This is a genomic window from Snodgrassella sp. W8124, assembly GCF_016100875.1.
Classification (GTDB): domain Bacteria; phylum Pseudomonadota; class Gammaproteobacteria; order Burkholderiales; family Neisseriaceae; genus Snodgrassella; species Snodgrassella alvi.
Map to the genome: position 1 here is coordinate 553,954 of NZ_JACFRP010000001.1, position 230,686 is coordinate 784,639.

At 40.7% G+C, this 230,686-nt stretch carries 194 protein-coding genes, 8 tRNA genes and 1 pseudogene (1 of these 203 cut by a window edge); 98 read left to right on the forward strand and 105 right to left on the reverse strand.

What is annotated here, in order from left to right:
* Positions 1–26: 26 nt before the first annotated feature.
* The 3 genes and pseudogenes from H3U73_RS02410 to msrAB form a co-directional block, all read right to left on the reverse strand.
* A tRNA-Gly gene (locus tag H3U73_RS02410) sits at positions 27–102 on the reverse strand.
* Between the two features lie 107 nt (positions 103–209).
* Positions 210–782, reverse strand: a complete 573-nt coding sequence (pgsA, locus tag H3U73_RS02415) for a CDP-diacylglycerol--glycerol-3-phosphate 3-phosphatidyltransferase (protein ID WP_025331015.1) — start codon at positions 780–782, stop codon at positions 210–212.
* Positions 783–1,020: 238 nt separating this feature from the next.
* Positions 1,021–2,013: pseudogene (gene msrAB / locus H3U73_RS02420) on the reverse strand (bifunctional peptide-methionine (S)-S-oxide reductase MsrA/peptide-methionine (R)-S-oxide reductase MsrB); the annotation flags it as partial.
* 146 nt (positions 2,014–2,159) lie between these two features.
* Between msrAB and H3U73_RS02425 the strand changes: the two are divergent.
* The 5 genes from H3U73_RS02425 to rfbD all read left to right on the forward strand — a co-directional run bounded on the left by H3U73_RS02425 (position 2,160) and on the right by rfbD (position 6,373).
* On the forward strand, positions 2,160–2,648 hold the full coding sequence (locus H3U73_RS02425) for a GNAT family N-acetyltransferase (protein WP_025331014.1): 489 nt from the start codon (positions 2,160–2,162) through the stop codon (positions 2,646–2,648).
* 388 nt (positions 2,649–3,036) lie between these two features.
* A complete protein-coding gene (nrdR, locus tag H3U73_RS02430) occupies positions 3,037–3,492 on the forward strand; it encodes a transcriptional regulator NrdR (RefSeq protein WP_025331013.1) in 456 nt (151 codons plus the stop codon).
* A gap of 105 nt (positions 3,493–3,597) precedes the next feature.
* Positions 3,598–4,191 (forward strand): cytochrome C, encoded by a 594-nt coding sequence (locus H3U73_RS02435; RefSeq protein WP_198189978.1) that lies wholly within the window; start codon positions 3,598–3,600, stop codon positions 4,189–4,191.
* A gap of 3 nt (positions 4,192–4,194) precedes the next feature.
* Entirely contained in the window at positions 4,195–5,337 is a 1,143-nt protein-coding gene (gene ribD / locus H3U73_RS02440; protein WP_174830350.1) for a bifunctional diaminohydroxyphosphoribosylaminopyrimidine deaminase/5-amino-6-(5-phosphoribosylamino)uracil reductase RibD, read from the forward strand.
* Positions 5,338–5,512: 175 nt separating this feature from the next.
* Positions 5,513–6,373 (forward strand): dTDP-4-dehydrorhamnose reductase, encoded by an 861-nt coding sequence (gene rfbD / locus H3U73_RS02445; RefSeq protein WP_198189979.1) that lies wholly within the window; start codon positions 5,513–5,515, stop codon positions 6,371–6,373.
* 55 nt (positions 6,374–6,428) lie between these two features.
* On the opposite strand, the gene H3U73_RS02450 is transcribed toward rfbD, so the two are convergent.
* Both H3U73_RS02450 and H3U73_RS02455 read right to left on the reverse strand, forming a co-directional pair.
* The gene (locus H3U73_RS02450; protein ID WP_078474214.1) at positions 6,429–6,872 is read right to left on the reverse strand and encodes a DNA polymerase III subunit chi; all 444 of its coding nucleotides are present in this window, start codon (positions 6,870–6,872) and stop codon (positions 6,429–6,431) included.
* A gap of 10 nt (positions 6,873–6,882) precedes the next feature.
* Positions 6,883–8,292, reverse strand: coding sequence for a leucyl aminopeptidase (locus H3U73_RS02455; protein WP_198189980.1), 1,410 nt, complete (start codon positions 8,290–8,292; stop codon positions 6,883–6,885).
* A gap of 134 nt (positions 8,293–8,426) precedes the next feature.
* Between H3U73_RS02455 and lptF the strand changes: the two genes are divergently transcribed.
* Together lptF and lptG are read left to right on the forward strand one after the other, a co-directional pair.
* Positions 8,427–9,536 carry an LPS export ABC transporter permease LptF gene (gene lptF, locus H3U73_RS02460; RefSeq protein WP_041879817.1) on the forward strand — a complete coding sequence of 370 codons (1,110 nt, stop codon included), beginning with the start codon at positions 8,427–8,429 and terminating at the stop codon, positions 9,534–9,536.
* The gene (lptG, locus tag H3U73_RS02465; RefSeq protein ID WP_041879814.1) at positions 9,536–10,624 is read left to right on the forward strand and encodes an LPS export ABC transporter permease LptG; all 1,089 of its coding nucleotides are present in this window, start codon (positions 9,536–9,538) and stop codon (positions 10,622–10,624) included. Before lptF ends, lptG begins: the two co-directional genes overlap by 1 nt.
* A gap of 647 nt (positions 10,625–11,271) precedes the next feature.
* Here lptG and H3U73_RS02470 read toward each other — a convergent pair.
* From H3U73_RS02470 to H3U73_RS02480, 3 genes are read right to left on the reverse strand one after another with little or no spacing between them, the layout of a single operon-like run.
* The gene (locus tag H3U73_RS02470) at positions 11,272–12,591 is read right to left on the reverse strand and encodes a TolC family protein (RefSeq protein WP_198189981.1); all 1,320 of its coding nucleotides are present in this window, start codon (positions 12,589–12,591) and stop codon (positions 11,272–11,274) included.
* A complete protein-coding gene (locus H3U73_RS02475) occupies positions 12,591–14,018 on the reverse strand; it encodes an HlyD family type I secretion periplasmic adaptor subunit (protein WP_084553533.1) in 1,428 nt (475 codons plus the stop codon). Before H3U73_RS02475 ends, H3U73_RS02470 begins: the two co-directional genes overlap by 1 nt.
* A gap of 34 nt (positions 14,019–14,052) precedes the next feature.
* Positions 14,053–16,218, reverse strand: a complete 2,166-nt coding sequence (locus H3U73_RS02480) for a type I secretion system permease/ATPase (RefSeq protein WP_198189982.1) — start codon at positions 16,216–16,218, stop codon at positions 14,053–14,055.
* A gap of 532 nt (positions 16,219–16,750) precedes the next feature.
* Here H3U73_RS02480 and H3U73_RS02485 point away from each other — a divergent pair.
* The 5 genes from H3U73_RS02485 to H3U73_RS02505 all read left to right on the forward strand — a co-directional run bounded on the left by H3U73_RS02485 (position 16,751) and on the right by H3U73_RS02505 (position 27,925).
* Positions 16,751–17,065 (forward strand): hypothetical protein, encoded by a 315-nt coding sequence (locus H3U73_RS02485; protein ID WP_198189983.1) that lies wholly within the window; start codon positions 16,751–16,753, stop codon positions 17,063–17,065.
* Positions 17,026–17,265, forward strand: a complete 240-nt coding sequence (locus tag H3U73_RS10805; protein WP_370570148.1) for a hypothetical protein — start codon at positions 17,026–17,028, stop codon at positions 17,263–17,265. The genes H3U73_RS02485 and H3U73_RS10805 overlap by 40 nt, the downstream gene beginning before the upstream one ends.
* A gap of 23 nt (positions 17,266–17,288) precedes the next feature.
* Positions 17,289–17,897, forward strand: coding sequence for a hypothetical protein (locus tag H3U73_RS02495; protein ID WP_198190329.1), 609 nt, complete (start codon positions 17,289–17,291; stop codon positions 17,895–17,897).
* 483 nt (positions 17,898–18,380) lie between these two features.
* Positions 18,381–19,199: a hypothetical protein gene (locus tag H3U73_RS02500; RefSeq protein ID WP_198189984.1), complete on the forward strand. Its 819-nt coding sequence runs from the start codon at positions 18,381–18,383 to the stop codon at positions 19,197–19,199.
* Positions 19,200–19,213: 14 nt separating this feature from the next.
* Positions 19,214–27,925, forward strand: a complete 8,712-nt coding sequence (locus H3U73_RS02505) for a calcium-binding protein (protein ID WP_198189985.1) — start codon at positions 19,214–19,216, stop codon at positions 27,923–27,925.
* A gap of 436 nt (positions 27,926–28,361) precedes the next feature.
* On the opposite strand, the gene H3U73_RS02510 is transcribed toward H3U73_RS02505, so the two are convergent.
* From H3U73_RS02510 to H3U73_RS02525, 4 genes are all read right to left on the reverse strand, one after another.
* Positions 28,362–29,882 (reverse strand): catalase, encoded by a 1,521-nt coding sequence (locus H3U73_RS02510; RefSeq protein WP_198189986.1) that lies wholly within the window; start codon positions 29,880–29,882, stop codon positions 28,362–28,364.
* Between the two features lie 292 nt (positions 29,883–30,174).
* Positions 30,175–30,522, reverse strand: a complete 348-nt coding sequence (erpA, locus tag H3U73_RS02515; RefSeq protein ID WP_025330995.1) for an iron-sulfur cluster insertion protein ErpA — start codon at positions 30,520–30,522, stop codon at positions 30,175–30,177.
* A gap of 54 nt (positions 30,523–30,576) precedes the next feature.
* The gene (argC, locus tag H3U73_RS02520) at positions 30,577–31,623 is read right to left on the reverse strand and encodes an N-acetyl-gamma-glutamyl-phosphate reductase (RefSeq protein WP_198190330.1); all 1,047 of its coding nucleotides are present in this window, start codon (positions 31,621–31,623) and stop codon (positions 30,577–30,579) included.
* Between the two features lie 31 nt (positions 31,624–31,654).
* Positions 31,655–33,526 (reverse strand): potassium transporter Kup, encoded by a 1,872-nt coding sequence (locus H3U73_RS02525; protein ID WP_084585113.1) that lies wholly within the window; start codon positions 33,524–33,526, stop codon positions 31,655–31,657.
* A gap of 441 nt (positions 33,527–33,967) precedes the next feature.
* On the opposite strand from H3U73_RS02525, the gene rimP reads away from it, so the two are divergent.
* The 4 genes from rimP (at position 33,968) to rbfA (ending at position 39,369) form a co-directional block, all read left to right on the forward strand.
* The gene (rimP, locus tag H3U73_RS02530; protein ID WP_084585112.1) at positions 33,968–34,450 is read left to right on the forward strand and encodes a ribosome maturation factor RimP; all 483 of its coding nucleotides are present in this window, start codon (positions 33,968–33,970) and stop codon (positions 34,448–34,450) included.
* Between the two features lie 47 nt (positions 34,451–34,497).
* Positions 34,498–35,985, forward strand: coding sequence for a transcription termination factor NusA (gene nusA / locus H3U73_RS02535; RefSeq protein ID WP_037392462.1), 1,488 nt, complete (start codon positions 34,498–34,500; stop codon positions 35,983–35,985).
* 10 nt (positions 35,986–35,995) lie between these two features.
* Entirely contained in the window at positions 35,996–38,917 is a 2,922-nt protein-coding gene (gene infB / locus H3U73_RS02540) for a translation initiation factor IF-2 (RefSeq protein ID WP_198189987.1), read from the forward strand.
* 80 nt (positions 38,918–38,997) lie between these two features.
* Positions 38,998–39,369 carry a 30S ribosome-binding factor RbfA gene (gene rbfA / locus H3U73_RS02545; RefSeq protein WP_198189988.1) on the forward strand — a complete coding sequence of 124 codons (372 nt, stop codon included), beginning with the start codon at positions 38,998–39,000 and terminating at the stop codon, positions 39,367–39,369.
* A 77-nt stretch (positions 39,370–39,446) separates the two neighbouring features.
* On the opposite strand, the gene H3U73_RS02550 is transcribed toward rbfA, so the two are convergent.
* The gene (locus tag H3U73_RS02550) at positions 39,447–39,932 is read right to left on the reverse strand and encodes a YbhB/YbcL family Raf kinase inhibitor-like protein (protein WP_038648930.1); all 486 of its coding nucleotides are present in this window, start codon (positions 39,930–39,932) and stop codon (positions 39,447–39,449) included.
* Positions 39,933–40,148: 216 nt separating this feature from the next.
* On the opposite strand from H3U73_RS02550, the gene H3U73_RS02555 reads away from it, so the two are divergent.
* The gene (locus tag H3U73_RS02555) at positions 40,149–40,841 is read left to right on the forward strand and encodes an alpha/beta fold hydrolase (RefSeq protein ID WP_198189989.1); all 693 of its coding nucleotides are present in this window, start codon (positions 40,149–40,151) and stop codon (positions 40,839–40,841) included.
* Between the two features lie 78 nt (positions 40,842–40,919).
* Here the strand turns inward: H3U73_RS02555 and H3U73_RS02560 are convergent, their stop codons facing one another.
* The 3 genes from H3U73_RS02560 to eno form a co-directional block, all read right to left on the reverse strand.
* On the reverse strand, positions 40,920–41,297 hold the full coding sequence (locus H3U73_RS02560; RefSeq protein ID WP_198189990.1) for an STAS/SEC14 domain-containing protein: 378 nt from the start codon (positions 41,295–41,297) through the stop codon (positions 40,920–40,922).
* Between the two features lie 293 nt (positions 41,298–41,590).
* A complete protein-coding gene (ftsB, locus tag H3U73_RS02565) occupies positions 41,591–41,911 on the reverse strand; it encodes a cell division protein FtsB (RefSeq protein ID WP_198189991.1) in 321 nt (106 codons plus the stop codon).
* 30 nt (positions 41,912–41,941) lie between these two features.
* Positions 41,942–43,225, reverse strand: a complete 1,284-nt coding sequence (gene eno, locus H3U73_RS02570; protein ID WP_198189992.1) for a phosphopyruvate hydratase — start codon at positions 43,223–43,225, stop codon at positions 41,942–41,944.
* A gap of 459 nt (positions 43,226–43,684) precedes the next feature.
* On the opposite strand from eno, the gene H3U73_RS02575 reads away from it, so the two are divergent.
* Both H3U73_RS02575 and H3U73_RS02580 read left to right on the forward strand, forming a co-directional pair.
* Positions 43,685–43,777: transfer RNA gene (locus tag H3U73_RS02575), tRNA-Ser, on the forward strand.
* Positions 43,778–44,080: 303 nt separating this feature from the next.
* Positions 44,081–46,060, forward strand: coding sequence for a ligand-gated channel protein (locus H3U73_RS02580; RefSeq protein ID WP_198189993.1), 1,980 nt, complete (start codon positions 44,081–44,083; stop codon positions 46,058–46,060).
* Positions 46,061–46,267: 207 nt separating this feature from the next.
* Here H3U73_RS02580 and H3U73_RS02585 read toward each other — a convergent pair whose 3' ends face one another.
* From H3U73_RS02585 to leuC, 12 genes are all read right to left on the reverse strand, one after another.
* On the reverse strand, positions 46,268–47,035 hold the full coding sequence (locus H3U73_RS02585) for a TatD family hydrolase (protein WP_198189994.1): 768 nt from the start codon (positions 47,033–47,035) through the stop codon (positions 46,268–46,270).
* 44 nt (positions 47,036–47,079) lie between these two features.
* Positions 47,080–47,517, reverse strand: a complete 438-nt coding sequence (locus tag H3U73_RS02590) for a ProQ/FINO family protein (RefSeq protein WP_198189995.1) — start codon at positions 47,515–47,517, stop codon at positions 47,080–47,082.
* 101 nt (positions 47,518–47,618) lie between these two features.
* Positions 47,619–48,734, reverse strand: a complete 1,116-nt coding sequence (gene aroC / locus H3U73_RS02595; RefSeq protein WP_198189996.1) for a chorismate synthase — start codon at positions 48,732–48,734, stop codon at positions 47,619–47,621.
* A 253-nt stretch (positions 48,735–48,987) separates the two neighbouring features.
* Complete coding sequence (locus tag H3U73_RS02600; protein ID WP_038648923.1) at positions 48,988–49,242, reverse strand: hypothetical protein; 255 nt, start codon at positions 49,240–49,242, stop codon at positions 48,988–48,990.
* Between the two features lie 401 nt (positions 49,243–49,643).
* Complete coding sequence (locus H3U73_RS02605) at positions 49,644–50,180, reverse strand: membrane integrity-associated transporter subunit PqiC (protein WP_025330978.1); 537 nt, start codon at positions 50,178–50,180, stop codon at positions 49,644–49,646.
* Positions 50,180–51,817: an intermembrane transport protein PqiB gene (gene pqiB / locus H3U73_RS02610; RefSeq protein ID WP_174830318.1), complete on the reverse strand. Its 1,638-nt coding sequence runs from the start codon at positions 51,815–51,817 to the stop codon at positions 50,180–50,182. Before pqiB ends, H3U73_RS02605 begins: the two co-directional genes overlap by 1 nt.
* Complete coding sequence (locus tag H3U73_RS02615; RefSeq protein ID WP_100125981.1) at positions 51,804–53,141, reverse strand: paraquat-inducible protein A; 1,338 nt, start codon at positions 53,139–53,141, stop codon at positions 51,804–51,806. The genes pqiB and H3U73_RS02615 overlap by 14 nt, the downstream gene beginning before the upstream one ends.
* A 108-nt stretch (positions 53,142–53,249) precedes the next feature.
* Entirely contained in the window at positions 53,250–54,320 is a 1,071-nt protein-coding gene (gene leuB / locus H3U73_RS02620) for a 3-isopropylmalate dehydrogenase (protein ID WP_110414329.1), read from the reverse strand.
* Positions 54,321–54,411: 91 nt separating this feature from the next.
* Positions 54,412–55,053: a 3-isopropylmalate dehydratase small subunit gene (gene leuD / locus H3U73_RS02625; protein ID WP_198189997.1), complete on the reverse strand. Its 642-nt coding sequence runs from the start codon at positions 55,051–55,053 to the stop codon at positions 54,412–54,414.
* Between the two features lie 66 nt (positions 55,054–55,119).
* Positions 55,120–55,260 (reverse strand): entericidin A/B family lipoprotein, encoded by a 141-nt coding sequence (locus tag H3U73_RS02630; RefSeq protein ID WP_051506459.1) that lies wholly within the window; start codon positions 55,258–55,260, stop codon positions 55,120–55,122.
* An 18-nt stretch (positions 55,261–55,278) separates the two neighbouring features.
* A complete protein-coding gene (locus tag H3U73_RS02635) occupies positions 55,279–55,404 on the reverse strand; it encodes an entericidin A/B family lipoprotein (RefSeq protein ID WP_078474712.1) in 126 nt (41 codons plus the stop codon).
* A 95-nt stretch (positions 55,405–55,499) separates the two neighbouring features.
* Positions 55,500–56,906 (reverse strand): 3-isopropylmalate dehydratase large subunit, encoded by a 1,407-nt coding sequence (gene leuC / locus H3U73_RS02640; protein WP_025330973.1) that lies wholly within the window; start codon positions 56,904–56,906, stop codon positions 55,500–55,502.
* Between the two features lie 606 nt (positions 56,907–57,512).
* Here leuC and gshA point away from each other — a divergent pair.
* The 10 genes from gshA to H3U73_RS02690 all read left to right on the forward strand — a co-directional run bounded on the left by gshA (position 57,513) and on the right by H3U73_RS02690 (position 66,947).
* Entirely contained in the window at positions 57,513–58,871 is a 1,359-nt protein-coding gene (gene gshA, locus H3U73_RS02645; RefSeq protein WP_198189998.1) for a glutamate--cysteine ligase, read from the forward strand.
* A 95-nt stretch (positions 58,872–58,966) separates the two neighbouring features.
* On the forward strand, positions 58,967–59,977 hold the full coding sequence (gene trpS, locus H3U73_RS02650; RefSeq protein ID WP_025330971.1) for a tryptophan--tRNA ligase: 1,011 nt from the start codon (positions 58,967–58,969) through the stop codon (positions 59,975–59,977).
* A gap of 70 nt (positions 59,978–60,047) precedes the next feature.
* On the forward strand, positions 60,048–61,019 hold the full coding sequence (gene gshB, locus H3U73_RS02655; protein ID WP_037392329.1) for a glutathione synthase: 972 nt from the start codon (positions 60,048–60,050) through the stop codon (positions 61,017–61,019).
* Positions 61,020–61,069: 50 nt separating this feature from the next.
* Positions 61,070–61,477, forward strand: a complete 408-nt coding sequence (locus tag H3U73_RS02660; protein ID WP_078474708.1) for a diacylglycerol kinase — start codon at positions 61,070–61,072, stop codon at positions 61,475–61,477.
* A gap of 147 nt (positions 61,478–61,624) precedes the next feature.
* Entirely contained in the window at positions 61,625–62,551 is a 927-nt protein-coding gene (locus H3U73_RS02665; RefSeq protein WP_096765950.1) for an AEC family transporter, read from the forward strand.
* A 162-nt stretch (positions 62,552–62,713) separates the two neighbouring features.
* Entirely contained in the window at positions 62,714–63,646 is a 933-nt protein-coding gene (locus H3U73_RS02670; RefSeq protein WP_198189999.1) for a DMT family transporter, read from the forward strand.
* A gap of 27 nt (positions 63,647–63,673) precedes the next feature.
* Positions 63,674–64,591, forward strand: a complete 918-nt coding sequence (locus H3U73_RS02675; protein WP_198190000.1) for a LysR family transcriptional regulator — start codon at positions 63,674–63,676, stop codon at positions 64,589–64,591.
* A gap of 294 nt (positions 64,592–64,885) precedes the next feature.
* Positions 64,886–65,743 (forward strand): diaminopimelate epimerase, encoded by an 858-nt coding sequence (gene dapF / locus H3U73_RS02680; RefSeq protein WP_037392337.1) that lies wholly within the window; start codon positions 64,886–64,888, stop codon positions 65,741–65,743.
* Positions 65,740–66,393, forward strand: a complete 654-nt coding sequence (locus H3U73_RS02685) for a DUF484 family protein (RefSeq protein WP_198190001.1) — start codon at positions 65,740–65,742, stop codon at positions 66,391–66,393. The genes dapF and H3U73_RS02685 overlap by 4 nt, the downstream gene beginning before the upstream one ends.
* Positions 66,393–66,947: a hypothetical protein gene (locus H3U73_RS02690; protein ID WP_025330963.1), complete on the forward strand. Its 555-nt coding sequence runs from the start codon at positions 66,393–66,395 to the stop codon at positions 66,945–66,947. The genes H3U73_RS02685 and H3U73_RS02690 overlap by 1 nt, the downstream gene beginning before the upstream one ends.
* Positions 66,948–67,056: 109 nt before the next feature.
* On the opposite strand, the gene H3U73_RS02695 is transcribed toward H3U73_RS02690, so the two are convergent.
* Entirely contained in the window at positions 67,057–67,272 is a 216-nt protein-coding gene (locus H3U73_RS02695; protein ID WP_025330962.1) for a hypothetical protein, read from the reverse strand.
* 1,057 nt (positions 67,273–68,329) lie between these two features.
* On the opposite strand from H3U73_RS02695, the gene H3U73_RS02700 reads away from it, so the two are divergent.
* Entirely contained in the window at positions 68,330–69,985 is a 1,656-nt protein-coding gene (locus H3U73_RS02700) for an electron transfer flavoprotein-ubiquinone oxidoreductase (RefSeq protein ID WP_084550991.1), read from the forward strand.
* Positions 69,986–70,062: 77 nt separating this feature from the next.
* On the opposite strand, the gene H3U73_RS02705 is transcribed toward H3U73_RS02700, so the two are convergent.
* Positions 70,063–70,314, reverse strand: coding sequence for a hypothetical protein (locus tag H3U73_RS02705; RefSeq protein ID WP_078474237.1), 252 nt, complete (start codon positions 70,312–70,314; stop codon positions 70,063–70,065).
* Between the two features lie 142 nt (positions 70,315–70,456).
* Between H3U73_RS02705 and H3U73_RS02710 the strand changes: the two genes are divergently transcribed.
* A complete protein-coding gene (locus H3U73_RS02710) occupies positions 70,457–71,392 on the forward strand; it encodes a hypothetical protein (protein ID WP_144235800.1) in 936 nt (311 codons plus the stop codon).
* A 273-nt stretch (positions 71,393–71,665) separates the two neighbouring features.
* Here the strand turns inward: H3U73_RS02710 and H3U73_RS02715 are convergent, their stop codons facing one another.
* Both H3U73_RS02715 and H3U73_RS02720 read right to left on the reverse strand, forming a co-directional pair.
* On the reverse strand, positions 71,666–71,887 hold the full coding sequence (locus H3U73_RS02715) for a carboxymuconolactone decarboxylase family protein (RefSeq protein WP_198190002.1): 222 nt from the start codon (positions 71,885–71,887) through the stop codon (positions 71,666–71,668).
* Positions 71,888–71,986: 99 nt separating this feature from the next.
* The gene (locus tag H3U73_RS02720) at positions 71,987–72,502 is read right to left on the reverse strand and encodes an RNA polymerase sigma factor (protein ID WP_198190003.1); all 516 of its coding nucleotides are present in this window, start codon (positions 72,500–72,502) and stop codon (positions 71,987–71,989) included.
* 567 nt (positions 72,503–73,069) lie between these two features.
* Between H3U73_RS02720 and H3U73_RS02725 the strand changes: the two genes are divergently transcribed.
* Positions 73,070–73,145: transfer RNA gene (locus H3U73_RS02725), tRNA-Thr, on the forward strand.
* Positions 73,146–73,437: 292 nt separating this feature from the next.
* Here the strand turns inward: H3U73_RS02725 and H3U73_RS02730 are convergent.
* Both H3U73_RS02730 and H3U73_RS02735 read right to left on the reverse strand, forming a co-directional pair.
* Positions 73,438–74,415: a bile acid:sodium symporter family protein gene (locus H3U73_RS02730; RefSeq protein WP_025330957.1), complete on the reverse strand. Its 978-nt coding sequence runs from the start codon at positions 74,413–74,415 to the stop codon at positions 73,438–73,440.
* A 303-nt stretch (positions 74,416–74,718) separates the two neighbouring features.
* Positions 74,719–76,314 (reverse strand): inorganic phosphate transporter, encoded by a 1,596-nt coding sequence (locus H3U73_RS02735; protein ID WP_084550987.1) that lies wholly within the window; start codon positions 76,312–76,314, stop codon positions 74,719–74,721.
* A 117-nt stretch (positions 76,315–76,431) separates the two neighbouring features.
* On the opposite strand from H3U73_RS02735, the gene thiE reads away from it, so the two are divergent.
* Entirely contained in the window at positions 76,432–77,058 is a 627-nt protein-coding gene (gene thiE / locus H3U73_RS02740) for a thiamine phosphate synthase (protein WP_084550985.1), read from the forward strand.
* Positions 77,059–77,272: 214 nt separating this feature from the next.
* Complete coding sequence (gene hemH, locus H3U73_RS02745) at positions 77,273–78,280, forward strand: ferrochelatase (RefSeq protein WP_084550983.1); 1,008 nt, start codon at positions 77,273–77,275, stop codon at positions 78,278–78,280.
* Positions 78,281–78,353: 73 nt separating this feature from the next.
* On the opposite strand, the gene yegQ is transcribed toward hemH, so the two are convergent.
* Positions 78,354–79,721 carry a tRNA 5-hydroxyuridine modification protein YegQ gene (gene yegQ, locus H3U73_RS02750; protein ID WP_198190004.1) on the reverse strand — a complete coding sequence of 456 codons (1,368 nt, stop codon included), beginning with the start codon at positions 79,719–79,721 and terminating at the stop codon, positions 78,354–78,356.
* A 179-nt stretch (positions 79,722–79,900) separates the two neighbouring features.
* Between yegQ and recO the strand changes: the two genes are divergently transcribed.
* From recO to tssH, 9 genes are all read left to right on the forward strand, one after another.
* Positions 79,901–80,632, forward strand: a complete 732-nt coding sequence (gene recO, locus H3U73_RS02755; protein WP_078474242.1) for a DNA repair protein RecO — start codon at positions 79,901–79,903, stop codon at positions 80,630–80,632.
* A gap of 580 nt (positions 80,633–81,212) precedes the next feature.
* A complete protein-coding gene (gene tssB, locus H3U73_RS02760; protein ID WP_025330951.1) occupies positions 81,213–81,716 on the forward strand; it encodes a type VI secretion system contractile sheath small subunit in 504 nt (167 codons plus the stop codon).
* 21 nt (positions 81,717–81,737) lie between these two features.
* Positions 81,738–83,270: a type VI secretion system contractile sheath large subunit gene (gene tssC / locus H3U73_RS02765; RefSeq protein ID WP_037392136.1), complete on the forward strand. Its 1,533-nt coding sequence runs from the start codon at positions 81,738–81,740 to the stop codon at positions 83,268–83,270.
* Between the two features lie 64 nt (positions 83,271–83,334).
* Complete coding sequence (locus H3U73_RS02770; protein ID WP_025330949.1) at positions 83,335–83,598, forward strand: PAAR domain-containing protein; 264 nt, start codon at positions 83,335–83,337, stop codon at positions 83,596–83,598.
* Between the two features lie 27 nt (positions 83,599–83,625).
* Positions 83,626–84,969 carry a type VI secretion system baseplate subunit TssK gene (tssK, locus tag H3U73_RS02775; RefSeq protein WP_078474412.1) on the forward strand — a complete coding sequence of 448 codons (1,344 nt, stop codon included), beginning with the start codon at positions 83,626–83,628 and terminating at the stop codon, positions 84,967–84,969.
* Complete coding sequence (locus H3U73_RS02780) at positions 84,959–85,600, forward strand: DotU family type IV/VI secretion system protein (RefSeq protein WP_171991476.1); 642 nt, start codon at positions 84,959–84,961, stop codon at positions 85,598–85,600. Before tssK ends, H3U73_RS02780 begins: the two co-directional genes overlap by 11 nt.
* An 8-nt stretch (positions 85,601–85,608) precedes the next feature.
* A complete protein-coding gene (locus tag H3U73_RS02785) occupies positions 85,609–87,219 on the forward strand; it encodes an OmpA family protein (protein WP_078474410.1) in 1,611 nt (536 codons plus the stop codon).
* 34 nt (positions 87,220–87,253) lie between these two features.
* The gene (locus H3U73_RS02790; RefSeq protein WP_037392137.1) at positions 87,254–87,739 is read left to right on the forward strand and encodes an Hcp family type VI secretion system effector; all 486 of its coding nucleotides are present in this window, start codon (positions 87,254–87,256) and stop codon (positions 87,737–87,739) included.
* Between the two features lie 61 nt (positions 87,740–87,800).
* Positions 87,801–90,491: a type VI secretion system ATPase TssH gene (gene tssH, locus H3U73_RS02795; protein ID WP_198190005.1), complete on the forward strand. Its 2,691-nt coding sequence runs from the start codon at positions 87,801–87,803 to the stop codon at positions 90,489–90,491.
* 453 nt (positions 90,492–90,944) lie between these two features.
* Here the strand turns inward: tssH and H3U73_RS02800 are convergent, their stop codons facing one another.
* Entirely contained in the window at positions 90,945–92,171 is a 1,227-nt protein-coding gene (locus H3U73_RS02800) for a hypothetical protein (protein WP_198190006.1), read from the reverse strand.
* 315 nt (positions 92,172–92,486) lie between these two features.
* Positions 92,487–93,689 (reverse strand): hypothetical protein, encoded by a 1,203-nt coding sequence (locus tag H3U73_RS02805; RefSeq protein WP_198190007.1) that lies wholly within the window; start codon positions 93,687–93,689, stop codon positions 92,487–92,489.
* A 289-nt stretch (positions 93,690–93,978) separates the two neighbouring features.
* On the opposite strand from H3U73_RS02805, the gene H3U73_RS02810 reads away from it, so the two are divergent.
* Both H3U73_RS02810 and H3U73_RS02815 read left to right on the forward strand, forming a co-directional pair.
* The gene (locus tag H3U73_RS02810; RefSeq protein ID WP_025330941.1) at positions 93,979–94,194 is read left to right on the forward strand and encodes a DUF4177 domain-containing protein; all 216 of its coding nucleotides are present in this window, start codon (positions 93,979–93,981) and stop codon (positions 94,192–94,194) included.
* 52 nt (positions 94,195–94,246) lie between these two features.
* Positions 94,247–94,402 (forward strand): hypothetical protein, encoded by a 156-nt coding sequence (locus H3U73_RS02815; protein WP_172338487.1) that lies wholly within the window; start codon positions 94,247–94,249, stop codon positions 94,400–94,402.
* A gap of 324 nt (positions 94,403–94,726) precedes the next feature.
* Here the strand turns inward: H3U73_RS02815 and xerD are convergent, their stop codons facing one another.
* From xerD to rph, 8 genes are all read right to left on the reverse strand, one after another.
* On the reverse strand, positions 94,727–95,626 hold the full coding sequence (gene xerD, locus H3U73_RS02820) for a site-specific tyrosine recombinase XerD (protein ID WP_084550015.1): 900 nt from the start codon (positions 95,624–95,626) through the stop codon (positions 94,727–94,729).
* Entirely contained in the window at positions 95,620–96,078 is a 459-nt protein-coding gene (locus H3U73_RS02825) for a methylated-DNA--[protein]-cysteine S-methyltransferase (RefSeq protein WP_198190008.1), read from the reverse strand. The genes xerD and H3U73_RS02825 overlap by 7 nt, the downstream gene beginning before the upstream one ends.
* Positions 96,071–96,517 carry a peroxiredoxin gene (locus H3U73_RS02830; RefSeq protein ID WP_084550013.1) on the reverse strand — a complete coding sequence of 149 codons (447 nt, stop codon included), beginning with the start codon at positions 96,515–96,517 and terminating at the stop codon, positions 96,071–96,073. Before H3U73_RS02830 ends, H3U73_RS02825 begins: the two co-directional genes overlap by 8 nt.
* Positions 96,518–96,553: 36 nt before the next feature.
* Positions 96,554–96,937 (reverse strand): hypothetical protein, encoded by a 384-nt coding sequence (locus tag H3U73_RS02835; RefSeq protein ID WP_084547264.1) that lies wholly within the window; start codon positions 96,935–96,937, stop codon positions 96,554–96,556.
* 71 nt (positions 96,938–97,008) lie between these two features.
* Positions 97,009–98,247: an MFS transporter gene (locus H3U73_RS02840; RefSeq protein WP_025330935.1), complete on the reverse strand. Its 1,239-nt coding sequence runs from the start codon at positions 98,245–98,247 to the stop codon at positions 97,009–97,011.
* An 8-nt stretch (positions 98,248–98,255) separates the two neighbouring features.
* Complete coding sequence (ttcA, locus tag H3U73_RS02845; protein ID WP_174830290.1) at positions 98,256–99,188, reverse strand: tRNA 2-thiocytidine(32) synthetase TtcA; 933 nt, start codon at positions 99,186–99,188, stop codon at positions 98,256–98,258.
* A 109-nt stretch (positions 99,189–99,297) separates the two neighbouring features.
* Positions 99,298–100,539 carry an aspartate kinase gene (locus tag H3U73_RS02850; RefSeq protein WP_025330933.1) on the reverse strand — a complete coding sequence of 414 codons (1,242 nt, stop codon included), beginning with the start codon at positions 100,537–100,539 and terminating at the stop codon, positions 99,298–99,300.
* A gap of 203 nt (positions 100,540–100,742) precedes the next feature.
* The gene (rph, locus tag H3U73_RS02855; RefSeq protein WP_198190009.1) at positions 100,743–101,480 is read right to left on the reverse strand and encodes a ribonuclease PH; all 738 of its coding nucleotides are present in this window, start codon (positions 101,478–101,480) and stop codon (positions 100,743–100,745) included.
* Between the two features lie 163 nt (positions 101,481–101,643).
* On the opposite strand from rph, the gene H3U73_RS02860 reads away from it, so the two are divergent.
* Complete coding sequence (locus H3U73_RS02860) at positions 101,644–102,516, forward strand: YicC/YloC family endoribonuclease (RefSeq protein ID WP_037392972.1); 873 nt, start codon at positions 101,644–101,646, stop codon at positions 102,514–102,516.
* A 104-nt stretch (positions 102,517–102,620) separates the two neighbouring features.
* Here the strand turns inward: H3U73_RS02860 and dapC are convergent, their stop codons facing one another.
* Entirely contained in the window at positions 102,621–103,808 is a 1,188-nt protein-coding gene (gene dapC / locus H3U73_RS02865; RefSeq protein ID WP_198190010.1) for a succinyldiaminopimelate transaminase, read from the reverse strand.
* Between the two features lie 153 nt (positions 103,809–103,961).
* Positions 103,962–105,131 carry a nitronate monooxygenase family protein gene (locus H3U73_RS02870; RefSeq protein WP_198190011.1) on the reverse strand — a complete coding sequence of 390 codons (1,170 nt, stop codon included), beginning with the start codon at positions 105,129–105,131 and terminating at the stop codon, positions 103,962–103,964.
* Positions 105,132–105,471: 340 nt separating this feature from the next.
* Between H3U73_RS02870 and H3U73_RS02875 the strand changes: the two genes are divergently transcribed.
* Positions 105,472–105,999 (forward strand): C40 family peptidase, encoded by a 528-nt coding sequence (locus tag H3U73_RS02875; RefSeq protein WP_198190012.1) that lies wholly within the window; start codon positions 105,472–105,474, stop codon positions 105,997–105,999.
* Between the two features lie 55 nt (positions 106,000–106,054).
* Positions 106,055–107,260 (forward strand): acetate kinase, encoded by a 1,206-nt coding sequence (locus H3U73_RS02880; RefSeq protein WP_078474396.1) that lies wholly within the window; start codon positions 106,055–106,057, stop codon positions 107,258–107,260.
* Positions 107,261–107,487: 227 nt separating this feature from the next.
* On the opposite strand, the gene H3U73_RS02885 is transcribed toward H3U73_RS02880, so the two are convergent.
* Both H3U73_RS02885 and hemG read right to left on the reverse strand, forming a co-directional pair.
* Positions 107,488–110,256: a calcium-binding protein gene (locus H3U73_RS02885; RefSeq protein ID WP_198190013.1), complete on the reverse strand. Its 2,769-nt coding sequence runs from the start codon at positions 110,254–110,256 to the stop codon at positions 107,488–107,490.
* Between the two features lie 760 nt (positions 110,257–111,016).
* Complete coding sequence (gene hemG, locus H3U73_RS02890; RefSeq protein ID WP_198190014.1) at positions 111,017–111,541, reverse strand: menaquinone-dependent protoporphyrinogen IX dehydrogenase; 525 nt, start codon at positions 111,539–111,541, stop codon at positions 111,017–111,019.
* Positions 111,542–111,698: 157 nt separating this feature from the next.
* On the opposite strand from hemG, the gene H3U73_RS02895 reads away from it, so the two are divergent.
* Positions 111,699–113,417, forward strand: a complete 1,719-nt coding sequence (locus H3U73_RS02895) for a proline--tRNA ligase (protein WP_198190015.1) — start codon at positions 111,699–111,701, stop codon at positions 113,415–113,417.
* A gap of 149 nt (positions 113,418–113,566) precedes the next feature.
* Here the strand turns inward: H3U73_RS02895 and nadE are convergent, their stop codons facing one another.
* The gene (gene nadE / locus H3U73_RS02900) at positions 113,567–114,358 is read right to left on the reverse strand and encodes an NAD(+) synthase (protein ID WP_025330923.1); all 792 of its coding nucleotides are present in this window, start codon (positions 114,356–114,358) and stop codon (positions 113,567–113,569) included.
* A gap of 153 nt (positions 114,359–114,511) precedes the next feature.
* Here nadE and H3U73_RS02905 point away from each other — a divergent pair, with 153 nt between their 5' ends.
* From H3U73_RS02905 to H3U73_RS02920, 4 genes are all read left to right on the forward strand, one after another.
* On the forward strand, positions 114,512–114,898 hold the full coding sequence (locus tag H3U73_RS02905) for a gamma-butyrobetaine hydroxylase-like domain-containing protein (protein ID WP_370570140.1): 387 nt from the start codon (positions 114,512–114,514) through the stop codon (positions 114,896–114,898).
* A gap of 69 nt (positions 114,899–114,967) precedes the next feature.
* Positions 114,968–115,705 carry a bifunctional demethylmenaquinone methyltransferase/2-methoxy-6-polyprenyl-1,4-benzoquinol methylase UbiE gene (gene ubiE / locus H3U73_RS02910; RefSeq protein ID WP_198190016.1) on the forward strand — a complete coding sequence of 246 codons (738 nt, stop codon included), beginning with the start codon at positions 114,968–114,970 and terminating at the stop codon, positions 115,703–115,705.
* Between the two features lie 72 nt (positions 115,706–115,777).
* Positions 115,778–117,220, forward strand: a complete 1,443-nt coding sequence (locus H3U73_RS02915) for an aminoacyl-histidine dipeptidase (protein ID WP_198190017.1) — start codon at positions 115,778–115,780, stop codon at positions 117,218–117,220.
* Between the two features lie 216 nt (positions 117,221–117,436).
* Entirely contained in the window at positions 117,437–118,624 is a 1,188-nt protein-coding gene (locus H3U73_RS02920; protein ID WP_198190018.1) for an LD-carboxypeptidase, read from the forward strand.
* Positions 118,625–118,665: 41 nt separating this feature from the next.
* On the opposite strand, the gene H3U73_RS02925 is transcribed toward H3U73_RS02920, so the two are convergent.
* Entirely contained in the window at positions 118,666–119,115 is a 450-nt protein-coding gene (locus H3U73_RS02925) for an Rrf2 family transcriptional regulator (RefSeq protein ID WP_084586324.1), read from the reverse strand.
* An 87-nt stretch (positions 119,116–119,202) separates the two neighbouring features.
* Positions 119,203–120,420 (reverse strand): NO-inducible flavohemoprotein, encoded by a 1,218-nt coding sequence (gene hmpA / locus H3U73_RS02930; protein ID WP_198190019.1) that lies wholly within the window; start codon positions 120,418–120,420, stop codon positions 119,203–119,205.
* A gap of 307 nt (positions 120,421–120,727) precedes the next feature.
* Between hmpA and lgt the strand changes: the two genes are divergently transcribed.
* Complete coding sequence (gene lgt / locus H3U73_RS02935; protein WP_198190020.1) at positions 120,728–121,579, forward strand: prolipoprotein diacylglyceryl transferase; 852 nt, start codon at positions 120,728–120,730, stop codon at positions 121,577–121,579.
* Positions 121,580–121,665: 86 nt separating this feature from the next.
* Here the strand turns inward: lgt and H3U73_RS02940 are convergent, their stop codons facing one another.
* From H3U73_RS02940 to H3U73_RS02960, 5 genes are all read right to left on the reverse strand, one after another.
* Entirely contained in the window at positions 121,666–124,026 is a 2,361-nt protein-coding gene (locus tag H3U73_RS02940) for a DNA translocase FtsK (RefSeq protein WP_198190021.1), read from the reverse strand.
* 112 nt (positions 124,027–124,138) lie between these two features.
* The gene (locus H3U73_RS02945; protein ID WP_110414301.1) at positions 124,139–125,254 is read right to left on the reverse strand and encodes an anhydro-N-acetylmuramic acid kinase; all 1,116 of its coding nucleotides are present in this window, start codon (positions 125,252–125,254) and stop codon (positions 124,139–124,141) included.
* Positions 125,254–126,018 (reverse strand): exodeoxyribonuclease III, encoded by a 765-nt coding sequence (gene xth, locus H3U73_RS02950; RefSeq protein ID WP_025330913.1) that lies wholly within the window; start codon positions 126,016–126,018, stop codon positions 125,254–125,256. The genes H3U73_RS02945 and xth overlap by 1 nt, the downstream gene beginning before the upstream one ends.
* Positions 126,019–126,093: 75 nt before the next feature.
* Positions 126,094–127,425, reverse strand: coding sequence for a LysM peptidoglycan-binding domain-containing M23 family metallopeptidase (locus tag H3U73_RS02955; protein WP_084550197.1), 1,332 nt, complete (start codon positions 127,423–127,425; stop codon positions 126,094–126,096).
* Positions 127,426–127,504: 79 nt separating this feature from the next.
* Positions 127,505–128,731, reverse strand: coding sequence for a YihY family inner membrane protein (locus H3U73_RS02960; RefSeq protein ID WP_084550199.1), 1,227 nt, complete (start codon positions 128,729–128,731; stop codon positions 127,505–127,507).
* Positions 128,732–128,857: 126 nt separating this feature from the next.
* Between H3U73_RS02960 and wrbA the strand changes: the two genes are divergently transcribed.
* Positions 128,858–129,457, forward strand: coding sequence for an NAD(P)H:quinone oxidoreductase (gene wrbA, locus H3U73_RS02965; protein WP_084550201.1), 600 nt, complete (start codon positions 128,858–128,860; stop codon positions 129,455–129,457).
* Positions 129,458–129,477: 20 nt separating this feature from the next.
* A complete protein-coding gene (gene nfsA / locus H3U73_RS02970; protein WP_144363178.1) occupies positions 129,478–130,218 on the forward strand; it encodes an oxygen-insensitive NADPH nitroreductase in 741 nt (246 codons plus the stop codon).
* Between the two features lie 76 nt (positions 130,219–130,294).
* On the opposite strand, the gene H3U73_RS02975 is transcribed toward nfsA, so the two are convergent.
* The 3 genes from H3U73_RS02975 to H3U73_RS02985 are packed head-to-tail and all read right to left on the reverse strand — an operon-like array spanning position 130,295 to position 134,151.
* The gene (locus H3U73_RS02975; protein WP_172397382.1) at positions 130,295–131,410 is read right to left on the reverse strand and encodes an SGNH/GDSL hydrolase family protein; all 1,116 of its coding nucleotides are present in this window, start codon (positions 131,408–131,410) and stop codon (positions 130,295–130,297) included.
* Between the two features lie 37 nt (positions 131,411–131,447).
* Positions 131,448–132,659 carry an SGNH family hydrolase gene (locus H3U73_RS02980; protein ID WP_084550214.1) on the reverse strand — a complete coding sequence of 404 codons (1,212 nt, stop codon included), beginning with the start codon at positions 132,657–132,659 and terminating at the stop codon, positions 131,448–131,450.
* Positions 132,646–134,151 carry an MBOAT family protein gene (locus H3U73_RS02985; protein ID WP_084550215.1) on the reverse strand — a complete coding sequence of 502 codons (1,506 nt, stop codon included), beginning with the start codon at positions 134,149–134,151 and terminating at the stop codon, positions 132,646–132,648. The genes H3U73_RS02980 and H3U73_RS02985 overlap by 14 nt, the downstream gene beginning before the upstream one ends.
* 701 nt (positions 134,152–134,852) lie before the next feature.
* On the opposite strand from H3U73_RS02985, the gene H3U73_RS02990 reads away from it, so the two are divergent.
* The 3 genes from H3U73_RS02990 to H3U73_RS03000 are packed head-to-tail and all read left to right on the forward strand — an operon-like array spanning position 134,853 to position 137,264.
* Positions 134,853–135,842 carry a cation diffusion facilitator family transporter gene (locus tag H3U73_RS02990; RefSeq protein WP_084550217.1) on the forward strand — a complete coding sequence of 330 codons (990 nt, stop codon included), beginning with the start codon at positions 134,853–134,855 and terminating at the stop codon, positions 135,840–135,842.
* A gap of 44 nt (positions 135,843–135,886) precedes the next feature.
* Positions 135,887–136,540, forward strand: a complete 654-nt coding sequence (locus H3U73_RS02995) for an HAD family hydrolase (protein ID WP_084550224.1) — start codon at positions 135,887–135,889, stop codon at positions 136,538–136,540.
* Positions 136,541–136,565: 25 nt separating this feature from the next.
* Positions 136,566–137,264, forward strand: coding sequence for an aspartate/glutamate racemase family protein (locus H3U73_RS03000; protein WP_025330903.1), 699 nt, complete (start codon positions 136,566–136,568; stop codon positions 137,262–137,264).
* Positions 137,265–137,334: 70 nt separating this feature from the next.
* On the opposite strand, the gene H3U73_RS03005 is transcribed toward H3U73_RS03000, so the two are convergent.
* The 7 genes from H3U73_RS03005 to H3U73_RS03035 all read right to left on the reverse strand — a co-directional run bounded on the left by H3U73_RS03005 (position 137,335) and on the right by H3U73_RS03035 (position 146,250).
* Complete coding sequence (locus tag H3U73_RS03005) at positions 137,335–138,219, reverse strand: NAD(P)H-hydrate dehydratase (RefSeq protein WP_172397383.1); 885 nt, start codon at positions 138,217–138,219, stop codon at positions 137,335–137,337.
* 23 nt (positions 138,220–138,242) lie between these two features.
* A complete protein-coding gene (glnD, locus tag H3U73_RS03010) occupies positions 138,243–140,807 on the reverse strand; it encodes a [protein-PII] uridylyltransferase (protein ID WP_198190022.1) in 2,565 nt (854 codons plus the stop codon).
* A 2-nt stretch (positions 140,808–140,809) separates the two neighbouring features.
* On the reverse strand, positions 140,810–142,048 hold the full coding sequence (locus H3U73_RS03015) for a multifunctional CCA addition/repair protein (protein ID WP_084550228.1): 1,239 nt from the start codon (positions 142,046–142,048) through the stop codon (positions 140,810–140,812).
* Positions 142,049–142,303: 255 nt separating this feature from the next.
* A complete protein-coding gene (locus H3U73_RS03020) occupies positions 142,304–143,617 on the reverse strand; it encodes an SLC13 family permease (RefSeq protein WP_198190023.1) in 1,314 nt (437 codons plus the stop codon).
* A 339-nt stretch (positions 143,618–143,956) separates the two neighbouring features.
* Positions 143,957–144,475, reverse strand: a complete 519-nt coding sequence (locus H3U73_RS03025; protein ID WP_144363166.1) for a hypothetical protein — start codon at positions 144,473–144,475, stop codon at positions 143,957–143,959.
* Positions 144,476–144,588: 113 nt separating this feature from the next.
* Positions 144,589–145,179 carry an SLC13 family permease gene (locus H3U73_RS03030; protein ID WP_198190024.1) on the reverse strand — a complete coding sequence of 197 codons (591 nt, stop codon included), beginning with the start codon at positions 145,177–145,179 and terminating at the stop codon, positions 144,589–144,591.
* Between the two features lie 888 nt (positions 145,180–146,067).
* A complete protein-coding gene (locus H3U73_RS03035; RefSeq protein ID WP_078475752.1) occupies positions 146,068–146,250 on the reverse strand; it encodes a hypothetical protein in 183 nt (60 codons plus the stop codon).
* 307 nt (positions 146,251–146,557) lie between these two features.
* On the opposite strand from H3U73_RS03035, the gene H3U73_RS03040 reads away from it, so the two are divergent.
* Entirely contained in the window at positions 146,558–147,262 is a 705-nt protein-coding gene (locus H3U73_RS03040; protein WP_084549734.1) for a GAF domain-containing protein, read from the forward strand.
* Positions 147,263–147,267: 5 nt separating this feature from the next.
* The gene (ribA, locus tag H3U73_RS03045; RefSeq protein WP_025330895.1) at positions 147,268–147,891 is read left to right on the forward strand and encodes a GTP cyclohydrolase II; all 624 of its coding nucleotides are present in this window, start codon (positions 147,268–147,270) and stop codon (positions 147,889–147,891) included.
* A gap of 375 nt (positions 147,892–148,266) precedes the next feature.
* Here the strand turns inward: ribA and H3U73_RS03050 are convergent, their stop codons facing one another.
* Complete coding sequence (locus H3U73_RS03050; RefSeq protein WP_084549736.1) at positions 148,267–151,695, reverse strand: PilC/PilY family type IV pilus protein; 3,429 nt, start codon at positions 151,693–151,695, stop codon at positions 148,267–148,269.
* Positions 151,696–152,097: 402 nt separating this feature from the next.
* Positions 152,098–155,457, reverse strand: a complete 3,360-nt coding sequence (locus tag H3U73_RS03055; protein WP_084549716.1) for a PilC/PilY family type IV pilus protein — start codon at positions 155,455–155,457, stop codon at positions 152,098–152,100.
* A gap of 879 nt (positions 155,458–156,336) precedes the next feature.
* On the opposite strand from H3U73_RS03055, the gene H3U73_RS03060 reads away from it, so the two are divergent.
* From H3U73_RS03060 to H3U73_RS03075, 4 genes are all read left to right on the forward strand, one after another.
* Positions 156,337–156,412 (forward strand) — tRNA-Val (locus tag H3U73_RS03060).
* 32 nt (positions 156,413–156,444) lie between these two features.
* A tRNA-Asp gene (locus tag H3U73_RS03065) sits at positions 156,445–156,521 on the forward strand.
* Between the two features lie 28 nt (positions 156,522–156,549).
* Positions 156,550–156,625, forward strand: a tRNA-Val gene (locus H3U73_RS03070).
* Between the two features lie 291 nt (positions 156,626–156,916).
* A tRNA-Leu gene (locus tag H3U73_RS03075) sits at positions 156,917–157,001 on the forward strand.
* A 386-nt stretch (positions 157,002–157,387) separates the two neighbouring features.
* Here H3U73_RS03075 and argS read toward each other — a convergent pair.
* The 4 genes from argS to H3U73_RS03095 all read right to left on the reverse strand — a co-directional run bounded on the left by argS (position 157,388) and on the right by H3U73_RS03095 (position 162,438).
* Complete coding sequence (gene argS / locus H3U73_RS03080) at positions 157,388–159,109, reverse strand: arginine--tRNA ligase (protein ID WP_198190025.1); 1,722 nt, start codon at positions 159,107–159,109, stop codon at positions 157,388–157,390.
* 282 nt (positions 159,110–159,391) lie between these two features.
* Complete coding sequence (gene metW / locus H3U73_RS03085) at positions 159,392–159,988, reverse strand: methionine biosynthesis protein MetW (protein ID WP_025330891.1); 597 nt, start codon at positions 159,986–159,988, stop codon at positions 159,392–159,394.
* A complete protein-coding gene (locus tag H3U73_RS03090) occupies positions 159,985–161,124 on the reverse strand; it encodes a homoserine O-acetyltransferase (protein WP_198190026.1) in 1,140 nt (379 codons plus the stop codon). The genes metW and H3U73_RS03090 overlap by 4 nt, the downstream gene beginning before the upstream one ends.
* A 336-nt stretch (positions 161,125–161,460) precedes the next feature.
* Complete coding sequence (locus tag H3U73_RS03095) at positions 161,461–162,438, reverse strand: malate dehydrogenase (protein ID WP_025330888.1); 978 nt, start codon at positions 162,436–162,438, stop codon at positions 161,461–161,463.
* Positions 162,439–162,658: 220 nt separating this feature from the next.
* On the opposite strand from H3U73_RS03095, the gene H3U73_RS03100 reads away from it, so the two are divergent.
* From H3U73_RS03100 to H3U73_RS03150, 11 genes are all read left to right on the forward strand, one after another.
* The gene (locus H3U73_RS03100; RefSeq protein ID WP_172397395.1) at positions 162,659–163,423 is read left to right on the forward strand and encodes a GntR family transcriptional regulator; all 765 of its coding nucleotides are present in this window, start codon (positions 162,659–162,661) and stop codon (positions 163,421–163,423) included.
* 141 nt (positions 163,424–163,564) lie between these two features.
* Complete coding sequence (sdhC, locus tag H3U73_RS03105; protein WP_025330886.1) at positions 163,565–163,945, forward strand: succinate dehydrogenase, cytochrome b556 subunit; 381 nt, start codon at positions 163,565–163,567, stop codon at positions 163,943–163,945.
* Positions 163,942–164,289, forward strand: a complete 348-nt coding sequence (gene sdhD, locus H3U73_RS03110; protein WP_025330885.1) for a succinate dehydrogenase, hydrophobic membrane anchor protein — start codon at positions 163,942–163,944, stop codon at positions 164,287–164,289. Before sdhC ends, sdhD begins: the two co-directional genes overlap by 4 nt.
* A 2-nt stretch (positions 164,290–164,291) precedes the next feature.
* Complete coding sequence (sdhA, locus tag H3U73_RS03115; protein ID WP_084551291.1) at positions 164,292–166,061, forward strand: succinate dehydrogenase flavoprotein subunit; 1,770 nt, start codon at positions 164,292–164,294, stop codon at positions 166,059–166,061.
* 12 nt (positions 166,062–166,073) lie between these two features.
* On the forward strand, positions 166,074–166,778 hold the full coding sequence (locus H3U73_RS03120) for a succinate dehydrogenase iron-sulfur subunit (RefSeq protein ID WP_198190027.1): 705 nt from the start codon (positions 166,074–166,076) through the stop codon (positions 166,776–166,778).
* Positions 166,778–167,029: a succinate dehydrogenase assembly factor 2 gene (locus H3U73_RS03125; protein ID WP_084551270.1), complete on the forward strand. Its 252-nt coding sequence runs from the start codon at positions 166,778–166,780 to the stop codon at positions 167,027–167,029. Before H3U73_RS03120 ends, H3U73_RS03125 begins: the two co-directional genes overlap by 1 nt.
* A gap of 78 nt (positions 167,030–167,107) precedes the next feature.
* Entirely contained in the window at positions 167,108–168,391 is a 1,284-nt protein-coding gene (gltA, locus tag H3U73_RS03130; RefSeq protein WP_037476469.1) for a citrate synthase, read from the forward strand.
* Between the two features lie 187 nt (positions 168,392–168,578).
* Positions 168,579–171,401: a 2-oxoglutarate dehydrogenase E1 component gene (locus H3U73_RS03135; RefSeq protein ID WP_198190028.1), complete on the forward strand. Its 2,823-nt coding sequence runs from the start codon at positions 168,579–168,581 to the stop codon at positions 171,399–171,401.
* A 66-nt stretch (positions 171,402–171,467) separates the two neighbouring features.
* On the forward strand, positions 171,468–172,685 hold the full coding sequence (gene odhB / locus H3U73_RS03140; RefSeq protein WP_084551266.1) for a 2-oxoglutarate dehydrogenase complex dihydrolipoyllysine-residue succinyltransferase: 1,218 nt from the start codon (positions 171,468–171,470) through the stop codon (positions 172,683–172,685).
* A gap of 151 nt (positions 172,686–172,836) precedes the next feature.
* Complete coding sequence (lpdA, locus tag H3U73_RS03145; RefSeq protein ID WP_084551264.1) at positions 172,837–174,249, forward strand: dihydrolipoyl dehydrogenase; 1,413 nt, start codon at positions 172,837–172,839, stop codon at positions 174,247–174,249.
* Positions 174,250–174,448: 199 nt separating this feature from the next.
* Positions 174,449–175,009: a toll/interleukin-1 receptor domain-containing protein gene (locus H3U73_RS03150; protein WP_037395175.1), complete on the forward strand. Its 561-nt coding sequence runs from the start codon at positions 174,449–174,451 to the stop codon at positions 175,007–175,009.
* Between the two features lie 77 nt (positions 175,010–175,086).
* On the opposite strand, the gene H3U73_RS03155 is transcribed toward H3U73_RS03150, so the two are convergent.
* From H3U73_RS03155 to H3U73_RS03180, 6 genes are all read right to left on the reverse strand, one after another.
* Positions 175,087–175,497: an RNA-binding S4 domain-containing protein gene (locus H3U73_RS03155; protein ID WP_096765525.1), complete on the reverse strand. Its 411-nt coding sequence runs from the start codon at positions 175,495–175,497 to the stop codon at positions 175,087–175,089.
* Positions 175,498–175,605: 108 nt separating this feature from the next.
* Positions 175,606–176,844 carry a nicotinate phosphoribosyltransferase gene (pncB, locus tag H3U73_RS03160; protein WP_025330876.1) on the reverse strand — a complete coding sequence of 413 codons (1,239 nt, stop codon included), beginning with the start codon at positions 176,842–176,844 and terminating at the stop codon, positions 175,606–175,608.
* A gap of 385 nt (positions 176,845–177,229) precedes the next feature.
* Positions 177,230–177,667 (reverse strand): PaaI family thioesterase, encoded by a 438-nt coding sequence (locus H3U73_RS03165; protein WP_084551261.1) that lies wholly within the window; start codon positions 177,665–177,667, stop codon positions 177,230–177,232.
* Positions 177,664–178,143 (reverse strand): PaaI family thioesterase, encoded by a 480-nt coding sequence (locus H3U73_RS03170; protein ID WP_084551259.1) that lies wholly within the window; start codon positions 178,141–178,143, stop codon positions 177,664–177,666. Before H3U73_RS03170 ends, H3U73_RS03165 begins: the two co-directional genes overlap by 4 nt.
* A gap of 58 nt (positions 178,144–178,201) precedes the next feature.
* Positions 178,202–179,035, reverse strand: coding sequence for a ScpA family protein (locus H3U73_RS03175; RefSeq protein ID WP_198190332.1), 834 nt, complete (start codon positions 179,033–179,035; stop codon positions 178,202–178,204).
* 8 nt (positions 179,036–179,043) lie between these two features.
* A complete protein-coding gene (locus H3U73_RS03180; RefSeq protein WP_144363196.1) occupies positions 179,044–179,817 on the reverse strand; it encodes a ThiF family adenylyltransferase in 774 nt (257 codons plus the stop codon).
* Positions 179,818–179,919: 102 nt separating this feature from the next.
* Here H3U73_RS03180 and H3U73_RS03185 point away from each other — a divergent pair, with 102 nt between their 5' ends.
* Positions 179,920–180,390, forward strand: coding sequence for a universal stress protein (locus H3U73_RS03185; RefSeq protein WP_084551253.1), 471 nt, complete (start codon positions 179,920–179,922; stop codon positions 180,388–180,390).
* 136 nt (positions 180,391–180,526) lie between these two features.
* Here the strand turns inward: H3U73_RS03185 and H3U73_RS03190 are convergent, their stop codons facing one another.
* The 4 genes from H3U73_RS03190 to trkA all read right to left on the reverse strand — a co-directional run bounded on the left by H3U73_RS03190 (position 180,527) and on the right by trkA (position 186,011).
* Positions 180,527–181,069 carry an isochorismatase family protein gene (locus tag H3U73_RS03190; protein ID WP_198190029.1) on the reverse strand — a complete coding sequence of 181 codons (543 nt, stop codon included), beginning with the start codon at positions 181,067–181,069 and terminating at the stop codon, positions 180,527–180,529.
* A gap of 107 nt (positions 181,070–181,176) precedes the next feature.
* Positions 181,177–183,045 (reverse strand): lytic transglycosylase domain-containing protein, encoded by a 1,869-nt coding sequence (locus tag H3U73_RS03195; protein ID WP_198190333.1) that lies wholly within the window; start codon positions 183,043–183,045, stop codon positions 181,177–181,179.
* Between the two features lie 50 nt (positions 183,046–183,095).
* Positions 183,096–184,601 (reverse strand): TrkH family potassium uptake protein, encoded by a 1,506-nt coding sequence (locus tag H3U73_RS03200; protein ID WP_198190030.1) that lies wholly within the window; start codon positions 184,599–184,601, stop codon positions 183,096–183,098.
* Between the two features lie 12 nt (positions 184,602–184,613).
* On the reverse strand, positions 184,614–186,011 hold the full coding sequence (gene trkA, locus H3U73_RS03205; RefSeq protein ID WP_078475773.1) for a Trk system potassium transporter TrkA: 1,398 nt from the start codon (positions 186,009–186,011) through the stop codon (positions 184,614–184,616).
* A 364-nt stretch (positions 186,012–186,375) separates the two neighbouring features.
* Between trkA and H3U73_RS03210 the strand changes: the two genes are divergently transcribed.
* The 4 genes from H3U73_RS03210 (at position 186,376) to H3U73_RS03225 (ending at position 192,016) form a co-directional block, all read left to right on the forward strand.
* A complete protein-coding gene (locus tag H3U73_RS03210) occupies positions 186,376–187,275 on the forward strand; it encodes a M48 family metallopeptidase (RefSeq protein WP_198190031.1) in 900 nt (299 codons plus the stop codon).
* A gap of 231 nt (positions 187,276–187,506) precedes the next feature.
* Positions 187,507–190,092, forward strand: a complete 2,586-nt coding sequence (acnB, locus tag H3U73_RS03215) for a bifunctional aconitate hydratase 2/2-methylisocitrate dehydratase (RefSeq protein WP_084551246.1) — start codon at positions 187,507–187,509, stop codon at positions 190,090–190,092.
* Positions 190,093–190,418: 326 nt separating this feature from the next.
* Positions 190,419–191,351 carry a cysteine synthase A gene (gene cysK / locus H3U73_RS03220; RefSeq protein ID WP_037395155.1) on the forward strand — a complete coding sequence of 311 codons (933 nt, stop codon included), beginning with the start codon at positions 190,419–190,421 and terminating at the stop codon, positions 191,349–191,351.
* Between the two features lie 173 nt (positions 191,352–191,524).
* A complete protein-coding gene (locus H3U73_RS03225; RefSeq protein WP_084564387.1) occupies positions 191,525–192,016 on the forward strand; it encodes a prokaryotic membrane lipolipid attachment site family protein in 492 nt (163 codons plus the stop codon).
* A 131-nt stretch (positions 192,017–192,147) separates the two neighbouring features.
* On the opposite strand, the gene H3U73_RS10735 is transcribed toward H3U73_RS03225, so the two are convergent.
* The 5 genes from H3U73_RS10735 to H3U73_RS03245 form a co-directional block, all read right to left on the reverse strand.
* On the reverse strand, positions 192,148–192,276 hold the full coding sequence (locus tag H3U73_RS10735; RefSeq protein ID WP_255516528.1) for a hypothetical protein: 129 nt from the start codon (positions 192,274–192,276) through the stop codon (positions 192,148–192,150).
* A gap of 226 nt (positions 192,277–192,502) precedes the next feature.
* Entirely contained in the window at positions 192,503–192,934 is a 432-nt protein-coding gene (locus H3U73_RS03230; RefSeq protein ID WP_037476433.1) for a carboxymuconolactone decarboxylase family protein, read from the reverse strand.
* Between the two features lie 463 nt (positions 192,935–193,397).
* Positions 193,398–193,889, reverse strand: coding sequence for a peptidylprolyl isomerase (locus H3U73_RS03235; RefSeq protein WP_198190032.1), 492 nt, complete (start codon positions 193,887–193,889; stop codon positions 193,398–193,400).
* Positions 193,890–193,942: 53 nt separating this feature from the next.
* Entirely contained in the window at positions 193,943–194,923 is a 981-nt protein-coding gene (locus H3U73_RS03240) for a class 1 fructose-bisphosphatase (protein ID WP_198190033.1), read from the reverse strand.
* Positions 194,924–195,200: 277 nt separating this feature from the next.
* Positions 195,201–196,049, reverse strand: a complete 849-nt coding sequence (locus H3U73_RS03245; protein WP_198190034.1) for a 23S rRNA (adenine(2030)-N(6))-methyltransferase RlmJ — start codon at positions 196,047–196,049, stop codon at positions 195,201–195,203.
* A 185-nt stretch (positions 196,050–196,234) separates the two neighbouring features.
* On the opposite strand from H3U73_RS03245, the gene H3U73_RS03250 reads away from it, so the two are divergent.
* Positions 196,235–196,921: a glutathione S-transferase family protein gene (locus H3U73_RS03250; RefSeq protein WP_198190035.1), complete on the forward strand. Its 687-nt coding sequence runs from the start codon at positions 196,235–196,237 to the stop codon at positions 196,919–196,921.
* Between the two features lie 59 nt (positions 196,922–196,980).
* Here H3U73_RS03250 and H3U73_RS03255 read toward each other — a convergent pair whose 3' ends face one another.
* From H3U73_RS03255 to H3U73_RS03285, 7 genes are all read right to left on the reverse strand, one after another.
* A complete protein-coding gene (locus H3U73_RS03255; protein WP_198190036.1) occupies positions 196,981–198,042 on the reverse strand; it encodes a hypothetical protein in 1,062 nt (353 codons plus the stop codon).
* Positions 198,043–198,258: 216 nt separating this feature from the next.
* Positions 198,259–198,708: a large conductance mechanosensitive channel protein MscL gene (gene mscL, locus H3U73_RS03260; RefSeq protein ID WP_025330856.1), complete on the reverse strand. Its 450-nt coding sequence runs from the start codon at positions 198,706–198,708 to the stop codon at positions 198,259–198,261.
* Between the two features lie 269 nt (positions 198,709–198,977).
* Positions 198,978–199,322: a hypothetical protein gene (locus H3U73_RS03265; protein WP_078475777.1), complete on the reverse strand. Its 345-nt coding sequence runs from the start codon at positions 199,320–199,322 to the stop codon at positions 198,978–198,980.
* Between the two features lie 267 nt (positions 199,323–199,589).
* Positions 199,590–200,399 carry an enoyl-ACP reductase FabI gene (gene fabI / locus H3U73_RS03270; protein WP_078475778.1) on the reverse strand — a complete coding sequence of 270 codons (810 nt, stop codon included), beginning with the start codon at positions 200,397–200,399 and terminating at the stop codon, positions 199,590–199,592.
* Positions 200,400–200,548: 149 nt separating this feature from the next.
* Complete coding sequence (trxB, locus tag H3U73_RS03275) at positions 200,549–201,505, reverse strand: thioredoxin-disulfide reductase (protein WP_084586802.1); 957 nt, start codon at positions 201,503–201,505, stop codon at positions 200,549–200,551.
* Between the two features lie 133 nt (positions 201,506–201,638).
* On the reverse strand, positions 201,639–201,830 hold the full coding sequence (locus H3U73_RS03280; protein WP_037395126.1) for a zinc-finger domain-containing protein: 192 nt from the start codon (positions 201,828–201,830) through the stop codon (positions 201,639–201,641).
* Between the two features lie 92 nt (positions 201,831–201,922).
* The gene (locus H3U73_RS03285) at positions 201,923–202,846 is read right to left on the reverse strand and encodes a branched-chain amino acid transaminase (protein WP_041879414.1); all 924 of its coding nucleotides are present in this window, start codon (positions 202,844–202,846) and stop codon (positions 201,923–201,925) included.
* Between the two features lie 329 nt (positions 202,847–203,175).
* On the opposite strand from H3U73_RS03285, the gene H3U73_RS03290 reads away from it, so the two are divergent.
* From H3U73_RS03290 to pyrF, 3 genes are all read left to right on the forward strand, one after another.
* Positions 203,176–203,517 carry a lipopolysaccharide assembly LapA domain-containing protein gene (locus tag H3U73_RS03290; protein WP_198190037.1) on the forward strand — a complete coding sequence of 114 codons (342 nt, stop codon included), beginning with the start codon at positions 203,176–203,178 and terminating at the stop codon, positions 203,515–203,517.
* Position 203,518: 1 nt separating this feature from the next.
* Positions 203,519–204,703, forward strand: a complete 1,185-nt coding sequence (gene lapB / locus H3U73_RS03295; protein ID WP_084551214.1) for a lipopolysaccharide assembly protein LapB — start codon at positions 203,519–203,521, stop codon at positions 204,701–204,703.
* Positions 204,704–204,928: 225 nt separating this feature from the next.
* On the forward strand, positions 204,929–205,657 hold the full coding sequence (pyrF, locus tag H3U73_RS03300) for an orotidine-5'-phosphate decarboxylase (RefSeq protein WP_198190038.1): 729 nt from the start codon (positions 204,929–204,931) through the stop codon (positions 205,655–205,657).
* 76 nt (positions 205,658–205,733) lie between these two features.
* Here the strand turns inward: pyrF and ubiM are convergent, their stop codons facing one another.
* Positions 205,734–206,948 carry a 5-demethoxyubiquinol-8 5-hydroxylase UbiM gene (ubiM, locus tag H3U73_RS03305; RefSeq protein WP_174830195.1) on the reverse strand — a complete coding sequence of 405 codons (1,215 nt, stop codon included), beginning with the start codon at positions 206,946–206,948 and terminating at the stop codon, positions 205,734–205,736.
* A gap of 155 nt (positions 206,949–207,103) precedes the next feature.
* Here ubiM and H3U73_RS03310 point away from each other — a divergent pair, with 155 nt between their 5' ends.
* From H3U73_RS03310 to prmB, 4 genes are all read left to right on the forward strand, one after another.
* Positions 207,104–207,739: a Smr/MutS family protein gene (locus H3U73_RS03310; protein ID WP_232336195.1), complete on the forward strand. Its 636-nt coding sequence runs from the start codon at positions 207,104–207,106 to the stop codon at positions 207,737–207,739.
* A gap of 238 nt (positions 207,740–207,977) precedes the next feature.
* Entirely contained in the window at positions 207,978–208,490 is a 513-nt protein-coding gene (locus tag H3U73_RS03315; RefSeq protein ID WP_084584930.1) for a DUF2062 domain-containing protein, read from the forward strand.
* Positions 208,491–208,494: 4 nt separating this feature from the next.
* Positions 208,495–209,001 carry a type IV secretion protein Rhs gene (locus H3U73_RS03320; protein ID WP_198190039.1) on the forward strand — a complete coding sequence of 169 codons (507 nt, stop codon included), beginning with the start codon at positions 208,495–208,497 and terminating at the stop codon, positions 208,999–209,001.
* Between the two features lie 76 nt (positions 209,002–209,077).
* Positions 209,078–209,983, forward strand: a complete 906-nt coding sequence (gene prmB / locus H3U73_RS03325) for a 50S ribosomal protein L3 N(5)-glutamine methyltransferase (RefSeq protein WP_198190040.1) — start codon at positions 209,078–209,080, stop codon at positions 209,981–209,983.
* Positions 209,984–210,027: 44 nt separating this feature from the next.
* Here the strand turns inward: prmB and H3U73_RS03330 are convergent, their stop codons facing one another.
* The 3 genes from H3U73_RS03330 to clpB form a co-directional block, all read right to left on the reverse strand.
* Positions 210,028–210,501, reverse strand: coding sequence for a CYTH domain-containing protein (locus H3U73_RS03330; RefSeq protein ID WP_084586808.1), 474 nt, complete (start codon positions 210,499–210,501; stop codon positions 210,028–210,030).
* A gap of 97 nt (positions 210,502–210,598) precedes the next feature.
* Positions 210,599–211,918: a serine hydrolase gene (locus tag H3U73_RS03335; RefSeq protein WP_198190041.1), complete on the reverse strand. Its 1,320-nt coding sequence runs from the start codon at positions 211,916–211,918 to the stop codon at positions 210,599–210,601.
* 177 nt (positions 211,919–212,095) lie between these two features.
* On the reverse strand, positions 212,096–214,669 hold the full coding sequence (gene clpB, locus H3U73_RS03340; protein ID WP_198190042.1) for an ATP-dependent chaperone ClpB: 2,574 nt from the start codon (positions 214,667–214,669) through the stop codon (positions 212,096–212,098).
* A 798-nt stretch (positions 214,670–215,467) separates the two neighbouring features.
* Between clpB and H3U73_RS03345 the strand changes: the two genes are divergently transcribed.
* Entirely contained in the window at positions 215,468–215,770 is a 303-nt protein-coding gene (locus tag H3U73_RS03345; RefSeq protein ID WP_100125493.1) for a hypothetical protein, read from the forward strand.
* Positions 215,771–217,116: 1,346 nt separating this feature from the next.
* Complete coding sequence (locus tag H3U73_RS03350) at positions 217,117–217,338, forward strand: hypothetical protein (protein WP_198190043.1); 222 nt, start codon at positions 217,117–217,119, stop codon at positions 217,336–217,338.
* A gap of 110 nt (positions 217,339–217,448) precedes the next feature.
* Here H3U73_RS03350 and H3U73_RS03355 read toward each other — a convergent pair whose 3' ends face one another.
* The 3 genes from H3U73_RS03355 to yaaA form a co-directional block, all read right to left on the reverse strand.
* Entirely contained in the window at positions 217,449–217,931 is a 483-nt protein-coding gene (locus H3U73_RS03355; protein WP_198190044.1) for a DUF2321 domain-containing protein, read from the reverse strand.
* A gap of 105 nt (positions 217,932–218,036) precedes the next feature.
* Positions 218,037–218,127, reverse strand: a tRNA-Ser gene (locus H3U73_RS03360).
* A gap of 107 nt (positions 218,128–218,234) precedes the next feature.
* Positions 218,235–219,017, reverse strand: a complete 783-nt coding sequence (gene yaaA / locus H3U73_RS03365) for a peroxide stress protein YaaA (RefSeq protein ID WP_198190045.1) — start codon at positions 219,015–219,017, stop codon at positions 218,235–218,237.
* A gap of 210 nt (positions 219,018–219,227) precedes the next feature.
* On the opposite strand from yaaA, the gene H3U73_RS03370 reads away from it, so the two are divergent.
* From H3U73_RS03370 to H3U73_RS03380, 3 genes are all read left to right on the forward strand, one after another.
* On the forward strand, positions 219,228–220,412 hold the full coding sequence (locus H3U73_RS03370) for an O-succinylhomoserine sulfhydrylase (protein ID WP_084547706.1): 1,185 nt from the start codon (positions 219,228–219,230) through the stop codon (positions 220,410–220,412).
* 157 nt (positions 220,413–220,569) lie between these two features.
* On the forward strand, positions 220,570–220,899 hold the full coding sequence (trxA, locus tag H3U73_RS03375; protein WP_198190046.1) for a thioredoxin TrxA: 330 nt from the start codon (positions 220,570–220,572) through the stop codon (positions 220,897–220,899).
* 743 nt (positions 220,900–221,642) lie between these two features.
* Positions 221,643–222,887, forward strand: a complete 1,245-nt coding sequence (locus H3U73_RS03380; protein WP_198209166.1) for an MFS transporter — start codon at positions 221,643–221,645, stop codon at positions 222,885–222,887.
* Between the two features lie 105 nt (positions 222,888–222,992).
* Here H3U73_RS03380 and H3U73_RS03385 read toward each other — a convergent pair whose 3' ends face one another.
* From H3U73_RS03385 to aroA, 3 genes are all read right to left on the reverse strand, one after another.
* Positions 222,993–224,381, reverse strand: a complete 1,389-nt coding sequence (locus H3U73_RS03385) for a phosphomannomutase/phosphoglucomutase (RefSeq protein WP_198190047.1) — start codon at positions 224,379–224,381, stop codon at positions 222,993–222,995.
* 92 nt (positions 224,382–224,473) lie between these two features.
* Complete coding sequence (ruvB, locus tag H3U73_RS03390; RefSeq protein WP_025330817.1) at positions 224,474–225,514, reverse strand: Holliday junction branch migration DNA helicase RuvB; 1,041 nt, start codon at positions 225,512–225,514, stop codon at positions 224,474–224,476.
* 80 nt (positions 225,515–225,594) lie between these two features.
* Positions 225,595–226,908, reverse strand: a complete 1,314-nt coding sequence (gene aroA, locus H3U73_RS03395) for a 3-phosphoshikimate 1-carboxyvinyltransferase (protein ID WP_198190048.1) — start codon at positions 226,906–226,908, stop codon at positions 225,595–225,597.
* Positions 226,909–227,101: 193 nt separating this feature from the next.
* Here aroA and H3U73_RS03400 point away from each other — a divergent pair, with 193 nt between their 5' ends.
* The 4 genes from H3U73_RS03400 to H3U73_RS03415 all read left to right on the forward strand — a co-directional run.
* Positions 227,102–227,719, forward strand: coding sequence for a hypothetical protein (locus H3U73_RS03400; protein WP_198190049.1), 618 nt, complete (start codon positions 227,102–227,104; stop codon positions 227,717–227,719).
* Between the two features lie 173 nt (positions 227,720–227,892).
* Positions 227,893–228,567: a (d)CMP kinase gene (gene cmk, locus H3U73_RS03405; RefSeq protein ID WP_198190050.1), complete on the forward strand. Its 675-nt coding sequence runs from the start codon at positions 227,893–227,895 to the stop codon at positions 228,565–228,567.
* A 223-nt stretch (positions 228,568–228,790) separates the two neighbouring features.
* Positions 228,791–230,476 (forward strand): 30S ribosomal protein S1, encoded by a 1,686-nt coding sequence (gene rpsA, locus H3U73_RS03410; RefSeq protein ID WP_025330813.1) that lies wholly within the window; start codon positions 228,791–228,793, stop codon positions 230,474–230,476.
* 6 nt (positions 230,477–230,482) lie between these two features.
* Positions 230,483–230,686, forward strand: partial view of an integration host factor subunit beta gene (locus H3U73_RS03415; protein ID WP_037395076.1) — the 5' portion only. The gene runs 114 nt beyond the window's last position; the window shows 204 of its 318 coding nt (coding positions 1–204); the start codon lies at positions 230,483–230,485; its stop codon lies beyond the right edge, outside the window.

Genomic DNA, 230,686 nt, shown 5'->3' on the forward strand with positions numbered 1-230,686 from the left:
ACTTTATACATGTGAGCATGTTTTTTTGGAGCGGGAAACGAGTCTCGAACTCGCGACCTCAACCTTGGCAAGGTTGCGCTCTACCAACTGAGCTATTCCCGCGTTGTTCATTCGTACTGAATGAAGAAGCAACATTATATCGATGAAAAAAAATGTGTCAAGATTATTAATACATCTGATGAAGTATTTTTTGCTTTCACTATGATTTTTTAGGATTTAAATTCTTTCGTTGCCATCTTTAAATAATACAGCATTGACCAGATAGTAAGGATACAGGCTATAAGCATAAGAATATTTCCAAATATCCATAACAAATTGGGTTCTGCTAATGGTGGAGAGGTGAGTAGTAAAAGAAAAATAGCTGCCATTTGTGCCGCGGTTTTAAATTTTCCCAATTTGGCTACGGCAACACTATTTCGTTTGCCAAGCTGAGCCATCCATTCCCGTAAAGCAGAAATGGTAATTTCACGACCGATGATAATCATGGCAAATATGGCATAGGTGCGGCCGGTTGCTACAAGTAATATCAGAGCAACAGCTACCATTAGTTTATCCGCAACCGGGTCAAGAAAAGCACCAAAATTAGATGTTTGTTTCCAACGACGTGCCAGATAACCATCAAACCAGTCAGTTATTGCAGCTACGGCAAAAAAGCCTGCTGCAAGCCAGTTAATGATCTGGCGATCACTAATCCAGTCTGCTGGCAAATAAAATAATAAAGTAAATATTGGAATGATAAGGATACGCAACCAAGTGAGCAATATCGGAAAATTCCATGGCATAACGGGGTGTCCCTGACAAGTTATGATTTGGTTGCTTATATGATACCGCTTTGAGCGCTTTAAGGTGATTTTTTATTATTGATTGATGAATGTATCTCTGGATAAATTGTTGTGATAATTTTATATTTTTATTTAAATATTTAATTATTAATTATGTTTTGATAGTAATTCATACTATTGGAAACTACAGCATCGGACAGCAAAGATAGTTTATATATCCTGTCCGATGCTGAAGAAGTTACTTCACCATGTCTTTATAGGCAGCATAGCCGGCAGCATCCATCTCTTCATAGGGAATGAATCGTAAACTTGCTCCGTTGATGCAATAACGTAATCCACCACGATCTTGCGGACCATCTTTAAATACATGTCCTAAATGTGAGTCTGCATGCTGACTACGCACTTCAGTTCGCTGCATGCCATGACTGTTATCTTCATGTTTACTCACTGCTTCGGATTGTATTGGCTGACTGAATGCCGGCCAGCCGCAACCGGAATTGAATTTATCCCGTGAGCTGAAAAGTGGCTCTCCACTGACAATATCTACATAAATCCCAGGGACAAACAGTTCATCATACGGATGACTATACGGACGCTCAGTGCCTGCATTCTGAGTAATTTGATAAGCTTCTTCACTCAGTTGCTGGTGTAAAGTGGCTGCATCAGGTTTGTGGAAAGCATTTGCATCATATAATGTTGTGGAAGTCTGCGATGGTGGCAATTCAGGCAGAGGCTCTCGGGCTTTTCGTAAATCAATATGACAGTAGCCTTGTGGATTTTTGTCCAGATAATCCTGATGATATTCTTCAGCGGGGAAAAATTGTTGTAAAGGCAAGTCTTCTACTACGATAGGTGCAGTATAACGCCCTTGTTCAGCTTTAATCATTGCCTGAATGACATCATGGTCAGTCGGATCTGTATAGTAAATACCGCTGCGGTACTGGGTGCCTGTATCGTGTGCCTGACGATTTAGGGTAGTAGGGTCTACAATCCGGAAAAAATGCCGCAGGATATCAGTTAAAGAGATGATATCTGCATCATATTTAACCTTTATCGTTTCAGCATGGCCTGTGTCCTGATTGCATACTTCTTCATAGCTTGGATTATCAGTATGACCGTTGGCATATCCGGCCTCGGTTTCAATCACGCCATTTAAACGCTTAAAATAGCCTTCCATACCCCAGAAGCAGCCGCCAGCTAAATAAATAGTTTTTAGATTCATGATGTTATTCCATATATTTGTGTGGTTTATTTGTACATGCTAACACCAGCATGTGTTGAATAAAAGATGTTGTTTTGCTTAATTATGTTTAAGTGATATAAAATCTCTGACTTATTTTGATAAATTGATGCATTGTCATATTGGTTAAAGATCATATGAGTATTATTACTTATTTACGTCCTGCGAGACCGGAAGACTGTGAAGATATTTATAATGCTCATCGCTATGCTGTTCAGTATACCTGTGCACGTAAATATGATGAAACAGTATTGAAAGCATGGTTGTCATTATTAAATATACAAAGCTATTTGCATACGCTGGCAGATGCTAATAAAGCTTTATGGGTGGTTGATTATAAAGGCCATATACAAGGCTTTTTTCAGATGGATTTAGTAGAAGCTCAACTGGATGCTTTATATATCCATCCTTTCGTACATAATCAGGGTTTGGGAACTGCTTTGTTGCAGCGTGCTGAAGATGTTGCCAGTCGTGCAGGGCTGGGTATGCTGAAGCTCTATGCATCGCTTAATTCCGTAAAATTTTATGAAATTAATGGTTATACTTCATTAGGTGAATGTGCATTGCCACTCAATCGTGAAGTTACCGTTAACTGCTTACTGATGCGCAAATATTTAATTGAGTGATGTGCTATAAACAATATTTAATACTTAATACAGAAAATGAAAATTTAAAATTAATGGTTTGAATAATTATTAAATTTATTTTTATAAATTGTTTGTTTAACTAAATTGTTGATAGTAAATTTCTATTTCTCTTTTTTTGAGTGTGTTGGATTATCCAATAATTATAATGTGCCTATTTTTTAATCAATAAAAAATAATCAATATAAATCAATATTATATTGTAGTTATCCCCATATTTTACCTAAAGTTTTGCGCTGAATTTTGTGTACAGGTGGATAAGTTATCTATAATTGATTAAATCATTTGAATTTACAGAACAAAGAAGCTTGCCAGCAGTGGTACTGCCTGCCACAATAGCTATTCAGTTTAATATTTATTTTGTATTTATATGAAATGTCCTTTTTGCCAGCATAACAATACACAGGTAATTGATACACGTCTGAGCGAGGGTAATAATAGTATTCGCCGACGTCGTCGCTGTCTGGCTTGTGATTGTCGGTTTAGTACGTTCGAAGTAGTTGAAATGCGGATGCCATTGATTATCAAACGTACCGGAGAAAAAGTTTTGTTTGATCCGGCTAAGTTGTATACCAGTATCAGCAGGGCATTACATAAACGGCCAATGGATAGGGAAAGTATTGAAAATGCAGTGGCAGAAATAGAAACTAATCTTTATCACATGGGGGTTAAGGAAGTTCCCAGTCAGATGATTGGAGATATGGTCTTGAGTTTACTGGCTAAGCTGGATGAAGTTGCTTATGTGCGCTTTGCTTCTGTCTATAAAAGTTTTCACGATGTTTCGGAATTTACTCAATTAATTGCTACTTTAAAAAATACCAATTAGTTATATCAGCCCTTGAGAAGAGTATTGTTTTGTTCGCTGCATTCGGCGCTAATTCTTGTTATACTTTGTAACTATTATGCCTTGTCATGAAAGCTTAAATATATCATGTTGAAATCTCGTATAGGGTTGTGTGCAATACTTTTTTTATTGGGCTTATCTGCTTGCACGAAACAGGATACTTCTGTAACTATGGATGCAAGTGATACTCAGACTGCCAGCAGTAGCGCAGCATCTGCTGATGAACCTGCTGTTTCTGCTACTCAGACTCTGACCAGTAAAGACAGTAAACTCAGTATAATAGTAGACGGAGATTTTGCTGATGTACTGGATAGTGCAACAGACTGGGTAGATCCGGCACAATTAAATAATCTAACTTTATTACAGCATGATGACGGTAGTAATATCACTTTGGCAGTAAATAACTTAGGTACATTAAAAATTAAACCAGATGAATATTTTAAAAATCTGGCTGACAGTCTCGAACATAATAGTAGTATTAGTAATATCAAAGTAGGTGCCGCTACTGTAAACCGTATGAATTATCGTTTCAGTCATCAGCAAAATGGTACGTTGCTAAATGAAAGCTGTGTTGCACTGATTGTGGATAATAATCTTTATTCAGTATGCGCCAGCAGTGAAAGTGCCGACTATAATGCACTTGCTGGTACTTTAAAAACCATAAATGTACAGAATAATTAAAAAATGAGCTTTTCTGAGCTTGATGCGAAATTTATGCAAACCGCCCTTGAGCTAGCCTGGCAAGGGCGGTTTTCTACCAGTCCTAACCCGCGAGTAGGCTGTGTTATTACTCATGGCGAACAAATTGTGGGTCAGGGATTTCATGTCTGTGCAGGACAGCCTCATGCAGAAATTCACGCATTACATCAGGCCGGATATCTGGCAAAGGCTGCTACTGCCTATGTAACCTTGGAACCGTGCAGTCATACAGGTCGGACAGGACCATGTGCTCAGGCATTGATTGATGCTCATATTAAGCGTGTTGTTGTTGCTATGAGCGATCCAAATCCATTGGTAAAAGGTAATGGGTTACACATGCTGCAAAAGGCAGGAATTCAAGTTGACAGTGGTTTGTTTGCACAACAGGCGCGTGAACTGAATTCTGGTTTTTTATCCAGACAGGAAAGAAATAAACCTTATATCAGATTGAAGATAGCAGCTAGTCTGGATAGTAAGACAGCTCTAAGTAATGGTTTAAGCCAGTGGATTACTGGAGAGGCAGCGCGTGATGATGTGCAGACATTACGTGCTGAAAGTTGTGCCATATTAACTGGTGTTAATACTATACTGGCAGATGATCCTCTGTTAAATGTACGTCGTTTTTCGACATTAAGACAACCATTGCGCATTATTCTGGATAGCCGCTTACGTCTTACACCTGAGTATCAGATAATTCAGGACACTAAAAGTCCTACACTGATCATTACTACTGTCACAGACAGCGCTAAAAAAGCCATTTTTGTATCTTATCCGCATGTTTCTATTCTTACTGTACCTGCAAATTTGCGAGGACAGATTGATTTACAAAAACTTTGGGTGATTCTGGCTAAACGTGATATTGGTTCGATATTGGTGGAAGCAGGTTCTATATTGAATTCAGCATTGCTGACAGCTGATGCAGTTGATGAAATCATTTACTATCAGGCTCCCAAAATACTCGGAGCTAATGCGCGCAATGCTATTGAAATATCAGAAAATCCAAATGCTTTAACAGAGCGGAAATGGCAGACTGTTGATGTAAAAGTTTTAGGTCAGGATTGTCGCTGGTTATTGCGTCATCGTGAAAGTGCCAAATGGTTAGCGGGTAAAACTGCTTCAGAAGCATAGTTAGCTGCATATCAAATCAATTCTTCTGAGTAAAAATTTTTTGGTGCTGAAAATAAACTTTCAATATGTAACAATAAGCTTATTTTATGTAAGCATAATTTTTAAGCGTGATTTAGCGTTATTGTTGTAAATATATTCATTTTTCTATTGGCAATTTAAAATAAAAGGTTTCGCCATGCGTATTTTATTAACAGGTTCAAAAGGTCAGGTAGGTAGTTGTTTAAGAGACAGATTGCCGGAAAGCTGGGAGCTGATTGCCAGTGATTCTCAGACACTGAATATTACTGATGCACATAATGTGCTTAATATGGTGAAAACTTTTGAACCGGATGTGATTATTAATGCGGCAGGGTATACCAAAGTTGATGCTGCGGAAGCAGATATAGACAGAGCTTTTGCTGTAAATGCAACAGGAACACTGAATCTGGCTCAGGCTGCGCATTCCATTGGTGCACGTCTGATTCATATATCGACTGAGCAGGTATTTGATGGTCATCGTCATGTCATTCTCACGGAAAATATGGCACCTAACCCTTTGAATGTATATGGGCATAGTAAACTGGCGGGTGAACTGTTGGCTTTAAATGCTCATGTAGATGCTGTGGTTATTCGTACTTCATGGGTTTATAGTGAATACGGACATAATTTTGTGAAAATTATGTTACAAAAAGGATTAGAAACACCCAATATGCGGGTTGTTGATGATCAGATTGGTTGTCCTACTTATGCCGGTGACTTGGCTGAAGCCATTATACGTCTTGCAGCATTACCTCATTCCCCGCGCGGTTTATTACATTTTGCAGGAAGTCAGCAGATGAGTTGGGCAGAATTTGCTCAGCGTATATTTACTGAAGCGGCAAAAATTGACGAGAGGTATAATCAGGTTAAGGTAGAACGTATTGCAACGGCTGATTACCAGTCAGCTGCCAGAAGACCTGAGTTTGGTATTCTGGATAGTCGTACCTTGCAAAATATGCTTCCGCAACCGGTTACTGATACACCTTTAGCACATATTGTTGAAAAATTGATGAGATAAAAGTCATAAAGAAAGCGGGTTAACTGATAACCCGCTTTTTTGATAACTGCTACTTTTAGTTTTGCGTCCTCATATCGAAATGCTCAACTTTAAATCCGGCACTCCGATAAGTGCGAAAACGTTGCCGTGCAGCTGCAATTTCATCCAGATCATTACTTACCAGTTCTAATACACGTTCTGGTTTCCGGGGGGCATTACACCAGTATGCATCTGCAAGATTAATAACAACATAATCTTTTTCTATTACTGGTAAATCTTCACCATAAGCCAGTAATACTGCCTGTAAACCAATTGGTTGAACATGTTGTGGTGACCAGATTTCATGTGGAATAAAACTTGCAGGTTGAAATGACCATAAAGCATGATCCAGTTGATTAACACGGCTTACATCATCACACCAAATCAAAATATTTGAACCACTTTTAAATACTTTTTGTGTCAGCCGGCATGTAAATGAAACGGGGTCAGTAATGTGAGTATAAAAAGTAGTTGTGGCCATATCTTTTTTCTCAGGATTGCTGAATCAGATACTCAAGCAGAAGTGGAACAGGACGACCTGTCGCACCTTTATTATTGCCGGAATTCCATGCCGTACCGGCAATATCAAGATGTGCCCACGAGTAAGATTCAGTAAAGTATGAGAGAAAGGCAGCAGCCGTAATCGTTCCCGCAGGACGACCGCCAATATTTTGTAAATCAGCAAAGTTGGATTTTAATTGTTCTTTGTATTCCTCAAATAATGGTAGTTGCCATGTTTTATCATTAATACTGTCTGCTGCCTGTAATAACTGATCGATTAATTGCTGATTGTTGCCTAATACACCTTGTGCAACATGTCCTAAAGCGATGATACAGGCACCAGTAAGGGTGGCAACATCGATTACTGCTTTAGGCTGGAAGCGTTCGGCATAGGTAAGTGCATCACATAATATCAGTCTGCCTTCTGCATCAGTGTTTAAAACCTCAATATTTAAACCATTCATAGCCTGAACAATATCGCCTGGTTTAACAGCATTGCCTGAAGGCATATTTTCACAAGTTGGGATTATTGCAACGAGGTTTAATGGTAGTTTGAGTTTTACTGCAGCTGCAAAAGTACCAATAACCGAAGCTGCACCACACATATCAAATTTCATTTCATCCATGGCAGCACCCGGTTTAAGAGAAATACCACCAGAATCAAAAGTAATACCTTTGCCAACCAAAACTACCGGCTTATCTTCGTTATTCGAAGCTCCATGATATTGCAATTCAATAAGATAAGCTCCGGCCGTGCTTCCCTGTGCAACAGACAGTAAAGCATTCATACCCATTTCCTGTATTTCGGTTTCGTTTATGATTCTTGTACTGGCACCTAAATCATTGGCAATCTTGGCAGCAGAAGAAGCCAAATAGGCCGGAGTACAGATATTTCCCGGTGCATTGCCTAAATCTTTACAGATATTCATACCATAGATGATAGCTTCGGCCTTGCTAAGGTGGTTATTGACAGGGTGAACAGTCTGATAATTGATTTTTTCAAGTAATACTGGCTTAGAATCTTTTTTGAATTTATCAAAGCAATAGACCGCTTCGCCAACAGCAATTGTAAAAGCCTGTACCCATTTCTGGGCAAGTATTTCCGGTAATTTGCTTAAATCTATATTGAGTGATGATTGCTCTTTGGACCAGCTGGCAGCTTTTGCGGCCAGTTTCTGGATACTGGCATAATCATCTTTATCGATATTTACTACAGCTAAAGCCTGTAAAAATTCATCTTTTACGGTGTGTGTCGCAATAAAATCCTTTTGCTGCTGTTGTAATTGAGTTAACAAAGTATTAGCCAGATGTTGTTCTGGTTTGCTTTCTTTGCAATACACAAATAGTAAAGAACTGTTGTTTTGCGGCTGCAATTGTTCCGCATTTATGCTAAATTCCATATTTTCCTATCCTATTTTATAAGGGCATTATATATATTCTGTACGAATCATGCGTTTAAGCAGAACCGGATGCACTTATTGTAACGCAGGCTGCCGCTAAAGTAAGGACAGTCGCAAATGTGTTTAATTATCTTATGATTTATCAACGCCAATTTATTAAAGAATTATCATGGACTGCCGTAGGCATATTCGTGATCTTATTGGTAGTACTGGTAGCTACACAGGCAATCAATCTGCTGGGTCGTGCCGCCAGTGGCCGTGTAGCCATTGATGCAGTGTCTGCGTTAATTGGATTCTGGACAATTGGCCTGACACCTGTACTGCTTATTCTGACAGCTTACATCAGTATCATCACGGTACTTACACGTTATTGGCGTGATAGCGAAATGGTGATCTGGCTATCCAGTGGCTTATCATTAAGAAACTGGATTATTCCTTTAATGAAATTCGCTATTCCGTTTGCAGTTTTGGTGGCAATAGTTTCCATGCTCATTCAGCCTTGGGCAGAGTGGCGCAGCCGTGAGTTTGCGGAGATACTGAAACAAAAACAGGAAATGTCATTACTGGAACCCGGGGTATTCAAAGAAATTGGCAAAAGCCATCCGCGAGTTTATTTCATTGAAACATTTGACCCTGATAGCGGTCGTGCCAGTAATCTTTTTGTTCGTGAAAAAGAAAAAAATGGCAAGGAAAGTTCGATTTTTGCGAAAAAAGGCGAATTTAAACAGGATGGAGAGAAACGTATTCTTACTCTTGAAGACGGTTTTCGCTACTATGGAAAGCCTGGACAGGCTGATTATCAAAGAGCTTCTTTTGATAAAATGACACTGATTATCAGTGTTAATACAACCGTTATTGATCCAAAACAGAACCGGCATACTATTCCTACTTCTGCATTATTTGCCAGTAACAAACCCATTTACAAAGCAGAACTAATGTGGCGCTTATCATTACCGATTAGTGTTATTTTACTTGCTTTAATGGCTTTACCATTATCTTATTTTAATCCCCGTACCGGACATACATACAATATTCTTATTGCAATTGCAGTATTTTTAATTTATCAAAATGGCCTGACCTTTTTGCGAGATCTGGTAGAAAATGGTCGTATACCTTTCTGGTTAGGCATATTTCCAATGCATCTAATGATGTTTATGCTGTTTCTATTCTTATTACGCTGGCGTGACTTCCCATCAGCTTCTTTTAAAACAGCGTTTACATCATTACTGGGAGGACGGTCCTGATGCGTTTGCTTAATCGTTTTGTCATCAGCCAAATGACTGTTTATACTTTATATGCATTATTGGCACTGGTAAGCTTATACAGTTTTTTCGATATTATGGGTGAAATCAGCCATGTTGGTGACGGACGTTATACTGCCGATAAAATGCTGTATTATGTTCTTATGCTGATTCCGACACATGCTTATGAGCTTATGCCTCTGGCTGTACTGGTTGGTGGTCTTGTTTGCCTTAGTCAAATGGCCAGCAATAGTGAATTTACTGTAATCAGAACATCCGGAATCAGTTTGTCTAACATTATTAGTATGATGCTGCAATTTGGACTATTCTTTGCAGTCATTGCTGCGCTGCTTGGTGAATATGTCGTACCTAGAATAGGTCCTTATGCAGAACAGTATCAATTACATGCACGTCAGAACAGCATCAGTGCCGGGGACAGTGGTATATGGTTAAAACAAGGAAAAGACATTGTAAACGTAGCTGAAATGCTTCCGGATGGCAGCTTAAGAGATATCAATATTTATCGACATGATGAAAATTTTCAACTGACTGAAACTTTACATGCTTTCAGTGCTAAAGTGGATGTTCATTCTACTGAAGGTAAAAAATCTAAATGGCATTTGAATCAGGTAGATCAGTCACTATTGGGAAAAAATCAGATATCTGTAAATCATATTGAAAATCTGGATTGGAAAATGTCTGTTAATCACCAGCTTCTCAATATATTGCTGGTAGCACCAGAACAAATGTCAGCTATAGCACTTTCAACTTATATCAAGCATCTGAAGCATAATCATCAACAGACAACACGCTACGAACTTGCCTGGTGGAGAAAGATTGCCTATCCATTGGCGTGTATGGTTATGGCTTTGGTAGCGCTGGCATTTACGCCTCAACAAAACCGGCATGGGAATATGGGTTTGAAACTATTCTATGGAATATGTTTAGGACTATTATTTCATTTTTCTGGAAGACTGTTTGGATTTACCAGTCAGTTATATGGAGTGCCGACTATAATTGCTGCATTTTTGCCTACACTTCTTTTTCTGTGTCTGGCTGTTTATCTGATTCGAAGACAGGAAAAACGTTAATATCCATTTTTGTATTTAAACTTTATACGCCTGAACCGTAAAATGTTAAGTGATAGTTACTAATTTCAATAAGAAAATTAAATGGATATTGTTTTTATGGTAAGTCTCATTAAACAATTTATTAATTGCTAAGAAAAATATTGATGAATTAGTTTCTAAATATTATTCAATAGAATTTCAGCAAATAATTGACGGTAAAAAATTTGGTTATAGTGAGTTTATTTCACATATAAAAATTCTAAGCAAATGAGGAAATTATATTTATATTTACCATTTTGTAAAAAGTTACCATACCTGAAAATAGCTTTAGTGAATTTGAGATTTTTGCTTTATTTATAATCGAAAATAAAAGATTATCGCCTGTAAAGAATTGACTCAACAATTAATAGATAATTTAAATGATTGCGATTTTAATTCAATATATTAAATTTTAGGAAACTCTAAAAATTAAATAATATTTTTTATTTAAATAAAAATTGATTTAACATAAAAATGAAAATTCAAATAAAGTAACAAATTTTTCTTAAGTAGCTATCAATAAAATATCAGAGAAATTGATAGCTACTTAATCTAAGGTACTTAATAAGATTAATTGATGTTAAATCAATATTTAAAATAATTATAATTATTTAAATGAATAGAATTACCTAATACAGCAATTTATGTAATTTTTTTTGTTCTGCGGGTTGAGTCAAAATCCCTGCGCTTTGCAGAAGCTGAATATACGTTGTTATATAACCATACTGTGCTTCGGCTAATTTTTGCTCAGCATCAGCCTTAGCCTGTAAAGCCTGTAATTCATCCAGATTACTGCGTATACCTACTTTACGACCTAATTGGGTAGCTTCTAGTTTTACAGAATTCGCTTTTAATAATTGTTGCTGTGCCTGAATCTGATAAAGATTGCCTAATGTAGTCTGATAAGCCTGATTAACATTAAGTTCAATTTTACGTTCAGTAGCAATTAATAAAAATTTATTTTGTTGCTCTTTTGCAGCTGCTTCTTTAATTTTACTGTGGATTAATCCACCAGTAAATAAAGGCATTGAAAGCTGGACTGTAACAATCCCGCCTTTACTGCGAGTACCATGATCCAAACCATAAAATTGTTGAATCTGATGATTGTCCTGATAACCGCCATTAATCGTTAACTTCGGCCAGTTTTCTGCTTTAGCTGCGATATAAGCTTGTTTAGCATTTTCTAAAGCCAGCTTTTGCTGCTGCCATTCTGGATTATTTGTTTGTGCTGTATTTATCCAATCTGCTTTGCTTGTTTTGCCCAGTAAGTCGCCAAAATCTGTATGTCTTAAACGTTTAATTTTCTTCGGATCAAGGCCGGTGATATTAGCCAGATTATTTTGAGCTACCAGCAGATCGGTCATTGCACTAACTTTTTTTGCACGCGCTGCTTCATACCCAGCCTGAGCTTCGTTTGTATCCAAAATGGTGGCTGCACCTTTTTCGAATAGAGCTTTGGACTGTCTGATTTGCATTGCATAGGCTTCTTTTTCTTTTTCAATTGAAACCAGTTTATCTTCAACGAGTAAGACCTGAAAATAAGCCTTAGCAACATTAAATAGCAAATCTTCTTTTACATTCTCCAATTGCCAGTCAGCCATATTGGCAGTAATTTTACCTTGCTGGTATTGTGCCCATTTAGTTTTATCAAACAGAGCCTGACTTGCCTGAACATTCCAGCCATGAGTCTGGGTTGTACTAGATAGAGAGGGGGGCTGCTTCTGATAGATATAATTGCCATTTACCTGCGGGAGCAGAGCAGCACGTGTTTGTGCCAGTTGTTCTTTTTGAGCATCGCGTTCACTTTGGGCTGCTGAAAAATCTGCAGAATAGTTTATTGCAGCCTGCCAGGCATCAAATAAATCGAATGCCTGTACAGGAGCAGAAATAACACTGTATCCAATACAAATACAGAAAGCTTTCCAAATAGTAAAAGTATATTTTTGCATCAGCGTTCTCGCATACTTTCATCAACTTTAGTTTGCAGCGGGCTTAACAAATAGGTGATAACGCGACGCTTCCCGGTTTTAATTTCTGCGGTTACATTCATACCGGCTGTTAAATTCACTTTTTTACCATCTATCATCAGATAATTTCTGTCCAGAACAATAGTAGCAGCAAAAACCAGGCCCAACTTTTCATCTTCAATTGCATCAAAGCTTACATTTTTTACTTTACCGGTCAGGTATCCGTAGCGAGTATAGGGAAATGACTCAATTTTAATAATGGCACTTTGTCCTGCTTTAACAAAACCGATATCTTTATTTGGAACAAGTGCTTCGATTTCCATCTGATCCTGATCCGGCACGATAACCATAATTTGCTGAGCAGCTGTAACGACACCGCCTATAGTATGTGTGGCCAGTTGCTGCACCGTACCGTCGACAGGTGATTTCAATGTCATTAATTGTTTGCGCTGTAACGCTTTATCAGTTGCTTCTGTTAGTTGTTGAATTTGTTCATTGGCCTGACGCAATTGATCGAGTGTATCGCGTCTAAGGGTATTAGTCTGTAACAGTCTGTTTTGCTCAGCTTCGCGTATGCTTTCCTGAATTTGACGAAGCTGACTACGCTGGCTGGCTAAGTCATTTTTATTTTGAATAAACTTGCTTTCCTGCTCGTAATAAGCATGTTTGGATACAAAATTTTGTGCCAGTAAGTCCTTATAATCAGCTGTACGACGTTGCTCAATGGCTGTAGTTTGTTCAAGTTTACTTACCTGTGACTGGGTTCCCTGTAACTGTGCCTGATGTTCTCGCAATACAGTCTGCAATTGGGCATCCTGAGTAAACCATGTTTGGAACTGATTTATAGCTAATGATTGTGCTTCCATAATCTGATCAGGAGTCAACTGCCATTTTGTTGCTAGTTCATGATCCAATACAGGAGGTTGATGTGTATCAACAGCACGAATAACCGCTTCCAGACGTAATTTATTTAAACGTGCGGCCTGCAAGGATTTTTCTGACTGAGCATAATCACTGTCAGAACCAATACCACTTAGCTGAACTAATACTTGTCCGCTTTTTACATGATCACCATTTTTGACTGCAACTTTATCGACAACAGATGTTTCAAGCGGCTGGATAACTTTACTGCGTCCGCCTGGGGTAGTTTTCCCCATTGCTACAGCAACAATATCCAGTTTGCCAATTAATGCCCATAATAGTGCCAGCACGGCAAACAGAATAATCAGTCTTGCTGTCCATTTAGGTGCGGCAGAAATAGGTGTTTCAGTTAATTCAAGATGCGCCGGTAAAAAAGCACGTTCGTCTTCATCTCGTTTAGGCGGATCCAATTGAAAGCGTACCGCCCAGACATTTTTCCAGACCGTGCTATATCGTTGTAAAAAATCTTTAAAAGCTTGAAAGCGAATGCCCATATCTTATTTTCTTATTTTAAATTTAATGTCAGCTGTTTTGCAGTTGATATAAATAGCGATAGTAACCATTTGGTTTTTCCAGTAACTCCTGATGAGTACCTTCTTCTACTATGCAGCCTTTATCCATGGCTATAATACGATTGGCCATACGGACTGTAGACAGACGATGTGCAATAATCAATACAGTACGTCCTTTGCAGATAGCCTGCATATTTTTCATAATAGCTCGTTCGGATTCATAATCCAGAGCACTGGTTGCTTCATCAAGAATCAAAATACGCGGATTGCCTACCAGAGCCCGGGCAATTGCTACTCGTTGTCTTTGACCTCCTGAAAGGCCAGCGCCCTGTTCTCCAACTATAGTGTCATATCCTTCCGGCAACTCCATGATAAATTCATGTGCGCCGGCCATTTTAGCAGCATACATTACTCTTTCCAGCGGCATGCCCGGATCAGCAAGCGCAATATTGGCACGGATACTCTGATTGAGTAGAACGTTTTCCTGAAGCACCACACCTACCTGACGCCGTAACCATGCCGGGTCAGCCAATGCCAGATCATTACCATCAACTAAAACCCGCCCCCGCTCCGGTGTATATAAACGCTGTACCAGCTTGGTTAGAGTGGATTTACCTGAACCAGAACGCCCGACAATTCCCAGAATTTCTCCGGGCCGGATATTTAAACTCAGATCCCGTAATATTTCTGCACCATCAGGCCGGTAGCGAAAAGAAATTTTTTCAAATTCAATTTGTCCTTTAATATTGGGGAGAGCCATGCGCGAAGTTGGATTTTCCGTCGGAGTATTCAGAATATCTCCTAACCGTGATACCGATATCCCCACTTGCTGGAAATCCTGCCATAGCTGTGCCAGCCGGATAACAGGAGCCGCTACTTGTCCTGCAAGCATATTAAATGCAATTAACTGACCTACAGTCAGATCGCCCTTAATTACCAGATGCGCACCGAGCCATAATGTAACAACTGTAACCAGTTTTTGAATAAACTGCACACCTTGTTGTCCAATAGTAGCCAGCCGGGCAACACGGAAACCGGAATTGACATAAGCGGCCAGTTGCTGATCCCAACGTCTGGTCATCTGTGGTTCAACGGCCATTGCTTTAATGGTACCGATAGCAGTGACTGATTCCACCAGAAAAGACTGATTATCGGCATTGCGGGCAAATTTTTCATTTAGGCGAGCGCGTAAAATCGGGCTGATAGTTGCAGACCAGATAGCATAGCAGGGCAGGGAGATAACAACTACCAATGTTAGCCAGCCACTATAAAACCACATAACCAGCAAGAAGATAAAAGAAAAACATAAGTCCAGAACAGAAGTTAATGCCTGTCCTGTTAGGAAATTCCGGATTTGTTCCAGTTCACGCACCCGTGCAACAGTATCTCCCACTCTGCGATGCTCAAAATAAGCCAGAGGCAGACTTAACAGATGTCTGAATAATCGTGCACCTAATTCAACATCAATACGTGATGTGGTATGAGCAAATATATATGTACGTAATCCGCTTAGCACGACATCAAAAATAATGATCACCAGCAATGCAATAGTAATAACATCAAGTGTTGAAAAGCTGCGGTGAACCAGAACTTTATCCATTACCACCTGAAAAAACATAGGTGTAACAAGTGCAAAAAGCTGAATAAAAACGGATACAACCAGTACTTCCAGAAAGATACGCCGGTATTTGATAACTGCCGGAATAAACCATGTGAAATCAAACTTAGCCAGTTGACCAAGTATTGATGCACGGGAAGTAACCAATATAAGCTGTCCAGAATAGCGTTGGGTAAATTCTTCTTTCGTAAGGATAACCGGTTTACCCTGTTCAAGATCCTGAATTAAATAGCGATCACCATCTATTCTAGCCAGAACAAAATGCTGTCCGTCATCCCGCCAAACAACTGCAGGCAAAGCCACAAGATGCAGACGTTCAACATTATGCTTTACCAGCCTGGCTTTTAATCCCAGTTCTTTGGCTGCCAGTAGCCATTGCTCACTGTTTAAATCCCCTTTTTCAGCATATTTATGGGTAATATCGGCAGGGTTAACTGCCAGACCATGAAAATGAGCAATAAGTACCAGTGCAGTAACCGCAATATTGGGTTTTCGAAAATTATCTGATTTTTTTAAAGAATCAGGTTTTGATGGCAGAGACTCAGGTGATAATGGCATAAGTATTGAAAATATTTTAATTTAAGATGACAAATTAACATAAATAATAACAAATATATACTTAAAAAAACAATATAATTTAATTGTTTAATACTTAATTATATTGCATCAAATTTAATATATATCTTCATAAAATTTATATTTATTTGACCTTATACTACATAGTGTAAAATTTTGTTGATATTGATCTTGAATTTTAGTAGTCTGTTTTAAATCAGGTTTTGTTTATCTTAATATAATAAAAATAACTAAGTTCAGATAAATTTTTTAAAATACGAACTAGTATTTTAGTCCTTATTAATATAAAAAAATGATATTCAGATTATTTTATTTAAGAAATTAAATGTAGAGTTGTATTTATTGTTTTGTTTATAAAGTAAAGGGGGGGGTTTATATAAATAGAAATTAATTATTAAAATGCAAATATTAAATTTAACTTTTGTATTAATTTTTTTAATTAAGGATTAGCTATATGAATGCGTTAATAAAAGAATACCAATATCAGAATACCAGCTAAATATTTTCAGATAATGTGAACTTAATTGAAGGAAGTGATAAAGATGATATTTTATCAGGAACAAGTCAGGATGATACTCTGATAGGAGGTTCAGGGAATGATAAGCTATACGGAGGTGCAGGTAACGACACTTATGTTTTTGCTAAAGGACATGGTAAAGATCTGATAAGTGACGAGGGAGGTGAAGCGGATACAATTCAGTTTTTAGATGTCAATTTTGAAGAAGTGAAATTCTGGAAAAAGACAATACACTGTTTATTTATGGTTATAACGAAGAAGATTCAGTTGAAATACGAGATTTCTTTAATTCTAGTGGTAAGTATGCGATAGAAAATTTTGTATTCAAAGATAAGACAATTACGCTGGAGCAGTTTCAGAAAAAAGGAATGGTGATACACGGTACTGCTGGCAAAGATGAAATTTCGCTTAATACAGGCAGAGCAATATTATTCGGAGAAGATGGAGATGATATTCTCAGTGGAGGAAAATTTAATGATGTTTTAGTTGGTGGTAACGGAAATGACGTTTAACAAGCATTTGAAGGAGATAATACATTAATAGGAGTACAGGTAATGATGATTTAAGAGCAGGTGATGGGAAAAATATATTTGTGGGCGGATCTGGTGATGATTATCTTTCCGGCAGAGGTGGTGATGACATATATATTTTTTCAAAAGGACATGGAAATGATTTTATCTGGGATGGAAATGTATTATTACAACATAATAATAGTAAAGAAGATACTATAATATTTACAGATGTGAATATGAATGAAGTCATATTTAGAAAAAAAGGAAATTCATTATTTCTTTTAGGTTATAATCAAGGTGATTCCATTGAAATAAGAGATTGTCTTTCTAAAGGTGCTGGAAATTTGGCCGGGGTTGAGAAGTTTGTTTTTAAAAATCAATTAATTACACTGTATGAACTTTTTGCTGTTTTTGAACGAAATGAAAATAAAGATGGTGATTGCTATTTTTATACTGGAAATAATGTAAATCATAACGACATAACTGGTCATCTTGTTGTCACGCAACAAGTTCAACAGCTTGTTAATGCAATGGCAGGATTAAATACAAATGCAATAGATGATGTGCAAATGTGTGAATTATTAGAACAAAACAGATTACTGGGTAATATTGCAACCAGTTTTGATAAATAATTGAAATTTAATTAATAAAACTAATTAAGATAATCTTTGATTATTGTAAATCAAAGATTATCTTAAAGACATTATTGAAATAGGTGTTGTTATTTTAAATATTTATGTATCAGAGTGTTTTGGGGTAAAAATTAATTTTTATTATTATATTATTAATAAATATAATAATTAAGATAGCTGTGAATTTGAAAAAATGCCTGTCTGAAATTTAAATAAACAGATAATTTTTATTTACTATAAATTGGTTAATCAAAAATAAAATCTTAATTTTTGCAATTTTATGCTTTATAAATATTCAAATTATATTAAATGTTATATTCGGATTAAATAGGAAAAATTATTTCAATTTAAAGTTTTAAATGCGTAATATTTTATTGAATAAAATTTTTGCTATTTATCTGATTAAATGTTATTTTAAGGTAAATTTTATTAAAATAAGGAAATTTAAAATAAATATTTAAATCAGACAGTACAAGGAAAGAGATGAAATATTGGCTTTGTATACTGCTTTTATGCTTAACCGGCTGTTTTAATGCGAGCAGTGAACAGGAAACAATTAAAAAATTGGAGGACCAACAGATAATGACAGACACTACAGAGATTACTGTCCGTATTCCGTCAAAAGTATCAGGTAAAAAACTGGAGATTACCCTGCCGCGCTGCATGTTTGGCTTTAGTATAAAGAATAAAATTATTGATGGTACTGTCGAGCAAATTGGAGCATCAATAATATTTGCCTTACCCACTTTATCAGGTTTTCCCAATGATGAAGAAGCAATTCATCGATGTCCTGATTTTTCTAAACCTGTTGTAGGACTTAGTTTCGCGCCGTTATTTCCCAAAGTAGGAACAGAAAAACTCGAATATGGAAATTATTGGTTAAAACGGGAAGGCTATCAATATAGATTAAAAGAAAAGAAAAATAATCAGGAACTGTATTATATTGGTATTGGAGGAAAACAAACTATGTTTGTTAATAAATCTGATAGTAATCAACAAGATTTTAGAATTGATTTCTGGCCGTTTGATGTTAAGGATGAATACAATGCTTATCCGCATCAAATTGACATTTATTCAGTTTTAGATGAAGAATTTAGTGTTGCTTACACTGTATATTCCTCAAGATATCTCCATGGGAAACATAAACCACCAGTAAGCCAGAACTATTTTGCTGATGGATTAATTCAAATATATAAGCAAAATGAAAGCTTACTTGATCACCCGGAAATTATTCAAGGTTTTACCAATAATAATAATAATATTTTAGATTATATTCATCAACATAGCAAAGTAATTGATTAAATAGGGAGAGATTTATGAATTGTTTTATTAACAAAGGTGAAGGTTTTAATGGATACTTACCATTGCACGATTATATATTGGAAAAAAATTCTTATGATTTAACCGATGATCAAAAAAATGAATTAATATCTATTTTAAATGATGTCCAAGGGAAATTAGTTAATGGTGAGGATGCAGATTATTCCAAAGCCTATGAATATTTAAAATCAACCATACCATCAAGTAATCCGGACGCTGCAGGCTTAAATTTATGGTTAGACGTGGCGGTAGCCACTAATAGCCGCGGAAAAGCTGGTGGAGATGCAGGTAATACTATTGATGGATTTTTGCGTTTTGTTACAGATGTAATTTTGCACGCCAAGAGGCATAATAACTATAAACAATTTTCTAATAATATGTATAACCAATTTTCTAATGAAATGGCCCAAGTTTTACTAAGCCATATAGCAGTATCGGGGCAAGTTTCATTAGACGGAATTCTAAAATCTGACGCACAGGGTTTTACCCGATTTGACCCAGAGTTTTTAAAACCTTCAGATTGGCCTGGTTCTGCACTGGACTGGCATAATTTAGATGCTTGTCTACCATTCGATCGAGAAGGTTTATCAATTCTTCTAAATCATATGATCCATGGAGTTATAAAGTTAATAAGCGATGGTGATTACTGGAGCATCTGGATATGTGAACGTATTAATGATTGGTTAAATTTGAATCGTGACGGTAAATACTATATCTATGATCCTCTGGTGCTGGATCTTGACGGAGATGGCATTGAAACAGTTGGTTCCAGAAAATTAAGCGGGGCTGTCTTCGATCATGACGGAGATGGTATCCGCACGGCTACCGGCTGGGTAAAGGCTGATGACGGTTTGCTGGTTGTTGACCGTAATGGTGACGGTATTATTAATGACGGTTCTGAACTGTTTGGTGACAGTACTTTGCTGGCTGACGGCACTAAAGCAAAAGACGGTTACGCTGCATTACATGAATTTGACAGTAATGGTGATGGTAGAATAGATGCGCAGGATAAACATTTCAATCAGTTACGTGTATGGCGGGATCTGAATCAGGACGGTATCAGCCAGACTAATGAATTGTTTACGCTGGAACAAGTTGGTGTTAAAGCATTGAATCTGGAGAATAAAAATACAAACACTAATCTGGGTGGCGGTAATACTTTAGCGCAAAGCGGAAGTTATGAGACTACAGACGGGCGTACCCATGCAATGGGTGATGTCAATTTTGAGCATAAGCCAGTTTTCAGTGAGTATACCGAAGAAGTTAAACTGACAGAACAGCAAAAACAGGCCCCGAATTTAAAAGGTACAGGCCGGGTGCGTGACTTACGCGATGCAGCAGCGCTTTCAGATAAACTTACCGAACTTTTAAATACTTATTCGAATACAGAAACGCGGGCCGGGCAATTGTCGTTACTGGATCAATTATTGCTGGAATGGGCAAAATCCGATCCTCAGTTTGATGAGAATACTAAATATTCTCTGGGCACAGACTGGAAAAAAGCTGGTTCAGGCAGTAGTGGTACAGGTTTCATACCTTCACAAGAAAATGGCTTAAATGATAGAGATCCGGAATGGCTCAAAAAATTTGATACTTACAGCAATAAGCTGAATATTCTGAATGCTTTTACAGGTGAATCATCTAAAGTGTTTTATGCTGGCACCGCAAAGCAGCGTCAGGAACTTCTGGATACTATTGATGATACTTATCACAGTATCCGTGAAAGCCTGTATACAGGTTTGTTGTTCAAGACACGTCTGAAACCATATCTGGAGAAGTTAGCTTTCAAATATGAAAATGATCAGATATCTATAGATTTTTCAGGTACTACTACAGCTTTTAATCAGGTTTTCCAGCATAATCCTGAAAAAGCATTTATTGACCTAGGGGAATTTCTTGCTTATCAGTACGATGGCTTCTGGCCGGAAGGAGTTAAGCTTTTTAATCAGTATATTGATTATGCTAAGACTCATGGTGTATATGAACAATGGTGTGATCATCTGGGGCAGACAGCGCAGGATAAACTGAGTGTACAGTCAGGCAGCGATGGTAATGATATTCTGATAGGTACCAATCTTCTGGGTGATGGCAGAGACATTATTAAAGGTGGTGCCGGAGATGATATTCTTATCGGCGGAATAGGCAACGATGAGCTGGATGGAGGTGCCGGTTCAGATATTTATGAATTTGCACGCGGATTCGGTCAGGATGTTATTCACAATCATGATACCGGTACGGATAAAACAGATAAGATACGTTTTACTGACGGTATTTTAAGAAGTGAAGTGATATTTGTTCGCGAAGGTAATGATTTATGCCTGAAAATCAGAAATACTACCGATCAAATTAAAATAGAAAATTTCTTCACTAAAGATGGTCACGGCGGATATGAAATTGATCTGATTGAATTTTCTGATGGAAAACAGCTTAATGTAGAGGAAATCAAAGCACTATTGTTACAGCCGACAGATAGTAACGATATTATTCATGGTTATGAAACAAATGATTCACTGAAGGGTCTTGCTGGCAATGATACTTTGAAAGGTCATGGTGGTGATGACCTGCTTGATGGCGGTGATGGTGATGATAACCTTGATGGCGGTACTGGTAATGATGTATTAATCGGTGGTGCCGGTAATGATATTCTTTATGGCGGTGATGACGATGATATTATTACAGGTGGTACCGGTAATGATTATCTGGAAGGTGGTGAAGGCTCAGATCTGTTCATCTTCGACAAAGATTTTGGCAACGACAAGTTACTCGAATTCAATCCCTCAGGTAAGGATATTAATACTGTATACTTTAATAATTGGATAAAAGATGATTTTATCTATTATCGCAAGGGTTTGGATTTTTATATTGTGGCTAAAAATTCAGCTGATTCATTACAAATTATCAACTTCTTCCGTGCTTCCGGTGAAAATCAGCTAGACTATATTAAATTCTCAGATGGCAGCCAGCTGGATATCTCAGATATTCGTACCCTTACTCAAACCGGAACTGATGGTGATGATGAGTTGTATGCATATGGTACAAAAGATACATATCTGAAAGGCGGGAAAGGCAATGACAAGCTTTATGGCGCAAAGGGTAATGATATATTAATTGGGGGTGATGGTAACGACCGTATTTATGGCGGTGCCGGTAATGATGTTCTGACCGGCGGCACGGGAAACGACTATCTGGAAGGTGGTGCCGGTTCCGATATTTATATATTCGGCAGCAATTTCGGCCACGATACAATTCATAATTATGATGCATCCGATAATCGTGAAGATATTATCCGCTTTACCGATAATATCAGTCAGAGTGATTTAATTTTCCGTCGTACCGGTACTGATCTGGTTATCAGAACCCGTGTGGGCGATAACAGCATTACTGTTCAGAATTATTTTCTGACTGTAACAAATGGAAATTATCAGGTTGATTTCATTGAATTTGCTGATGGTACCCGGTTAAATGTGCAGGATGTTAAAAAATTAACTCAAACCGGAACTGATGGTAATGACGAGCTTCATGCTTACGGTGATGAATACACCGTACTTAATGGCGGGAAAGGCAATGACAAGCTTTATGGTGCAGACGGTAATGATTCATTAATTGGCGGTGACGGTAACGACAGTATTTATGGCGGTGCCGGTAATGATGTTCTGACCGGCGGCACGGGAAACGACTATCTGGAAGGGGGCGCCGGTTCCGATATTTATATATTCGGCAGCAATTTCGGACATGATGTTATTAATAACTATAATTCAACCGGTAATTGCGAAGATATTATCCGCTTTACCGATAATATCAGTCAGAGTGATTTAATTTTCCGTCGTACCGGTACTGATCTGGTTATCAGAACCCGTGTGGGCGATAACAGCATTACTGTTCAGAATTATTTTCTGACTGTAGCAAAAGGAAATTATCGGGTTGATTTCATTGAATTTGCTGATGGCACCCGGTTAAATGTGCAGGATATTAAAAAATTAGTCCAAACCGGAACTGATGGTAATGACGAGCTTCATGCTTACGGTGATGAAGACACCGTACTTAATGGTGGTCTTGGTAATGATTTACTATATGGTGCAAGCGGTAATGATACATTGATTGGCGGTGACGGTAACGACCGTATTTATGGCCGTGCAGGTAATGATACATTGATTGGTGGTGATGGTAACGACAGTATTAATGGCGATGACGGTAATGATACATTGATTGGTGGTGATGGTAACGACAGTATTAATGGCGGTGCCGGTAATGATGTTCTGACCGGCGGCACGGGAAACGACTATCTGGATGGTGGCGCCGGTTCCGATATTTATATATTCGGCAGCAATTTCGGCCACGATACAATTCATAATTATGATGCATCCGATAATCGTGAAGATATTATCCGCTTTACCGATAATATCAGTCAGAGTGATTTAATTTTCCGTCGTACCGGTAATGATCTGGTTATCAGAACCCGTCAGGGTGATAACAGCATTACGGTCCGGAACTATTTCCGGGGTGAAGCAAAAGAAAATTATCAGGTTGATTTCATTGAATTTGCTGATGGTATCCGGTTAAATGTGCAGGATATTAAAAAATTAACCCAAACCGGTACTGATGCTGATGACGAACTTTATGCATACAGTGATGTAAACACCGTGCTTAATGGTGATCTTGGTAATGATTTACTTTATGGTGCAGACGGTAATGATATATTAATTGGCGGTGACGGTAACGACAGTATTTATGGTGGTTCCGGTAATGATGTTCTGACCGGCGGCACGGGAAACGACTATCTGGAAGGGGGCGCCGGTTCCGATATTTATATATTCGGCAGCAATTTCGGACATGATGTTATTAATAACTATAATTCAACCGGTAATTGCGAAGATATTATCCGCTTTACCGATAATATCAGTCAGAGTGATTTAATTTTCCGTCGTACCGGCAGTAATCTGGTTATCAGAACCCGTGTGGGCGATAACAGCATTACTGTTCAGAATTATTTTCTGACTGTAGCAAAAGGAAATTATCGGGTTGATTTCATTGAATTAGCTGATGGCACCCGGTTAAATGTGCAGGATATTAAAAAATTAGTCCAAACCGGAACTGATGGTAAGGACGAGCTTCATGCTTACAGTGATGAAGACACCGTACTTAATGGCGGGAAAGGCAATGACAAGCTTTATGGTGCAGACGGTAATGATACATTGATTGGCGGTGATGGTAACGACCGTATTTATGGCGGTGCCGGTAATGATGTTCTGACCGGTGGCACAGGAAACGACTATCTGGATGGAGGTACCGGTTCCGATATTTATATATTCGGCAGCAATTTCGGACACGATGAAATTAATAACAATGATGTATCCGGCAATCGTGAAGATATTATCCGCTTTACCGATAATATCAGTCAGGATGATTTAATTTTCCAGCGTAACGACTGTAATCTGATTATCAGAACCCGTCAGGGTGATAACAGCATTAAGGTCCGGAGCTATTTCCTGAATGAAGCAAAAGAAAATTATCAGGTTGATTTCATTGAATTTGCTGATGGTACCCGGTTAAATGTGCAGGATGTTAAAAAATTAACTCAAACCGGAACTGATGGTAATGACGAGCTTCATGCTTACGGTGATGAATACACCGTACTTAATGGCGGGAAAGGCAATGACAAGCTTTATGGTGCAGACGGTAATGATTCATTAATTGGCGGTGACGGTAACGACAGTATTTATGGCGGTGCCGGTAATGATGTTCTGACCGGTGGCACAGGAAACGACTATCTGGAAGGTGGTGCCGGTTCCGATATTTATATATTCGGCAGCAATTTCGGACATGATGAAATTAATAACAATGATGCATCCGGCAATCGTGAAGATATTATCCGCTTTACCGATAATATCTGTCAGAGTGATTTAATTTTCCGTCGTACCGACAATGATCTGGTTATCAGAACCCGTCAGGGTGATAACAGCATTACAGTCCGGAACTATTTCCGGATTAAAGTAAAAGAAAATTATCAGGTTGATTTCATTGAATTTGCTGATGGTACCCGGTTAAATGTGCAGGATATTAAAAAATTAGTCCAAATCAGTACTGATGGTAATGACGAGCTTCATGCTTACGGTGATGAAGACACCGTATTTAATGGCGGGAAAGGCGATGACAAGCTTTATGGTGCAGACGGTAATGATATATTAATTGGTGGTGACGGTAACGACAGTATTTATGGCGGTGCCGGTAATGATATTCTTATCGGCGGTACAGGAGACGATAAGCTATACGGAGGAGATGAGGAAAAAGATCGTTATGAATTTGAAGCCGGGCATGGAACAGATATAGTTTATGATAAAGGCAAGCAAGATATTAATTTTAAAAATCAACGTAATGATCTGATATTTAAAGGCGCTAAACTGGCAGGAACGAAGTTCCTTTGTGTTAATGGAAAAGACCTGATTATTCAGGCATATGGTACTAAAGATTCGGTGACTCTGCCTGACTATTTTGTTGCTAATAGCTTTGGAAGCAGAGAATTTAACTTTGTATTTGATGATCGGAGTATTACATATGAAGATCTTTATGAATATCCTTTGTTGGGAAGTAATAAAGATGATGTTCTGAATGGCGGAAAAGGTAATGATATCCTGAATGGAGAAGAAGGCAACGACATCCTTTATGGTAACGATGGGAATGATGTTTTAGCTGGCGGAGACGGAAACGACATACTAAACGGGGGAACTGGTAACGATAGCCTGAACGGAGGCCGAGGTAAAGATTGTTATGAATTTGAAGTTGGGCATGGTCATGATGTAATTAATGATGAAGGTTATATTGAAGAAATATCCAAACGTAATAATGTAGTGTTTAAAGGAGCTAATTTTTCTGATGCCCAATTTTTCCGCTCTGGAGAAAATCTGGTTATACAAGCATATGGATCAGAAGATTCTGTGACGATCTTAAACTATTTCGGTTTCGGAGGCAGCTACTACCGCTCATTTAATTATATATTTGAAGATATAACTATAACGTATGAGTATATTACTGATAATTATATTTTTACTTGTATCGGAAGTGATGAGGACGATAGTCTGTACGGATCAGATGGAAATGATATTCTTAACGGGGGAAAAGGTAATGATTCCATATACGGCGAACTGGGATACGATATTTTGATTGGAGGTGCAGGAAATGATCGTTTATTCGGGGGAGGTGGTCATAAAGACCGTTATGAGTTTGAAGCGGGGCACGGGAATGATTTTATTTATGATTGGGGAAGTTACAGCAACATAAACTTTGAAGAAGATAATAATGATTTAGTATTTAAAGGAGCAAAGCTGACAGATGCGGAATTTACCCGTTCCGGAAGTGATTTGGTTATCCGGGCATATGGAGGTGAAGACTCGGTTACTTTATCGGACTATTTTATGGGTGATTCTAGTGTATATAATAAATACAGATCATTTAATTTTATCTTTGAAGATGAAACTATTTTAAGTAAAGATATTAAAAAAAGATATTCTTTCAATCAAAGTGGAGATGAAAAAGACAATACTATTTCTGGATGGGATGGAAGAGATATTTTGAACGGAGGAGCGGGTAATGATACTTTATGGGGAGGCATGGGTGACGATATATTGTATGGGGGTGATGGTAACGATATTCTGAATGGAGGTGATGGTAACGATATTCTGAATGGAGGAGCCGGTAATGATATATTAAGTGGAGGAAATGGCCATAGAGATCGCTATGAATTTGAGGCTGGTCACGGACATGATATAGTTAATGATTTAGGTGGGAGCAGCCATATTTTGAGATTTAACTTTAATGATTTAGTATTCAAAGGTGCGCAATCAGCAGAAGTTGTATTTATTCGATCTGAAAATAATTTGATTATTCAGGCTTACGGTTCAGAAGATTCAGTAACTTTACCTGATTATTTTGATTTCAATAACCAATATAGTAGAGAATTTAACTTTATATTTGATGATAAAACTATTTATGATTACAATCTTTCTTCTTATCCTATCATTCAATATACAGATGATAAGAATAATACTATTTACGGATGGGATGGAAAAGATATACTAAAAGGAGGAGCTGGTAATGATATTCTGAATGGAGGTTCAGGAAACGATGTTCTGATTGGAGGAGCTGGTAATGACATTTTAAATGGTGGTAACTGGGAGAATGATTGTTATGAATTTGAAGCCGGACATGGTCAGGATGTGGTGAATGATTTAGGAAATATGGGTAAAAAATATCAGTATCAGCGTAATGATCTGGTATTTAAGGGGGCTAATCTGACAGATGCTGAATTTATCCGTTCTGGTAAAGATTTGGTCATTTATGCCTATGGATCAGCAGATTCAGTGACCTTACCTGATTATTTTGATACTAAAAATAAAAATAGCCGGGCTTTTAATTTTGTGTTTGAAGATAAAAGCGTTACCTATGAAGATATGAAGAAAAATCCTTCTTTTGGCGTAATTAAAGCTAAAAATGGAAATAATATTGCTAATCTACGGAAAATTGCTTCCAGAGATTTGGCAGATAACACACCACTTAAAGGTAAATTTATTTCTACTCATAGTAATGATCCTTCAGCACAGATTCAGAATTTACTTTCAGCCATGGCAGGATTTACTCCCGCTATTGATGACAGATTAAATTCGGTGGAGCCGATACAGCAATCTATGCATTTAACAAGTGCCCCTGCTTATTGAATAAATTGGTTTATTTATTAATTAAGCCTAGGTAATAAAATACCCGTAATTGCTGATTACGGGTATTTTTATTGTGCATGAAATTATCTGTGGAAAATTTAGAATAAAGATAAATGTTAATTTAATGCAGAATTTGAAGGTTTAAAATAAGTCGATGATCGATGAATAGTCATTAAAGAAATTCAGGTAATTAATATTATGAATTTTAAATATTAAAATATTTTGATACATTTTTATGTTGTAGTTTAAGTTATAGTTTTTCATTCCCTTTATATAGAACATTTTTCTGATTAAATTATTTTAATGTTTTAGTTGTTTATGAATTCGGATTAATAAAGATTTTAGTTTTAATAAATTATCTAACGGAAATATATTTCTATATAAAAAAATCCTTAAACGTTATTGTTTAAGGATTTTTATCAATTAATGATTAAGTTTAAATCAGAACAGCGCACCCTTGTGCCGGGTCACTGCTGCGTGCTGCTATGGCTGCTTCTACTGTCATGCCCAGTGCTTTGGCTACGCCTGCACCATAGTCCGGGTGGCAGGCATTGCAGTTACGAATATGTCTGTATTTGATAAAGTCAGGTGCATCACCCATAGCTCGTGCTGTGTTTTCAAACAGTACCTGCTTCTGGTTATCATTCATTAAATTAAACAAGGCGCGGGGCTGGCTGAAATAGTCATTATCGTCTTCGTGGAAATTCCAGAAATCAGCATCACCATGTATTTTGAGCGGAGGTTCGCGAAATTCAGGCTGTTCCTGCCATTGATGGAAGCTGTTAGGCTCGTAATGGGGCAGACTTCCATAATTGTCATCTACCCGGGTTGTACCATCACGATGGTTACTGAAAACGGGACAGCGTGCTTTATTAACGGGTATCTGATGATGATTGACCCCTACACGGTACCGGGCAGCGTCTGCGTAATTATACAGGCGTGCCTGTAATACTTTGTCAGGAGAAACGCTGATTCCCGGCACCAGATTACTAGGAGCGAAAGCAGCTTGTTCAACGTCAAGATAATAGTTATCCGGGTTGCGGTTTAGTTCGAATTCGCCCACCTCGATAAGCGGATAATCGCCATGCGGCCATACTTTAGATAAATCAAACGGATGATAGGGTACTTTTTCTGCATCGGTTTCCGGCATGATTTGGATATACATTGTCCATTTAGGAAAATTACCGGATTCGATAGCATTGTAAAGATCGCGCTGATGGCTGTCGCGATCTTGTCCCATGATAGTGGCGGCCTCTTCATCGGTAAGGTTTTTAATTCCCTGTTGAGTGCGGAAGTGAAATTTAACCCAGAAGCGTTCTTTATTAGCGTTAATGAAACTAAATGTATGTGAACCGAAACCATGCATATGCCGGTAACTGGCTGGTATGCCTCTGTCGGACATGGTAATGGTTACCTGATGAAATGATTCCGGCAGTAAAGTCCAGTAGTCCCAGTTATAAGTAGGGCTGCGCAGATTGGTACGTGGGTCGCGTTTGACGGCTTTATTAAGGTCTGGAAATTTACGCGGATCACGCAGAAAAAATACAGGTGTATTATTGCCTACCAGATCCCAATTACCCTGCTCGGTATAAAAGCGCATGGCAAAGCCACGGATATCGCGCTCAGCATCGCCACCACCGCGTTCAGCTGCTACTTCAGAAAAGCGTACAAACATTTCGGTTTTTTTGCCAATCTGGCTGAATAGTTTGGCACATGTATATTGGGTTATATCGTGGGTAACTGTGAAAGTACCAAATGCACCTGAGCCTTTTGCATGCATCCGGCGTTCAGGGATAACTTCGCGGACAAAATTGGCCAGTCTTTCGTTCAGCCATAAATCCTGAGCCAGTAAAGGACCGCGTGGTCCGGCTGTGAGACTATTCTGATTATCAGATACAGGCGCCCCCTGATCTGTTGTGAGATGGGTTACCGGGCATTTTTTTATATCATGGTTCATGGCAAAGCTCCTTGTTAATTTATTATTAAAAAAGGCCTTTACTGCTTTTGGCTACCCAGATGATTATAGGCTTAAGTATAAAATCGAATGTTAACTGTTTGTTATTTTTACATTTTATTGTAAATGACAATTATTTTTAAATTGTGTGAAATTTTTAATGTATTGAGTTTTAAAGTGAACAATTTTTGGTTATCGCTGGTTGTTGCCCATAAATAAACCAGCCTGCTTTGGCTGGTTTAGAAAATTAATTCAGTTGTTTGAGTAAAGAAATCTTGCTATATAGTCGATTCACTTAAACAGAGAAAGACGAGCCACAGCCACAGGTGGTAGTTGCATTAGGGTTACGGATAACAAATTGTGAACCGTGCAGACTTTCAGAATAATCGATTTCAGCACCAACCAGATACTGATAACTCATTGGATCGATCAGAAATGTTAAGCCATCTTTCTGGATTTCAAAATCATCATCATTAACGATTTCATCAAAAGTAAAACCGTACTGGAAACCTGAGCATCCTCCCCCTGTTACAAATACGCGCAGTTTCAGGTCCGGATTGTTTTCTTCTGCAATTAAATCTTTTACTTTGGTACAACAGCTTTCAGTAAAGATAATCGGTGTTTCAATATCGGTTTCTGACATGGTGTAGTCCTTTTAATAATATGTGCATACTTGATTGTCTATCCTGCTGACCGGTTATGGCAAGAGGGGAATAAGATTTAATCCGCTTTTTTCATCAAGCCCGAACATGATATTCATATTCTGTACAGCTTGTCCGGCTGCACCTTTTACCAGATTATCAATTACAGAAAGAATAATCCAGGTATTATTCTGCGGCGCAGGTTGTATACTGATGCGGCAGAGATTTGCTCCGCGGACTGAGCGGGTTTCAGGTGTGCTGCCAGCAGGCATGACATCAACAAACGGGCTGGATTGATAATAATCGGCAATCAACTGATATGGGTTGCAACCTTCTTTTACCTGAATATATATGGTGGCATGCATGCCGCGAATCAAGGGCGTCAGATGAGGTACAAACACCAGACTGTTACCTGAATTAGGTTGTAAAAGATTCAGTGTTTGCCTGATTTCCGGTAAATGTCTGTGTCCGCTGATACCATAAGCTTTGAAATTATCGCTGCATTCTGCGAACAGGTTACCGGTATTTGCTTTGCGACCTGCACCAGATACTCCTGATTTACAATCGGCAATAAGCGGCATGTCATGAATCAGACATTGTTGCTGCAATAACGGTAATAAAGGCAGGCTGACACAAGTCGGATAGCAGCCCGGATTGGCTACCAGCTGCGCCTGAGTAATGGCAGTACGGTTCAGTTCCGCCAAACCATAAACAGCTTTTGCGATCCATTCGGGGCCGGCATGAGTAAACGGATACCATTTTTGCCAGACTGCTACATCTTTGATACGGTAATCTGCAGACAGGTCGATTACTTTAACTCCCTGTGTCAGTAATATTGGAGCCTCATGCATGGCTACACCGTTAGGTGTTGCAAAAAATACTAAGTCACATTTACTTAAGTCGGCCTGATCGGGATGTTGGAAAATCAAATGATCATAGATGCCGCGCAAACTGGGAAAATAATCGCTTAGCGTTGTTCCGGTAGTGCTGCGGCTGGTAACGGTGATGATTTCAGCTTCCGGATGCTGTGCCAGTAAACGTAATAGTTCTACACCAGTATAACCTGTGGCTCCGACTATGCCGATTTTAATGCTCATATGGATCTCTCATGAATTTTTTGCAATTGCTGTGTAGTTAAATCACGACCTGAGCGCCGAGTTCGACGACGCGGTTAGCCGGTATATGATAGTAATTACCGGCTGAAGCACTGTTTTTATATAACCATTTGAAAAGGCGTGCACGTAACCGCCCCATATTGCCATGTTTGGTTTTGGCGGCAACAACAATGCTGTCGTGTGACAGAAAAAAAGAGGTATCCATGGTATCAAGTTTAATTCCTTGTTCAGCCATCAATTTCAGAATATGGGTGATATTGGCTGTTTCCTGAAAACCATAATTGGCGATGACTCTGGTAAAGCGGGGACCAATCTGTTTCATGGCAATACGGTCATTATCGGCTACATAGGGTATTTCTTTGGTTTTGACGCTGAGCAATACATTATAGCTATGCAGTACTTTATTGTGTTTCAGATTATGCAGGAGTGCTCGTGGAATGCTGAACGGGTCGGAAACCATGAATACTGCATTGCCGGAAACAATCTGAGGCGGGTAGTCGTGCAGGTTTTCAACAAAATTATCCAATGAAAATTCCTGATTTTGCTGTGCCTGTAGCAATTGTGCCTGTCCGCGACGCCATGTTGAGAATAATGTAACCACAATCAGGGCTACCATTACCGGGAACCAGCCGCCATGAATTAGTTTTAGCAGGTTACTGCTGAAGAAAACCAGATCAAAACACAGAAAAACCGAAGTAAGCAGTAAGGCAAGCGGGATTGGCCAGCGCCAGTTTTTAATCATTACTACGCAGAACAGACATGAGGTAATAACCATGGTACCCGTAACTGCAATACCGTAAGCTGAAGCCAGATGTTCTGAATCGTGAAAAGCCAGTACTACTAATGTGACTGCTACCAGTAACAGCCAGTTAACCAGCGGCAGGTAAATCTGACCAACTTCTTCATTATTGGTATGGATAATATTCATGCGTGGGGCAAAGCCAAGCTGTATTGCCTGACGGGTAAGCGAGTAGGCTCCGGCAATAACGGCCTGACTGGCAATAATAGTTGCAAAAGTAGCCAGAATAATTAATGGAATCAATAGCCAGTGCGGTGCGCTGAGAAAAAACGGGTTATTAATTGCATTCGGATTATGCAGAATCAGGGCACCCTGACCCAGATAATTGATAATCAGACTAGGTAAAACAATTTTTATCCATGCTGTCTGGATTGGTTTACGACCAAAATGTCCCATATCGGCATAGAGGGCTTCTGCACCGGTTACAGCCAGTACAACGCAGCCCAGCCCGATAAAACCGTCCCAGCCATGATTAATGGCAAAATTAATTGCATAGAAAGGGCTGAAAGCAAGAATAATTTTCGGAGCCTGAACTATCTGATACAGACCTATCAGTGCAATAGCACTAAACCATATCAGCATAACCGGACCAAACAGTGTACCGATTTTGTGTGTACCTTTTTTTTGAATGAAAAAAAGTCCGAACAGGATAATCAATGCTATAGGCATAACATAAGGGCGGAAGTTTTCACTGATTACCGTTAACCCTTCTGCAGCGGATAAAACCGATACGGCCGGCGTAATCATGGCATCACCGTAAAAAAGGGCGGTGCCGGTAAGCCCCATCATCATCACAATCCATACAGGTTTACCCTTAAGATGCTGCATTGCCTGCTGCATCAGTACAACAACGCCGCCTTCACCATTATTATCGGCTCGCAGAATAAACAGAACATATTTCAGAGTAACGATCAGGAGTAATGACCATACAATCAAAGAAACAAAGCCCAGTACATTAGTTTCTGTGGGAGCGATTGTAGAAGCGCGGAAGCTTTCTTTTAAGGCATACAGAGGACTGGTTCCAATGTCACCGTAAACAATACCCAATGCAGCCAGTGTCATTGCGGTATTGGCAGAAAACTGTTTACGCATTTATTTACCTCTAGTGATTATAGGGGAGTGCAGTTTAGTCTTAACGTCAACTTTAGCCAATCCCTTAAGTGTGAGTTTCTTTAGCTTTTTATTCAATAGTCATAGTAACTTATAATTAATTCATATTAATTTTGTGCTTTTGGATATGATGCAGATGCATCATTTATCAGTATATCTGAACGAAACGGTAAATTGTTGACATTATTTCATAATTTGTTATGAAAAATTTACATAATGTTAATTATTATGACTGATTTCAGACAGTGATTATACAGTGCCGATGACGCAATTAATTGATATGTTTGTGCTAATCGGTATTAATTTTAAATTTGAATAATGGCAAGTGGTTTCTTTTTTTTCAACAATGAGTTAAAATAAAGAAATTTTTCGAATTATTGAGAAATGGCCCTAAGGCCATTTTTTTGTTTTTATGGAGCACAGATGGATATTCAGGGCATTTTAGAAAAAACTTTGCCGGGTCTGGGCTATGAGCTGGTTAATTATGAGCTGACTGCTCAGGGGGATTTACGCGTCTTTATTGATAAGGCAGAAGGCGGTATTTCCCTGGATGATTGTGTTGCGGTCAGTAATCATTTAAGCCGGGTATTGGCTGTAGAGGATGTGGATTATCAGCGTCTGGAAATTTCCAGCCCGGGCTTAGACCGTCCTTTAACCAAACCGGCAGATTTTACGCGTTTTACCGGGCAACTGGCCAAGATTAAGACACGTTTGCCTATAGACGGGCAGAAGAATTTTATTGGCCGGATTAATGGTATTGATGAAAACGATTTAATCAGTATTACGCTGGAAGAAATTAATGAAGCGCGTCGGGCCAAACGTGCTGCTGTGGCAGCCGGTAAGACAGTTTTAATAGAATGGCAGAATATTGATAAAGCACGTTTAAAACCAGAATTTGATTTTTAAATTGAAATTTCATATTTTTGTAAGCAAAGGCTTACAAGGAGAATTAAATGAGTCGTGAAATTTTACTACTGGCCGAAGCTTTGGCGAGTGAAAAAAATGTAGATACAGAAGTAGTATTCAGCGCGCTGGAATTTGCTCTGGCCAGTGCGGCAAAGAAAAAAACTGAGCGTGAAAATATGGATGTGCGGGTGGTGATTAACCGCAATACCGGCGATTACAGCAGTTTTCGCCGCTGGCTGATTGTGGCTGATGAGGATTATACCTATCCCGATATTCAAAAAACCATTGAAGAGATTCAGGAAGAAATTCCGGGAACTACGCTGCAGATTGGTGAGTATTACGAAGAACCAATCGAAAATGTGGAATTTGGCCGGATTGGCGCACAGACAGCCAAACAGGTTATTTTGCAGCGCATTCGCGATGCAGAGCGTGAACAGATTTTAAATGAATTTTTACAGCGTAAAGATAGCCTGGTTCTGGGTACGATTAAACGTGTGGAACGACACGGTGCAATCGTGGAAATTGGCCGTCTGGAAGCACTGTTGCCGCGAGATCAGATGATTCCGCGTGAAAACTTCCGTAATGGTGACAGAGTACGGGCTTTGTTTTTACGGGTAGACCAGATTGGTAACCGCAGTCAGGTTATTCTGACACGTACTTCGCGAGAATTCCTGTTAAAACTGTTTGAAATGGAAGTGCCGGAAATTGAAGATGGTCTGCTGGAAATCAAGGAAGTAACACGTGATCCGGGTTTACGTGCCAAAATTGCGGTGAAATCCAATGATGCACGTATTGATCCGCAGGGTACTTGTATTGGTGTACGCGGCTCGCGTGTCAATGCAGTAACGGAAGAGTTAGCAGGTGAGCGTATTGATGTAGTGCTGTGGTCGCCTGAAACTGCACAGTTTGTGATTAATGCGCTGAGCCCAGCAGAAGTAACTCGTATTCTGATAGATGAAGATCATCATTCTGTTGATGTGATTGTGGCAGAAGATCAGCTGGCCCTGGCAATCGGACGTGGTGGACAGAATGTACGTCTGGCAGCTGAACTAACAGGCTGGCAGCTGAACATCATGACTGTGGATGAGGCTCAGGAACGCCATGAAGCTGAAGATAAAGCTGTACGTGAGCTGTTTATCAATAACTTGGGTGTTGATGAAAACGTAGCTGAGGTACTGGTTCAGGAAGGCTTTACCAGTCTGGAAGAAGTGGCTTATGTTCCTGTTCAGGAAATGCTGGAAATTGAGGGTTTTGATGAAAGTACGGTAGAAGAATTGCGTAATCGTGCCCGTGATGCCATTTTAACCCTGGCCATTGCCTCTGAAGAGCAGTTAGAGCACATGGACGAAGATTTGAAAAATCTGGAAGGTGTTGATCAGGAAATGCTGCATGATCTGGCCAATGAAGGAATTAAAACCCGTGATGATCTGGCTGAATTGTCAGTAGATGAACTGATTGAAATTACAGGCATTGATGAGGAAACCGCCAAGAAAGTGGTGATGGCAGCACGCGCCCACTGGTTTGACGAAGTATGAGGGTACGCGAATGAGTAATCAAATAACTGTAGAACAATTTGCCTCGGAACTGCACTTATCAACCTCAAGGTTGCTGGAACAGTTAGCAGAAGCAGGAGTACACAAACAGGCGTCGTCGGATAAACTGACAGCTGCAGATAAAAAACAGTTGCTGGTTTATTTAAAGCAGTCTAATGGTAGTCAGTCTGCCGGTACTATCACACTGAATCGTAAAAAACCAGCTGAAAAAAGTACTGTTGGCGGTGTTGAAGTTGAAACCCGCCGGCGGCGGCGTATTGCTGTACCGCCGGAAGAACAGGAAGCCAGACAGGCAGAAGAAAAACAGAATCTTCCGCAGCCTGAATCCGAACCGGTGAAAACAGTAGATACTGAGGCTGAAGAACTGGCAAGAAAAGCTGCTGAAGAGCAGGCTGAAGCGCGACGCAGAGAAGAATCTGCTGCGGCAGCAGCTGCAGAAGCAGCGCGTCTGAAAGCAGCAGCGGCGGCCAGTAAAACCGAACAGAAACCTAAAGTGGAATCTGTGCAGACAGAAGTGGTAAAACAGGAAGTGAAACAGCAACAGAACGCAGCAGCTCAACCTGCAGAAGTACCTGCTGATAAAAAGCCAGCAGCAGACAAAACTGAGCAGCCTAAATCCAAGCGCAACAACCGTAACCGGAATGCGAAAAAAATTGATTTGGCTGCCCTTAAGGCTGAAGCAGCCAAGCCGATTATCAGTCCTGAAGAGCAGGCTCAGCGTGATGAAGAAGCTAGACGTGCTGAAGCCATGCGAGCCCATCGTGAAATGTTACTAAAACAGAAACAGGAACGTCAGGCACGGCGCGAAGCAGCTAAACAGCAGGCTAAGGAAGAAAGTAAAGCAGTTAGTGAGCAGAAAACTGCTGAAGTACGTTCGGCTAAGCCAACTGAGAAAAAGCCAGTGAGCAGTAATGTACCTAAAGCGGCAGAAAATGTGTCTGAATCAGCAGGCCGGCGTAAAAAGGATGAACAGCGTCATCAGCGTGAAGACGATATGCCAAAAGGTAAATCAGCACGCGGTGGTAAAAACCGGCGTTCGGTAGATGCGGCTAACTCTGAAGAGGGACGCAGCAGCAGACGAGGCAGCAAAAAAGGTGGTAAGAAACAGCTTAAACTGGAACCAAATCAGCATGCCTTCCAGGCACCTACTGAACCTGTAGTACATGAAGTGCTGGTGCCGGAAACCATCACGGCTGCTGAGCTTGCACATAAAATGGCTGTAAAGGCTGCAGAAGTGATTAAAACCCTGATGAAGATGGGTATGATGGTGACCATCAACCAGTCACTGGATCAGGAAACCGCCCTGATTGTTGTAGAAGAAATGGGGCATATCGGTAAGGCTGCTGCAGCTGATGATCCTGAAGCCTTTCTGGATGAAGATACTACCGTTACTGAGGCTGAAGAATTACCTCGTCCGCCGGTGGTTACTGTGATGGGTCATGTAGACCATGGTAAAACATCCTTACTCGACTATATTCGCCGTGCCCGTGTTGTGCAGGGTGAAGCAGGTGGTATTACACAGCATATTGGTGCCTATCATGTGGAAACACCGCGCGGTGTAATTACCTTCCTGGATACTCCGGGACATGAAGCATTTACTGCTATGCGTGCCCGCGGTGCACAGGCTACCGATATTGTGATTCTGGTGGTTGCCGCTGATGATGGAGTAATGCCTCAGACTATTGAAGCCATTGCACATGCTAAAGCTGCAAAAGTACCTTTAGTGGTGGCTGTAAATAAGATTGATAAAGAAGGCGCCAATCCTGAACGTATTCGTCAGGAACTGACAGCACATGAAGTCATCCCTGATTCATGGGGTGGTGATGTACAGTTTATTGATGTTTCAGCTAAACAGGGCACCAATATTGATGCATTGCTGGAAGCAGTATTGCTGGAAGCAGACGTTCTGGAGCTGAAAGCACCTGTAGATTCTGCTGCTAAAGGTATTGTAGTCGAGTCACGTCTGGATAAAGGGCGTGGTGCGGTAGCAACCTTGCTGGTACAAAGCGGTACGTTGCGTAAAGGTGATGTTGTGCTTGCCGGTACGACTTTTGGTCGTGTACGTGCCATGGTAGATGAGAATGGTAAAACCATTACTGATGCCGGCCCGTCTATCCCGGTAGAAATTTTGGGCTTGTCAGACGTACCTAATGCCGGTGAAGATTTTATTGTACTGGCCGATGAGAAAAAAGCACGTGAAATTGCTCTGTTCCGTCAGGGTAAATATCGCGATGTACGACTGGCTAAACAGCAGGCCGCCAAACTGGAAAACATGTTTAACAACATGGGTGAAAATCAGGCGCAAAGCTTGCCGATTATTATTAAAGCAGATGTTCAGGGTTCTTATGAGGCCTTAGCAGGAAGTTTGCGTAAACTGTCTACTAATGAAGTACGGGTTGATGTATTGCATAGTGGTGTAGGTGGTGTGACAGAATCTGATGTGAATCTGGCTATCGCCTCTGGCGCAGTTATCATCGGCTTTAATGTACGTGCTGATGCCACTGCACGTAAACTGGCTGAACATGAAGGTATTGAGATCCGGTATTACAATATCATTTATGATGCTATTGATGATGTGAAGGCAGCTTTAAGCGGTATGCTGGCACCAGAACAAAAAGAAAATGTGATTGGTACAGTAGAAATTCGTCAGGTTATTAACGTATCAAAAGTGGGTAATATCGCTGGCTGTATGGTAACCGATGGTTTAATCAAGCGTGATTCTCATGTTCGGTTAATTCGTAATAATGTGGTTGTGCATACAGGTGAACTGGCTTCATTAAAACGCTTTAAAGATGATGTTAAGGAAGTACGTCAAGGCTTCGAATGTGGTCTGATGCTGAAAAACTTCAATGAAATTATGGAAGGTGATCAGCTGGAAGTCTTTGAGGTAGTTGAAGTTGCCCGTAAGCTTTAAAATGATTTAGGGTATAACAGGCAGCCAGAGAAGTTTCCGGCTGCCTGAATTTACTGGCCTGATCACAGAAAGGAATGATTATGCGTAAACCTCAGCGTGGTTATGCTCGTCAGGATCGTGTCAAAGAGCAGATTATGCGTGAACTGGCCGAACTTGTGCGTGTTGGTCTCAAAGATCCGCGTGCCGGTTTTATTACAATTAATGAAGTAGAAGTAACCCGCGATTATAGTCATGCTACTATTTATTACACTGTGCTGGATAACAGTACCCGTGATGTAACCGAAGAAGCACTGGAACATGCTAAGGGTTATTTGCGTAGCGAACTGGCTCGTCGAATAATTTTATTCCGTACACCTGAGCTGACGTTCATTTATGATGACTCGCTTGAACGAGGTATGAGTATTTCGCATTTGATTGATAAAGTTTCTAAAGAAAAACCGGTTGAAGATTAAATGAAGCTTAAAAAAAGAGGTTGTCCAAGATTGGACAACCTCTTTTTATATTATTTAACCTGATTTATATTATGAATTTAGCGTCCATAGTGAACCATTACTGAGGCTTTGGCAATGGCATGACTATTCACTACAAAACCCGTATAACTAGTAGTTGCATCCTCGGGTAAATCAATTTTATCAGTATTCAGAGCATAAACAGTAAAAATATAACGATGGGGCGGATGACCTTCTGGCGGATAAAAACCCGAATAACCTAAAGTTCCGCTATCGTTACGTAGCTGACGTGTTCCGGCAGGTAAATTCTGCCCACCTTTTGCACCAGCATTTCTTTTCAGTTCAGTTAAGTCTTTTGGCAGATTAATCGCCATCCAGTGCCACCAGCCTGCACCTCCTGTAGGGGCATCGGGATCATGGCATTGAATTGCAAAACTTTTGGTTTCAGCTGGTGCATTTTCCCAAATTAAAGCAGGAGACTGGTTATCACGATCACTTTGATAAGAGGAATCAACAGTATCGCCGTTTTTGAATTCAGGACTGGTTAAGGTAAATGTATTTGGCATTATATTTCTCAATGTCATTAGAAGATAAGATAGTGGTGATTTAATTTTGCTGGATAAGGTTGATTAAGTCAACGCAATGTAAGAATAATAAATAATAATGAAATTAGTTAAAAGGGTTTTAGATTGGTAGCAAAATAATTGCAAACATTAATTTGGCTGATTGATAAACTGTTATAGAATATCTGTCCAGTGGTTTGCTCTATTGAGACTATCAAGATGAAAGAAATATTACCTTGGGTATGCATTCCTGGTTTTATGCTGGATGAAACATTATGGGATGATATGAAAGCTAATTTGGCTGAATCCCAGCCGGTATTATGTGCATCACTGGCAAGCGGAGACAGTATTGCTGCTATGGCAGAAAATATTGCTGTTTCTGCTCCTGAACGTTTTGTGCTCATTGGTTTTTCGCTTGGCGGCTATGTTGCAAGAACACTGGCCGCCCAGTATCCGCAGCGGGTTGCTGCCCTTGTCTTAATTGCTACTTCATTGCGTGAGGATACACCACAGCAATACGCAGCAAAGCAAAATACTTTAAAAATTCAGCAGCATCTAAATTTTCGTGGTTTGGGACATAAAGCTATAATTCAGACGTTGCGACCTGATAATCAAAATAATCAAGAGATGATTAGCAGAATCCGGCAGATGAGTGAACGTTTGGGTTTTGATGTGTTAAGCAGACAATCTTTGCTAAACCGTAAAACTCCGACAGGTCAGAAAATTTCCTGCCCGACTTTGATTATTGCTGCTGCGCAGGATCAGATGCGCTCTATCGATGAAGCTAAGGAGTTGCAGGAATTTATACCACAGGCTAGTTTGAAAATAATCGAAAATAGCGGGCATATGTTGCCACTGGAGCAACCGGAAATATTGGCTGAAACGATATCCGGCTGGCTCAATCAGCTTTGATGTAATTAAATTTAATTAAAAATATTTTTGGTTTTATCAGTTAAATATATTAAGTGTGCTTACTGATGAATAAAGCAGTTAATTATTGCGGATGGCATTTGAATTTTGTGTATTCTGTTCCAGCCATTTTTGCGCTGTAGCTGTATCACTAAAGTATCTGGGTCGTTGCAAAGTTAGTAAATTAGCAAGACGTATACCTATACGAATCCAAATATCGTCAACGACAATAGCAGTGCGACCAAAATCATGGGCATGCTGACGCAGAAATCTGAGATGTTCTAAAGCCATATCTATAGTGAAATCTTTCATCTGGCTCAGATCAAGTAACAGATTAGGTAAATGAATGTGTTCAATGGCTTTTAACAAAGCATTTTCCAGCTGATAAAAGTCTTCTAGTGTAAATTCATTGTATAGTACAACGTCTAAACCGTAACTTTTCTGATGGATAGAAATCATATATTTGCCTTTAATGCCCAGAACAATTTATCTTACCTGATTCAGCAGATTTTAAAATATCATACTAATTGATTAATATATTGGCTATGATTCTTTTAAGTCTATTCTGATATTGATTAGAAAATTTTAAAAGCTGTGGTATTGATACAACCAAACTATAGGTTGATGGATTTTATTAGTCAAATTAAATCATCTGGTGGAAACAGAATATATTGCAATTTATTGCTATAAAATAAAACCAGCGGTTTTTGGTACTAAAAACTGCTGGTTTGGTAATGTCAAAGTGTTTTTCTTTATCTTTGAGGAATATTATTTTGATTATTTGTAGTAGTTACAAGTGTGCCTGAAGGTACAAAACGATAGAAAACTTCGCCATCCTGTATATAACCCAGTTTATCCCGGGCCATTTCGTTTATCGCATCTTTTCCATCGGCGAGATCTTTAATTTCGGCGGTAAGAGCACGATTACGCTGTATCAGGGTTTCATTACTGGCATTCTGATTTATGACGTTGTTCTCCAGATTCCACATGTCGTGCCAGCCGCCATGCCCCATCCACAAGTCGTATTGTAAACCGGCCAATGCAAATAACAGTACCCAGGTTACCCACTTCATTTTATTTGCCTATAATATTCCATATCAGAATTAGCTAAGCTGATAAAAAGCTTTTTTACCGGGATAGTAGGCTGCAGAACCAAGTTCTTCTTCAATTCGCAGCAACTGATTATATTTCGCAATACGATCAGAGCGTGAAAGTGAACCAGTTTTAATTTGCATGCAGTTTGTACCTACAGCCAGATCAGCTATGGTGCTGTCTTCGGTTTCGCCGGAGCGATGGCTCATTACACTGGTATAGCCAAAGCGTTTGGCTAAATCTACCGCTTTAAGTGTCTCGGACAATGTACCAATCTGATTGACCTTAACCAGAAGTGAGTTAGCCAGACCCTTGGCTATACCTTCGCTTAAAATAGCCGGATTGGTAACAAACAGATCATCACCAACCAGCTGTACTTTTTTACCCAGACGTTCTGTCAGAAGTTTCCAGCCTTCCCAGTCGTGCTCGCTCATACCGTCTTCAATAGACACAATAGGGTATTTGTTAACAAGGTCAGTCAGGTAGTCAGCAAACTCGGCACTGGTCAGGCTCAGATTTTCTGCAGTTAATTCATAATGCCCGTTTTTGTAAAACTCACTGGAAGCGCAATCCAGAGCCAGTACGATATCTTTACCGGGAATATAGCCTGCTGCCTCTACAGCAGACAGAATCAGCTGAATGGCTTCTTCATGACTGGCTAAATCTGGCGCAAAACCGCCTTCATCACCAACACTGGTAGACATACCTTTATCATTACATAATTTTTTCAGATGGTGAAATACTTCAGCACCACAGCGCAATGCCTGACGAAATGATTCTGCGCCCACCGGCATAATCATGAATTCCTGAATATCAAGGCTATTATTGGCATGTGCACCGCCATTGATAACATTCATCATCGGAACAGGCATGGACATTGGCCCGGCACCGCCTATATAACGATATAGTGGCAAACCGGCATCTTCTGCTGCAGCACGGGCAACTGCCAGTGAAACTGCCAGCGTAGCATTGGCTCCAAGGCGACCTTTATTATCAGTACCGTCCAGATCAATCATAATCTGGTCGATATAGCTTTGTTCACTGGCATCAATGCCGATAAGTGCCTGTGCAATTTCATTATTAACATTCTCTACAGCCTGTAATACACCTTTGCCCAAATACCGCTGTTTATCGCCGTCACGCAGTTCCAGTGCTTCTTTTTCACCGGTAGACGCGCCGGAAGGCACGGCAGCTCTGCCCATTACCCCAGATTCAAGCAGAACATCACATTCAACTGTCGGGTTACCGCGTGAATCCAGTATTTCACGCGCAAAGATGTCAATAATTGCACTCATGCAAGTCTCCAGAATTTTAAATTTTATATTGTTATGCGATAAAGACTACAAACAATAATTTTGCCAGTCATCGGGTTGACCAGATGGTTAAACTTTGTATTATACCGGAGGCTGAGTATGAGAAAAGGGTAATTTACACTTGATTTTTTGAGCAGTAAATTAAATAGAACAATCAGGTAGCATATGTTTATTATATAAAGTAAACAAATTGATTTCTGTTAAAGGTGCTTTGGAGAATCAGCTAAAACTCTCAGGAACTTATGGTGGCTATATATCAACTTTATCTGAGACCTGAATTTTAGTATAGCTCAGATTTGTATCCATCGGTGGTTTATAGGCGTAAAGAAAATGTTGTTTACTGCTATAGTGTTAGCAAAAAGGGCATCATTTCGGAGTTTTTTTTGTATATTTTTGTTTGACAGTTAAGAGTTGATTAGGTATAGTTCGCAACTTCTCTACGGAGAGTTGGCCGAGTGGTCGAAGGCGCTCCCCTGCTAAGGGAGTATACGGGCAAAACCTGTATCAAGGGTTCGAATCCCTTACTCTCCGCCATTTTACAAAAAATCCCTGAATTAAATTTCAGGGATTTTTTATTTACTGGTTTTAAAATGAGAGTATGTATCGCTATTAGTAAATCTTATTTTCAAATCATTTAGTTATGTCATTACTTGCCATGACATAATACCTACGCCAACTCAAATGGTATTCTTTTTTATATTTTGTCAATAAATCTGATGCTTTTTAGGTATATTTATGTTAAATTATATAATGATTACTATTATCATTTAAATGAATTTAACTAAATAATTTATTTAAATTTTATTAAAATAAATTCGTCAGAGGTCCGTCTTCATTATGCGTAAACTGATTCACCATTCGTTTTCACTGGCATTACTCCCAACTTTAATATCTCCGTTATATGCTGCAGAAGCAGTACTGGATGATGTAGTGGTAACAGCTTCGGGATTTAAACAACAGGCAAAAAATGCAGCAGCATCAATTACTGTGATTAATGCCAAAGAACTCGAAACTAAGGAATATCACGATGTCACTGATGCTTTGCTGGATGTACCAGGAGTGGTAGTAACCGGTGGCGGCAGTACGAAAGATATCAGTATCCGTGGGATGTCGGGTGCTTATACTATGTTGCTGATAGATGGCAAACGGGTCAATTCGCGCGGGGTTCGTCCTAATTCCGATGGTCCGGGAATTGAGCAGGGCTGGATGCCACCAATTTCAGCGATTCAGAGGATTGAGGTGATTCGTGGTCCTGCTTCAGCTTTATATGGATCCGATGCAATGGGTGGGGTGATTAATATCATTACCAAAAAAACAGCTGCTGACTGGACTGGTTCAATTAAGGCAGATGCTACTATACAACAGCATAGTAATAGCGGTAATACTCTGCAAAGCAGCGTTTATCTTTCCGGTCCGTTAATTCAGGATAAATTAGGTATCCGTGTTAATGCAGGATATTCTCACCGCGATGAAGATAAATTTATCGGCGGCTATAAAGAACAGCGTATGCGCAACGGTGATCTGGTTCTGTCCTGGACACCGGATGATAAAAATACAATTGATTTTGAATTAAACCGAAGTTTACAGAATCGCAATGGTAAAGTAGGTAAAACAATTGATACAGCACCGCGCAGGGGTGTAAAACCTACAGATGATTACACGCTGTATGATCGCAATCAGTATAGTATTACTCATCGTGGCTACTACGATAAAATTGATACTCAGACATATGTTCAGCGTGAGGAAAATGATAATCCATCACGTGATATGCATGAAAAAAATACTATTTTTAATACCCAGACTCAGTTTCGCCTGAATAAACATACTTTGAGCATCGGCGGCAGATGGCAACGGGAAGAACTGAATGATACGGGTAACCAGCTTGTTATTAACGGGCGGCGGTTAACTCATCTGGAGCGTGATTCTTGGGCAGTTTTCGGACAGGATGAATGGCGTATCGTACCAACATTTGCACTGACTGGTGCAGCACGACTGGATCATGATGAAAATTATGGTTCTGAGATCACTCCAAAGTTTTATGGTGTATGGACGCCTAATAAAGAATGGACAATAAAGGGTGGTTATTCCCGTGGTTATAAAGCACCTGCACTGCGTGCAGCATCAGATGGCTGGGGGCAGGTAACCGGTGGTGGATATTCTAATGGTATTATTATAGGTAACTCAAATCTGAAACCGGAAAAATCAGATAATTTCGAAATCAGTTTCAACTGGGATAATAACCGTAATCTTTCTGCTGGTTTAACTACTTATTATACAAAGTTTAAAAACAAAATAACGGAAGTACGTACCTGTCAGGGTAAGGCCGGTTCAAATGCCTGTTCTTGGCGTAATGAGTATTTTGACTTTATCAGTCAGCGCGAAAATGTGGATAAAGCAGTTTTACGCGGTATAGAAGCAACATTTGGCTGGAAAATTACACCAAAAGTAGACTGGTCTGCGAATTATACCTATACACATAGTGAGCAGAAGAGTGGTCAGTTTAGTGGTAAGCCATTAAATGAAATGCCGAAAAATATGTTTAATACCACGCTTAACTGGAATGCGACGGAAAAATTATCTACATGGGCCAGATGGAATTTCCGCAGCAGAACTTCAGATTATCTGTCACGGACCTCAATGGCAATTGGTAAGCCATCATATGGTTTTGTAGATACAGGATTGGTATTTAAACCGAAAAAAGATCTGATTTTAAGTGGCGGTATTTATAATATATTTGATAAAAGAGTTGATCAGAAAGATTATGGTCGTACTCTGGATGGGCGCCGTTATAGTATCAGTGCACAAGTTAATTTCTAATCCGAAGTTATTGCTGTTTCAAAATAATTTCTTATTATTAATTTTTGAAAAAGTATAAATCTGCCAGCTTTCAATTATTGAAAGCTGGCAGATTCCTAATGATGAATAGTTATTTAAATTTCTGTATATGAGTACTAAGCAAAAAACATTCTAGTATTATTCATGCCTTTCACCAATGATTCTTTCAGTTAATAAATAATACTGAGACTAAGTTTTTTGTGAAATAACTTGAAACGTATTTTTGCTAGTAATGGAAGCTATATCCTGCCAGTGACTATTGCGCAAGCCGGCTATGATTTCAGCAATCTGGCGTAAATTATCAGGAGTGTTATTCTGATGCGGCAGAGGAGACATATAAGGTGCATCAGTTTCGATTACTATATGTTGTAAAGGTAGCTTTTCGGCAATGTGCCGAATTTTTTTTGCCTGTGTTCGTAATAATAAAGAACCAACACCAATAAAAAAACCATGCTTAATCCAAGCCTGTGCTTCTTCCATACTGCCGGAAAAGGCATGAGCAATCCCGCCAAAAGTAAATTGGCAATGTTTAATACTGTGTATGCAAGCATCGGTAGCATGGACGTTATGAATAATGACAGGACGCTGCAGAGATTTGGCCATTCTTAGTTGGGCTTCAAAACAGTTAATCTGCAAATTTTTGTCTGCTGTGTTATTTATTCGTGCAAAATCCAGACCAATTTCTCCCATCATAATATCTGGATGTGTATGTAGTAATGATTCGAGTTGATTGAGTGCAGAATCATTGTGACTGTTGATATACCAGGGATGAATGCCTATTGCCGCATATATGCAAGAATAAGCTTCTTGAAGTTCGATGGTTGTCAGCCAGTCAGCAGGACTGGTAGCGGGTACGAGAAAATGACCAATATGTTTATCAGCAGCCTGTTGCAGTACTTGGGTTAAATTTTCTGTCAGGGGGCTGTGATTGAGATGGCAGTGGCTGTCAAATAGCATGAGAATAAAAAACACGAGCTTGAGGGCTCGTGTATCTGCTGGTATCAGTTCTGTGATGATTCTTCGCTGCTACTGCTATGATCAGTTTCAGCTTTTGCAGAGGGGATTTCTGCGACTTCAGTTGCTGAAGCCGGTTTTGCTGTCTGCATAGAGGGATGTTGTTTAGCAATAGCCTGCTCTTCTGGTGAAACTTCACCTTTAAAGCGGTTATTCAAATCAAAACGCTTTCCTCCGCGTGCCAGAGATTTGATATATCGCGGCCGGCGGCAGTGATTGGCCAGAACGCGTGCTATAAGAGCAGGATCATATTGTGGTAATGCAGTAATTAAATCCTGATCAATGCCGATTGCCAATGGTTTAAAATGCTTAAATACATCATATTTGCGATAGATATGTTCGGCAATCATATCAGTTTGCTTTTTTTTGCTCATGGTCTGTACAGCTGATTTCAGGGCTGCACCCAAAGCGGTTTCTTGACTCATAAAGTTACTTCCTTGTGGGTTTATGGCCATTTCAATGAAATAATAATGAATTAAATCATTGATACAGATGATAACTTTGCAGTTATGGCTATAAAAAATATTCAGATATTAGCTTCATCAGATAAATAATGAGCAATATCAGGTGTATCTACGTGAATATCAGCATTTTGTGCACGCTGGCGTAAAGCATGATCCATGAGAACCAAAGCAAGCATTGCTTCGGCAATTGGCGCTGCGCGCAGTCCGACACAAGGATCGTGACGACCTTGGGTCGATAGTAGAACCGGCTTGCCATGAATATCTATTGAATGACGAGGTGTGGCAATGCTGCTGGTAGGTTTAATGGCCAGATTAATGTGTATGTCCTGACCACTGCTGATGCCTCCTAATATACCGCCGGCATTATTAGATCTAAATCCTTCAGGTGTCAGCTCATCTCCATGTTCACTGCCTTTTTGGCGTATACATTCAAAACCTGCACCTATTTCTACGCCTTTAACTGCGTTAATGCCCATCATGGCATGAGCTATATCGGCATCAAGACGATCGAAAACCGGTTCACCCAGTCCGACTGGAACATGACGAGCAGTAACATGCAGTTTGGCTCCGATGGAATCACATGCTTTACGTATGCTATCCATATATTGTTCCAGTTCTTGAATCTGGCTTTTATTAGCGACAAAAAAAGGATTATTGTTTATATAGGCATAATCTTCAAAAGAGATATTTTTTTCACCAATCTGGGTGATATAGGCAATTATTTCAGTATTAAAATGCTGACGTAACCATTTTCTGGCTACTGCGCCTGCTGCTACCCGGGCAGCTGTTTCACGAGCTGAGCTACGTCCGCCGCCGCGATAATCTCTGATACCGTATTTATGCCAATATGTGTAGTCCGCATGTCCGGGGCGGAAACTCTGAGCAATATCACTATAATCTTTACTGCGCTGATCAGTATTTCTGATTAATAAAGCTATCGGTGTGCCGGTGGTTTTTCCTTCAAATACGCCGGAAAGAATTTCGACAATATCTGCTTCACGACGCTGAGTAACATGGCGGCTGGTACCGGGTTTACGTCTGTTCAGATCATGCTGAATATCGGCTTCATTTAAAGCCAGTCCCGGCGGACACCCGTCTATGATACAACCAATTGCAGCACCGTGGCTTTCACCAAAGGTGGTAACAGTAAGGATTTGTCCGAAAGTATTGCCGGCCATAAGTTTTACTCTTACATTTTCAGTATCAGAAATAATTTTGCTGTTGAGTTTAGCATGGTTTATACGGTTTAGGCATAATTTGTCTGGCAGTTCGTTTGTTTTTGGCGCAGATGCTTTGATATGGTTATAAATTTACCTTTTTTACCAGAAATTTTTGTCTCTTATCAACAGAAATAAGGATGTGATAGGCCTGATAAGTAAAAAATATGTTAAATGGATAGTAAAATTTAATAATGAATCAAATGTAATATTTTTATTTATTGATAGGCTGTTTTTTCTGATCGGTTGTTTTTGCTGCCGGTTTTTCAGGCTGGCCGGATGGTTCTGTACCGGCTATAACGGGTGGTTCTGATGGTACGGGCTTGGTTCTAATCGGAAAGTTAATTGTCGTACCAAGACCAAAATTGTGATTGCCACCACCAATACCGACTGCCACATTAGAAGGCATGCCAATACTGCATGCTCCAACTAGAAGTAAAGCAATAAGGGAAACGAGTTTTAATCTCATAATTCTCTTCGGATAGAAATATTGTTTTATTATAAATCTTTCTGGTTATCTGGCGAATTAATTTATGGTGTCATTAGTGTAATTTTGTTATCTGGAGAGTATAGAATAAAAAATCATTTAGCTGAAAGTATCATTATTAATATAGAGAATATCAATATTTTTACTGATTTATATTATTGTTTTATCTATATTTATTAAATATGGCATTAAAAGAATAATTTTTTATTATTATAAATGATGGGGTATTGATAAATTCCCCATCATAGCTCATCTCATCTGCATTTTCATTTACTGAATTGCCATCTTATGCACTTGAATTAGTAACGGTATGTCCCGTTTAGAAAAAAATTGTCAAATGTGCTTATTAGGCCAAACTGCGATCCTGGTTAGTATTGCAATAATTAATTATATGGAGCAATGCTTTTGGCTACATTACTGAGTCCTTGAGCCAGAGCATTAACCATATTATTGTAGCCATTGCCTTGCTGAGGTAGCCGGACATTAAAGTTCTGACCTTGTTCATTATTAATACCCTGCCAGCTGCTGTAACCACTGATGTAGATATAACCATCATAGCTACCTTGAAAAGACTGTATATATACAGTTAGTGTGGTTTTAGTTTTATTTTCAGGAGTAAACAGATAGCGAATACTTTGTTTATTAAGTTCATTGGCCAGTGTCTGACTAATTTCATCGCCAAGATCATCAGCCCATAGATGCTGCTGGGCAAAGTGCAGAGTTGTCGGACTGTCCTGATAAACTAAATTCCCCTGATTAAGGCGCTCAGCCAGTACCACTTTAAGTTGTACCGGAATTCTCTGGCTGCCGGCCGGTAATTGATAGTTACTGCCGGGTAGCTGATAGTAGGTAATCGGATTACCGGCACATGCACCAAGCGTCAGACTGACAGCACAGACAAGTGGTAACAAAATTTTCATTATCTGGCTCCTTTTGGTTCCGGATCATGCCCGCGACGATTAAAAATCAGGGCATTGGGTTGTTGTTTCAGGGTTTTCAGTGTTGGCTGTGCATCTTTCAGGGTGCTGTCAATACTTTTCAGGGTTTGCTGAATATCACCATATAGAGGTGAGGTGCTGGATACACCTTGTAATGTAGTCCGTAATTCTTTCAGAGTAGCCGCCAGCTCAGCAGGTAGTTGCTGAGTTTTATTTTGTGACAACAAGCGGTCTGCACTAGCCAGAGTCGTTTTTAATTGTGCCAATGTCATATCCAGCTGTTTCATGGTGTTTTCTATAGGCAGCTTATTCATTTTGGCTAATAGTGCAGTCAATTGATTCTGGATCATATCAAGTCCGGTATGGGTGCTGCTGATAACGGTATATCCCTGATATTGTGCTACGGGTTTAAACAGTGATTCTCCCGCTTGCGCCTGAGATAAACTAATATACTGATTACCAGTAATCAAATTGTCTTTTTCCAGAGATGCAGATAACCCCAGATTAAGTGCCTGCTGGATTTGCTGCTGCCAGATTTTATCATCTTGTTTGCCAGCATTTATTTCCATACGTCCCGGCTCAATACGTAAACGTACTGGTATCCAGCCATGCTGGAAGAGTTTATGGCTGTCATTCAGGGCAAAGTAAGGTACATCTGCAACAGAACCGATATTAATACCCTGATATTCTACCGGAGCACCAACGCTGAGTCCGCGTACAGACTGCTGGAAGAATACAACATAGTATTGAGCACGGTTTGTCGGCAGGTTATCCAGCTCCCGTTCGCTATTGTAGAGAGTAAATTCAGTGTTGTTGGCAACAGGATTGCCTTTACCTTCAAACATGGTTTTGAATACGATTGCACCCGAGAGCAGTGCGGGTATGGGCGCAGAATCAATATGTACACCGCCGCCAGAAGCAGTAATCTGCAGGCCGGTCTGCAACCAGAATTTAACTTTGTCGCCTATCAGACTGTCATACGGACTATTGATGTAGACCTGATAATGTACACTGTTGTCTTTAGGGTCAAAATAGGCTTTTTCAATTTGTCCGGCACTGATATCTCCGTAAAGCACCGGGCTACCCGGATTAAGCAGCTTGTCACTGTGACCTTTCAGACGCAAACGTATACCACTTTGCGATATGGCAGTAACCGGAGGTAAATCAGCAACTGTAAATGTTTCTGCTCTTTCTTTGCTGTGCCCCGGAGTAAAAGCGATATATGAACCGGAAACTAAGGTATTCAGGCCGGTAATACCACTCTGATCTATGCGTGGTTTAACAATCCAGAACTGAGTGTCTTTACGTAGCATATTTTTGACGTCAGCTGTCATCTGCGCTTTGATTTGTACGCCTTTTTCATCCGGGCTGATTCTGATTGCAGTAACTTTACCGACGGTGACGTTCATGACTTTAATGGTAGTCGTGTTAATTTCAATCCCGTCCGCGTCTTTTATATACAAAGTAATTTCCGGCCCTGTATGGCGCAGATGCTGAAAAAGCAGCCATGCCCCGGTTAATAATGCCAGCACCGGAATAATCCACACCAGTACGTTAAAGGGTGGATTACGTTTTACTGTGGCAGTTGCCTGCGGCGTCTGATTATCAGATTGGCTCATGATGAGAATGCCTTTTACTGCTGTTTTTATAATGAGGTTTATGGTGTTTTCTTTGTTGTACTGCTTCATCCCAGAGTAAACGCGGGTCGAAACTCAGTGCAGAAACCATGGTCAGGATGACAACTGCACAAAAGTAAATGGTGGCAGCACCCGGGGTTACATTAGCCAGTGGTGTGGAAAATGCCGACATGAGAATGATAACGACAAATATATCAATCATTGACCAGCGCCCGATTGATTCGGTAATACGGTAGAGTATGGTTAATTTGTGTGCAGACATTAATGGCCGGTAAGCAGCAGAATACAGTAGAACCAGCATAGAAATAATTTTCAATATGGGAATGGCCATACTGGCACTGAATATAACAACTGCAATTAAAACGTCACCATCATTCCACATGTATTCTATACCATCAAGAATGGTACTAGAAAGATTGGTGCCCGGCGAGCGGGTAATCATCATCGGCAATAAATTAGCCGGTATATAGAAAATAATGGCTGCCAGCAGAAAGGCCATACTAATGCTCAGACTTAAAGGTTTACGGCGGCTCAGATACGAACCGCAGACGCTGCATACATTCAGGCTGGCTGGTTGCTCAAAAAGACAATAATTACAGTTGATGGTATCAGCACTATTGTTCTGTAAAACAGGATCATTGCCGGTAAGGCGCTGTATCTGATAAAAAATCCAGTGTTCAGGTACACCCTGAGAAGTGCGGATAAGTAAAATGGCCAGTACCATCATCAGCCAGAAAGCAAGTCCGAAATGAATTTGTGCCATACCACTGATTTTAATATAAGCTACCAGTGTGGCAATATAAAATACATCGACCATAATCCAGTGGCGCAGACGAACCAGTGTACGGGTAGCGTATAGCATACCGGGTAATATCTGCCGGTAGCGCAAACCTGTGTATACGTACAGACACAATAACAGAAACAGTACCGGCGAACCAAAAGTTAACAGGAACATGACTTCCGCCAGCAAAGAATAATCCTGCTGGGCCAGTGTCTCAACCATATACGGAATAGTTAGCTCTACATGTATGCCAAGTAAATCTATGCTCATGTATAACTGTGTATACACAATTAACATGATAATTAATGAAGCAATAGCATAAGCTGTTGGCGTATCCAGTGGATGATGTTCAATTCTGACCAGATGCTGCCTGCAACGGGGGCAATGAGCATATTCGCCGGGAGTCAGCGAAGGAATAGACAGAGAAAGACCACAGCAGGGGCAGCCAACATGATGTGCCGGCAGGCTGCCATCTGGCAAGTCAGTTAATGAAGTTTGCGCCTGTTGTGTGGAACGGTAGCTCAAGATATCAAATTTCAATTATAAAAATAGCTATATAAAAAATAACTTAACAGAGATATAAATTCTCTGTTAAGTTCAATATACGTAATTTAATGATAATGTGCAATTATCTTATAACGCAGCAAGTACGACATCACCCATCTGGCTGCATGAAATACGCGTACAACCTTCTTCAAATATATCACTTGTCCGCAAACCTTGTGCCAGCACTTTGCCTACAGCTGCTTCGATTCGCTGAGCTGCATCTTCGTTATTCAGGCTGTAACGTAAAAGCATCGCTAAAGAAAGTATAGTAGCCAGTGGATTAGCCAGATTCTGACCGGCAATATCAGGAGCAGAACCATGGGAGGGTTCATACATGCCCTTACCGGTTTCATTAAGAGAAGCGGAGGGCAGCATACCAATAGAGCCGGAAAGCATTGAAGCCTGATCAGAAAGAATATCACCGAAGATATTGCCTGTTACAATAACGTCAAATTGCTTAGGTGCTTTAACCAGTTGCATGGCGGCGTTGTCTACGTACATATGGCTGACGCTGACATCAGGATAATCTTTACTCATTTCTGTAATGATTTCACGCCATAACTCTGTTGTTTCCAGTACATTGGCTTTATCGACGGAACAAAGTTTTTTGTTGCGTTTTTGTGCTGCTTCAAACGCAATTTTACCGATACGGCGAATTTCACTCTCACTGTAACGCATGGTGTTGATACCTTCGCGTTCACCGTTAGCTAATGTATGAATTCCGCGCGGTTCGCCAAAATAAATATCGCCGGTTAATTCACGCACAATAAGAATATTCAGTCCAGAAACTACTTCCGGTTTTAATGTAGAAGCATTGGCCAGTTCTGGATAGAGGATTGCCGGACGCAGATTGCCAAAAAGATTGAGGTCTTTGCGTATGGCCAGCAGACCGCGTTCGGGGCGTAAAGAACGTTCCAGTTTATCGTATTGAGGACCGCCGACTGCGCCAAGCAATACTGCATCTGCCTGACGACAGATATTCTGAGTAAATTCAGGGTAGGGATGTCCGTATTCATCATAGGCTGCTCCGCCCAATGGTGCATACTGATAATCTGCATCCAGCCCCTCTGCAATCAGTTTATCCAGAACGCGTACGGTTTGTCCGATGATTTCCGGTCCGATACCGTCACCGGGAAGAATAGCAATATGTTTGCTCATTTTATTCTTTCTGCTTATCGATTAATGACTGATAATTTTGAGTTGTCAGTTAGTTTTTCAGATTATAAATGATTGAAAATTTATGATTCAGTCAGGACTGATACAGCCATGATTGTTGTTGCTTATGTTTATTTTCATATGCTTTGATAGCATCAGCGTGTTGTAATGTCAGTCCGATTTCATCCAGACCGTTGAGCAGACAGTGTTTGCGGTGTTCAGTAATCTCAAAATGATAATGTTTTCCGTCCGGCGTGTTAACAGTTTGTTCCGGCAGATTAATATTTAGCTGATAACCTTCGTTAGCTGTCACATCGTGAAATAAGAGATCAACGATTTCTTCAGGCAGAACGATAGGTAATAAGCCATTTTTGTAGCAGTTATTGAAAAAGATATCAGCAAAAGAAGGTGCAATAATGGCACGGAAGCCATAATCATCCAGAGCCCAGGGAGCGTGCTCACGGCTGGAGCCGCAACCGAAGTTTTTCCGTGTGAGCAGAATATGCGCGCCCTGATAACGTGGCTGATTAAGCACAAAGTCTGGATTTAGCGGACGTTTACTGTTATCCATACCTGGCTCACCATGATCCAGATAACGCCATTCATCAAATGCATTCGGCCCGAAGCCGCTGCGTTTAATGGATTTAAGAAATTGTTTGGGAATGATTGCATCAGTATCTACATTAGCGCGGTCAAGAGGCGCTACGAGTGCAGTAAGAGTAGTAAAAGATTTCATGCGGTATTTTAGTATTTTGTAGTTTATGATTGAATTTTATGCAAGCCCTTTCGGGCTTGCATGCAGTTACATTTCTGAACGTACGTTGTCAGAAGCATTACTTACAGCCTGACCGCCGGCAGAAATATCGCGGCCTACACCGGAAACAGTATGACAACCGGCCAGAAAACCAACAATAGCGAGACTCAAAAGCATTAATTTTTTCATGATTTTATCCTTGTATTGTTATCTGTTGGCAGCATTGGATAAATGTTGACCACCAGCTTTGACATCCTGTCCCACACCGTGAATTGTGTGACAACCAGTAACTACGGCCATAACCATTGCAGCAATTAACAACATTTTTTTCATACCGTACTCCTTCAACAAAGATAAATATTAACAAATTCAATCAGAACTACATGCTTATCATGCACGTGCTGGCTTAAAACTGCAAGTTATTCACTTTATATCTGTCGCACATCGGTAAAATGTCCGGTAATGGCAGCAGCCGCTGCCATCGCCGGACTAACCAGATGAGTACGTCCGCCGTTGCCCTGTCTGCCTTCAAAATTCCGGTTAGACGTTGAGGCACAGCGCTCCTGCGGCTGTAAGCGGTCTGCATTCATGGCCAGACACATTGAGCAACCCGGTTCACGCCACTCAAATCCGGCTGCTGTAAAGATTTTATCCAGTCCTTCTGCTTCTGCCTGCTGCTTAACCAGACCGGAACCGGGTACAATCAATACCCTTTTTACATTATCTGCTTTGTGATGTCCTTCTGCGACACTGGCAGCAATACGTAGGTCTTCAATTCGTCCGTTTGTACAGGAACCAATAAAAACAACATCTACCGGAATCTCGTTAACTGGGGTACCGGCTGTTAATCCCATGTATTGCAGTGCGCGCTGCATACCTTCCCGTTTAACCGGATCAGTTTCTGCAGCCGGGTCTGGTACCTGCTGATTGACTGCAATCACCATTTCGGGTGATGTTCCCCATGTTACCTGTGGTTCTATATCAGCAGCATTAAAGTGGTAGGTTTTATCAAAATGTGCGCCTTCATCGGATACTAAAGTGTGCCAGTAGCTGACAGCCTGATCCCACAGCTCACCCTGAGGTGCAAAATGACGGTCTTTAATATAATCAATAGTTGTCTGGTCGACGGCAACCAAACCAGAGCGGGCACCGGCCTCTATGGCCATGTTGCATAAGGTCATGCGACCTTCCATAGAAAGATTACGTATAGTCTCGCCGCCAAATTCGATTGCATAGCCTGTACCGCCGGCTGTACCAATTTGCCCGATAATATATAAAGCAATATCTTTGGCTGTGATACCTGTTTTTAGGGCGCCATCGATTTTAATCAGCATGGTTTTTGATTTTTTCGCAGTAATACACTGTGTTGCCATCACGTGCTCTACTTCTGATGTGCCAATACCATGAGCAAGCGCCCCGAATGCACCATGTGTAGAGGTGTGTGAATCACCGCATACTACAGTCATCCCGGGTAAAGTTGCTCCCTGTTCAGGTCCGACAACATGCACAATACCCTGATTGATATTTTTAAACGGATAATATTTCTCTACACCGAATTCGCGAATATTTTTATCCAGTGTATTGACCTGAAGTTTGGATATCGGGTCAGTAATTCCTTCGTCCCAGTGATCGGTCGGTGTGTTATGGTCAGCAGTGGCCACAATGCTTTGTTCACGCCAGAGCGGACGGTGAGCAAGTTTCAGTCCCTCAAAAGCCTGCGGACTGGTTACTTCATGTACAAGATGGCGGTCAATATAAAGTAAAACTGTACCATCAGCCTGTTCTTGGACAATATGGCTATTCCACAGTTTTTCATACAAGGTTTGTGCATTCATTGTAGTAGCTTTGTTTTGTTATGTTTTATGTGTGATGCATCTTAATACTGTTAAGGTAGTTTTACAAGTATTTTGTCTAAAAAATAAATTTTTGGACTAAAATAAATAAAATTATCGAATATTTTAGACTAAATGTCTAATTGTATGTTTAAATTCTCTATAAATCATTTGATTTGAGCTAATTAATCTGAATCATGTGTGGTAAAGACTGTAGATAATAGTTTCTGCTCTATAAAGATTAGAAGTTATTGGTTTCAAGCTGGCTGGCACTTTTTCAAATAATAGTAAGCGATGCTTTTATCTGGATATCTGTGTTAACTTAATAAAATGTGTTTATATATTCGGTAGTAATCAGAAAAAAGTATGTACAAAGGATAGTTTATCTGTTGATATCTAAATTTTTATATTAAAAAATTAATATTTTCATTGTGTTATATTCTTATGACTGGTTTGGTTTATATTTATGGCTGCCTGCTTGAATCTGTCTGAAAATAAAACCTTTAGTTCAGCCAAACTTAAAAAGAATACCCTCTGAACCGGCAAAATTATATAGAATACCGCATGTGCAGCAAAAATGCTGGGTATGAATGTAGAAAGGAATGAAATATGAGTTTACCTGATGTAGCCTCAGCGCATCGTGAAGAATTGCAGGATTTTGAACGTGCAATTTTAGCCAGTCAAACACAGATTGAATCATGGTTTCGTGCTCAATGGCGACATCACCACGCTCCTTTTTACGGTTCTGTGGATATTCGTAACAGCGGATATAAATTAGCCAGCATAGATATGAATCTGTTTCCGGGCGGATTTAATAATCTGAATCCCGTTTTTCTTCCACTGGCATCAGTAGCAGCACAGGATGCCGTAGAACGTGCCTGTGCAGATGCACAATCAGTTTTACTGATCCCCGAAAATCATACGCGCAACACTTTTTATTTACAAAATGTCTATGCGCTGTATTCTATCTTGCGCCATGTCGGATTAGATGTTCGTATCGGAACCCTGAATCCTGAGATTACAGAGGTTACCACGCTGGAAACAGCACTGGGTGATCACATTACGCTGGAACCGGTACAGCGACAGGGCAATCTTTTACAGCTGGCCGACGGTTTCACCCCTTGCATGATTCTCCTGAATAATGATTTATCTGGCGGTGTGCCGGAAATATTGCAGGGTTTGGAGCAAACATTATTGCCTCCGTTAAAAGCAGGGTGGACTACAAGGCGTAAAAGTACACATTTTCAGGCCTATAATCAGGTAGCTTCTGAGTTTGCACAATTAGTAGGTATAGATGAGTGGACAATTAATCCCTACTTCGAAGTATGCAGTGGTCTGGATTTTACCAGTCATGAAGGAGAAAACCGGCTGGCTGAAACTGTAGAAAGATTATTGCAGCGTATTCAGCACAAATACGATGAATTAGGTATTCAGGATAAACCATTTGTTATTGTTAAAGCCGATGCCGGTACTTATGGTATGGGTGTCATGAGTGTGCATTCTGCTGAAGAAGTACGCGGTTTAAATCGTAAAAAACGCAATAAAATGGCTAAAATCAAAGAGGGCCTGGAAGTAAGCGAAGTAATCGTACAGGAAGGAATTTATACTTATGAAACGCTGAATGGCGCAACAGCCGAGCCAGTGGTATATATGATGGACCGGTTTGTTATTGGTGGTTTTTACCGGGTACATCAGGATCGCGGACCGGATGAAAATCTGAATGCTGTTGGTATGCATTTTGTACCATTACAATGCAATATTGCTTCTCTGGATACTCAGAGCGCGGAAGAAGCAGCCAGTAAACGGGAATTTAAACCATGGGAACAGCTGGGCATACCGCAAACAGAAAATGTCACTCAGGCCAGAGATTGCGAAAGTATCCGTTTATATGTTTACGGAGTGCTGGCCAGACTGTCACTTCTGGCCGCTGCCATTGAGTTGGAAAATATGTCTGAACCGGTGGTTTAATTTATCCGGATTGATTATATGATTTGCTGAATGTTAAAAGTATGAAAACCGGCTTCAGTATTAATAAAAATTTATTTTTAAAGTAAGTGTTTATAATGAAAAAAATTCGTGTTTTAACTGGTGTAACACCAAGCGGAGTTCCGCATCTGGGTAATTATGTAGGGGCAATTCGTCCGGCAATACAAGCAAGTATGAACTCAGAAGTAGAATCTTTTCTGTTTTTATCTGATTATCATGCGCTGATTAAATGTCATGAACCTGAAAAAGTACATGAATCTACCAAAGCAGTAGCAGCAACCTGGCTTGCCTGCGGTCTTGATCCGGAACGGACAACTTTTTACCGTCAGACGGATATTCCTGAAGTAATGGAATTGAACTGGATACTTACCTGTAATACAGCCAAAGGTTTGATGAACCGGGCACATGCCTATAAAGCTGCGGTACAGGAAAATGCAGAAAAAGGGCAGGAAGATCCGGATCACGGAGTTGAAATGGGGCTGTTCTGTTATCCGATGCTAATGAGCGCGGATATCCTGATGTTTAATGCGGATAAAGTACCAGTAGGACGTGATCAGATTCAGCATCTTGAAATGGCGCGCGATATTGCCGGTCGGTTTAATCATCGTTATAAACCGTTATTTACGTTACCGGAAGCTCAAATTGATGACAACGTTGAAACTCTGGTAGGGTTGGACGGCCGGAAGATGAGCAAAAGTTATGGCAATACCATTCCATTGTTTGAGTCTGAGAAAAAGTTGCAGAAAGCTGTTAATAAAATTGTTACCAATCTGAAAGAACCCGGTGAAGCCAAACAACCGGATGAAAGTCCGCTGTTTGATATTTATAAAGCATTTTCGACTCCGGCAGAGACTTTACAGTTTACTCAGATGCTGGCTGACGGGCTGGCCTGGGGTGAGGCTAAAAAAATTCTGGCTGCAAAAATTAATGAAGAACTGGCTGAAAAACGTGAACGTTTCGAGCAGCTTAACGCACAACCATCCTTAATTGAGGATATTTTGCAGGCTGGAGCAGTAAAAGCACGTCAGACAGCAAAACCTTTGCTGGAAGCGGTACGTGAAGCTGTGGGTATCCGCTCACTTAAATAAATAATGTGGTAATTATCCGGACGGGAATAATTTTATCCTGACCGGATAAAAATTCTAACAGGTAAATTCAATGAAAATCTTATTTATTGCAGACCCGATGGCGAGTTTCAAGACTTATAAAGATACGACTTATGCCATGATGCGCGAAATGTCTCAGCGGGGCTGGAAACTGTTTCACACCTTAGCCGGTGATTTGAGTGTGCAAAATGAGTATGTGACAGCAAAGGCAGATGAATTTGATTTTATTGGAGCAAAAGATAAATATGACCATGCATGGTTTAATGTTTTATCTCAGCAGCAATATACCTTAAATAGTTTTGATGCAGTAATCATGCGTACTGATCCGCCTTTTGATATGCAGTATCTGTACGCAACTCATTTGCTGACACTGGCTGCTACTCAGGGTGCGCACGTATATAACAGTGGTCAGGCTATGCGTGATTTTAATGAAAAACTGGCTATTCTGAATTTTCCTGAGCTTACCGCACCAACACTGGTTACTACCCGCGCTGCAGACATACGTGAATTTTTAACCCGGCATCATGACATTATTATTAAACCTCTGGATGGTATGGGAGGAATGGGTATCTTTCGTCTGACGCTAAGTGATCCCAATATCGGCAGTATTCTGGAAATGCTGATGCATCTGGATAGTCGAACTATCATGGCACAACGTTATATTCCGGAAATTGTGCATGGTGATAAACGTATATTGGTTATTGGCGGAAAAGTCGTTCCGTATGCGCTGGCTCGTATTCCGCAGCAGGGTGAAACGCGCGGAAATCTGGCTGCTGGTGGAAAGGGTGTGGCTCAGCCATTGAGTCAACGAGATCAGCAGATTGCAGAAACACTTGCTCCGGAACTGGTACGCAGAGGGATTTTACTTGCCGGTCTGGATGTTATTGGTGATTACCTCACTGAAATTAATGTAACCAGCCCGACAGGTTTTCAGGAAATTACCAGTCAGACTGATTGTAATGTACCGGCACTTTTTGCTGATGCAGTGGAAGAAGCCGCCCGCTTATATGGCTCTCCGGTTTGAAACCTAAAAACTCAGTTAAAATTTCGATATAACAAGGATAAGATCTGATCATGCCTGAAAATAATCAATCGTTTGCAACATCGATTAAAGGTAAAAAGGGCTTACGCCGTATATTCAATGCCTATGGTTATTCTCTGGCGGGTTTGAAGGCAGCTTGCAGTGAATCGGCTTTTCGCCAGCTGCTGGCATTAAATAGTGTATTGATTGTACTTGTATTTGTACTGGATTTTGGTAGCCTGACACGAATGGTATTAATCATGGCATCGTTTTTAAGCTGGATTGTGGAATTATTTAATACTGCTATTGAAGCTGCGGTAGATCACACTTCGCTGGAAAAGCATCCTCTGGCAAAGCGAGCCAAAGATACAGCTTCAGCCGCTCAATTGTTAACCATGTTATTGCTGGCTGTATTATGGTTAATGGCATTGTGGCGCGACTATTTTGTAAACTGGTTTTAAGTCACAATTAAATTTAGGATCAGGGCAGAATAATTACATAATAATGACAGCCTGATTCTGAAAAATATTGCCAAACTATTTACATTTTCTTCATATAGCAGAATATATATATATCTGGCAGATATACTGAGAAGGAAAGGGCAGACAATGCATTTTTTGCTGATTTTATTACCGGTGTTTGGTATTTTCGTCACTGGTTTTATCGCTCAGAAGACATTGAAATTTGATATTGCCGGTTTATCAAAAATGTCTTTGTATATTCTGTCCCCCTTTCTGGCTTTTAAAACTTTCTATAACCACCCGCTAACCAGTGCTTATGTTTATTATGCTTTCTATGTTCTGGCATTGTGTGTCGGGCTGATTATACTGGTTTATCTCTGGTCGGCATTTTGTCATTATAAAAATCAGGATAATTGTGCTCTGATTCTGGCTTCATGCTTTATGAATAACGGTAATTATGGCACTCCGGTAATTCTGGTATTTTTTGGTAGTGCCGGTTTTGATATTGCTGTTATTCTGATGGTATTACAGCAATTTATTATGAGCACCATCGGCACTTATTATGCTGCTAAGGGCAGTAGCGATGTTGATGGTATTAGCCAGAATACCGTACTGAAAAAAGTCTTACGAATGCCGATTATTTATGGCGCATTGTTCGGATTAATATTTCAATTACTGCATATTCCTTTAAGTAAGGAAATTATGCTGGCAGTGGGCATGATCGGGGATTCATCTATTCCGGTAATTATGCTGATTCTGGGCATGCAGCTGGCTACATTGCATATCAGGCAGATTGAAGCAGCCAAAATCAGTTTTGCGCTGGTTATCCGATTACTGATTTCACCTCTGTGGGCAATGCTGCTTGTATATTTTATGCCAATAGATCTGATGGCTAAAAAAGTGCTTATAGTGCTGGCGGCAATGCCTACCGCGGCTAACACAACATTACTGGCTGTCCAGTTCAATACCAGACCACAGCTTGTATCTACAGCTACCTTTATCAGCACGGTTTTAAGTTTAATTACTTTGCCTGTTGTTCTGATGCTGGTTCAGCCTCCGGTTATGCATTTATAAATAATATAAATAAAATTCTTACAAATGCTTCTGGTTGAGATATCTGTATTTAATAACAGTTATTACCTGATGTAATAACTGTTATTACGGCTGCTGTAATGCACTTTTACCTGAGAACTGCTATAAAAATAAAAAATTTAATACTGAATCAGGTTTAATGATATGAAAGTCAGTCAGCTGCAAAATTATAAAAGTATCTTGTATTTATTAATCACGGTTGCAGGCTGGGGAATTATGTATCCTGCCTCAAAACATGCTGTTTCTTCTGGTATTGATGGTTATTATCTTACCTGTATTCGCTATGTGCCTGGTGCCCTGCTGGTTAGTCTGGTATTGATTATTCAGGAAGGAAAACAGAGTTTTCGAACAGAAAATAAAACTTTGCAGCTTTGGTTTTTCGGTAGTATCGGTTTTGCCGGATTGAATTTTTTTACATTTATCGGTATAGGATTCTCATCAGCTGAACATGCAACGATTATTCTGGCTTTAATGCCTTTATTATCCCTGATTTTATTTTCAATAATTTATCGCATTTTGCCGGATTTTCGCACAATCATCTGCATGCTAATGGCTTTTACTGGTATTGTTCTGGTGATTACCGATGGAAATTTTAACCATTTACTTGCCTCATCAAGTTTTATCGGCGACATATTATTACTCACAGCAACTGTTTGCTGGGTAATATATACTTATTTTGCCAATACGATGATTTCAAAATATGATTGGAGTGCATTGCGTATAACCGCTCTGAGCTCTTCATTAGGAATGTTAACCATCATAGCAATAACTATGATTGCGACTTTGCTGGGATATGCCGGCAGACCGGAAATGAAAGCCATATTAGCAAGCAGACTGGATATTTTTATACTGATTATCACTGCGCTGGTTATCATTAGCTGGAATGCCGGTATTAAAGGTTTGGGTGCAGTTAATGGTATTTTGTTTGTTAATCTGGTACCGGTTATTTCGTCTGTTATCGGAATTTTTCAGGGGCATAAAATTTCTGTAGTGGAAATGTGCGGTATGGCTATAACTTTGGTCGCGTTGGTGCTGAACAATATTTTTATGCGAAATAATCAACAGACTAATGATTAGATTCAAATGATTTAAAGCATTATCAGAATGAAAAAACGTTTAAAAAGCATGCATATAGCTAGTCTTGAGTTATTTTTGACGGCTGCTGAAAATGAAAATTTTTCTACAGCTGCACAATATCTGAATATTACACCGGCAGCAGTCAGTCGTTCAATTAAGCGTCTTGAGGAAAGAATAGGGGTTGAATTATTTAGTCGCAATACCCGTAAAACTAAATTAACGCCAGAAGGACGAATTTATTATACAAAATGTACCGAAGTTCTAGAGTCATTAATCAGTACCGAAAAGGCATTGAAAGTAAACAAAGAGGCAATTTCCGGTAGATTGAAAATAAGTATTCCGGAAACTTTTTTTAATTATAAAATAATACCCTATGTAAAATGCTTTTGTGCTCAGTATCCTCAGCTTAAGCTTGACTTTCATGTAACAAACCGCAATATTGACTTTGTAACTGAAACTTATGATGTTGCTGTAAGACTGATTCAGCCGGATACCAGACTGGAACCATTTTTAGTTAAAAGGAAATTATATTGTGCCACATCCGGTTTGTTTGCCAGTCCTGAATATTTGTCTGAGAATAATATAATATATGAACCGGCTGATATTCAAAATCATAAGTGTATCAATTTCAGTATCAGCCAGAATAATAAAAAATTTTCATGGAAATATATAGATAAAAGCACAACATACAATAATGGAACTGAACAGATACACGTATTTGATAGTATGCTGGCAACAAAATTTCTGGCCATTAATGGCAATGGTATTGTTCAGCTTTTTCGATTTGCTGTTCAGGAAGAGTTACAATCCGGCAAGCTGGTCGAAATATTACCGGAATGTTCTCAGGATAATCAATGGGAGTTTTGTTTTCTTTATCCGCAAAGCAATAAAAATTCGGCAAAACTACGGGTTTTTATTGATTATTTCAGTAAACAAATAAAATAATCAGTTTTTCAGCATAATTTATATAAACAGATTTATTTATCTGAATAGGTTCTGTTTGATAAATTACCAAAATCTTTTGCTGCTGTTTTCTCTTGCCGGCAAAATAATCGGGCTATTCAGGTTAATTGTAAATAAAATAGCTGGTTTAGTGATCAGTAACGCCTGTTTTCAAGATAATTGTATTTTTTCCGGATAAAGATATTTGCTAATTAGTTCAGTGCAGAACTTATCGTTACGGTGATAAATCGGTATCATAGCTGCTTAAACCAGTTGTGATGACAGACTGAATGGCATATGACTAAACTAAAATTTACTAAAATGCATGGTTTGGGTAATGATTTCATGGTGATAGACGGAATTAGCCAGAAATTTTATCCGGATACAGCTCCAATCGCTGCATGGGCTCAACGCCATACAGGAGTGGGATTTGATCAGCTTCTGCTGATTGAGGCACCGCAGACACCGAATGCTGATTTTCGTTATCGTATTTTTAATGCAGATGGCTCCGAAGTAGAGCAATGTGGTAATGGTGCACGCTGCTTCGCCCGTTTTGTTTATGATAAAGGATTAACCAGTAAAAAACAGATTGTGGTAGAAACTGCCGGTGGAATAATTGTGCCGCGATTGAATGAAGATGAGCTGGTAACAGTGGATATGGGTATACCGCTGTTTGCACCGGAACAGATTCCGTTTGCGGCAATTGATGAAAATGATGCCAAGAGTATCAGCCATGAACTGGTTGTCGGAGCTGATACCGTTAGTGTGACCTGTATCAATATGGGTAATCCGCATGCAGTGGTGGTTGTAGAAGATATTAATCATGCGCCCGTGCACCGGCTTGGTGCAGCCATTGAAAGTCACAGACAGTTTCCTCAGCGGGTTAATGTCGGATTTATGCAGATAAAAGCCCCACGAGAGATTTATTTGCGTGTGTTTGAACGAGGTGTCGGAGAAACACAGGCATGCGGTACCGGTGCCTGTGCTGCGGTTGTAGCCGGAATCAGTCTGGGCTTACTGGGTGATGATAAACCGGTACAAGTGAATTTACCCGGCGGGCAGTTATCAATAAGCTGGCAGCAGAAACCTGATGCGCATGTCTGGATGACCGGGCCGGCAGAGACTGTATTTGAAGGAGAGATAAATTACTTATGAGTATTAAGGATGCTGAAGTACTGAAATTTTTACATGCACAGCCACAGTGGTTATACGAACATGCTGCTGAATTTAATCTGCGCCCGATTGAAAGCAAAATATTGTCATTTCATCAGGGCAAAATGCAGGTAATGCAGCAGAAGACTGAAAAAATGGCCTCACAGCTTATTCAAATGCTGGGTGATGCTGATGCTAACCATACATTAATGGCCAAATTCATGGCGTTTACTCAGCGTCTGCTTATCGTCAATACTCTGGCACAATGGCAGCGAGCCATCAGTGATGGATTAAACAATGAATTTACTTTACCTTATCATGCACTAATCATCACTGCAGATATTCCTAAAAATGTTCGTGTACCTGTAAATTTACATGTGAATGAGAAATTTAAGGTTATTGGTAAAAAATTAACTGCTCCTGCATGTGGCGCTTTACCGGTTGCTGCTTTACTGGAATTATTGCCTGAACAACCGCGACTGGAAAGCTTTTTGCAATTACCTTTACGCTGGAAAGAACAGACGCTGGCTATTCTGGTAATTGGGCATGAAGATGAAGCACATTTTTCCCCTGATATGTCTACTGAATGGGTTGCTGCTATAGCTGATAATATGGCGGCTGTGCTTGCACGTTTGCTGAAACTGGTGCGTTAATGGGTACGCTAATCAGTTATGCAGTTGTATTGGTATATACAGGAGTATTTGTCTGGCAATGCTATAAATACCGTATTTATGGCTGGCTGGTTGTTTCACTGGTACTCTGGATAATTCTGGCCGCAATGAGTAGCCTGATATTACCGGGTATTGCTGATTTATTTAAGCCACTAAATCTGTATTTGATGCCAGTGTATATCTTACTCGGTTCATGTTTTGCTCTGCATCGGCGCGATCAGTTGAAACAAAGTGCATATTTAACTGCGTTGCTGTATGGTGGCTGGTTGCAGTTTAGTGCCTTGGTTGTTTGTTTGGTTTTGGTATTATGCTTAGTGAAAAATGTTATCTTGCAAATTCCATTACTGGTCACTTTATTCCAGATGTTTGTCTGGCAACCGGTTTTCTGGATAGGAAGTCAGTGGATAATAATGCTTCTGCTATTTTTACGCAGTACAGAAACTGAAAAACCTCTCTGGAGTGTACGAACTGTATTATTTTTCTGTTTATTTGAACAGTTGTTATATTTGATGATGAGTTTCAGAGGCAAACTGTAAAAAAATCTTAATCAATACTGGTTGCTTGTATAACTTTATTATATTACTCGATACGATTAAGCAACAAAAAAGCCAGACTTTCCAGTCTGGCTTTTTTGATTTCTTGTGCTTAGTTAGAAGCAGCAGAAGCTTCAGAAGCTACAGCAGGAGCAGAAACTTCAGATGCCGGAGCTGGAGCAGGTTCAGAAGCCGGAGCTGCTTCAGAAGCTGTAGCAGGAGCAGAAACTTCAGATGCAGCAGACGCAGCCGGAGTTTCATTTTTATCATTGCAGGCAGCCAAGAACAAAGACATCAGAGCTGCAGCAACTAATAAAGATTTTTTCATGATTATGTACCTTAACTTGTATCAAAAAGTATTACTTTAGTGATGGAAATCCAGTTTTTGCACACTATATCATTCGTCAATAAACAGCTATAGTGCGCATAACTTGTGCAAAGCGAATTATGCCCCGCCTTGCAAACTAATGCAATCAGCCAAGTGTGTATTTTCGTTAAATAAGTAGTTTCTTTGATACATGTATATAGTTGAAAACATGGATTGATAGTGTATTTACTTCTACCCGCGCCCATGGAAAGGTGTTGTAATTTAAAATATAAAGTATTGATAAATTTTAATAAAAATAAATATTAAGCAACAATATTGTTATTAAAAAGTAATTATGTGATTAAATTATTAGTAATCGAAAAAGTTGCTTTTTTACAACAAATTTACATGTTTGTTGTTTTATATACTCAATATCTGATTAGCATTTACTAACAGTGGTGATATTTGATGAAAAGTAATAGAAAAAATCAGCTATATTTTACTGATGGGTTTAATTTATACATAACTATATAATATATATATTTTTTATTTAAATATAAATTATTAATATCGTTGTGACTGTAATTCTACGATGGATAATTTACATAGATTGTTGAAGAGCATATCTGATAACAGATATATTTTGTTTCTTTCTTGAAGGCTTGAAGGGCTGATTAATTTCTTGCTGTTATATTTATAGTTTTTACGGTTTTTATTGTGAAGTATTAATAGTTAGCAATGATGCAAGTCGTTTAAACTTTTTTAAGTAGAGTGAAAAACGGCTCCAAATCAACAAAATTTACATTAAATACTTTTATAAGATAGTGGTAATTACGGGTAAGTTTAATTTACCTGCTTTCATCAATATTTATTATTTGATCAAAAGTGTTCGAAATTAATTCTATATATAATATTTTATCTGTTTGATTACTAAATTAATATATAAATTCGTTAATCAGTGTAGTCGATATATCCAGTCATTGTTCGATATAATGCCAGTTTTTATTATACGGTATATATATATTGTTTATGTCTGCCGTAGATTTAATTATCATTGTTTCAATGCAGGAAATCGACCATGACAGAATCCATAGAACGTGAAAGCATGCATTATGATGTAGTGATTGTTGGTGCCGGACCGTCTGGATTAGCTGCTTCCATACGATTAAAGCAACTTGCAGCTAAAGAGCAACGTGACATTAGTGTATGCATTGTCGATAAAGGTTCTGAAGTGGGGGCGCATATTCTTTCGGGAGCCGTCATTGACCCGCGTTCATTATCTGAACTGATTGAAAACTGGCAAGAAAAAGGCGCACCTTTAAGCTGTGCAGTTAAAGAAGACCGGCTGCTGTTTCTGACTGAAAAAAAAGCTTATCGTTTACTTACTCCGTCCAGCTTTAATAATCATGGTAATTATATTATTAGTCTGGGGTTGTTTTGTCGCTGGCTGGCACAGCAGGCTGAGGAAATGGGGGTAGAGATTTATCCCGGTTTTGCAGCTGCAGAAGTTCTTTATCATCCTGATGGTTCCGTACGCGGCATTGCTACCGGTGATATGGGACTGAATAAAGACGGACAACCGGGAAGTAATTATCAGCAGGGTATGGCGTTACTGGCAAAACAGACCATATTTGCTGAAGGATGCCGGGGCTCGCTTACCAAAACTTTAATTCGGCAGTTTCAGCTGGATAAAGATTGTCAGAATCAGACTTATGGAATTGGTATCAAAGAATTGTGGTCTGTTGCCCCGGAAAAATCCAAACCGGGCACCGTCATTCATTCAATTGGCTGGCCGCTAGACCGGAAAACTTATGGTGGTTCATTTCTTTATCACTTAAATGATAATAAAGTTGCTGTTGGGTTTGTGGTCGGACTGGATTATCAGAATCCGTATATGTCACCATTTTCTGAAATGCAGCGCTATAAAACCCATCCGGCTATCCGGGAGGTGCTTGAGGGTGGTACCCGTATTGCTTATGGGGCACGTGCATTAAGCGAAGGTGGATTGCAAAGTTTGCCTAAACTGACTTTTCCGGGTGGTTTGCTTGTCGGTGATACTGCCGGTTTTCTGAATGTTCCCCGAATCAAAGGCATTCATGCTGCAATGAAGTCAGGTATGCTGGCAGCAGAAGCTATTGCTGAGGTGTTAAAAGAGGAACATGTCAGTGATAATAGTAATACTGAAGCAGTGAAATATAGTGAATTGTTTCGAGACAGTTGGCTGTATCATGAGTTACATAAAGTACGAAACATCCGGCCGTCATTTAAATGGGGGCTGTTTGGCGGTCTGGCCTATAGCGGACTTGAAGAATATATTTTCAGAGGTAAGGCACCGTGGACGCTACGTCATCAAAGTCCGGATTATGCATCTTTACGAAAAGCACAAGAATGCCGGCCTATTGATTATCCCAAAGCCGATGGTAAATTAACCTTTGACCGTACGAGTAGTGTTTATCTTGCCAGTATCAGCCATGATGAGAATCAACCCGTACATTTAAAATTGAATAATCCTGAGCTGGCGATATCTGTCAATTATCGTGAATATGGCAGTCCGGAAACACGCTATTGTCCGGCTGGTGTTTATGAAATTGTAGATCAGGCCGGTGAACCGCATTTACAGATTAATGCGCAAAACTGCGTGCATTGCAAAACCTGTGATATTAAAGACCCTGAGCAGAATATTAACTGGGTTTGTCCTGAGGGTGGAAGCGGACCCAATTATGCAGAGATGTAAGAAAATAATAATTTATTTTATCTGAATCTATCTAATTAAACAGGCTGGCAATTATACTATTGCCAGCCTGTTTAGGTTTAATGTTCACGTTCGTGAAAAAATGCATAAGTGGCATCGTGAAATAATTCTACTTGCGGATTTTCCTCATACTGTAATTCCGCAATTTCATTATCAAAAGCCGCGCGTATGGACTCAGTAGCCAACTCAGCTATGTCTGCAGGCAGCGCACGCAGCAGACCTTTAATTGCGGTGGCCAGCACCCGGTTTTGCATAATCAGAGCCTCGTTGCTTTCTTCCAGAAACTCTATTCGCTGTTCAATGGTACTCATGTGTTATTCCTAATTTAATTGAACACTATGTAGTTTATTTTAGCATTTTAACCTATAAAAGTTGCTATAATTACTCAGATATGGCTTACATAAAAATATGCATAGCCAGTTAAAATATACCGGACTGATCAGAAGTGGGGGCATGGTGAAAAATCAGTATGAACAACAAAACCAATTTGTTTTTACTTTGAGTGATGATCTGCCTGAACAGCAATCTGTCGCTAATTCAACTGTCAGCTCTGCAAAAATGACTACAGAGACTATGCCCGAATGGGAGCGCAGTCTTGAGCAGTTGCGCCAGCACAAAAAAAAGCAAGATAGCCGGTCAAACCGTCAGGAAGAAGTTATATCAGATGCACCGCCGTTATCTATACCTAAAACCAGAAGACGTTCGCATGATTTCAATGTGCCTCCGATAGTTACCAATACGATAAAAAATCGTAATAGACAAACTGAGCCAGAGCCGAAAACGGTATCCACATCCCAGCCTGCTGAAGTTTTACTTGATCCAGTACAGCGTGAGCGAGTTTATCGGGCTTATCTGAAACAATGGCAGCAGCAAAGTACACTAGAAGCGCAAAAGCAGGAATCTGCATTAAATGATACAGCCTTGCTTATTCAGGAAGACTGGCTGGCTGCACAAAACTGTTTACAAAGCGCTCCTGTTGATGAAAATCTGCCTTCAAACTGTACTATCCAGCTAAAAGGCAAACAGTCTACTGTTATACCAACAGAAGTAAGCCGGCAGAAAACAGAAGATGAGCTTTCTGCTACCAGCGATAATGGACAGCCAATCATTCATGTACATATGCATGTCATAGAACCGCGTGGTACAGCTAACAGGGCAGTAACCTGTATTTCCGAGCAGGCTTTACTGCAACAGTTAACTGAAAAATTACGTCCGCATCTTACTGATGTATTAGCAGGTATGGTTCGTGTTGCAGTACAAAAGCATACAGCCGGTTTGGTAACCACATTACAGCGTGAATTAATGGCCGAAGTACCCGGAGCAGTAGAGGATGTACTGCAGCATAATCTGACACAGGTTATGAATAATTTTAAGAAAAAACAGCGCTAAATCAGGCCTTGCTTAGATGTAATATAGATAATGTTATTGAGTACACTAGCCATTCGAGTGTACTCAGTTTTATATGCCAGTTAGAAATCCAGAAAATTTAAATAGTTGCACCTATAAAGTATATACATAAGTATTTATTACTGTTTTACTAAATCAACTATTTTATTGCTCAAATAAACGCATTGCCAGCAAACCATGTGCCATGATTGTGCCTGCTTTTGCAGAAGCTGAAATTGAAATTAATTCTGCTAATTCTTCTTCACTTACTCCTGCTTATTTTACTCCTTTAATATGAACATAAATACAATATGCGCATTGCGTAGTAAGTGCTACGGCTAAAGCAATTAACTCTCTTGTTTTTATTGGAATATTTCCTTCTCTGCGTTTGATGATTTTATGGTCAAAATCTATAAATGCCTGTGTTTCTTCGGGTGCATATTTTAATAATGCAGCAGTGTATTTAAAATCATTGCTTGATTGATATTGATTAGTCATTTTATCTCCCAGTTTAAATTTAAAACTAACATTCCTGATAAATTCTCTGCGAAAAGAACAAAGCTATTATGTTGTCTATAAATTATTGAATTTAAATTTTTATAAATTAATTTTTTCTTTTACCATTAATCTGGCACGGTGTAAGCGACTTTTAACTGCCTCAACTGTGATGCCAAGCTTTTCAGCAACTTCCGGCGTGGAGTACTCCTGAATATCCCGCAAAATCAACACCTGCCGGTAAATCAAAGGTAAAGAAATAATTGCATTAGTTAGATCTATTTTAAGGTCGATATCTGCAGAAGATGCAGACAGCTCATCAATATCTACCCGGCCTTCAATGTTTTTGGATTGTCTGACTTTAAATAAACGATAACATTCTCGTTCTATAATTCGAAATAACCAACTTGTAAAAGAAGAGATAGTTTTCAGCATACCGATTTTTCTATGTAACTGCCATAATGTGAATTGCACAGCATCTTCAACATCTTCTGTTGTAGCACATGTTCGTCTGGCAAATCTTCTGATGTCTGGCTGATATACTAACAATAACTGATTAAGTGCATGTGTATCACCCAGACAGGCATATTTAATAAGTTGTTCTTTGTTTTGTTTCATTTTTTATCCACTGCTTCCGGCTTAAAATTAATGCTGAATAAACCTGAATAAATATCTATTTTTATCAATATATCTGTATAGAGTGCTAAATAAACAGAATGGATTCAAAAATTTTGATTAAATTTTTAGAACGAAGTTTATTAATCAAGCTGAATTAGAAAAATCTAATATTGAATGAACATTGATTATTAAAATTCTTTTATAAATATCTGATTAAAAATAAATCTAAGAGAAGATAATTGATTATGTGATTTGACCGAAATGCGGTTAATATCAATTTTTGAATCTTCTATTAATTTTGAGATAAAAAAATTAATCTCGAAGAAGAAAATAAAATATAAATTATTTTAGATAAAATCTGAATATTTTTAATATTCAATTCAATTATTAAAAGCCCGATTAAAAATTTCAGGTATAAAGCATAGAAATAACTCGAGGCTCAATTGAACAGATATTATATTTATGAGCAAAACTATTATATTAACAAATAAATAAAATTGGATAGCAATGGTGAGTATAGAGCGATTATGCTATACTGCGCGCCATTCAGAGTATTCTGAATTGGAAGCCAGTATAGCTCAGTTGGTAGAGCAGCGCACTCGTAACGCGAAGGTCGTAGGTTCGATTCCTATTACTGGCACCATAAGATAAAATTAAATCAATTAGTTACAAATATTTTGTTCCTAATCCGTGACTATCAGTCTATTCACAGCAGCTACTTTTAAACCTAATTGTTTCAGCTTATGGTATACCTATATTTTTGATTTATGCCATTGTATCAAAATCAAGTAAATACCATATTTGCAGCATTATTGAGTGATTTGATGTAAATAGATTAAGTACCAGCAAATCTTATTGCTGGCACTATGATATAAAGATTATAAAAAACCAAATAGCAAGCTTTATTAGAAATAAAACCTACACTCGAAGGTAATCTATTCCGTTTTATTCAAACGTGCATAGCGTTGTGCCAGTACTGCACAGATCATTAGTTGTAACTGATGAAAAATCATCAGTGGTAATAGCATAATGCCTACTATGCTGGCAGGAAAGAGTACATTGGCCATGGGTACGCCATTTGCCAGACTTTTCTTAGAGCCGCAAAAGACAATAGTAATTTCATCAGCACGGTTAAAGCCCAATGAACGGGCAACCAGTGTATTAATGCTGATAACCAGAAACAGAATCAACAGACTCAGAATCACAATCATACCAATTGAGCCTAGATTAACTTTGTGCCATAGTCCTTCAACAACAGCATCACTGAATGCTACATAAACGACTAAAAGAATCGAGCCCCGGTCAGTACGGTTTATCCATACTTTATGTTTATGAATCCAATTTGCAATTAATGGTCTGGCCAGATGGCCTAAAACAAACGGCAGCATTAGCTGTAATAAAATCGATTCGATAGCAGCTGTTGTGTCCACGCTGTTGCCACTGGTGGGCATCATTAGACCAACCAGTACAGGTGACAGGAAAACGCCCAGAATACTGGAAGCAGATGCACTGCATACTGCTGCTGCAACATTTCCGCCGGCAACAGAAGTAAAAGCAATTGCGGACTGTACTGTAGCCGGTAATGCGCACAAATACAGAAAGCCCAGATACAGTTCGGGAGAGAGCCAATGGGGAACCAGTATACGCAAACCTAAACCGATTAGCGGAAATAAAATAAATGTGCTGCAAAATACAACTAAATGTAATCGCCAGTGTCTGATACCTTCTGTAATCGCCTGCCGTGACAGCTTTGCACCATGCATAAAAAATAGTAAGGCAATGGCAACTGTGGTCAGATAACTAAAAAATGTTTTTGTGCTGCCCTGACAAGGTAAAACAGTAGCTGTACCTACAACCGTTAACATTGCCAGCAAAAAGGGATCTATATAAAATTTTTTAAGCAGGTTATTCATTGGCAACAACCAGTTTGTGCTGAGTTTGTGACAAAAGTCATCATTTTAGCTTAAATGGTTGAATAAAAAACAGCCAGCGACTAAGTTAAAAAGATTTAATCTGATTTTAAAATTACTTTGTAAATTTAAGAAATACGGAAAAATAGTATTAAACTAAATTTAATACCGACTATTTGTAGTGTCATTCAAACCAGGGTTAAATTTATTCTATAAAATCTTTGAAAATTTACATTAGACAATCGCTTTAATTATAATGAAACCGGATAAGCATATTTATCCGGTTTCATTATGATAATTGTTAATCTAAAAAAATGAGTTGAGTCCCAAAAATATCAATACAGATAAAACTGCAGCAGAGGGCAGGGTAATCACCCAGGCCAGTGCAATTGGTTTCATCAATTTCCAGTTGGCATTACGATTAACCAGTCCGATACCCAGAACAGCCCCAACCAGAATATGTGTACTGGATACCGGCAGCCCCATCAGTGTAGCCAGCATCACAATAGCTGCAGAGGAAAGCTCTGCTGTGAAGCCAGAAGCAGGGTGCATTTTGGCCAGATTGGTACCAACAGTTTGGATGACTTCTTTGCCGATAAACCATAAACCAACAATCAGTGCCACACCAAATGTTATCATCACTGGTGCCGGAATCATGGCATTGGCATCTATACCAATATCACCGGTACGGATAATATCCATAATGGCGGCAAACGGGCCAACTGCATTGGAAATATCATTAGCGCCGTGACTAAAAGCAAAGCCGGCAGCAGTAAATACCTGCATCCAGCTGAACATCAGAAAGGTTGATTTGCTTAAATCTTTGCGCCTTAAGGTTTTGGCGTAAATGAATGTGGCCATCCAGATTAATGCGCCAATCATGATGATTAACAGGAAATTGGTAATCACAGATAAACCAAGATGCAGATTAGTCAGCCCTTTAAATAACATCATAGCGGTAATCATCATGCCGCCACAGGCTGAAATTAAGGGTACCCAGCTATGCAGTGCCTTAAATGCGTCGATGTTATTTTTACGGCTTTCGATATCTGCCAAACCTTTATAGTAATCTGATTCGAGCTCTTCGACGCTATAATCAGGATCACTGTAATTTTCGGCATCACGGGCTATAGCAGAGGAAATGCGAATTTTCTCGGTTTCACTTAGCTTTTCAAACCAGATTTTGTATTTTTCTTTATATGCTTTTTTTTCCTGCTTAATTTCTTTTAAAGCTATAACCATCCGGTCATTGTAGTCCAGTACATGCTTTTTTATCTGGCTGAACAGGATATAAGAAAATGCACCTCCTAAAACAGGTGAGATAACCCAGGACAGACCAATTTCTCCCATTTTGTTCCATTGAATTAAATCCAAAGCGCTGCCATTACCCGTTATCAAATAGCCTAGACACAATCCGCCACCCACCAGTCCACCTATCAGCGAGTGTGTTGTTGAAACCGGTAAACCTTTTTTGGAAGCAATTAACAACCAGATTGCCGCCGCCAGTAATGCTGCCAGCATGACATTAATGCATTGTGAAGGTGTTAAATGCATGGCACCAAGGTCTATAATGCCGTGACGAATTGTTTTTGTTACTTCGCCGCCGGCAATAACCGCACCAGAAACCTCAAAAACAGCCGCTATACCCAATGCCTGCGGTATTGTAAGGGTTCCGGCGCCTACACTGGTACCAAAGGAGTTGGCAACGTCATTGCCACCGATGTTAAATGCCATGAAGGCGCCAAACAGAGTGGCAATAACAAATAATAATGGAGAATGATGGTTGGTATATCCAAGCCCCCAATAAATAAAGTATGCAATTGTGCCGAATAATAATGCAGCAAAAGTATAATTAACCCGGGTGATCAGGGGAGAGCGAACAGAGGATGCGTCTGAGGCCATAATATATTTGTAAAAGTGGAAAATTCAGTACAGACATCTGCAAACATTATTGTGTGTATGCAGTGCTGCGTGAAAAAACTATCATTATAAAGATTTTTATTTCAAAAGGAATATTTTATGTATGCAAATTCGTTTTTACCTATAGTTGCTCCGCTGAAATTCTATGCTGTTGTTCCTACTGCGGATTGGGTAGCGCGGATGGTCGATGCAGGGGCCAATACTGTGCAGCTGCGTAATAAAACTCTGATTGGTTCAGCATTGTACCGTGAAATTCAACGCAGTGTCGCTTATGCAAAAGATACACCTACACAACTATTTATCAATGATTTCTGGTGGGAAGCTGTAGATTGCGGTGCGTATGGGGTGCATCTCGGACAGGAAGATCTGGACAGTGCTGATTTAGTAATGATTCAGAGTTCAGAGTTAAGGCTGGGGGTAAGTACACATTCGCCAGCAGAACTGAGTAAAGCATTAGCAGTTAAACCAAGCTATGTAGCCTGCGGGGCAATTTTTCCTACTACAACCAAAACTATGCCTACTGAACCTCAGGGATTGGACAAATTAAAGCAATACGTGATTCAAGCCGGAAATACACCTACAGTTGCTATTGGTGGAATTGATTTAAATAATGCACGCGATGTACTGGCTACCGGCGTAAGCTCTCTGGCTGTAGTTCGTGCTGTTACTGAATCAGCTGATCCTGAAAAAGTAGTAAAAGCCTTTCAGGCGCTTTGGGATAAATAAAGATTTACCAGTCTTTTGTAAACTAAAGTAGTTTTATTAGGGTGAGCAGGGGATTAGGTTAAGCACAGATAATCGCTGCATCAGGTCTGTTGCAGAGGTAATGCCTGATGTCAGTAAAGTATATAACTGGTGAAATTGCTAACAAGCAGAAGATATAGGCTATACTCGCAGCACTTTTATCTGATTGACTGATAATCGATTGCTGCCAAAAATTATGTCAAAAATTTTTCTTTCTGAACCAAAAACTTCTAAACCGGCAATTGGTGTTTTATTGCTGAATCTCGGTACACCTGCTGCACCTGCACCTCAGGCTGTACGACCGTATTTACGCGAATTTTTATCCGACCAGCGTGTAGTCGAATTACCGCGTTTTTTATGGCAGTTAATACTACGCGGGATTATTTTGCCTGTTCGCGGGCGTAAAAGTGCCCACGCATACAGCACCATCTGGCAGGAAGACGGCTCCCCTTTATTGACCGGAACACAACTGCTTAGCACTTCTTTAACCAGTGCTATGCCAGACGGTGTTATTACCCGTTTTGCTATGACCTACGGACAGCCCAGCGTAGTTAATGTTATGCAGGAAATGAAACAGCTTGGCGTGCAGAATTTGCTGGTGTTGCCGTTGTATCCGCAATATGCGGGTTCCAGTAGTGGTGCTGCACTGGATCAGGTATGGCGGGTAATGCTTAAGCAACGTGTACAAATGGCAGTACGAAGTATCACCAGCTTTTATGCAGATGACAATTATATAAAAACACTGGCCAGACATATTCAGACATACTGGCAAAAGCATGACAGAGGACAGTGTTTATTAATAAGCTTTCATGGTATACCAGAGGCTCAGCATCAGGCTGGCGATAGTTATGTTGAGCATTGTAAAACCACGACCCGTTTACTCACAGAAGAACTTGGGCTGCAAGAAGATGAATACCGGCTGGCATTTCAGAGCCGCTTTGGCTATGCACCCTGGGTCGGACCAAGTACTCAGGATTTACTTATCCAGCTTCCTCAGACCGGAATCAGCAGACTTGATGTCGTATGTCCGGGTTTTGTTACTGATTGTCTGGAAACACTTGAAGAAATCAATATTCGTGGTAAAGCAGACTTTCTGGCGCATGGCGGAAAACAGTTTCAGTACATTCCCTGTATGAATAGTGAGCATGAATGGGTTGAAATACTGGCTCCGCTTGTGAAGCAGCATTTACAAGGCTGGCTGTAAAGTACACAAATATCAGAAACGGATAATAAAAAAGCCATAGTGTAATATCACTATGGCTTTTTCAGCAGCTTATTTAATTGGCTTCCGCCTGGGGAATAATGCGTGCAATCAGTGCATTATCTTTGCCGAGCATCTGCGGAATTTTTACTTCAATTCCGTTTCCGGAAGCCACTTCTACCGGATAGCCCTTACGTGTCATTGCTTCAAGGCGGATAATCTGATTGCCGCCCGGATGAATAATTTCCAGCTGGTCACCAAGGCTGAATTTATTTTTTACCTCAATGGTTGCCCATCCTTCAGAATCAACAGCCGTAACTTTGCCTACATACTGACTTTGTTTTGATAAAGAATGTCCGGAAAGGTAATTCTGATACTCTTGTGTCTGATGCCGTTCCAGAAAACCAGTGGTATAACCCCGGTTGGCCAATCCTTCGAGTTCTGCCAGTAGGCTATAATCAAAAGGTTTACCTGCAACTGCATCATCAATAGCACGTCGGTATACCTGTGCTACCCGCGCTACATAATAGACTGATTTAGTCCGTCCTTCTACTTTTAAAGAATCTACACCGATTTCTGCCAGTTTGGCGACTTGTTCTACCGCGCGTAAGTCTTTGGAATTCATGATATAGGTGCCATGCTCATCTTCCATTATAGGCATCATATCACCAGGCCGGTTTGCTTCTTCAATCAGATAGACTTTATTTGCCAGCGGGTGACGTTGCTGGTCATTTAAGCCATATAATGCATTATCAGCCAGACTTTTCGCCTGATTAAAGTTAAAATCGGGTAATAATTGAGCATCGCCGCTGTCGCTATCAGCCGTATTGTGTACTTTATAATCCCAGCGGCAAGCATTAGTACAAGTACCCTGATTAGGATCACGATGATTAAAATAACCGGAAAGGAGGCAGCGACCTGAATAGGCAATACACAAAGCTCCGTGAACGAATACTTCTAGCTCAATATCCGGGCATTGCTGCCTGATTTCGGCAATTTCATTAATACTGAGTTCGCGTGACAGAATAATACGTTCTATGCCGATACTCTGCCAGAACTGTACCCCCCATGCATTGGTGGTATTAGCCTGGACGGATAAATGAATCGGTATTTCCGGCCATTTTTCACGCACTTTCATAATAAGACCCGGATCTGCCATAATCAGCGCGTCTGGCTGCATAGCAATAATCGGTTCCATATCGGCCAGATAAGTTTTCAATTTTGCGTTATGTGGCAAAATATTACTGGCCAGAAAAAATTTTTTTCCGCGTGCATGTGCTTCAGTAATACCCTGTTCCAGTACTGGCAGATGTGCAAATTCATTATTACGTGCGCGCAGAGAATAACGCGGTGTGCCGGCATAAACAGCATCTGCGCCATAATCAAAGGCTGTGCGCATCCGCTCCAGTCCACCAGCGGGCAATAATAATTCTGGTGCTTTCATGGGTATTTAAACTTTCCTGATTATTTCGAATACATTCAGGCAGCCGGCTTTGAAATAGCCGGCTGCCTGAAAAATATAGTCTATATTGTTAACAGAATTATCCGCTTTTTCCTGTATATGGTCAATTGCATGCCATAACCGGCTATAATTGAAAAATCTACATCTGACATAAAACGGCTATGTCTAATAATCGCATCAATCATCAACCTGCTTTCTTGCTTACCTCCCGTCCATGGAGTGAAAGCAGTCTGCAAATTGAAGTATTTTCCCGGGATTATGGCAGAGTAGTGATGCTGGCGCGCAGTGCGAGGCGCCGGCAAAGTGAATTGCGAGGTGTACTCGTTCCTTTTGTGCCGCTACAGCTATCCTGGTATGGGAATAATGAATTGAAAACTCTGCACCGGGCAGAATGGATAGGCGGCTGGCCTCAGCCTCAGAATCAGGCGTTATTCAGTGCCATGTATGTAAATGAGCTGGTACTAAAACTAACAGCCCGGGAGGATCCGTTACCTGATGTTCACGCGGCACTACATACCGTACTACAACATATTTCAAACGGTGAACACTTATCTGCACTGCGTTATTTTGAGTGGTCATTACTGCGTGCTTTAGGTATTGCTCCTGATATTAGTCAGGATAGTCAGGGGAAGGAGATCATTAATCATGAACGCTACTGGCTGCGCGCCGAACATGCCCCTGTTTTATTGATGCAGGCACAGATGTCAGCGCAGGAAAATGGTATTGTTGTTCACGGACACACTCTGAATGCATTAAATAACCGCTCACTAGCTGAACAGCCTGAATGGCATACCGAGGCCATAAGGCTGACACGTATGCTTCTGGATTTTCGTCTGCCTGAAGGTATCCTTAGCCGGCGTGTATTAAAACAATTGCAGCAATATACCGTATAGGAATAAAGAAACCTGGTTTGAAAAATAAAAAAAATGAATTCACAATTAGATTATAGTTTTTTTCTATAAAATTTTATTTTATGATCAATAAAATAATTATATTTTTTTGGTTAAATTGAATAAAAAATGTTCAGAACATTATCAGCTGAAAATTATATTTCATTTAAAAAATAATTATTTACATATATTCAATAAAAGAAATCTTTACAATAATTTTAAAAATTTAATATTTATTATGGCTAATATTTAACCAATTTTTTTCATAGATAAAATTTATGAAAAAAATTGGTTAATAAACGACAGATAAAATGATTTTTGTAATCAATATAGCATTAAATTTTATAAAATTATTTACTTGGTAACCAAAATAAGTCAAAATAAGTTAAAACATGTATATATGGGCAGAATAAAATTTAATTTAACTTCCAATTAATTTAAAGCTGTTGTAACTTAATTATTATTAAATTTTTAAAACAAAATTTATTGAAAATTTTCATTTTGCTATATATTCCGTATCAAAACGCAGTAATGTAATGACTCTGATCTGTTATCAGTATTCAAATTTCAACAAGGAGTAATCATGTCAGAAAGTTTTCAGAACGAAGTACCACCAGCACGTGTCAATATTAAACTGGATTTACATACAGGAGGTGCTAAAAAACAAGTTGAATTACCTTTGCGTTTATTAGTGGCTGGCGATTTCAGCTTCAAAGAAAGCGATACTCCGCTGGCAGAACGTGAAAAAGTTTCAATTAATAAAAACAACTTTGATGCAGTGCTTGCTGAAATGAATCCAGCCGTAAAACTGTCTGTTCCAAATGCTCTGGCTGATGATAATTCCGAAATTCCTGTGAATCTTGAATTCAAATCAATGAAAGATTTTCATCCTGAACAGATTGTTCAGCAAGTACCTGAACTGAAATCGTTGCTAGCTATGCGAAATCTGCTGAGAGATTTGAAGTCCAATATTCTGGACAATGCAGTTTTACGCAAAGAACTGGAAAAAATTCTGCAGGACAAAAACCTTTCTGATGAGTTGCGCAAAGAACTTGAAGCAATCTCACCGATCATTTCTAAAGAATAAATACCGCAGAGGAAAATAAGTATGCAAAAAAATGTGCAGAATGCTGGTTCCGTTAAAAAGGGAAATGCTGTTCAACAGTCTGTTTATGAATCATTATTTGATAAAATAAATCTGAATACCGTCTCTACAGCTCCGACTTTTGACCATTACACCAATAATACAGCATTATCTGAATCTGCTACCAATGAACGTATCTCAGTAGCGATAAACGTATTCCTGAAAATGATTCAGGACAGTGCCCAAACTGTAGACAGATTGGATAAATCCTTACTGGATTTCCATATTGCCAAGCTGGACAAATTAATCAGCAATCAGTTAGACAATATTCTTCACCATCCTGAATTTCAGGCAATTGAAGGTACATGGCGTGGTCTGAAATTCTTAGTTGACCGTACCGATTTCCGTCAAAATGTCAAAATTGATGTACTTGATGTTTCAAAAGATGCTCTGATTCGCGATTTTGAAGACTCACCGGAAGTCATCCAAAGCGGTCTGTATAGCCATACTTACATTAACGAATATGACACCCCGGGCGGACAGCCTTTTGCCTCAATCATTTCGGCTTATGAATTTGACCGCTCCCCTCAGGACATTGAGCTGCTCAGAAATATTTCAAAAGTTTCCGCTGCTGCACATATGCCATTTATTGGTTCTGTAGGCCCTCAATTCTTTGGTAAAGAAACAATGGAAGAGGTTGCCTCAATCAAAGATATCGGCAACTACTTTGACCGTGCTGAATACATCAAATGGAACAGCTTCCGCAATACTGATGATGCCCGCTATATCGGTCTTACTCTACCGCGCTTTCTGGCACGTTTGCCTTATGGCAGTGAAACAGTACCGGTACGGAGTTTCAATTACAGTGAAGAAGTTAAAGGCCCTGATCACAATCGTTATTTGTGGGCTAATGCCACCTTTGCATTTGCAGCCAACATGGTAAGAAGCTTTATTAAAAATGGCTGGTGTGTTCAGATTCGTGGCCCGCAGGCCGGCGGACTGATTGAAAATCTGCCGATTCATTTATATGATCTGGGTTCCGGCGCACAAATGAAAATTCCGACGGAAGTATTAATTCCTGAAACACGGGAATTTGAATTTGCCAATCTGGGTTTTGTGCCATTATCGTTCTACAAAAATCATGATTTTGCATGTTTCTTCTCTGCAAATTCAACACAAAAACCAGCCCTGTACGATACTAAAGAGGCGACAGCCAATAGCCGTATCAATTCACGTCTTCCTTATATTTTCCTGCTGTCACGTCTGGCTCATTATCTGAAACTGATTCAGCGCGAAAATATCGGTATGACAAAAGACCGGCGTGTTCTGGAAGTGGAAATGAATAACTGGATACAGAATCTGGTTACAGAAATGACTGATCCAAGTGATGAGCTGCAGGCTTCACATCCGTTACGTCAGGCAAAAGTGGTAGTAGAAGATATTGAAGATAATCCGGGTTTCTTCAAAATTAAACTATTTGTCATTCCGCACTTCCAGATTGAAGGTATGGATATTAATCTTTCATTAGTATCTCAAATGCCAAAAGCTAAAAAATAATCCGGTATAAGCGAAAAATCTACCGATAGTTCCCTATCGGTAGATAACCATAAAGGATTGCTAAATGTCACGCGCTATTATTTGTAAGGGAGATACCACTACACATGGTGGGGTAGTACTTGAAGGTGATCCTATCGCAAAAATTGAAGGAAGACCGGTAGCACGTAAAGGCGATAAAGTTAGTTGTCCGAAATGTAGTGGTACTCATTACATTGTAGAAGGTGATCCCAAGCTAACAGTAAAGGGGCGTCTTATGGTTCTCGAAAACATGAAAACCAGCTGTGGTGCTCGATTGTTATCCAAACAATCATTAGCTAAATGTGAATAATCTATCTAATTTAGAACAGGTTGTAAGTTGAAAATCATCAATCCGATTTGGTACGAAGGTACCTTACTGCTGCCACAAATTTTCCAGCAACAGGAATTACTGCAACAGGCAAATGCCTTTAGCATAATGCAGTGTACGCGAATTATGCCATGGGGCGTAATGCGTATGGAAATAGACACTAATAGTCTCACTCTGAAAAAGCTTAAATTATCGGATTGTGCAGTATCATTTCAGGATGGTACTTGGTTTGATTCACAGCAGATGCAGTTTCTGCCGCCTGCCCGTGACTTGTCACAACTACCGGATGACATACTCGAAACAACAGTATATTTAACATTACCAGAACTAAATACCGTAGGCAGTAATCTGCTTGAAAACAGCAGTAATGCACCATTACGATTTTCTAAACAGTTTGTTTCGGTTACTGATCTTTACGGTAGCCAGCAAACAGAAATTGCAGAAAAAAGATTGAATTTCAGCCTGAAATTCTCTCATGAGAACCGTCAGAATTTTTTGGCAATACCCATTCTTCGTCTGATTAAAAATCAAAATAATATCTGGCAGCTTGATGCACAATATATACCGCCAATATTCTTTATTGGCAGCAATATTTTTCTAATGGAGATGCTGTCAAGACAGATACAAATTCTGCTTAATAAAAGTCAGCGTCTTGGTTCATTACGAAAAGAACGTAATCAGCAATCAGCAGACTTTCTTGTATCCGATATTTCATTATTCTGGCTGCTGAACATACTCAATCAGTCTATACCGGAAATGGTGCTGTTACAAACACATAAAAATATTGCACCAGAAAACTACTACATCTTACTGGCACGTTTGGTTGGAAGTCTGCTGTCGTTTTCAATTGAATCCAGTATCAAAGACATACCGCAATATGATCCGTTTAATTTAGGTACAACATTCATCCGGTTAAATGAAATGCTTATAGAGCTGCTGGATACAGTTATACCTACAGTACTGGTACTGGTGGATCTTGAAAAAGTTGGTAATACCCGCTGGATTGGTCATCTGTTAGATGCACGTTTGGATGAAAACACAGATTACTATATTTCTGTTCGTGCCAGTGTTCCGTTATATGAACTTCAGGAACGCTTTCCGAAACTATGTAAGATTGGTTCTCCTGATGATGTTGAGCGAATTCTGCCGTCAGCATCCAATGGTATTCCATTAAGAATGATGCAGCGTTTACCCAGCGCATTACCCATGCGTTCAGAAGCTACCTATTTTGCATTAGATAAGTCGCACCCGGGCTTTAAAGCCATGATAGCAGCCAGATCATGCTGTATTTATTCACCTAATTCATTTGATGGATTAAATATCGAATTATATGCGGTGCCAAATGAAGAATAACGAAATTCCAGATTACGTACGGGAAAATTTACGTAATTATATTTTATTTGTAACGCGGTTAAGTTTAGGGCATGCCATTCAGGATATGGATGAAGTGCAGTTGCTTGCTATTCATTTTGTTTCAGAGTTTGATCAGAAACTGAGTGAAAATCACCTGCCTGAGCATGAGCGAAAACAGATAAAGTATGCATTGTTTGCACTTGTTGATGAGCTTGCCTTACGCTTTTTAGATAGCAAAAGTAAATCAATTTGGGAAAACAGCCCGTTACAGGTATCCCAATTTGGTGAGTATGATGCTGGTATACAATTATTTGAAGATATTCAAACTGAATTGCATAAACCGGATCCGTCATTCTGGCTTTTAAGTGTTTGGCAGCTGGTATTTGCTCTTGGATTTAATGGTAAATATTTATTTGAAGAAACACATGCTCGTAATGAACTCATTACCAAAATTGATTCGCATTTGCCTGAAATAATCATTCCTTCACTTCAGACTAATCGAAGATTGCGCCCGATTACTATACGTTCTTTTTCGACAGTGAGCTGGTGTTTAGCTTTTCTGGTGTTCACTGTGGTTATATATCTGGTGCTGAATAAATATCTCAGTAATCTGGTTGCCAGTATTGGATAAGGTACCAAATGAGTAAACGCATTTATTACACATTACTGCTTGTCTGGATTGTTTGCCTGTCGCTATATTTTATCTGGCAAATTTGGGATATATACTGGGTAATCAAAATATGCTTGAGTATACTCATAGTACTGGCATGTGGATTTCTGTGGTATCAGAATCAATTTTGGTTTCGTAAGCAAAGTGCAGCAAGTCTGTACAATATACCTAAATCCCAGCGCATCATTCTCGTAGCAGGCGATGATATATCTGATTGGATAGAATCTTCTGAACGTTGGAGACTGTTGCGTGATTCAATGTGGATCAGGGTAGAAGACTGTGCGCAGTTAATCAGCATTTATCAGAATCTGGATGAACAGAATAAAATAGCTAACGGTATATTTCTGATACTTAATCCAGATAAATATCCTCATGTGGCAGCATTAGAGCAGCGTATTTCACAATGGCGGCAAGAAATCGAAACTATTCAGGCTTCATACAAACGCTGCCTACCGCTGACATTGGGTATCCATACCGATCTGCTTAATGAAAATCTTGATTACTGGCCTGAAAACAATAGTAACCATTTGTGCAGGGAGCGTACAGATGTGCAAGAGTACTTTTCCTGTTTACAAAAACAATTGGATAGCAGAGCAGCATTGAATGCCCGACAGCCGGAACATCTGGACTATACAACTACATCCACACTTTATCTGAATCAGCAATGGCTTAGTAAATATGTGATTAAAAATTTGTTACCGGAAAAATCATATCGTTATTCTCTGTATATGATGTCATGTGTCTGGTTAAACAGTTTCAATACTAATCAGCAAGCAGGCTGGCGTAAATTTGAAATTGAAAAAACAGGATTTGTTAGTCCGACTCATGTTTTTACAGTTAACGGTCTGAAAAATTTTCCGGTTATTGAGAATAGCTTTGTTCGCCAGCATTATTTAAGTAAAGGTGCAAAATATCTGTGCTACGCAATTGACTGTTTCCTGATGTTCATTCTTATTGGTACCGAGTATTCGTTTGTTCAAAATAAAAAATGGCTGCAGGAAGTTATTGCTGCTCATCAGCAATATATAGCAATACCTCAGCACCTTGAAAATGAACGTATAGATAGTATTAAAAATTTAAAAATCATTCAGCAGACCTTACAGGATTATAAGACATTCGGTGAGCCCAGAAGAATGGGATTTGGTTTATATCATGCTACTGAATTATTACCAGTTATCAATAAAGACATAAATTCTTTCCAGATAGAGAAGCAGAAAAAACAAATTATCCGTTTAGATACCACAGCATTGTTTGACGTGGGTCAGAGTCAGCTTAAAGCGGATGCGAAACTGGTTTTACAAGGGGTTTTAACCTGGGTACAGGCAAACCCGAATAAAAGAGTACTAATAGATGGTCATACCGATAACACCGGAAATGCCGCCAGCAATAAAACTCTGTCATTTCACAGAGCTGAAGCTGTACGTGACTGGCTAGTGAGTGCATCCACCTTTCCGGAAGACCATTTTACTGTACAGGGATATGGGGATAGTAAACCCATAGCAACCAACGACGACCCGCAAGGGCGTAGTAAAAATCGTCGTGTCGAAATTACCTTGGTTGATATGAATCATACCGACTAATGTAATATTTATTAACTAATTAAAGGATATTCATATGGCAATTCCTGCTTACTTATGGATCAAGGATGACGGTGGTTCAGAGGTTAAAGGCTCTGTAACTGTACAGAATCGTGAAGGCACAGTAGAAGTATTGGCATTCGATCACGAAGTTTATATTCCTACTGACGGCAATACCGGTAAACTGACAGGTACTCGTGTACACAAACCTATTTCTTTTGTAAAAGAATATGATGCTTCTTCACCATATCTTTACAAAGCAGTAACCAATGGTCAGAACCTTAAATCTCTAGAATTTAAATGGTATCGCATTGACGATGCAGGTCAGGAGAAAGAATATTTCAACACCCTGCTTGAAAATGTGAAAGTAGTGGCTGTGCGTCCTAAAATGCACAACATTAAAGAAACCAGTAAAGAACGCTATAACCATCTTGAAGAAGTGGAATTGCGTTACGAAAAAATCACCTGGGCTTACAAGGATGGCAATATTGTTCATTCCGACAGCTGGGTTGAGAACCGTTAATTTTAATTAACTCAAGGCGCACGCATCTGTGCGCCTTTTTAAGTATTTAGTCGGAGCCGTAATGAAAGATTCAATGCAATTATTAAGAAAACTCAATGAAAATTGTGCACGGGCACTGAATGAGGCTGCTAACTTCTGTTTAAGCCGTGGTCATCATGAAATATTGCCTGAACATTTTCTCGTCAAATTACTTGAAACAGATAATAATGACCTGAATCTCTTATTACGCCAGAACGAAATCAACATCAACCGGTTGTGGGATGATTTGCTGGCCGGACTGGATAAATTGCCCTGGCAGCGAGTACCCCAGAAACCTGAGCTTTCACGCGCATTACTTAAATGGATAGAGCAGGCATGGATGCTGGCATCTATTGAACACGGACAGGAAGAAGTCCGCTCATTGCATTTGCTTGAAGCTATCCAGAAAATTCCTAGCATCTTCACACTTACAGATTTATGGCAGTTACTGATATTTAGAGCAGGACAACTGGCTGAAGCAGGACGATGGCTTGATAAATACTCAGTTGAAGCAAACACAGACAATGATGCGATCTTCACCAAGAGAATAGATACCGATAGTAAAGCAGCAGAACCTGCTGAAACACCAGTCACACAGAATATACTTAATACCAGTAACTTACAGGATAAACAATCGCCGGCAGAACAGGAAGCCTTGTCACGTTTTACCATCGATCTTACTCAAAGAGCCAGAGACGGATATATTGATGCAATTTTCGGACGAGATGAAGAAATCAGCCAAATAGAAGATATTTTGAGCAGACGACGTAAAAATAATCCAATATTGGTAGGTGAACCGGGAGTAGGTAAAACAGCACTTGTTGAAGGGCTGGCATTGAAAATCGCCAATGACGAAGTGGGCAGCCATCTGAAAAATACCCATATTCTTGCTCTTGATATGGGGCTTTTACAGGCAGGTTCCGGCTTGAAAGGTGAATTTGAGCAGCGCCTGAAAACGGTAATCGAAGCCATTCAGCATGCTTCCGAACCAACCATTCTGTTTATAGATGAAGCTCATACCATTATTGGTGCCGGTAATCAGGCCGGAGGGTCTGATGCAGCCAACTTACTCAAACCTGCACTTGCCCGTGGTCAGTTGCGTACAATCGCAGCAACAACCTGGTCTGAATACAAACAATATTTTGAAACCGATGCTGCTCTTGAGCGCCGTTTTCAGCCGGTAAAAGTAGATGAACCGGATGATGAAAAAGCCTGTCAGATGCTGCGCGGTATTGCTAAACTCTATGCAGAACATCATCAGGTACATATCAAAGATGATGCGATTAAAGCCGCTGTTACATTGTCACGTCGGTATTTACCGGATCGTCAGCTTCCTGATAAAGCTATCGATTTACTGGATACCGCTGCAGCTAAAGTTAGACTTGGTATGCAAACATTACCACTGAATCTTATTAAAAAAATCTCCCTGCACAGCGCGCTTCAAGAAGAAATCGACCGTCTGCAACAGGATATTCTTCTCGGACACCAGATAGATAACGAAAGAATGGAGCAGTGCCGGCAGCAGTTACAGCAATTAGAGCAAGAAATAGAAGAAGAAAAACAAAAATTTGTTCAGGAGCAGGAAGCTGCTCAGGCAGTACTGGATGCGCGTACAAAAGATGAGCATGAAAGCAATCTGCATACACATAATCAGTCTTTTCAGCAATTGCAGCAAAATATTAGCCTAGATGTAGATCAGCAAGTCATTGCCAGTGTAATTAGTGAATGGACAGGCATTCCTGCCGGTCGCATGCTGGATGATGAAATTGAACGTCTGATGACTTTATCTGAGCAACTTAACAGTGAGGTAATTGGTCAGGAAGACAGCGTTAGTAGTATTGTTAATCATATTCGTACCCAGAAAGCCGGACTTGGCGAACCCAATAAACCACTTGGTGTATTCCTGCTAACAGGTACATCTGGCGTTGGCAAAACCAGAACAGCCAAAGCACTGGCCAAATCACTTTTTGGTAGTGAAGACACAATGATCACCATCAATATGTCTGAATATCAGGAATCACATACAGTAGCTCAGCTTAAAGGTGCGCCTCCGGGATATGTGGGCTATGGCAAAGGCGGAGTCCTGACTGAAGCAGTACGTAAGCGTCCTTATTCAGTAGTACTGCTGGATGAAATAGAAAAAGCCCATCCGGATGTGCTTAATATTTTCTATCAGGTATTTGACCAGGGTGTTATGCGAGACGGAGAAGGGCGCATCATCAACTTCAAAAACACCATTCTGCTGATGACATCCAATCTAGGCAGCGAAGCTTTACAAAATGCTCCTGATGCCGATTTACCAACCCGACTGGAACTGGTCGATCAGCCCATCCGGGAAGTTCTTGCTCCTGCTTTGCTCGGGCGTATGAATGTACTGGCTTTTCGTCCGTTATCAGCTGACGATATGCAGATTATTATCCGTCAGCAACTAGACCGCATTGCAGCCAAAATTGCAGCTCAATTTGCTGTTATCTGTGAGTATAGTAATACACTGGTAGAGGCGCTGGCGCAAACAACAGCCGGTCATGATTTGGGCGTACGCTATTTTGAACAGATGTTGCAGCAGCAAATTGTCCCCGAACTGGCCAGACAATTATTGCTGGAAAAGCAGCAAGGCCAGAATAGTGCCTATATCCAGCTTAATTTGGGTGAGCAGGGCGTAGTCATTACATTGAGTGATGAACCAATGAAAGAGGTGGCAGCTGAAACAAATAGCGAAAATCAGCCAATATAACTGTTAATCACTGAACATAGTAAAAAGGGCAGACTTAAATAAGTATATGTCCTTTTTGCTATTTATATATCAGCATATTAGTTTTAATTTGGCCATACTTTAAAACTAATCAGCCACAGATTGAATTATTATCGAATAAAAATTGTGTTTGAATTAAAATTACCCAGATTCTTTGCTTATACTTTGTTTGTAAATATATGAATTTATATTTGCCAAAATGTGTACTAGAGCCATCTGGGCATCAGTATTTGCAGACGGTTTTTATATATTAAACGTGTAGAGTAGTTTATTATGAATAACAATAGAAAATAGTTAAAGTATACCCTGCGTGATTAATTCAGTCTTTATCCATTTTTTGACATAATATTCAGTAAAAAAATTATCAATATAAAATAGCCAGTATGCTTTAGTATACTGGCTAAAAATACTTGAAACTGATAAATTGAATTTTAATTAATTGAGTTCAGGTCGAGACACTATATCAATTGAATTCTGCGGCGTAGGTGGCTGCATAGTAAATTTAGGGTTTGTTGTGTATTTTAAGTGGATTTTGGTATCTGTTTTTACTGTTCCAGCTATACTTTCTACCTCCTTAGGAAATGCTAGCTGTTCACGCATACCTATAATTCTTCCTTTTAAATCAAAGTAATAATTATATTGTATAGGAATTTGATTATTTTTGAATTGCTTTATAAGTCCAAAATAGGGATTTTTAAAAACACCGCTGTCATCATCAGAATCATGTTCATCAAAAAAATAAGAATTAAAAGTAGAAGTGAATTCGTCAATTAGATTTTGTAATGCAGCATAATCCTCAGGTTTATATTTACTATTCTGATCAGCTTTGTCTGCAGCCTCTTTTAAAGCCTTTGAAAGGCTTTCAAGCATTGTATTATCAATTTTCTGCATTAGAGCGTAGTCTACATTCAGGTTAACCTGATACTTTGCTTTCAGGGTTTTTCCATACTCATCAACGGTTACTTTTTTGAATGCATCCGGCTCAATTGCTGCATAACCATCATCAATTGATTTTGGTAAGCTTTTTAACAGATCGGATAAAGGCATATTTTTTATTTGAGATTTTGGTACAGCTAATTGTAAATATTTGTCACCAATTACCATTCTAGTATGAGGTATTTTATCTAGCAAATGTGTAATAGCTGAAACATCTGCGTATAGAGATAGATTTTTGAAGTCTATATAGGTAGGAAATTTAAAAGAAATCAGCACATTTTTGTTTTCATAACGAACTTCTGGAATTATTTCCATTTGCCCTTTTCGGATATCTATTGCGCCAGTAAAGGGTACTGAAAATGATTGACTGAATTGCTCAAAAAAAGGTGCCAGAGAATTTTTTGGTTTTGATTCATCATCATCATCATCTGCTTCTGTTTGAGGTAGTGATTTTGATGCAGTATTTAGAAGCTTGTTATGTGTTTCATTAGTTTTGTTTATTTCAGATGTATCGGAAGAAATTTCATCTTTATTGTTTGTATTAGGATTAATATGATATTCTCCTTGAAAAGAACCACTGAAGTTCAAGCGGTTATCTTTTAAAATCATTTGCTGGACACCAGTCCGCACCATTTTATCCGGCGAATTGTCATTTATGTGGCTGCATGCTGAAACTATTCCTGCTAGAGTCAATGTTAATATTATTTTTGTAAAATTTAACCCCATAAAATTCCCTTTAAATTAACCGATTTTTTGTTAGATGTTATTTTATTTGTAAATATATTAACTTATGTTTACCTAATATATACCGTTGAGCTTATGGTATCTGTATTTGCAGACAGTTTGGTATATATCAAATGAGTAGGTAGTTTGTTATGACAGGACTATAAAATTCACTCAAGGTATACTTGTCGTGATTCATTCTGTCTGGATTTATGTTTTTGAATTAACATATAATAAATAACTTATCAATGAAAAAAGCCAGTATGTAAAACATACTGGCTAAAAAATTTAAATCAGATCAGATAAGAAAATTAATCATTACCAACCAAGACGAGCCCCTATATTGATTGAGTTTTGTGGTGTAGGCTGCATAGTGAATTTAGGGCTTCCGGTGTAATCCATCCGAAATTTATAATCTATTCTGATTGTTCCTTTTGGCTCTTCCCTACCTGTTATTGCCATTGGAATATCAGTCTTAATGCGAATACCTATAATGCGACCTTTTGAATCAAAGTAGAAATTACCTACTATTAGATTAGATTGATTTTTGAGCTGCTTCATATAAGCACCCATAGGAGTGTCTGCAAGAGCATTATCACTATCGGAATAAATTGAAGCTAAAGCGTCAATTATATTCCCCAGTAAAGCGTAATCTTCTGGTTTATATTTATTATTCTTATCAGCCTTGGCTGCTGTCTCTTTTAGAGTCTTAGAAAGACTTTGTAGAAGTACAGTATTATATTTAAGGCTTGAAGCATAGTCTGTATTCAGATTAACCTGATATTTTGCTTCCAGTGTTTTTCCAAATTCGTCGACATTTACTTTTTTGAATGCGCTCGGATCAATTGATGCATAACTGTCATCTACAGATTTAGGTAAGCTTTTTAATAAATCTGCTACAGGTATGTGTTGTGCTTTATCCTGCGGTACAGCAAATTGCATATATTTGTCACCAATTACCATTTTATTGTAAGGCATAGTATCTGACAGATGTGTAATTGCAGAACCATCGAGATATAAGGACAAATTATTAAAATCTAAATAGGTAGGAAATTTAAAAGAAATCAGTACGTTTTTATCTTCATAACGGACTTCAGGAATCACTTCCATCACCCCTTTTTTCATATCTACAGCACCAGTGAAAGGTACGGAAAAAGATTTACCGAATTGTCCTAAAAATTGCCCTATAGATTTGTTATACAAATCCATTTGTTTGCGGTGATACTCTGTTAATTCTGAAGTATCATCATCATATTCTTCTGATGCAGATACTTCTGATGCAGATACTTCTGATGCAATTATTGGCTCGGTTATTTCTGAAGAATTTTTATCTTCATTATTCTGAATAATAAATTCTGTCTGATAAGAACCACTAAAATTAAACTGATTGTCTTCTGTCATAATGCGCTGAATACCAGTGCGCACCATTTTGTCAGGGGATTTTTCAGTTTTATTACCACATGCCGAAATCATACCGGCAACAGCCAGCATTAATATTATTTTTGTAAATTTCAATCTCATAAGAGTCCCTTAGTTTAATAAGCAAAATATATTGTTAATAATTGTATTTTAATTGTAATAAAATGACCAGAAAAAATTAATAAATTACAATTCTAATCAGATATTATAACGAGAACATTATCTATTTCAAGGTTTTAAGCCGAGCATCTGTTAAAACCATTTTAAAAAAGTTATTGCAAAAATAAATTAAATTAATGATAGTAAATATAAATTATAAATTGTTTTGTTGAGAAAAATAATTTATAATTCATAAAATTTTTATAAATTTGGTTTAAATTTTGGAGTTTTTATGAAAGAATATAAAGTTGTTATTTATCAGGAAGGTGCTCTGGCTTCTATGTTTCTGGGCGCGGCAAATGCAGATCCTGTAAAATTTTCCAACTTTCTAAATCGAAATGCTAAAGAAGGATGGCGTGTAGTAACAATGGAAAAAGATATGCGTCGTCTATTTTTACTGTGGAGAAGAGAAGCTTATTTATTAGTAATGGAGAGAGATATTGGTTAAAAAAGCCGGATTAGGATGCCTTTATATTTTCATATTCTGGTGTGTCTTATTGATGCTGGAATTATGGTGGGACATTTTTCCTGCTGAAATTTTTCTAAAAATATCTATATCTTTAGGAATTTTATTCTTTGCTTTGTTGGCGATAGCCGTGGTTCTTGATCAGTTGAACTCAGATAAAAAGCTAAAAGATAAAAATTATTTAGAATAATATTTATTTTGTACTTGAAAATCCAAGTTTAATATTAAATAAACTAGTTAAAAATTTAAATGATTTCGAATTTTTTAAATTAAGTATAAATATTAGGTAATTTATTATTTCACTTGGTTTATCTTTTTTCTAAATGGTTGATATTTTTGTTTTATGATTGAATAACTTTGTCATTTAATTTGATAAAGTTTATAAGGTATTATTCATTTGTGCAGCATATATCAAGTTATGAACAGGTTTTTATTACATCTTCAAAAAATAATAACAAAATTTCAAGATTTATAATCTTTTACTCTAAACATAGCAGAATAAACAAATAATTTTTTATCCGCGCGGATGATGCTGAAGCACAATTTGTTTCAGGCGTTCATTGGCAACATGTGTGTAAATTTGTGTTGTGCCGATATCAGCGTGTCCCAGAAGCAATTGCACTACACGTAAATCTGCACCATGATTCACAAGATGCGTAGCAAAAGCATGACGCAAACCATGCGGGCTAAGATGATGAATGCCGGCTACAGTAGCATATTTGGTCACAATCATCCAGGCCAGCTGCCGAGTGATGGCTGTTTTTTTCTGACTGACAAATACGGCATCACAAGCTCGTCCTTTAAGTAAAGCAGGGCGGGCATCCGTAAAGTAACTTTCCAGCCAGTCGGTTGCTTCTTCCCCTAATGGAACCATACGCTGTTTATTTCCTTTTCCGATGGTACTTAACAGGCCGTTTTGTAAATCGATTTCATTGATTCGTAAGTTAACAGCTTCGCTAACTCTCAATCCAGTAGCGTACATAAGTTCCAGTAAGGCTTTATCACGCAGACCCAGAAAGGTTTTGGTATCCGGGGCTGCTAATAGAGCATCTATCTGTGTTTCGGAAATAATATCCGGCAAGTATTGGCCTTTTTTAGGCATTTGCAGCTGCTCGGTAGGTATATCCTGACGGCGGTTATATTCATGCATCCAACTGAACAGACGTTTACAGGCTGATAATGCCCGTGCCTGTGAAGATGGTTTTTCACTGGGGATAAATACAGCAGATGCAAGTGACAAGGGATCTACATTCAGCCAGTTCAGATGTTCGGCTTGTATGCGACGAGCAATTTTATTCAAATCCCGCCGGTAACTTTCCAGTGTATTGAATGCCAGCTGCTCGCTAAGCCAAAGATGTTCGAGCAATGACTCGATTGGTTCGAGTAGTTCTGCCGGTAAAGTATCATTTACCATGTTGCTCCTTCGTGTTTAAGCAGCCAACGCTTTATATTTAGTTCAAAAGCATTGGTACTGAGGCTGAACCCTCCCAGACCACTGGCTGATACAACCCGATGACAAGGAATAATAATTGGTAACGGGTTTTTACCACAGGCCTGACCTACGGCTCTGGGTGAACTGTTTAGCACACGCGCGATATCTCCGTAAGTGGCAATCTGACCATAGGGGATATCGGCAATAACCTGCCAAACTTTTTGCTGAAATGCAGTGCCGTCAGTGGAAGGAGGATAGTTAAATTTTTGCAGGCTGCCATTAAAATAGGAGTCAAGCTGCTTTGCCCAGAATCCAGTCAGGTCAGGTAAGGCTTCGGAAAAGGGTGTTTGCCAATGGATAGCCTTTAATTTTTGCTCAGGACTGAATTCCAGTTTTAATGAGCAGCAGGGCGCTTGATATGAGTAACTAGGCATGCTGTTGCAGTGTATTTAATACGATCTGGGCGTGACCGGCCGCTTTAACTTTACGCCATTCCTGTGTAATTTGCCCGTCCTGATTCAGGATAAAGGTACTTCTTTCAATACCGAATACTTTTTTACCATACATGTTTTTCTCTTTAAGTACATCAAATTGTCTGCATACTGTTTCTTCACTGTCTGAAAGTAGGGTAACGTTGAGTTCATATTTGCAGATAAAATTATGATGGCTTTTCATACTATCACGGGAAATACCAATCACGTTATAGCCCAGTTGTTTGAATTGGGGCAGTAAAGCACTGAATTCCTGTGCTTCGGTTGTACAGCCCGGTGTGCTGTCTTTCGGATAGAAATAAACCACAGCTGGTAAATGTTCTGCAATATTAAAGTTATTTCCTTCGGTATCCGGAAGTGTAAACAGCATAGATTGAGACATTATTTATTTTCCTTTGTATATATTGATTACCTTGGATTAATCGCGAATAAAAGCAGTAATCAGAGGTACATCGCCAATTAGACGGCTGCAGTGTCCATGAATATTTGAGTCGAAGGTAATGCCTTCAGGTAAAGTATCGGCAGAATAAAAATGTTCTCCGGCACTAAAGCGGCGGGTACTACCATCGCGCAGTCCGATTTCCATCACTCCTTGCAATACTATCAGCCATTGTGGTTTACCAGTGCAGTGAAAATCACTTTTAAAACCCACCGGACTGTAACGTAATTGTAACCCTTCTGCATTAAACCAAGGTGATAACTGGCTTTTTTCATTACCTTCGTTTAATTCAATTTTTTCTTCTTTGAATCGGGCAAAACCATCACTTCCGGTATATAAAATTACTTTAGTAAATGTTGTCATAATTTCTACTCATAGCCTAATGGTAAAAAAATCAGTGCAGAGATGTGTATCTGCACTGAAAGAATAATAAATCAGCCTATAACGCCAAGATTGTCATCATTGGACGGGGTATTATTGTGTTTGGGAAGCAGCCATAAAGTGGCAATGATGTCCAGAAGGTAAATAGATGCCAGCAAGCATAAGGCAACATAAAATGACCATTCTTTGACCAGAAAACCGATAACCAGCGGCCCTAATCCGCCAATGCCACGACCCAGATTAAATAATACATTCTGGGCAGTTGCACGCACATGCGGGGGGAAGTTATCAGAAATCAGTGCTCCATAGCCGCCAATCATGCCATTGACAAATAAGCCCATAATGGCACCGCATATCAGTAATGCAGTGGGGTCCTGCAACTGTGCATATTGTGCCACCATGATAAAAGAACCAATCTGGTAAATCAGAAAGATTTTCCAGCGGGCAAAATGGTCGGCCAGAAAACCGAACAGCCAGATACCGATAATCATGCCAATAACGGTGACCGCAGTCCAGTTGCCGGAATCTGTAAGGCTGAATCCCAGTTTTTTGGCAAGATAACTGGGCATCCAGATCATTAAACCGTAATAACCGAAATTTTGTACGGCGCAAAGGATAAATATGCCCAGACTGGTTTTAGCTGTCTGACGGTCTTTAACCAGTAATTTAAGACGCGCAGAAAATGACAACTCACCATTTGCTTTATGTTCGCGGGTAAATTGTTCCGGTTCATTGGTATCATGACGAATAAAGTAGGATACGATAGCCGGAAATAATCCTACAACAAACATGCCGCGCCAGCCGATATGCTGAAGCAGAAATGGTGTAATAAAGGTAGCCGCCAGTACGCCCAGCTGCCAGCCGATACCGACGAAGGCTGATGCGCGATTACGTTTTGATGCAGGCCATACTTCTGCAATCATAGCCATACCGATACCGAACTCTCCGCCCAGCCCCATACCTGCCAGAGCCCGGTAAATAAGCAGGTCGTAATAACCTTGTGCAACCGCACACAGACCAGTAAAAACGGCAAACATGAGAATGGTTAGCGATAACATGCGTATCCGGCCGAAGCGATCACTTAAATGTCCGAAAACGATACCTCCGACAACAGAACCGATTAATGTCCATGTTACCAGTGAACCTGCCTGAGAAGGATTCAGTCCGAGATCAGCACTGATGGCGCTGAGCATAAAACCGAGTATCAGCAGGTCAAAACCATCCATGGCATAGCCACTGATAGCGGCAACCATAGCTTTTGCAGGAGTTAATTTTTTTCTTGGTTGTTTCATAAGGGGACTTACAATCGAGAATCTAAAATGTTAATAACAGTTTTGCCTGCACCGGCAGGCTGATTAATATCACCGGTCTGTGCTGGTGTTGTAATTGGAGAAAAATGTTCACGGTCAAAGGCAATATCGCCGCCATGTGGCAGTTGTTGTCCACGTTGCAAGCCGGCAAAATTGAATAAATGATAATCAGCCAGATGCGAGGGTACGATGTTTTGCATGGCCGAAAACATGGATTCAATGCGCCCGGGAAACTGTTTGTCCCATTGCCGGAGCATGTCTTTGATAACCTGCCGTTGCAGATTGGGCTGTGAGCCACACAGGTTGCATGGAATAATTGGAAATTCCAGCATTTGCGCATACCGGATCAGATCTTTTTCTTTAACATAGGCTAAGGGTCTGATGATGATATGTTCACCGTTATCTGACAGCAGTTTGGGCGGCATGGCTTTAAGTTTGCCTCCGTAAAACATGTTCAGAAACAGGGTTTCCAGAATATCATCGCGATGGTGACCTAAAGCAATTTTGGTACAGTTATTTTCTTTGGCTACCCGGTATAAAATACCGCGTCGCAAACGGCTGCACAGGCCACAGGTAGTTTTGCCTTCATCTATTACCCGTTTGACTACGCTATAAGTGTCTTCTTCAATAATTTGAAACGGAACGCCAAGACTTTGCAGATAATCCGGCAGTATATGTGCAGGAAAACCAGGTTGTTTCTGGTCGAGATTAACTGCAAGAATTTCAAATTGTACTGGTGCAGATTTTTGTAATCTGAGCAGGATGTCCAATAATGCATAGCTGTCTTTACCACCGGAAAGGCAAACCATGATTTTGTCGCCGTCTTCAATCATCTGAAAATCATTAATAGCAGCGCCAACCTGATGACGAAGTCTTTTAATCAGTTTATTGTTTTCGTATTCGCGTTTTGGTGTATGAGACATGGATACAGCACTAATTTATGCAAATACCTGCAATTGTACAATAATTAAAGGCCGGCAGATGTGACTTAGCCGGCCTGTGTTAATTTTTACATGAATTAAAAAGGAGTTTTCAGCCTTTTTTTACTGGTTCTTTATCAAGCTCAAACACTTGGTGTAGTACACGGGTGGCTAGCTCCAGATATTTTTCATCAATTAACACGGACACTTTGATTTCAGAAGTAGAAATCATCTGGATATTGATATTTTCTTTAGCCAGAGTACGGAACATGGTAGAAGCAATGCCAACATGTGAACGCATGCCCATACCGACTATTGATACTTTACATACGGTATCATCGCCGCAGACTTCACGCGCTCCTATTGTTTTCTGCACTTCATGAAGAATATCCAGCGTATTCTGATAATCACTGCGTGGTACGGTAAAGGAAAAGTCTGTGGTTCCTGCTGAGCCGACATTCTGAATAATCATATCCACTTCAATATTGGCATCGGCGACAGCTCCCAGTATCAGTGAAGCCATTCCCGGCGTATCCGGTACCCCGCGCACATTAATTCGTGCCTGATTTTTATCAAAAGCAATACCGGATACTGCCGCATGTTCCATCATATTCTGATCCTCTTCAAATGTGATTAATGTGCCATTACCGCTGTTTTCCAGACTGCTTAATACGCGCAGCCGCACTTTATATTTACCGGCAAACTCTACTGAGCGGATTTGTAATACTTTACTGCCCAGACTGGCCAGTTCCAGCATTTCTTCAAATGAAATGGTATTGAGACGGCGCGCTTCCGGTACGACACGCGGGTCGGTGGTGTATACGCCATCCACATCAGTATAGATCTGGCATTCGTCTGCTTTCAGTGCTGCTGCCAGTGCTACTGCTGAGGTATCCGAACCGCCGCGACCCAGAGTGGTAATATCATTGTTGGCATTAACACCCTGAAAACCGGCTATGATAACAACTTTGCCGGCATTGAGATCTGTGCGGATGCGTATCTCATCGATCGCATCAATGCGTGCTTTGGTATGAGCACAATCGGTTTTAACGGCTACCTGCCAGCCAGTATAGCTCTTTGCGTCTACGCCAATACTGTGCAAAGCCATGGCAAGCAGACCGATAGTGACCTGTTCACCTGTTGATAAAACAACGTCCAGTTCACGCGGATTGGGCTTTTCCTGAATTTCATGTGCCAGTGCAACCAAACGGTTGGTTTCTCCGCTCATAGCGGATACAACCACTACTACATCATCACCATTGGCTCTGGCTTGTGCTACACGACGAGCTACATTTTTTATACGTTCAACTGTTCCAACTGATGTACCGCCGTATTTCTGTACGATTAACGCCATAATACTGCTTGCTTTCCGGGTTGTTATAATGTCAAAAAAGGACAGGTTGTGTTAACCCTGCCTGCTTAAATATCCTGTCGGATATTCTTTTTAGCATTTTTATCATGCAAAAACAAGCTGCTGAGTTAGTATTTTGTCAGGTTCAGGCAGCTTGTTTTAAATAGTGTTTAAATTCGGAAAATAGGTGATTGTATTTTTGTGAATTAATTTTCAGCCAGTGCTTGTTGCTGAGCAGCAAGAATTTGTTTAATTCCTTTTTGTGCCAGGGTGATTAAATCATTTAACTGACCGATACTGAAAGTAGCTCCTTCGGCTGTACCCTGAATTTCAACCAGCTGCTGTGAGGCGGTCATCACTACATTAATATCCGCATCACAGGATGAATCTTCCGGATAATCCAAATCGAGCAGGAGATTACCGTCAATCATACCGACAGAGATAGCAGCTACAGCTTCACGAATCGGATTTTCTCTGATCAGGCCTGTTTCCAGTAATTTTCTGACTGCCAGAGCAAGAGCAACATAAGCGCCGCTGATGCTGGCGGTGCGTGTGCCTCCGTCGGCCTGTATAACATCACAGTCAATCAGTATCTGGCGGCTGCCCAGTTTTTCTAAATCTACGACTGCCCGTAAGGAACGTCCAATCAGGCGCTGAATTTCCTGAGTTCTCCCCGATTGCTTTCCTGCTACTGCTTCGCGGCGCATACGGCCATTGGCAGAGGCGGGCAGCATGCCATATTCTGCTGTTACCCAGCCACGGCCCTGATCTTTTAAAAAGCTGGGTACATTTTCATCAATAGTTGCTGTGCAAATTACTTTAGTATTACCGCAGCAAATCAGTACAGAACCGTCTGCCTGTGCGAGGAAATCAGGCACGATACTAAGATGACGTGGCTCATCGTCAGCACGTCCGGAACGATTGGATATAGGTGTGTTTTTCATACTTAGAGACTTTGTCGGGAGATGAATGCAGAATTATATAACCAGTGTGTTGCGATTCATATCAATTAAACCTTTTAAGGATTAAGCCGTTTTCGTTATACTTGATTTAATTGCCAGTTTGAATATAACCCGGCAGGAATAAACGGTTTAAGGAAAAATATATATGTTATACAGTATGACTGGCTATGCAAATGCTTCAGAACAATGTGGAAATCGCCAAATCAATGTTGAGCTCAGAGCAGTTAATCATCGTTATCTGGATATCCAGTTTAAAATTGCAGAAGAATTACGTCCGTTTGAAGGCAAGATGCGTGAATTAATCAGTTCTCAGGTGGCACGGGGTAAACTGGAATGCCGTATTCAGATTCAGACTCTGCCCAGCGAAAGTACTGATGATTTACCGGTTAATCACAAACTGGTAGAACAACTGGCATCATTTAATCAGCAGTTGCGTCGCAAGTATAAAGATCTAGGTAAATTAACTGTTGCAGATATTTTGCATTTCCACGGTGTCATTGTGGCGCCAACGGAGGACGAGGAAATATTACATAACGGTGTACTGACTTTACTGGGACAAGTACTCACCGAATTTAAAGCAGCGCGTGCTCGTGAAGGTGAAAAACTGCAGCAGCATTTGCTGGATCGTCTGAATGATATGACAGATATTGTGGCAGCTATGCAGCAGTTGTTCCCGCAATTATTGCAGGACTATATGAATAAGGCTGAAGCCCGTTTGCGCGAGGCAGTGGCTCAGGTAGATGCAGAGCGCCTGAAACAGGAATTCGCATTGTTTATGCAAAAAGCCGATGTAGATGAAGAACTGAATCGTTTAAATACGCACATTGCCGAAGCACGACGTCTGATAGAAGAACATCGGGGCAGCGTGGGTAAACGTCTGGATTTTCTGATGCAGGAACTAAATCGCGAAGCCAATACACTTGGCAGTAAAGCAATCGCCATTGAATGTACGCAGGCATCAGTAGGGCTTAAAGTACTGATTGAACAAATGCGCGAGCAGGTACAGAACGTAGAATAAACAATAGCTGTTTATGCCATACTATTAAAAACCAGAATTGCTTTTAAAATTGAAACTGGCAATTCTGGTTTTATTTTAATTCCAGTATCTGTTTGAAACCAATTCTAAAAAGCCAGTTTGACCATACGATTGGCAGCTTCAACACATTCTTCGACACTGGATACCAGTGCGATCCGCACAAAGCCTGCTCCGGAGTTACCGTATGGTGTATTACGGGCAAGATAACGTCCCGGTAATACACGAATCGCTGCTTTTTGCCATAATTTCTGTGTAAAGGCCAAATCATCACAATCGGGAACATTCAGCCACAGATAGAATGAAGCATCAGGTTTATGCAGGGCAAATTTTTGCTGTAATATCGGAATCACTTTATCAAATTTTTCCCGATACAGATTACGATTGGCAATGACGTGTTCTTCATCATTCCATGCTGCAATACTGGCGTATTGTGTGGGCAGACTCATGGCACTGCCATGATAGGTGCGGTAGAGCAGAAAATCAGCCAGAAGTTTACTGTCACCTGCTACAAAACCGGAACGCAGACCGGGTGCATTAGAACGTTTTGACAGGCTGGTAAACATAATCAGACGGTCGAATGTCCGGCCTAACTGACTAGCCGCCTGTATTGCACCCAGAGGCTTGTTATCATCATCAAAGTAAATTTCTGAATAGCATTCATCTGACGCAATCACAAATCCGTATTTGTCCTGTAAGGCAAATAGTTTTTTCCATTCATCCAGATTCATTACCGCGCCACTGGGGTTGCCCGGAGAACAAACGAAAACCAATTGTACCTTTGGCCATGTATTCTGATCGATTTCCTGCCATTGCGGCATAAAATGCGGAGCGCGGCAATTGACATATTCTACCCGCGCGCCAGCCAGCAAGGCTGAACCTTCATATATCTGATAAAAGGGGTTCGGGCTGACAACTACAGGCTGATATTCAGTACTGCTGTCAATGATGGTTTGAGTAAATGCAAATAATGCTTCCCGGCTGCCCAACACGGGTAATACTTCAGTATCAGGATTAATTTTTACCCCTGAGTAGCGGCGCATAAGCCATTGAGCACAAGCCTGACGAAGCTCAGGAATGCCGGCAGTAGCCGGATAGGCTGCAAGTCCATCCAGATGCTGAATCAGTGCATCAGTTAAAACCGACGGGGTAGGGTGTTTGGGTTCACCAATATGTAATGATATAGGCTGGAGATCAGCCGGTGGTTCCAGACCATCCATTAATTTACGTAATCTGGCAAAAGGATAGGGCTGTAACAATTCCAGTTTCGGATTCATAATCGTAAATACAAATTATTGTAAATGCTTTGATACTACCACCATTCAAATTACTGCGGCAGTAAGTATTCATTTTTAGCTCCAGAAAATACCGGTTACAGACAAATAAAAAACCACATGCATGCATGTGGCTTATGAAATTATTCAGCATTTTCAGGCAGATTTCTGGACAGCCTGAATTTCGCCGGTCAGTAAATATTCAATGGTTTCTTTAACAGTGCGCATCGCTGAACCGAATGGCAGCGGATCTTTACCACGGAAAAATAAACCTTTGTCAGTTTCTCCGCGCCAGGCTGCAGCAAGTTTCAGATCAATACAGAATTGTCCGACTTTTTCCAGACCATCACGTAAGCCGCAAACGGACAAACAGTTAATCCCCTGCGTACAGCGCCGCGGGTCTGCTTTGGCATTAGCCTGTAATACGCTTTCACGTTTCAGATAGCTATCCAGAAATTTAGTTTTAACGCCACGTGCCGGCAAGCCGGCTACCGACATGAATTCTACAATTTGTTCGCCTTCGGCACCGGCGAGAGTTTTTTTGAAATTGATATGTGCATCACCTTCCTGAGTCACAGCAAATGCTGTACCGATTTGTACAGCAGCTGCACCCCATTCTTGTAAGGCTACAGTGATTTTCTGAAAATTAGCCATTCCGCCAGCAATGATCAAAGGAATTTTTTCCCGTTCCAGATCAAGTTTTTTAAATAATTCGAATGTTTCAGTCAGTACCCGTTTAAATTCAAAACGTTCATCATTAACACTGGCAACAGTAGCTGCACCAAGATGCCCGGCAGCATGGGCGGGATGTTCGATTACAATTGCATCAGGCAGACGGTTCTTTTTCATCCAGCGTTTAAGCACAATGCCAATACCGCGTGATTCAGATAAAATAGGCAATAAAGCTACATCAGGAAAATTTTCAGTCATATCCGGTAAGTCCAGCGGCAGACCGGCTCCCATTACAATTGCGTGTGCACCGGATTCACAAGCCTGCTGTACCATCGCATGATGGTCTTTAACCGCTTTCATCACATTAACGGCGATCATTCCGCGCCCCTCAGACTGGGCAAGTGCGGATTTAATTTCACGATCAAGTGCAATCCTGTTTAAGGTATCGTATTTTTCTTGTGTAGGATTTTCTTTGGACTGCTCAAGTAAATCGGGATGCAAATGACGTAAATCCACGCTTGCAATCGTTCCTACCCCATTTTCCCGCGCTACTGCACTGGCCAGACTTGAGGCGGAAACACCTACGCCCATACCGCCCTGAACAATCGGAATGAGATGATGATTGCGAATAACTAGTGGTGCAAATTCCTGCATATTGCTTCCTGTATTTTGTTTAGTAAGCGATGCTTTAAAGTATTGCTTCGAATAAAAGCCTGTAATTACAGTAAAAAACGTTGGAAAGCATTTTAATTCAGCTGGCTTTTATCAATTAGTGCTTCTACTCTATTCTTGCGCAAGGACACTGTCAAGAGATTAAAACTTCTCAGAGCGATATGGCTTTCTCAAAATGGTAAAATTTGTATGATTTGTACGACAAGGTTAGTTAATGTAATGATTGTCATTTAAGCCTTAATGCTTAGAGCAATTATTACCAACTCATGTTATATTCACTGAGTAAGCATGATTCAGGTAATCACAACAGGGCAAATAACTAATGGTTACATGTAATGCACAGCGGCGTGCTGTTTTAGGTGCGCTTGTTTTATTTCTTTCTGCTTGCAGAAGCACTAGTCGAAAAATAGTTCAGTCTGGTACTCAACCCCGTCTGGCTCCTATTCGAATTACTAAAGTCAGTCATCAGGCAGGGAGTCAGGAATTGCTGTTGCATAGCATGAGTCTGATAGGTACACCCTACCGTTATGGCGGCAGTAGCCGGGGTAGCGGATTTGATTGCAGTGGTATGGTGCAATATGTTTACCAGCAGGCATTGCAGGTAAATCTGCCTCGTACCGCACGTGATATAGCAGCTGTTTCCGCCCCGATCCGCACAAAAGATTTACAGGTTGGGGATTTGGTGTTTTTCAACACTTCGGGACAGGCTTATTCACATATGGGGCTGTATATTGGCAACGGTGAATTTATTCATGCGCCTTCCAGTAGCGGTGTTATTCGCACTGCCAGACTGGACCAGCCCTATTTTAGCCAGCGTTTTACAGGTGCACGCACGCTGTTTGCCCGCTGAATAAAATTAATTATTCATTTTGAATTTAATAATCACGATATAACAGGACAACAACATGAGTGAGCAGGATTTAGTATTGGTACTTAACTGTGGCAGTTCTTCAGTAAAAGCCGCAGTAATGGATTTAGCCGAAAAAGAAGTTTTAATGAGCTGTCTGGCTGAAAAAGTAGGTAATACTGATGCTTTCATCACCTTTAAAATCAATGGTGAAAAACATAAACACGCCTTAACCGGCAATCATGATCACGTTGCAGCTGTAATGGCTTTGCTGGAACAGTTAAAAGATCTGGGCTTATATGACCGTGTTAAAGCTATCGGCCATCGTGTCGTACATGGCGGCGAACGATTTACCCAGTCTACAGTGATTACCCCTGAAGTAATGCGTGATATTGAAGCCTGTATTGTACTGGCTCCGTTGCATAATCCTGCTCATATTCTGGGCATTCAGGCAGCACAGCAGGCGTTTCCTGAGCTGCCGCAGGTAGCAGTATTTGATACAGCATTCCATCAGACTATGCCACCGCATGCTTATCATTATGCTATTCCGTCAACACTGTATACCCGTTACGGTGTACGCCGTTATGGTGCGCATGGTACCAGCTACCGTTATGTTGCTCAGGAAACCGCAGCATTTTTGCGCCGTGATATTAATGAAATGAGCATGGTGATTGCTCATCTGGGTAATGGTGCCTCTATTACCGCTGTTAAAAACGGTCGTTCACAGGATACCAGCATGGGGCTGACTCCGCTGGAAGGTCTGGTAATGGGTACCCGTTGCGGCGATATCGATCCGAGTATTTTCTCTTTCCTGGCCGCGAATGCCAAAATGAGCATTGATGAAATTACCGAAATGCTGAACAAAGAAAGCGGTATGCTGGGTTTATCCAATCTTTCCAACGATTGCCGTATGCTGGAAGAAGCTGCTGCCAACGGACACAAAGGTGCCGAGCTGGCTCTGGATGTATTTGCCTACCGTCTGGCTAAATATGTGGGCGGTATGATGGTTGCCTGCGGCAATCTGGATGCATTGGTATTTACCGGTGGTATTGGTGAAAACTCAACTACAATGCGCGAAAAAGTAGTTAATTATCTGAATGTATTTGGCATGATTCTGGATCATGATGCCAATATGGAAGCCTGCTTCGGTACACCGGGAGTAATTAGCACAAAAGACAGTAAAGCAGCAGTTTTGGTTATTCCGACTAATGAAGAGCTGATGATTGCTCAGGATACTGCCCGTTTAACAGGGATGCATGTGTAAAGAAATGAATTCGAAACAGTGAAATAACTGTGAGATATTCTTAAGACTTTTAAAACAGGCTTTGTATGATTACAAAGCCTGTTTTTGTATAACATTTTATTTATTTAAATAAATACTTCAATATTTCATAAAAAATATAAAATCAGATATCAACTAATAATGAAAAAGGAATCCGTAAGATGGATTCCTTGAGAAGCAGATATTATAAATAAATAACTATTTATAAATTAATTTCCCCAATATGAAGAAATAATTGCCTGCTGATTAAATTGCATTTTTTGATTATCTGTCGTGGCAATATCATGAGTACTCGCAGTAAAACTCGACATGGCATTTACTAACTGTTCAACTTGTGAAGCATAAATTTCCTTACCATCAGCAGTGGTTATACTATACTGACGGTTATATTCAGAAACAAACCAGCTTTTTACAGTAACCTGATCAGAAGTACCGATATGACTGATAATTAAATCATTTCCGTTTTGACTAAACCATAATTCTCTGCTGCTATAGTCTTTGAAGGCAAGAATATCGCCTTGTTGTCGGTTTATTGCTATATCTTCAACAACATCTCTGCCATGATTAGCGTTGAAAACATATAAATCTTTTTCAAAGTTACCGCCGAAAAGATAATCATCGCCGGCACCGCCATTCAGTATATCGTAACCTTCTTCTCCAAAAAGTGAATCATTACCTTCTTCACCATAAAGGGTATCGTTACCCTGTCCTCCATAAATGTAATCGTTGCCCTTACCGCCATAAAAAATATCATTTCCTTTTTTACCATTGATAATATCATTACTGTCCCAGCCGGTAAGTACATCATCATTATCAGTACCCTCTAGTACAAATGTCATTTTTGCAATATCAATTGTAGTTATTGTTTTATCTTCAAAGATAAAATTAAATGCACGTGTATTTGCATAACCGGAGATGAAGAAATCAGTAAGAGTAACTGAATCATTATTGCCATAAGCCTGTATGACTAAATTGTTTCCTGAACGGCTGAATCTGGCATCAGCAGCAAAAGCTTTTTCAAATTTAACATCATTATAGTTATTGCAATCGGAAGATAAGCTTTTATCATTGATAATGTCATTACCGTGACCTGTCTGAAAGATATAGAGGTCTTTTCCTTCACCGCCAGCCATAACATCATTACCAGTACCACCAATCATAACATCGTAGCCGTCTCCTCCCAGCAGGATATCGTTACCATTGCCGCCAATAAAAATATTATCTCCCTGGGTGTCTTCCAGGTAATCGTCACCGTCGCCGCCATTAAGAATATCGTTACCATTGCCGCCGTATAGCTTGTCATTGCCGGCTTCGCCGTTGAGTATATCGTCGCCGTTACCGCCATACAGAATATCATCACCCAGCCCGCCATTAATAATATCGTTACTATCCCAGCCATGTAGTACATCATTACCATCAGTACCATTCAGAACCAATGTCATCTGGGCAATTGCTTCCGCCGGAAGAGTGATATCCGCAAAGATAAAGTTAAAAGCGCGTGTGTCTGTACTATCTGGTTTAAAGAAGTCTGTAAGAGTAACCGAATCCTGATTACCATAAGCTCTGATAATTAAATTATTTCCTGAACGGCTGAAAATGGCATCTTTGATGAACGCATTTTCAAATACAACATCGTTGTACTTTTCATGATTTCTGTCTTCATAACCTTTATCATTAATAATGTCCTGACCGTGTCCTGACTGAAAAATATAACGATCTTTTTCCCAATCACCGCCATTTAGAATATCATTACCTGTACCACCGTCAAGAATGTCATATCCGGTATTGCCAATCAGCGTATCGTTACCATTACCGCCGATAAGAATGTCATTTCCATCTCCGCCATCGATATAATCGTCACCGTTTCCGCCATCTAAATAGTCATTACCATTATCACCGCTAAGAAAGTCATTTCCATCGCCGCCGTTAAGAATATCATTTCCATATCCGCCGTACAGCCTGTCATTACCCAGTCCGCCATTAATGATATCGTTGCTGTCCCATCCCTGCAGTTCATCATCACCGTTAGTACCATTTATGATAAATGTCATTTTTGCAATATCGACTGCAGTTAATGTTTTATCTTCAAAGATAAAATTAAATGAACGTGTATATGAGTTATGAGTGATAAAGAAATCGCTAAGAGTAACTGAATCATTATTGCCATAAGCCTGTATGACTAAATCGTTTCCAGAACGGCTGAATCTGGCATCTGCAGCAAAGGCTTTTTCAAACTTAACATCATTATAACTATTACTATCAGAGGACGAGCTTTTATCGTAGATAATGTCATTACCGTGGCCTGTCTGAAAGATATAAAGGTCTTTACCTTCACCACCAGCCAGAACATCATTACCAGTCCCGCCAATCAGGACATCATAGCCATCATCACTACCAAGCAAAATATCGTTACCGTTGCCGCCTATAAGTACATTATCACCATGTTCGCCAACGATATAGTCGTCGCCATCGCCGCCATTAAGAATATCGTTACCATTGCCGCCATATAGTTTGTCGTTACCGGTACCTCCGTTAAGAGTATCGTCGCCGTTTCCGCCATACAGAATATCATTACCAGCTCCGCCATTAATAATATCGTTACTATCCCACCCATGCAGGACATCATCGCCATTAGTGCCATCCAGTGTGAATGTCATCGCTGCGATATCATTGCGATATAAAACTTTATCGGCAAAGATAAAATTGAAAGCACGGCTATCAGCATTATCAGTGTTAAAATAATCCGGCAGGATAACAGCATCTGTTGCACCATATGCTTTGATTACCAGATCATTACCGGAACGAGTGAAAATAGCATTAGCTGCTTTAGCCTGCTGAAAAATAAGATCATTGTACTGAGATACATCATATTCATTACCTTTATCTTGTATGATGCTCTGTCCATGACCCGGCTGGAAAACATAGCGATCTTTTGTCCAGTCGCTCCCGGTTTGTATTTTTTTAACAGTTTTAATCATTTCTAGCTCCATATAGGTTTTCAAAAATAAATATTAAAATTATTTGTATGTAAATATTTTATAATTTAAATAATATGTTTTTTTTAAATATAAATATTAATAATTTACTAATTTGTTGCGGTAGATAATAAACTATAATATTTATATATTAAAGTTTATTAATTTATAATTATATATTTTGATTTATATTTTGTCTGTATCTGTTTAAAACTGTTGTATTTTTATTTACTTTGATATTGTTTCAGGTTCATATTTAATTGTGTATTGATAACCATAAAAAGATAGGTTGATTTATATATTTATGAATTTTGTTTTTAAATTTTCTACTGTTACTATATCTAAATATAAGGAAATTTACTTTAAAACATTTAGGTAAAATATTTTTAATACATTAAAAATATTTAAATATAAAATCAATATAATGTCAGAACGTATAAATATAATTCAATTGTCTAAATAATACCGATTAAATATTAAGTTCTAAAAAATATTTATTTGAGATTTTTTACATGAAAATAATTTAAAATTAAATTTTATATATAAAAAATGATATTATTAAAAATAGTGAATTAGTAATCAGTATTAAATTTAAATTTCATAATACTGAGATTTTTATAATCCATTATTTATAGTCTTTTAATTAAAAGATTAGATTTAGATAAAGCAAATATAAGTATTTATATAAATACTTATAAGAATATGAGTGTTAAGCTGATCGAAACGGATATCAATTTTTTGTGGATAATGCTATTGTAATGTTTTATAACTTGAGTACTTCTTCACCGAAATTCCGTACCTTTTGCCAGTCGGTATATTCAATATGGGCATCCAGATGGGTTTCACCTTTATTCAGTTTCATAACCAGACGCATCATGTAGCGGTCGAGCAGGTTGTATTTGGCATAGTGCAGCTCTCCGGCAAAAATTCCAATTAACTGAGGGCGCCATGGGCTTTTGGTAAAAAATTTACGTGTGTAGGTATGTGTTTGCGGTGTACTGCGATGAGGTTTGTTTGCCAGTATGCTGACGCTGAAAAAGGCACTTAGGGTGTTGTTGAGGATTTGCTGATGGCGTTCTATCCAGGGTGCCAGCTGAGAAGCGTAGTGTCCGTACCGGATAGAGGCACCAATAATAATTTTATCGTATTCTCCCTTCTGAATAAACGGCTCATCTGCCAGATTAACCATATCAACCGTGATACCGGCAGCAGTCCATTGCGCTTCAAGTGTCTGGGCAATTTTAAGGGTATAGCCAAAACGGCTGCTGTATACAAGCAGATATTTCATGGTGCACGGATTCAGATAAATAAGACTTATCATATCACGTCTGCCGGTTTTTACTCAGGGTAATTATTTAAAGCTGATTTTGTTTATTCAGGTACAAGATATTGGCTTTTTTACTGCGCGGAGGCTGGTACAATGGCGGCTGTTTTTGGAGATATATATGAAAGCCAGTCAGTTTTATATTTCAACATTAAAAGAGGCTCCGGCCGAAGCGGAGTTGGCCAGCCATAAGCTTATGCTGCGTACCGGGATGATCCGGCGTCTGGCCAGCGGATTGTATACATGGATGCCGATGGGGTTACGGGTACTGCGCAAGGTTGAACATATTGTGCGGGAAGAGATGAATCGTGCCGGTTCGATTGAATTGCTGATGCCGGTAGTTCAGCCGGCTGAATTGTGGCAGGAAAGCGGTCGCTGGGCATTTTATGGTAAGGAATTATTGCGTATTACTGATCGTCACGAACGTGAGTTCTGTATGGGGCCGACTTGTGAGGAAGTAATTACGGATATTGTGCGCAGTGAAATTCGCAGCTACAAGCAGCTGCCACTGAATTTTTATCATATTCAGACTAAATTCAGGGATGAGGTACGGCCACGGTTCGGGGTAATGCGTGCCCGTGAGTTTGTTATGAAAGATGCTTATTCATTCCATACTTCATTTGAATCATTGCAACAGACTTATCGGGATATGTTTGATGCCTATTGCCGCGTTTTTGACCGGCTGGGACTGGATTATCGTCCTGTGGCAGCAGATACAGGCAGTATTGGCGGAACGGGTTCGCATGAGTTTCAGGTTCTGGCGGATAGTGGTGAGGATGTTATTGCCTATAGTGATACATCTGACTATGCAGCTAATGTTGAGCTGGCTGCTACTTTACCATTATCAGGAGAACGCCGGAGTGCAGGGCAGGCTTTAAGCAAAGTTCATACGCCGAATGTACGCAGTATTGAAGATTTAGTGGCATTTTTAAACATTCCGGTTGAGCAAACTCTGAAATCGCTGGTTGTTGAGGGTGAAGAAGAGGGAACGGTAGTATTGCTGCTGGTTCGCGGAGATCATCATCTGAATGAAATCAAGGCTGAGAAGCTGGCAGGGGTAAAAGCACCGTTAACTATGGCTTCTGTGGCAGCTATTGAAGCAGCTTTCAATGGCGCACATGGTGGCTCGCTTGGTCCTGTGGGCTTTAAGGGTAAGGTATACGCCGATTTTGCTACTGCAAAATCGGCAGACTGGGTAATTGGTGCTAATGAAGACGATCATCATTACACAGGCTTTAATTTTGGCCGTGATGCAGCAGAACCGGAATTTGCTGATTTACGCGAAGTAATCGCCGGTGATCCTAGTCCGTGCGGAACCGGAAGTCTGAAGCTGGCACGCGGAATTGAGGTTGGCCATGTGTTCCAGTTACGGACTAAGTATTCTGAAGCTATGCAGGCTACTGTTCTGGATCAGAACGGTAAAAATGTTGTGCTGGAAATGGGGTGTTATGGTATCGGGATTACGCGTGTGATTGCTGCGGCAATTGAACAGAATAATGATGAACGCGGTATTATCTGGACAGAAGCTATGGCACCGTTTACGGTGGTGATTGTGCCGATGAATTATAAAAAATCAGCTGATGTAAAAGCTGCTGCAGATAATTTGTATGCGCAATTGCAGCAGGCCGGAATAGATGTGCTGCTGGACGATCGTGATGAACGTTCCGGTGTATTACTGCATGATTCTGAGTTGATTGGTATTCCGCACCGGATTGTGATTGGTGACCGTGGTCTGAAAGCAGGTAAAGTAGAGTATCAGGCACGCAGGGATACTGAAGCTACTGAGCTGGCCGTTGATGCAGTAGTGCCGCATATTTGTGCTTTATTCAGCCATAATTAATATTTTAATGTGTATAAACCGGACATTGTGCGTCTGGTTTTGGCTAATTATTATTAGAAAATAATAATCTGATTTGATAATGTAATTATGGTTGCAGTTTGAAGATTAACGAATAAAAAACCAGATTTTGCAATCTGGTTTTTTTTCTATTATTTAAGTAATTCGTCCGGAATCTTGCATACTGGAATCGGGTTGATTTTATGCTGCATGGCACGATGATAACGTTCATAAATAGCAAATACTTCGCGCTCGCGGCCAGTAAAATCGTCTATTTTATGGGTATCGTAGACACTCATAGCCCATTCGAGCTCAGGATAGGTTGCACCAATCTGTTCTTCATCGGTTTTATCGGCATCCCATAATCCATCCGTAGGCGGGGCATCAATAATATTCTGATCTATGTTCAGTTCTTCAGCCAGTGTATATACCTGACTTTTAAGCAGATCAGCAATCGGGCTGAGATCTACGCCGCCATCGCCGTATTTGGTAAAGAACCCGACGCCGAAATCTTCTACTTTATTACCGGTTCCGACCACAAGCAGGCCGCGTTCCTGAGCGTAGTAATATAGTGCAATCATGCGCAGGCGGCTGCGTGCATTGGCCAGTGCCAGCTGGGTTTGTTCATCTTTATTGTCACCAATGTCTACCGCCATGGTAAATGAGTCAAAGGTGCGGGTAAGGTCTACCCAGTGTTCTTCAATGTTGTTATAACGGCTTTTCAGCTGACGAATATGCTCCTGTGCCCGTGCTATCTGATTAACTTTCTGATGAATAGGCAGTTCCAGTACCAACGTGGGCAAGCCTGTTCTGGCGGCAAGAGTAGAGACTACGGCAGAATCGATACCGCCGGAAACGCCTACAACAAAACCTTTGCATTTTGCCTGAGTGGCATAATCACGTAACCAGTTAACAATATATTCAATGATGGCTGCTGTTTGCATGGTGTATTCTTTCGCTGATTATTGAGCAGGATTAATATACTTCTTTAAGCTTTGCCTTGCAAAGGGTCTGTTGCGACTGTTGCTGCCGGCTTATGTATTTAATCTGATTGGGCAGTAAGTGGTATATTAGGTTAGAATAGGTATAGTTTGTTAATGTCTTGTGACGGAAAAAATAGTTATATGCAGGATATGGTGCCAGCTGAAATCCGCTTAAGTCAGAACCGGCAGAGATTACGGCTGGTTTACGGAGCAAAAACATATGAGCTTGAGGCTGAGTTTCTGCGAGTATTTTCACCCAGTGCTGAAGTGCGCGGTCACGCGGCGGGGCAGGAAGTATTACAGACAGGTAAGTGTGATGTAACGATTACTGCTTTGTCTCAGGTTGGTAATTATGCTTTGCGTATTGCATTTTCAGACGGACATGATACAGGGTTGTACGACTGGGATTATTTGTATGATCTGGCTGTTCGTCAGGCAGAACTCTGGGCTGGTTATGAAAAGCAGTTACTTCTTGCCGGCGCCAGCCGTGACCCCGACTGATTTGCGGTTATTCGGATGCAGGCAGCCGGATAAGTTTATTTGGGCAATATTTAATTCTGAAAGTGTGGTATGAGCGATCACAAAACTCATTTTGGTTATCAAACTGTTGATGAAGATGAAAAAGCGGGTCGTGTTGCCGGTGTATTCCATTCGGTGGCCAAAAACTATGATGTGATGAATGATGTGATGTCCGGCGGTTTACACCGGATCTGGAAGCACTTTACCATTACCACAGCTCCGGTACGTAAAGGCGATAAGGTACTGGATATTGCCGGTGGTTCAGGTGATTTGTCGCGCGGCTGGGCCAGACGGGTAGGACGCAGCGGTGAAGTCTGGCTTACTGATATTAATTCTTCTATGTTGACAGTGGGCCGGGATCGTTTACTTAATGAAGGGCTGATATTGCCGGTGGCGCTGTGTGATGCAGAAAAACTCCCTTTCCCGGATAATTATTTTAATCTGGTGTCGGTATCGTTTGGTTTGCGTAATATGACGCATAAAGAAGTGGCACTGGCTGAAATGTATCGCGTTTTACAACCCGGCGGTACTTTGCTGGTGCTGGAATTTTCGCATGTATTCAAGCCGCTCAAGCCGGTTTATGATTTATATTCATTTAAGATGCTGCCGCTGATGGGTAAGCTGATTGCTAAAGATGCAGACAGCTATCAGTATCTGGCAGAATCAATCCGTATGCATCCTGATCAGGAAACGTTAAGAAAAATGATGCTGGATGTAGGATTTGATAGTGTGAATTATCATAATTTAACCGCTGGCGTGGTGGCTTTGCATAAAGGGGTTAAGTTTTAGTTTGTCAGTTGACACTGTGTTCAGGCTGCCATATGGTGGCCTGATTTGTTTTATATGTGACTGGGTAATGTTATGAGTGAAATTGAACAATTACAGCCGCAGCCGGTATGGCAGTGGTTTGCGCGTTTGTGTGCGGTACCGCGTCCGACATTTCATGAACAGGCTGTGCGGGAAATGCTGGTTAAGGCAGCACAAGAATATAGTCTGAAAACAGATATTGATGCTAAGGGAAATTTGCGTATTTGCAAACCAGCCACTGCGGGTATGGAAAATTGTGTGCCGGTAGCCATTCAGGCGCATATGGATATGGTGGCACAAAAAGGTGCTGATTCGCAGCATGATTTTCAGCGTGATCCGGTGCAGACCCAGATTAAAGAAGGCTGGGTTTGGGCTAATGACACGACCCTCGGTGCTGATAATGGTATCGGTCTGGCTATGGGGCTGGCAGTAATATTCAGTGAAGATATTGCGCATCCTGAATTAACGCTGATTGTTACGGTTGAAGAAGAAATCGGTATGGGCGGAGCAGAAGCGCTAAGTGCGGATTGGTTGCAGATGCCCTATCTGATTAATCTGGATACCGAAGAAGCGGGTGAGATTTTTATTGGTTGTGCAGGTGGTCGTGATGCCAGTATGACCTTACCTCTGAACTGGCAAGCCGGTAAGCTGTCTGCATGTACTGTTCGGGTGTCCGGTTTGCGCGGTGGTCATTCAGGCGTGGATATTGATAAAAATCATGCCAATGCTAATGTATTGCTGGCACGGGTGCTGTCCGGTTTGTATGCACAGAAACCTTTTGCTCTGGGTTCATGGCAGGGTGGCGAGCTGCGCAATGTAATCACGCGTGAGGCTCAGGCTGTGATTGGCCTGGACGCTGATACAGCACGTACAGCTGTTGCACCAATTGCTGCTGTTATTGCTGAAGAATGGGCAGAAGAAACACAGTTGGATATTGAAGTTTTACCGGCAGAGGATCTGACTCAGGCCGCTACTTTGGAAAGCACTCAGAAAGCGCTTGATTTGCTGCTGGCTGTGCCCAATGGTGTAATGCGCATGAGTGAGCAGTTTAAGGGGATTGTGGAAACTTCTTCTAATATGGGGGAAGTGAAAACCGGAACCGATGGTTTACTGATACATTGTCTGATGCGTTCGCTTCTGGAAACACCTAAAGATGAATTCAGTTTGCGTCTGGCTGCATTAGCGCGAATGGCCGGGGCAAATCTGGAGTTAACAGCAGATTATCCGGGCTGGGCACCGAATGCAGACTCTTCTTTACTGAAACTAACCAGCACTATTTTTGCCCGTCACTATGGTAAACAGCCACCGTTGCAGATTATTCATGCCGGACTGGAATGCGGGATTCTCAGTGGTAAAGCACCTCATCTGGATATGGTGTCATTCGGACCGACAATACGTGCAGCACATTCTCCTAAAGAACGGGTAGAAATTAAAGCTGTGGCTGAATGCTGGTCTGTTTTGCTGGATTTACTCAAATCTATACCGCCACGGCAGTAATCTGGTTGCCGGTTGGTACTGAAAAGGCATGGCTGTGACATGCCTTTTTGCTATTTTTTTGCTGCTATTCTTCGTAAACAGGGATATAGTAATCCTTAGCCGGTTTGTACCGGCATAAATAATTTCGGTTTTGATATTGTTAATCAGAATGAATTACTTTTACAATGGCCCATATATTTTTGTCCGGACAATCTGCCGGATCAGGAAGTGAGTTTTATGGATACTCAACAAAATAGCCGTCGTAATTTTCTGCGTGCCGGCGCTGCTTTTGCTGGTGCCGGTCTGTTGCAGGCTTGTCGCAGCAATCCGAAGCCTGACGTCAAAACAGCATCAACACCTAAAGTACCTGTGCAAACCAATAATAATCTTAATACTATGCGTATTTTTGCCTGTTCTGGATTTGGTGAAAGCGTCAGCCGAAGTGAGCTGGCAGCCCAGCGTCTGGCTATAGCCGGTTTTGCCGTGAGTAATCAGCAGGCGTTTATGCGTCGCTATCAGCGTTTTTCTGGCAGTGATGCTGAGCGTGCTGCAGATTTGCAGGATGTTGCTATCGGCCGGGTACCTGTACCGAAGGTGCTGATGGGGCTGCGTGGCGGATACGGGGCGATGCGTATTCTGCCTCTGGTTAACTGGTCTTCTCTGGGTGCAAGAATGCGTGAGCAGGGTACATTACTGTATGGCTACAGTGATGTTACTGCTGTGCAACTGGCATTGCTGGCTCAGGGGAAAATGTGCAGTTTTGCCGGGCCAATGCTGTATAGTGAGTTTGGTAAACCACAGATGAGTTTATTTACCACCCGTTCTTTTATTGAGAACAGCTGTAATCCGAAAATGTCAGTTACAGTTGCCGATATACAGAATTATCAGATACGGGCTGAGGGTATTTTGTGGGGAGGCAATCTGAGTGTGTTGTCTGCGCTCGCCGGCTCTCAATTTATGCCACAGGTGAATGGCGGTATTTTGTTTATTGAAGATGTGGGTGAACAGCCATACCGGATAGAACGCATGCTTCAGACATTGTATCTGAGCGGAGTACTTGCACGACAGCAGGCAATTATTCTGGGTAATTTCCGTATGGGTTCGATTCGTGATGTCTATGACAGTAGTTATACTTTGAATTCTGTGATTCAGACGATGGCAAGGCTGACAAAGGTTCCGGTACTAACTGGATTTCCTTTCGGGCATATTACCGATAAGGTTACCTTTCCTCTGGGCGCTAAAGCAAGTTTGTATTCTACCAGTAATGGTGGTTATCAGATTGATTTCAGTGATTATCCGGTTTTGAATCCTTCTGTACTGGCTTTAAATACGCTGCTTCCGCAACCGCCTGCCGTTGAGGGACTACTTAACGGATCTGCTGCGCCTGCTAATGATTCTTCATCTGAAACCGAAGATACGATGTAATTATTCTGGCAGTAATTTGTCAGCTTGAGTTTTCAGCTGATTTATTCTGGCTGCTCCAGCCATTTGATAATTGCCTGATTGTCAGCCGGAGCCCTGAGCTGACTGAGGGTATAGCGGTTCAGGGAATGATAAAAGGCTTGCTGCGCTTCGCTGAATAGTCGGGGAAGATAGCAAAACTCTGCCATTGAGCATGGGGGTTGCCGGCAGTTGATTAAATGAGGGGTCTCTGATGAGGCCAGCTCCAGTGCCTGAACAATATCACCCAGTTTAAGCTGATAGCTGGAGGCAGCCAGTTTTATACCGCCTTTTCTACCCTTAAAGGAATCAATCCAGCCGCTCTGTGCCATGAAATATACAATTTTTACCAGATGATTTTTAGATACGCTGAGCTGTCTGGCCAGACTTTCTACGGTAGAAAGTCTGTTCTCAGGCAGGTATTGTAAAGCTAATAATACGCGTAGGCCTAAATCGGTAAAACGGTTTAATTGCATGGCAGACTGTCAGACTAATGGAAGGTCAATTTTGCCTGTTTTCAGCTGCCATGAAAAGATTTCGTTTAAATAATTTCAAAATGGTTATTATGCTGCCAGCTGGCTGAATCCGCCTGTACCGAACAATTCCATGAAAATCTGACTTTGTGGTATTTGTAAATCACGCAGAGCCTGATATTGTGCATGCATAAATTCTATCGGGCCGCAAATATAATAGTCTGCATCAGCAGGCAGTAGTGAGCTGTCCAGTTCGGATAAATTCAGACGACCAGTTTTATCTGCTGCTAATTCTTTACCCGGATTTTCACAGGCCAGATAGCTGTGCAGATTAGGCATGCTTTGCTGCAATTCGGTGATATGCTGGTACATCGCCAGTACATTACTGTTGCGGCAGGCATGAATAAAACTGATTTGCTGATGCGGATTTTTTTCTGCGGCAAGGGTATTCAGAATAGCAATCATGGGTGTGATACCAACACCTGCGCTAATCAGAACAGTATTTTTATGCGGATGGTGGAGTATAAAAGTACCTGTCGGGTTGGTTACTTCCAGTTCATCACCGATCTGGTAATGCTCATGCAGAGTTGTAGACACATAACCTTCAGCATGTTGTTTGTCACCAATTTCTTTTTTGACGCTGATGCGGAAATAGTTCGGGTGATTGCTGTCGGAAAGTGAGTACTGACGCGGTTGCCGGATGCCTAGCTGAGGTACCATAACCCGAACGGAAATATACTGACCGGGCTTATACTCCGGCAGCGGACTGTTGTCTGCCGGTTGCAGATAAAAAGAGGTAATCTCGCTGCTTTCAATCTGCTTATCAACTATTTTAAATTTTTTCCAGCCATTCCAGCCGCCTTCAGTTTTATCTTGTTTCTTATATAGATTTGCTTCTGTGGTAATAAGAATGTCGGCCAGTTGCTGATAAGCAGCAGTCCATGCTTCTATCAGTTCGCTTTCCATGGGGACGTTCAATACCTCACTGATGGAGTGCAGCAGATTGGTACCAACAATTGGATACTGATCCGGCTGAATATCCAGACTGACATGCCGGTGAGCGATCTGACTAACTGCATCGCCGAGGTTCTGTAATTTGGTAATGTTTTGAGCATAAGCCAGTACTGCACTGGCCAGTGCATGTGGTTGCGCATCATTGCGCTGGTTGCCAAGGTTAAATATTTCTTTCAGGTCGGGGTTATTAGTGAGCATCCTGTTGTAAAAGTAGCGGGTTAGTTCAACACCGTGTTCCTTTAGAGTTGGAATAGTAGACTGAACCAGTTCGATTTGTCTGGTAGTAAGTTGCATGATTGTTCTCCCGAAAATTTTGTATAATTTAATATGTATATAAAATACATATTTTATATTAGGCTGCTTAATAACAGCTGTCAATAAATACTGAATCAATTAAATGAATAATTTTTCTATTTCAATCTGTTCGGTATTGCTATCAAGGGATGAAATGCGGAAAGTGGCGCATAGATTGGCTAATATGAGTTAAACTGTCTGTTATTTTGGTTGTGGTATTTCTGGTCATTCTGGTTGTTATCCAGAATAGGGTGACAGGCTGTTGTGACTGATGAAATAAGCAGGATATCTGAGGAATGCTAAATTTATGATGATCCATCCGAATTTTGATCCAGTACTGATACATCTGGGTCCTTTGGCCATTCGCTGGTACGCATTAAGTTATATTGTTGGTTTTTGTTTGTTTATCTGGCTGGGACGCAGACGGATTAAAAGCGGGCAGACCATATTTACCAATGAATTGCTGGAAGATTTATTTACCTGGGGTGTATTCGGCGTGATACTGGGCGGGCGTCTGGGATATGTGTTGTTTTATCAGTCTTCGTACTATTTCAGTCATCCGCTGGATATTCTGAAAATCTGGCAGGGTGGTATGTCGTTTCATGGCGGCTTTATCGGAGTGCTGGTCGCTATGTGGCTGTTTGCCTGCAAACACAAGGTTAAATTCTGGGCAGTAGCCGATTTTGTAGCGCCGCTGATACCGCTCGGACTGGCATGCGGTCGTATCGGTAATTTTATTAACGGCGAGCTGTGGGGGCGTGTTACCAGTGCTGATGCTTTCTGGGCGATGGGTTTTCCGCACGCGCATGATGATGATGTGGCGCTGGTGAAGCAGGATCCGCAACAATGGCTGCCGGTATGGGAAAAATTTCAGATGCTGCCGCGCCATCCTTCACAGTTGTATGAATTTATGCTTGAAGGAATTGTGCTGTTTGTGATTATGTGGCTGTTTACTAAAAAACCTCGTCCGCTGGGGCAGGCATCTATGCTGTTTTTACTTGGCTACGGTGTATTCAGGTTTATTGTTGAGTTTGCACGTGAACCTGATGACTATCTGGGTTTGCTGGCGATGCATATGTCTATGGGGCAATGGCTCAGTCTGCCGATGATTGTGATTGGCGCAGTCGGATTCGCTTATACTTGTAAAAAAGCAGCTTAAACTGAATTTATAAAGCTGTTAAAGCCGCAATAAAATATATTTATTGCGGCTTTAATTACTGGCAGACCGAGAAAGGTAATTAATCTTTACAGGCTGTCTTTGTGTGCCAGAATCCGCCGGCTACCACCCAGCTCAGCAGGTGAAACGATACCTGCGGCTTCGAGTGCTTCCATCAGATTTGCTGCACGGTTGTAACCAATGCGCAGATGGCGTTGTAAAGATGAAATAGATGTTTTACGGGTTTCCAGTACAAAGGCTACCGCCTGGTCGAATAATTCGTCACTGTTGGCGTTCGGATTAACCTGATTAACATTGGTCTGAGCAGCCTCTCCTGATAATAAGCCTTCTACGTATTGGGCAGGAGCCTGCTGTTTAATGAAGTTAACGATGGCATGAACTTCATCATCGGAGACAAATGCACCATGCAGACGGGTAGGTTCTGCCTGACCGGGCGGTAAAAACAACATATCACCTTTACCCAGGAGGTTTTCAGCACCCATCTGATCCAGAATGGTACGGCTGTCAATTTTACTGGATACCTGAAATGAAAGCCGGGTGGGAATATTGGCTTTAATCAGTCCGGTAATCACATCAACACTCGGGCGCTGTGTTGCCAGTATCAGGTGGATACCGGCAGCACGGGCTTTTTGTGCCAGCCGGGCAATCTGCTGTTCTACTTTTTTGCCTTCTACCATCATCAGGTCAGCCAGCTCATCAATAACAACAACGATATAAGGCAGTTTATCCAATGGTTCCGGATCGTCCGGATTGGTACTGAATGGGTTAACCAGTGGCGTTGATGCTGCTTTGGCAGCTGCTACTTTGTCATTAAAGCCGGTAATGTTGCGTACTCCGACATGCGCTAACAGCCGGTAACGTTTTTCCATTTCGGTAACACACCAGTTGAGTGCCTGAGCTGCTTCTTTCATATCGGTAACCACCGGAGCAAGCAGATGCGGAATGCCGTCGTATACACTTAATTCCAGCATTTTCGGGTCTACCATGATAAAGCGCACTTCGTCCGGCTGTGCTTTGTATAAAATCGACAGAATCATGCAGTTAACACCGACAGATTTACCAGAGCCGGTAGTACCGGCAACCAGTAAATGCGGCATTTTCGCAAGACTGGCAATCACGGGTGCACCGGCAATATCTTTCCCCATAGCCATGGTTAATTTATCAGTGGCTTCATGAAAGATTTTTGCGCCCAGTATTTCTGACAGCAGAACGTTTTGGCGTTCTTCATTAGGCAGCTCAATGCCCATTGTGGTTTTACCGGCGATGGTTTCTACAACACGTACGCTTTGTACTGAAAGGGAGCGGGCCAGATCTTTATTAAGATTGACTATCTGGCTGCCTTTTACTCCCTGTGCCGGTTCGATTTCATAGCGGGTAATAACTGGGCCGGTAGTGGCACTGGTCACTTCTACTTCAACACCGAATTCTTTCAATCGGGATTCGATGTGTGCAGCCGTTTGCTGCAAAAGCTCGCTGTTAACCACAGCAGGCTGACCGGAGGGTTTGCTGAGTAATTCTGTATCCGGTAAATGAATCAGACCATTATCACTTTTTGCTATAGGTTCAGATACCGGTGCCGGTTCTGTTAAATCCTGTGCGACGGGTACTTCTGTACGTACAGCCACGGTTTTACGGTTGCTGGTGGTAAGCTCGGGCGGTTCGATATTTTTTGCTGTAATATTTTTAGCCTGTCTGACTACACGCCGGACGGTTTTGTTGTTAGGAAATTCGGTAATTAACCGCTGCGGCCGGCGCAGTAATTTGCACCAGAACCATTCAAACTGTGCACCAAGTTTTTCGATTACGGTTAACCACGATACCTGCAATAACATTGACAGCCCGATCAGCATCATAAATATACTGATAATCAGACCGCCGGTCATACCGAAGAACTGATGTAATAGTTTTCCGAAACTCTGCCCGGTTAAGCCTCCTGCACCAATAGGCAGAGCATTCTCAAGCATACTGGTAAATACCAGATTTTCCAGGGCAGGGCTGAAAACCAGAAGTACAGCTAAACCACTCAGAGCCAGCCAGCTGCTGTAGGGTTTACTGTCAACGCTGGTGTTAAGAGAGCGTGCATTGAGCGGACGAATGCTTTTATACAGGGCGATAATGGCAGCAATAATTAACCACCAGACAGATAAACCGAAAATGTAGTAGCCGATATCAGACAGCCATGCTCCGGTAAGACCAGCCAGATTATGAGTTTTATTAATTTGTGCAATACCGCGCGACCATGCCGGATCAGCCATATCAAAGCTGGCTAATGACAGTATGACAAACAGGGTAATCATCAGTGCCAGCAACCAGAAAATATCATTAATGAGGTTCATTAACCATGGCTGTCTGGGTTTGCTGATTTCCTGTGGTTTGAGTTCTTTCGGTAACTGCTTGCTCGGAGCAGTTTTTTTTCGTGTTGTGGCCATAAATGTTGCAGCTTAATTTGGTATTTTTATCAGAAATTAACTGGTTATTATACGTTCTGTCAGGCTCTGTATCTGATATTAGTAACAGGATTTAACGGTTTTTTGCGGAGTATCAAACCCAGTAACCGCAGCCGGGTATACGTGCACCATGAGCACCCGTAGCATGATGAGTGGCTACAGGCTGACGCTGATACCAGCATGCAGCCAGCCAGGCAAAGGCAGAAGCCTCAACCAGTTGTGCCGGAAGTTGTAAAGTATCGGTGCTGTATAGAGATATCCGGTGTAATTCAAGTTGCTGTGCCAGTGTTTGCATCAGAAGCAGATTTTGCGCCCCGCCGCCACATGCATATACGCAGCCGGCATCAGGTGCGGCATTTATAATGGCATTTACTGCACTGTGTGCGGTTAGTTCAAGCAGAGTGCGTAATACATCTGCGGGATTTTCCTGTCCGTTAAGATACTGGCTGAGCCAATCGAAACTGAATAAATCACGGCCGGTGCTTTTGGGATAAGGCTGGCTGAAATAGGCATGGCTGAGCATGGCTTGCAGCAATGGCTCAATTGTCCGGCCTTGTGCGGCCAGTGTGCCGTTAAAATCAAATTCTTGCTGCCAGTTTTGCTGTACCCATGCATCCATCAGCATATTGGCCGGACCGGTATCGAAGCCGAATGCCGGCTGGTGTGGTTGCAGAACACTGATATTGGCAATGCCGCCTAGATTCAGAACCACACGGCATTGCTTTTCATCAGCAAAAACTGCCTGATGGAAGGCCGGTACCAATGGCGCACCCTGACCACCGGCAGCCAGATCGCGACTGCGAAAATCACCTACTGTTGTGATGCCGGTAAGTTCGGCCAGTAGTGCCCAGTCCATTAGCTGAATACTGTAATGCTGTTCCGGTACATGACGTATGGTCTGACCGTGACAGCCCAGTGCTGTCACGGCTCGTGCTTCGGTTTGTGCTGTACTGAGCACTGTACTGACAGCCTGAGCATTCAGGCGTGCCAGCTGCTGTGCCAGTACCGCTGCCTGTGCCAGTTCGTTCTGCTGTGGTATTTGTAATGATAATAGCTGCTGCCTGAGTGTTTCCGGGTAGGCGACGAATGCATGTGCACAGACACCCAGCCATTGAGTACCGGAAAGTTTGGCCAGTACGGCATCAATACCATCCATGCTGGTGCCTGACATCAGGCCGATATAGTATTGAAAAGAAGGTGTGCTGTTCATCAGGCGAAAGTAGCCATTACCGGTGCATGATCACTAGGGCGTTCCCAGCCGCGGGCTTCGCTGTCTATCTGTACTTCACGCAAAGCCGGCAATAACGCATTGCTGATCAGTATATGATCTATGCGTAAACCAAGTTTGCGTTTAAACATATTCATACGGTAATCCCACCATGTATAGTTTGTGCTGTCCGGATAAAGATAATACAGACTGTCTGTTAATCCCAGATTCAGCAACTGCTGAAACCAGCTGCGCTCCTGTGCTGAACACAATACTTTGTCCTGCCATTTTACCGGGTCATAAACATCTGTATCGTGTGGTGCGATATTAAAATCGCCCAGCAATATGGTTTTAGGATGTTGTGCCAGCTCAGTGTTGATATAATTATTCAGTGCCGCAAACCAACACTCTTTATAGGCAAATTTTTCGCTGCCTACAGCCTCACCATTGACGCAATAAGCACAGATAATTCTGACATCATTAACCGTTGCCGCAATAATACGTTTTTGCGGTTCATTCAATTCGGGGATATCAACTGTTACGTCCTCAAGAGGCTGTCTGCTGAGTATGGCAACGCCATTATAGGTTTTTTGCCCGTTCCATGCTGCATGATAGCCAATTTGGGTAAATTCAGTTTCCGGGAATTTATCCTGCTCAAGTTTCAGTTCCTGCAAAGCCAGTATATCCGGCTGGTTTTCTTCGAGCCAGCGCAGCGTATGCGGCAGACGCACATTGAGGGAGTTGACATTCCAGGTGGCAATTTTCATGATGGATTCTGTTTCAGCAAAACGGGTATTGTATGCGTAAAGTTTGGTGAGTTCCAGAGCAGATACCGCTATCAGTTAATCCAGCTGGGCAATGGTCACATTCAGATTACGAAAGCCGGATAACTGCTTATCCCAGTGATGCTGTTTCTTTTTGAAGTCAGCCAGTTCACGTGCATTCAGTGTGCGGGTCGGCAGGGCAACGCTGGTCGGATTTACCGGCTGTCCGTTAATCCGGACTTCGTAATGCAGATGCGGGCCGGTAGAAACGCCGGTACTGCCTACGTATCCGATAATATCACCAGCCTGTACATGCTGACCAACACTTAGATTAGCAAAAGCACTCATGTGTCCGTACAGAGTTTGCATGCTGTCGTTGTGTCGCAGCACAACTGCATTGCCATAGCCCCCTTTGACACCAAAGCTTTCAACAGTACCATCCGATGGGGCATGTATGGGTGTTCCGCTGGCAACAGCATAATCGATACCGCTGTGCATGCGCAGAGTTTGCAGTATCGGATGAAAACGTGTACCAAAGGGGGAAGAAATCCGTGCACCATCGACTGGTACACTGGAAAATCCTTTGCGCAAAGGTTTACCGTTTACATCATAGTACTGGCCGTTACCATCATTACCGGTATCGTAATAATAGGCATGATAAATATTGCCATTGTGGCTGAATTCTGCTGCGCGTATATCACCTGTTGCCAGTTCCTGACCGCGATAATACAGGCTGTCGTAAATCAGGCGGATAGTATCGCCACTTTGCAGCGAGTTAATATCAATTTTGTCTTTGAAAATTTCACGCAGTGATTCTCTGATTTCTACCGGAATACCTGCTTGTGCCAGTGCTCCTCGTGCAGAGGTTTTAACGACAACGGCTTTAAATGTCGGCAGAGTTTCAGTATCCACTGCGCTGATATCGGCATTCCAGTTATTACCGGTTTTTTTCAGTGCCACCAGATTTTTTTCGCCATTATCATCATCATTAAAAAACTGGATATCGGTAAGGAGGCCATTGTTATCGGTGCGGATACTGAAAACCTGATTGACCTGTAAATGCTGTACCTTATTTTTGATGATGTTAAGACTGGTAATGCGCTGAATTTCATCTGCACTGATACCAAAGCGGCTTAGTACCATGTTAATCGTATCGCCGGGCTGGACGATTTCGTCCCGCCAGAAATTCTGTACAGGTGCCTGGGTTTTAATGTTAACCGGTGCCAGTTTAAGTGTTATATGCTTTGGCTGATAACGATCTGAATTGTATTTACGGCCGGATATGAGTACAACCAGTATAACCAGAAGCAATACGATTGCCACGGCAATACCACACCAGAGTTTTGGTTTGGCGGTTATTTTCTGTTTGAACTGCTTTAACAAGGCTGATGATTGAGTTAACAGGGACATGGTTGTGTATCGGGCAATCCATCCTAAAACAGGTAAATGTAAAACTATTTATCTGAAATTACCAGTGTCAGAATAATTTTTATGATTGATTTTGTGTTTGCTGTTGTAGTTGTCTTGCCCATCGGGACAGACTGATATTCAGTTGCTGTAAACATGGCTGTAGCAGGGTGTTTACGGAAGTAGCTACGGCTGAATTGTGATTAGGCTGATAAATAAATAGTTGATACAAATCTGACAACATGATTTTATCCGGATCTTTTTGCAGTATCCAGCCGTCACTACAGTAAGCAATATAATGCTGCTTTTCGAGTTTAGAAAGTATCTGGTCTAAATGTTTATCACTGATTCCGAGCTTTTGCTGCAACAGATAAGATTTGACAGCCTGTCCTTGTTGCTGAGCTGTTACCAGCTGATACAACAGATCAAGTGCATTTTCAAATGGCTGATACTGACGCAGATGGCGGAATCTGTCCTGATGCCAGTAGGGCAGAGAAGAGGTAAGTACAGCACCGGCAAGTAACAGTAACCATAATAAATTCAGCCAGATTAAAAATACCGGTATTGCTGCAAATGCACCATATACTTTCTGATAATTGCCGAAATAGGTAACAAAAATAGCAAAGCCGCGCCGCAATAAATCCAGCCCCACTGCTGTGATGAAAGCACCCAGCAGAGCATGCTGCCATCGAACAAAACAAAATGGTACCAGTTTATATAATAAAAACAATAAAATGGTGAATAGCGCCAGATTAGTGATAATTTTAAAAAGTGTGCTGTAAAACGGTATCTGATTGGCCATATTGGCCGGATTAGATAATAAATTAATAAAAGACAGACTCATTCCCAGCACGACCGGTCCCAGGGTTAGCAGTGCCCAGTAAATCAGAATACGAATCCATAGTGGTCGCTGATCGCGTGCTTGCCAGATTTGATTAAATGCATGCTCGATTGTCTGTATCAGCATCAGTGAAGTAATAATCATAAAACTGATACCGACAGCGGTTAATCCGCTGGCTTTATCCCGGAAGTCATACAGATAGTCACTGACAGAATCGGCACCGGCAGCCGGTACAATAATATGAGTCAGAAACTGATTAAAGCGTGTGGCCATATCTGCAAACATGGGAAACGCATTAATGACAATAACAGTAATAGTAAAAAACGGTACCAGTGCCAGCAGCGTAGTAAATGTCAGGCTGGCGGCAATAAGCGGCAGCTTGCAGCGCTGATAGTTCTGCGCAACAAACAATAAAAACTGTGGCAGGCGCTGCTGTAAATATTTGCTTTTAAATAATTGTATATTCATGGCGACTCCTCACATGGCTGATTGTAACCAAAAAGAGCAGACGGCGCAGACTTTCCGTGCAGGCTGGTCAATTTATGACACTTACGGCACAATAATAGCCTTCAGACAATCTTCAAGGAGCAGTATATGGCCGATTTACCTATTCTGGTGGTGTATTACAGCCTGTCAGGCAGTACCCGTAATCTGGCACTGGCACTGGCTCGAGGTGCAGATAGTGTAGAAGGGTGTGAAGCTTTGTTACGCACTGTACCGAAAGTATCGGCTGTATGTGAAGCAACAGCAGCAGAGATTCCGGATGAAGGAGCGCCTTATGTTACTCTGGATGAAGTTCAGAACTGTGCCGCGCTTGCTCTGGGCAGTCCGACGAGGTTTGGAAATTGTGCTGCACCAGTTAAATATTTTCTCGACAGTACCAGCAGCCTGTGGCTGGCGGGTAGTCTGATTGGCAAACCAGCCTGTGTATTTACCAGTACCACCAGTTTGCATGGTGGTCAGGAAAGTACGCTTTTAAGTATGATGACTCCGCTTTTGCATCACGGGATGCTGTTGTGCGGTATTCCGTTCAGTGAACCACAGCTTAATGGTACCCATAGTGGCGGAACACCTTACGGTGCCAGCCATGTGGCCGGTCATAATAATAATATCCAATTGAGTGCCGAAGAAGAGGCACTGACGTTTGCGCAGGGTAAGCGGCTGGCTGAACTGGCGCTGCGTCTGAAACGCTAAAATTAATATCAGGAATAATCATGAGTTACCACACCAATCTAAAGAGTGAAGCTACTTTACCGACTATTTACCGTCATCGCTCCATCCGTAAATTTACTGAAGAAGCTTTAACGGATGAGCAGCGTGAAGCGATCTGGGAGGCCGGTCGTGCTGCTTCTTCATCCAGTTTTATGCAGAGTACCCATATTATTCGCGTTACAGATGCGGAAAAACGTGCGGCTTTATGTGAAGTTGCAGCTAATCAGAAATACGTACGTACTGCTGCAGAATTCTGGGTATTTTGTATTGATTACACAAAACACAAGCAGGCTTTTCCTGAAGCCCAGCTGGACTGGACTGAAGGATTAATTCTCGGTGCTGTGGATGCCGGTATCATGGCACAAAACTGTCTTCTGGCAGCGGAATCAATGGGCTTGGGCGGTGTGTATATTGGTTCTCTGCGTAATGATGTCGCCCGTGCGGCAGAAATACTGGCGTTGCCGCCATTAACTTTTCCGCTGTTTGGCATGTGTATCGGGCATCCGGCTCAGGATCCGATGTATCGTCCCCGTCTGCCTTTGGAAACACTAGTGAGTGAAAACCGTTATAAGGCACTTGATGCAGCCAAACTGGCTGCTTATGATGAACAGCTCACTGCTTATTATAAAGAGCGCAGTGGTCTGGATCTGAACTGGAGTAAGGCTGTGGCTAATAATTTTTCTCAGCCTTTACGTCCGCAGATTCTGCCATTTTTGCATCAGCAGGGGCTGGCGAAACGCTAAACAGACTGAATAAAAAATAACCGGTTTTGCAGGATATAATTACCCGCAGAACCGGTTTTTTTATTTAAATACAGAATTACCGCTGCTGACGCATGGATAAAATACTTTCACCCAGTGCCTGACCAAGCCGCTGGTAACCTTTTGAGGTAAAGTGAACACCATCATTCCGGGCCAGTCCCTGATTAATCCATGGTTTCATACTGCATTCACCACCCATTACTGCCTGCCAGTCCCAGAAAAATACCTGCTGGCTTTGTGCCACTTCTTTTTGCATTTCCTGTAATTCAGTGAGTTTTTCCGGTCGTACACCGCATGAGCCGGCTGTACTTTTCAGGCTTTCCGGTGCACCAAGAATCATAATGGCGCTGTTGGGTGAGGCCGCACGAATGCGGTTAATAGTTTCAATCAGATTTTGTCTAACGGTTTCAATCTCAACTCCGTTATAGGCTTCGTTGGTACCGTAGGCAAGAATAATCAGGTCGGGAGCAGTAACATTCAACTCCTGCTGCCATGCCTGAGTATTCCAGCGTTGCCACTGAGTAAGCTGGGCTCCATTAATTCCCAGAGCAGAAAATACCACACCCTGACGGTTTTGATTACGTACCCACCAGCCGCCTATGGCTGTCTGAAAATTCATACCGGCGGTAACGGTAATCGGAAAACGTGCATTAAACTGACTGAAATGCCATTGATTGTCTTTGGGTTGTGCGCCAAGTTCAATCTGTTTACCATTACTGTCGGTAATCGTTAAATCTTCATCATTCGGTCCCTGACGGATAGTGACGGTAACCGTTTGTTCGGCTTCGGGCTCTCCACGTGTTTTGATGGTCATCACAGCCCCCACAGAAGGAACAGCTACCAAACCGCCAAGTGCATAATTTTGGCTGGTATCGGTACGGCTGGAGATAGCCTGCCAGCCCTGATTCTGATAGGTAAAACGCGCCAGACGTAAACCCGGAAACTGAGTCGGCATAGCCCAGCCGGGACCGCCATTGCCTAATTGCTGCTGTAAGTACACACGGGCAGCATCAGTAAGGTAATCAGCTGCTGTATGTGAATCACCAATTTGTACTATATTGATGCTTTTTTTCTGTAATGCTTGGGCAATCTGTGCAGCATGATTATTCTGCGAAGATGCTGATACCTGTTTGCGGCCAGATTTTGCCGGAACCGGATCTGCTGAACAGGCCATGATCGATAGGCAGCAACTTAAAATGACAAAATGTTTTTTACTGTACATTTGTTGAATCGTTATCCATAGTTTGTGCTGGCAGGTTAAAGCGGTTAAAAATATTTTGGGCAATAATTTTTTGCCCGGTCACAGTAAAATGAATCCCGTCTGAACTGCGGGTTTTAATTTTTTTTCCATCGGTTTGCGTTACCGTATCATAAAATTGATCACCATTACTACCCAGCATTGCGCGGGTATCTACGACATATCCATGATTTTTGCTTACTTCATCGGCTGTAATCTGACGCAGATAAATCATTTGCTCATTCAATTTCTGTTTTCTCATACTTGGCGGAGTCAGCCACAAAACGGTGACCTGATGCTGTCGGGCACTATCCATAATCGTTTTGATGTGGTTGCGGTAAATACTTTCCCATTGAGGAGATGCGAAGCTGACAAATCTGCTGCCGTTATGCGGATCAGGAATATCCCATGGATCATTAGGACCAAGAAACATAACCAGTATTTTGATATGCGGATTATTATCCAGCGTATTTGCAATAGTTTGCGGCCAGTTAAAAAAGCTCGGATAGGTTAATCCGGTACTCTGTTTGCTGAGATTAATGGTTTTAATACCATAAACATCACTGAGCCATTTTTGCACATGCGGTGCCACTCCCTGCATTAATGAATCACCGGCAAAAAACACTTCATCAGCAGCTGTAAGCGTAAAGGCTGCTTTCATATCATTTTCTTTTGCTGCTTTTTTCTGGGCTAACCGATGCTGTTCCTGTGCAAGTTTTAGTTGTTGCTGCAATTTGGCTTTATAGCTGTCCGTATAGGCATAATTATCATTAAAAGCAGTGATGATGCTGAGGTTAGCAGACTTGATATACTGATTAAGCTGGCTGAAACCGTTATTAAGTGCTTCACCTGCACGGCTGCCTGTTTGCCACCATGTCTGCTGTTTCAGGTTCGTTAAAATACTATTGCTGTGGTAAGTTTGCTGATAATAGGCGATGACAGAATTTTGCATCAGCCAAAGTGAAATAGTTGCAGTGATGAGAAAGAATAGTAAAACAAAACGAAATTGTTGTTTATTACTTTTCTTTGGGCGCTCTCTGGTTTCTGTTTCTTCACTTGCAACGACAATAGGTACGGTCGTGATGGTTTTTACACTAACATCTGTTATTTCCCTGAACTGGGAAAACTTTTTTTTACTTCCCTTTTTGCGGTAAGAAGGCACGCGGCGATATTTAGAAATTGGCATAGATAAATCCCGGAATACCAGCCGGCGCACAGATTAATACCAGAACCACTAACAGTAATAAAGGAAGAATCAGACGGTATCGTGGCAAAGAATCCGCGCGCTTGTATAACATATTGGTAAATTTTGCCAGAAATGGATACAGTGTCCATGCCAGCAATAACAAACTAAAAAAATAAAACGGATTGGTACTCAGAGGTACATTAATATTGTTGTAAAGCAATGCGTGTAACAAAAGCATAGCATCGTTAAGTGTAGGTGCGCGGAAAAAAATAAAACAAAAACATACAAAATGTATAGTCACAACTATGCTGACAATTTTAGCTGGCCGGCTACTTTTACTCAAAGCGTCGCGAGCTTTATTCAATTCACAATGACGCAGACGACTGTACAGCCAGTCGCCCAGATTAAGCAAGATCATCCCGGCTGCATGCAATAAGCCCCAGATTAAAAAATGCCAGCCTGTCCCGTGCCAGATTCCGGATAATGCCATCGCTATCAGCAGGTTAAGCTGAGTGCGAGCCATTCCATGTCGGCCGCCGCCCAACGGGATATAAATATAATCCCGTATCCAGGTTGATAAGCTGATGTGCCAGCGCAGCCAGAATTCGCGGATATTGTGTGCCAGTAATGGTGTGCGGAAATTTACCGGAAGGCGAAATCCCAGTAGCAGCCCCATCGCAATCATCAGGTCACTGTAACCGGAAAAATTAAAAAACAGCTGAACAGTATAGCCATATATGGCAGCCAGTATTTCCAGACTATGATATTGCATGGGATTGGCAAATACCGGATCTACCCAGTTGTCGGCAATCCAGCCGGACAGCCACCAGTTTTTCATTAAAGCCATTACAATCAGACACAATGCCAGAGTAGGTGCCAGAATTCTACGGCGTTGCGGAGTATAGATTTGTGTTGCCATGCCGCAGGGCTGTTTATATATATCCGTTAACCCGCGTGCATCGTAGGCGCGTGCAATCGGGCCTGCAGTAATAGTAGGGAAAAAAGCCAGATACAGGGCTAGACCCGGTAATGTAAAAACTTTACCGGCAGGCTGATTGTGGCATCGCTCCTGATAAAGCGAAACCAGATAGCTGATGGCCTGAAATGAGTAGTAGGATAGTCCCAGCGGTAATATGATACCCGATAGCCAGTCGGAACTCAGTTTCAAACTATCCAGGCCATAGCTGACAGAGGTGCGGAAAAAATCAAAATACTTCCATAATGCCAGATTCAGAATAGTGCATATGATTGCAGTTATCAGCCATATTCTGGGTTTAGCGGCATGAACTATTCGTACAGATGTGGCATAAATAAATACCGTAAATAGCAGTAATGCAATTAGTGCCTGTATTTTTCCGCACAAATAAACAATCAGATAACTGGTGCACAGTAAAAGCAGATTTTGCAGTTTCGGTTTGCTGCCCAACAGCCAGTAAAGACAGAAAAAGACAATAAATGAAAGGCCGAATTCAATAGATATAAAACTAAACATGAAACAGATAAACAGTCAGAAAGTAGTGATTGTTAAACCATGCCAAACATAAATAATAAGAAAAGCAACAGTTGAGAATCAGTTAATTCATGTTTATGCTTAAATCCGGATTATTTCCGGCAGCTAATATATGCATACAATATTTGTTTTGTAAAAGCATATAATCAATCAATGATCCGGTATTATGAATAAGCTTACAAAAAATCTCACATTACCAGAATAAACAAGTATTCTCAGTGTGAATGAAAAATACATATTCATAAAATATAAACACTGCAAACCGGAATATGTATTCTTTTCGCTTAATCTGAATTGGCTGTCAATTCTCAAGTCTATTAATGATTCAGTAGCTCACTGAACATGACTTGTACATACAAGTATTTTACCTTGATATGTGAAACAATGTAAGGAAATTAATAAATAAAAATTTATTATTTAAATAATAAACATATTAAAAATATTTACTGCTTTTGCTGATATCAATATTTCTTCGCACGAAGCCAGAGTAAACACCGGCAAAATTTCTGTGTTTTCTGCTATTATCAACTTATGTAAAAAATTTATTGCCGGTATGTATATAAATATTAACTATGGATTCCAGAATGATCTGAGCTGAAATCTGCTGATATTCACATTTGACTTTTACCATATGTCAGGGTTTAACGTATTAAATGGTATCAGACAATATTTAAAGGAATACTATGCACGACCACGACCATAACCATACACATGAGCATAAACATGATGAAACTCATCATCACCATCATCACCTTGGTGCACATAGTGCAGATAAAAAAGTTTTAAGTATTTCACTGCTGATTATCGGTGCATATATGGTGGTAGAGATTATTGGCGGCTGGTTAACCAATAGTCTGGCACTGCTGTCGGATGCTGGTCATATGTTTTCGGATGCACTGGCGCTGGCGCTGTCTTTAATCGCATTTCACCTGAGTGAGCGGCCGGTAAACGGTCGGCAGACCTTTGGCTATAAACGCTTTGAAATTATTGCGGCGGCAGTAAATGGCCTGGCACTAATGGTAATTGCAGTTATGATTGTTTATGAAGCCATAGGCCGTTTTGTTAATCCGCCAGATATTGCTACCCGGGGCATGCTGGTTATCAGTACGATTGGTTTACTGGTAAATATTATTATTGCCTGGTATATGCACAGCAGTAGTGAAACAGAACATAATGTAAACATGCGCGGGGCGTTTTTACACGTACTGGGTGATTTACTAGGTTCGGTGGGTGCTATTGCCGCGGCTGTACTGATGATGCTGTTTGGCTGGCGCTGGGCTGACCCGGTAGCAAGTATAGTGGTAGCCTGCCTGATTGCTTACAGTGGAATCGGAATCCTGAAAACCACTTTGCGTATTCTGATGGAAGGCACACCGGATGCAATTGAGCTGGAGCAGCTGGGTAAAGTGATTGAGAATATGCCGGGAATTAAAGCTGTACATGATTTACATGCCTGGACCATTACCAGCAATATGAATGCTTTGTCCTGTCATATTGTTGTTGATGGTACATTAACGATAACGGAAGCAGAGAAACTGGTTAATGAGCTTGCAGAAGTATTGCTCAAACATGATATACATCATGTTACAGTACAGACAGAAAGCGCAGCTCATAAACACAGCAATAATCTTTTATGCTGTATCCCTTCTGTTGCCGGTCAGCATGTTCATTAATACAATATAATCAGATTATCAGACCATATTTCAGGTAGAAAATCATGATTAAAGCTGTGTTATTTGATCTGGACGGTACCCTGGCCGATACGGCGCCGGACTTAGGGATAGCCCTTAATAATGTGCTGCAAAAGCAGAATTTACCGCCTAAAACTATGGCAGAGATTCGTCCGGTTGCCAGCCATGGTGCAGCAGGACTGATTAAACTCGGTACAGGTATGCAGCCTGATAATCCTGCGTTTGCAGCTTTGAGGCAGGATTTTATGGCTGAGTATGAACTGCATTTTACTGATCAGACTGTTTTATTTGGCGGCATAAATGAGTTATTAGAAAAACTGGCTGAACAGAATATAGTCTGGGGGATTATTACCAATAAGCCGCATGTTTTTACTGACCGTCTGGTACCAAAGCTCGGATGCAGTATTGAACCGGCTGTAATCGTAAGCGGAGATACCACCAGTGCGCCGAAACCCAGTACCGAACCCATGTTTTATGCCTGCCGTCACATTGGCGTAGCTCCCGAAAATTGCCTGTATATCGGTGATGCAGAGCGTGATATGCAGGCAGGACGTAATGCCGGCATGATTACAGTGCTGGCGAACTGGGGATATATCGGTGCAGAAGATAACATATCGCAATGGCCAGCCGATTATATTGTTGAGCAGCCAAAAGAAATTCTTCAACTATTAAATAAATAATTTTTTAAACTAATAAGGGGAAAACATGAAAACCATTGGGTTGCTCGGTGGCATGAGCTGGGAAAGTTCTGCTGAATATTACCGCATGATTAATGAACAAGTACGTGAGCGTCTTGGTGGTACGCATTCAGCCCGCAGCATCATGTTATCTGTAGATTTTGCCGAAATCGAAGCTTTGCAGCATCAGGGACGATGGGATGAACTGGCTGAAAATATGTGTACAGCTGCACGTCAGCTGGAGCAGGGCGGAGCACAGTGTATTGTAATTTGTACCAATACCATGCATCGTATGGCTGAACAGGTACAGAATAGTATAACAATACCTTTGCTGCATATCGCTGATGCAACGGCTAAGCAAATTTGCAGCCAGAAACTGCAAAAAGTTGGCTTACTTGGTACCGAATTCACTATGAAGCAGGATTTTTATAAAGGCCGGCTTACAGAAAAATTCGGTTTAGAGGTATTGATTCCTGACGATAAAGATTGTCAGACAGTACATAAAATTATTTATGAAGAGCTGGTATCAGGTATCATACGTGAAGAATCACGCCAGCAGTACCGGCAGATTATCCGGCGTCTGGCTGATAAGGGCGCTCAAGCCATCATTCTTGGCTGTACCGAAATTATGTTACTGGTTTCGCAGGATGACAGTCCGGTACCGGTATTTGATACTACGGCAATTCATGCTACTGCAGCAGTAGACTGGGCTTTAACAGATAAATAATGCAGTTTCCGAAATATAAAAGCGGATAAACTGATAAAACAGATGGCTATCTAACCATCTGTTTTGTTTTTCAGACAGATTCACTTAAACGGTTGCGCAGCCAGCGTGCAGCTGTAGCTATTTCACCGGCGCATAAACCTATAGGGCCGGTATCATTGGCAGCAAGAATATCTGCTGCAGCACCATGTAACCATACTCCGGCTGATACTGCCTGCTCCGGTGGGATTTGCTGAGCCAGCAAACTGCCGATTATGCCGGCTAAGACATCACCGCTACCTGCTGTTGCCAGTCCCGGATTGCCGGTTTCATTTTGCTGTATCTGGCCATGAGGTGAAACAATCAGACTCTGGTGACCTTTTAAAACTATCCAGGCTGAATATTTTTGCGCCAGCTGGCTTGCGGCCTGATAACGGTTATTCTGAATTTCACTAATACTGCATTGCAGTAAGCGTGCAGCTTCTCCCGGATGTGGCGTTAAAACAACATTTTGATTCTTTTGCCTGCCAGTCAGCAAAGCAGGCTGCTGAGCAAGTAAATTCAGTGCATCGGCATCGACTACCATCATATGCTTCTGTTGCAGGCATTCAGTCAGTGTTGCCAGTGCCGTAGTTGAGGTGCTCAGACCACAGCCAATCACCCATGCGGTAATATCGGAACGGTGTAAAAGCCGCCCAGCGGTATTTAACATAATTTCTGGCTGCTGGCTTAGTATCGGCATTGGTAATGCCGGTTGCTGAAAACCAAGCCATACTTTACCGCAGCCACAATGCAGTGCAGCTATTCCGGCCAGAATAATCGAACCGGCCATGCCTTCTGAACCGCCCAGAATACCCAGCGTGCCAAACGTACCTTTATGGCTCTGAGACGGACGCTGCTGACACAATGCAGGAAACTGTCTGTTCGCCTGCCGTTGCCACTGGCTGAGAATATTTTTATCAATCTGAAAACTGTTCATTATCTGTTTCCCGTTATCACTGCTTAGCGCAGTAATTGATCCAGAAGGGCATTTTTAAGCTGCAATTGCTGTTGAGTATCGGCCAGTTGAGGCGCATATACCAGAAAACTGTCTTCTACCCGCTCATCCAGAGTAGTGATTTTGGCAAAGCGAATACTGATATTTAAATCGGATAAAACAGCAGCAATGTTGGCAAGTAAAAAACGCCGGTTTGCTGTAATAATGTGCAGGCTGTACCAGCCGGGATTATCTTCTTCATCAATACTGATTCTCGGTGCAATCGGAATATGACGGCTACGCCGGCTCAGACTGGCCGGATTGCTCGCAGACATCGGCAATTTACCATTTACAAACTGATTAAGCGCCAGCTCGGTTTTATTCTGAATGGTGAGATAATCATTCGGGTTGAGATTCGGCGGAAATTGCAGAATAAAAGTATCCAGAATAAAGTTGTGTTCGGTGATATAGGCGCGGGCTGTCAGAATATTCATTCCGGCTTCACTGAAAACCGAAGCCAGCTCAGTGAAGAGTTTCGGGCGGTTAGGCATATAAACCATCACCTTCAGGGTATCATTATCCGGCAGCATCTGGCTGTGTGCCTGAGCCTGCTGTTCGTAATTAATAATTTTTGATAAATGCCATAAAATATCCTGCCACTCATGGCGGGCAAAATAAGCCTGACCGAGAATATGCCACAATTGGCGCTGCTGTGATTCGCTGATGTGATATTGATTTAACTCATGCATTGCCTGTTGCCGGCGGTCAAGAATAGTCGTGTGCCGGTTACTTTGTTTACCATTGAGCTGATGCAGCGTGGCTTTATATAAATTTTCCAGCAAACTGGCTTTCCATGAATTCCAGATTTTCGGATTGGTGCCCCGGATATCTGCTACGGTCAGCAGGTATAAAGCAGTGAGCCGTTCAACAGTTTTAACCTGTTTGCTGAATCGGGTAATCACTTCAGGGTCCTGAATATCTTCTTTCTGTGCTGTCATTGACATCAGCAGATGCTGTTCTACCAGCCACGCCAGTAAATCGCTTTCTTCACTATCCAGAAAATGATCTTCGGCAAAGGAGCGGGCATCGGCTACGCCTTTTTGTGCATGGTCACCACCACGGCCTTTGGCAATATCATGAAACAGTGCAGCCATATACAAAATATGTTTGCGTGCAAAAGTATGCATTAATGTTGCGGCAAAAGGCAGTTCATGGCTGTGCTGTTCCATAGCCAGACGCCGCATATTGCGTACCACCATTAAAATATGATCATCTACCGGATAAATATGAAATAAATCATGTTGCAGCAGACCGACTATTTTTCCCCATGCCGGCAAATACCGGCCGAGCACACCATACAGATTAATGAAGCGCAATAAATGAGTCAGGCCCTCCCCGTGTTTGAAGCATCCGGCAAAGCATTCGCGATTTGCCGGATTCTGATAAAACTCTTCATTCACCAGCTGGTGTGCAGCCGCCCACCATACACGCAGGGTTTTTGGTGCCAGACCAATTATGTCATTGTGTTCCTGAGCAACACGTAAAATGGTAAATATATGCTCAGGCTGTTGCGAGAAAAGTTCAAGATTATGCACTGCCAGCATATTACCTACCTGATAATAATGCTGATCCAGATTAACCACTACACGCGGCAGAGAAGCATAGACGCGGTCGCGCAGCATAGGTACCAGAATACCACTGAGTTGTTTCACGCCTTTTAGTGCACGATAAAAATCATGCATTAGTTTTTCACTGGCCCGGGAATTTGCATCATCGCGATAGCCAAGATTCTGTGCTACCTGAGTTTGTAAATCAAAAATCAATCTGTCTTCAGCCCGTCTGGCAGTCAGATGCAGCTCAATACGGATTCTGGCCAGCTGTTTCTGGCAGCTCAGTAACAGCCTGGCTTCAGTTCGGTTCAGAATAGCATTTTTCATCAGCTGATGAATCTGAGGGGGTAATCCCTGAACTTTTGCCAGCCACAATAAAGTATGAATATCGCGTAAACCGCCCTGAGTAGTTTTTACATTGGCTTCCAGCAGACTGGCTTCACCGGCTGCTTTAGTATATCGTTGCCGCTGTTCCAGTATTTTACCTTCGATAAAAGCAGCCACATCCCGCTGTAAATCAAGCTGATGAATCAATTCAGCAGCCAGATCCTGCCGGCCGCATAAATACCGGCTTTCCAGTAAGGCTGAATCACCCGTTAAATCAACCCGGGCACTTTCACATAACTCATTAATTGTTCCCACCTTAGGGGCGGGCTGTAAATGGATATCCCATAATATTTGAATAAAAGCACCAATTTTTTGCTGAATATCGTCATCAATCGGATTTCTGCTGACAATAGCAATATCCATATCCGAATACGGATACATTTCGCCGCGTCCGAATCCACCTATTGCCAGCAGACACATTTCTTCGCCGGCAAACAATTCCTGCCACAGTGTGGACAGCACATCAGCAATTATTCCGGTATGCTGGCGAAAATACACAAACGGATGCCTGCGCTGCCGGTATATTTCTGCCGCTTGTTGTTTGTGCTTGTGTAGCTTATCCGACAACTGAGTAATAAGTGCTGAAGATGACATAATTAATAGCCGTGTGGTTGAGATTGACAATATGCATTTTGTATCGGGCGAATCTGATTCAGCCTTGCCTGATCGATTGCCTGAGCTATCTGCTGCGGTTCAGCCACTGTCCGGGCAATTGATGCTGCATCAATTGCCATTGCCGCAGACTGTAAATTTAGCCAGTGCTGTTGCTGAGGATATGGCTGATGTTCAAATCTGAGGCGTCCGCGTATATCAGCGAGGCATACACGCAAAATTTGCCTGAATCGATCCGGACGGCGCAATGCATCGGTTTTTTTCAGAATATCCAGTGTCGTTTTGGGCTTAAGCTGGCTGACACTATGTAACCTGATATGATATTCACATACCAGTAATGCCAGTTGCGCACAGACTTTGGGTACCTGCCAGCGCCGGTTTACCGCTTCTACGGGTTTTATTCCGGCATAATCATGTCCGGGGTGGCGTGGTAATTTATCTGCCGGCGTCAGCGCTTTGCCCAAATCATGAGTGAGAGCAGCATAACGTTCTTCCAGTGAATAATCATTTTCAGCAGCATACTGCAGACACAGTAATGTATGCTCACCGGCATCTATTTCAGGGTGAAAATCAGCGCGTTGCGGTACGCCGAATAACGCATCAACCTCCGGCAAAATTATTTTCAGCGCACCACAGGCACGTAAAACATCTATCATCAGCCGCGGATTTTTTTCCATCAGCCCTTTAGCCAGTTCCTGCCATACCCGTTCGGCAACCAAAGCATCTACTTCACCATTATTTACCATCCGGCACATCAGTGCCATAGTTTCATCGGCTACTTTAAATCCATAACGCGCTGCAAAACGGGCAATACGCAAGATACGTACCGGGTCTTCTGCAAAAGCAGGGCTGACATGACGTAATATACCGCAGCGTAAATCAGCCAGCCCGTTATACGGATCAATCAGATTACCCGATGCATCTTCGGCCATAGCATTAATGGTTAAATCGCGTCGTTGTAAATCCTGCTCCAGCGTCACATCTGCCGCTGCATGAAAAGTAAAGCCATTGTAACCGGCAGATACTTTACGTTCGGTACGCGCAAGCGCATATTCTTCATGAGTTTGCGGATGCAGAAATACCGGAAAATCCTTGCCTACGGGCTGATACCCGGCTTCCAGCATTTTTTTTGCATCTGCGCCAACCACTACCCAGTCGCGGTCGACCACCGGCCGCTGCAGATACTTATCTCTTACTGCACCACCAACCAAATAAATTTGCATATAAAATATAAAAAAGTATTAACAGAAAACAGATGATTATTGTGCCGTAGTCTAATCAGCTTGTTAACTGGTTTTTTTGCAAACGGACAGCTGGCTCTTCTGACAGCCAGCGTTAATAAGCAAAACAGCTTATTGGAAAAGAGCAGACTGAATCCAAATCATCTTAAAGAATATTCAACAGGCAGATAAATATCTGCTGTGCAGAAATATAAAACGCTCTGCTTTAAAGCGGAGCGTTTTTAAATAATATTGATATTACATCATCAGCGCCGGAACAATCATAGCCAGCCCGGGAAAAAACGGTACTGTAGCAAAGGCAATAATCAGTAAACGTTTAAACATCATTTCCTGCTGTTTTTCTTCGGTCACACTTACCACAAGAGTACCGGCAATATGAATCGGGTTAACGACACTGAGCATAGCTGGTGCCGCACAGGCAGTCAGAATCAAAGAGATTTGCGGAGAATCGCCAAAAATCGTAAATACCATCGGAATCATCAAGCTGATAACCCCCAAAGTAGAGGATTCAACATTACTCAGGAACGTGGTCAGGTAAGCGAGCATAAACAATAAAGCAATTTTACTGCTGGTCATACTGAGCAGTCCTTGTTCTACCGCTTTCATTGTATCTACCTGCATCATGGTACCGATAAAAACCAGCAGACCACTAATAACCACTACAGCATTCCATGGGATTTTTTTCACAAAATCTTTACTTTGCTGCGTAAAAAACAGCATCATAATTACCGCCAGCGTCAGAGCAGTCAGACCGACATTGGCTTTAGCAAATATCACTAATATCAGAAAAATCAATACCGCAATAGTAGAACAGATTGCATAAAATGGCTGTAACTGATGGTTATCACCATTTTCCTGTTTAATTGGTTTCAGCAGTACAAAGCCTTTTTCAGGCGCTTTAGCATCACTTGTTTCGACTACTCTTTTATCCTGAAATACAATTTGCAGGGCAATAACCAGCACAAAACTGATTAACATTCCCAGAAACCAGACCAGCCACGGACTATACTCAACATGTGCTTTTTTTGCTGCATCCAGAATAACCTGACCAGTAGGATTAATAGGTGAAAGTGCACCAGTATTGGCACCAATAATTGCTGCCATTTCACAGATGAAAAATAATCTGGGATGTTTTCTGCCTAAAGCAGCAATAAACGGAACCAGCAACGTTATCGATGCCGTAGAAAAGGCACCGGCTGTCGAAATCGCAAATCCGATAAAATAGCCAATCCAAGGAACAATATTAGTGCGATGCCCCATTTTTGCGTAAATCTGATCTGTAAACCAGCTTAAGCCACCGCTTTTTTCCAGATGAGCAAAAAGTAAGGACACACCGATTAACAGCGTTACAATGGCTCCGGGAAAATGACTGAGTACATCCTTGCTGCTTAAGACTGTATTTGTATCAGAACCATCAGCAATTGCAGTTGTTGCCATAACCATTATCGCCGCAGCACTAAAACCTAAAAGACCAATATTGACATGTCGCCAGACTGCCAGAACCAAAATCACAACCAGTAATATAAGCGATAAAATTTGTGGTAAGTTCATAAAGTGTCCTGAATGGTTATTGTTTCAGAATGAATATGCTGAAAATCGCACAATAAATAACATTTGTATTTATTTCGGATTCAGAGAACTCTTCAGCCTACAGCTAATATACGGATATCATTAAATTGTCATATAATTAGATTTAAAAAATATATATTCTTTATAAAATAATATAAAAAATCACTTTTTATGTAAAGTAAAGTATAAGATATCTTTTTTAATGTTAAATCAAGGAGAATAAATCTGTATAGTCTGAATTCAGATATCTATATACAGTACTGCCATGAGAATCCTGTAACCCGCCTGAACAGGAGCCAAACGGCAGCATTTAACTTAAAGCTAAAGCATCACTGCCGGCAAAATCATTGTTAACCCCGGAATAATCGGAACAATGAAAAAAGCAATGGTTAGCAGGCGCCTGAACATTGCATCCTGCTGCTTTTCATCGGTATAACTTACCACCAGCGTACCGGCAATATGAATCGGATTAATCACACTGAGTAAAGCCGGTGCTACACAGGCAGCCAGAATCAGCGACATATGCGCTGAACCGCCGAATATCGTAAAAATCATAGGTGTCATCAGACTGATCACACCAATAGTAGAAGATTCAACATTACTCAGACTGGTAGTTAAATACGTAATAATGAACAATAAAATTATCTGATTAGTAGTCATACCGAGTAAACGGTTTTCTAAAGCATCCATGGTATGTACCGACATCATCGTACCAATAAACACCAGTAAACCACTGATTACCACCACAGCATTCCAGGAGATATTTCTGGCTAAATTTTTACTATATTCCGGAAACAGTAACAACAATAATACAGCCAGAGAAATTGCTGTTGAACCCACGTCAGTACCTGCAAATACCACCAGAGTGATAAAGAACAATACAGATAATGTTGAGCAAATTGCATAGGCAGGATTCAGTTGTCCTTTATCATTATTATCAACAGCAACTGGTTTCAGTAAAGCCAGACCACGAGCCGGTTTTTTTTTCCATTCGTACTGTCCTGTATGCGACTAGGACTAAAAATTATTTGCAATACCAATACAGTACTGACACTAACTATTGTGCCCAGTAACCATAACTGCCATCCATTAAAACTGACCTGGGCATGATTTGCAGAGTCACGAATAACCGTACCTACCGGATTAATCGGAGATAGAGCACCGGTATTGGCACCCACAATTGCAGCTACTTCACTGATGAAGAAAATTCTTGGCATACGTCTGCCTAAAGCCGCAATAACCGGTACCAGTAATGTAATTGTTGCAGTAGAAAAAGCGCCGGCAGTAGAAATAAACAAACCAATCATGTAGCCAACCCACGGAATCAGTAAAGTATGTTCACCAATTGCCTTATATACTTTATCCGTTAGCCAGCTCAGACTTCCGCTGCGTTCGAAATGCCCAAAAAGCAGCGATACACCAATGAGTAAAGTAACAATTGAACCCGGAAAATGCCCGAATACTGATTTAAAAGTCAGTAGCAGTGCCGGGTCTGGTGCTGTCGCTGAACCAGTTACCGCATAGAATTGTGTTGCTGTAACCATTATGCGGCTGCACAAAAAACCAGTAAGCCAATATTTATATGTCGCCAGATTGATAATACCAATATCAGTACCAGCAATACTAAAGATAGTATTTGTGGAAACTCATAACAAAATCCGTAACTTATAATTTTATTAAATAAATTAAATCTTTAAAATGTTTAAGTTTTAATGGATCAGATTAATCATGTACTGTGTTTCTTCATGGATTAATACCTTCGATGTATGTGAACAATATATTATTTTTTCTTTAACTTTATAACTATTATCCATAACAAATATTGTTCTCTATTAATTAGCTTTATCCAGCCAAAATAATAATGATAAAAACAATATTGATGCTTATAGTTAATATAGGTATTAAATATCTGTACAGCCGTAAAGTAAAGTAATTTATCAGACAAACTTAAAAATTAAATTTTGATTCAGATAGTATTTGAAACTGAATATTAATATTTATTAATAAAAAACATAAACTAAGCATAAAAATAAAATAAAGTACATCAGTTTCGGTGTTGTATATTTATGCAGAACGTTTATCCGGATTCAGAGCAAAACCAGTTTAGTTTGTCTGTTTTAAGCGGAAATATTGAATCAGAGAATAAAAATAGCTTGATATTCAAAGAAGATTTGATGATTCAGACGGAACTTTGATAAAACAAAATAAACAGATTAATATCAAAGTATTCCATCAATTCGTACTGTTGTAAGATTTTTTTCTGAAAAAAGCGGCAAATAATATCAATTGATATAAGACTGATTTTTCTAATCAAGTAACATGATCAGAATTAAATCAAAGAAAGCTGCCTGATTACATTGATACAAGCTGTAAATATAGTTTATCCGAAAAAATACATATATGTAATCAGACAGCTTAATAGCAGAAAATATTTAATGTTTACCGTCAGGAGTCCTGTTTTTTAATTTCCAGGTATTACCCGGATGCTGGGTTGGAGGTACTTTTTCATGGTCTTTAATCGTGGCAAAATTATCCAGCTCATGGCCATGCTGATCAACTTCCTGATAAATCCCGCCATTGGTTCCAGAGTTATCGCCGGGTTTCAGATTGCTCATATACAACTCCTTTTCAATAATTACCGTGAATCTACGGTAGCTTTATTATTCTTTTAAATTTTAAATAATACAAGTACTTAACTATAATTTAATTAGCCAGAATTAAATTAACACAGTAAATTCCATTAAGGTAATGAAAAGTAAATTGCTTAGTGCCAATACTGCCATAATAATGTCGGTTCTGCTTATACCGGATAAAATGAATAAAAAATATAAATTGCTTTAAAATGCTTGAGCTTTTGCTATCCGGTATCTGCATCGTTTTCGGTTACAATACCTGTTTGCAAAGAAAAAAGTAAGGAAGTGTATGACATGCGCTCAGGTGCGTGATTACCTGCAAACGCAAGGATTGAAATTACCAGAGCAGGAAGTCCGGATGGCAATGCTGGTTGCGCAATCTGTACTGGAGCTTGCTCAGGCAGAAATCGACATGTCTGTGCTATGGTATGAAGAAAACGGATTTAGTCTGGCTCGTAAATTCAATTTAAGTCCAGATTCACTATACCAGATTTATCCGGCAGACTTATTTACAGCCAATGAGAACAGTGCATATACCTTGCGCCAGCTATATCTGGCTTTCGATTCAATAGCAAGCCGGCATCATAATGATGTATTTGCTTTATATTTATATGAAGGAAATAATGAAATAGGGGAGTTATGCCGGCTACTGGCACGCGGGTATCATTTTCCCGCTGTAATAAACTGCGATCAGCAGCAGGTAAATCAGTATTTGTTTGCACGTACAGCTTCTACTGGCTGGCTGAACCAGATAAATAATGTACAAATGTGGATTAATGACAGCAGTCTGACAGGAGAACAAAGCGGGGCTTCACAGCTGGCTGTTCCTGTTACTGGTGAAGAAGGGCAAGTACTGGGTGTATTGTTTGCCGCTCATCAGCAGCAAGATGCCATTTCCGATACGGAACTTATCGACTGGATTGCCCTGGCAATGGTAATTACACCACTGATGCATAATTTGCATAACGCTGCCACAACACATACCAAGGGATAAATATTATGTCAAAAATATATCAAAACCAAATACAAGATAATAGTCCTGTACGTTTTATTGCTTCCTGCCGTTTACCAACGCAATGGGGTGAATTTACCATGCACGGATTTGAAGATGTACGCAACAGGCAGGAACACATTGCTCTTACTGTAGGTGATATTTCTACAGGAGAAGATATACTCGGACGAATTCATTCTGAATGTCTTACCGGTGATGCTTTATTTTCCAAACGCTGTGATTGCGGCCCCCAGCTTGAAGCTGCGATGAAAGCAGTACAGGAGGCAGGAAAAGGTGTAATTATTTATTTACGTCAGGAAGGCCGGGGTATAGGCTTACTGAATAAAATCCGGGCTTACAAACTTCAGGATGAAGGGCTGGATACCGTAGAAGCAAATCTTGCTTTGAATTTACCCATCGATGCCCGTGATTTTTCTTTGGCCAAACACATTCTTGATCATCTTGGCATACAGTCTGTACAGTTAATGACCAATAATCCGCAGAAAGTCGATACACTAAAAGCACTGGGTATTCATGTAACTAATCGTGTTCCCTTACATGTCGGACAAAATCCTGAAAACCGGCATTATCTGCATACCAAAATGGAAAAACTCGGACATTTTGCGGATTAATCTGATTAAATGACATCAAGGATGTTCTCCATAATATTTTTGCAATTAGTTAAGTATTATGGATTAAATTTAAAATCTTAGAAAACAGTTACTGTGAAAACTGCAATTGTATGCCGGAAAATGAAATAAAGCCAAAAATTGCAGCCGAACGTTTTCAACAGCTTCAAATATCATGTGAATCACAATCTGAATTATTTTTGAATGTAGCATATCATTCTGTTATTACTCTTTGATTCACATCTGGTGATATCACCAAATACAATCAACTCGTCGGTATCAACCCATAAATAAGAAATTATCCCCTGAAATTTTGTACAGATAAAATTTCAGGGGATGAGTGTAATGTTTATGTTCAGATGAAGTTTATGAATATTCCTAGCTTAAATAACCAGTTTTAATTTCTCTCCATGATAAACGATTGATACTGACGGGACACATAACAACCCCCTGAATCTCAAATATTTCACCTTTATCATTCATCCCAAAAGGTTTTTTTCGAAAACAATTATTTGGTTGTCTTCGCTTTTTAGGATCTTCCTCTTTACCCGAACCTCCGGCATCCAAAGCATCAACAAATCCATCATTTGTATTTGAAACCATCATTCCAATAGCTTCATCCATTTTAGAACTGTTAGCAAGTGAAAAGTCTGAGTTTACTACAATGTGTGCGTCGTTTTCGGTTAATGCTCCGCCTGTAAGTGCATTAAACTGAGTAAGACGACTAACAAGATTTGTTTTTTCAACCATTGTTGAATCTTCACAAGGATCATTCAATTTACCATTTTGGCTAACGGAGTATGATCTTGTCATTACAATACCTGTTGTTATTAATTTTTGTACTGACTCTGTTACGCGTTCTCCGTCTTTATTCAGGTTAAAATACCAACCCTTATCTTTTTCTGATGAAAAAGGTTTGTTGGTCAGATAACTATAATCATCCTTATATGTCATAACCTGTTGCACTAACGAACTTTTGTTAATTAACATATTTGTTTGTTCGTTGTAATTATCGTAAATTCCATACATGGTTTGTTGCTGCAAACTATCACGATCAGACGGATAAATATCACTTCCTGTTCCAAATACAATGACCAGTTTGTTTTTTGCTAAGGGATCTTTCAGGTTTTCGGCAGCTCGATAGACAGCCGGAGCAACCGTTATAGGTGCATTAGCTGAAAAAATCTTTTTTACAGTCCATTTGTTTGGATTCGGATTTCTGAAATCAAATCTATAAAGATTCCCTTTATAATCACCAGCATATGCAAGGTCGGTAATCCCGTCACTATTGATGTCCACAGCTGTAGGGCTGGACAATCCGCCACCATCTTTTGATGCAATCATTTTACTGATTAGTGTACCTTTAGGATCACCTGTTATTTGATAACTCTCTACGCCTACATCAACACCTAATGCATCATAGATATACAATGCGGATTCATCATTAGAATCTTTAGAGTTATAACCACTACTGATTAAAGCTGTTTGACGAAGATGGTCTGTTATTGTTGTATCTGATGCATTTGTATCTCTGTTAACCCTTATTCTCGCAATCGCCGGCTTACCAATAGTATAGCCGAACTGATTATTTGCACCGCTTGGTGTCTGAAACAGCGATACATTGTTATACCAGCTCGCACTGCCAATATTATCTGCAGCAATATTGTTACCAGTAACGATATCCTGTCCGCCAATATTAATAGCAAATGCTCCGCGCCCTGCCTGTCCCATTGTTGATACCATAAATATTTGGTTTACGCCTGGTTTGTCTTCTCTGTCGGAGGTTTCTCTTACTACGATCCCCCCGTTTAATAGATATCTGTGAGGATGTTTAGAATCTTTACCATAATCATTATCTAGCATATCCTTATAATAGTGACCAACTATATCACTTCCATCACTACTGTCCCGTTCAATAGACATTGGCATATAATTAAATTTAAGATCATACGGATGATTCGAATTATCTGCTGCACGGAAAACATATACCATTCCATCATTAGCCGAAGTGACGAGATATTTCTGTTTATTAAACTCAATTCCGCCTGCTGTTACAATAGTATTATCAATAATATCACCCATATTACGGGCATTATCCGGTCGCTGACGATAATTTAAAGTGAAGCCATCCTGATAAATGTCTTTATCTTCTTTGGCACGGCTCAACCAAGTGAGCAGACCATCAAGCCATTCTTTTTTATTTTTATCAGCATTCGTACTAATTTCAAATGAGTTATTATCCAGGCCTTGATCTGGTGTCAGATTTGAATATAAATAAGTAGTCTTGCCATTATTAATTAATAGCTTTCTATTAGTAAAAGATGGTTGCACTTTACAATCATTTTTATCGACTGTTTGTCCTTTGTCTTTTGAATTTTTATTAGTTAAATCATGTATGCAAATCTGGCTACTCCAGTTACCGGTTTCAATTTTAGCTGTAATGCCCAGATCATTTGTTGATGAGCTTGAAATACCCATACTTGGAGCATTTGTCGTTACATTAATTGCATTAGTTTTTACTTCCCCATTAATTTTGTCAAAAATAGTTTTAAACGCCTCTATGATTTCATCTCTAGAATTTGCGTTAAAGAAATTACCTTTAGGATGAAGTCCTTTTGGTGTTGCACCATTTTCGAGATAGAAATAAGCACGATCATCTCTATCATCATCTTTTATATTATCATCCGGATCGATGTTAGCAAGTGCAAATCCGATAGTATATGTTTCAGCAATTTGATAGAAGGGTTTCTTTGTAATATTATCTATTGAATTCCACGGTTTGCCTGCATCATCAGTTGTGCGCAAATACTTTGAAATCCCCGGCGTTATAGTACCACCACTTCCTGAATAATAATCTTCGCTATATATATACGGACCAAAACCAACTGGAATTCCATCTGGCTTTCCAGTGTCTGTATGAGCTTTTGGGTCTGCTAATTTATCTGTATAAAAACCCAGTCTGTCTATCATCTGAGGCGCATCTCTTTTTCTAAAAAAAGTATCTCTCTCATCACTTGTAGCGAAGTTTTTGTCAAAAAATTCATCTAAATCTTTGTTTGGTTTGTTAGTAAAGTTTTTATCTGAAGCTGAATATTCAGCAGTAGCCAGACCATCACTTAAGAGGATAATATAAGATTTCTGACAACGGTATTTCAATTGATTCATAACCAGATTTCTTGCAACTACAGGGAACTGTCGAGTAGTTGGGGTACCGCATGGCGCTTTTAACTTATTTATTTCCTCAATCATTTTTTTAAATTCTGATGGATTAGAAGTATCATGAAAACTATTATTCCATTTGTTTGTTTCGCTACATAAAGGACGTAATGCGAAATACATTTTATCCCGATTGTCGGTAACTATAGTATTAAGAATTTCTTTAGCCGCATCTATTCTTTTGTATCTCTTACAATCCCATCCTTCTTTTTTAGCAAGAAGTGCTTCTTTTTGATCGAAAGTTAAATTCAATTTCCAGCCAGGTCTGCCGTCCCATAAAGATTTCGCTGTTCCTTGAATACATTTATAAAAATAGCGTTTTTTAGCTGGTTTTATAGACGGATTATTTACTAATCCTTTCGTCATACTAGAAGAATCATCAATAAATAAAGCAATATTAGGCTTTACGTTGTAAGCTTCCTGAGTAATAGATTTTTGCTGAAGTCGTAATGGCGTATCCGCGAAAGAATTTGCTGTAGCATAAGTATATGGTGCCATAAAAATACCTAAGGCTCCAGTAACAGCTGAAACTAAAACTTTTTTACCTTTAGGAAATCTGGTTTTCCTGTTATTTTTAATCGCAGTATTCATGCTTTACCTTGCTAAGCTGAAAATAGATTTTGGATAGATTCTGGCGAAAATTAAATTTCGCTGAAATCAGCGTACAAATTTTAATGTTAAATTGTTTGATAATATAAGTAAAAATAATCTTTAAGTCAATAAAATTGAAATGTATTTCATTGTGTAATGAAATCTGTGGTTTATATGTATAATGTTTTTCTTAACTGGTTTTATATAATTATTTATATATTAAAAAGTAAAATTTATATAAAAAATATAAATTTATTTGGCTTCATAAAATCAAAATTTTCTGTTTAAATTGAATTTACTGGTATTTATGTTTATTTGTCATAAAAATACCGGTTAAACTATATAGTTTAACCGGCAAAATAAATTAAAATTAATTAAAAATTGTAATTAATATAAGTTTGGTTAAAGATAACCTTCTTTTATTTCACGCCATGAAATCCGGTGAATTATGATCGGACAACGCGGGACATTAATAGTTAATTTATTTCCGTCTGTTGTCGCTGCTATCACGGCGGCACGCGAGCAGTTTTCCACCGGAGGAGATTTTTCAGTTAATGGCTTCTGGGTATATGAGCCGCCGATATCGATATTATTATTGCCTGAAACGGTAAAACTAAAAGGTCCTTCCGTACTCACGCTACTGCCTGCTGGCGCTGCTTCATCAAATACAAAATTCGGATCTGTGCTTTGTAATGCGCCCCCGGTTTTTACATTAAACTGAATTTTACCGGTAGTAACGGAGTTACGCTGGACGACAGAAGTAATCTTGCATGGATCAGGCAGTTTATTTTCTTTTTCTACATTATAAGTGCGCGATAGCACTGCGCCAGCATAAGAAACAATTATCGGTTTGGATACAATGCGCTCACCGGTGTTTTCTTTGAGATGAAAATACCAGCCTCGATGAACAGCTGGGTTTAGCGGATAGTTACTCAGTAAACGGTAATTGCCGGCTTGGATAAATTCTTGTTTTACTAGACTGCTTTTGCTGATTTCGTGCACTTCCGGCTGGCTCAGATCATCATAAATGCCGTATACACTTTGCTGAGCTTTATTTGTCAGGTCTGACTGATAAATATCGCTGCCTGTGCCAAAAGTAACAATTGCTGTTGGTATTTCACTGTTTGTATGCTGTGCTCCTTTTGCTTTAAGAAGAAATACTCCGGGTGCTGAAGTGATGGGACCATCAGCAGTAAAGATTTTATACACTTTCCAGTTTGACGGATTAGGGGCACGTAAGTCAAACCGATACAAATTACCATGATAATCACCCGCATAGACAATATCAGCTACGCCGTCTCCGTCTATATCGATAACTGTCGGGCTGGAAAGGCCGCCGCTGCCATTAGGAGCAACCAGTTTGGCGATTAAATCTCCTTTTTTGCTGCCGGTATGAATATAGGCCTGAGTGCCTACATCTATTCCCAGTATGTCGTAAATATATAAAGCTGATTCAGGTGAGAGTTTGGCTGCGATATCCTGAGCCAGAGAGGGGGAGTAGTTATAGCCATTGCTGATAAATGCAGCTTGACGTATATGGTCTGTAATAGATGAATCTGAGGCATTAATATTTGAATTGACCCGCACTCTTGCAATGGCAGGTGTACCGACAGTATAACCAAACTGATTGTCTTTTCCGCCAGGTGTCTGAAACAGGAAAACATCCTCATACCAGCGGGACGACTGCATGTTGTCTCCGGCTAATGGCCTGCCGGTAATAATGTCGTTTCCGCCGATATTGATGGCAAATGCGCCTCGTCCCGCTTGTCCGAGGGTAGAAACCATAAATATCTGCTGTGGCCGCCCGTTGCTGCCGTCGGTCTGCTGTACCACCATGCCTCCGTTAAGCAGGAAACGATGGGGAAAATTATCATTAGTGCCATATTTTTTGCTGGTTAAATCCTTGTAATAGTGAGCAACCAGATCAGAACCGTCATTACTCTGCCTTTCAATACCCATTGGCATGTAATTAAATTTTAAATCATAAGGAAAATTGGAGTTAGTGCTTGAACGGAAAACATAAACCATTCCGTCATTAGCTGATGTAATCAGATACCGCTGGCGGTTATTTTCTATATTGCCGGCTGTAAGAATCGGATTATCTATAATATCTCCTAAATCCCGCGTATTTCCGAAGTCTGGCAGAGAGCGGCGGGTACGATAATCCAATACAAATTCATTTTTTTTCTGAGTATCAGCAGTAAGCGAACGATTTAGCCATGCTAGTAAGCCATCGTGCCATTCATTACGATTTTTATTATTGTTACTGATTTTAAATGTGCTGTTATTAAAGCTGTTCAGGCTTTCGTTAAAGAGATGTGTATATTTACCATCATTAAGCAATAATTGCCGGTTGCTGTATGTAGGTCGCATCGGGCATGAGCTGCTGTCATTTTTGGTATTGATATCGTAAATACAAATCCTGCTGCTCCATGAACCAGTTTCAACCTTGGCGGTAATCGACAGATTACCCTGGTTGGTATTGGAAATGGCTACAGTCGGAGCTGTTGTAGTAGTCTGAATGGTTGATGCGGTCATTTCTCCTTTGATGGTTTTAAATATTTTTTCAAAAGCGCTGATAATTTCATCACGGGAATTTGCGTTAAAGAAACGTCCGTTAGGGTTGGTTGTTTCATTGTATTCGCCACTTGGCGTTGCGGCATTTTCCAGATAAGGAATGGCGATTTTGGCTTCGTTTGTATTGCGCTGCCCGAGTCCTACTCCGATGGTGAATGTTTGTGCAGTTTGGCGAAAACGTTTTTTTGTTTTTGGATCAACTTCATTCCATGGCTGACCCGCATCATCAGTTTTTTTTCGCACTGGTGAGGCATTAATGGATTTACCGGTTGAGCTATAGTAATCACTGGTGTAGATGTAGTCACCAAAGTTATAGTTATTGAGCCTGTCTGTATAGTATTTCAGACGCAGTGGTTTATTGGTATTGTGATTACGGGCAAGAAAATTTAAGCGATCGTTATTAGTTTCAAAATCCCGATCAAAGTAGCTATCGTAGCGTGAATCTGTATTTTTGTTGAAATTTTTATCTGAAATAGAATATGTATTATCAGCTTCACCATCACTTAGCAAAATAATATAAGATTTTTGGCAGCGATATTTCAGTTTGTTTATTACCAGATTGCGCGCAATAACAGGAAACTGGCGTGTAGTGGGGGTGTCGCATGGTGTTTCCAGTTTTTTGATGTTATTTAGCATGCTTTCATAATTGGCCGGATCAGAAGTGTCATAAAATTTATTGAATTTTTTCTGGTCACCGGTGCCGCACATCGGGCGAAATGCAAAGTACATATCATCATGATATTTTTTGATGATATCTGTCAGTACTTCTTTAACGGAATCAATACGCCGGTAGGTATCACAGCTATATCTGACTTCTGAGGTATTTTTGGGTTTTTTTGTAAATCCGTATTCATAACTACCAAATGGCGGCCATTTGCCCCCTTTACCATCCGGATTGGGAATCCATTTACTCACCCGACATTTATAGGTAATCGGTACGATGTTCATAGACATACTGCCTGAATCATCAATGTAAAAGGTAACATTGGGTTTAACGCTATATGACGAAGTAGTAATGGATTTACTTTGCAGATGCAGCGGAATATCAGCAAAGATATTTGCCGCAGCCAAAGCTGACGGAATAGCAAAAAGATTAAAAAAGCCCAGGACTGTACAGCACAAAGTTCGACCGGATGTGATGTGTTTTGTTCCGGTAATTTGGAATTTATATTTTTGTTTTTTCATGGAATTCCTTGTTCAGTAGCTTCTGTTGCTTACTTTTAGTAAATTCTTAGGCAATTAAGCTTTTTATGTGACAGACAGAAAATAAAATATGAATGTGCAGCTGATTGTCAGATAAAATATAAAGATTCAAATAGAGGGTTATATTTAACTTTCCGGTGATAGTTACTCAGGAAAAATCTCTGTCATGTTTCTGATTCAATACCGACGGCATTAATATGCTAAATAACTTATTTAGCAATTTTATGCTATTAAAGTTTAAATCTGAAAAATTAAAATCTATAGTTTATTTTAGAAGAAGATTGATTAACTTTGATTAGTTTATGCTGATAAGTTAGCGTAAAATTCTTAATTATTGCTCTTTATCTATTTTTATTATTATAAATTGCTATTTAATTTTATATAAATAATTTTTTATTTTTATTTAATAAATATTTAAAATCATTATTTCAATGTGAATAATTTATTTTAAAATTAATTTTATAGATTTTTAGCAATTTTATTGCTTGGAAGATGATAATAAGTGTTTATTGCTGTAAATATTGTATTTGGTTTTAGATATTTTTTTAATTTTAAGTGAGTATGGGAATATTGTTTAATATAACAAAAGTTCTATATGCCTGAATTTGTTTTGCTGGCATATAAAACATCATTTTCCTCTTTCAATATAGAGATAATAGGGAAAGAAGCAGAATTTTATATATTGAATGTCTGAATCAAACAGGGTATCCAACCCCTGCTATTGGTTAATCAATAACAAGTTTCAAGTACCCTAAAATTTAAATTTAAAAAACAGTAAACTAAAAAAAATGTGCAACATTGCGATAAAAAGGGCTTGCTGTGTTTCTTACTCTGTGATTAAATACGCGCCTCGACAGCACAGGGTGATTAGCTCAGTTGGTAGAGCGTCTGCCTTACAAGCAGAATGTCGGCGGTTCGACTCCGTCATCACCCACCAGTTTTCTGTTTTATGCGTTGCATAAAACTTGCGCGGTGGTAGCTCAGTTGGTTAGAGTACCGGCCTGTCACGCCGGGGGTCGCGGGTTCGAGCCCCGTCCGCCGCGCCAATTTCATATTTGCTGTTTTCTCTCTTAGGGGTGATTAGCTCAGTTGGTAGAGCGTCTGCCTTACAAGCAGAATGTCGGCGGTTCGACTCCGTCATCACCCACCAATCTATTTTTCTCCTGATTTCTGATTTAATTAAACTCTTGGTTGTTAGTGGACTATTTGTTTGCTGTTTTTTTGTATGCAATCAAACTATCTGTGCTGGTGGCATTCATAGCCGATCATCAGTTTGTGATATTCAGACTATTATTACTTGGTATTGGGCAATAAGAAACTCCACGGTATTTATGCTTATTCACAGCTCATTTGCATCTGTCTGTATATGCTTAAGATATTTCACTTGGCACAATTTGCAAACTAACCTATAATTCATCGCTCAATCTTTTGCTGATTGATTGCGGATATGGCGAAATTGGTAGACGCACCAGATTTAGGTTCTGGCGCTGAAAGGCGTAAGAGTTCGAGTCTCTTTATCCGCACCATCGAATTTTAAAGATATCTTGTAAGCTAAGATATCTTTTTTTATTTCTACTCAGTGTGTCTGAACACTAACTAAAAACTATTTAGAAATTTGTTTTATCTGCTTTCAATTTTGTATTTTAAGTATAATTATCTTTAGTATGATATTCGAATTTACCTGAATTCGTAGTTAAATTAATTCTATATATTCTGTTGTAAGCTTTTATTGACAGGTATTTATGCAGATATATAGTTTATGCGTAAGGTATGATTTACGGATAAATGATATTTATCAATAGGTAAAAAACAGGTTATCTGACTGATTTTGAGCTTATTTGTCAGTGGAAATAAAAAATGCACCATTATATAAATTTAAATGGTGCATTTTTTGCTGATATGTTTGTATTAGTTACATGGTTTCAAGAGTATCTATACCTAATAATGCCAGACCTTGTTGTAAGGTTTTGCCGGTAAGGCTGGTGAGTTGCAACCGGCTATTGCGAGTGGCTTCGTCTGCTTTCAGTATCGGGCAGGCTTCATAAAAGCGGCTGAACAGGGTAGCAATCTGATACAGATAAGCGGCGAGATAGTGCGGATAAGAGGTATTGGCAACACTATTCAGAACATCTTCAAATTTAAGTAATTCTACAGCCAGTTGCTGTTCCATGGCTTCGTTCAGAGTGATCGCAGCATTGTTATCCCAGGTACCTGCTTTGCGAAAAACACTTTGTACACGAGTATAGGCATATTGTAAGTAAGGAGCAGTATTACCTTCGAAAGAGAGCATGCTGTCCCAGTCGAATATGTAATCACTGGTACGATTTTTGCTTAAATCTGCATATTTTACGGCTCCTATGCCTACGACTTCACCTATATGCGCGATTTCATCGGCGCTCAGTTCAGGATTTTTGCTGGCAACCAGAGCAGATGCACGTGTTACAGCTTCGTTTAGTAAATCCATTAATTTTACTGTGTCACCGCTACGGGTTTTAAATGGTTTGCCGTCTTTACCCATCATGGTACCGAAAGGTACATGTTCCGCATGCACGGTATCAGGCAGCCAGCCGGCTTTACGGGCAACTGTAAATAATTCATCAAAGTGCAGGCTTTGGCGCGCATCCACAACATATAACAATCTGTTGCCGTGCAAGGTGTTGATCCGGTAACGCAGGCAGGCTAAATCGGTGCTGGCATACAGGAATCCGCCATCTTTTTTCTGAATAATAAATGCTGCCGGTTCATTATCCTGATTTTTAAATTCATCCAGAAAAACAACTTTAGTGCCATCACTGTTAACGGCAATACCTTTGGCAAGAAGTTCATTCACTGTTGATTGTAATTGGTCATTGTAAAATGACTCGCCGGTTACATCGGCTGGTAAGAGTTTTAGGCCAAGTTTTTTATAGACCGCCTGAGCATGTTGCAAAGAGGTCTGTACAAACTGTTGCCACAATGCCAGTACGCTGGCATCTCCGCTTTGAAGTTTAACTACGTAATCACGTGCTGTGTCGGCAAAGTTTTTATCTTCATCAAAGCGTACTTTGGCATTACGATAGAATTGTTCTAAATCCGCCAGTTCGAGATCTGCACGCCCGTTTTGCTGTTGTTCTATCAGGTAGGCGACCAGCATACCAAATTGTGTGCCCCAGTCACCTACATGATTTTGGGCAATAACTTTATGTCCGAGAAAAGTAAGTACCCGGTTGAGGCTGTCTCCTATGATGCTGGAGCGTAAATGACCTACGTGCATTTCTTTAGCCAGATTGGGTGAGGAGTAATCTATAACTATTGTTTGTGGCTTGTTATTTCTGGCAATGCCCAGATGCTCATCCTGTAATGAGTCCTTAATATATTGTGCCAGTTTTTCAGGGCGAAGTTTTAAGTTAATAAAACCAGGGCCGGCAACTTCTGCCATGGCAATCAGTGAGTTCTGCTGTAATGCATTGGCAACTTTTTGTGCCAGTTCGCGAGGGTTTTGTCTGGTTTTTTTGGCGGCACCCATGACGCCGTTAATCTGATAATCGCCAAAGTCACGATTTTTGGCTGGTTGCAGAATAATTGGCTGGTCTGTGAGCCCGTTTGCACTGAATGCTTGTTCAACTTCAGCTGCAACTAGTTGATGTAATTTCATGTTGATCTGATAAATAGGAAAATGGCTAATTTTCGCATAAATAAGCGTAAATCGCATTAGCGCAGCACAATGAATAAACAGACTTGACGGGAATATTGCCTAAATTAGTTAAGAAAATTTTTTTGTGGCTATATAAGAATACTATATAGATAAATGGATTGGTAATTATCAATCAGATTAGCTGATTTATGCTGAATATGATTTGTGCGTTTTTAGTGTGTAAATGGATAATGTTGTTAAAGTATACCGGATACCAGCCGGTATACTTTAACTGTGTGATGATCAGCCTACGCGATAAAAGGCCAGACTACCAAGCAAGTTTGGCCAAAGAGAAATGCGTTTATTTCCACTCATCACCGCACGTTGCAAAATTTTTAAATGATTTTTGGCACATAATTTATCAAAATCCTGAAGGGTGCACCAATGAATGTTCGGGGTGTTATACCATTGATAGGGCATCCGTTCGGATACCGGCATATGTCCGCCCAGTGCGATTTGCAGGCGGTTGCGCCAGTAGCCGAAATTGGGAAAGGTGACAATAGCTTCTGCGGCGACTCGTTTCATTTCCTGCAGGATGTTTTCCGTATTTTGCATAGACTGAATGGTTTGACTCAAAACGATGATGTCAAAGCTGTTATCATTAAAATGTTGCAAACCGGCTTCCAGATCAGCCTGTATTACGTTGATGCCACGTTGCATAGCAGCTAATACGCTATTGGTATTAATTTCTAATCCATATCCCTGACAATTTTTGTGTTTGACTAGTGCGGCCAGCAGTTCTCCGTCTCCGCAGCCTAAATCCAGTACACGACTATTGGGTGTAATCCAGTCGAAAATCATCTGCAGGTCATCACGCAGTGGTACTGATGATATGTTCATTGTGTTAGTTCAGTGGCAATATTGTTGAAATAAATGCGGATAGCCGCCTGATAATCAGCATCTTCCATTAAAAAGGCATCATGTCCGTGAGCTGATTTAAGGGCAATATATTGCACGGGTTTGTTGGCTGCTACCAAAGCATCCAGTAATTCCTGTGAGCGTCTGGGTGAAAAACGCCAGTCGCTGCTGAAGCTGGCTATCAGTATTCTGGCCTGAATTGCCGATACTGCGGCTACCAGATTACCATCATAATCACGCGCCGGATCAAAATAATCAAGTGCTTTTGTCATCAGTAAATAGCTATTGGCATCGAACACTTCAGCGAATTTATCGCCCTGATAGCGAAGATAGGATTCAACTTCAAATTCAACGTTGTAATCATACTGGTAGTTTGGTTGTCGCATCTGGCGCCCGAATTTTTTACCCAATCCGTCTTCTGCCAGATAGGTAATGTGTCCCATCATACGAGCGATACGCAAACCTCGTCGCGGAATTTTCTGCTGTTGCGCGTATTGTCCCTGACAAAAATCCGGATCGGTAAGAATGGCTTGTCTGGCTACATCATTAAAGGCAATATTTTGGGTAGATAATCGTGGAGCTGAGGCAATAATCAATGCATGTCTCAGGCGTTGCGGTTTGTCGATTGCCCATTGTAATGCCTGCATTCCGCCCAGACTTCCGCCCATAACCGCAGCCCATTTATCAATGCCGAAGCGGTCGGCCAGCATAGACTGACTTTCTACCCAGTCTTTTACAGTTACCATCGGAAAATCAGCACCGTAAGCTTTTCCTGTGTCCGGATTGATACTCAACGGACCGGTGCTGCCGTGACAGCCGCCCAGATTATTTAAGCCGACAACAAAAAAACGATTGGTATCAACAGGTTTTCCCGGACCAATCATATTATCCCACCAGCCGGGGTGTTTATCATTTTTACTATGGTAACCCGCTACATGGTGATTTCCTGACAATGCATGACATATTAATACCGCATTACTTTTGTCTGCATTAAGTGTGCCGTAGGTTTCAATCATTAATTCAAACCGGGGCAGAATACAACCGTTTTGCAGGGTGAGCGGGCTGTCAAAAGACCACTTTTGCGGGGTTACAATGCCAATGCTGTCTATTTCTTTCATAGGATTAGTTAAAAGAATAGAAAACTGGCATTATAACGACTTTGTCTGGTTTGCACAGATATAACGTGTTTTGGAAAATAAATGATAGGCCGTTTGCTGCGTCTGTTTCTTTTTGTAATGTTATTGGGTGTTTTGCTTAAGTATTTACTCGGAAGGCAGCAAAAACAGACGCTCGGATACTGGGTAAACTGTCTGGCACTGGTGTTGATAGTAATTAGTTCGCTAATATTGCTGATATTTGTATTTAAATCTATCTTGTATTAATCAGCATTAATACAAACAGGTGATAAAAAAGCCGGTCTGATGTTTCAGGCCGGCCAGAGATATTTTCAGTATTTAAAGTAAGCTGCTCACTTCTGCTTTTTCTTCTTCAAGTTCAGCCAGTGTCTGATTAATACGCTGCTGACTGAATTCATCAATAGGTAAATCCTGGACAATAGTGTACTCGCCATTTTCACAAGTCATGGGAAAGCCGAATACTATTTCTTCCGGGATGCCATAAGAACCGTCTGAGGGTACGCCCATAGTAACCCATTCTCCATTACTGCCGATTACCCAGTCATGAATCTGATCGATAATTGCATTGGCGGCACTGGCAGCAGAAGACAGACCACGGGCTTCAATGATGGCTGATCCGCGTTTGCCTACTTTAGGCAAATACTCTTTTACATACCAGTCCTGATCATTAATCATTTCTGCTACGTTTTCATTATCTATCCGGGCAAAGCGGTAATCAGTGTACATGGTAGGACTGTGATTTCCCCATACACACAGCTGTTTTATTTTGCTTACTGGTTTATTAATTTTTTCTGCCAGCTGACTAAGTGCGCGGTTCTGATCCAGACGCATCAGTGCGGTAAAATTTTTTGCCGGTAAATCAGGGGCAGACTTCATGGCGATATAAGCATTGGTATTGGCAGGATTACCTACAACAAGGACTTTCACATCGCGGCTGGCCACTTTATTCAGTGCTGCACCCTGTGTTTTGAAGATTTCGGCATTGGCCTGTAATAAGTCGCTGCGTTCCATACCTTTACTGCGCGGACGTGCACCGACGAGGATAGCTATATCTGCATCTTTGAATGCCACTTCAGGATCATGAGTCGCAAACATATCGGTGAGCAGGGGAAATGCGCAATCCTGTAATTCCATCATTACCCCCTGGGCAGCAGTTTGCGACTGAGGCAAATCAAGCAATTGCAGGATAACCGGAGTATCAGCTCCCAGCATATCACCGCTGGCAATCCGGAACAGTAAAGCATAACCAATCTGACCGGTAGCACCCGTCACGGCAATGCGTACAGGTTTTTTCATAACATATCCTCTTAAAATAAAAACACGACTATAAATATTTTTTCTTGTCTTAAAGGTATTTAATATGTCTGTACTACAAGAATTTGGGCTGTATGATAGCAAAATTATTTTCAAAATTAAATTAATTGAAGTAATAGATTGATGCTTTTTTGAGAATATTAAGTGAGTTTTTCTGTGTTATCTTATGTCTTATATAAGACTTTATTTACATGAGTTTGAAATGTCGTACAATAGATTTAAAATCAGTTCGCTTAAAAGACACATTCCTTTATACCAGTCTGTAATGCAGCGGGTTTTTCATTTGCTTGCTGATGGTGATTTCAAGCCTGGTCAGCCTTTGCCTAGTGAATGGGATCTGGCCAGGCAGTGGAATGTAAGTCAGGGAACCGTGCGTAAAGGTCTGAGTGAACTGGCCGCGCGGGGTATTCTGCAGCGTTATCAGGGGGTAGGAACCTTTGTTACCCAGCAAAACTGGGACTGGGGATATTATCCTTTTACTGAAATTCCGGTATTGCAACAAGCTAAAACTGAGCAGGTTTGGCCGGTAGCTGAAGTTCTGAGTGTGACTGTTGCTGTTGCGGATGAAGAAACTGCTATGCAGTTAGGTATAAAAATCGCAGAACCGGTATGGAAAATTATGCTGCTATGGCGTACCGGTTATATTGAAGTGGCGGTGGATGAATTATTTTTACCTGTTGCGTTATTGCAGGATTTAAATGTACGTTTTATGCGCCGCCGCCGTAGTTTTTATGCTTTTTTGTTGCTTGAGTATGATGTTTTGATGGATACTTCGCGACAATGGCTTTGGCAGACAGTTCTGCGTCCTGAGATTGCCAGACTGTTGAAGGCAGATATGGCTTCGCATGCCCTTTGTATCGGGCGTTTGAGCCAAAGTGTCGACGGTGTTCCTTATGAATGGCGCCGGCGTTATTTACAACTTGGAAATCAGTCTTTGCAATTAAGTGGCAGCTCTGCTGAGTACTGATACCGGTATTGTAAATAATTGGTGTGTAGTAATGTTGCCTGTTTGTTAAAAACTGGGTCAATTGCAGTAAATTTCGGTTGGGTGCGGCTTTGTCCGCTGGTTTTGAGTTTATATCTTCTAATAATACAAGAGGAGTCACCGATGCAAAAAGAAAGGCCAGTGTATCTGGATATACAAAAGATACGATTACCCATTCCGGGTCTTGTGTCTATTTTTCATCGTTTTAGTGGTATCGCGCTATTTATCTGTATTCCGCTGTTTTTATGGCTGTTTTCAGGTACGCTTTCCCATGAATCTGCGTTCAATACTTATCAGGAGCTTGTGCATCATCCTTTGGTGAAGTGCATTCTTTTTGTTCTTTTGCTGGCATATGTTTACCACAGTCTGGCCGGTGTACGTTTTTTGTTTATGGATATTCATAAAGGTACAGAACTAAAAACGGCACGCGCTTCGGCTAAAGCGGTGGTTATTTGTGCAATTGTATTGTCCGTTATTATTTATGGAGCGTGCTTGTTATCATGATTGATCGTAAATTAGCCGGCGCGCACTATGGTCTGCGCGATTGGATTATGCAGCGTATCACGGCAGTAATCATGCTGGTGTACTCAGTCTTGTTTTTAATTATGATTATCTGTCTACCGCATAGTTATCAGGAATGGCAGTGTTTCTTTGCTCAGACGTGGGTTCGTCTGATAACACAGATTTTTGTGCTGGCACTGGTATTGCATGCATGGGTTGGTATACGTGATTTGTGGATGGACTATATCAAACCAGCAGGTTTGCGCCTGTTTTTGCATGTTGCCACTATCCTGTGGCTGGTTGGCTGTCTGATTTATTCTGTTAAAGTGATTTGGGGGGTAGCATGAATATGCCCAAGAGTTTGCCGGTACGTCGTTTTGATGCCGTAATCGTAGGCGGCGGTGGTGCAGGGCTTCGTGCCGCTCTGCAATTATCTAAAGCAGGTTTAAATACAGTAGTGCTGTCTAAGGTTTTTCCAACCCGTTCTCATACGGTAGCTGCCCAGGGCGGGATTTCTGCTTCGCTGGGTAATGTACAGGAAGACCATTGGAACTGGCATATGTACGATACCGTTAAAGGTTCCGACTGGCTGGGTGATCAGGATGCAATCGAATTCATGACACGCCGCGCTCCTGATGCTGTAGTTGAACTTGAACATATGGGTATGCCGTTTGACCGGGTTGAATCCGGCAAAATTTATCAGCGCCCGTTTGGCGGACATACTGCTGAGTTTGGTAAACGTGCTGTAGAACGTGCCTGTGCAGTGGCAGACCGTACCGGTCATGCAATGCTGCATACCTTATATCAGCAAAATGTGCTTGCAGAAACTCAGTTTTTTGTGGAATGGGCTGCTTTGGATCTGATTCGGGATTCAGAAGGTGTGGTAATTGGGGTTATTGCAATGGAAATGGAAACGGGTGAAGTTTTCATTTTGCATGCAAAGGCTGTACTTTTTGCTACTGGCGGTGCCGGACGTATCTATGCTTCTTCTACCAATGCCTATATGAATACTGGTGATGGTCTGGGTATGGCTGCCCGTGCAGGCATTCCTCTGGAAGACATGGAGTTCTGGCAATTCCATCCTACTGGTGTGGCGGGTGCCGGGGTGCTGATTACTGAAGGTGTGCGTGGTGAAGGCGGTATTCTGCTCAACAGTGAAGGCGAGCGTTTTATGGAACGTTATGCGCCAACTGTAAAAGATCTGGCCTGTCGTGATGTGGTGTCCCGTGCAATGGCTATTGAAATTCATGAAGGCCGTGGTGTAGGTAAAAATAAAGACCATGTACTGCTGAAAGTGGACCATCTTGGCGCAGAAAAAATTATGGAAAAACTGCCAGGTATCCGCGAGATTTCCATTCAATTTGCCGGTGTGGATCCAATTAAAGATCCGATTCCGGTGGTTCCGACCTGCCACTATATGATGGGCGGTATTCCTACTAATTATCATGGTCAGGTGGTAATGGCCAAAGGTGATGATCTGGAAGCTCCGGTTCCCGGTTTCTATGCAGCAGGTGAATGTGCATGTGCTTCAGTGCATGGTGCAAACCGTCTGGGTACCAATTCTTTACTTGACCTTGTGGTGTTCGGGAAAGCAGCCGGCGATCATATGATTGACTACATCAAAAAGCAGGTAGCACATCGTGAGTTGCCGGCAGATGTTGGTGAAAAAACACTTGCACGTCTGAGCCGTCTGGAAAATCAGACTAATGGTGAAGAGGTATCTGAAGTACGTAATGATTTGCAGCGGTGTGTACAGTCACATGCCGGGGTATTCCGTACAGATGCTCTGCTGAAAGAAGGAATTGAAAAAATCAATGAAATTGCCGAACGTGTAGCCAAAACCCAGATTCACGATAAGAGTAAGGTTTGGAATACTGCACGGCTGGAAGCGCTGGAGCTGGATAATCTGATTGAAGTGGCTCAGGCGACCCTGGTTTCTGCTGAGGCACGTAAAGAATCACGCGGAGCACATGCTTCCGATGATCATCCGAACCGTGATGATGAAAACTGGATGAAACACACATTGTACTACGCTGAAGATCAGCATCTGGAATATAAACCAGTACACACTAAACCTCTGAGTGTGGAATACATAAAACCAGCTGAACGCGTTTACTAAGGAACTATCAAGATGGAAAAAATCCGCTTCCAGGTGTACCGCTATAATCCCGATGTGGATGATAAGCCGTACATGAAAGATTATGAAATCGAAATTGAACCGACTGATGTAAAGCTGTTGGATGCGCTGATTAAACTTAAAGCGCAGGATGACAGTTTGTCATTCCGCCGTTCCTGCCGCGAAGGTATTTGCGGTTCTGATGGTATGAATATTAATGGTAAAAATGGTCTGGCATGTCTGACTGATATTCGCAGTCTGAAACAGCCGATAGTGTTAAAACCGTTACCTGCTTTGCCGGTTATCCGTGATCTGATTGTTGATTTTACTCAGTTCTTCAATCAATACCATTCAATTAAACCCTATGTGATCAATGATACAGCTGCTCCGACACGTGAACGTCTGCAGTCACAGGCTGAGCGTAAAGAGCTGGATGGTTTATATGAATGTATTCTGTGCGCCTGCTGTTCTACTTCATGTCCTTCTTTCTGGTGGAATCCTGACAAATTTGTTGGTCCTTCAGGTTTGCTGAATGCTTACCGCTTTATTGCTGATACTCGTGATACGCGCACCAATGAACGTCTGGACAATCTGAATGATCCTTACCGTCTGTTCCGTTGTCATACGATCATGAACTGTGTGGATGTTTGCCCTAAACATCTGAATCCGACTCGTGCTATCGGTAAGATTAAAGATTTAATGTTGAGAAGAGCTATCTGATGCAGGATTTTGATGATAATGCCAAACGCCGCATACGCTGGCTAACCCGACGCGGTTTACTCGAGCTGGATATTATTCTGGGCCGGTTTATGATTCATGCTTTTGATCAGTTATCTAACAAAGAGTTAGCTGTGTTTGTGGCATTAATGGATTTGCCTGATCCGGAAATTCTGGCGTTAATCAATCAGTCTGAGGGTTGCACTGACTCTGAATTTGAGTCTGTTCTGGCTAAAATCAGGCAGGCTCAGTAGCTGTAAATACATTGCTTTTGTTAATGTATTTAAGTTTAGTTTATTTAAATAGAAAAATTGAAAATTAAGGAGTTATGGATGACTAAGAAAGCTATACTGAGCATTGAGGGGCAAGAGCCTTTTGAGATGCCGGTTTTGTCTGGCAGTTTGGGTCCGGATGTAGTGGACATTCGTAAACTGTATGGTGAAACCGGGACATTTATGTTTGATCCCGGGTTTACTTCAACCGCATCCTGCGAATCCAAAATCACTTTCATTGATGGTGAAAAGGGGCAGTTATATTATCGGGGATATCCTATTGAGCAGCTGGCTGAACACAGTGATTATCTGGAAACATGCTATCTGCTGGTATATGGTGAATTACCTGATGCAGTCGAAAAGCAGAAATTTGAACTGGGTGTTTTGCGCCATAATATGGTGCATGAACAATTAACCTGGTTTTTCAGGGGTTTTCGTCGTGATGCTCATCCGATGTCAATGATGGTCGGGGTAGTAGGTGCACTGGCTGCATTCTATCAGGACAGTCTGGATATCAATAATCCTGAACACCGCCGAATTGCGGAATACCGCATGATTGCCAAGATTCCGACTCTCGCAGCTATGTGTTACCGCTACTCAAAAGGATTGCCATTTAATTATCCGCGGAACAATCTGACTTATACCGGTAATTTCCTGCATATGATGTTTGCTAAACCAACTGAGGATTATGTTGTTAATCCTGTGCTGGAACGTGCTTTAGACCGGATTTTCATTTTGCATGCGGATCATGAGCAGAATGCATCTACTTCTACAGTACGCATTGCCGGCTCTTCCGGGGCCAATCCGTTTGCATGTATTGCTGCCGGGATTGCCTGCCTGTGGGGACCTGCTCATGGTGGTGCCAATGAAGCTGTATTGAAAATGCTGGATGAAATTGGTGATGTGTCCCGCGTTGAAGAATTTATGCAGGGAGTTAAAGAAAAGCGTTATCGTCTGATGGGTTTTGGACATCGCGTGTACAAAAATATGGATCCGCGTGCCAAAATCATGAAGCAGACATGTGATGAAGTGTTAAAAGAACTGGGATTGCATGATAGCCCTAAATTCAAGCTGGCAATGGCTCTGGAAAAAATTGCGCTTGAAGATCCTTATTTTGTTGAACGCAAGCTTTATCCGAACGTGGATTTTTACTCCGGTATTGTGCTGAGTGCTTTAGGTATTCCGGTAACTATGTTTACCGTGCTGTTTGCACTGGCACGTACAGTAGGCTGGGTATCACACTGGCACGAAATGATAGCTGATCCGAATCAGAAAATCGGTCGCCCGCGTCAGCTGTATACAGGCTCCGGTCGGCGCGATTATCTCCCGGTGGATAAACGCTAGTTATTTATGTATTCAGGCAGCTTTATTGCTGCCTGAAGCATACTGATGCTTCATCACCATGCTTATGCGTGGTGATCTGGAATCGGTATGTTGATATGCGGTAATCTGGAATCGGCAATCGATTCTTTATTGGTAGGGGATAGTGATATTCCTGTTTTATTAGTTTGAGGTAAAAAGGATTTTTACCATGATGGAAGAACAAACCAATCTTTCTTATTTATATGGTGCCAATGCTCCTTACATTGAGGAGCTTTACGAGAGCTACCTAAAGGATCGTGATTCAGTTGACGAATACTGGAAAGATTATTTTGACAAAGTAGCTGCATTACCGGGCTATGTTGCCAAGGATATACCGCAATTACCGATTCAGGAATCTTTTGTTAATCTGTCCAGACAGCATGCTGCTACTCAGGGTAGTGTTGATTTAAATGTATTGCAAAAGCAGGTATCAGTATTAAATCTGATGAATGCTTATCGTATTCTCGGTGCGCGTAATGCAAACCTGGATCCGTTAAAACGCCGTCCTAAAGAATATCTGGCTGAACTTGATCCGGCGCAATACGGGCTGACTGCAGCAGATATGTCTACTAAATTTTATATCGGCAGCGATTTTGGAAGCAGTCCTAAACTGCCTTTATCTGAAATTATTAACCGCCTGGATCAGACTTATTGTGGCACCGTGGGTGTGGAGTATATGCACATTACCCGGCCGGATGAACGTAACTGGGTGCAGGAGCGGGTGGAAAAAGATTTATCAGTTTCCAGTTATACGCCTGAACACAAACGTCGCATTCTGAAACAGCTGACTGCGGCTGAAACGCTTGAACGCTATTTGCACACCCGTTATGTCGGTCAGAAACGCTTTTCGCTTGAAGGTGGTGAAAGTACAATTGTCGCCCTTGATTATCTGATTCAGCACTGTGGTAGTCAGGGTGTTGAAGAGGTTATGATTGGCATGGCACATCGCGGCCGCCTGAATGTGCTGGTAAATATTCTGGGTAAAGAACCCCGTGATTTATTCAGCGAATTTGAAGGTAAATATACAACTACTCTGCCAAGTGGTGATGTGAAATACCATATGGGTTTCACTTCTGATCTGGCTACAGGTAACGGGCCTTTACACGTTTCACTGGCTTTCAATCCTTCTCATCTGGAAATTGTTAACCCAGTTGTCGAAGGGGCAGTACGTGCGCGGCAGAAACGCCGCGGTGAATCCGGTCGTAATGCGGTATTGCCGGTATTGATTCATGGTGATTCTGCATTTATTGGTCTGGGTGTCAATCAGGCTAATTTCAATCTGTCACAAACCCGCGGCTATACTACCGGCGGTACTATCCATATTGTTATCAATAATCAGATTGGTTTTACGACTTCTGATTTACGTGACACTCGTTCTACAGTTTACTGCACAGATCTGGCTAAAATGGTTGATGCGCCGATTTTCCATGTGAACGGTGATGATCCTGAAGCTGTTAGCTATGTAATGGGTCTGGCAATGGATTACCGTAAGTCTTTCGGTAAAGACGTGATGGTGGATATTGTCTGCTTCCGTAAACTGGGTCACAACGAGGGTGATGATCCGATGCTGACTCAGCCAATGATGTATAACAAAATTCATCAGCATCCGGGCACTCGTTCTCTGTATTCTGATCGTCTGGTAAGTGAAAATGTCATTACCAAAGAACAGGCTGAGGGACTGATTCAGGCTTACCGTGATGCACTGGATAAAGGTGAGCATGTTGAGCAGACTACTCTGACTGATTATAACCATAAGTATGCAGTAGACTGGACACCTTATATGGGTACCCACTGGAATCATCCGGTTGAAACCGGTATTCCTGCTGCTGATATTAAACGTCTTGCTGAAAAATTTACTGCATTGCCGGAAGGGTTTACTCCGCATAATACGGTGAAAAAAATGCTGGCCGGTCGTATGGCGATGGCAGAAGGTACGCAGCCGGTAGACTGGGGTATGGCAGAAACTCTGGCTTATGCCAGTCTGGTAACTAATGGTAATGGTGTACGCATTTCCGGCGAGGACTCCGGTCGTGGTACTTTCTCACACCGTCATGCAGTACTGCACGATCAGAAACGTGAAAAAAGTGATGCCGGGGCTTATGTACCATTGCGTAATCTGAGCGAAAATCAGGCTTCTTTCTTAGTAATTGATTCTATTCTGAATGAAGAAGCTGTATTGGCTTATGAATACGGATTTGCCTGCAGTGCGCCTGACCAGCTGGTTATCTGGGAAGGGCAGTTTGGCGACTTTGCCAATGGTGCTCAGGTTGCCATTGACCAGTTTGTCACTTCCGGTGAAACCAAATGGGGGCGTTTATGCGGTCTGACGGTTATTCTGCCGCATGGTTATGATGGTCAGGGTCCGGAACACTCTTCTGGTCGTCTGGAACGCTGGCTGCAATTATGTTCTGAAGAGAATATTCAGATTGTCATGCCGTCTGAGGCTTCTCAGATGTTCCACCTGCTGCGCCGTCAGGTATTACGTCCATACCGTAAACCACTGGTTATTTTCATGTCTAAACGTCTGCTGCGCTTTAATGAATCCATGAGCCAGCTCAGTGACTTTACTGAAGGCCACACTTTCCGCCCGGTTATCGGCGATCAGGTTGAAGGTAATGAAAATAGTGTTAAGCGTGTGATTTTGTGTGCCGGACAGGTTTACTACGATATCAATAAAGCACGTCTTGAACGTGATCTGGGTAAAGACATTGCGATTATCCGCGTAGAACAGTTATATCCGTTCCCGTACGAACAGCTGGCTGCTGAACTGAGCCGTTATCCTAATGCAACTGAAATTCTTTGGGCTCAGGAAGAACCGAGAAATCAGGGTGCCTGGTTCCAGATTCGCCATCGCATTGAAAAGATTGCTGGTAGCAAGCAAAAGGTTATTTTTGCAGGCCGTCCGGCTAGTGCCTCACCAGCAGTGGGTTACATGAGTAAACACGTTGCCCAGCTTAAACAGCTGGTTGATGATGCGTTGGACTTGAAGTAATCCGAATCTGTTATGAATAACTGGCCACTGTAGTGGTGGCCGATACCCTTTTTTTAGGAGTAATCCATGATTATTGATGTAACCGTTCCTATGCTTCCGGAAAGTGTGACCGAAGCTACCCTGATGACCTGGAATAAAAAAGTGGGTGATTTCGTACAGCGTGACGAAAACCTGATTGATCTGGAAACAGATAAAGTTGTACTGGAATTACCGGCTCAGCAGGCAGGTAAACTGGTTGAAATCATTGAAGCAGATGGTGCTACCGTAACTGCCGGTCAGTTACTGGCAAAAATCGATACTTCAGCTACTGCTGAAGCCGCTGCTCCAGAAGCAGCCGCTGCTGAAACTGCTCCGGCAGCTGCTGCAACTCAGACTGCCGCTCCGGCTAATCAGTCTCAGGCTGGTGTTGCAATGCCTGCTGCTGCCAAACTGGCTGCAGAAAAAGGTGTGAATACTGCTAATATTCAGGGTTCAGGCCGTGACGGACGTGTACTTAAAGAGGATGTTGCCGCTGCTGCTTCAGCTCTGGCTACTGCTCCGGTTATGGCAACCGGTAAAGCCTCTGCACCTTCTACAGCCGGTGAACGGGTGGAACAGCGTGTACCTATGTCACGTCTGCGTTCTCGTGTTGCTGAGCGTTTATTACAGTCACAGCACGAAAATGCTATTCTGACAACATTTAATGAAGTGAACATGAAGCCGGTTATGGATTTACGTAACCGTTATAAAGAACAGTTCCAGAAAGAGTATGGTGTTAAACTGGGCTTTATGTCTTTCTTTGTTAAAGCTGCTGTTGCCGCATTGAAAAAATATCCGGTTGTTAATGCTTCTATTGATGGTACTGATGTTGTATATCATGGTTATTTTGATATTGGTATCGCGATTGGCAGCCCGCGCGGTCTGGTAGTACCGATTCTGCGTGATGCAGATCAGATGAGCATTGCCGATATCGAACAGGCTATTCATGATTATGCAGTTAAAGCGAAAGACGGTAAGCTGGCTCTGGAAGATCTGACTGGTGGTACCTTCAGTATTACCAATGGCGGGACTTTCGGCTCTATGATGTCTACACCGATTATTAATCCTCCTCAGTCTGCTATTTTAGGCATGCATGCGACTAAGGAACGTGCTGTAGTAGAAAATGGTCAGGTTGTTGTACGTCCGATGATGTATCTGGCTCTTTCTTACGACCACCGTTTGATAGATGGACGTGAAGCCGTACTGACTCTGGTAGCTATTAAGGATGCTCTGGAAGATCCTGCCCGTCTGTTGCTTGAACTGTAAGCAAATAAACTGGCTGCTATAGTTAGTATTTTTATCTGGCAGGCAATAATAACAACCGTAATGATGGCCGCCACACATTATCAAATGGCGTTTGTGCCGCATTACGGTTTATTTTATCAGTCAGAAATATTCATGATTGAAAGGAATTTTAATGTCTCAATTTGACGTTGTGGTAATTGGTGCAGGTCCTGGTGGTTATGTCGCTGCTATTCGTGCAGCTGAACTGGGTTTTAAAACTGCTTGTATTGATGCCGGCTTGAATAAACAGGGTGATGCACCGGCATTGGGCGGTACCTGTCTGAATGTTGGCTGTATTCCTTCTAAAGCTTTATTACAGACCAGTGAAAATTACCATGCAGCGCAAACTGAATTTGCCGAACATGGTATTGATGTTCAGGTTAAAGGCTTTGATGCCAGAAAAATGATTGAACGTAAAGATGCCATTGTAAGTAAACTGACTAATGGTATCGGTTTTCTGTTTAAAAAAGATAAAGTAGAAAGTATTTTTGGCCGGGGTTCTCTGCAAGGGCAGGCTGATGGTTTATGGCAGATTGAAGTTGATACTAATGGTAACAAGCAACAGATAACTGCCAAACATGTAATTGTGGCGACAGGATCTTTACCTCGCCCGCTGCCTTTAACTGAAATCGACAATGTTAATGTACTGGATAATGAAGGTGCGCTGAATCTGGAAGCGGTACCGGCTAAACTGGGCATGATTGGTTCCGGTGTCATCGGGCTTGAAATGGGTTCTGTTTGGAATCGTCTCGGTTCAGAGGTGACTATTCTGGAAGCAATGCCGACATTCCTTGCTGCAGCAGATCAGCAGGTAGCGAAGGAAGCCTTCAAAATCTTCACTAAAGAACAAGGTCTTAATATTCACCTTGGTGTAACAGTTAATGAAATTGTTAAAGGTGAAAACAATGTCACTGTTAAATATACAATTGCTGGCGAAGAAAAAACTGAAACTTTTGATAAACTGGTTATTGCTATCGGACGTGTTCCCAATACTAACGGTCTGAATGCTGAAGCTGTTGGTCTGCAGAAAGATGAACGTGGCTTTATTATCGTTGATGATGAATGCCGCACCAGTTTGCCAAATATCTGGGCAATTGGTGACGTGGTTCGTGGTCCGATGCTGGCGCATAAAGCTTCCGCTGAAGGCGTTGCTGTGGCTGAACGAATTGCCGGTCAGAAACCTTTTGTAGATATGAACACTATTCCTGCAGCCATGTATACTCATCCGGAAATTGCATGGGTTGGTCAGACCGAAGAACAGCTAAAAGCTGCCGGTGTAAAATACAAAAAGGGTCAGTCCAGCTTTGCTGCCAACGGCCGCGCCCTGGGTATGGGTCAGGCTAAGGGATTTGTGAAAATTCTGGCTGATGCAGATACTGATCGTGTACTGGGTGTGCATATTATTGGACCTGTTGCATCAGAACTGATTGCCGAAGCCGTTATGGCAATGGATTTCAAAGCTTCCAGCGAAGATATTACCCGAATTGTTCACGCTCATCCTACTTTATCTGAAGTGACCCATGAAGCAGCATCTTCAGTTAAATAAGTTTTAAATAATGTCCAAAACAGCCCGTATCCATGAGGATACGGGTTTTTTAGTGGATTATTTTGCATTGCTTGATTTATCTATTTGTACTATCTATTTGTATTATATAATTATTTTTGTGGGTTTTTGTTTTGTTTTATTGTAATATCTGTAATATTGCTATTTTATTCATTAGAAAAAACTAAATCAGGGAAGAAATATGGCGCATAATTACAGTATTTTTCATGTTGAAGAACCGTTCAATGAGCTATCTGCGGGTGCTTTAGCTCAGAAGGACTATTATTATTATAATCAGTTAAGAACATGGAAATTTAAGGATGAACTTTTTCCTTTTAATGATATTCATCATAAAAAATATGATGTCCGTGACGGTAGCGACTGGGACAGTGTGTTAAAACCACGTATTAAAGAGCGTCTGGACAAAGCTGATAATATAATTTTGTTTTTGAGTGAAAATACTTTTCAGTCCAGAGGGGTAAAAGAAGAATTGGAGTATGGTATAGGATATCTGAAATTACCGGTTATTGTGCTGTATGCAGACATACAGGATAAAAAACTTATGATGGTAGAGGGGAAAAAAGACATGAGTTTTAAGGTACATTATTTTATAAATAAATTACCCTTATTCAAACAATTGAAATCGCAAGTTCCTGTGTTGCATGTACCGCTAAATAAAGAAATGGTATCTAAAGCCTTAAAGAAAAATAATTTTGTTAAAAATAGTCATCTCAGTCCGAATAATTATATGCTAAATGATTAAAATATAATTATATTTAATCGTTATAAATTTTAATGTATTTTAGAATCTGAATATTATTACCTATTAAGGTTAAGGATTTATTCCTGCCAGTGTTTTTTTATTTTATCAAGTGCTCTGCGATCACGTTTGGTGGGTCTGCCGTCCGGATATGCAGCAGTTATCTGACTTGCCTGATTTAAAGCCTTAATCTCTTCACGCTTAGCGATGCTGTTGTTGTCTTCGCTATAAAGTAAACGGGCTTCAGGAGCAGGGCGGCGCATATGATTTAATCGTTTTACCTGAATTTTGTAAGGAAGAGAATTTAGAGTTAAATCAATGGTATCACCAATCTGAATATTCTTACTGTTTTTGACTTTGGCGCCGTTGACCTGTACCCGTCCCAGTTCAATGTGTTTTTGTGCCAGTGCGCGGGTTTTAAAGAATCTTGCAGCCCAAAGCCATTTATCCAGACGCATTGCTACTGTGCTGATATTGTTGCTGTTATTCATATAATTTATATATTCCTGCTTGTAATCTTTATTTATTTTAGTTGCTGATAATTGTTGGATTAAATAATTTAGCTTATTTAAAGCAGATTTTGCGCGAAATGTATAAGTTTAATCCGGTTTAACAGAAATTTTGTCGGTTATATTGAAAACCTGACGTAAATAAGCCAGAAAAGTGCTGTTGTCTGTCATGGTTTTACCTGGCGAATCCGATATTTTGGCCACAGACTGGCCATTACATTCAACAAGTTTTAATACGATATTCAACGGGGTTAAGCCCATATCATTGGTAAAATTAGTGCCGATACCAAAGCTGGTTTTGAAACGGCTGTTAAAATGAATATATAAATCCCACGCGCGTTGTAAATCCAGACTGTCGCTGAAAGTCAGCATTTTGGTACGGGTATCTATTTTGAGTTTCTGATAATGGGCATAGGCTTTTTCACCCCAGATATACGGATCACCGCTATCGTGGCGCAGTCCATCAAATAATTTGGCAAAATACAGATCGAAATCACACAAAAATGCATCCATACCGACTACATCTGTTAAGGCAATACCCAAATCACCACGATACTCATGTACCCAAGCTTCCAGTGCCGCTTTTTGAAAATCACGTAATCGGACATCTAAAGCCTGAAAAGCCTGCAAAAATTCATGAGCCATAGTGCCAATCGGTATCAGATTAAGTTCTTTGGCGATATGTACATTGCTGGTTCCTCTGAAAACGCCGGGAGCCGCCTCATGAAGGGTTTTAATCACATGCTTTTGCCATGAATAACGATAACGTCTCCGGGTACCAAAATCGGAAACAACAAAAGGAGAGTTGTAATGGTGCTGTTCATTAGCATAGTGATGAATCAGTTCGGCCTTTGCTTGCAGACGACGCTCTCCCTCTGCCAGTATTTCCGGAGATTCTAGCCGATGAAAGTACAATTCGTTAACAATAGACAGCACAAATATTTCGAAAAACATTGCCTGAATAATCGGTCCTTCAATGCGGATATTCAGGTATTGATTATCATCCACAGATGTTTTGATAAAACGTCGTTTTAGCTGAAACAGCTCCATATAGTCGACGAAATCACTTTTAATAAAGCGCAGGCTGCGCAAATATTGCAATTCATCTTCAGTGAATTTCATCTGGCATAGTCGGTCAAGCTCCCAGTCAAGTTCTTCTAAAATTTCACCAAGCGGGTAGGCTGTTTCATGATTGTTACGGCAACGAAACTCATAGACACCGGTTGCCTGAGGGAATTGATGCAATACTACCTGAAGCATGGTGAATTTATATAAATCTGTATCCAGTAAAGACTGGATAATGGGCGGACGGTTGGTATCTATGGTCATATTGCTGGAGCAATTCATAAAAGTAATTAATATGTACTATGCGGAAATATATGTACTGAATTCTGTTTCAGAATTGTTACAGAGTTTTTATCCGCATTTCAAAATTTGAGCTCATTCATTTAACAATCCTCATTTATTCGGGGCTAAACTTTCCGCTCCTGTTTCATTTGAGAAATGGGTTTTATCAGCATAGTTGTAATCTTTACCCGGCTGCTGTGCAGTTCGTTTGAATAACTGTAACATGATTTATTATTACAGTTGCGTTGCTTGAATATAATTTACTATCAGTATTGTTTCTGATCTGCTTTGGATTTGCTTAATGGGATTGAACTTAATTTCATGTTCAGCCGAGATTTAATACTGTTTACTTTTGAAAAGCTTTTTATCAGTTAGCCACTGCCGGCATTTGCAGATGTGCCCGTGCAAAAGCAATGGGTTTATCTGACTGATCCTGCCACATAGTTGCAGTAACATGTGAAATGCGCTTTCCGGCATGCATAATTTCACATTGTGCATAACTGTCTACAGGTTTACCGCTTAATAAATAATCCGTTGAGTAGTCAATAATCCGGGCAGATTCTTGCAGGTTTTGCTGCTCCATCAGATATAAGCCGATACAACTCTGTAAAAAGCCGCCAATCAGCCCTCCATGCAGTGCAGGCAGGAAAATGTTACCAATATTTTGTCTGGCAAAAGGCAAGCTGTACAGACGTTTATTAAGACTATCCGTACCAATTTGCAGATTAATTGCTGCACAGTACGGTATGCGCTGATGAGCTTGAATAGTCAGCTGTTCATCCGGTTGAAAAATTGTTGAGTTCATTTTGCCTGCTCCTGTTGCAGATACGCCTGTAATGCTTGCTGTTCTGCTTGGGTTAACGGGTTATGAATAAAAGTAGACATTCCCAGTGCAAATGGCCGGGTTTCATCATTTTGAAAGCAGTGGCTGCGGATAAAGGCAATTGAACCTTCCTGCCGGTAACAGTGTGCACGTACATGTATAGGCTGATCAGGCACTGGCTGCATCAGATAATCTATGCGCATATCCAGTGTAGCAGTCGTTTCAAACTGTTGAAACAATGCTGCTAATGTACAGGCGGAAGCCATATCTACCAGAGTAGTAATAATGCCGCCATGAATATTGCCGGTTTTCGGACTTTCCAGCAATTCGTCGCGCCAGTCTACCGAAATAACAGGTTCATCAGAACTACTGTCACCGTAGATTTTTAACCAGCGGCAATGCGGAATATTTAAGTAATGATTAAACAGAGTTTGAAATAATACAGGGTTAGCAGGCATAAGATTATCCTGATTGGAATATTAACTGTTATATTAGGGTTTTTTACAGTTATTGTCACTAGAATGCTGGTTTTTTAATCAATTCTTGATTGTTGCCGGATTCGATACCGGCAGTCTGGATAGAGATCGGATCTCCGGTACTATGCTGGGTAATAAATACAAGCCCTTCTTTGGCCAGTTCCAGTAATGCTATGAAGGTGGTGACAACCAATGCCATACTGTCGTTATGCTTAAAGAGTTCTGTGAAATAACAGTGCTGCCGAGTTTGCAGGAAGCGCAGGACAACGGTCATCTGGGCGCGTACTGATAATGTTTCTTTGACCACATTATGGCTACGATTGTGCTGAGAGCGGGCAAGAATCGCCAGCCATGCCCGGGATAAATCAGCTACTTGTACATGCGGTGGTTGCGTTACGGCTACCAGTTCAACTGGTAACCATGCCCAGCCGAAATCACGTCCGGCACGCGGTAAAGCATCCAGTCCGGCTGCAGCCAGCTTCATTTGCTCATAGGCAAGCAGACGGCGTACCAATTCAGCACGCGGATCGGCTACTTCTTCTTCGCTGGCGGGCGGAGCAGGGAGAAGTAAACGGGTTTTAATTTCAATCAGCACCGCAGCCATTAGCAAATATTCAGCGGTTAAATCCAGCTCATGCTGTTGCATCTGATGAATATAGGATAGATACTGCTCAGTAACAGTAAGCATAGGAATATCCAGTACATCAATATTTTGCTTACGAATCAGATACAGTAATAAATCCAGCGGACCTTCAAAGCTTTGTAATACCACTTGAAGTGCATCCGGGGGAATAAACAGATCCTGTGGAATTTCGGTAACAGGCTGCCCGAAAAGCATAGCAACGGTTTTATCCGCTATACTTTCTTTACTCATGTTATGGTTCAGTGTTTGCACAGATATTCCAGACAAGCCTGAGCACAGCGCAAACCGAAGCTGGCTGTTACTACCATAGAGGCACCATAACCGGCGCAGGAAAGACCTTGCGGAGCAGTTTGTTCTGTTAGGCAGATACCGGACTGAGGCAGAGTTATAGTCTCGCTGGAATAAATACAGGGGATGTGCATTTTATCTGCCGGCTGACGGCTAAAACCATAGTGTTTACGTAATGTATAACGCATATTTGCCAGCATGCGGTCATGGGTTACTCTGCTTAAATCAGCGCATTGAATCAAACCGGCATTTTTTTGTCCGCCTGCTCCACCGGAAACAATAAAAGGCTGGTTTCGGGAGGTAAAAAATGCAGCCATGGCCGCTTTTACGCGTACCTGATCAATAGCATCTATTACGAAATCAAACGGCCGGCTGAATATATGTTCGATATTATCTGCTTCCACAAAATCTTCAATGCAGTTAACCTGACAATCTGGATTAATATCAGCAATACGTTCGGCCAGAGCTTCGACTTTGGGCTTGCCAATCAGGCTGATTAAGGCCGGAAGCTGGCGATTGATATTTGATTCGGCTACATTATCCAGATCAATCAGGGTTAGATAACCAATACCACTTCGTGCCAGAGCTTCTACTGCCCATGAGCCGACGCCGCCCACTCCGACTATACAAACATGAGCCGAGGCAAAACGCTGAAGACAATCTTCACCGTACAATCTGGCAATGCCGCCGAAGCGACGTTGATAATTTGCAGAAAAAGTGAGTATTTGCGACACGTGAATTAAATCCGTAAAGCTGTTTTAGGCAGGTAGTGGTATTATACTGTATCTGCCAAGTGATTCGAATTGCTAAAAAGATAGGAGGGTTTCATGTATAGACATTTACTGGTAGCGGTAGATGGCAGCCATACTTCAGAAAATGCTTTAGATCATGCTATTGGTCTGGCTAAGGGGGAGGATGCAGAATTAACTGTCGTGAATGTTGCCAATCCGACTGAATATATGGCTTTGGCTCCTGAATTTCTGCAACATGAAAGTTATGAAGCTGCTGCGTTGTCAGAAGGCAATACTGTACTGGATGCAGCAATCGAAAAAGCAAAAGCAGCTTTACCGGAAAATAAAGTTCACCGGCATTTGCTGATTGCCAATAAAGGGGCAAGAGAAATGGCTCAGATGCTGGTTGATTACGCTGACGGACATGGCAGTGATCTGATTATTCTCGGTACTCACGGACGCAGTGGCCTGATGCATTTATTAATGGGTAGTTTTGCCGAAACTGTCATGCGTGAAACTAATCTGCCGTTACTGATTATTCGCAGTGAATCCAAAAGTGAAAGTTAAATAGTTTGATTTTATGAATTAAGTATAAAGTCACAGATGAAAAATAAAGCTGAATCCGTATCAAATCGGGTTCAGCTTTTTAGCTATTTATCTGAATTGCATTAACCGCACAATAACTTAAAAGTATTCTGGCAATTTAGCGAATATATTTTTTATGAATGTCTCTGAATAGCGGGTTGTTGGCACTACACAGCCATTCAAATGCAATCATCTCACGGCTGACAATTTCACAACCAGCCGCCTGCATTCGTGCCAGACCTAATTTAACGTCTTCCGGTTTGCGAGAGCTGACAGTATCAGCAACCACAAAAACCTCATAGCCATGTGCGCGCAGATCCAGGGCTGTCTGCAGCACACAGATATGAGCTTCAATGCCGGATATGATGATTTGGTTAGCCTGTTGCAGGCTGTCTTCATTCAGCACACCGGCAGCATATACAGAAAAACTTTGTTTCTGAACGATTCTTGCTTGTGGTGCAGCAGTGATGATTTCTTCACGAGTTGCACCGATTTTATCAACACAATGCTCACTGATTAGGGTAGGAATCGCCATATCATGCGCCAGACCGGCCAGCCAGATATTATTGGCCAGCAATTCTTCAGTGTTGTTTAAAGCAGGCAACAGGCGTGTTTGTAAATCAATCATTAATACTGCGGAACGTTTACTGTCTAACAACATAATGTGCTTTCAGAAAGGTTAAATAATCTGCATGTAAATTATGCAGTATTTATATGTAGCTTAAGGTAAACACAGGTTAATCAGAGCAATGATGCTCACTGGCTGTACTAGCGGGCGGGGACGGTACCCATGCGTTCTGTAAGGGTGGTTCTGGGTTCACCAAACAGATTGGCGTAATAAGTGGTATTGGCCATTACATTTTTAACATAGGTTCGCGTTTCATCAAAAGGTATCGTTTCCGCATAAATTGCTCCTTCAAGAGGCGTATTAGCCTGCCAGCGACGAGCACGTCCGGGGCCGGCATTGTAGCCGGCTGTGGCCAATACTTCATCGGCAAATTGTTTACGTACGCTACTCATATACCATGTACCCATACGAATATTTCCGCTCATGGTATACAGCTCGCTACTGTCCATGCCCAGACGTTTGGCTATATCGCGAGCTGTAGCCGGCATGACCTGCATCAGTCCGGTCGCGCCAACACTGGATCGTGCACCAATCATGAAACGGCTTTCCTGCCGGATTAAGCCATACACCCAGGCAGGATCGATGCCGACTTGCTGAGCAAACGGAACAGTCAGTTCTTTAAATGGTGCCGGATAGCGCAATTCATAATTAAGCTGGTTATCAGCCCGGTCTGCACTATAGATACTCATTTCATAAAAACCATTGTTTTCGGCTAATGTTGCAGCAGCAATTAAGGTGTCATCATTGAAATTACGTGTCGCATAGCGCCATTCCTGCTGAGCCTGACGCCGCATTGTCCAGTTGTTTTCAGCCTGTGCAGTTTTAAATAAAGTCAGAGAGCGGTCAATATTGCCATCAGTTGCTATTTTGCTTTGAATTTGCTGGCTGCTTTTAGCAACAGTGTTTTGAACACTTGCTTTGCTCCCGAGTGCTTCTTTTGCAAGCAGAGAATAAAAGTTGTGTCCGCGTTTGGCAGTTTGTTCGAATATTTCCCGTGCCTGATTATTTTGCCCTAAAGCACGGTAGCTGCGTGCCAGCCAGTACTGCCATGTAACCTGTTGCTGCAAAGCTTCCGGCATGCTACGAATAATATTATTCAGTTTCTGCCAGCGTTGTAACCGCAGCGCAGAACGGGCATACCATTCCCACATTTCATTATTCATCTGTGCCGGATCGGCACGGTCGAAATATGTCAGTGCATTTACTGAATTCAAACTATAAGCCTGAGCTAATCCCAATTGCCCCCAGCCAAAACCGATTTGTTCTTTAGTCAGATTGGCTGATATTTGCATTAATGTGTTTGCAGCACTGTCTTTACTGCGGTTTTCTTTACTGGTTACCTGATATAACAAAGCTTCCTGAGCGCCCTGGCTGTTTCCTGCGCTAGCATTCAATGGATCTGGTAAAGGACTGCCCAAAGCCTGAGCCAGATTACGTGCATTTGTAATTTGATTCAGTGCAAGTAGATAGCGTACACGCCGCCAGCCATTTTGTGCATTAATTTGCTGGCTGGCAGCAGCTTGTACAAGCAGGCGATTGCATCCTGTCGGCAGATTACCCGTTTCCTGGCTCAGACTAGCGATCAGGCTGGAATCACTTTCTATACCACCTTGTACCGCATAGCAGCGGGTTTCCATATCACGGGCATTTTTATCCAGTAAAGCATATTGCTGACGAAAAACAGCCCAGTTTCCCCGTTTCCCCAATTGCTGTAACCAGTTATTACGAATACTGTTACTCATTGCACTATCCGGCTGACGGGCCAGAAATTGTGCAGGTAATATATCATCTCCGTCTTTAACTGCCTTAAGGGCATTCTGATATTGCTGGTAGCTGCTAATAATTTTATCCGGTGTTTCGCTAGCCTGATTTCCGGGCAGAACCGCATTACCTGTATTAGTATTGATTGGCTGGACAGCTACTTCATGCTGATTGCTGCATGCTGTTATTAAAAGCACAGTACCAGAAATCAGACGATGCCGTTGAACTAATAATTTTGATTTCAGCATCATTAAATGTTTTATCAATTTTTTTCCTTCACTTTTTCTCATAATATAATTTATTTTTTCCAGTAAGCTGGCGTAAAGAGTATAAAAATAGTAAAAATTTCCAGACGGCCAAGTAGCATAATCATAATACATAACCACTTTTGAATGTCTGAAAGAAACGCAAAATTATTGGCCGGTCCTACAGCACCCAGTCCGGGGCCGGCATTAGTAATACAGCTTACGGAAGCGGTAAATGCAGACAGAAAATCCAGTCCGCTGATCATCAGTGCAAAGCTGAATAAAATAATAGTCAGCACATATACAAATACAAAGGCCATTACTGTCAGTGCACGCCGGTCAGGAATATTGCTGCCGTTTATTTTAACCATACTGACAGCATTAGGATGCAGCATCAGCAGCATTTCTCTCAGACTGAATTTAAATAATACAATAGCTCGTACAGTTTTGATACCGCCACCGGCTGAACCGCCGTTAGACAATATATTGGACAGAAAAAACATCCATAATGAAGCAATTAAAGGCCATTTAGCAAAATCTGTATTTGAGTAACCATTTGCCAGCCCGATTGAAATCAGATTAAAACTGGTGTAGCGAAATGCTTCTGAAAAAGAATAAAAGCTATGCCACCACAGATACAGGCTGATACTGACAATGCTGAATAAGAGAACACATAATAAAACTCTTACCTCTTCATCACGCCAGTAATAACGTAATGAGCCTTTCTGTAATGCATTAAAATGATTACTGAAATTGATTGCGCCTAATAAAGTGGCAATACTAAGAATAATTTCAATCGGAACGGAATGAAAATAGGAAATACTGTTATCGTGGGTAGAAAATCCGCCCAGTGAAAAAGCAGACATGGCATGACAGACCGCATCGAACCAGCTCATTCCGGCCATACGCAGTGCCAGTAAAGTGACTATAGTAAATAAAACATAGACACCCCATAAGCGCTTAGCCGTTTCAGAAATGCGTGGCGCCATCTTACTGTCTTTATTTACACCGGGTATTTCTGCTTTGAATAGCTGTGTTCCTCCTACGCCGAGCATTGGCATCACCGCAACAGCCAGTACAATAATACCCATGCCTCCCAGCCAGTTAAGCATGTGTCGCCAGAAATTTAATGATGGCGCAAGTGAATCCAGACTGGTAATAATAGTAGCACCGGTAGTAGTCAGCCCTGAAATAGCTTCAAAATAGGCGTTAGTAAAGCCTAGTCCGGGTAAATAAATATAAAAGGGCAGACAGGCAATCAGCGCAAAGCCAATCCACAGCATAAATACCAGTGTATAACCATCACGCGGTCGCAATTCACGGTTATAGCGCATGGTTAATAACCATGCCACTACACATACACTCATGCAAATACCAGCAGTGAAAGCAAATGCCGGAAATACATGATCCATATAGATTAAAGAAACAATCGCCGGAGCAAGCAGTAACAAGGAAAACAGAAAACCGGTTTTAGCCACAATATGAGCCGTAGGCGCAATTTTATTTAGAAAACCTGATTCCTTGTGATGCAAAACAAAGCGATTGGTAAAATGGCTCATAGTCTGGCAGCCTTAAGCAAAAAAGCCCAGTTTGACCTGAATCATTTTTTCCAGATCCTGAACAGCCTTACGCCGAGCGATAAAAAATATAACATGGTCTCCATCTGCAAGAACTGTATCCTGATGATACATAATTATTTTTTCATTGCGAATGACTGCGCCAAAATAACAGCCGGCTGGCAGGCGCAGTTGAGTCATGGTACGACCGATTAACTTAGATGTATGGCGATCACCGTGCAGCACTACTTCAATCGCTTCTGCAGAACCACGGCGTAGCGGATAAACTGCCATAATATCGCCCAGATGTACATGAGTCAGGATAGAACCAATCGTAATTAAATGCGGAGATATCACAATATCAATGGCACTTCCCTGCAATAAATCAACGTAGCTGGAGCGATTAATAATCGCCATTACTCTTTTTGCACCGAGATTTTTAGCCAGCATTGCCGACATGATATTATTTTCATCATCATTAGTAAGCGCACAGAACACATCTATTTCATCGATATATTCGTTTTCCAGCAGACTTTCATCAGATGCATTACCTACCAGCACAAGAGTATTGTTCAGATTTTCAGCCAGCCATTCAGCACGATTTTGTTTCCGTTCAATAATCTTGATATCCAGCTGAGTTTCCAGTTGTTTGGCAACGCGATAGCCAATATTTCCGCCACCGGCAATCATTATCCTGCGTGTGCGTTTGTTAATCGGGCGCAGCTCACGCATAATATTTTCTAGATAGGCTGTGGGAGTAAGAACAAAAACCTCATCATCTTCCTGTATGACTGTACTTCCGGTGGGAACGAGCAGATGATTATTGCGGTAGATAGCACAAATCTGACAATCTACACCTTCTTCCAGATGCTGTTTCAGGTTACTGATGGGCTGATTGACCAGCATACCGCCATTCTGAGCACGAATTACCAGTAAACGAATTTTATCGTGAGCAAATCGTAGAATTTGCAGTGCACTGGAATGTAGTAATAAATTGACGATTTGCTCTGTTACCAGTTGCTCAGGACTAATGGCTTCAGTGATATTGAATAGATCCAGACTGGTTTTATAATTATTATTACCGGTTTCGAATTCAACAAAATCGCTGTAGCGAACCCGGGCTATACGGTTAGGTGTATTGAATAGAGCATAGGCAATCCGGCAGGCTGCCATATTGGTTTCATCATTCTGAGTTAATGCTAATATCATGTCTGCATCTTGTGCACCGGCTGCGGACAATACAGAAGGCCAGGCACCATTGCCTACAATAGTTTGTACGTCAAGGCGTTGGTTAATTTGCTGCAAGGCACTCTCATTGATATCAATAATAGTGACATCATTATTGGTCATTCTGGCCAGATTACTGGCAATAGTTGAACCAACCTGCCCGCAACCGAGTATCAGGATTTTCACGTTATTTACATCACCTCAGTGGTACCTTCATTATTGTAGCCGTTGTGCTGAATGGTGAAAATATTGGTGTAAAACTACGACACTTATGATAATTGAATATTAAAGATAGCAGAAAATCCAAATAGATTTAAAACTAATAAGAAAAATATTTAAATAATTGAATCTATGTATTAATAATAATTTAGACGAACACGGATGGCGGTTGAAAATTGCAGTATGGAATTCTTAAATGTATTATTAAGTTAAATTAATCATATGTAAATTAATGTAATACAATACAATAAAACCCATTATTACATTTTTAGCTAAATGTAAGACATTTAAAAGTGTTAATTTTCAATTTACTTTTATACTTGGATAAATTATGAATTTAATCAGGCTTAAACCGAAATTAATTACTCTGGCATCTGTTTTAATGGCTTTGAGTGGTTGCGCTCAGGTTGCAGAAGTAATGGGTTATGATACTCAGACATTAAATGCCGCTGCTGCCAAAAGTTATACTCAGATGATAGGGGAGGCTAAAGCCAACGGTGAAGTTGAAACCAATACTCCTGTTGCGAAGCGTGTAAATACAATATTTCAGCGATTAGTACCTTATGCTAATGAAGCTAATCAGACAGGAGTTCCATTTGACTGGCAGCTTAATGTAATTAATAGTGAAATACCAAATGCCTTTGCAATGCCGGGTGGAAAAATGGTGGTTTATACCGGTATTGTTAATCGTCTGAATCTGAGTGATGATGAAATTGCGGCAATTATTGGTCACGAAATGACACATGCTCTTCAGGAGCATAGTAAAAAAGCTGCCGGTCAGCAAATTTTGACTAGTGTTGCTCTTGAAATAGGTAGTTCTGCCTTACAGTCAAAAACAGGTGCCAGTGCCAACAATGTAGGCATTTATAAAGATGTTTTAAATCAGTTTGGGCTGACTCTGCCTTTCTCACGTCATCAGGAAAGTCTGGCAGATGCCGGCGGGCTGAAACTTATGGCACAGGCCGGATATGATCCGCATGCAGCCATTACGGTATGGGAAAAAATGAATAAAGTTATGGGTAACAACCGTGGCACAAGCTTACTCTCTACTCATCCGAGCAATGATGCCCGTATTAATGCACTGAAGAAAATGCTGCCAGAGGTATTACCTGTTTATGAGCAGGCCAGACAAAATAATTTAGCAATAAAGACACAGTCTGTTACTGCACAGAATATTCAGGGAGCCAATAATTTCCGCAAAGGAACAGTTAAAAAGAAAAAGCGTTCCTGAAACTAACTGATCAGGATGTAATTTTTTATCCTAATTCTTGTTTTTGTTTTTAGCGCAGCCTATCTAAGGCTGCTTTTATTTTAATCTTTACATTTTCTTATCTTGACTACATTCGACTACAAATTGTTTCAATCGTCCCTGTTTTCGGTTATCATTCAGGTTATTGCATTGGGAATGCATAATAAATTTACAAGAAAAATTTAAAAAACCATTACATTAAGGACATTCAAGATGTTAGAAGCCTACCGCGCAGCCGCTGCTGAACGCGAAGCTCTGGGTATTCCGCCATTGCCGCTTACAGCTAAGCAAACAGAAGAGTTGGTTGAATTGCTGAAAAATCCTCCCAAAGGAGAAGAAAAATTTCTGGTTGAGCTGCTGTCGCATCGTGTACCGCCGGGTGTAGATGATGCATCTAAAGTAAAAGCATCCTTTCTGGGCGCAGTTGCAGAGAAAACAGTTACCAGTCCGTTAATTACACCGACTTTCGCCGTAGAATTGCTGGGTACCATGCTGGGTGGATATAACGTCCAGCCTTTAATAGAATTTCTTGATAATGAAGAATTGGCTTCTACTGCAGCCAATGCCTTAAAACATACCTTACTGATGTTTGATGCATTCCACGATGTAGAAGAAAAAATGCGTGCTGGTAATCAGTATGCAAAGGAAGTGATTGAATCATGGGCTAATGCAGAATGGTTTACTGCGCGTGAAAAAGTTCCGGAAAAAATCACGGTCACAGTATTTAAAGTAGTAGGTGAAACCAATACCGATGATTTATCACCTGCACCTGATGCGTGGAGCCGTCCGGATATTCCTTTGCATGCACTGGCTATGCTTAAAAATCCGCGTGAAGGTATTCAACCCGATAAACCGGGTGAGGTGGGACCAATCAGACAACTGGCTGAGCTGAAAGCCAAAGGTAATCTGGTTGCCTATGTAGGTGATGTAGTTGGTACAGGTTCGTCACGTAAATCAGCAACAAATTCCGTAATCTGGCATACCGGTAAAAATATCCCTTATGTACCGAATAAACGCTTCGGCGGCGTATGTCTTGGTGGCAAAATTGCTCCGATTTTCTTCAACACACAGGAAGACTCAGGTGCATTGCCTATAGAAGTTGATGTATCCAAATTGGAAATGGGCGATGTAGTTGATATTTTGCCTTATGAAGGCAAAATTATTAAAAACGGCGAAACAGTTGCTGAATTTGAATTGAAATCACAGGTAATTCTGGATGAAGTTCAGGCGGGTGGCCGTATTAATCTGATTATTGGTCGTAGTCTGACTGCTAAAGCCAGAGATGCATTAAATCTGGGGCATTCAGAAGTTTTCCGCTTGCCACAGTCTCCGGCGCCAAGCACTGCCGGCTTTACTCTGGCACAAAAAATGGTTGGCCGCGCTTGTGGTTTGCCGGAAGGTCAGGGTATTCGCCCGGGTACTTATTGTGAACCACGTATGACCACAGTCGGTTCACAGGATACTACAGGTCCTATGACCCGTGATGAGCTGAAAGATCTGGCCTGTCTGGGATTTAGTGCGGATTTGGTGATGCAATCTTTCTGCCATACCGCCGCTTATCCGAAACCGGTTGATGTTAAAACCCATAAAGAATTGCCGGTATTCATGTCTTCACGCGGTGGTGTGGCACTACGTCCGGGCGACGGCATTATTCATTCTTGGCTAAACCGCATGCTGCTACCCGATATGGTAGGTACTGGTGGTGATTCACATACACGCTTTCCGTTGGGTATTTCATTCCCCGCTGGTTCCGGTCTGGTAGCTTTTGCTGCTGCAACCGGTGTTATGCCGCTGGATATGCCGGAGTCAGTACTGGTACGCTTCTCCGGTAAAATGCAGCCGGGTATTACTTTGCGTGATTTGGTTAATGCTATTCCCTTGCAGGCTATTAAAGAGGGGTTACTTACCGTTGCCAAGGCAGGTAAAAAGAATATTTTCTCTGGCCGAATTTTGGAAATCGAAGGTTTACCGGATTTGAAAGTTGAGCAGGCCTTTGAGCTCACAGATGCTTCTGCTGAGCGTTCAGCTGCCGGCTGTACGGTAAAACTGCACAAAGAACCTATTGAGGAGTATCTCAAATCCAATATCGTATTGCTGAAAAACATGATTGCCAATGGTTATCAGGATGCACGCACACTGAAACGCCGTATTGAAAAAATGGAGCAGTGGCTGGCAGAACCGAAATTACTTGAAGCTGATGCTGATGCAGAATATGCTGCCATTATTGATATCAATATGGATGAGATTAAAGAGCCTATTCTGGCTTGCCCGAATGATCCGGATGATGTGAAAACCTTGTCTGACGTGGCCGGTACCCATATCGATGAAGTATTTATCGGCTCATGCATGACAAATATTGGTCATTATCGTGCCGCCTCTGCATTACTGGATGGTAAATCTGATCTGCCAGTCCGGCTGTGGGTAGCTCCTCCTACCAAGATGGATGCTAAAGAACTGTCTGATGAAGGGTATTACGGTATTCTTGGCCGGGTAGGTGCGCGTATGGAAATGCCGGGCTGTTCTTTATGTATGGGTAATCAGGCACAGGCAAGAGAGGGATCAACTGTCGTTTCAACCTCTACCCGTAATTTTCCGAACCGACTGGGTAAAAATACCAAGGTATATCTAAGCTCAGCCGAACTGGCAGCCATCTGTTCAAAACTGGGACATATTCCGAATATCGATGAATATCGCGAAAATATCGCCATTATCAATGATAAAGGTATTGAAATTTATCGTTATATGAACTTCAATGAAATTCAGGAATATGTAGATGTAGCGGCTAAAGTGGATGCCTAAGATGTAACATATATACTGATTGCTGTACAAAAGGCTGCTGGTGACGGCAGCTTTTTTATTGGCTGAAATTTTTATGACAATATCAAACCTGCATAAGCTTTCTAATTGAGTAGTTTTCAAAATGTTAAGATTAAATAATTTTTCAGATTACTGTTATAATAATTGCTAGCATTTTAGCAATAATATTAATATTTTAAGCCTATATTATATATATTTAGTACGCCTATATAAATATTAATTGTATCTATCCGCATATAAATTATTTAGGCTGGTCATAATTTTCATCTAAGATAACAAAGATAGTTTCTCATGACGAAGGATAATAAATGAATATCGCCTCTAGCATCACCGATTTAATTGGTAATACACCACTGGTACAGTTGAATCGTCTAAGTGCGGGTTTACCGGGTAAAGTTGTAGTCAAACTGGAATTTTTTAATCCGGGCAATAGTGTTAAGGATAGAATAGCAGCCAGTATGATTGATGCTGCAGAAAAGGCCGGTAAAATTCATTCTGATACAGTGATTGTAGAACCGACAAGCGGTAATACCGGTATTGGGCTGGCCATGGTTTGCGCTGCACGCGGATATAAACTGATTATTACCATGCCGGAAACAATGAGTAAAGAACGGCGCATGTTATTGCGTGCTTTTGGCGCTGAGCTGGTATTAACGCCCGGAGCAGAAGGCATGTCTGGTGCCATTGCCCGTGCACAGGCTTTCGTTGATTCAGACCCGAAAAAATATTTTATGCCGCAACAGTTTGAAAATCCAGCTAATCCGGAGATTCACCGTGAAACTACTGCACAGGAAATATGGCATGATACCGATGGCAAAATCGATATTTTCGTAGCCGGTGTCGGTACAGGAGGTACCATAACTGGGGTAGGTGAAGTATTGAAAGAGAAGAAACCTGAAGTAGAAATTTATGCAGTTGAACCTGAAGCTTCTCCGGTATTGTCCGGTGGTTGCAAGGGGCCGCACCCGATTCAGGGTATTGGCGCAGGTTTCATTCCCAAAACTCTGAATACCAAAATATATGATGGTATTATTGAAGTGCCGAACGATGTTTGTTTTGATACTGCACGTGCCATGGCATCTAAAGAAGGTATTCTGGTCGGTATATCTTCCGGTGCTGCTGTATGGGCAGGCCTGCAGCTTGCAGCTAAACCGGAAAACAAAAATAAACTGATTGTAGTTTTAATTCCTTCTTATGGTGAGCGTTATCTTTCTACACCACTATTTGCAGATCTAGCCTGATAATTTATTTGCCTGAATAATGCCGAACCAGAAAACAACTGGTTCGGTTTTTTATTACAGTCATGGCTGTGTTACAATTGTAAACGATATATGTACAGCCACACGCTTAAGCTAGCTGGCTTTTAATTTTGTTTTAAGCAATATTTTCAAGCAATATACTGAGTAAACAAATGATGAAAAAAACATTAGCATTATGTGTCGTTGCAGCCTTTTTGGGTGGTTGTTCATCTGTTAAAAACCCTTTAACGGCTAAGAATAATAAAGAAGTTAAACCAGTACAGGTGGTAGATGGTACTGGAAGTAACGAATTTCATTTAGCCAGCAGTCATTGGTCTGATGTGGCACGAATCCGTGATGAAGCTACCCGCCTGAGCTTTCAGGTTTCACAGGGAAGCATGACCAAAGTTCAGGCTGCACAATTACTGGATCAGTTTCGCATTGCTCAGGTAGGGCATAACATGGTAGATGATGACATGTATGCCATTTATTTACGCAGTGTGGTTGAAAGTCAGCAAGGTTCAATCGATACAGCACAATCAAAAGCTTATATTCAGAATGCTTTATCAGGCTGGCAGCAGCGCTGGCCGGTAATGCGCTCCAAACCGGCTAATCCGGCATTCACCAACTTCCTGATGGAAGTGATGAATATGAAGCCACTTCAATAAATCATTTAATGTTATAGCTAAATACCCTGCCAAAATAGTTTAGCAGGGTATTGTTTTATTCATAGATACAGTTTCTTTGATAGCATAAAAAAGCAGCCTTTAACAAGACTGCCTGCTGTGAAAATATGGACTTAATTACTTAATAAGTTAGGCGGGATTTTAGCAGCTTGAAATAAAGTAAATTCTAAATCAACAAGATCATAAACACAGAATGGATCTGACTTCATAATGTTTTTCGCTTCTTCAAGTGAATCACTCATTACTATGCCGCAACGCTTTTAATGGCTTTATATAAAAATTTAATGAAAAGCTTTTGTAGTCCTTCCCTTAGGTATAATAAATTCTTTTTCAAGATAGTTATAGTCTGCACACTATTTGGATAAGTACTTAAGGCCTTAAAAAAGAAATTACCAGCACCTAAACTCTGATTCCTAAATAACCTACACCTTACTTAAGTCAACTATTCAACATTGCCCATAATGCACCTCATTGCCGCATAGAAATGGCAAGTCTGTTCATTCCATTCATCAGCGATATTGCAAATGTAAGGTCAGATATCTCTGTATCATTGAAGAAATTTTTTAATAACTCAAACGACTCATCATCGGCGTGGCTTGTCGATATTAGCGTTAACTGTTCTGCCCAGTTCAATGCCGCTTGTTCTTTTTTAGAAAATTGATCACTAACACGCCATCCGGCCACTTCAGATATGCGGCGCTGCGTTTCACCAGCTTTTAGCAAGGAATTTGTATGTAGATTCAGGCAATATGCACATCCATTAATTTGAGAAACTCTGAGATAGACCAACTCAATAAGATTCTGTTCAACAACGCTTTTCTCAAGGGCGACTTTCACGGCTCTAAAACCACTCATGAGTTCTGGCGATAAGTCAAAATATTTCATTCTAAGATTTTTCATGTTCTCATCTCCTTATTATCATTATTGTCTGCTAAATATATTAATAATGCAGCGGCATAACTAACTATAACATTAAAATTAATCATCATTCTTACCACAAATAATATTAATATATTTGCAATATTAATGATTTTGTTCTTTACGTTAATAATAGCACCAGTTTTATTGTCTAAAGGACCTGATGCTATTAACTTATTTTAGCAAAATATTAATCTAAAAATTTATTATGTTCTTCAAATTTAGCCAGTAATTCTTCCAACCGTTTTTTAAGTTTGAAAGTTACTATATTCATTAAGTCTTCCTTGTATTTTAATTATTGAAGTAAATCTTTAGCAAAATTTTTCATTGCCGAAAAATTTTGCTTATGAAGACTTCATTAATTATACAAAAAAGAGTTAAAAAAGCAGTTAATTGCTGTTTTAAAATGCATCAGGATTATCTAATGCATTTATTTTAATGTTATTTAAACAATTTCAGCTTTTTCAATAATTACATTTTCAACTGGTACATCCTGATGCGGGCCATGATTACCGGTTTTGACGCCTTTAATCTTATCAACTACATCCTGTCCTTCAACTACCTTACCAAATACAGCATATCCCCAGCCGTGTAAATCCGTTTTAGTATGGTTCAGAAAATCATTATCTTTTACATTGATGAAAAATTGTGCGCTGGCTGAATGAGGCTGCATGGTACGAGCCATTGCAATAGTATAGCGATCATTTTTCAAACCATTATTGGCTTCATTTTCAATCGGTTCATGAGTGGGTTTTTGTTGCATATCTTTATCAAAGCCGCCACCCTGAATCATAAAATTATCGATAACCCGGTGAAAAATGGTGCCATCATAAAAGCCTTCACGAACATAGCGTTCGAAATTTTCAGCGGTTTTGGGTGCTTTCTTATGGTCAAGCTCAATACCGATAACACCAAAATTCGTAGTTAATTTAATCATTAAAATCTCCTGAGGGGAGTAAAATAAAAAAATTGCAGAATGATCTGCAACGGTTAGTCTGCATTATGCATAGCAGTAACGTAGTCTACTTCTTCCTTGCTGCCAAGTACAACGGCTACACGCTGATGCAGGCCTTCTGGCTGAATATCAAGAATGTTTTGACGAGTGTTTGTAGCAGCCCCTTGAGCTTGCTCAACCAGCAAACTCATAGGATTTGCTTCATACATTAAGCGTAGCTTACCAGGTTTATCGGGATTGCGATTATCCTGCGGATAAGTAAAGATACCGCCGCGAATAAGAATCCGGTGCACCTCGGCTACCATCGATGCCACCCAGCGCATATTATAGTCTTTTCCGCGACAGCCGCTTTTACCTGCCAGCAACTGAGCAATATAATTTTGCATAGCCGGCTGCCAGTGCCGCTGATTAGACATATTAATAGCAAATTCAGCTGTAGATACAGGTATCTGCGGATTTTCCTGAGTCAGTTGAAACTGGTTATGTACATTCAGAGTAAACATGGCAATACCATGTTTCAATGTCAGTACCAGAATGGTTTGCGGTCCGTACAGCACATAACCACTGGCAAGCTGTTGCCGGCCGGATTGTAAAAAGCTTTCTGTAGTAAGCGCACCATCCGGTTTAGCCAATACCGAAAAAATAGTCCCGATGGATATGTTCACATCAATATTGGAACTTCCATCCAGTGGGTCGAATAACACCAGAAACTGTCCATTCTGACTGGCTGTAACAAATGAATCCTCTTCCTCGCTGGCCAGTCCGGCAATAGCTGGATTAGCAGAGAGGGTATCAATCATAATCTGATTGGATAAAACATCCAGTTTTTTCTGCTCTTCACCTTGTATATTACCTGTATGAGCACTGCCCAGAATATTATCCAGAGCGCCCAGACGTATTTCACGATTAATGTGCAGACAGGCCTGACTAATGCTAGTAATCACATCAGGCAAATGCGGTGTAACAGCATATTTTTGCTGCTGCTGTTGCAGATAATCAGACAGTAAAACAGACATGCGAATACTCCCTTTTAAAACTCACTATTATTATACATTTCTTAAGTATTATTCAGCTCGTTTAATCACTATATACATTAGATTGTATTTATCTTTGAATGATTTTTTTCAGAAAATCAATGAAATTATTCAGCGATAATGATTGAGGATTTCAACTTTAATCCGACCTTATAATTTCTTTATTACAGGCCGGATACACTCCGCATGAAAGCTTACAGAATAGCTTTAACTTTTCTCGACTAAATAACAGACTCTGCTAACCATAAATTATTTATATTCAGGCAATCACAGAGTTAAGAACGAAATGTGCACTGTCATCCTGAGCCAGTAACCGAGTCATTGCCGGTAATACCTTTTCCAGTATCCCGGGCAATGTGTACGGCGGATTGATAATAAACATACCACTGCCGTGCATACCAAAACCATCCGGGCGTGGTGCGTGTACATACAATTCTGCCTGAACAAAATTATCAGGAGCCAGTTTTTGCAGATTTTGGGGTAATTTCAGACTTTCACCACGGCTCAGACATGGATACCATATTAAATAACAGCCACTAGCAAATTTTTTCAGGGCGGTCTTAAGCGTGTCTGTTACCTGTTGGTAATCTTGCTTCAATTCATATGGGGGATCAATTAATACGACTGCACGCCGGCTTGGCGGGGGTAGCATAGATAGCAGACCTTTAAAGCCATCATCGCAAAACACTTGAGCACGATTTGGCTGTTTAATATTACGCATATTATTACGCAATAATTCTGCATCCGCGGGATGTAATTCAAACAGGCGCAGACGATCCTGTTCGCGAGCCAGAGCCTGAGCCAGCCATGGAGAGCCGCAATAAAGATTTGTATCATCTGGCAGGCAGGAGACAACAGCCTTACGGAATTGTTCTAAACTATTATCCAGATTAGTTGCAGCCAGAAGCCGCCCGATTCCCTCCCTGTATTCACCAACCTTCTGAGCTTCTTTACTGATTAGATTATACAGTCCTGCACCTGCATGAGTATCAACATAGCAAAAAGGTTTGTCTTTCAGTTTGAAATATTCCAGTACTGTCATCAGACAATAATGTTTAAGAATGTCGGCATGATTACCGGAATGAAAAGCATGGCGATAGCTGAGCATGTGCAATAACTGCTGTAGGACTGATTAATTTAGCCTGTTATTGTACCGAATTTACCGGCACGGGCAAAAAAATCTGTATTAAAGCACTTTTCTGATTTATCTTTTCCTTGAGCTAGATTACACAAGATTAAGCTGATACTATGCTTAATCAATTATAAAATATGTCTACTAAAAGAGAAAAGCGAATGAATTACACACTTTATATCGGCAATAAAAATTATTCTACCTGGTCAATGCGGCCATGGGTAGTCATGAAGTATTTTCAGATAGATTTTACTGAGCATCTGGTACGCTTTGACAGTTTTGCACCCGATTCGGTTTTTAAACAAACCATACTGCCGCTCAATCCTTATGGTACCGTGCCTGTATTAACAGATGATGATCTGATTGTCAGTGATTCTCTGGCAATTTGTGAATATCTGGCTGAGCAACATCCGGAACTGGCATTATGGCCGCAAGACTATAAAGCCCGTGCCAGAGCAAGAAGTATAGTGGCTAAAATGCATAATGGTTATAATCATATACGCCGGCATTTACCCATGAATATTGAGGCAGTGCTGCCTGAAATCGGCCAGATTATCCTGCGGGATTTTCCCGCAGTAAAACAAGAAATTGATTTCCTTGATCAGCATTTGTCATCATTTCTGGCTGTATCTGAAGGACCGTTTCTATTTGGTAAATTCAGTATTGCCGATGCTTTTTATGCACCCATGTGTTTAAGATTAAAAGGTTTCCAAATTCATACTTCAGCAATACTGACTAATTATATAAATGCATTATGTGCCAATGAAGCAGTAGCAGCATGGATTGCTCAGGCGCTTGAAGAAAAAGATTTTATTGCTATGGATGAACCTTATCGCATAAAGCGATGAAAAAGTTCTGAACATATAAAGCAGACAGCCTGATCAACTTCCGGCTGTCTGCTTTTATATTATTTATTCAGACTTTTCTTAATTTCTATAGCCAGCTGCGAATTCCACATGGCACCAGTAGCACTCATCACAGCATCAGCTCCGGCGGCACGGTAAGCCTGATAATGTTCAGTACAGCTTACACCGCCAACACCAATAATCGCAAAATGGTTTTGCAGACGGGCTCTTAATCTGGCCAGACGTTCTACCATTTCTAATCCGGCCCAGCGGATGGCATCACCACAAACACCACCGGTAGGTCGGTCTGTACCTAAAGCAGGTTTACCATCTGCATCAACCGGTCTGGCTGATAACGTATTTATAGTACTGTAGCCGTCAACTACTCCGTCCAGCTTACTTAATAAGGGGAAGATAGCATTATCATCTGCAAAATACGCTAGTTTCAGAAACAAAGGTTTATCCGGAACAGCATTTTTAATTTCTTTAGCTATCCGCTCCACTTTGTCAAAATCAAAGCACAATAATTTATTTACCCCTTCATTCGGACAGCTTAAATTAGCTTCCAGTATCGGTGCCTTTGTTTCATTTACTAGAACGGCCGTTCGGGCATAATCTTTTTCTATACTGGATTCATTACCCGGTGTTCCCTGAAAGCTGCCGATAACATATTGGCCTTTCTGCGCAGCCTGAATTGCTTCTGCCATATCAGCCTGCCAGATATCCGGATTATAAGAAGGTACGCCAAAAGAATTTGTTATAGATAAAGGCTGAGTGTACTGATTATCAGCCAGAACAGTATCCACATTAGCAGAAAGCTTACCGGCAGGATGAATAGATAGAACATTAGGCAACGGGTGGCTGGCCTGAGCTCGGCTTCGGACAGTTTTATAAACACATAAATCAAAACCATGCTTAAATGCAGCCCGAATAAAATTTGCATTTAACAAAGGGCCGGCAGGAATACCAAAAGGTAAATTAACCTTCATATTCAGAAAACGCTCAGGCTGGCTTTGAATATCAGCAGATACATTTAAATTTCTGAAATCACCGAAAGGCCCTTGATGATAATTATCTTCATAGCTTAATAAAGGGTTATAAAACGGAGTCGGGCTATTTTGCATTGTTATTCCTGTAAGTTTAAATTATTTTCTGTGGCATATTGAGTAAATATTTAATACGCACACTTATCCATTGCCTGCCTGAAAATATATATATAATTCGCTGGCGCAAAAAAAGCTACAGGTAACTTGTAGCTTTTTTCAATTGTCTCAAAAACTCAGATTTTGTTTGATAACTTGTAGTGTACACCACGTTTTAAAACAAAATATTGTTTTAAATTAATTTAACTCGGATGTGCAGTTCGGGCAGCGTTTTGCCTGAATCGGAATATCAGTACAGCATTGCGGGCACTGTTTTGTGGTGGCTTTTGGTGCAGGGCTTTTATGCAGTTTGTCGATTCCTTTGACAACCAAAAAAATCGCAAATCCAATGATTACTAAACTAATAACAGTATTGATGAATAAACCAATATTGAGTGTTACCGCACCAGCAGCCTGTGCCGCCCCCAATGTTTCATACGGGCCCGGATATTTAGAGCCACTGCGTAAAGTAATAAATAAATTGGAAAAATCTACCCCGCCAATCAGCAGGCCAATTGGTGGCATAATGACATTATCTACCAGTGATTTCACCATATTAGTAAAAGCAGTACCCACTACCATACCGACAGCCAGATCAATGACATTGCCTCGTAATAAAAAAGCTTTAAACTGTTCAATAAATTTCATGTTTGCCTCCATAGTTGGCCTGAAAATCAAGTATTTGGCTTTTTCATAGTAGCGCGATAAAGCAGGCAGTCATACCAGAGCTAAGTTATTCAATGTAAAAATAATAAAAGAAATAACTTAATTAAGAATAAATTAAGCTGGCTAAAGAGAATAGGACAATTAAAACAGATAGCTGCAACTTAAATTGTTAATCTGATTACTTTATATACAGTTTGCTAACCAGATTAGTAGCATAATAAAGCAAGTCAGGTTTTGTTTATTAGCTTGGTTTAATTTTCAGATTTCTTAATATCTGAATATTTAAGTTCAATAATAGAATATTCGCACATATCCATATAATGCATACAATGGTCAATCGCTTCATCCATGACTTTTCTGTCAGTTGCATGCGTTGCCTTCATAAATGCCCGGAAATTTTTCTTTTCCATTTTACGCAGAGCAGATGCATTACAGATATTTAATTCCTGACAATAATCATGCTGTACCTGCTGTTTAATAAATTGTTTTACTGCTTTTTTCTGTTTCTGAGAACCATCGTAATCCATCGGATGAATAAATTCAGCCTGTACCAGTGCTGAATATAATAAAATTAAAAAAAGTATGGTTTTCTTCATTATATTTTTGAATTTTATACACGAATGAATTGTCGGGATGAGAGGAGTTACATCTGGCATCAGCTCTGTTGCCATTATAAATAGAAATAATAGAATTATTCGAAATTATTATTAATAAATAGACTTTAGTGATTCAAAGCTTACATTACAAAAGCCAAACCCGAAAAAAGTTTGGCTTTGCATATACTGAGTTTTATATCAAAACGGCTGATACATAATATTTTATATACTCTAAATTAAGTTTGTATTAATAAAACTATTTACAATTTAGCTGTGATGAGTACTTACCAGATCTTCCGGTACGCCCAGAGCATTGATACTGTAACCGCCATCAACATATGTGATTTCGCCTGTGATACCTGAAGCCAGATCTGATAACAGGAAAGCAGCAGTATTTCCAACTTCATCAATAGTGATATTACGACGAATAGGATTTTGTGCAGATACATGTGCCAGCAAACGGCCGAAATTGGCAATGCCTGAAGCAGCAAGAGTTTTAATCGGGCCTGCTGAAATACCATTGCATCGAATTCCTTCCTCTCCGAGGCAGGCTGCTGTGAAGCGGATACCTGCTTCCAATGATGCTTTAGCCATACCCATTACATTATAGTTAGGTATGGCACGTACTGCTCCAAGATAGGTCAGGGCAAGAATAGAGCTGTTATGGCCACTCATTAACGGACGGGCAGCTTTAGCCAGTGCAGGCAAGCTATAAGCAGACACTTCATGTGCCGTCATAAATGCTTCGCGTGTAATACTATCCAGAAAATCCCCGTTTAAGGCTTCTTTTGGTGCAAAAGCAATAGCATGTACCAGACCATCAAGCTGTGACCAGCTTTTCCCCAAATCAGAAAACAACTGGCTGATTTCATCATCACTTTGTACATCACAGCGATATACCAGTTCTGAACCCAGTTCGGCAGCCATTTTGCGTACCCGGTCTTCTAGTTTGTCTACAACATAGGTGAAAGCCAGTTCTGCTCCCTGTTCACGACAGGCTTTGGCAATGCCATAGGCAATAGAGCGTTCAGAAATCATACCGGTGATGAGGATTTTTTTGCCTTGCAAAAAGCCCATAATTATTATCCTTGAACGTGATTTGTGTTTAGCTTAAAGGTCGCATTATAACTAATATTTACTTTTACGCGAAATATAGCGCTAGAGTAGAAACTTTAAAACCGGCTGATGTGATGACATTCAGCCGGTCAGTTTATAACAATAAAAAATTATTCAGTTAATCCGGATAAATAATGGTCTGCATCCAGTGCAGCCTGACAGCCTGATGCTGCGCTGGTAATGGCCTGACGGTATATGTGGTCTTTCACATCTCCTGCGGCAAATACGCCGGGAATGTTTGTTGCGCCGACATTGCCATCATTACCACCTTTGGTAATGAGATAACCTGTTGCATCCATATCCAGCTGGCCTTTGAAAATTTCGGTGTTGGGCTGATGGCCAATAGCAATGAATATGCCGGTTACTGCCAGAATTTCACTTTCATTATCGGCATAATTGATGCGTACTGAGTTTACTCCTTTGTCATCACCAAGAATTTCATCAACTATGGCATTAAGTTTAAGAATGATTTTGCCTTCTTTTACCCTCTCCAGTAATCTGTCAATCATGATTTTTTCAGCACGAAAGTTGTCACGGCGATGTATCAGGGTAACGGTACGTGCGATATTTGCCAGATACAAAGCTTCTTCAATCGCTGTATTACCCCCGCCGACAACAGCTATATCCTGATCTTTGTAGAAAAAGCCGTCACAGGTAGCACACGCGGAAACGCCTCTGCCGGCAAAAGTTTCTTCACTGGGTAATCCCAGGTACTTGGCAGAAGCACCTGTTGCAATGATTAATGCATCACAGCTGTAACTTCCCATATCACCAACAAGAGTAAACGGGCGCTGCTGTAAATTCACCTGATTGATATGGTCAAAAATCATATTGGTACCAAAGCGTTCGGCATGTTCCAGAAAGCGCTGCATCAGTTCAGGACCTTGCACACCATTGACATCAGCCGGCCAGTTATCTACTTCAGTTGTTGTCATCAACTGACCACCCTGTGCCATACCGGTAATCAGTGTAGGTTTCAAGCCTGCACGGGCTGCATAAACCGCAGCTGTATAACCGGCAGGTCCGGAACCAAGGATAATTAATCGGCTGTGTGTGAGTTCGCTCATGACATTTCCTTATTATTTGGGCAATACTAGGTAGGATAAATGGAGGTAACTGTACCACAATATCAAAAAAGAATTAAATTCTCCAATTTCGATTTAATAGAGTAGTTATTGGTTTGTGCACGCCTGAACAAAGTTAGTGATGATTGTCAGCAATACCATCCAGATGATATTGTTTGCCACAATAGGGGCATTCAATACTACTGTTAGATTGAATGGGTAAAAATACCCGGGGATGGCCATTCCATGTTTCATGTTCCGGGCCGGTACATATCAATGGTAAATCATGCGGTGTAATGGTTGTAACTGATTGGGCAGTATTACTCATAATTATTTCCCTTGGTTGAGCTGAGAGCTAATCATACAAAACAGGCCTGATTACAGCAAATATTGTTGTAATCAGGCCTTTTATTCAGATAATTAAATGATATAAGTCAGCCAGGATTCATATTTGGTATTTTTGCCATGAACAATGTCAAAATATCGCTGCTGAATCTCTGTAGTCAACGTTCCGCGGGAGCCACAACCAATTACGCGACCGTCAACTTCACGGATAGGTGTGACCTCAGCTGCCGTGCCTGTAAAGAATACTTCGTCTGCGCAATAAACTTCATCACGAGTAATATGCTTTTCAGTAACGGTTAAATTCATATCAGCTGCGATAGCCATTACTGTACGCCGAGTAATCCCATCCAAAGCTGCATCCAGAGCCGGTGTGTAAAGTTTGCCATCATTGACGATAAATATATTTTCCCCAGATCCTTCAGCAACAAAACCGTTTGAATCCAGCATAATTGCTTCATCATAGCCATTACGGGTAGCTTCGGTATTAGCCATAATAGAATTCATGTAGTTGCCATTGGCTTTGGCTTTAATCATAGTGATATTAGGGTGGTGGCGGGTGAACGAGCTGATTTGCACGCGAATACCCTTTTGCATACCTTCTTCGCCAAGATAGGCTCCCCATGGCCAGGCAGCCACAATTACCTGTACATCATTTTGATCTGGTGCTACACCCAGTTTGTTTGAACCATAAAAAGCCATAGGTCGAAAATAGCAGGAAGCCAGTTTGTTGGCTTTAACTACTTCAATGTGAGCCTGATTGATTTCTTCCATTGTGAATGGCAGATGCATGCCAGTAATTTTAGCGGAGTTAAACAGACGTTTAGTATGATCCTGTAAACGGAAAATAGCTGTTCCGTTTTGCGTTTCATAAGCACGTACGCCTTCGAAAACCCCCATACCATAATGCAATGTATGAGTTAAAACATGAGTTTGAGCATTTCTCCACTCAACAAGATTACCATTAAACCAGATAAAACCGTCTTGGTCGGCCATAGACATAATAAAACTTCTCCAAAATAAGACATTAAGCTGCGGTGGCCGGAACCCTGTGTTGCAATGGATAGGGCAAGGCAGGATTGATGACTAGGCAGTACAAAAAATAATGGTAACAACAGCTGTTGGACTTATCTTTAGCCGATAGCCGCTGTTACTTTATATAAAAGTAAATATTATCACTGCCTGTTTTGCTTGCCAATGCTGAAAGCTGGGGGCAGTTTTTGCTAAAAAGGCGTGAAATCGTTTAAACTGTGTTGCTTCCTCAATAATCCGGCTTGTATCTGACGTCTGATTAAATCTTCAGAAAACAGTACAGTGTAAGGTGAATAAGTATGAAAATTATTTATGCATTAATAAAAATAATGGTGTTGCTGATATTGTTGCTGCTTGCTGTAAGCAATACACAAATGACTGCATTCAATTATTTACCCGGACAAACTGTCAATTTGCCATTAATTGTCCTGTTACTGATATTTTTTATTATTGGTGCTGTTTTTGGTGTGTTTGCCATGTTTGGGCGGTTATTACGTCTGCGCAGTCAGGTCAATCAGTTACAGGCTAAGCTCGATAAACAAATTAAGGCAGCCGCTCAGGCAGTACATACTGAAAATCTTGCCACTACTGCTACTCAGTCACAATCCGGTAATTCTGATCAGAAGAAAGTAAATAATTAATATGGATAGTAATGATTTCTGGATGTGGCTGGCACCGGTTATTTTGTTACCTGTATTTTTTGCTATGGGCTGGTTTGCTGCCCGGGTAGATATGCGGGCAGTGCTGAAACAGGCGAAAGCCATTCCGGAAGGATTTTATAAAAGTCTGGATGCTCTGGCTGAGAATAAAAGTGCGGTTGCAGTACGTGAACTGGCTGAGGTTGTCGATCAGCAAAATGATGCCCGTCAAAGCACGTATGAGCTGCATCTGACATTAGGGAAGTTGTACCGTCAGCGTGGTGAAAATGATAAGGCCATCGCTTTACATCAGAAATTACTGGAGCTGCCGGAAACTATTGCAGAACGTCGTGATATTGTCGCTTTCGAGCTTGGACAGGATTATCAGGCTGCCGGTCTGGTAGACCGTGCTGAGCAGATTCTGGTTGGTTTGCTTGATGGCAGTAAAGCCAGACAGGCACGGCAGATATTGCTGAATATTTATCAGCAGGATAGGGACTGGGAAAAAGCCATTAAGCTGGCAGAAGAACTCAGTACCGGAGACCAGACTTATCAATTTGAAATTGCCCAGTTTTATTGTGAGCTAGCTCAGCTGGCTTTGTATCAGTCTGAGTACAATAAAGCACGTGAGTATATTTTTCAGGCTCTGGCAGTCAATCGCAAATGCAGCCGGGCTAATATGATTCTGGGTGATGTTGAACTGAAACAACAAAATTTTCAGGCTGCTGTAGATGCTTATAGTGCTATTGAAAAACAGAATTATGAATATCTCAGTTTGGTAGGTGAGCGTTTATATGATGCTTATGATGGTATGAATAAAGCAGCAGACGGTCTGGAAGTTCTGATTGGTTTTGCCCAGACGTTTCCGCAGCTGGATTTATCTGGTGTGATATATGAAAAGTCTTTACCTGTATATGGTGAAGACCGAGCTACCGAAATTGTTATTGATCTGGTGCGGCGTAAGCCTACTCTGACCGGAACTTACCGTTTACTCGGCGTTTTACAAAATACTATCAGTTCGAAGTGGAAAGCCGAAGTTGATATGATGCGTTCAGTAGTGGGCATGCAGATGCAAAAATCTGTGATGTACCGTTGCCGCCATTGTCATTTTAAATCTCAGGTATTCTTCTGGCATTGTCCGGCTTGTAATAAATGGGAAACATTTACGCCAAATCGTATTGATGTGTAGCTGGCTGATAAGTCTTATCAGTTGCTGAATATTTGGTTTGATGTACAGAAATTCTGCACACAATCAGTTACAGATGATTTTTTAAAATCATAATTGCCTTTTAAAAATAATATGATATTAAATTAGAGTTTAATATCATAATTAAATGATTTCTATGAATAAGTCTTTAACAATATACATATATGTATATTGTTAAAGACAATATTGAATGATGACTTGCGGAATATGAATCCATTGATGATTGATACTACTTTAATGAATCAGAAAGCTAAACCTGTCATTGTGGCACTGGATTTTGCCAATGCTGAAACAACGCTGGATTTTGTTCGTCAGTTGGACCCGGATTTGTGCCAGCTTAAAATAGGTAAAGAACTATTTACTGCTACTGGCCGCTATCTGGTTGAGCAGCTTGTATTACAAGGCTATCGGATTTTTCTTGATTTAAAATACCATGATATTCCCAATACCGTAGCCTCTGCCTGTAAAGTGGCTGCTGATATGGGCGTGTGGATGGTAGATATGCATGCATCGGGCGGTCGAAGAATGATGGAAACTGCTGCTGAAGCTGTTAGTAATTGCAGCCAGCCGCCATTATTAATTGCAGTAACGGTATTAACCAGTATGACTCAGAATGAACTGGCAGAAACCGGTATAAATTCACCTATAGATGAAACAGTTATTCATCTGGCTGAATTAACCCGGCAATCCGGTCTTGATGGGGTGGTTTGTTCTGCTCAGGAAGCATCTTTATTACGCGGACAGCTCGGGCAGGATTTTTTACTGGTTACGCCCGGTATCAGATTACAAAATTCAATTACAGATGATCAGCGGCGCATTATGACCCCAAAAGCAGCTTTAGCTGCAGGCAGCAGCTATCTGGTAATGGGCAGACCGGTAACGCAAAGTCAGAACCCGATTGAGTTGTTGCAAAAAATTAATAACGGTCTGATTTAAGCAGAAAAGTTTTGATAAAAAATAGCTGCTAACACATATATAGTTAGCAGCTATTTTATTGGTTGTATAAATTGGATTATCCGGTTAACTGTTTGCTAATCAGTTTTTTCACCGGAGGCAGATTATTGCTGATACGCAATACTAGTGAGCGCATCAGTCGGGCAGGGTGGCTGTCGTTAGTAAATAAAGACACCATAGCGTTAGTTCCGTGATACAGAATCCGGGTATGAGGCATATGCTGTCTTTGGTATTGAGCCAGTAATGTCTGACTGCCAATATCTTTTCCTTTAGAGACGGCTTCGTTAATCAGTTTGGACAATATGCCTACTCCGCTTAGTCCAAGATTAAAACCATGAGCTGTTACTGGGTGCATACCAACTGCCACATCTCCAATAAGCGCACTGCGCTGAGCATAAAATGCATTGGCATGGACGCCGACAAGCGGGTAATGATGAACAGTGCTAACCAAATGCATCTCACCTAGTTTACCTTTGAGCTGTTGGGTAATATCTGCGGCCAACTCAGCAGGAGACATGGCTAGAATGTCTCCTGCATGTTCATTATTAATAGTAACAACACAATTAGTGAGATTTTCTTCAAGTGGCAGCAGAGCAAGAGTACGCCCGTAATGGAAACACTCCAGTGCAGTATGCTGATTACTCAATGTATGCTGCATTCGGAAAACAATTACTGTACGCCCGAAATCATGAATCTGAGCCGAAACACCCAACTGGCGGCGTGTGTTGGAAAAACGGCTATCGGCAGCAACAAGTAATTTCCCTTTGATTAGCCGGCCATCATCCAGCTTGGCTTCAATTTGATTTGCATGATCATTTTTTACATCAATAATACTATGGCCAGTAATAATATTTACATTATTAAAGGCCTTGACTGCTTCGTATGCAGCACGCCGGATATTATGATTACTGATTAAAAAACCCAGTGTATTGGCCGGTTTGCCGCGAGCCATTGTTGGCTGTTCAAAATGGAGCTGATAGTTAGAATAGCCGTTAATTACTTTAGCATCGCGCAAAGGATAAATTTCATCTGGTGCAATTTTGTCCCACATATCCAACTGCTGCATTAATTCCTTTGAATAATGTGTCAGAGCAATTTCCCTGCCATCAAAAGGCGGGTGCGCCAGTACAGCCATTTCCTGTTTTTCAACTACAGTAATTGAAAGTCCTGATGGAGCTAAAGCGCGTGCCAGACTTAAACCAGCAGGTCCGGCTCCGACGATAATGACATCAGTTTCTTTATCTGAGTGTGAAGACACATTATTTGCTGCCATAAAATCCATTCCTGAATGAATATATTCAATACAGCGTTAGAATAACTGAAAATGAACTTGAATCCTATATCCGTTTGAAAGAAAGTTAATAAACGTCAAGCTTAACCCTTAAATTATTGCTCTGTTAAAATCATGGTAATAGGATTTATATATGAATGATTATACAAATGGTTAAAAACTCATTTCAGGATCAATTGCAGCAACTGGGTAAACAGGCTAAAGCGAAACGTCTGGCAGAAGAGCAGCAGGCAAAAGAAGTACAAAAGCGCCAGACAGATGTCAATTTTGCTGAAGCGATCGGAAAAGATATTACGCCATTAAAGGCAAGAAATCAGTTTCAGCATCCGCGTGATACCAGCCCGATTAAATTGCGAACCCATCAGGAAGAATCAACAGACGAAAGCAGCTATTTTTATGTTGGTGAAAATCAGAATGATACTGCACCGCCAGTGTTCAGTAAAAGTGGTCGCGGTACGGCTGATATTAAGCGCTTGCAGGCGAAGCAATGGCCTATCGTAGCTTATGTAGATTTACATGGCTATCGTCAGGATGAAGCCCAGGAAATATTGAATGAATTTATAGATTATATTCAGCAATATGGAGTAGTAGGTGAAATAGTCCATGGCAGCGGACTGGGATCAAAGGATTATCAGCCTGTATTGAAAACACTTGTACGCCGCTGGTTAATGGCACACCCCGAAGTGCTGGCTTATGCCCAGCCAAATGAGCGTAATGACGGTGCAGTATATGTGCTGGTTAAAAAGAAACATCGTGCGTTTGAACGGGAATAAATTTGTATTTAATTACCTGCCTTAATCACTCAGCATAAAATAAAAGTGAAAATCAACAGAATCAGGTTAAACCGGATATTAGTATTAAATTATTATCATCGCAAATGTCTGATTTTTTTGTTTGATTTATAATTAAAAAATTAGGTTATGTTTTTTAGTATGGTAATCTGTATTGGTAATTTTCAAATTTGGTCTCGGCAAGATGATAGATAGAAGCCTAACCAAATGGATTCAGTATATGCGGCAAAAAATGCCAACACAGGCATCATTATTTGCTTCTCCATGGTTTAAACCATTTGCACGCTGGTTTGACAGGCCATATTACTGGCAGCTCAATCGAGAACGTGCTGCCTCTGCTGTAGCTGTTGGCATGTTTTGTGGTCTCATGCCCGGACCTACCCAAATGCTTACCGCTCTGATAGTGGCTTATGTGGTCCGCACACATTTACCCGTGGCACTTTTAACTACACTGTATACAAATCCGCTAACTTATATACCCTTATATTACTGTGCTTATCAGATTGGTGAGGGTTTATTATATGGTCAGTGGGGCAAAGCCATGCCTGAACTGCCAGAGTTTAAATTAGGTCATCTCGGGACTGAATTATGGCAATGGTTGATTCAGTTTGGTAAGCCTTTACTTTTGGGTGTGCCAGTATTGGGCATGATACTCGCAACCCTCGGATATATTGTGGTCTGGAATGGCTGGCAGTGGTTTGCCCGCAGACAGGTGACCACCATTCAGAAATAAAGACATGCAAAGATCATTAACGGATAACGAGTTGAGGTTGGTCAGAAAGTTTCTGGGTAATGCAGCAGACTGGACAAAAGTGCAGATAGTATGTGATGCATGGTGGCTAGTACATCCGCATGCTGCCATAACGTGCGGAAATCATATTATTTTTCCGGCGGCATATTATGTTGATGATTTTACTCAGTTAGATTTGAGTATGCAAGGCTGGCTGATGCATGAGCTTATGCATGTCTGGCAAAGCCAGCATGGTTTTCCAATTTTATTTGCCGGAGTTTGTCTTGCACTTAAAGCAGGCTACTATCAGGCTCGTGCCTACCGGTATCCACCGCCAGAAACAATTATCAGCCTTAATCAGCTGAATATGGAGCAACAGGCGAATATAGTACAGCATTATTTTCTGGCATTGAGCGGTGATAAACGGTATCAGCATTCACAGGTGGATTTTCGTCGCTTGCTTAAACCGCTTATCAGACATCCGGATAATCGTAGTCTGTTACCGCATTATTAACAGCCGGCTTTGGCCGGTTATTTTAGATAACTCTTAACTGTTATAATCCACACTTGTTTTATTGCCGGAGTGATACATGTCTGTATTTGAAGCAGCAGCGCAGCAACTGCAAACTGTACGTGATTTTTTACGCTTTACTGTGAGTCAGTTTCAAGAGGCAGAATTATTTTTTGGTCATGGAAATGATAATGCCTATGATGAAGCTGCCTACCTGATTTTACATACCTTACATTTGCCACTGGACACATTAGAGCCGTTTCTTGATGCCCGTTTGCTCGACACAGAAAAGTCACTGCTGTTACAGCTTGTTCAACGCCGTACCAGTGAACGCATACCAGTGGCTTATCTTACCCATCAGGCATGGCAGGGAGCGTATGAATTTTATGTTGATGAAAGAGTAATTGTGCCGCGTTCATTTATTTATGAGCTTTTAGGTGCACCGCTTCATCCATGGATTGAATATGATGAGCTGGTACACAGAGCACTGGACTTATGCACGGGCAGCGGTGCACTGGCTATTCAGATGGCACACATTTATCCGGATGCGATGATTGATGCTGTAGATATCAGTCTTGATGCGCTTGAAGTAGCAGGTATGAATATTGAAGACTATGGATTAGAAGATCGAATCAATCTGATTCATACCGACCTGTTTACCGGTATTGATACAACTTATGATTTAATCGTGTCAAATCCGCCCTATGTAGATGCCGAATCAGTCGCACAATTGCCAGAAGAATATCTGCATGAGCCAGAGCTGGCATTAGGCAGTGGGATTGATGGTCTGGATGCTACTCGGCAGATTATTCAGCAGGCTGCCAGATATCTTAACCCCAAAGGGGTATTGCTGGTTGAAATCGGGCATAATCGCGAAGTACTGGAGCAGGCATTTCCGGAATTGCCATTTACCTGGATGCCTACTAGTGGCGGAGATGGGTTTGTCTTTTTGCTGACACGCGAACAATTATTAGGTGAAGCGTAGATTAACTGTGATATATCTGGTTAGATTGTTCAGAAGTCTGCAAATTAAGAATTATGCCACGATGTAAAAGGCTTTCTGACCAGATTATTATTGTAATATCTGGGATCATCCGATACTTCCTGTCCTATCCAGTCAGGAAAAATAATATGCTCATCAGTGTGGTTTAATTCAACTTCAGCCACAATCAGGCCTTGATTCACACCTAAAAATTCATCAATTTCCCAGATAAGTCCATTTAAAGGTATGCGGTAACGATATTTTTCAATTATTGGCTGTTCTGCCATATGAGTGAGCATATGTCTGGCATCTGCAACCGGAATTGAATATTCAAATTCGGTACGGGTAATGCCACGATTTGTGCTTTTAATCGTTATCCATGCTTTATCATCACAAATACGGATACGTACGGTGCGTTCTTTAACCGTCGATAAATAGCCCTGACAAAGATGCTTAGCTGATGCCAGATTCCGCCACGCATTGCCTACTACCAGAAATTTACGTTCAATTTCCTGTGCCATAATAAAATCTTGTGAATTAACCTATATGCTAAAAAGCACCAGAAACTGTTTGGCAGTTAACTGGTGCACAGATTTGTGTCAGGCTGAATAATAACAGTTATGATGCAAGTCTGTTAGCAATTGCATTAAACATTAAAGATGCTTCCAGTGGCTGCTCTAGAAAAGAGGGCTCAGCTTTAGGCCAGGTAGACCATTGTACAATAACCAGCTTCTGTTTCTGATTAACCATAATAATCTGTCCGTAAATTCCTAAAGCCCACATGCTGTCCTGACTGTTCAGCCCTGTTTTTGGAGAAACATCATTTACACTAGCCGGTACACTATTATTCCACCATTCATAGCCATAACTTCCTTCCGGATGCAGTTTGCTGACTGAATTTTTCGCCTGATTCCAGTTACGGGAATCTTTAACCCAGTTTTTAGGTAATATTTGCCTGCCATCTGGCAGCGTACCATTATTCATTACGAAGAGGCCAAATTTACCCCAGTCTTCAAGCGTGGCATTAAATCCGTGTGCACCCACATCATGTTGTCCCACGGTATAACTGTGCCACACACCATCTCTGTTCATACCGAATGGTTGCCAGATTTTATTCTGTAGATATCGGGCAATACTTTCACCAGTTGCTTTTTCCAGTGTGTCTCCTAGCAGCCATGCACCACCGGATGAATAAGACCATGCTTTACCGGGCTTAGCATATGATTTGCGGCCGGGTGCTTTTACCAGACTGTTAACGCACGTATAAGTATTAGGATTGGCCTCACATTGAGTAAGTTGTGAAAAATCAGATTTCGGATCAGTGTAATCTTCGTTCCAGTTCACACCAGAAGTATGCTGAAGCAGTTGACGAATCGTCACGTGCTCCCATGCTGTTCCTCGTACATCTGGATTATATTTAACTATCTCATCATTCAATGATTTGATTTTACCTTCTTTCAGAGCAATACCTACTAGTGTAGAAACCACCGATTTACCCACTGAGCGTGATGTCCAGAGTGTAGTAGGATTATTACCATTGGCGTAATAATCCCATACTACTTTGCCATCTTTAATTACCATCATTCCGGTTACATTATTACGCTTTAAATAATCTTTTAGCAGATATGACTGACCGTGAATCTGATAATTTACATTAGACAGATTTTGAGGAGCTCTGGGCAGTGGCAGGCCATGAGCAGCATGAAAAACATCACCGGGATAAGAGCGATAGTCATTACGAAAGCCAATTGCCCGTTGTTGCTGATTCCAGCTTAACATGTTTTTGACATCCGGTAATTTTTTATCCAATGGGGCAGGGCAATTGTTGAGACCTAATGATTTACAGCTATTTGGCGTAGTTGCTGCATGAATATTAAAACTGGTAGTTAAACACAGAGTTAATAAAGCAGTTTTAAAAGTTTTATTTATCATTTTCATAAAATATTCTGTATATCATCTAAATTATTATCAGGTATCTTAGAAGCTTATAAATGCCACCAATATTTAATGTAATAATTTCAATGATTTTGGTTTATTAATTTTATAAAATAAAAATATAAGGTTGATTTGAAATTAAAAAGAAACCTGCTGTAAAGCAGGTTTCTCAATTAATAATCAGGCAAAAGTCAAAATACCATCCTGAGCCGTTAACATAATTGTACTGTTAGGAGCATAGTCTCCAGCCAGTAATTCTTTAGCCAGTGGATTTTCGATTTCGGTCTGAATAGCCCGTTTCAGAGGACGTGCGCCATAGACCGGATCAAATCCCACCTTAGCCAGTACATCTAAAGCGGCATCATCAACCTGTAAATGTAAATCCATTTTTTCCAGACGCTGACGCAGACCGGCAAGCTGGATATTAGCGATAGCACGAATATTGGACTGGTTAAGACTATGGAATACAACAACTTCATCAATACGGTTAATCAGTTCAGGACGGAAGTATTGTTTAACTTCATCCATTACTACTGCCTTAATCGCAGCATAATCATCGCTTTCCATTTTCTGAATTTCCTGACTGCCAATATTGGAAGTCATAACGATAACCGTATTTTTGAAATCAACTGTACGTCCCTGACCGTCAGTTAAACGACCATCATCCAAAACTTGTAACAAAATGTTGAATACATCCGGATGAGCTTTTTCAACTTCATCCAGCAAAACCACACTATAAGGATTGCGACGTACCTGCTCAGTTAAAAAACCACCTTCTTCATAACCAACATAGCCGGGAGGCGCACCAATCAAACGCGCAACGGAATGTTTTTCCATATATTCCGACATATCTACCCGAATCAGATGGGTTTCGCTATCAAACAAAAAGCTTGCCAGAGTTTTACACAACTCTGTTTTACCTACACCGGTGGGGCCGAGGAACAAAAAGCTGCCATATGGTTTATTCGGGTCTGATAAACCGGAGCGTGAGCGGCGGATTGCATCTGCTACAGCGCGTACAGCTTCATCCTGTCCCACGACACGTTCATGTAATACTTCTTCAATTCTCAATAGTTTTTCCCGTTCACCGGCCATCATTTTGGATACCGGAATACCGGTCATACGCGAAACAATTTCGGCAATTTCTTCTGAACCTACTTTAGTGCGTAACAGCTTGTTAGGCTGATTATTCTGTTGCCCATTGTCAGCAGCCTGTAACTGTGATTCAAGCCGGGGTAATTCTTCATATTGCAGCTTAGCCACTTCTTCCCATTTACCATTACGCTTAAGCGCATCCATCTTAACTTTTAGCTGATCAATCTGCTCTTTAATTGTAACGCTGCCTTGAGCTTTGGCTCGTTCTGCTTTCCAGATTTCATCCAGATCAGCAAACTCACGCTTAACATTATCCAGCTCTTCATCCAGCAGTGCCAGACGCTTTTTGCTGGCTTCATCATCTTCTTTCACCAGAGATGCGCGTTCAATTTCCAGCTGTATTTCACGGCGTTTAAGCTTGTCCATACTTTCAGGCATAGACTGGCTTTCAACTTTAATTAATGATGCAGCCTCATCAATCAGGTCAATGGCTTTATCTGGTAAGAAACGGTCGGTAATATAACGATTAGATAATTCAGCAGCAGCTACTATTGCCGGATCAGTGATTTCTACACCATGATAGATTTCATAGCGTTCCTGTAAGCCACGTAAAATGGCAATGGTATCTTCAACTGTCGGTTCTTTTACCAGTACTTTCTGGAAACGGCGTTCCAGAGCAGGGTCTTTTTCAATATATTGACGATACTCATCCAATGTTGTCGCGCCGATGCAATGCAATTCACCCCGCGCAAGAGCCGGCTTGAGCATATTACCTGCATCCATAGCACCATCGGCTTTACCGGCCCCTACCAGTGTATGTATTTCATCAATAAAAATAATGGTATTGCCTTCGTCTTTAGCCAGATCATTAAGTACTGCTTTGAGACGTTCTTCAAACTCACCCCGGAATTTTGCACCAGCAATCAAACTAGCCAGATCCAGCAAAAGCAAACGCTTATTTCGCAAAGAATCCGGAACTTCATTATTCACAATTCGTTGAGCCAGACCTTCAACAATGGCAGTTTTACCTACACCCGGTTCACCGATAAGTACAGGGTTGTTTTTAGTACGCCGTTCAAGCACCAGAATAGTGCGCCGGATTTCATCATCTCGCCCGATTACGGGATCCAGCTTACCCGAACGTGCTTTTTCAGTCAGGTCAGTTGTATATTTTTTCAATGCTTCACGTTGATCTTCTGCGTTAGGATTATCCACACTTGCGCCTCCGCGAACGGCATCTATAGCCGAATTCAATTTATCTTCTGTAACACCAGCCTGTTTAAGAATACGTCCGCATTGTTCGTTTTCCTGAACAGCGCCAAGCAAAAACAACTCGCTGGCTATATAAGCATCATTACGTTTAATAGCAGCTTTATCCATCAGATTGAGAATGTGCTGCAATTCAGTACTGGGTAGGATTTCACCCCCCTGACCGGATACTCTGGGTAAACCATTAATAGTAGAGTCAACCTGCTGTTTAACTTGTGCAACATTTGCACCAGCCTGAGTAAGTAAAGCAGCACAGCCACTATCATTATCATTCAGTAAAGCCTTCAATATAAATACGGCTTCCAGATAACCGGCATCCTGTCCTAAAGCAAGACTTTGTGCATCTTGTAAAGCTTGCTGAAACTTTGCGGTAAGCTTATCGAATCTCATCAAAATTTCCTTTAGTTATATTTTCATTAACAGATATATTGGTATCAGAAAATTAATGTCAAGTACCAGTATGAATAAATATTTTGATTAGATTTAAATTATTGATTTATAAAAAATAAACCTAAATGTACTTATATTTTTTTATTTATGTTCATTGAGGAATTTAAGTCTAAATTTCCTTTTTGGTAGGATTTATAGTGCATCATCAATGTTATTGAAACAAAATCTATACGAATAGAAATTGTGAGCGTTTGTCAGGATATTTTTAATTCAAAACATCTAAAGTTACTGAACTTGAATTTCAATTATGTTGTTTTGCTTTTTCAATTTACTTAATCAATTAAAAACGTTTTAAAACATATATATATGATTGGTTGTTTTGATTATTCAGCCTTTACTATCATTTTAAATTCCTTCAGAATTTCACAATTTTTGTGAGTATATCTGTGGATAACTATAAAAAAACAAGGTGAATCAATCCAATTTAAGCGTGATTAATTTTTGTGCAATTGCTTTGCTTATATCTCTAATATTTTAAGAAAAAAGTACTTGAAATTTTGATTCAGAATTTTAAATTTCTCTATTCACGTATTTGTGAGAATAAAGATAAATTTTTTAACGAATGTAATATCAGATATTTAGATTAATAATATCTGAATAACTTAAATATTAATTCAATTTCTCAATGCTAATTTCTGTAAATGGTGTAAAATTTAGATATTGAGATTTTTTTAATATATATGAGCCATGAGAACTGAAGAGTTTAATAAATGCCGTGAATTTCTTGAAGGGCAAATCATGCGAACTCCTGATAATAAAGAGTTGATTGCTACTTATCAAAAATTGCTCGAACTGAAAAGCATTTATGATACAGAAATTCATATATCAATGCTGGATAAAAAAGCCCGGAAAATGGAGTTTCAGCAACATGTTCAGACAAGTTTATCTTCAGGATCCAGTAGTACTGAAGATAATCCCGAGCTGAAAGATGGTAATTCCAAATATACTGAACTACAACAAAATCAACCTAATTCGATGTCAAATCAAACAAACTGGTATAACTATCAGCGAATCAAGCATCATGATTTCGGGAATAGTTAATTAGTTTCACATGGTAGAGTATAAAAAATATGTCTATGATATGTATGTTAAAATTGTAAAATAAAAGTTTCATGATATCGACGCAAAACTTTTATTTTACATATCACAATTATTTGCTGTATCTTTTAAAAACTATAGTAAGAATTTAGTTTTTTTATAAGTAGATAATCTTTCGTATAGAGTAGTCATTTCTACTAATATTTTCTAGCTAAGACAGTCTATGCAGTTTTCTGCTATTTATCCCATTAAAGCATTAATATCAAAAATTTTTTTGATAATTGGCAGAAATATTGCCAACCAAGAATAGTGAAATGAGTGGTAAAAATTATTTATTTCATTATGCAATTTACTTAGACTTATTCTTATAAAATATTCTAATATTTTGGAAATAACTGTGATCAGCAGGTTAAAGGTTTTGCTTAAGGCTTATCAGTCTTTATCTTAGCTTTTTTACAATCTACTTTCCTTTTTAATGTGTAATTCAATGCAGTATTTTATTTTTTATCTTCGACTTTAAGCTAGATAAATGAAATTTGAATAAAATTATCGTAGTAATATATCCGTTTTATAATTATTTAGTCTGTTAAAGTTGATTAGCATAGGACGGCATGCCGTAAACGGTGCAGAAAGACAGTTTCTGCGCATCGTTGGGAGATTCTGGGTATAAGTGGTGCGCGTAGCTGACGGACATGATAGAAAGACAATGGCAAGTCTATAGTGCATCGGTAGGGAGAACGACTAGGCAGTTAACCTGAAGTTTCGTTGATCGAAGCTCGCGACAAGACCTGCTAACTTTGTAAATAAGTTTGGAGCGGTATATCGACCCATCGAACAGAGAAACAAGACTGCGAAGCCTTGCGCATTCATTAATCGAAGGTAAAGACGTTCCGCGAATGCGCCCTAGTCGTGATTGTGAACGATTCGCGCGAACCCAATTACGCATGCAATGGAAATCGAAGCTTCAAACCTACGCTTAACCGATTACTGTCGAACCTATCGTAAAAATATTATGAAGTCCGATGTTATCACCGTGCTTAAATCTATATGGCAGACGAAGATTAAAGAGAGAACTACCTTCACGGGTGCATCGAAACCATCTTGGATTATGCAAAAGCGATGGAATACTGTGAAGATGACAACCTCGCCGCATGGAAGAGAGCGCTAGAAACAATACTTGGTAAGGTAGGTTGAGAAGTGAAGGCGCAACCATCTTTATTTTACCGCGAAATCAGCACGTTCATTGTCGAACTGAGTAAGCATGAAGACGTGTCACAGCGCGCCAGCCATGAAAGCGAAATTCGGAATATAGCCGCGAACAGGCGAAGCAAGCAGGCCGTCCGGCGAAGGTGCGTGCGGCGATGCTCGAAAGCAATGACGTTGCCGGTGTCATCTTTCATTCGCGCGGCTTCCTTGTTTGCTTCAATGCCAAAACCCATTCGAAGTTTCGTTACGATACGATGAAACGTTGGTTTTCAGACGTCAACAAGCGGATGACAGACAGCATCGCGCTTGGGGAATTTATACCGAAAGTCAACAAGGCTATCGGCAGCATTTACAGCAGCTTATAAAATAGGCGTTTGTTTCGAAAGCTTTAAAGCGCGTTCGCATGTGAATTCACAGTACCAGAAGGACTATGCCCGACCTTCATACCGGCTTTTTTTCGTTTAGCTGCGGCTGTTTAGCCCCAAATCGCTTTCTTGGCTGATTCGGTCAGAACGTCTACAACAATATCCCGAACACCGGATGCGATAGACTTTCCGACCTTGCCCATTACCTTCTTGAAGCGAAGCGACGCAACTTGCGTCTTCGGACTGTCTTTCGTTAGCTCTGTCAAGTCGGAACGGAATTGTTGCATTTCTTCGGGGGATAGATTCGCCCCAACTTCGACCAACTCAATGGCGCTTGCAATCTTTCGTTCAGTCCAAGGAAACGGTTCACCGCAGTTGTGGCAGAACGCAGGGGGTTGGTATTTGCCGAAGGTCCATATTCCGTATTCACTCTGATAGCGGCCCCGAATAAATACGCTGCAGTTAGGACAATTGGTGATGGTCACTTCGCCACACTTCGAACAGAATGCTTCTTGATGTTCGGGCTGTACATCTGCTAAGGCTGTTACAACATGCCCGTTCAGGCAGACCTGCGCGACTCGATACGTATCCATGTCCTCCCTTCTTGGCAATGTCTGCTTCGTTATAGATTTTTATGTGGGATAATATATGAGATAAAACTAACATTAATTAGTCATTTGTTTATTTTATTTATTATTTGGCGGAAGCGGTGAGATTCGAACTCACGGAGGGCTATCAACCCTCGACGGTTTTCAAGACCGTTGCATTAAACCGCTCTGCCACGCTTCCGTCTTTGAAGATGCGCATAATAGACGATTAATACGGATTTGCCAAGTGTTTTGTATAAGCAAACAGCGAATTTCTGGTTAAATCGTTCATTTTATTTTTGATTAAATTTAGTGATGGCTGTTTTCGTCACGCAGGAATACCCACTCTGATTCACTGGATGAAGCTTTATCATAATAATAGCCATCATAATCGAATTCTTTTAACTGTTCCGGATCTGTTAGCTGATTTTCTGCTGCAAAGCGCATAAACAAACCTCGCGCACGCTTGGCATAAAAGCTGATAATTTTATATTTACCGTTTTTTTGATCTTTAAAAACAGGTGCAATAACAGGTACAGATATTTTTTTAGTATTTATTGCTTTGAAATATTCTTGTGACGCGAGATTAATAAGTACTTTATATTCTTCTGACTGTATATTCTGTTCAATGGTGTTGGTAATGATGTCTCCCCAGAAAGTATATAAATCTTTGCCGCGAGCATTTTTAAGTTTAATACTCATTTCTAAACGGTAGGGCTGAATTAAATCTAAAGGTTTAAGAACACCATACAAACCTGACAGAATAGACATATGTTGTTGCAAATAATCTAACGCAGATTCAGTTAAATGCAGCGCATCCAAGCCATCATAAACATCACCATTAAAAAGATATACAGCCTGTTTGGCGTTTTCAGGTGTAAAAGGGGGCTGCCAGTTATAGTAGCGTTCGGCATTTTGTAAAGCGAGTTTATCGGAGATACTCATAAGAGTAGCAATTTCGTGGGGAGCCAGTTGTTGTAGTAATGGCATCAGTAGTTGTGCCTGATCCAAAAGTTTAGCTTGCGTATACTTTTTGGTAGGAATTTCTACTGATTCATTTAATTTTTTTGCTGGTGAAATGACAAAATACATTTTTTATCCTTATTTTCAATTATTTTTTCCAAAATATATAAATTATCAAAATGCATGATAAACATATACTGAGGCACTGCTATTTGCTTGATGTATGGGGCTTGAAATAAAGAATACTATATTCTTAATTTATAAAAGCCGGTTATTTGCACAATTATAAAAAAAGCGGCACAATTCTTTACTCAATATTTATAGATAAATTAAACAATCATGTCTACTTTACAATTGCATCCTGAAACTATCGCCATCCGGGGTGCTAAGGAACAAACTCCTTTCAATGAACACAATTCTGCACTGTTTCTGACCAGTAGTTTTATGTTTGAAAATGCAGAAACTGGCGCATCTTTATTTGCCGGTTCTACACAGGGTTATACTTATACACGTACTAATAATCCTACTGTTGCGGCTTTTCAGGCAAGGGTAGCTCAGCTCGAACAGGGAGAGGCAGGTCTGGCAACGTCTACAGGAATGGCTGCAATCAATGCTACTTTTCTTGCTCTGTTAAAAGCTGGCGATCATTTGGTAGCCAGTAAAAGTTTGTTTGGTACTACGATTGGATTACTGAATAATATTTTGCCACGTTTTGGGATTGAAGTGACTCTGGTGAGTCAGACTGATATTACTGAATGGCAGGCCGCTATCCGTCCTAATACCAGAATGCTTTTTGTTGAAACGCCGTCTAATCCGCTGAATGAACTGGCTGATATCACTAAACTTGCAGAAATTGCACATGATAATCAGGCTATACTGGTTGTTGATAACAGTTTTTTATCGCCGGCTTTGCAACAGCCGCTGCGACTGGGGGCAGATTTATCAGTAGAGTCTGCTACTAAAGCGATTGATGGTCATGGGCGTGTAATGGGAGGAGTTATCTGCGGCAGTGCTGCATTGGTAAACGAAATTTTTTTACATGTCCGTACTACCGGTGAAGTGTTGTCACCTTTTAATGCATGGATACTCCTAAGTGGTTTGGAGACTTTGTATATCCGCATGGAAAAGCAGTGTGCTAATGCGCTGGAAGTAGCTCAGTTTCTTTCGACGCAACCACAGGTAATAACAGTACATTATACTGGTCTGTCTAATCACCCGCAGAAATCACTGGTGCAAAAGCAACAGCAAGGTGGCGGAATTGTTGTAGCTTTTGAGGTTAAAGGTGGTGAAAAAGCTGCCTGGCAGGTAATTGACATGTTAACTCTGTTTAGTAAAACCGGAAATCTGGGCGATGTTAAATCAACTGTCACTCATCCATGGACAACTACACATGGCCGTATGCCTCCGGAAGCCAAGCTGGAAGCCGGAATTCAGCCCGGCCTGATTCGCTTATCTGTCGGTTTGGAGCATGCCTCTGATTTAAAAGCTGATTTGGCTAATGCATTAAGTAAGATAAATATTTGATGTATTGAAAATAATTTTCAGATTAATTTAAACAGCTATTAGTGTTTTGTGTATATGGTATCTAATATCATGTAATCACTTAGTTTTATTTTACTATTGCATTGATAGCTGATTAGCTATATTTTATATAGAAACCCGATAATAAAAGGAAACCATAATGAGTAGCGATTTAATTGTTCATGTAGGTGATGGCAATTTTGATAAAGAAGTTTTGCAGGCGAATGTGCCGGTACTACTGGATTTCTGGGCTCCCTGGTGTGGGCCATGCAAAATGATTGCGCCGATTCTGGACGAATTGGCTTCGGCTTATCAAAGTAAGCTGAAAATTGTGAAACTTAATGTAGATGAGAATCAGGATACTCCTGCTAAATTTAATGTTCGTGGTATACCCACATTGATGATATTTAAAGATGGCGCCAGTGTTGCTACAAAAGTTGGAGCTTTGAATAAAGGACAACTGGAAGCATTTATTAATGCATCTATTTAATAATTTCTAACTAAATTAAGAATTATTTCGTGCTTTTGAATAAACTGAATCATATATAAGCCAGATAAATAGCTTAATATGATTTAGTCTTTCAAAAGCATAATTTTTTATTATTTGTTTTTATCTATTATTTTGTAGCTGGCTGGTTTTTCAAAATTTTCTCTAATCCATTAACTGCAAGTTAATTTGTATAAACTGAATAAATATTCTTATAATAAAGTTTTTTACTAGATTAATATAAAAAATAGATTTAATGTCTTATAATTTTATTATTTATTGAATTTAAATAATAATTAATCCATTACCAAAACATATAATACTATCGCTATCAATATTTATAATTCATAAAATATTTGTTTATGTATTAATCTTGAGCTTAATTAAAATTGTGTTTATAAAACTTCATTTAATACTTTTGTTCATGCTATGATGTTTTTTGTGTCCTGTGTAAATATGGTGTAAATCAAAAATCCGATAATTAGTGAAATATAGTTATATTTGTAAAATTGAACAGAATATTTTATTAATTTGACATTTTGAAAGCATAATATTGTTCTAATAATGCTTAAGTTTGATTAATGTTTTATTTTTTGTTTAAATTAATGTAATTTAATTATATTTTTTCTTATTTTAAGTATTTGGGAACTTTATTGTGTACGTAACACGGGTTTTGTTAGAATGATTTTGTGATATTTCATTCGGAATTAAACGAAAGCGAGTACGCTATGAATCATAAATCCAATATGTCAGTTTCTCCACCAAATGCTGATCAATCCAGTGCATTAAATAAAACGTTTATAATTGCCTGGTTTATTTGTGCCATTTTTTATTTTGTACAATATGCATTGCGCTCGGCCCCAAGTATTATGCAGGCTGAAATTATAGACACTTTGCATATTTCTAAAGTTGAAATGGCTGGCATTATCGGTCTGTATTTTTATTCATATGCTTTCTTTGCGCTGGTATCAGGTGTGATGCTGGATCGTATCGGGCCGCGTTTTACTGCCTCGTTGGGTATTATTTTAGTTGCTATTGGTTGCGTGCTATTCTGTTCCGGAACAGTTATTACTGCTCAATTCGGTCGATTTCTGCAAGGTGCAGGCTCCGGGCTTGCTTTTACCAGCGCGGTATTTCTGGCCACACGCGGCTTTCCGAAAAAATGGCTGGCAACTGCTGTCGGTATGACTCAGTGTTTCGGTATGCTTGGCGGATTTATGGGACAAGCTGTTGTATCGCCGATTATTAAAAATCAGGTGCTGACATGGCAGATGTTCTGGATAGTGGCTGCTGGTATACTGGTTGTGGTTTTCTTTGGCTCAGTGTTATCTACACCACGTACTCGTGAAGGTAAAATTGACTGGAGTGGTTTGAGCCATCCTTATATTGTGGTATTGAAAAATCCACAGTCTTACATTTGTGCTTTCATCGGTGCCATGATGTTCCTGCCTACCAATGTTGGTAATATTGCATGGGGAAATCAGTTTTTACAGGACGGACTGATTGCTAAAGATGATATAGCCTTACGTTTGGCAATGGTTCCGCTAGGCTGGGTAATTGGTTGTCCGATTTTAGGTTATTTATCTGATGTAATTGGTCGCCGTAAGCCAGTTGTGATGGGTAGCCTTATTGCTATGGGCATTACTGGTGGTTTTATTGTTTACTTGCCTGATGTTATGCCGCCTTTTGTGATGGGTTTATTATTCGGTATTGCTTCCGGTGCGGCAATGATCCCTTATACGATGATTAAAGAAGTGAATCCTGATGAAGTTAAAGGTACAGCTACTGGTGTGATTAACTTTTTCGTATTTGTGATTAGTGCAATTATGACCAATATGTTTAATATTCTGATTGACCATCTGACAAAAGCAGAAGGTCAGCTGAATTTGAAAGTTTTCCAGACTGCTGACTATGTTTTTGTAGGTGGTTTGATTCTTGCATTTATCATGACAATGTTTGTTCGTGAAACCGGCAGTCAGGCTAAAAAATAATGTTTGAGCGGATATAATAATCGGCTTTAAATTTAAAACGGCTACTTTATGTAGCCGTTTACTTTTATATATTCTAAGTCAGAAAATTATTGGACTAAAGAAAATTCAGTCCCAGTTTAAGTCCGGATTTTGAGCAATAACTGCTTTGAACTGAGCGATAATATTGGCTAAAGCTTGCTGATTATCAGCTTCAAAGCGTAATACTAGTACAGGAGTGGTATTGGAAGCTCTCATCAGGCCGAATCCATCTTTAAATTCCACACGCAGTCCGTCTATAGTGATGCGCTCAATCTCATTTTCAAAATGTGCATTTTGTGCCAGACTGGAAATAATTTCATGTCCGGTTTGTCCGGCCGGAACAGCAATATTCAGTTCTGGTGTAGAAACTCCTTCAGGTAAATCATTCAAAACAGCAGAAGGATTCTTATGTCTGGATAAAATTTCCAGCATACGTGCACCGGCATATAATCCGTCGTCAAAGCCTAGCCAGCGTTCTTTGAAGAATACGTGACCACTCATTTCACCGGCTAATAATGCATTGTGTTCTTTGATTGCTGCTTTGATAAAACTGTGACCAGTTTTGCTCATGATAGCTTCACCACCATGCTGTTCAATCCAGGGTTTTAATAATCTGGTGGATTTTACATCATAGATAATTTTTGCTTGCGGATTGCGTGCGAGAACATCAGCAGCAAAAAGCATTAGCTGACGGTCAGGATAGATAATCCGTCCATCTTTTGTTACAACACCAAGACGGTCACCATCTCCATCAAAAGCTAGTCCGATTTCGGCATCGCTTTTTTGCAATACCTGAATTAAATCCTGTAAATTGGCGGGTTTAGCCGGGTCAGGATGATGATTGGGAAAATTGCCATCTACTTCGCAAAATAATTCCTGTACTTCACAGCCCAGAGCACGATATAAATCGCCGGCATAGGCTCCAGCCACACCGTTTCCGGCATCAATAACAATTTTCATTGGTCGCTGGAGCTGAACATGATTAGTTATATAATTAATATATTCTGATGCAATAGGTAAGGGAACAACATTACCGGTATGTTCAGATTGAGCGGCAAGCTCGTCGGATTCGATAATTTTACGTAAAGCCTGAATATCATCTCCAGCCAGAGTAGTTCCAACCAGCATCATTTTAAAGCCATTATAGTCGGGCGGATTGTGACTGCCTGTAATCATGATGCCGCTGCCTTGGCAATGTTCAACAGCTGCAAAATACAGCATTGGTGTGGCAACCATACCTATATCGATTACATTGATACCACAGGCAGTAATGCCCTGAATCAGACTTGTTGCCAGAATCGGACCGGACAAACGGCCGTCACGTCCTATTGCAATCTGATCAACTCCTTTGCTGAGGGCTATTGTGGCAATAGCACGGCCAATCAGTTCGGCAGTATCTTTATTCAGTGAAACATCTACGATGCCGCGGATATCATATGCTTTGAATATGCCGGCATCTATCTGTTTGGTATTCATGTGTTTTTTCCTTGTTTGTTCCTGTATTTGGATCGAGGTATGTTTATATTTTATTGGTATTTGAAGATAAAACCGGAATATTGGTGCAACAATTAAGCTTTATTGCCGGGTGTAGGTAAACCAAAATGACTATAACTTAATTCAGTGGCCATGCGTCCTCGCGGCGTGCGCTGTAAGAATCCTTGCTGAATTAAATAAGGCTCGATAACATCTTCGATGGTATCAGTTGATTCACCAATTGCTGCGGCAATATTATCCAAGCCGACAGGTCCGCCTGAAAATTTGTATAAAATTGCTTCCAGATATTTACAGTCCATAACATCCAGTCCGGACTGGTCAATATCCAGCATTTTTAAAGCCGCATCTGCTGTAACAGCATTTATTTCACCCTGATGTTTTACTTCTGCATAATCTCGTACGCGTCTGAGCAGACGATTAGCGATACGCGGTGTGCCGCGACTGCGTCTGGCTATTTCTGCCGCTCCGGTATTATCAATTTTGAGTTGCAGAAGCTGAGCCGATCGGCTCACAATCGTAGTTAAATCTGCATTATTATAAAATTCCAGACGTGAAACTATACCGAAACGATCTCGCAATGGGTTTGTTAACATGCCGGCGCGTGTAGTTGCTCCGACCAGAGTAAATGGCGGAAGATCGATTTTAACTGAACGCGCAGCGGGTCCTTCACCAATCATGATATCCAGCTGATAATCTTCAAGTGCCGGATACAATATCTCTTCTACTACAGGATTCAGCCGGTGAATTTCATCAATGAAAAGTACATCATGCGGTTCCAGATTGGTAAGCAGTGCGGCCAGATCGCCTGCGCGTTCGAGTACAGGTCCCGATGTCTGACGTAAATTGACGCCAAGTTCATGAGCAATAATATGTGCCAGAGTGGTTTTACCAAGTCCCGGCGGACCAAACAATAAAGTATGATCCAGAGCTTCGTGCCGTATTTTTGCTGCCTGAATGAATATTGAAAGCTGCTCTTTGGATTTGTGCTGACCTATATAATCTGATAACGCACGCGGACGCAGAGCTCGTTCGAGTAGCTCTTCCTGTGCTGAAGCTGTCTGCGGGCTGATGACGCGTTGTGGCTGTGCGCCTGATAGTTGGTCTGTTTGTAACATGAGTAAATAAAAAAATAAATTATATCAATATTGAACTGAAACCTGAGTAAATAGAAAACAGACTAAGTAAAGTTATGATTTTAAACAGGTGTACACATGCTGGCAAAAACCTGAAAATATTCTGGGAAGGTCTTATTGACACACTGCGGATCATCAATATAAACAGGTGTTCCTAGTAAACTGATAAGTGAAAAACACATGGCCATTCTGTGGTCATCATAAGTGCTAATATGAATATCTGAATGTAATTTTGCCGGTGGTGTAATACTGATGCTGTCTTCAGTCTCTAATACTGTGGCACCTAGTTTACGTAATTCGCAAGCCATGGCATTGATTCGATCAGTTTCTTTAACACGCCAGCTGGCAATATTGCGAATATGACAGGTACTTTTGCTGGCAAGAGCGACGATAGCCAGTGTCATAGCTGCGTCAGGGATATTATTAGCATCAATATCAAAAGGCAGAATGTTCCGATGTGGGGCACGGGATATTTCAATAAATTGTTTACCCCAGTGTACAGTTGCTCCGATTTTTTCAAGCTCTTGCACAAATGCTACATCACCTTGAATACTTTGATTGTCTATGCCGTTGACACGAATAGGTTTTCCTGAAATTAAGCCGGCAGCAAGAAAGTAGGAAGCACTGGATGCATCTCCTTCCACATAAATTTGAGCCGGAGCATGGTAACGTTGTCCTGCATTCAGTCTGAATGTCTGATAATGATCATGTTCAACGTCTACTCCAAACTGTTTGAGCAGATTCAGAGTAATTGCGATATAAGGTTTAGAAATTAATTCACCTGTAACTTCGATAGTATACTTTTTACCTGTTAATGGTAGAGCAATGAGTAATGCAGTTAAAAACTGGCTGGAAACATTACCTTTAACACTAATATGATCAGTATTCTGTTGCCGGATTTCATGAATTTGTAATGGCGGAAAGCCGTTTTGTCCTTTATACTCAATCTCGGCGCCTGTCATTCGCAATGCATTAACCAAATCGCCGATAGGACGTTCATGCATACGATTTACACCATGTAAATAATATTCACCGCCTGTTATCGCCAGTACTGCTGTTAATGGTCTGAATGCAGTACCTGCATTACCAAGAAATAAATCGGCTTTCTGTTTAGGAAAGTTACCCTGACAACCATATATTCTGATATTTAAACCAGAGTTAGTACTGTCTACGGGAAGATGTTCAATTCTAACGCCAAGTGTTTTCAGTGCTTCCAGCATATAGCGGGTGTCATCTGAATCAAGTAAATCATAAATTTCACTGACATTATCTGCCAATGCAGCAAGGAGTAAGGTGCGGTTGCTAATACTTTTGGAACCGGGCAGATTAATACTGGCAGGATGACAGGTACAGGCTTTTAAATGCAAGGTCTTCATGTATAAATTGGTAAATTTGAGGTATTTGATTGAAAGTTTATCAGTTAATTGTACTGTGGGATATGCATATCAATCGCAAACAGGATAAATATACATAAAATCGGGAACCATGAAGGAGTATAATTTAGCTGAGCAGCAGTAATATTGGTTATAATAGCAAATATATTAATATATTAATTTAGTAAGTATAAATATGAATTTTGATTGGCGCTGGTCTAAACCCAGTACAGTTTGGTTATTAATGATACTGGCTGTTCCTTTTGTTCAGCAATTACATATCAATCCTGACTGGGTATCCTATGTAGAAAATACACAAACCATTTTTCTGCTATTTTGTTTTTTATTTACTTTACTTTCAACTTTATGCAGTGGTTTAAAAGGAAAAGAAAAAGCATTCTGGCTCTGGGCATCATTATGGTGGCTGGTATTGCTGGGTCGTGATCAGAACTGGGGCAGGCAAACTTTTTCCGGATATTCTCATGCTGTATATCATGGAATTGCTGCTGTACTGATTTTAGGTCTGATTTTAATGTTGCTGTGGCCGCGGCTGCGTGCAGGAATCCAGTATTATTATCATCAGCCGTTTCCTGTATGGAATTTCCTTTTGGCTGCAGCCGGCTTTCTGCTGGCTGATGCAATTGAGCGTGGTCGCTGGATTGCACAGTTTATTTTGTTAAATCCGGTTTATGATGATATGCTTGAAGAATTGTATGAATGTCCGTTTATGCTTGCATTATTTACTGTCTCTGCAGTATTGCAATGGCGAACAATTATGCAGAAGAAAAGATCTTTAAAGCAGGTTAAGGTGTAATATTTTATTGATACAGATAAAAATTGAGCCATCAGAGTTTGCTAACCAGTCTGATGGCTCATTAGTTTTTGATATAAATGATATCAGTTTGTGTTTAGAACGAATTTTCTGATATATAAATATAATTCAGGACAATCTATAAGGCTGAAAAGAGCTTGTTAAAAGGTACTAATATGGTTGCAATACAATCAGAACCGCGATTAAAGGTAATTGCAATTGATGGTCCCAGTGCATCTGGAAAAGGAACGGTAGCAGCACGGGTAGCGACTATTTTGTCCAGAGATTATCTGGATTCCGGGGCGCTTTATCGATTAACTGCATTATATGCGCAGCAACGGAATATAAACTGGCATAATGAACATGATGTGGCTGCTCTCGCACAAGAACTTCCGGTAGTTTTCAAGAATGATTCGATCATTCTGAATGGTGAGGATGTAACATCAGCTATACGGACAGAAAGTATTGGCATGGGTGCATCAGCTATTGCGGCACTGCCTGAAGTACGGACTGCATTGTTACAACGTCAGCGAGATTTTTTAACTCCAAGAGGACTGGTTGCTGACGGAAGAGATATGGCTTCTGTTGTTTTTCCGCAAGCCGAACTCAAAATATTTCTTACAGCCAGTGCGCAAGTACGGGCGCAGCGGCGGGCTTTGCAGTTAGGGTTGGCTGTTGATGGTCCGGACTTTATGCAAATTCTTACTGATATTGAAAAACGTGATCAGGCGGATCGTCAGCGTACTGTGGCACCGCTTGAGCCAGTCAGTGATGCAAAAATTTTAGACACTTCCTCTCTTAATATTGAAGAAAGTGTGAAAAAAGTACTTGATTGGTATCGAAAAATCTAAAATTAGGTTATAATTAAACTTTTTGTACTAGCATTCTTAGCATTTCAATATTTGAAAATGTTTGAATTTTGTACTAAATAATTGTTTTACATGTTTTATGCTGACAGGCTTGTAATAGATGCCGGCAGTAATTATATGGTTTGACTGGCACAGTCAGGGTGTGCCGGTTTTGATTAACTAACTTTTGTATCCCCTGACGATACCTGTTTGAGAACATAAATATATGACTATGGAAAATTTTGCCCAGTTGCTGGAAGAAAGTTTCACCTTGCAAGAGATGAATCCCGGCGAAGTCATCACCGCAGAAGTTGTTGCCATAGACAATAATTTCGTCACTGTGAATGCCGGTCTGAAGTCAGAATCTCTGATTGATGTGAGCGAGTTCAAAAATGCAGCGGGCGAGATTGAAGTTAAGGTTGGCGATTTTGTTACCGTAACTATTGAATCTGTGGAAAACGGTTTTGGTGAAACCAAGCTGTCACGTGAAAAAGCCAAACGTGCTGCTGACTGGATCAAGCTGGAAGAAGCCATGGAAAATGGTGAAATTCTGTCTGGCGTGATTAATGGTAAGGTTAAAGGCGGTCTGACTGTGATGATCAACAGCATCCGTGCATTCCTGCCCGGTTCGCTGGTTGATGTACGTCCGGTTAAAGATACTTCTCACTTTGAAGGCAAGGAAATTGAATTCAAAGTAATCAAACTGGATAAACGCCGTAACAACGTTGTGGTTTCACGCCGTGCTGTTCTGGAAGAAACTCTTGGTGAAGAACGCAAAGCCTTACTGGAAAACCTGAAAGAAGGTTCAGTAGTGAAAGGTATTGTGAAAAACATTACCGATTACGGTGCTTTCGTTGATCTGGGTGGTATCGACGGTCTGCTGCATATTACTGATCTGGCATGGCGCCGTGTTAAACATCCAAGCGAAGTGCTGGAAGTTGGTCAGGAAGTTGAAGCTAAAGTATTGAAATTTGATCAGGAACGCAGCCGCGTTTCTCTGGGCTTGAAACAGCTGGGTGAGGACCCGTGGAATGGTCTGGCCCGTCGTTATCCGCAGGGTACCCGTCTGTTTGGTAAAGTTACCAATCTGACTGATTATGGTGCATTTGTGGAAATCGAACAGGGCATCGAAGGTCTGGTACACGTTTCTGAAATGGATTGGACTAATAAGAATGTTCATCCAAGCAAAGTAGTTCAGATGGGTGATGAAGTAGAAGTGATGATTCTTGAAATTGATGAAGATCGTCGCCGCATCTCTCTGGGTATGAAACAATGTCAGGCTAACCCATGGCAGGAATTCGAATCCAACCATGAAAAAGGCGATAAAATCAAAGGCGTTGTGAAATCCATTACTGACTTTGGTGTATTTGTCGGCTTGCCTGGCGGTATCGATGGCCTGGTTCATCTTTCTGATCTGTCATGGACAGACGGTGGCGAAGAAGCTGTACGTCAGTTCAAGAAAGGTGAAGAAGTTGAAGCTGTGGTTCTGGCCATTGATGTTGACAAAGAACGTATTTCTTTGGGTGTAAAACAGCTGGCTGGCGATCCGTTCAGTAATTATGTCAGCGTAAATGACAAAGGCAGCATCGTAACCGGTAAAGTGAAATCACTGGATGCTAAAGGTGCTGTTATTGCATTGGCTGATGATGTTGAAGGCTATCTGCGCGCATCAGAAGTTTCAAATGATCGTGTTGAGGATATTCGCAACGTCCTGAAAGAAGGCGATGATGTTGAAGCTGTGATTACTACGGTAGATCGTAAAAATCGCAATATCAATCTGTCTATTAAAGCTAAGGATGCTCAGGAAAGCAGTGCTGCTATGCGTTCGTTGTCTACTAACAACAATGCTTCAGCCGGTACTACCAGCCTGGGTGATTTGTTAAAAGCTAAATTATCTGGTGAAAGCGAATAAGCGGTTATGACGAAGTCGGAATTAATGATTCGCCTGGCGGAATTATATACTGCTAATAATGATAGTACTGTATTAAATGCTAAGGACGTTGAGCAAAGTATAAAGATTCTTGTTGATACGATGACTCGAGCTTTAGCTAAAGGTCAGCGAATTGAAATTCGTGGATTTGGTAGCTTTGATTTAAATCACCGTCCAGCTCGTGTTGGACGT

What these genes read in the sequence shown, in the direction of transcription:
- H3U73_RS02735 (WP_084550987.1), bottom strand. Translation starts at nt 76,314, where the DNA reads ATGGCCTCAGACGCATCCTCTGTTCGCTCTCCCCTGATCACCCGGGTT.
- H3U73_RS03330 (WP_084586808.1), bottom strand. Translation starts at nt 210,501, where the DNA reads ATGGCACAGGAAATTGAACGTAAATTTCTGGTAGTAGGCAATGCGTGG.
- H3U73_RS02670 (WP_198189999.1), top strand. Translation starts at nt 62,714, where the DNA reads ATGAAAGTCAGTCAGCTGCAAAATTATAAAAGTATCTTGTATTTATTA.
- H3U73_RS02895 (WP_198190015.1), top strand. Translation starts at nt 111,699, where the DNA reads ATGAAAGCCAGTCAGTTTTATATTTCAACATTAAAAGAGGCTCCGGCC.
- H3U73_RS03370 (WP_084547706.1), top strand. Translation starts at nt 219,228, where the DNA reads ATGTCTACTTTACAATTGCATCCTGAAACTATCGCCATCCGGGGTGCT.
- H3U73_RS03285 (WP_041879414.1), bottom strand. Translation starts at nt 202,846, where the DNA reads ATGTCTATGGCCGACCAAGACGGTTTTATCTGGTTTAATGGTAATCTT.
- H3U73_RS02840 (WP_025330935.1), bottom strand. Translation starts at nt 98,247, where the DNA reads ATGAAACAACCAAGAAAAAAATTAACTCCTGCAAAAGCTATGGTTGCC.
- rph (WP_198190009.1), bottom strand. Translation starts at nt 101,480, where the DNA reads ATGAAAAACACACCTATATCCAATCGTTCCGGACGTGCTGACGATGAG.
- leuC (WP_025330973.1), bottom strand. Translation starts at nt 56,906, where the DNA reads ATGAATGCACAAACCTTGTATGAAAAACTGTGGAATAGCCATATTGTC.
- erpA (WP_025330995.1), bottom strand. Translation starts at nt 30,522, where the DNA reads ATGTCAGAAACCGATATTGAAACACCGATTATCTTTACTGAAAGCTGT.
- H3U73_RS02960 (WP_084550199.1), bottom strand. Translation starts at nt 128,731, where the DNA reads ATGAATATACAATTATTTAAAAGCAAATATTTACAGCAGCGCCTGCCA.
- gltA (WP_037476469.1), top strand. Translation starts at nt 167,108, where the DNA reads ATGACTAAGAAAGCTATACTGAGCATTGAGGGGCAAGAGCCTTTTGAG.
- H3U73_RS02480 (WP_198189982.1), bottom strand. Translation starts at nt 16,218, where the DNA reads ATGCCATTATCACCTGAGTCTCTGCCATCAAAACCTGATTCTTTAAAA.
- yaaA (WP_198190045.1), bottom strand. Translation starts at nt 219,017, where the DNA reads ATGTATTTTGTCATTTCACCAGCAAAAAAATTAAATGAATCAGTAGAA.
- H3U73_RS03195 (WP_198190333.1), bottom strand. Translation starts at nt 183,045, where the DNA reads ATGCTGAAATCAAAATTATTAGTTCAACGGCATCGTCTGATTTCTGGT.
- lptF (WP_041879817.1), top strand. Translation starts at nt 8,427, where the DNA reads ATGATTTATCAACGCCAATTTATTAAAGAATTATCATGGACTGCCGTA.
- H3U73_RS03125 (WP_084551270.1), top strand. Translation starts at nt 166,778, where the DNA reads ATGCAGGATTTTGATGATAATGCCAAACGCCGCATACGCTGGCTAACC.
- leuB (WP_110414329.1), bottom strand. Translation starts at nt 54,320, where the DNA reads ATGAGCAAACATATTGCTATTCTTCCCGGTGACGGTATCGGACCGGAA.
- H3U73_RS02945 (WP_110414301.1), bottom strand. Translation starts at nt 125,254, where the DNA reads ATGAACAGCACACCTTCTTTTCAATACTATATCGGCCTGATGTCAGGC.
- ruvB (WP_025330817.1), bottom strand. Translation starts at nt 225,514, where the DNA reads ATGTTACAAACAGACCAACTATCAGGCGCACAGCCACAACGCGTCATC.
- xth (WP_025330913.1), bottom strand. Translation starts at nt 126,018, where the DNA reads ATGAAAATTGCCACCTGGAATGTCAACTCCCTCAATGTGCGTCTGCCG.
- H3U73_RS02860 (WP_037392972.1), top strand. Translation starts at nt 101,644, where the DNA reads ATGTTATACAGTATGACTGGCTATGCAAATGCTTCAGAACAATGTGGA.
- H3U73_RS02955 (WP_084550197.1), bottom strand. Translation starts at nt 127,425, where the DNA reads ATGTCCCTGTTAACTCAATCATCAGCCTTGTTAAAGCAGTTCAAACAG.
- H3U73_RS02780 (WP_171991476.1), top strand. Translation starts at nt 84,959, where the DNA reads ATGAAGAATAACGAAATTCCAGATTACGTACGGGAAAATTTACGTAAT.
- lptG (WP_041879814.1), top strand. Translation starts at nt 9,536, where the DNA reads ATGCGTTTGCTTAATCGTTTTGTCATCAGCCAAATGACTGTTTATACT.
- recO (WP_078474242.1), top strand. Translation starts at nt 79,901, where the DNA reads ATGTCTAATAATCGCATCAATCATCAACCTGCTTTCTTGCTTACCTCC.
- glnD (WP_198190022.1), bottom strand. Translation starts at nt 140,807, where the DNA reads ATGTCATCTTCAGCACTTATTACTCAGTTGTCGGATAAGCTACACAAG.
- ttcA (WP_174830290.1), bottom strand. Translation starts at nt 99,188, where the DNA reads ATGTCTCATACACCAAAACGCGAATACGAAAACAATAAACTGATTAAA.
- xerD (WP_084550015.1), bottom strand. Translation starts at nt 95,626, where the DNA reads ATGGTAAATGATACTTTACCGGCAGAACTACTCGAACCAATCGAGTCA.
- ribD (WP_174830350.1), top strand. Translation starts at nt 4,195, where the DNA reads ATGAGCTTTTCTGAGCTTGATGCGAAATTTATGCAAACCGCCCTTGAG.
- H3U73_RS03240 (WP_198190033.1), bottom strand. Translation starts at nt 194,923, where the DNA reads ATGTCTGTTTTACTGTCTGATTATCTGCAACAGCAGCAGCAAAAATAT.
- tssC (WP_037392136.1), top strand. Translation starts at nt 81,738, where the DNA reads ATGCAAAAAAATGTGCAGAATGCTGGTTCCGTTAAAAAGGGAAATGCT.
- metW (WP_025330891.1), bottom strand. Translation starts at nt 159,988, where the DNA reads ATGAACATATCATCAGTACCACTGCGTGATGACCTGCAGATGATTTTC.
- prmB (WP_198190040.1), top strand. Translation starts at nt 209,078, where the DNA reads ATGTCTGTATTTGAAGCAGCAGCGCAGCAACTGCAAACTGTACGTGAT.
- trpS (WP_025330971.1), top strand. Translation starts at nt 58,967, where the DNA reads ATGAAAAAAATTCGTGTTTTAACTGGTGTAACACCAAGCGGAGTTCCG.
- H3U73_RS02850 (WP_025330933.1), bottom strand. Translation starts at nt 100,539, where the DNA reads ATGGCGTTAATCGTACAGAAATACGGCGGTACATCAGTTGGAACAGTT.
- H3U73_RS02635 (WP_078474712.1), bottom strand. Translation starts at nt 55,404, where the DNA reads ATGAAAAAAATGTTGTTAATTGCTGCAATGGTTATGGCCGTAGTTACT.
- H3U73_RS03155 (WP_096765525.1), bottom strand. Translation starts at nt 175,497, where the DNA reads ATGAATAACAGCAACAATATCAGCACAGTAGCAATGCGTCTGGATAAA.
- H3U73_RS03235 (WP_198190032.1), bottom strand. Translation starts at nt 193,889, where the DNA reads ATGATTAAATTAACTACGAATTTTGGTGTTATCGGTATTGAGCTTGAC.
- H3U73_RS02685 (WP_198190001.1), top strand. Translation starts at nt 65,740, where the DNA reads ATGAGTATTAAGGATGCTGAAGTACTGAAATTTTTACATGCACAGCCA.
- H3U73_RS03150 (WP_037395175.1), top strand. Translation starts at nt 174,449, where the DNA reads ATGGCGCATAATTACAGTATTTTTCATGTTGAAGAACCGTTCAATGAG.
- H3U73_RS02580 (WP_198189993.1), top strand. Translation starts at nt 44,081, where the DNA reads ATGCGTAAACTGATTCACCATTCGTTTTCACTGGCATTACTCCCAACT.
- H3U73_RS03015 (WP_084550228.1), bottom strand. Translation starts at nt 142,048, where the DNA reads ATGCAAATTTATTTGGTTGGTGGTGCAGTAAGAGATAAGTATCTGCAG.
- cysK (WP_037395155.1), top strand. Translation starts at nt 190,419, where the DNA reads ATGAATATCGCCTCTAGCATCACCGATTTAATTGGTAATACACCACTG.
- eno (WP_198189992.1), bottom strand. Translation starts at nt 43,225, where the DNA reads ATGAGTGCAATTATTGACATCTTTGCGCGTGAAATACTGGATTCACGC.
- H3U73_RS02810 (WP_025330941.1), top strand. Translation starts at nt 93,979, where the DNA reads ATGAAAGAATATAAAGTTGTTATTTATCAGGAAGGTGCTCTGGCTTCT.
- H3U73_RS02470 (WP_198189981.1), bottom strand. Translation starts at nt 12,591, where the DNA reads ATGCAAAAATATACTTTTACTATTTGGAAAGCTTTCTGTATTTGTATT.
- H3U73_RS03345 (WP_100125493.1), top strand. Translation starts at nt 215,468, where the DNA reads ATGCGAACTCCTGATAATAAAGAGTTGATTGCTACTTATCAAAAATTG.
- H3U73_RS02995 (WP_084550224.1), top strand. Translation starts at nt 135,887, where the DNA reads ATGATTAAAGCTGTGTTATTTGATCTGGACGGTACCCTGGCCGATACG.
- sdhC (WP_025330886.1), top strand. Translation starts at nt 163,565, where the DNA reads ATGCAAAAAGAAAGGCCAGTGTATCTGGATATACAAAAGATACGATTA.
- H3U73_RS03090 (WP_198190026.1), bottom strand. Translation starts at nt 161,124, where the DNA reads ATGAAAGAAATAGACAGCATTGGCATTGTAACCCCGCAAAAGTGGTCT.
- H3U73_RS02870 (WP_198190011.1), bottom strand. Translation starts at nt 105,131, where the DNA reads ATGCAGGAATTTGCACCACTAGTTATTCGCAATCATCATCTCATTCCG.
- H3U73_RS02800 (WP_198190006.1), bottom strand. Translation starts at nt 92,171, where the DNA reads ATGGGGTTAAATTTTACAAAAATAATATTAACATTGACTCTAGCAGGA.
- pgsA (WP_025331015.1), bottom strand. Translation starts at nt 782, where the DNA reads ATGCCATGGAATTTTCCGATATTGCTCACTTGGTTGCGTATCCTTATC.
- yegQ (WP_198190004.1), bottom strand. Translation starts at nt 79,721, where the DNA reads ATGAAAGCACCAGAATTATTATTGCCCGCTGGTGGACTGGAGCGGATG.
- leuD (WP_198189997.1), bottom strand. Translation starts at nt 55,053, where the DNA reads ATGAAATCTTTTACTACTCTTACTGCACTCGTAGCGCCTCTTGACCGC.
- thiE (WP_084550985.1), top strand. Translation starts at nt 76,432, where the DNA reads ATGTATGCAAATTCGTTTTTACCTATAGTTGCTCCGCTGAAATTCTAT.
- H3U73_RS02455 (WP_198189980.1), bottom strand. Translation starts at nt 8,292, where the DNA reads ATGGAATTTAGCATAAATGCGGAACAATTGCAGCCGCAAAACAACAGT.
- H3U73_RS03120 (WP_198190027.1), top strand. Translation starts at nt 166,074, where the DNA reads ATGGAAAAAATCCGCTTCCAGGTGTACCGCTATAATCCCGATGTGGAT.
- aroA (WP_198190048.1), bottom strand. Translation starts at nt 226,908, where the DNA reads ATGAAGACCTTGCATTTAAAAGCCTGTACCTGTCATCCTGCCAGTATT.
- H3U73_RS02600 (WP_038648923.1), bottom strand. Translation starts at nt 49,242, where the DNA reads ATGAGATTAAAACTCGTTTCCCTTATTGCTTTACTTCTAGTTGGAGCA.
- H3U73_RS03210 (WP_198190031.1), top strand. Translation starts at nt 186,376, where the DNA reads ATGAATTTAATCAGGCTTAAACCGAAATTAATTACTCTGGCATCTGTT.
- H3U73_RS02825 (WP_198190008.1), bottom strand. Translation starts at nt 96,078, where the DNA reads ATGCCTAGTTACTCATATCAAGCGCCCTGCTGCTCATTAAAACTGGAA.
- aroC (WP_198189996.1), bottom strand. Translation starts at nt 48,734, where the DNA reads ATGGCCGGCAATACTTTCGGACAAATCCTTACTGTTACCACCTTTGGT.
- H3U73_RS03355 (WP_198190044.1), bottom strand. Translation starts at nt 217,931, where the DNA reads ATGGATACGTATCGAGTCGCGCAGGTCTGCCTGAACGGGCATGTTGTA.
- H3U73_RS02980 (WP_084550214.1), bottom strand. Translation starts at nt 132,659, where the DNA reads ATGCCAATTTCTAAATATCGCCGCGTGCCTTCTTACCGCAAAAAGGGA.
- pqiB (WP_174830318.1), bottom strand. Translation starts at nt 51,817, where the DNA reads ATGAGCCAATCTGATAATCAGACGCCGCAGGCAACTGCCACAGTAAAA.
- H3U73_RS02505 (WP_198189985.1), top strand. Translation starts at nt 19,214, where the DNA reads ATGAATTGTTTTATTAACAAAGGTGAAGGTTTTAATGGATACTTACCA.
- H3U73_RS03245 (WP_198190034.1), bottom strand. Translation starts at nt 196,049, where the DNA reads ATGCTCAGCTATCGCCATGCTTTTCATTCCGGTAATCATGCCGACATT.
- cmk (WP_198190050.1), top strand. Translation starts at nt 227,893, where the DNA reads ATGGTTGCAATACAATCAGAACCGCGATTAAAGGTAATTGCAATTGAT.
- lapB (WP_084551214.1), top strand. Translation starts at nt 203,519, where the DNA reads ATGGATAGTAATGATTTCTGGATGTGGCTGGCACCGGTTATTTTGTTA.
- H3U73_RS02590 (WP_198189995.1), bottom strand. Translation starts at nt 47,517, where the DNA reads ATGAGTCAAGAAACCGCTTTGGGTGCAGCCCTGAAATCAGCTGTACAG.
- H3U73_RS02830 (WP_084550013.1), bottom strand. Translation starts at nt 96,517, where the DNA reads ATGTCTCAATCTATGCTGTTTACACTTCCGGATACCGAAGGAAATAAC.
- H3U73_RS02435 (WP_198189978.1), top strand. Translation starts at nt 3,598, where the DNA reads ATGTTGAAATCTCGTATAGGGTTGTGTGCAATACTTTTTTTATTGGGC.
- H3U73_RS02510 (WP_198189986.1), bottom strand. Translation starts at nt 29,882, where the DNA reads ATGAACCATGATATAAAAAAATGCCCGGTAACCCATCTCACAACAGAT.
- H3U73_RS03005 (WP_172397383.1), bottom strand. Translation starts at nt 138,219, where the DNA reads ATGAACAGTTTTCAGATTGATAAAAATATTCTCAGCCAGTGGCAACGG.
- H3U73_RS02990 (WP_084550217.1), top strand. Translation starts at nt 134,853, where the DNA reads ATGCACGACCACGACCATAACCATACACATGAGCATAAACATGATGAA.
- ubiM (WP_174830195.1), bottom strand. Translation starts at nt 206,948, where the DNA reads ATGGCAGCAAATAATGTGTCTTCACACTCAGATAAAGAAACTGATGTC.
- H3U73_RS03020 (WP_198190023.1), bottom strand. Translation starts at nt 143,617, where the DNA reads ATGAACTTACCACAAATTTTATCGCTTATATTACTGGTTGTGATTTTG.
- H3U73_RS02815 (WP_172338487.1), top strand. Translation starts at nt 94,247, where the DNA reads ATGCTGGAATTATGGTGGGACATTTTTCCTGCTGAAATTTTTCTAAAA.
- H3U73_RS02425 (WP_025331014.1), top strand. Translation starts at nt 2,160, where the DNA reads ATGAGTATTATTACTTATTTACGTCCTGCGAGACCGGAAGACTGTGAA.
- H3U73_RS10735 (WP_255516528.1), bottom strand. Translation starts at nt 192,276, where the DNA reads ATGAGTGATTCACTTGAAGAAGCGAAAAACATTATGAAGTCAGATCCA.
- nrdR (WP_025331013.1), top strand. Translation starts at nt 3,037, where the DNA reads ATGAAATGTCCTTTTTGCCAGCATAACAATACACAGGTAATTGATACA.
- H3U73_RS03000 (WP_025330903.1), top strand. Translation starts at nt 136,566, where the DNA reads ATGAAAACCATTGGGTTGCTCGGTGGCATGAGCTGGGAAAGTTCTGCT.
- H3U73_RS02880 (WP_078474396.1), top strand. Translation starts at nt 106,055, where the DNA reads ATGAGTGAGCAGGATTTAGTATTGGTACTTAACTGTGGCAGTTCTTCA.
- H3U73_RS02605 (WP_025330978.1), bottom strand. Translation starts at nt 50,180, where the DNA reads ATGAAAATTTTGTTACCACTTGTCTGTGCTGTCAGTCTGACGCTTGGT.
- H3U73_RS02715 (WP_198190002.1), bottom strand. Translation starts at nt 71,887, where the DNA reads ATGACTAATCAATATCAATCAAGCAATGATTTTAAATACACTGCTGCA.
- trxB (WP_084586802.1), bottom strand. Translation starts at nt 201,505, where the DNA reads ATGAGCGAACTCACACACAGCCGATTAATTATCCTTGGTTCCGGACCT.
- H3U73_RS03200 (WP_198190030.1), bottom strand. Translation starts at nt 184,601, where the DNA reads ATGAGCCATTTTACCAATCGCTTTGTTTTGCATCACAAGGAATCAGGT.
- H3U73_RS03175 (WP_198190332.1), bottom strand. Translation starts at nt 179,035, where the DNA reads ATGAGTAAAGAAAGTATAGCGGATAAAACCGTTGCTATGCTTTTCGGG.
- H3U73_RS03135 (WP_198190028.1), top strand. Translation starts at nt 168,579, where the DNA reads ATGATGGAAGAACAAACCAATCTTTCTTATTTATATGGTGCCAATGCT.
- H3U73_RS02875 (WP_198190012.1), top strand. Translation starts at nt 105,472, where the DNA reads ATGGTTACATGTAATGCACAGCGGCGTGCTGTTTTAGGTGCGCTTGTT.
- H3U73_RS02705 (WP_078474237.1), bottom strand. Translation starts at nt 70,314, where the DNA reads ATGAGTACCATTGAACAGCGAATAGAGTTTCTGGAAGAAAGCAACGAG.
- H3U73_RS02770 (WP_025330949.1), top strand. Translation starts at nt 83,335, where the DNA reads ATGTCACGCGCTATTATTTGTAAGGGAGATACCACTACACATGGTGGG.
- pncB (WP_025330876.1), bottom strand. Translation starts at nt 176,844, where the DNA reads ATGACCATAGATACCAACCGTCCGCCCATTATCCAGTCTTTACTGGAT.
- H3U73_RS03190 (WP_198190029.1), bottom strand. Translation starts at nt 181,069, where the DNA reads ATGTTGTTAGACAGTAAACGTTCCGCAGTATTAATGATTGATTTACAA.
- lgt (WP_198190020.1), top strand. Translation starts at nt 120,728, where the DNA reads ATGATGATCCATCCGAATTTTGATCCAGTACTGATACATCTGGGTCCT.
- sdhA (WP_084551291.1), top strand. Translation starts at nt 164,292, where the DNA reads ATGCCCAAGAGTTTGCCGGTACGTCGTTTTGATGCCGTAATCGTAGGC.
- H3U73_RS03265 (WP_078475777.1), bottom strand. Translation starts at nt 199,322, where the DNA reads ATGAAGAAAACCATACTTTTTTTAATTTTATTATATTCAGCACTGGTA.
- gshB (WP_037392329.1), top strand. Translation starts at nt 60,048, where the DNA reads ATGAAAATCTTATTTATTGCAGACCCGATGGCGAGTTTCAAGACTTAT.
- H3U73_RS02920 (WP_198190018.1), top strand. Translation starts at nt 117,437, where the DNA reads ATGGATACTCAACAAAATAGCCGTCGTAATTTTCTGCGTGCCGGCGCT.
- H3U73_RS02555 (WP_198189989.1), top strand. Translation starts at nt 40,149, where the DNA reads ATGAAAGAAATATTACCTTGGGTATGCATTCCTGGTTTTATGCTGGAT.
- H3U73_RS02925 (WP_084586324.1), bottom strand. Translation starts at nt 119,115, where the DNA reads ATGCAATTAAACCGTTTTACCGATTTAGGCCTACGCGTATTATTAGCT.
- H3U73_RS03035 (WP_078475752.1), bottom strand. Translation starts at nt 146,250, where the DNA reads ATGAGCAATCTGAAACCCGGCGATAACTCTGGAACCAATGGCGGGATT.
- hmpA (WP_198190019.1), bottom strand. Translation starts at nt 120,420, where the DNA reads ATGCAACTTACTACCAGACAAATCGAACTGGTTCAGTCTACTATTCCA.
- H3U73_RS02905 (WP_370570140.1), top strand. Translation starts at nt 114,512, where the DNA reads ATGTCTTGTGACGGAAAAAATAGTTATATGCAGGATATGGTGCCAGCT.
- clpB (WP_198190042.1), bottom strand. Translation starts at nt 214,669, where the DNA reads ATGAGATTCGATAAGCTTACCGCAAAGTTTCAGCAAGCTTTACAAGAT.
- hemG (WP_198190014.1), bottom strand. Translation starts at nt 111,541, where the DNA reads ATGAAATATCTGCTTGTATACAGCAGCCGTTTTGGCTATACCCTTAAA.
- ribA (WP_025330895.1), top strand. Translation starts at nt 147,268, where the DNA reads ATGTCAAAAATATATCAAAACCAAATACAAGATAATAGTCCTGTACGT.
- rpsA (WP_025330813.1), top strand. Translation starts at nt 228,791, where the DNA reads ATGACTATGGAAAATTTTGCCCAGTTGCTGGAAGAAAGTTTCACCTTG.
- H3U73_RS02700 (WP_084550991.1), top strand. Translation starts at nt 68,330, where the DNA reads ATGACAGAATCCATAGAACGTGAAAGCATGCATTATGATGTAGTGATT.
- H3U73_RS02885 (WP_198190013.1), bottom strand. Translation starts at nt 110,256, where the DNA reads ATGATTAAAACTGTTAAAAAAATACAAACCGGGAGCGACTGGACAAAA.
- H3U73_RS03055 (WP_084549716.1), bottom strand. Translation starts at nt 155,457, where the DNA reads ATGAAAAAACAAAAATATAAATTCCAAATTACCGGAACAAAACACATC.
- H3U73_RS03320 (WP_198190039.1), top strand. Translation starts at nt 208,495, where the DNA reads ATGCAAAGATCATTAACGGATAACGAGTTGAGGTTGGTCAGAAAGTTT.
- H3U73_RS02805 (WP_198190007.1), bottom strand. Translation starts at nt 93,689, where the DNA reads ATGAGATTGAAATTTACAAAAATAATATTAATGCTGGCTGTTGCCGGT.
- rimP (WP_084585112.1), top strand. Translation starts at nt 33,968, where the DNA reads ATGGATATTCAGGGCATTTTAGAAAAAACTTTGCCGGGTCTGGGCTAT.
- H3U73_RS02915 (WP_198190017.1), top strand. Translation starts at nt 115,778, where the DNA reads ATGAGTGAAATTGAACAATTACAGCCGCAGCCGGTATGGCAGTGGTTT.
- H3U73_RS03250 (WP_198190035.1), top strand. Translation starts at nt 196,235, where the DNA reads ATGAATTACACACTTTATATCGGCAATAAAAATTATTCTACCTGGTCA.
- rbfA (WP_198189988.1), top strand. Translation starts at nt 38,998, where the DNA reads ATGCGTAAACCTCAGCGTGGTTATGCTCGTCAGGATCGTGTCAAAGAG.
- H3U73_RS03335 (WP_198190041.1), bottom strand. Translation starts at nt 211,918, where the DNA reads ATGAAAATGATAAATAAAACTTTTAAAACTGCTTTATTAACTCTGTGT.
- hemH (WP_084550983.1), top strand. Translation starts at nt 77,273, where the DNA reads ATGTCAAAAATTTTTCTTTCTGAACCAAAAACTTCTAAACCGGCAATT.
- mscL (WP_025330856.1), bottom strand. Translation starts at nt 198,708, where the DNA reads ATGAAATTTATTGAACAGTTTAAAGCTTTTTTATTACGAGGCAATGTC.
- H3U73_RS02630 (WP_051506459.1), bottom strand. Translation starts at nt 55,260, where the DNA reads ATGAAAAAATTAATGCTTTTGAGTCTCGCTATTGTTGGTTTTCTGGCC.
- acnB (WP_084551246.1), top strand. Translation starts at nt 187,507, where the DNA reads ATGTTAGAAGCCTACCGCGCAGCCGCTGCTGAACGCGAAGCTCTGGGT.
- fabI (WP_078475778.1), bottom strand. Translation starts at nt 200,399, where the DNA reads ATGGGCTTTTTGCAAGGCAAAAAAATCCTCATCACCGGTATGATTTCT.
- H3U73_RS03310 (WP_232336195.1), top strand. Translation starts at nt 207,104, where the DNA reads ATGATTATACAAATGGTTAAAAACTCATTTCAGGATCAATTGCAGCAA.
- H3U73_RS02585 (WP_198189994.1), bottom strand. Translation starts at nt 47,035, where the DNA reads ATGCTATTTGACAGCCACTGCCATCTCAATCACAGCCCCCTGACAGAA.
- H3U73_RS03185 (WP_084551253.1), top strand. Translation starts at nt 179,920, where the DNA reads ATGTATAGACATTTACTGGTAGCGGTAGATGGCAGCCATACTTCAGAA.
- H3U73_RS02660 (WP_078474708.1), top strand. Translation starts at nt 61,070, where the DNA reads ATGCCTGAAAATAATCAATCGTTTGCAACATCGATTAAAGGTAAAAAG.
- infB (WP_198189987.1), top strand. Translation starts at nt 35,996, where the DNA reads ATGAGTAATCAAATAACTGTAGAACAATTTGCCTCGGAACTGCACTTA.
- lpdA (WP_084551264.1), top strand. Translation starts at nt 172,837, where the DNA reads ATGTCTCAATTTGACGTTGTGGTAATTGGTGCAGGTCCTGGTGGTTAT.
- H3U73_RS02720 (WP_198190003.1), bottom strand. Translation starts at nt 72,502, where the DNA reads ATGAAACAAAACAAAGAACAACTTATTAAATATGCCTGTCTGGGTGAT.
- H3U73_RS03400 (WP_198190049.1), top strand. Translation starts at nt 227,102, where the DNA reads ATGAATTTTGATTGGCGCTGGTCTAAACCCAGTACAGTTTGGTTATTA.
- H3U73_RS03050 (WP_084549736.1), bottom strand. Translation starts at nt 151,695, where the DNA reads ATGAATACTGCGATTAAAAATAACAGGAAAACCAGATTTCCTAAAGGT.
- odhB (WP_084551266.1), top strand. Translation starts at nt 171,468, where the DNA reads ATGATTATTGATGTAACCGTTCCTATGCTTCCGGAAAGTGTGACCGAA.
- H3U73_RS02785 (WP_078474410.1), top strand. Translation starts at nt 85,609, where the DNA reads ATGAGTAAACGCATTTATTACACATTACTGCTTGTCTGGATTGTTTGC.
- tssH (WP_198190005.1), top strand. Translation starts at nt 87,801, where the DNA reads ATGAAAGATTCAATGCAATTATTAAGAAAACTCAATGAAAATTGTGCA.
- H3U73_RS03030 (WP_198190024.1), bottom strand. Translation starts at nt 145,179, where the DNA reads ATGGTTACAGCAACACAATTCTATGCGGTAACTGGTTCAGCGACAGCA.
- H3U73_RS03290 (WP_198190037.1), top strand. Translation starts at nt 203,176, where the DNA reads ATGAAAATTATTTATGCATTAATAAAAATAATGGTGTTGCTGATATTG.
- ftsB (WP_198189991.1), bottom strand. Translation starts at nt 41,911, where the DNA reads ATGAAGTGGGTAACCTGGGTACTGTTATTTGCATTGGCCGGTTTACAA.
- H3U73_RS02560 (WP_198189990.1), bottom strand. Translation starts at nt 41,297, where the DNA reads ATGATTTCTATCCATCAGAAAAGTTACGGTTTAGACGTTGTACTATAC.
- rfbD (WP_198189979.1), top strand. Translation starts at nt 5,513, where the DNA reads ATGCGTATTTTATTAACAGGTTCAAAAGGTCAGGTAGGTAGTTGTTTA.
- H3U73_RS02985 (WP_084550215.1), bottom strand. Translation starts at nt 134,151, where the DNA reads ATGTTTAGTTTTATATCTATTGAATTCGGCCTTTCATTTATTGTCTTT.
- H3U73_RS02710 (WP_144235800.1), top strand. Translation starts at nt 70,457, where the DNA reads ATGGTGAAAAATCAGTATGAACAACAAAACCAATTTGTTTTTACTTTG.
- H3U73_RS02790 (WP_037392137.1), top strand. Translation starts at nt 87,254, where the DNA reads ATGGCAATTCCTGCTTACTTATGGATCAAGGATGACGGTGGTTCAGAG.
- H3U73_RS02665 (WP_096765950.1), top strand. Translation starts at nt 61,625, where the DNA reads ATGCATTTTTTGCTGATTTTATTACCGGTGTTTGGTATTTTCGTCACT.
- H3U73_RS03095 (WP_025330888.1), bottom strand. Translation starts at nt 162,438, where the DNA reads ATGAAAAAACCTGTACGCATTGCCGTGACGGGTGCTACCGGTCAGATT.
- H3U73_RS02525 (WP_084585113.1), bottom strand. Translation starts at nt 33,526, where the DNA reads ATGCGTAAACAGTTTTCTGCCAATACCGCAATGACACTGGCTGCATTG.
- dapC (WP_198190010.1), bottom strand. Translation starts at nt 103,808, where the DNA reads ATGAATCCGAAACTGGAATTGTTACAGCCCTATCCTTTTGCCAGATTA.
- dapF (WP_037392337.1), top strand. Translation starts at nt 64,886, where the DNA reads ATGACTAAACTAAAATTTACTAAAATGCATGGTTTGGGTAATGATTTC.
- nusA (WP_037392462.1), top strand. Translation starts at nt 34,498, where the DNA reads ATGAGTCGTGAAATTTTACTACTGGCCGAAGCTTTGGCGAGTGAAAAA.
- H3U73_RS02730 (WP_025330957.1), bottom strand. Translation starts at nt 74,415, where the DNA reads ATGAATAACCTGCTTAAAAAATTTTATATAGATCCCTTTTTGCTGGCA.
- tssB (WP_025330951.1), top strand. Translation starts at nt 81,213, where the DNA reads ATGTCAGAAAGTTTTCAGAACGAAGTACCACCAGCACGTGTCAATATT.
- H3U73_RS03100 (WP_172397395.1), top strand. Translation starts at nt 162,659, where the DNA reads ATGTCGTACAATAGATTTAAAATCAGTTCGCTTAAAAGACACATTCCT.
- wrbA (WP_084550201.1), top strand. Translation starts at nt 128,858, where the DNA reads ATGGCCGATTTACCTATTCTGGTGGTGTATTACAGCCTGTCAGGCAGT.
- H3U73_RS02975 (WP_172397382.1), bottom strand. Translation starts at nt 131,410, where the DNA reads ATGGCCTGTTCAGCAGATCCGGTTCCGGCAAAATCTGGCCGCAAACAG.
- nadE (WP_025330923.1), bottom strand. Translation starts at nt 114,358, where the DNA reads ATGCAAACAGCAGCCATCATTGAATATATTGTTAACTGGTTACGTGAT.
- pyrF (WP_198190038.1), top strand. Translation starts at nt 204,929, where the DNA reads ATGAATCCATTGATGATTGATACTACTTTAATGAATCAGAAAGCTAAA.
- H3U73_RS03280 (WP_037395126.1), bottom strand. Translation starts at nt 201,830, where the DNA reads ATGAGTAATACTGCCCAATCAGTTACAACCATTACACCGCATGATTTA.
- H3U73_RS03380 (WP_198209166.1), top strand. Translation starts at nt 221,643, where the DNA reads ATGTCAGTTTCTCCACCAAATGCTGATCAATCCAGTGCATTAAATAAA.
- H3U73_RS02450 (WP_078474214.1), bottom strand. Translation starts at nt 6,872, where the DNA reads ATGGCCACAACTACTTTTTATACTCACATTACTGACCCCGTTTCATTT.
- H3U73_RS03225 (WP_084564387.1), top strand. Translation starts at nt 191,525, where the DNA reads ATGAAAAAAACATTAGCATTATGTGTCGTTGCAGCCTTTTTGGGTGGT.
- H3U73_RS02550 (WP_038648930.1), bottom strand. Translation starts at nt 39,932, where the DNA reads ATGCCAAATACATTTACCTTAACCAGTCCTGAATTCAAAAACGGCGAT.
- H3U73_RS03170 (WP_084551259.1), bottom strand. Translation starts at nt 178,143, where the DNA reads ATGCCTGCTAACCCTGTATTATTTCAAACTCTGTTTAATCATTACTTA.
- H3U73_RS03255 (WP_198190036.1), bottom strand. Translation starts at nt 198,042, where the DNA reads ATGCAAAATAGCCCGACTCCGTTTTATAACCCTTTATTAAGCTATGAA.
- H3U73_RS03385 (WP_198190047.1), bottom strand. Translation starts at nt 224,381, where the DNA reads ATGAATACCAAACAGATAGATGCCGGCATATTCAAAGCATATGATATC.
- H3U73_RS02940 (WP_198190021.1), bottom strand. Translation starts at nt 124,026, where the DNA reads ATGGCCACAACACGAAAAAAAACTGCTCCGAGCAAGCAGTTACCGAAA.
- H3U73_RS03165 (WP_084551261.1), bottom strand. Translation starts at nt 177,667, where the DNA reads ATGAACTCAACAATTTTTCAACCGGATGAACAGCTGACTATTCAAGCT.
- H3U73_RS03230 (WP_037476433.1), bottom strand. Translation starts at nt 192,934, where the DNA reads ATGAAAAATCTTAGAATGAAATATTTTGACTTATCGCCAGAACTCATG.
- H3U73_RS02675 (WP_198190000.1), top strand. Translation starts at nt 63,674, where the DNA reads ATGAAAAAACGTTTAAAAAGCATGCATATAGCTAGTCTTGAGTTATTT.
- argS (WP_198190025.1), bottom strand. Translation starts at nt 159,109, where the DNA reads ATGAAATTACATCAACTAGTTGCAGCTGAAGTTGAACAAGCATTCAGT.
- H3U73_RS02690 (WP_025330963.1), top strand. Translation starts at nt 66,393, where the DNA reads ATGGGTACGCTAATCAGTTATGCAGTTGTATTGGTATATACAGGAGTA.
- ubiE (WP_198190016.1), top strand. Translation starts at nt 114,968, where the DNA reads ATGAGCGATCACAAAACTCATTTTGGTTATCAAACTGTTGATGAAGAT.
- H3U73_RS02695 (WP_025330962.1), bottom strand. Translation starts at nt 67,272, where the DNA reads ATGAAAAAATCTTTATTAGTTGCTGCAGCTCTGATGTCTTTGTTCTTG.
- H3U73_RS03315 (WP_084584930.1), top strand. Translation starts at nt 207,978, where the DNA reads ATGCGGCAAAAAATGCCAACACAGGCATCATTATTTGCTTCTCCATGG.
- gshA (WP_198189998.1), top strand. Translation starts at nt 57,513, where the DNA reads ATGAGTTTACCTGATGTAGCCTCAGCGCATCGTGAAGAATTGCAGGAT.
- H3U73_RS03040 (WP_084549734.1), top strand. Translation starts at nt 146,558, where the DNA reads ATGACATGCGCTCAGGTGCGTGATTACCTGCAAACGCAAGGATTGAAA.
- sdhD (WP_025330885.1), top strand. Translation starts at nt 163,942, where the DNA reads ATGATTGATCGTAAATTAGCCGGCGCGCACTATGGTCTGCGCGATTGG.
- H3U73_RS02835 (WP_084547264.1), bottom strand. Translation starts at nt 96,937, where the DNA reads ATGACAACATTTACTAAAGTAATTTTATATACCGGAAGTGATGGTTTT.
- H3U73_RS02500 (WP_198189984.1), top strand. Translation starts at nt 18,381, where the DNA reads ATGAAATATTGGCTTTGTATACTGCTTTTATGCTTAACCGGCTGTTTT.
- trxA (WP_198190046.1), top strand. Translation starts at nt 220,570, where the DNA reads ATGAGTAGCGATTTAATTGTTCATGTAGGTGATGGCAATTTTGATAAA.
- nfsA (WP_144363178.1), top strand. Translation starts at nt 129,478, where the DNA reads ATGAGTTACCACACCAATCTAAAGAGTGAAGCTACTTTACCGACTATT.